Here is a 230686-nt window from a genome sequence, read left to right as displayed (position 1 = left end):
GGCCTTGATCACCAGCCGGTTGATAGTCTGATTTTAATTTAAATTTATTTTGAGTTATTTCAGGAGTCATCTTGCACCCATCCCTTCAGCTATATAAAAAAGTTGGATAATCATATCCAACTCTTACAGTAATTATAGTTTAGCACTTGCTACTTATTATGACCATTTCAAAAGTCCATCTTATTGTGTCATTAAGTCAGAAAATGCTTGTTGATAGTTTTCAATTTTTGTATCTGCTGCTTGCTGTGAGTCTGTTTCAACACCAACATACAATTTGACTTTTGGTTCAGTTCCTGAAGGTCTTAAAGCTAGCCAAGTCCCATCAGCTAAATAATATTTCAAAACATCTGCTTTAGGATATTCTGTAAATACTTGGGTATTCTGATCTTGATGACAAACTTGGTTAAGATAATCTTCAATTTTAACAATAGGTGTGCCATTTAATTCTGTTAATAATTGGCTGCGAAGATTTTGCATCAACTGTTTCATCTTCTTGGCACCATCTAAACCTTCAAATTCAAATGAACAGGTTTTTTCAACAAAGTACCCATACTTTTGGTAAATTTCTTGCATCGCATCATATAGTGTTTTGTTTTGATCTTTATAAAAAGCTGCTGTTTCAGCCAAAATTAAAGCTGCTTGCATCGCATCTTTATCTCGCACAAAATCTTTTAATAAATAGCCATAACTTTCTTCAAATCCAAACAAGAAGTGACCAGATTGCGTCTCATTTAAGCGTTCAATTTCTTCACCAATGTACTTAAATCCAGTTAAAACGTCACAGCAAGTTACCTCATAATCGGCTGCAATTTTTGCAGGCAGTTCACTTGAAACGATACTTTTTACAATTTCACTGTTAGGTTCTAGTTGACCTAATTGATGACGAGATTCCAAAATATATTGAGTCACAATAGCTGCAATTTGATTACCGGTCAATACTTCAAATTTTTGCTGTGAATTTCTAACAGCAACACCTAATCTATCCGCATCTGGATCAGTCGCAATGATTAAATCAGCTTCAACTTCATCCGCTTGTTTTTTGGCTAAATCAAAAGTTTCCATGAACTCAGGATTTGGGGTTTTGATTGTTGAAAATCCAGGATCTAAAATGGCTTGTTTAGCAACCACATAGACTTGTTTGAAATGATTCATTTCAAACACTTGGCGATATAACATCTTACCTGTCCCGTGAAGTGGTGTATAAACAATCTTCAAGTCTTCCCCTTGGGATTTGTTCAATTCTTCATTAATCGAAACTGTTTTTAGTTTTGCTAAATAAGCTTGGTCAACATCTTCACCTATATAAGTTAAAAGACCACTAGATTCTAATTCTGTAACTGAAGCCGTTTCAACTTCAAATAAATTAGTAATTTTTGCCATTTCGTCGACGACGATTTGAACATGTTTAGGTGGCATCTGTCCACCATCTTCACCATAAATCTTGTAACCATTATATTCTTTAGAATTGTGACTTGCCGTAATCATAATGCCAGCGTAGGCTTTCAGATGACGAATCGCAAATGATAATTCAGGCGTTGGTCTTAGTGCATCAAACAAAAAGACAGGAATATGATGGTTACCTAGAATCTGAGCACAATGTGTCGCAAATTCTGCTGAGTGGAAACGAGAATCGTAACTAATAACCACGCCTCTTTTTTTCTCAGTATCAGACAATTTGTCCATCAACCGTGCTAACCCTTCTGTAGCTTGTCCCACAGTAAATAGGTTAAGGCGATTAGATCCTGGACCCATAATTGCTCGCATTCCTGCTGTTCCAAATTCTAAGTCCGTGCTAAAGGCTTCCTCAGCTTGTGCTTGATTAGTTTGTATATTCGTTAATTCTTTTTTCAAGTAATCAGGTAATTTTTCCTGGTTAGCTTGCCAAATTGCAATATTATCTTGCCAGTTCATTAAAACAACTCCTCTTAAAAACCATTATACCTGGAATTGTCACAAAAAAAAGCCTTAAACAAGGCTTTTAAAAATCTTAATGTTTGAGTTCTTGAATATAGTCATAAACTTGCTGACCTGCATTACCACCATCACCAACGGCTGTAGTAATTTGACGCAATGCTTTTTCACGCACGTCACCGACTGCAAAAATACCAGGAACTTTAGTTTTCATCAATTCATCAGTTTGAATCCAGCCATTATCATTTAAAATTCCTAAATCTTTAAATGGTTCTGTAATTGGATAAATTCCGACATAGATGAATACACCAGAAGCTTCTACTTTCTTTTGTTCGCCAGTGTTTTTGTCTTTGTAAGTTACACTCGTTACTTTTTGGCCATCACCGTCAATTGTTTCAACTTGTGCATCCCAAATGAAGTTCATTTTATCATTTTTAAACGCACGTTCTTGCAAAATTTGTTGTGCTTTTAATTCTGAACGACGGTGAATTAATGTAACAGATTTAGCTAGTTGAGTTAGGTAGATTCCTTCTTCAACAGCTGAATCCCCACCACCAACAACAATGACATCTTTATCTCTAAAGAAAGCACCATCACAAACAGCACAGTAGGAGACGCCCATTCCTGAGTATTCTTCTTCTCCAGGTACACCCAAGTGTTTGTGCTGTGCACCTGTAGCAATTACAACACTAAGTGCTTCAATATCACCATCATCAGTATGAATGGTTTTATGGTCGCCATGGTCTGTAATCCCTGAAACATTACCATAACCATACTCTGCACCAAATTTAATAGCAGAAGCATACATTTTTTCACTTAGTTCAGGTCCTTTAACATTTTCAAAACCTGGATAGTTCTCAACGTCAGCTGTATTATTCATTTGGCCACCGTAAATACCACGATCTAAGATTAAAACTGATAAATTAGAACGAGAAGCATATAAAGCAGCTGTTAAGCCACCAGGACCTGCACCAATTACAACAACATCATATTTTTTTGTCATAGTATCTCCTCACTTACTAAAAATAAGTATATAGAGATTATATCCCATTTCAACTTATTTTGCAAAACCTATTATTGAAATTCTCGTTTTAGTGGTCGATGCATCATATTAGTGATTTCGTCTTCAACTTTAGTTTGTTCATATAGTACACGATAAACAGCTTCTGAAATTGGTAAATCTAACTTCAATTCTTCAGCTAGTTCATGAACAGCTTGAGCGGTTTTAACCCCTTCAACAACCATTCCCATGTTATTAACTACATCATCTAAGTTTTGTCCTTCAGCTAATTGTTTACCTGCACGCCAATTTCTTGAATTAGAACTAGAAGCAGTCACAATTAAATCACCAATTCCTGAAAGACCATAAAATGTTTCTTTTTGACCACCTAAAGCTTCACCGACTAAAGCTAATTCACGAATGCCTCGTGTAATCAAAGCAGCTAACGCATTGATTTCATAGCCCTTACCGGCAATCATTCCAGCAGCTAAAGCCAAGACATTTTTAATAGCTCCCCCAACTTCAACGCCAATAGGATCTGAATTTGTATAAAGGCGAACATAATCACGTGTAAACATTTTTTGAACAGTTTTTGCATTTTCTTCGTTATAAGAAGCAACAGAAAGTGTTGTTAAGTCTTTTTGAGAAGCATTTTCAGCATGACTTGGACCTGAAACAACAACCAAATTATCTACGACTTCTTTCTCAAACTCTTGTTCAAGAATTTGAGAAACAATACGTTTAGTTCCTGGTTCAATTCCTTTAGTAGCACTAATTAGAATTGGGTTATTAGCTGTTGGTAATAATGGCTTCAATTGTTTTGAAACACTCGCAATAGCTGCTGTTGGAATTACAAATAAAATCCCTGAAGTCTCTTTTACAGCTTCAGCTAAATCTGTTGTCGCTGTAATTGGTTTGCTGAATTTGAAGTTATCTAAATATTTACTATTTGTTTGAGATTTATTGATTTCTGCTGCAACATCTTCTTCGATGCCGTACAAGCAAACTTGGTAATCATTTTCAGCTAAAATATTAGCTAATGTACTACCCCATGATCCTGATCCTAATACCGTAATTTTTTTCATAATAACAATACCCCTTTTCACTAGCGTTTATAAGGAAATTTAAAACCGCTACCTGCTATATAATCTTTTGATTTGACAACTTTTCTACGATAAATCATTATCGCAATTACCACGACAAATAGTACAGCAGATAAAGCTTGTGATACTCGAATACTGCCAAGTAGTAAACTATCTGTTCGCATGCCTTCAACAAAGAATCTGACAACTGCGTACCATAAAACGTACGATAGTGCGACTTCTCCTTGCTTAAATAGCTTTTTATGTCTTAACACTAAAATCAGTATTAAGCCAATTAAGTTGAAGAATGATTCATATAAAAAGGTCGGTTGACGATAAGCACCATCAATAAACATTTGTTGAATAATAAAATCTGGTAAGTGTAAGCCCTTCAAGAAATCAAGTGAAGTCACAGCTCCATAAGCTTCTTGATTCATAAAGTTACCCCAACGTCCCATAATTTGTGCCAACATAACCCCGGGTGTAATGATATCAAGCATTAACCACGTAGGTAAATGGCGATAATATGTATAAACGATTAAAGTTATTAATCCAGCGATTAATCCCCCATAAATAGCAATACCACCTTGCCAAATCATAAAAATTTTAGCGGGTTCTTGTGCATACTCTGGCCACTGAAAAATAACATAGTATAATCGTGCACCAATAAATCCAATTGGCAAAATAAAAAACAACAAATCAATAATATCGTCAGGCATAATTTGACGTTTTTTAGCTTCATGAGTTGCCATCCAAACTGCAACAACTACACCTGTCATGATTATGATACCATACCATCTAACGCTAAAAGGGCCTAGGTTAAAGGCTACCGGAGATAACGCTTGTAAAAAATTAATCATGAATTTGCATCTCCCTGGTTATTTTGCTTATTTTGTTCAATAAGTTCTGTTAGCTGATTTTCAAATACCTTTGTCGCATCAAATCCTAAGTTTTTAGCTCTAAAGTTCATAGCAGCAACTTCAATAATGATTGATAAATTACGTCCAACTTTAACTGGAATTGTCATTTTGGGTACATCAACATCAAAAATTGTTTGATAATCATCTGCTGAACCAAGACGGTCGTAGGAAGCTTTTGGATCCCAATTTTCAAGATTAATAATCAAAGATACTGGGGTTGATTGTCTAACAGCTCCTACACCAAACAAGTTCATCACATCAACGATTCCAATCCCGCGAATTTCAAGTAAGTGTTTTAGGATTGAAGGTGCTTCTCCAACGATTGTTTTTTCATCTTGTTGAAAAACATCGACACGGTCATCTGCAATCAAGCGATGTCCTCTTTGAACAAGTTCAAGCGCTGTTTCACTTTTTCCAATTCCTGAATTACCTGTTAATAAAATTCCAGTCCCATAAATTTCAACTAAAACACCATGGATACTTTGGCGTTCAGCTAATTTATAGTCTAAGTAATCTGTAATCACACTTGATAATCGTGTTGTTGGTAATTTTGAAATTAGTACCGGCATTTTATTTTTCTCGGCAGCCTCAACTAACTCTTTGGGCGGTGTTAAGTCTCTTGAAATCAAAAATACAGGTGTACTTTCTGTACACATTTTAGTGAACACTTCAAGTCGTTCATCAGGTGTTAACTGATTAGCGAATGAAATCTCAGTCATTCCAAATAATTGAATACGTTCATGCGGATAATAATCAAAGTAACCGGTTAACTCAAGTCCTGGACGTGAAATGTCGCTGACATATACTCGCTTACTATCTAAGTATTCTTCTCCGACTAAAACCGTCAGGTCATTATCTTTTGCAAAATCTTTCATGCTGACGTAATTTAACATCGCAAACCCTCGTCTTTCTGATATTCTATATAGTCTTATTCTATCATTCTATGAGTCATTTTTCGAAATATCTCACTTTATTTTACATTGTTCTGAAAAAAATTACCGACAATTCTTTGGACAAAGGTAATGATAATCGCACAAATGATGGTTGACCAGAAACTAGCTATCATAATTGCGCCACCCGATAATGAAATCGCAATTGCAAGAGTTAACCCATTAATAACCAGCGCAAATAGTCCCAACGTTAAAACCGTTAATGGCAAGGCAAAAAACTGTAGTAATGGTGTTAATGTCGCATTTAAAAATGTTAAGACAACCCCCACAACAAGCGCTGCAAGTAAATTATCCACATAAATCATTTTGGGAAACAGACCTGCAAGTGCAATTAAAACGACAGCATTAACAAGCGATCGACCAATAAACTTAGTCATGAGTCTCTCCTTTCTTTTCTTCAGTCACATTTTCGGCATGTTTACGTGTTGAATTTGAGCGATAATAACGATGATAGCGATTGTTTTTAAAGTAACTTTTATTGAATTTAGTCGTTCCTTTACGACGATTATGAGCGACATATATCCACATACCGATTCCAAAAATAATTAATAGTGGCAAAATAAACTTAAATAACACCGTTAGGATTAATCCAAGCATCATAAAGAAAATAACCACTAACATAATTAAAAATAAGATTCCCATTACAATTAGAAAAACTGACATGTTGTTCTCCTTTAATTTACTAAATAATTTTTTAAACCATTAATTTCACCAATGTATATAACAAGCTTTTGTGTAATAGAAGTTGCATTTTTTAATTCATTTACATTTTCTTTAACTTCCTTCAAATTATCAGTAATCAATCCGTCCACGCGATAAAGCATCATTAAATGGATGTCTGCAACATCATTAATATCCCAAGCATACACATTTTGATGATTTTGGTGTGCTTTCAACACTAAATAACGATTTAAAGTTGAAGACTCCATACTATAACCATTAACCTCTAAAGTTGGTGTGAATATATTATAGGTTGTAATATAATTCACATCAAACTTGGAATTGATTTTCTTTAATTCTGTCACAACTTTTGCTGAAAGTGAATGAATTTTATGGTGATGTTGCAAAACATCTTGCTGATATTTTTGGTTAAATACATTCACTACTTCAGTCGGATTATCTCCCTTGTCTGTTTTGATTTCAATTAATAACTTTTGATTGTATTGATTAGCTGTCTGTAGATACTCATCAAACGAAGCTAACGGGGCATGTTGATTATTTTCTGAAACTGTCAATTTCTTAAGTTCTGCTAAAGTTAAGTCATGAACATGCGCATTTGTGCCTGTTAGTGCAGATAAATTATTATCATGCATCACCACAAATTGGTGATCTTTTGTCATATGAATGTCCATTTCAACATAATCTGGCTTTTCAGGAATGACGTACATTAGTGCCGGAATTGTATTTTGCACACCATTGTCTTCATCTAATCCCCTATGCGAGATAATTGTAACATTATTAAACCCTGGATTTTTGAGATAACTGTAATTTGAATAAGTAACACGTACAGCAATCAAAAGAATTGATAGACCAATAAAAAGACGATAAATCAGTTTTTGTTTGCTTATCTCAGAATAATTAATCTGATAATTGACATTTTTGGCTACAATATCTTCTTTTTCCTCATATAGTTGGAGTAAAACTATCATCACAGAAGCCGTCGACAATATTGTGGTGATAACTTGTGTTAACTGAATTAAAACCAGAAGAACTTGCCCGAATACAAATGCATATTGTGGTATCAGCTGCTCTGTTACAATGGATAACACTATCCATAACGCCATCAAAACTAAATTGATTACAGCAAAAATACCCGCTGGAATTAGAATTCGAAGTAAAATCTTCCAAAAACTACGCTGAGTGGCTTTTAAACAATTCCTAATTAATCTTTTTGGGCGACGCCAATTAAACGACATAATCGGTAACAGTAAAACAAATCGCACTTCCACATAAATTAAAATACCAGTTAAAATAACTAAAACTAGCGCAATAACGGGATTTTGTGTAATAAACAACATCACAAATTGAGGAATCTTTACCTTACTTAATAGCGGCGAAGAAAAAATAAAATCAGAAAATGGAATAATGACTAAAGCATAGAAGATGAAAAATGGAATTGTTTTTAAGTTTAAACTTCGTAAACTATTTTTGACATCCTGGCATAATGTTTCAAGATTTATCTGATTAAGATGCACAATTTGTCGAATACCGTTAAGCAAAACTGAAAACTGTAAAAAAACGATAAACAAAATCCCCAGTAATAACAGCAGCATCACAATGATAAATAAAATATCATGAGAGATAATCGCTAGAATATTATCATAGGCAATGTATTCTACTTCAAACAGCTTGGCTAAAAAACTAGTAGCTGCATTTGTAAAAGGAACAATTAGCCCTAACAAAATGATATCAACAACTAAGTAAAGCAGTACAATAATTGAGAAATTTTTTCGCAATTCTTTAAGTGTTGCTCTTACTGATTCAATAACCGACACTCTAATCCCCCCCTAAACAAAAAAAGCTGACATCTAATGTCAGCTTTTAGTTATCTTGGCTATCTTGTTTAACATGGTTATTTAACTCAATTAATTTACCAGTTTTTAAGTAGACAACCCATTCACAAATATTAGTTGCATAATCACCAATACGTTCTAAGTAACTAGTTACCAACATGTAATAAGTGTTACCTAAAATTGTATCGGGATCTTTTTTCATTTCACTGATAATATGTGCATTAATTTTTTTAGCTTGTTTATCAATTGAAATATCTTGTTTTGCAATTTCACGAGCCCATTGATCGTCTTGAACACGGTAAGCTTCTAATGCATCAATCACGAGTTGAATCACTAAGTCAGCTGTGTGGGCAATTTCATCTTCGATGCCGTATACACGAGCTTCACCTTTAACTTTAATTGTTGCTTTAGCAATACTTACAGCATGATCAGCCATGCGTTCAAGGTCAGAACTGGCTTTCATAATTGTTACAATATTTCTTAAATCGGTTGTAACAGGTTGTTGCAAGGCAATCATTTCAAACGATTTCTTTTCTAACTCAACTTCAATACCATTAATACTTGGATCAGTATCAATCACGTATTGTGCTTGTTGTTTATCATGATCAATGAAAGATTTAACTGCACGGCCAATGTTTTCACTGACTAATCGACCCATGCGACCAAAATTATCATGTAATTCATGTAATTCTTTTTCAAAATTTGATCTCACAATAGTTCTCCTCCCTTATTGGATTAACCAAATCGACCAGAAATATAATCATCTGTTTCTTTTTCAGACGGTGTCATAAAGATGTGTTTTGTCTTATTATATTCTACCAAATTACCATCCAAAAAGAACCCTGTTTTATCAGAAATTCGAGATGCTTGTCCCATGTTGTGAGTTACGATAACAATTGTATATTCGTCTTTCAACGATAATAACATATTTTCGATTTTTCCACTTGAAATAGGATCTAGCGCACTAGTTGGTTCATCTAATAAAATAACTTCAGGATGCACAGCTAAAACACGAGCAATACAAACTCTTTGTTGTTGTCCACCGGAAAGTGACAACGCACTTTCATGTAATTTATCTTTAACATCATCCCAAACAGCTGCCGCTTTTAGACTTTCTTCTACGATTCGATCGATTTCTTCTTTGGTATGTTTCTTTTCAAGTTTTAGACCATAAGCAACGTTTTCATAGACAGAAAAAGGAAAAGGGTTAGGTTGTTGAAATACCATACCGACACGCTTTCTCAAATCAACTTTATTAGTTGTTGGCGCATAAATATTCTTACCATCAATATTAACAGACCCTGTCACCGTTACATCATCTTGTAAATCATTCATCCGATTGAGTGAACGGAGTAGCGTTGACTTACCACTCCCACTAGGACCGATTAACGCTGTAATTTCATTTGGATAAAAATCCATTGAAATCCCTTTTAGCACTTCTTTTTTGCCATAAAACAGATGTACATCTTGTGTTGAAATAATTGGTTTTGTCATTTGCTTTACCTACCTATCCAAAGTGTCCTGATACATAATCTTCAGTTAATTTTACTTTTGGTCTAGTAAAAATCTTACGTGTTTCATCATATTCAATTGCATCACCTAAGTGGAAAAAGGCTGTACGATCACTAATTCTAGCAGCTTGTTGCATATTGTGAGTCACAATTACAATTGTATAATGCTTTTTAAGTTCCATTAATGTTTCTTCAACTTTTGAGGCTGAAATAGGATCTAACGCACTAGCTGGTTCATCTAAGAGTAGAATATCTGGTTTCATTGCGATTGCTCGTGCAATACACAATCTTTGTTGTTGTCCACCTGACAAGGCTAAAGCACTTTTATGAAGATCATCTTTAACTTGATCCCACAAAGCGGCTTGCTTGAGTGATGTTTCAACAATTTCATCTAGTTGTTTTTTATTGCGTATACCATGTCTTTTAAGCGCAAAAGTAATGTTATCATAAATTGATTTAGAAAATGGATTAGGTCTTTGAAATACCATTCCGATATGTTTATGCATTTCATAGACATCGATATTATCACGATTAATATCTAGTCCACGATAGTAAATTTCACCTGTCACTGAGGTATTGGCAATATTATCATGCATACGATTTAGTGCTCTTAAATAAGTTGACTTACCAGAACCTGAAGCCCCAATTAAGGCAGTAATTTTATAACGTTCAAATTGTAAGTCAACACCATGAATCGCTTCGTGGTCACCATAACTAACGTGTAAGTCTTTGGTAGATAATGCGATTTCATGCTTATTTTCGTCTAGCTTTTGAATATTTTTGGTTAGTCTTTCTTCTGCCATAAGTCTCTCCTTAGTTAGCACCTGTTAAACGTTTGTATAATCTTCTACCCCAGCTTCTAGCTATTAAGTTAAAAATTAAAACGGCTAAAATTAAAATTGCTGAAGAAGCTGTTGATACCGCATTTAAATCAGGAATAATTCCCTCGCCATTAATCTTCCAAATGTGAACAGCTAGTGTTTCTGCTGGTCTAAATGGATTCAAAGGACTGTTGATGTACAATGGATTCCAATTTGAAAAGTTTAACGCAGGTGAGCTTTGACCTGCAGTATAAATTAACGCTGCCGCTTCACCAAAAACACGTCCAGCTCCTAAAATAATCCCTGTAATCAAACTTGGCAATGCTTCAGGAATAATAACTCGTGTTACCGTTTCCCAACGTGATAATCCTAAGGCATATCCTGCTTCACGCTGTGTAAAGTGAATTGATTGTAAAGATTCTTCTACATTACGTGTTAACAGTGGTAGGTTAAATAGTGTTAAGGCTAGTGCTCCAGAGATAATTGAAAATCCAATTTTGAATTGAATAACAAATACTAAAAATCCAAATAATCCCACAACAACTGAAGGCAATGAACTCAAAATTTCGATTGCTGTTCTTACAAAATCAGTTAATTTATTTTTAGGTGCATATTCTGAAAGAAAAATTCCAGCTAGAATTGAAAGCGGAATTGAAATAATCATAGATAGAACTAGTAAATAAAAGGAGTTAAAAAGCTGTGCAGCAATCCCACCACCAGCTTCAAAAACTCGTGAAGGTGACACAATAAATGACCAACTAACGTGAGGTAATCCATTTATCAAAATATATGCCAGTAAAGCAGCTAAAATCAACACAATGATTCCTGCCATAGCATAAATAACACCTGTTGCTATTTTGTCAACGCGTTTTGGACTCATTATTTAGTGTTTCCTCCTTTGTTACCAATCCATCTAATCACTAAGTTAAAGATTAGAGACATCATCAATAAGATTAAAGCAAGTGACCAAAGAGCATTATTGCTCAATGTTCCCATTACTGAGTTCCCCATTCCCATGGTTAGTACACTAGTTAAAGTTGAGGCTGGTGTCGTTAAACTATTAGGAACAGTAAAGGCATTACCAATAACCATTTGAACCGCTAAAGCTTCACCAAAGGCACGCGCCATCCCAAACACGATAGCTGTTAAAATGCCTGGCATAGCAGAACGCAAAATAACTTTATAAATTGTTTGCCATCTAGTAGCAGCTAAGGCATAAGAGGCTTCACGATAATGTCTAGGTACTGAACGCAAGGCATCGACTGTCATCGAAGTTACAGTTGGTAAAATCATAACAAACAGTACAAATGTCCCTGCTAAAATACCAAAACCTGTCCCTCCAAAAACTGATCGAACAAAAGGCACGATAACTGATAATCCAATAAACCCATAAACAACTGATGGAATACCTACAAGTAGTTCAATTACAGGTTGTAAGATTCTCGCACCTTTTTTCCCGGCAACTTCAGTCATAAAGATAGCTGCAGCAATCGCAAAAGGAGTTGCAACAACGGCCGCTAAAATCGTCACTAAAAATGACCCTAAAATCATAGGTAAAGCACCAACAAGTGGCTTACCGTCAGCACCTTTAGCACCTGGATTCCATGTATTTCCTGTTAGGAAGTCCCAAAAATTAACACCATTTTGTGTAAAGGTTGAAATTCCTTTTGAGGCTACAAAATAAAAAATGGCTGCAACAACAGCTACAATAATAGCTATTGCTAAAAATGATATTGTTTTTCCAAAGGTTTCGCGTCTTGCAGCTTTGGATTTTTTCAGCATACTCTCTCTAATTGGATCGTTCATAAATCACACCTCTTATTCAATTGACTTAATTTGACCATCTAGTGTTTTTTCCACTTTCATATCTTTTATGGCAATGTAGCCCATTTTATTAACGATGTTATCTTGAACATCATCAGATAAAATAAAGTTTAAAAACTCATGAACACGTTCTTTTTCCATATCTTTTCTGATATACATGTGCTCATATGCCCAAATTTTCCAACGATTGTCAATAACTGTATCATGACTCAAGACAACACCATCAACAGCTGGTGTTTTAACTGTGTCATTGATATAACTGTATGATGAATAACTAATAGCTCCTGGTGTAGTGGCTACGATTTGACGAACCATTCCACTAGAATCCTGCTCTTGTGCTTTAACAGCTTTTTCACCATTTTTGAAGATTGCACTTTCAAACACAACACGTGTCCCACTACCTTGAGCTCTATTAATAACAGTAATAGGTAAATCATCTCCACCAAGTTCTTTCCAGTTCGTAATTTTTCCTGAAAAAATATCACTTAGTTGTTGTGTTGTTAGATTAGAAACTTTTAAATCAGGATTAACAATTGGAGTAATCCCAACGACTGCTACTCGATGATCAATCAATTGAGAAGCATCAATTCCTGACTTTTCTTCAGCGTATAAATCTGAATTACCAATATCAACGGCCCCAGCTTGAACTTGAGCTAATCCAGTTCCGGTTCCGCCTCCTTGAACATTAACATATAAATCTTGATGAATTTTTGAAAAGCTTTCACCTGCAGATTCAACTAACGGTTGCAGTGCAGAAGAACCAACGACATTCATCACTTCACCTTTAATCTGGCAACCCGTTGCGATGAACATTGTTGCAAGTAGTGTTAACAGTCCTAATATTTTTTTCTTCATACCTAATCTCCTGAGAGTTTTAATTATTATCTTGACGGCCTAAATGCCACTGTAAGTAAGCATACATAAAAGAATCAAGGTTTCCAAGCATCACACTTTGGCCATTTCCAACCTCATGTTGTGTACGATGATCTTTAACCATTGTATAAGGATGAAAGACATAAGACCTAATTTGTGAGCCCCAGCCTATTTCCAACTGCTCACCTTTAATCGCGGCTTTTTCCTGCTCTTGCTTTTCTTTTTCTAGTTGGAAAAGCTTTGCTTTCAGCATTTTCATTGCTGTCTCTTTATTTTGCAATTGCGACCTTTGCGCTTGTGAGCTTGTCACAATACCTGTCGGCAAATGCGTAATACGAACAGCAGATGATGTTTTGTTAACGTGTTGCCCACCGGCACCACTAGCGCGAAAAACATCAATTCGCAAGTCATCGTCATTAACATCGATATCAATTGAATAATCAATATCTGGCATCACTTCTACAGAAGCGAAAGAGGTGTGACGACGATTGGCAGAATCAAAGGGAGAAATTCGGACTAACCGATGAACCCCATGCTCTGATTTTAACATACCGTAAGCATTTTCACCTTTAATTGATAAACTCACACTTTTGATACCAGCTTCTTCTCCTGCTTGATAGTCATTGACTTCTACAGAAAAATGATGTTTATCTGCCCATTTTTGGTACATCCGAAGTAGCATTGATCCCCAGTCTTGCGACTCGGTGCCACCAGCACCTGGATGAATTTCAAGTAATGCATTTTTTGAATCATACTCATCGGAAAGTAATAAGCTTAACTCATAATTTTGCATTTTCTCGGTTAGGGATTCTAGTGATTTTTCAAGTTCAGTCTTTAATTCCGCATCGCCTGTTTCTTGGACAAGTTCAAACGATACTTTTGCATCATCTAATTCTTTGATTAATGCTAACAAATTATCATGTTTTTTCTTCATTAGATTTGTTTCATCAATCACTTTTTGAGCAGTTTGATGATTATTCCAAAAATCATTTTGGCTCATTTGATGTTCATTTAAAGCAATAGACTCTGCTAAACCATCGAGGTCAAAGAGACCCCCTGAATTGGGTTACTTTTTGATCAAGTTCGGATAGCAGTCTGACAATCTCATTATTTTCCACGGGGCACTTTTCCTCTCCATCAAAAAGCAGGTCGTATGTAACGGCCTGCCTATTTATTAACGACGCATGTTTTGACGAATTTCTGCTTTCATAAATAATCGTGTCACATCGTATTCGATATTTCCAATCATTTCTTCAAACATTTTAAATCCTTCTTCTTGATATTCAACTAAAGGATTCAATTGTCCGTATCCACGTAAACCAATTGACTGACGTAATTGTTCCATCGCATCAATATGATCAGTCCAACGATCATCAACCACACGTAAGATAACAACTTTTTCAAACTCTAAGAATTGCTGTGGATCTGGTAAATCTTGTGCTTTTTGAGCGTAACTTTCGTCCGCTAATTCACGCAAACATTTCTGAACAGCATCAGCATCCTTTAACTCTGAAAAATTAATTTGACTCACAACTTCTTCTGAAGCTAATGAATTAACCGCAAAATCTTTTAAAGCATCAGTATTCCAATCACTGACATTGCCTTGAGCATACAAGTTAACTTGTTGTTCAATTGTACGATAAACCATTGGCATTAAAATTGGCTTAAGGTCAATTCTTTCTTCAATAACTTGCATTCTTTGGCTATAAATCACTTCACGCTGTTCACGTAAAACATCATCATATTGAAGCGTTTGCTTACGTGTATCATAGTTATTACCTTCAACACGTTTTTGTGCAACTTCAACTTGACGAGTTAATAAACGACTTTCAATAACTTTGTCTTCGTCATCTCCTGAAATGCGGTCTAAGAAGGCTTTAACACGTTCTGAACCAAAACGTTTCATTAAGTCGTCTTCAAATGAGAGATAAAAGCGTGTTTCACCAGGATCACCTTGACGACCAGAACGTCCACGAAGTTGGTTATCAATACGACGTGACTCGTGTCGTTCAGTACCAATAACGGCTAATCCGCCAACTTCTTTAACACCAGGTCCTAGTTTAATATCGGTTCCACGACCAGCCATGTTAGTTGCAATCGTAACTGCTCCACGTTGACCTGCGTTTGTAATAATTTCAGCTTCTTTAAAATGGTTTTTAGCATTTAAAACAGCATGTGGGATATTTTCTTTTGCTAACATTCTTGAAAGTAATTCAGAAGATTCAACGGCAACAGTCCCTACCAATACAGGTTGGCCTTTTTGGTGACGAGCTTTGATATCTTTAACAACAGCTGAAAATTTACTTTCTAGTGTTGGATAAAGTAAATCTGGCAAGTCATTTCTTTGCACTTCACGGTTAGTTGGGATAGTGATAACTTGCATGTTATAAATTTCTCTAAACTCTTCTTGTTCAGTTTTTGCTGTCCCTGTCATCCCTGATAATTTAGCGTACATTCTAAACAAGTTTTGGTAAGTGATGTTAGCCATTGTTTTAGATTCGTTTTCGATTTTAACGTTTTCTTTAGCTTCAATAGCTTGGTGAAGACCATCAGAATAACGACGACCTTCCATTACACGACCGGTAAATTGATCAACAATCATAACTTTGCCGTCATCTACCACGTAATCAATATCATGTAACATTGTATAGTTAGCTCTTAATGCTTGATCAATATGGTGGTTCAATACGGTATTTTCAATATCGTATAAGTTACTTAAATTAAATGTCTCTTCGGCTTTACGAATACCATCTTCAGTTAAACTAATCGTTTTAGTTGGCCAGTCGATAGTGTAATCGTCTTCTTCTTTAAGTGTTTTAACGAATTTATCAGCACGAACATAATTAATAGTTGAATTTTCAACTGGTCCTGAAATAATCAATGGTGTTCTAGCCTCATCAATTAAAACAGAGTCAACCTCATCAACTACTGCAAAGTTTAACGGGCGTTGTACACGTTGTTCTTTATAAACAACCATGTTATCACGCAAGTAATCAAATCCAAGTTCACTGTTGGTTGAATATGTGATATCTGCATTATATGCTTCACGTTTTTCGTCAGAAGACATTTGGTTGAGGTTTAATCCAACTGTTAGCCCTAACCATTTATAAAGTTCTCCCATTTCTGTAGCATCACGAGAAGATAAGTATTCGTTAACTGTGACAACGTGAACACCTTTCCCACTTAACGCATTTAGGTAAACTGGCATTGTCGCTGTCAATGTTTTACCTTCACCGGTTCTCATTTCAGAAATATTACCTTCATGCAAGGCAATACCCCCCATAATTTGAACGTGGTATGGGTAAAGACCTAAAACACGTTTGGCTGCTTCACGAACAGTTGCAAAAGCTTCAGGTAAAATATCATCTAGTGTCTTACCTGACTCTAATTTTTGTTTTAATTCTGGTGTTTTTTGTTGTAGTTGTTCATCAGATAATGCTTCGAACTCTTTACCAAGAGCATCGACACTATCTGCTAATTTGCTAATACGTTTGACTTCATGATTATCATTTTCAATCCAACGTTTCAAAATATTTGCCATATATAAATTCCCTCAATTATGTTTTGATAATTAATATTTCTAACTCTTCCGTTAATAGTTTATCATTTATAATCAAAAAATTAAATTGCCTAACGACTAAATTGTCGCAATTTTATCAAATTAACTTACCTTGCAATTGTAAAACTATCAATTTGACCAAGAAACCCGACTTTTCTAATAGCATCCCTAGCATGATAGAGTGTTCTGCCGGTTGTATAGATATCATCCAACAGTAAAATTCTAGTATACTTATCAAATTTGAAATCTTGGCAAGTAAACATTTGTGTCGTCAATAGTCGTTCTTGTCGATTTTTTTCTCCCTGTGCTTGATAATGTTGCTGCTCAACATAAGTTAAGATTGATGTTGGTTTGATTATTTTTGAAAAAATCAGCTCAATATGATCAAATTGTCGTTCTTGACTATGCTTGGGACTAGATGGCAAACAAACGTAATAGTCGTATTGTTTTTTCTTTAGTTCTGATTCGATTAAAGCAACAAATATCTCACAGCTTGAAGCATCATGATACCGTTTATAACGTCTAATTAAATTTTTTAATTCTAAATTATACTGATAGCAAGCTGTATTTTTAAGACAATCATTTGGATAGATTATTTGCCACCTTCGACAATCATTACAGACGGCTTCTGCTACTAACTTTTTTTGACAAAATTGACACCTAGTTGTATTTTTTTGAATGTTTTCAAACTGCTGATAACAATCGTAGCAAATAAGCCGTTGCTGTTTTTGCCGAAACAATTGATATAAATTAAGTTCTTTGAATTGGTTTTGACAAAGTAGACACGTTAATCCCATTTATTCATCCTTTTAATTTGCTTAAGACATTGTTGAATAGCCGTCGTATAATGGTGGTAAAAAAAGTGAACTTCACCTTTAGGAAAATCCTTTTTCCTTCCTGCTCGGCCGGCTATTTGAACTAAAGATGATGTTTTAAAAATAGCATCATCGGCATTTAAAACAATAACTTGAACATCTTCAAAAGTGACCCCTCTTTCAAGAATCGTTGTCGTTAATAATACATCAACTTTACCCGCTCGAAACCACTCAACTTTTTGATGACGACATGGGTCTTTTGAACTAACCGTTTCAATTATAAGACTTGGATAAAAGTGCGCCAATTTGATTTTTAAATTTGGTAAATTAGCAATTTTATCGACAAAAATTAAAATAGGTTTTTGCGCTTTAATTAAGCGATTTAATAATTTTTTCAAACGAAAGTCTAGTAAAAAACGACCTATTGGCTGTTTTTGAAAAAGTAAGTGACATTTAGGAACTGGTAAACGATGACCATGATACCGTTTATTCAATAACAGGTAGTTTAATTGTTTTGACTTTACTTGATTAAGCAAGTTTTGACTAGGAGTAGCTGTCAGTAAAACTTTTTGGCCATTTGGTTTAATAGCTTGTTTCAAGGCATAGTGCAAAATCTCTGATGACTCAAATGGAAAAGCATCGACCTCATCTACAATTGCAACATCAAATGTTTTATAAAACTTCATTAGTTGGTGTGTTGTACAAATAATTAAAGGGTAATTGGAATTAATCGGGTGGGACTCACTGTGATATTTGCCAATACTAGTTGTTTTAAAAGCTAAAGACAGTCGCTCAAATAGTTCATCTACAACATCCACCCTTGGGCAGCACAAAACAACTCGCATCCCTTCTTGCAATGCAAAAGCTATCGATGCAAATAACATTTCCGTTTTACCTGCTCCTGTAACAGCGTGAATCAAGGTATCTTCTTTCTTTTTTAAATGAGATGTTAGCTGGTCTGAAATTTTTTGTTGTGCTTTAGTCAAACTCCCCTCCCATGTTAAACTAGAAGTAGTTACTTTTTTTAAGTTAGTGGTTGGAACACGTAATAACCAATCAGTTTCAAACACAGCTTTCAACTCTAGGCAGGCTGTGCATTGACGTACTTGCGTAGGTAAAGTATAAAACTCACTTTGACCACACCTCAAACACTTATTATTTTTAAAGGCGGGAACAAGTACACCTAGATGACTGAACTGCTTTTTTTGATTGCTTTTTATTAAAAATTGACGTCCGCTTAAATCATCTTGTTTAATCATATTAATAATTACACTATTAAGGAGTGATTTCATGAATTATTATACTATTAAAGAAGAAGCTGAATCTGAAATCGTCATTAAAAAGAGTCGCTTTATTGCAACATTTAAGCGTGCTTTTAATGAAGATGAAGCCAAAGAATTTATTGATAAAATAAAAAAACGACACCGCAGTGCCACACATAATTGCAGTGCTTATGTGATTGGTGAAAACAATGAACAACAACGCGCTCATGATGATGGTGAACCTTCAGGTACTGCTGGCGTACCTATGCTAGAAGCACTAAAGATGATGAATTTACAAAACGTTGTGGTGGTCGTAACCCGTTACTTTGGTGGTATTAAACTAGGAGCTGGTGGCTTAATCCGTGCCTACAGTAATGCTGTTTCAAAAGGCGCCGAAGAAATCGGCGTGGTCCATCGTGTCCTTCAACCCGAGCTAATTTTTCATGTTGATTATCCAAACCTTGGTAAAATTGACTACTTTTTGGAACAAAATGAAATTGTACTAGCTAAAAAGGAATTCGGAAGTGACATCTTAATTGGTATTTTTCTAGATGAGGTTGATATTGAACCAACAAAAGAAAAAATTACACAATTATTAAATGGTCAAGTTGAGTTTACAATCGGTGAAGCCCGTTATAATGAACTGCCAGCATAAAAAAATAAGTCCTTATTCTAGGACTTATTTTTTTTATCTATTTTGTGATCCATCTTAGAGACCACTTTGTCATTATGATTATTTTTTTGAATTTTTCGTCTAATAAACGATAACAATGGTTTGCGATTTGGCCCCATCAATCCAATTGATTCTACAAAAATTTCTAAAGCAAATGCCACAGCAACCAATAAGAACCAAACACCTTGAGCAGGCGATAGTACAAACAGCATTGCACAAAATGCAAAAATTAATGAAATTCCATAGATAGCCAGCACGGTTTGTCTATGAGTGAATCCCATTTGCATTAATTGATGGTGTAAGTGGTGTTTATCTGCTTGAGAGATTGGTTTTTTATTTAAAATACGTCTGAGCATGGCATAAATAGTATCTGTAATCGGCACTCCTAAAATAACGATTGGTACGATTGATGAAATTAATGTCACATTTTTCAAACCCTTTAGTGACAAAACCGCAATCATAAAGCCTAAAAATAACGCACCAGTATCTCCTAAAAAGATTTTAGCTGGGTGAAAGTTATAGGGCAAAAAGCCGATCAGAGCGGCGACTAATACAAAAGCCATCAACGAAACATAAGCATCGGTATTAACTAAAAAGAAAAAGCCGATAATCCCCATAGTCAATAAACTAATCATTGAAACCCCTGCAGCCAGTCCATCTAATCCATCAATTAAATTCACCGCATTAGTAAAGGCCAAAATCCAAAAAATGGTAATCGGAAAACTTAACCATCCTAAGTTAATTAACCCAACAAATGGTAAATAAAAATGAACCATCCTAACACCTGCTAACAAGTAAATGATAACAGCTGCTAAAATCATCCCTATCATTTTATATCGTGGCTTCAACTCTCGAATATCATCCACAATTCCAGTTAGGATAATGACAGACGCTGCCAAAAAAATACCAAATAGTTCATGTGTTGGAAACTGGTTTCGTAATAACACAAAAGTTGAAATTGAAAAGGTTATAAATAAACTTAACCCTCCGATAGTGGGCATAGGCTTTTTGTTGACACGACGAGCATTAGGATTATCGACTGCTCCTAATACAAATGCCAAGCGTCTAACAAATGGGGTTATAAATGCTGAAATTATAACCGTTAAAAACAAATTGACTATAATGTTATACATAATTTTTTGCTCCAATAACTAATTTATCTATTACAAATTATACAAGTGACCCACTTTAAATACAATTTAAAAAGCGAAGATACTAATATCTTCGCTTTATTTTGCATAGTCAATAGCTCTTTTTTCTCGAATAACCGTCACTTTAATGTTACCTGGGTATTCAAGTTGATCTTCAATTGTTTGTCGAATTTCATGTGACAAAATAACAATTTCATCATCTGAAACTTCTTCTGGTGATACCATGACTCTGATTTCTCGACCTGCTTGAATGGCAAATGTCTGTTTAACACCATCAAAGTTATTAGCAATGGCTTCTAGTTTTTCAAGTCTTCTAACATAATTTTCAAGTGATTCAGATCTTGCTCCTGGTCGAGCTGAAGAAATCGTATCAGCGGCTTGCACCAGTAAGGCAATAAAGGATGTCGGTTCAACATCCCCATGGTGAGAAGCAATGGCATTGATAACAACTTTAGGTTCGTGATACTTCGTTGTTAATTCAACCCCTATCTCAACATGTGACCCTTCTAATTCGTGATCAATAGCTTTACCTATATCGTGTAATAATCCCGCTCTTTTAGCTAGTTGTTCGTCTAGATCGAGTTCAGCTGCAAGATTACCGGCCAGTTGTGCCACTTCAATTGAGTGGTTTAAGACGTTTTGTCCATAACTGGTTCGGTAATTCAAACGTCCGACAATTTTAATTAAATCGGGATGCATATTGTGAATCCCAAGTTCAATTAAGGCATGCTCACCTGCTTGATAAATATCATCGTTGACATCTTTTCGTGACTTATCGACAATTTCTTCAATTCGTGCAGGGTGAATACGACCATCTTCGATTAATTTTTCAAGTGATCGTTTAGCAATTTCACGTCTAATTGGATCAAATCCGCTTAGCACAACAACTTCAGGTGTATCATCGATAATTAAATCTATTCCTGTTAGTGCTTCAAAACTGCGGATATTTCGTCCTTCACGACCTATTATTCGCCCTTTCATCTCATCATTAGGCAAATTAACAACTGAAACGGTTGTTTCAGCAACTGTTTCAGCAGCACCTTTTTGAATAGCTTGAACTAAAAGATTTTTGGCATGCTTATCGACAGCATTATCAATTTGTTCTTGATTTTGCTGAATTAAGTTTGCACGCTCATGTCTAAGTTCATCTGAAAGTTTGGTCAAAATCAATTGCTCAGCATCTTCTTTAGAAAGCTGTGCAATTTGATGAAGTTTTTCTTCTTGCTGAGTCACTAACTCGTCAGCGCTTTGCTTTCGTTGTGCCATGGCTGCTTTTAAATCATTAACTTGCTGTTCATTTTGACGAATTTGTTTTTCTCTTTGATCTAAAGAAATGTCTTTTCGATCAATCGTGTCTTCACGAGCAGCTAATCGATTTTCTTGCATTGAAATCGTGTCACGTCTTTGCTTTAACTCATCTTCAATTTGATTTCTATAGTGATAAGCTTCTTTTTGAGCTTGCAAAAGTGTTTCTTTTTTCAAAGTTTCTGCATTTCTTTTAGCATCATTCATAATTGATGTTGCTTCATCTTTAGCAGACTTCACTTTAATAGCATAAGCTCTTTTTTGAAGTCCATATCCTATTAGTAAACCAATAAACAATGTCGCAATAGCTAGGATTATTGTTATAATACTATTCATTATAAATCCCCTATCACTTTAAATTAATACACTATTTAATAGTAATTGTCATAACAGCTAATGTCAATAAATAAAAGCGATGAGCACTTAAGCCCATCGCTTTTATTTTTTGTTTTCAGCTTTATCTTCTGTTTGTGTATCAGTTGACTTTTCATCTGCTTGTTGAGCTTCTTCCAGCCCATAAGCTTGTCTAACTTTGTGTTTAATTTCATCATACATTTGCGGATTATCTTCAAGAAATTGCTTAGCATTTTCTCTACCTTGGCCAATTCTTTCTGTTCCATATGAATACCAAGCACCTGCTTTTTTGATGATATCCTTCTCAGCAGCCATATCAACAAGTTCTCCACTTTGTGAGATTCCTTGCCCATACATAATATCAACTTCTGCCACTCTAAATGGTGGGGCTACCTTATTCTTAACCACTTTAATTTTAGCTCTGTTACCTCGAACTTCGGTCCCGTTTTTAATTTGTTCAGCACGTCTAACTTCAAGCCTAACTGTTGAATAGAATTTAAGTGCTCGACCACCTGGAGTAGTTTCAGGGTTACCAAACATGATACCCACTTTTTCACGGATTTGGTTAATAAATAATGCAATTGTTTTGGTTTTATTGATTTGACCTGAAAGCTTTCTCAAAGCTTGAGACATTAATCGTGCTTGTAACCCAACATGAGAATCTCCCATTTCACCGTCAATTTCGGCTCTAGGTACCAAAGCAGCAACGGAGTCAACTACCACAATATCAACGGCACCACTAGAAACAAGTGCATCGGCAATTTCAAGTCCTTGCTCACCTGTGTCAGGTTGTGATAGTAGCAGTTCATCAATATCAACACCTAAGTTGGTTGCATATGCCGGATCCATTGCGTTCTCAGCATCAATATAAGCAGCTGTCCCACCGTTACGCTGAACTTCTGCAACTGCATGTAAAGCTACAGTTGTTTTACCAGAACTTTCTGGTCCATAAATTTCAACAATACGTCCTCTTGGAAAGCCACCTACACCTAACGCTGTATCTAAAGCAATAGATCCAGATGATACAGTAGAAATACGCGTATCGGCTTTTTCACCCATTCGCATAATAGCACCTTTACCGTAGTTCTTTTCGATTTTTTTAAGCGCCATGTCTAAAGCCGCTTTTCTTTCGTCTTTTACCAAATTTGTCCCTCCTTCATCTCAATTATCGAGATGACTATCGTAGATATCTAGTTTAATTGTTCTTTATCAAAATTGCAAGCAAAACAGAACAAATGTTCTATTTTGCTTTGACACTATTTAATTACGCTATCTAATAAAAATAACGCTCTCAAAAGAACGTTATTTTTTAAATGAATCTGCAAAAATTTGACGGTTTTGATAGAAATAGTCAATTCCTGACCAAACAGTAAATACTAAACAAATCCAAAGTAATATCTCACCTATTGGCAAATGAATTAAATTAAAAATCATATTATTTAGTAATAAAAATGTAATAGCAGTCATTTGAGAAAAGGTTTTAATTTTGCCTAGTATTGCTGCAGAAAGGACCTTGCCATTTTCTTCAACAATTAATAACCGCAAACCTGTTACAGCTAATTCCCGACAAACGATAATTGCAATCATCCATGCAGGTGCCTTATCAATGGCAATCAACAAAACAAATGCCGTGATAACTAACATTTTATCTGCTAAAGGATCAGCAAATTTACCAAAATTGGTTACTAGATTATTCTTGCGAGCAATATAGCCATCTAAAAAATCTGTAAATGAGGCAACCACAAAAATAATTGCTGCAATTAATTGAAATAGTGGCAGTGATGTTCCCATAATAGTCAATGTATCAGTCCAAAAACCGCCGACTAATACAATGATAAATATAGGTATTAAGATTATTCTAAAAACGGTTAGTTGATTAGGAATATTCATTATTAGCCCTCAAAGTTAAATGTCAATTGGCGAGTCATACCCAACTGATTAGCGTTTTCTAAAGGTACTTCTTGGTTATTTAATAGTAATTGCGTTGTGCCAATATTACCACTGTTGATAACCATTGTTGTCGCATTTTGTGGCAATGAAACTACCTGAGATTGATTTGCAGCTAATGTTCCCTGCCAAACCATTGAACCATTAACCGTAACACCTAACCACACTGGTTGACCTTTACTTTGTAACACTAAGTTATGAGCTGCTTCTGTCAATTTTGAAACTGTATATTGATTTGTGCCACTCAATTTAATGCTGTTAGCAGAAGCAATAGCTGAACTTGAGCTAAGTGATGACTCTGAAGTACTTGATTGACTTTCACTTGAACTACTGCTTTGGCTCTGACTTGATTCTGATTCAGATTGTGAGCGACTTGTCATAATTACTTGGTTATCACTATTATTTGATGATGCAGGTTTTGCAAAAACGCGACTAAAGATGAAGACAACCAATGCTAGCACAATGATAATAGCTAACGTTATGATAATGTGGGGAACATAATTCTTCCAAATTCCCTTTTTGTTATTGGTTGTACGTTTAACTTCATCACTCTTATTATCTATTGAATTTTCAACATATGTATCTGGTTTAGTTTTAGGTAAGTCTTTTTCAACACTTTCAAAAAACTCTTTTGAATCATATCCCAGAGCTTGAATGTATTGTTTAACAAAAGCTCTAACATAAAACTCACCAGGAAGCTGGTCAAATTCACCTTGTTCAATATTTATTAAGTAACGCTTTTGTATTTTTGTACGTGCCTGTATATCATCAATTGATAACCCCTTTTCAACACGTAAATCATGTAGTCTTTGACCTATTTCATTCATATCCAACATTCCATCTTTCTAAAACTTTGTAGCTAATTATACCATATATTAAAACTGTGGTTTAGTCTATTTGTCAACATTATTTTGATTAAATAAAATAGCAGTTTGAGAAGTAGATTGTGTTTTAATCTCACTGATTAGTTTTGTACATGTTTCAAATGAAATATTTTGAATGTCCGTATAGTATTGGTAGTAATCCTCTTGATCAAAAATACTTTCAATGAACTCAATACCATAACCTTCGAAATCATCCAATTGACGAATTTCTTGTCCAAATAATTTGCGCTTTTGTCGTTCAAAATCACTTTGGTTAATTGATGCGTTGAAGAACGCCTCTTTAATTAGAGTAGCAGCCTCTTGGGGATTTTGTGATGTCCCGCTAACAATTGCAAAATCGCCTTGTCGATTAAAATTGATATCAAAATCAATCTCACCATTAACTAAATTTTGTTTTTGTAAATCTTGATATAATTGACCACTTAAACCAAATAAAGTTTCCATTAAGATTTGCATAGCAATATACAATTGAGGTCTAGCAACATCAAAATCATGTTCGCTAAACTTGATACCGATTGAAAACTTAGGTGACTCTACTTTACCTTCGACTTTAACTACTTTTGACTCTTCATCTTTGAAAGTTGTTTTTTCTTCAACAATATTACTTGAATTTGATTTAATTTGCTTAACTGTTGCTTCGATTTCATCAATTAAATGATTAAAATCTAAATCGCCAACTACCACTAGCTTCATGTTTTGGGCAGAGTAATACTCATTGTATGCGTCAGTTAGCGTTTGAGCCGTGATTGTTTGCAGTGAGTCTTCTGTTCCGACAACTTCTTGACTTAAAGGTTCATCGCCATACATCATATGCATTAATCGATTATTTAGTTGCCAATCTGGCATATCTTGGTACATTTTTAATTCTTGTAAAATAATTTCTCGTTCAGTATCCACATTTTTCTCTGTGAAATAAGGATTTGCTACCAACTCAACCAACGTTTTTATATTTTCGTATGTGTGATGTGTGAAATTAGCAAAATACATCGTTTCATTATACGAAGTAAAAGCGTTAGAGGACGCTTCATACTGTTCGAATTTATCCGTAATATCACCATAAGGTTTAGCAAAAAGTTGGTGTTCTAAAAAGTGGGCGGTACCTGCTGGCAATGTGAAATCACGAGGTTGATCAGCACCGCCATAATTAATCATTACTCCCGCAAATTTTTGCGCAAAGCCTTTTTTTTCGATATAAAACAGATCAAACCCATTCGAAAATGTATGGTGATGAACCTGTTCGTGATAGGGATTAGTTTGCATATTAGCTCCTTTCATCTACTTAATAATCACTTTCATTGGTCGGGTTAACTGCTTAGCAAAATCAACAACCTGTTGTTTTGTTACACTATTAACTTGTTTAGCAAAATCTGACTGCTTCATTTTTCTTAATTGCGCAATCAGTTCAGACTGCACTTTAAATTGTGGCATTTCTTGTAAAATCAGCCTATGACTAATTAATTGTTGCTTGGCTGTTTGTAATAAATCTTCCTGCCAAGCGCCATCGCTAACTTTTTGAATTTGTTCTTCAATAATTTCAGAAGCTTGAGTCACTGAATCAGATAATAAGCTAGTCTGAATCATCACAAGATTATTGTAAAAGTAATAATCACTAAAGACAGAGTATACTAGCCCTGCTTTTTGTCTAACTTCTTGGAATAATAAAGAATATTCGTCTCCACCTAAAATTTGAGAAAACACTAAGCCTAAAATAGGAGTTTGATAATCTTCTTGTGTCTGATAACCATAAACGAGCTGTGTTTGATTATAGCCATAGTCAAATTCAAGTCGTGTATCAATTTGACCCGATTTTGTTTTAAGATTATCTTGGCCAAAACCGCTAGTATTTAACTTATCAAATGCGGTACTTTGCAGAATAGATGTCATTTTTTCAGGATCTTTAGCATAAGCAATAACAGTTGCTGGTGCCTGCACTAAGTCTTGATAATAATTTTTTAAATCAGAAACTGATAAACGACTAACTAACTCTAAATCACCAAAAATTGGATTTTGAAAATCAGGATAATCTTGGTAAAACGCTTTAAAAAAGACCTGGTATGCCTTATTAGAAGCTACTTCGTTAAAAGACTCATAATCATGTTTTACTTGCTTTTTAGCTAACTGCAACTGATGTTCAGGTTGATTTTTAAAGTTAGGGTTAAAGACCATCTCTTCAAAAAATCGCACAATCGTTTCGTAATTATAAGTCTCATCATCCACTAAATCAGGTTCAATAAAGTTCCCTTCTGCACGCACAATGATAGTATTTCCATAAATTTGTGGTCTCGTCTCAAATTTTGCTGCATAAAGATAATCAGCATGTGCTTCTAATTTTTGCTGGGTATCATATTCTTGCGTTCCAAGTTGTTGATAATTACTTAAAAGCGTTAAGTAAGATAAGTTTTCTTTTGTCAGGGGTAATTTAAAAAAACAGCCAATGCTGACTGTTTTAAAATTATCATTTTTTAAAATTGTTGCAGTTGTCATTTTATTCACCTTCTGTTTCGTCTTGACTTGTTTCAATTTCATAAACTTTACGCGGCTTGCTACCTTCATAAGGGCCAACTACGCCTCTATCTTCCATCTCATCAATTAGTCTAGCAGCACGGTTGTACCCTATTCTAAATCGTCTTTGCAACATGGAAACACTTGCTGAACGTTGTTTTTGAACTAATGCCACTGCTTCATCATAATACTCATCTTCTGGTGGTTCATCATTATCTTGCTCTCCGTTACCAGAAGCATTAGGCAACATTTTTTCATCATATTCGACTTCTTTTTGTTTTGAAACAAAAGCAACAACGTGCTCAACTTCTTCAACTGAGATGAATGATGCTTGGATCCGAGTTGGCTTATTAGAACCAATTGGTACAAATAACATATCACCATGACCCAGTAGTTTTTCAGCACCTTGACTATCTAGAATCGTGCGAGAATCAATCCCACTTGAAACTGCAAAAGCAATTCTTGATGGCACATTAGCCTTAATTAGTCCTGTAATGACATCTACAGATGGTCTTTGAGTTGCAATGATCATGTGAATCCCAGCAGCACGAGCCATTTGCGCTAAACGCACGATAGCAGATTCAACTTCATTTCCTGCGACCATCATTAAATCAGACAACTCATCAATGATAACGACAATATAAGGTAGTTTTTCCATCACTGGATTAGTCGTATCTGCATTATTTTGAGCAACTTTTTGATTATATTCAGTCATATTACGGACACCTGAAGCCGCAAATAATTCATAGCGACGTTCCATTTCTTTGACCGCTTTTTTCAAAGCATTAGCGGCTTTTTTAGCATCCGTTACAACAGGAATCATTAAGTGAGCAATGCCATTGTAAACCGATAACTCAACCATTTTAGGATCAATTAAAATCAATTTTAATTCATCAGGTGTGGTTTTCATTAGTAAACTTGTAATAATAGCATTGATTGACACAGATTTCCCACTACCTGTTGAACCTGCAATTAGCAAGTGGGGCATTTTAGTTAAATCTGCTGAAATTATTTCACCAGTAACATCTTTTCCCAGTGGTACTGACAATGGCTTTTGTTTGTCTTCGGGATCTTGTTTTTCAATACTTTCTCTAAAGTAAACAGGCAGTGTTTGTTTATTTGGAACTTCAATCCCAACATAAGGCTTTCCTGGGATTGGTGCTTCAATTCGGATATCTTTAGCTGCTAATGCTAAAGCCAAATCATCAGCCAAATTCACGATTTTGCTTACCTTTACACCGATATCCGGTTGCACCTCATACTTAGTTACAGAAGGTCCTAGGTCAGCTTTTTTTACCTCAACTTTAACGCCAAAACTTTCAAACGTTTTTCGTAATTTTTCTTTATTTTCTTCAATAAATTCACGTTCTTCTGACTGATCCACTTCTGGTGAAGGCGCCAATAAATCCAAAGGTGGTTTATGATAGATACCTTGATTGCCTGCTGATTCTTTTGATGTGTTTTCAGTTAAATCAGGTGCACTTTGTAAACTTTCTTCCATTGTTTGCGTTTTAGGTAAATCAACTTCAGACAATGAATCTTCTTTTGCTTGTGATTCTGATGGCGTTTGCTTAATATCTGGTTCTGTTTGCGATTTGAATTTTTCTCTGCGACTAAAGTCTGCATACTTATGATCATCTAATTCATCAACAGATTGCTTTTGATTAACATCTGGGTGTGTTGAAACAACCTGTTGTGTTGGTTGTTTTTCAACTTCTTTAGGAGCTGGATGTGATGAGTCATTATTATTTAATGATTCAGGTGCTTTAGCTTTATCGGATTTTTTAGTATCAAAATCAGTTGTATTAGGAAAGTCGACGTTATGTTCAACTTTTTGTTTTTTCTTTTCAACAAAGTCACTATACTTTTGTTTTGAATTCTCAACCACATCTTGCGTTTGATTAATAACCTTTTTACTATTGTCTTGAAAAATATTAATAAAACTTGCAAAAGAAACATCAAAAAAGAGTAGCAAACCGACCATAATTAAAATAGCTGAAATCAAGTAAATTCCGACATTTCCAACTAACGGATTCAAAATAGTCAATAAACCAACACCTAAGATACCACCGCTAAATTGACCACTTCCAGGATTTTTGAATCCCTCAGTAGCCTCATGTAAAAATGAACCGATATAGTCCGTGGCTAACCCGATTTTATTAAAATGTAAAGTTGAAATAATACATAGCACAAATAAATATGCTAATCCAAAACCAACATAACGCTTGGCTGAAAGCTTAGGCAGTTTCTCGTAGATAATCATCCCCAGACCGATGATAAAGGTGGCAATTGCCGCAAACCATACGGTTTCCCCTACAAAAAACTGATAACAGTTTGCTAGTTGGTTACCAAGCCAACCAAACTTAAAGAAAGAAAAAATCGAAATGAAGATGATAATAATTCCCGCAATAACAAAATTAAAATCTTTTTTCTTAGGCTTCTTTGTCTGAGGTTTTTTCTTTTTTGTTGCTGGTGCTTTTTTCTTCTTAACCATCTTTTTATCTCACCATTTAAATCTAATTTACTATCTGTTAGGTCTAAAAGTTAACCGTACAGGTTCATCTAAAGTTACTTCTGTAATAGCGTACACTAATTCTTCAATCTTTTCGATTAAAGGACGTGTCATTTCTTCAAGTGATCCCCCATCTAGCTCATTTGCTTCACCATAATAATCAATAGTTTGAATGAGTTGGCTCACTTGTCCGGTTACTTTGATGCCACTATCTTGTGGGACAATTTCAAACGGCACTTTCATTTCAAAGTAATGCCCTTCTTCACCTTTATCAAGTTCGCCATTACTATGGGTAATATTCATACGGTTCATTGTGACATTTAAATCGTTTTTGACTTGTGATTCTGGTTTAACTAAATCGTAATGAAAAGAGTTCACAACCACCTGATTTTTTTTTAATTGCATCTGTCATTCCTCCTAATTAATCTTTTAATTTATCGTGTTTATAGTGTAGTTCACGTTTTAAGTCTAAAAAGTTTTGCTGGCGTAGTGCTTCGTAAATAATAATTGCTGCTGTATTTGACAAATTAAGCGCTCTAATTTTATCTGTCATAGGAATTCTAAGCGCTTTTTCTTCATGATCTTTCATAAAGTCTTCAGGTAAACCTGTCGTCTCTTTTCCAAACATAAAATAATAATTTTTATTTGGATCTTGATAAGAAACATCAGCGTAGGTTTTTGAGGAAAACTTAGTGATTAAAAATAACTCATCATTTTCTCCCAATGTTTGCATAAACGCTTCCAAATTCTTGTGGTAATGAATATCAACGTCATTCCAGTAATCTAGTCCCGCTCTTTTCAAATGCTTATCATCTGTCTTAAACCCTAAAGGTTCAATTAAGTGTAAGCTAGTTTTTGTTCCTGCTGCGGTTCTTGCAATGTTTCCGGTGTTAGCAGGAATTAAAGGTTCATATAAAACGATATGATTTTGTGTCATTTGTATTTTTCTCCTTGTTTACCAAAAAAAAAACGTACCGCCTCGGTGGTTGACACAGCAAGGCGTTACGTTAATGGGATTTTTTCGCAAGTTTTTATCAAGTTAACCTAATAAAAGCCTACGTCAAAGCCGTATTTCTACTATACTACTTATCGCGTATTTTCGCAACAGTTGTCACGAGTTCTTAGCCTCTTTTTCTTGCGATTGAGATTTATCAGGAAGTTTTTCTTCTTGCTCGTAAAGACCGCTTTTTTCGCTGTAAATTTTGAATGCACGTTGCACAATAGTTTTAGCAACTGCATAAACAGGAATCGCAACAATAGCACCTAGTAATCCCCCAACAGCGCTGGCACCAATTAACAGTAAAATGGTTGTTGCTGGGTGCATATTCATTTTATTCCCCATTACCATTGGGCTAATCACACGGCTTTCAACTGTCTGCTCGATTGCAAAAACAATTAAAACCTTGATTAACATGTCTGGAAAAGGTGGTGTACATACTGCGATAATCAATGCCGGAATTAATGCAATAAATGTCCCAAAGTAAGGAATTAGATTTAAGAATGCTGCTAATACACCTAAAATAATGCCATAGCTTTGACCAATTGCAACATATCCAACTGAAAATATGACACCTACCCAAAAAGCAACTGTCAGCTGTCCTCTAACGTAAGCCGCAATTGATTGATTGATTTCGCTCATCAATTCACCCATTGAACGACGGTATTTTGTAGGGACAACTTTTGAGATATTTTGTTTAATCTTGTCGCCGTCTTTTAACATAAAGAACAAGACAACTGGTGCTGTAATCAAGGTTACAAACACGCTAGAAACAAAATTAACCGCTGAGCCAATTTGATTGAAGAATCCATTAACACTCTCATTTAAACTAGAAGAAATGCTTTTTTGAATTTGATCTGCATATTGCTCAAACGTTTGCTGGAATGAGGATAGTCTTGGATTTTGACTTAGATTATTCAATGTATCTCTTGATGATTCCCAAATCTGAGGCCAATTACGCAGTAATGACTCAATTTGAGATTGAACAATCGGAATCAAAGAAAAAATCGTCCAAACAACTAAAACCAACACTAATACGAGTAAAGCAATAATTGTAAAAACCCGAGGAACCTTAAATTTTCTTTCCATAAAGTTAACGACAGGATTCATCAAATAGTATTGAACTACTGCAAACAACACCGGCATCAAAATTGCATTAATAAATGTAAAAATCGGCGTGAAAATATACGATACCTGACTCAAACCAAAAATGATTAATAAACAAAGCATCACATTTAATAAAATAACGGTTGCTTTATTGTTTAAAAACCACTGTTCAAACCAGGTCTTTAAAACCTTTTTAGATTGTTTTTTATCCATAAAGCCACGACCTAACCCTAACTATTTAAGCTTGTAAGTGATTGTACTACCTGATTTAAATAGGTGATCTTGGTTCTTATCACCATCTAAATAAATCGTATTTTCCATTGGTTCGCCTTCGATTGGACCAAACATCACTACTGCATGTGCGATATCTTTTAAGTTATCATTAACTAAACGACCAACTTGTTGAACATTAAAAGATTGACCATCAATTTCGATTGCATCCCCTGCTTTAATGTCAAACTGAGCTAAGTTTTCTTTATCTTTAAATTCTTGTTGGATGCTTACCTCAGCAATATCTGCTGTAATGCTTTCATCAAATAAAATGTAAACATGCTTTTCAAAAGCTTTGGCTCCAATTGATTTTATAACTGCTGTAAATTCCATCAAACTAACTCCCTTTTTCATTTTAATTTTATAATAACATAGTTTAATTTTAGCATATAGTGATAAATAATTTATGCTATACTTCGAAATAGATGAATTAAGGAGGAATTAATTTTGGAACACACAGTTTTACTTGGTGGTTACACCAAAAGAGATAGCCAAGGTATCTATCAAGCTAACTTAGTCAGCGACCAACTGACAACCGTTACACCATTTGTTCATGTTGAAGGTCCGACTTATTTTCAAGTTAGCCAACAAAATAAACTTTATACCATTGCTAAAAAAGATGATCTTGGAGGTCTTGCTGTTTATGATTTAAATAAGCCAGAACCCCAATTAATCGCTTCATACCTCACTCCAGGTCCTCCACCTGCTTATGTTGGCATTAGTGAGGAATTCAATTTGATTTTTACAGCCAATTATCATAGAGGAACTATTACCTTATATCAAATTGAAGCTGATGGTACATTATCTTTAAAAGATTCAGTTGAACATGAAGGTAGCAGTATTAAGCCCGAACAAACCAAAGCTCATCCTCATTATGCTGATTTAACACCTGATAATCGTTTAGCAGTTGCTGATTTAGGTTGTGACGGTGTCTTTATTTATGACATTGATTTTGAGACCTATCACTTAACTTTACATAGTCACTACCAAACAGCTCAAGGATTTGGTCCTAGACACCTTGTCTTCAATACTGATTACAACTTACTCTATGTTTTAGGTGAACTTTCAAGTCAAGTTGCTATTTTACGTTATACAGACGGTGAACTCAGTCATCTTGAAACAGTGGAAACCATTCCAGACGATCATACTGACCACAATGGTGCTGCTGCTATTTTGATTTCAAAAGATAATCGCTTCTTGTATACCTCAAATCGAGGACATAACTCTATTTGTGTTTTTGAAATTTCTAATGAAGGCCAAACGTTAACCGAAATTCAAACCATTAGCACCGAAGGTGATTTCCCACGTGACTTCAACTGGGATGCTGATCAGACTCGTGTAATCGTTGCTAACCAAAATTCAGATAATGCAACTTTATTTAACCGAGATGAAAAAACGGGTCGCTTATCCTTGATTGAAAAAGATGTTGCTGTTCCTGAAGCAACACGTGTTTTATTTAGGGACTAATACCCACTAAAATTTAATTAACCGAAAGGAATTTTTTCCGTGTTTGATATTATTAAAGCTATTATCTTAGGTATTATTGAAGGAATCACTGAGTTTTTACCCATTAGTTCGACTGGGCATTTATACTTAGCTAACGATTTACTTCATCTTGACCAATCACCTGAATTCATTAATATGTTTATGGTAGTTATTCAATTAGGGGCAATCTTATCTGTTATTGTCCTTTATTTTCATAAGTTGAATCCTTTTACTACTAAAAAAACAACACTTGAAATTAAGCAAACTTGGTCCCTTTGGGCAAAAGTTCTAGTCGCAACAATCCCATCAATTATCATTGGGTTACCTTTAAACGACTGGATGGATGAACATTTAACTTCATGGGGAGTTATTGCTTCGACCCTATTTATTTACGGGGTGTTGTACATTATCTTAGAACGTTACAACAAAAACCGTAAGCCTATTTTAAATGACCTTAACAAAATGACTTACCGCTTCGCATTAGCTATTGGATTCTGCCAAGTGCTCAGTTTAATCCCTGGTACTTCTCGTTCAGGATCAACAATTCTAAGGGCCATGTTCTTTGGTGCTTCCCGTTTTGTTTCAGCCGAATTTTCATTCTTTTTAGGTATTCCAACAATGTTTGGGGCTTCTTTACTTAAATTGTATAAATTCTTTAGTCACGGCGGACAATTCGTGGGCTTACAGTTGCCAATTTTATTAATTGGTATGGTGGTTTCCTTTATTGTCGCTTACTTAGCAATCAAGTTCTTATTGAACTACGTGAAGTCACATGATTTCACCGCATTTGGTTGGTACAGAATTATTTTAGCGATTGTTGTCGTTTTATTCTTCGGTCTGTTAAAATAATGAGATAACTAAAAAAGGAGTCTTTCATTTGATAATCAAAGAAGTACTTGTCGAAAATTTCACAACTATTCCTGCAGCTGTTGCTAATGGTGCAACACGCATCTTATTAGCTGATAATTTGGCTGGTGGAACAACAACTGCTAGTCACGGTGTTTTAACTGAAGGGGCTAAATACTTGCAAGATCAAGGCCTATCCCTAACCGCTATGATTAAACCCCGTTCTGGTCATTTCAACTACAATGATCTTGAATTAAAAATCATGGAACGTGATTTATTCACAGCACAAGAATTAGGAATTGATGCCGTCAGTTTTGGGGCTTTAACTTCAGCTAAAAGACTCGATATCGAAGCGATGGAAATGTTAATTGGGGCAGCTCAAGGTATGGAAATTGTCTTTAATCATGCTTTTGACGAAATCAAACCTGAATACAAACAAGAGACACTAGATTGGTTAGCAGAAAATGATATTACACGTGTCTTAAGTCACGGTGGGCCATTAGATTCTAATATTAAGAAAAATATTGACCAGCTTAATCAAGATCAATCCTTAACTCAAGCAGTTGTAATTACACCTTTTGAAGGAATTGATGCCAGTGATGCCAAAGAAATTGCTGAACAAACTAAAAGCACGATTTTAACAAGTTCAACACTTGTCCCCTTACCAAAAAATTAATTTAACTTACAAAAAAAGCTAGCTAAGATAAACTTAGCTAGCTTTTTTATTATTTTTTTATTCACCACTTAAACGGTCATCGTCTAAGAATGTATTTAAGACACCTTCAACCATGTCCCATTCTTCATCGCTTTCGATTGGGAATAAGTCACCTTTAGTTGCATCCCCATTTTCATCGGCGTTAAAGCCAAATGCTTGGATTTCAACATCTTCATCTGTTCCAACACCTGCTGGGTATAACAAGACATATGAGTTGTCGTAATCATCTGAGTAGAAGGTGAAAAGAACTTCAAACAGTTCTTCTTTACCTTTGTCATCTACTAAAGTGATTTGACGGTCTTCTGCTGGTAATTGGCTTTGATCATTAATTTTAAATGCCATTAATCGTTCCTCTTTTCTTTCTTATTGCATGTCTAAATAGTTTTGCAAAATCAAACTTGCTGCTAATTTATCGATAACTTGCTTACGCTTTTGACGAGAAGTATCAGCTTGTTCAATCAGCATTCTTTCAGCTTGCACTGTCGTTAAACGTTCATCAACATAAACAACAGGCTTATTAAATAGTTCTTCTAATTTTTTGCCGTACTCTTGTGACTTTTCTGCACGTTCACCAATTGAGTTATTCATATTCTTAGGTAGACCGACAACAAACTTTTCAACTTCATAGTCTTCCATCAGTTCTTCAACTCGGTCAAATCCAAAAATACCCTCATCTTCGTTGATTTGGATAATCTCAATCCCTTGTGCAGTCCATCCCAAAGGATCGCTAATTGCAATCCCGACTGTTCTTGAGCCGACATCTAGTCCCATTATTCTCATTTACTTCTCTTTACCTAAATAAGTTTTGAGCAATTCCTCAATTAATTCATCACGTTCATGTTTCAAAATTAAGTTTCTAGCATCATTGTGACGAGGAATATATGCAGGATCACCAGACATTAGATAGCCTACAATTTGATTAATTGGATTGTATCCTTTTTCCTCAAGTGATTGGTAGACACTTTCTAGTGTTTGACTCACATTTTTATTTTGGTAACGACTGAAATCAAAATGCATGGTTTTATCAAGTGAACTCATAATAATCCTCCTTTACTCTCTGCCTTTATTTTACTTGATTTTGATAAGTATTACAATTGACAGAAAACTTAATCTGCTAGTAGTGATTTGATTTTATCGATTGCAGCTGGAATACCATCTGGGTTTTTACCCCCAGCTTGGGCCATATTTGGACGGCCACCACCGCCTCCAGCAAATAGTGAAGCTGATTCTTTAATTAAGTCACCAGCCTTGAAACCTTTATCTAATGCTTTATCTCCTAAAGCCACAATTAAACTTGCTTTGTCTTGACCTTGTGCACCAATAACTAAGACGTCTGAAACATTTTGACCTTTCCAGTCATCAGCCAGTTGACGTAAATCTTTCATATCATCAACTGGTGCTACAGCTGCAACCACACTTAGTCCATTAATAGCTTCAGTTTGGTTGAATAAATCACCTGATGCTTGGCGGTTGATTTCAGCTTTAGCTTGTTCTAATTCCTTTTGAAGTTGTTTGTTGTCGTTTTGTAGTTGTTGAACACGTTTTTCAACATCAGCATCTTTAGTAGCTTTTACATCTGATTTAACCGCTTTCAAGATTGCTGAGTGGTTATTCAAGTATTCAAAAGCTTCTTGTGAAGTCACGGCTTCAATACGACGAACACCAGCACCAACAGCAGATTCAGAAATAATCTTGAATAAGCCTAGCTCACTTGTGTTGTTAACGTGTGTTCCCCCACAAAATTCAATTGACCAATCGCCAATATTAACGACACGTACTTGATCACCATATTTTTCACCAAATAAAGCAATTGCACCCATCTTCTTACCTGATTCAATATCAGTTTCAACGGTTGTTACATCAATTTGTTGCCAAATTTTTTCGTTAATCAATTGTTCGATTTGCTTAATGTCTTCGCTAGAAACAGCATCAAAACTAGTAAAATCAAATCTTAGGTAAGTCGGTTCAACTAAAGAACCGGCTTGTTTAGTATGTTCACCTAATACTTCTCTTAACGTTTGGTCTAACATGTGAGTTGCAGTGTGGTTACGTTTAACTTTACGACGGAATTCATGATCAATCTCAAGTTCGTAACGGGCACCTTTTTCAAGTGGGCTTAACACTTCGACATAATGTAAGTTTTGACCATTTGGTGCGTGTTGAACATCAGTTACTTTGGCAACAGCTTCTTTTTTGTCATTGTAAATGAACCCAATATCAGCTACTTGACCACCCATTTCTGCATAGAAAGGTGTTTCATCAAAGATTAATTGGGCTTGACCTGAAGAAGCTTTGTCAGCTAGTTCGCCATCTACTAGCAATTCAACTAAAGTTGAGTCTTGTTTTTCAGTTGTATACCCTGTGAATTCACTAGGTGTTGTTAAATCAAGCAACACTTCATTTTGTGACCCCATTGATTGTACTTTTGAACGTGCATTTCTAGCACGGTCTTTTTGTTGTTGCATTTGTTCATCAAAACCAGCTTTATCAACACCAAGACCTGCATCTTCTGCATATTCAAATGTTAATTCGTAAGGGAAGCCATAAGTATCAAATAATTTGAAAGTATCTTCTCCAGATAGTTCTTTTTGATTATTAGCTTTGGCTTCGTCAATCACTTGATTTAATAAGTTTAATCCATCAGATAGTGTTTCTTGGAAACGTTCTTCTTCTGATTTAATGACTTTTTCAATGAAATCTTTTTGTTTCAAGACTTCTGGGTAGTATGACTTCATAATATCACCAACTACTTCAACTAGTTGGTATAAGAAGGCACCTTTAATACCTAGTTTTTGACCATTTAAAGCGGCACGACGAATTAAACGACGTAAAACGTAGCCACGGCCTTCATTTGAAGGTAATGCCCCATCTCCAATAGCAAAACTAACCGTTCTTGCATGGTCAGCAATAATCTTGAATGACACATCGTGCTGTTTGTTAGTTGCATATTTAATACCGTCAGTAAAGGATTCAACTTTGTGAATAATTGGCATAAATAAGTCAGTTTCAAAGTTTGTTGGCGCATCTTGTAAAACAGAAACCACACGTTCTAGTCCCATCCCCGTATCAATGTTTTTATGAGGTTGTTCAACGTATTGACCATCTGGTAAGTGGTTGAATTCTGAGAAAACAATATTCCAAATTTCAAGATAACGTTCATTTTCTCCACCAGGATAATTTTCAGGGTCATCTTCTGCTACATCATTAAAAGCTTGTCCACGATCATAGAAAATTTCTGAGTCAGGACCACAAGGACCCCCACCAATATCCCAGAAATTATCATCAACATCGATAATATGATCTTTAGGTAAGCCCACAACTTCATGCCAGATACGTTTAGCTTCAGTATCTTTTGGATAAACTGTAGCATACAGTTTGTCTTCATCCATGTCTAACCATTTTGGACTTGTTAAAAATTCCCAGGCCCATTTCAAAGCATCTTCCTTGAAGTAATCTCCAACAGAAAAGTTTCCTAACATTTCAAAGAAAGTATGATGACGAGCTGTTTTACCTACGTTTTCAATATCATTTGTTCGGATACTTTTTTGAGCGTTGGTAATTCTTGGCTTATCAGGAACGACACTTCCGTCAAAGTATTTTTTCAAAGTAGCAACCCCTGAGTTAATCCAAAGTAATGTTGGATCATCAACAGGAACTAGGGATGCAGATGGTTCAACCATATGATTTTTACTCTTGAAAAAGTCTAAAAATAGTTGTCTAAACTCAGCACTAGATAATTTTTTCATGCTTATTTCTCCTTAAATTTAATATAAAAAAACACTCTTACAATTTCAAGGACGCTTACTCGCGCGGTACCACCTTGATTGCAACAGTGTTTGTTAACCTCTTTATTATTGCTATTAAAAATGAGTTCATCGGTAGCACATCATGAAGTGACTTAAGCATTTCCACCAACTAGCTCTCTCTATCAAGTCTACATTCATCATGCATGTCCTTTGACTTCTTAATTATAGTGTGAAGTCATTTTGATGTCAATTTTCATTTTTACGATTACGACGAGTTTGACGTTTTTTGCGACGAATTTCTAATTTTCTCTTTTGACGTGCATCGTTTTCAATTTCAGCTCTAATTCTCTTCTTGTATCCAGGTTTTTTCTTCGCTTTGGCTTTTTTCACAAACCCACGAATTCTTAGATCTAGTTGTTCTTTTTTAGATTGACGGTCTGTTCGACGATGACGACTTGTTGCTTCGACTAATTGACCTTTTTCAATCTTTTTAGGTGCAAATTTAATTCCCATTTTTTCAAGTTCAGCCACTAAGTTTAACTGACGATGTTCAATCAATGTAATGGCTGTTCCTGACATTTGGTTACGGCCTGTACGTCCAACACGGTGAATAAAGAATTCCAAGTCCTTAGGCAATTCAGCATTAATAACATGACTAACCCCTTCAATATCAATCCCACGAGCAGCTAAGTCAGTTGCCACAACGTATTGATATTCAAGATTTTGAACTTGACGCATTACACGTTTTCTTTCGCGAGTGGTAATACCACCATGAATTTTAGCTACCTGTAAGCCTTGTGAACTCAAGTAATGATGAATTTCATCAACACGAGTTTTAGTGTTGGCAAAAATCAAGGCTAAATAAGGCTGCCCCATTGTCAGTAATTGATAGATAGTGCCATCTGGATTTTTACCGTCAATTTCAATCAAGTCATTTTCAATAGTTGGGGAAATGATTTCTGGATTATCAATCGTAATATAATCAGGATGTCCCATATATTTTGTTAGAAATGGTTTTAATTTAGCTGGAATTGTCGCAGAAAAAACACTCATTGATAATTTCAACGGTAATCTTGAAGCAATTTTATCAACATCATCTAAAAATCCTAAGTCAAGTGTCATGTCGGCTTCATCAATCACAAAAGTTTGAACATTATCTAGGTTTAAGATTTTCTTTTCAGCAAAATCTAAAATACGTCCCGGTGTTCCGACTACAATTTGCGGTTGATTTTCAACTTTTTTGATTTGTTTTTGACGATCAGATCCCCCAACTAACAATTGAGCCTTAGCTTCTAATCCTGAAGCCTTCAGTAATTGTTCTAAGTTATTATAAATTTGTTGGGCAAGTTCACGACTGGGTGCTGTCACAATTGCTTGTAAGTTTTTCATATCAACATCTAAATTATTAACCAATGGTACTAGGAAAGCATGTGTCTTCCCTGAACCTGTTTGTGCCTGTACGACAGCACTTTGGCGTTTTAGAAGTTTTGGAATAACGCGAGTTTGAACTGGCGTTGGTTTTTTAAATCCGATTTCAACTAAACCATTTTTAACGGCATCAGTTAAATAGTCATTTTCAAAAATACTAGTCATTATTAGTCCTCGTTACTATAGTTTTTAATTGCTTGATGCAATTCAGTTTCAATTTGTTTCATTTCAGCTTCGTCTTTAGCGATGGCTCCAGAAGCTAGTGGATGTCCGCCACCTTCATGCTTTTTAGCAATTTCATTGATGATGGTGCCTTTTGAACGCAAGTGAACACGGAAAGTACCGTCTTCTTGTTCCACAAATGTCACCCAAGCTTTAATTTCTTTCAAACGACCAGGTGTTGAAACAGCCGCTTTGGCTTGTTGGAAAGTAATGTCTAATTTAGTCATTAATTCTTTTGTAATCGTAATTGATCCCATACCCACTTCATCGATACTGAGTAAATCTAAAGCAAAGTTTTGTAATTTTGCTTGCTTAAATGTTACCTCAGACAGTGTCCGTGAAATTTGGCTATGATCAATTCCTGTTTCAAGTAAAGCTTGTGCCATTTTTAAAGTATGAGGCGTTGTATTGTTAAACAAGAAGCGTCCCGTATCTCCGACAATACCGCCATACAATAATTTGGCAACCTCTTGATTCAACACTAATTTACCATTAGATGCAAGAATAAATTCCGTAATCATTTCAGAACAGCTAGAAGCAGTTGTATCAACGTCATCAATATCACCGTAAACATCGTCGTTAGGATGGTGGTCAATCTTAATTAAGGCATCACCAAGATGATAATGTTCACCACTAATTCTAGGACGGTTAGCCGTATCTACGACAATCACCAAAGCCTTTTTATAATCTGCCTCTGTGACATTATCCATAGTAGAAAACCACGCTAAATCACCAACATCCCCACCAGCTTTTAGCACTGTTTTAGTTGGAAAACCTGCTTTAATAGCGCCAACTAACCCACCTTGTGAACCCAAGGCATCTGGATCGGGATTTTCATGGCGGTGAACAATAATTGTTTGGTACTGCTCAATTAAGTTTAATATTTCTGTTACTTTTTGCATACAATCTCTCCTTAGCTATTTTTGTGACGCTTTTATCGTGTTTGAAATAAAGGTAATGACATCGACTGAATTTCAAAATCTAAAATATTCGTAACTGAAACACCTAACAAGCGAACACCCACTGTTAATTCAGTATCAAATTCATCAAGCAACTGACAAGCAACTTGATAAAAGTATGTGCTTTGGTCTTGTGCTTGGGCTAGTGTTTGTCTTCGAGTTGCCGTATTAAACTGACTATCTCGAATTTTAAAGACCACGGTTTGTGCTTTTAAATTTTCAGTAGTTAATTGATTTTGAATTTCATCACAATATAATTTTAACATTCTTTTAGCTTTGGTTTTAGTATGAATCGGTTCTAAAAAGGTTGATTCTTTGCCATAAGATTTTCGCAAACGATTAGCTTTAACAGGTCTTAAATCGATTCCAAAAGCCCGCTGTAATAAATCGTACCCAGCACGCTTAAAATCACGCAAAAAATCATGAATATTGACTGTAATTAAGTCTTCGTGTGTATAAATATCATGTTCATGCAGTCGCATTAACGTCTTCTTACCGACACCTGGGAACTGATTGATAGGATAATCTTTCAAAAATTCAGTTGCCATCTCTGGCAGAATAATCGTTCGGCCAAAAGGTTTGGCATACTCTGACCCTAGTTTAGCAAGAAATTTATTGTAAGAAATCCCTACTGAACAAGTCAGCCCTGTTTCTTTTAGAATACGTTGTTGTAAATAACTAGCTAAATCAATCGTTGTCTTATCCGTTCCTAGTTTGTTTTGCGTCACATCCAGGTATGCCTCATCAAATGCAACCGTTTCAACTAAATCCGTTACCTCTTGAAAAATGCAATGAATTTGTTTTGAAACTTTGCGATAAGTTTTGAAATCGGGTTTTACAAAAACTAACTCATTTTTAGGAATATTTTCAATGGCTTTGGTCGCTGGCATTGCAGAAAAAACGCCATATTTTCTAGCACGATAATTACTGGTGGTAATCACACCATGCCCATTATTTTTTCTTGGATCATGTGCCACAACTAGTGCTTTTTGTTTGAGTTGTGGATTTTTTAGTTCTTCAACAGAAGCATAAAATGCATCCATGTCTAAGTGAATAATCTTGCGGTCGGTTTTGTTTTTAGGCAACCAATCTTGTACTGTCATGATTTAATCCCTCATATCAGACAAAAAAACTGACTTTAAAAAGCCAGTTTTAACCTTTAAATACCCAACTATCTGTTGTCCCTTCAAAAATTCGTGAAACCTCGTTTGGTCCCATTGAACCATTTTGATAAGCAAAAGGTGGTTGAGCATCTTCTTGCCAAGTTTTTTCGATACGGTCGATAAAGTCCCAAGTTGTCTTAACTTCATGCCAGTGTACAAAGTTGGTTCTATCTCCAATCAAGAAATCGTAGAATAGTTTTTCATAAGCATCTGGTATTTGAGCGACTTCATCTTTGGTATAAGCAAACTTCATTTGTAGACTAGATAAGTCTGTTTGCGATAGTTGTTTCCCATTTAATGTCACCGTTAATTTATTTTCTGGATCAATTTCAATTGAAATAACATTATCTTGATTTTGTTCAAATAAATCATGTGATGATTTTAAAACTAAATCAACACGAGTCGTTTTTTGTGCCAATTTTTTACCTGTACGGATATAAAATGGCACATTTTGTAACGGACCTGCTTTAAATAAAAGCTTACCTGCCACAAAAGTTTCTACCGTTGATTCTGGTGACACTTGTTCTTCTTCTCGATAGCTGTTTTCACTATCATTTCCAGCATACTGACCTCGTACAAAGAAGCGATTAACATCATCTGCATCATACATCTGAATACTATTTAAGACTTCTTGTTTAGCTTGGTGAATATCAGTTGAGGTTAGGGATACTGGCTTTTTCATTGCAACTTGTGAAGCAATTTGGAAGATATGGTTTTGAACCATATCTCTTAAAGCTCCGGCAGTTTCATAATAGCCACCACGGTTTTCAACTCCTAGGCTTTCAGCTAGTGTAACTTGAACGTTTTGGATGTGTTCACTATCCCAAATCGAGTCAAATAGAGGATTCGTTAATCTTAAGTACATGATATTTTGAATCATTTGTTTGCCAAGATAGTGGTCGATACGATAAACATCTTTTTCAGCAAATGAGTCGCCAATTTGTTGGTTCAACACTTTTGCACTTTCAAGGTCATGACCAAATGGCTTTTCAACGACTAAGCGATTGTAGCCTGTATCTGTCACTAAGTTTTGTGCTTTTAAGTGTTGTGAGATTGTTCCAAAAAACTGAGGTGACATTGCTAAGTAAAATGTACGGTTACCTTGTGTTTTAAATTGAGATTCTAATTGTTCAATTTTATTGTTGAGTTCGATGTAATGATTTTCATCTGTTACATCATGTGATTGATAGAAAAAGTGTCGACTAAATTGATCAACTAAGTCACGATCAACGGCGTTAACATTTTCAACAATCGCTTGTTGAACCGTTTCTTGAAAGTAATCATCACTCCAAGGACGTCTAGCTGTACCAACAACTGCAAAATTTTCTTGAAGTGCACCTTTCCGGAATAAATTAAATAAGGCCGGATAAAGTTTGCGATGAGCTAAATCTCCTGAGCCACCAAAAATCACAAACAAAACGGGTAAATTCTTTTTCATAATTTTCACTCCCTCATCGAAGTTTTCTTTAATCAATATCTTATTCTGACATTAGTGTCACGGTTTTAAAAAGAAAAAACACCCTTCGGTGTTTCTCAAACGACTAATCTTCTTTTTTAGTTGTTTCTTCTTTTGATTCTAATTCTTTTGTTTCTTCAGTTTCATCTTCTGGTTCAACAGTGTCACCAGGTGTCACTTGACGAATGGCATTACGTTCAAAAGTTAAAAACAAGTTATCTGCATCAATTGTAACTGTTTTACCATCTTCGTTAACGCTTTCAATCACACCGTGAAGTCCACCAATTGTAATGATTTTGTCACCTTTTTTCATTGCTGACATTTTAGCTTGACGTTCTTTTTGTTGCTTTTGTGCTGGACGAATCATGAAGAAATAAAATCCAACTGCAATCAATATTAAAAATAAAATACTATAATCCATAAAGGCACCTCGTCTAATTTTTTCTTACTAAAAGTTCATATGTTTACTATTATAACCATAATTCTCAAAAAATTCAGCCCTGAAATCAGCTAAACGGTCATTTTTTATAGCTTCACGAACCTGCTTCATTAAGTCTAACAGAAAATAAAGATTATGATAACTAGTTAGATGAATTCCAAAAGATTCTTTAGCTTTTAATAAATGACGAATGTAAGCTCTGGAATAATTACGACAGGCATAACAGTCACAATTATCATCCATCGGACCAAAATCACGGGCATAAGCGGCATTTTTGATAACCAATCGTCCTTTTGACGTCATGACTGTTCCATTTCGAGCAATTCGAGTTGGCAAGACACAGTCAAACATATCAACACCACGAATCACACCATCAATTAAAGCATCAGGTGTCCCAACCCCCATTAAGTACCGTGGCTTATCTTCAGGTAACTCTGGCACCGTATAATCCAGTACTTGATTCATTTCTTCTTTGGTTTCACCCACACTCAAACCACCAATTGAATAACCTGGAAAATCAAGACTCACTAAGTCACGTGCACTTTGCTTACGCAAATCTTCATAGCCACCACCTTGCACAATTCCAAACAGAGCTTGAGTATCCGGATTTTGATGAGCTTTAAGCCCACGTTCAGCCCAACGCGTTGTACGATTAACAGCTTTTTGCATTTCAGCATAATCACTATGAAAATCAGTCAACATATCCAAGCTCATAATAATATCAGCCCCTAAATCATTTTCGACTTCAATAGCTTTTTCAGGTGATAAGAACATTGGCTTACCTGATAAATGGTTCTTAAACGAAATTCCTTCTTCATTAAACTTAACATTATCAGTCAATGAAAAGGCTTGAAATCCACCTGAATCGGTCAAAATGGGATGATTCCAGTTCATAAACTTGTGCAAGCCACCAGCTTCTTTAACGATTTCTTGTCCTGGTCTTAACCATAAGTGATAATTATTAGCCAAAATAATTTGGGCACCCACTTTTTCCAAATCTTCAGGAGACATGGTTTTAACGGTTGCTTGGGTCCCTACTGGCATAAAAATAGGGGTTTGAAAGGTACCATGTAGTGTTTTAACTTCACCTAAACGTGCACCTGTTTGTTTATCAACATGTAATAATTTATATTCAATTGCTGCCATTATTGTCTGATTCCTATTCTATCTTTAATTAATAAATAAACATGGCATCCCCAAAACTGAAAAAACGATAACGCATTTCTACAGCATGTTGATAAGCCTTTAAAATATTGTCTTTTCCGGTAAAACTAGCCACTAGCATCACTAATGTGGATTTAGGTAAATGAAAGTTTGTGACAAAAGCATCGATTACTTTAAACTCAAATCCTGGTTTGATAAAAATGTCAGTCCAACCACTATCTGCTTTAACTTGACCATCAAACCGACTCGCAATCGTTTCAAGCGTTCGAATCGTTGTTGTACCAACTGCAACCACTCGCCTGCCTTCTGCTTTAGCTTGACTAATTAGTTTAGCATTAGCTTCATCTAATTGATAGAACTCACTATGCATTTTGTGTTCACTAATATCACTAAAGACGACCGGACGAAAAGTTCCTAGTCCAACATGGAGTGTCACATAGGCTAACTGAATGCCTTTTTGTTGGATTTTTGTCAGTAATTCAGGAGTAAAGTGAAGTCCTGCGGTCGGTGCTGCTGATGACCCATTTTCTTTTGCATAAACCGTTTGATAACGGTCATTATCATCCAAATGGGCTTTGATATAAGGTGGTAATGGCATTTGACCAAGTTGTTCTAAGATTTCTAAAAAAATACCCTCATATGAAAACTCAATTTGAAATTTTCCTTCTTCACGTCGTTCGATTACTTTTGCTCTTAGTTGACCTTCACCAAAAGCGATTTCATCATCAACGTGTAATTTGCGAGCAGGTTTAACTAAAACTTCCCAACGATCACCTTGCTCTTGCGTCAAAAGCAACAATTCCACATGACCATGTGTGTGTGCTTTTTGACCGTATAATCGAGCAGGTAAGACACGGGAATTATTCATGACTAAAACATCACCTGATTGTAGTTCATCTATTAAATCATAAAAATGACGATCATCTAATTCACCGGTTTGATGATTTAGCGTTAATAAACGTGAATGATCACGCTGTTCAAGTGGCGTTTGGGCAATTAATTCTTCAGGTAGCTCATAATCAAATTCATCTATTGATTGCATACTAGTTCTCCATCATTTTAATACCTAGATGAGCGTAAGCTTTAGGAGTTACAGCTCTTCCTCTAGGAGTTCTCTTTATAAATTCTTTTTGTAATAAATACGGTTCATAAATTGTCTCAACCGTCTCTTGATCTTCACCGATGTTAGCCGCTAATGTTTTGATGCCAACTGGACCTCCTTGATAGGTTTCAATCATCATCATTAACAATTTACGGTCAACTTGATCAAGTCCTGCATCATCTACTTCCAGCTGTGCTAATGCTTGCTGAGTTGTTTCTAGACTAATTTCTTCTTCTTCTTTAACTTCAGCAAAATCACGCACACGTTTTAATAAACGGTTACTGATACGTGGTGTCCCTCTTGATCGTTTAGACAACTCATGGGCAGCTTCTTCTTTAATTTTTGAATCAAAAACTAAAGAAGAACGCTCAATAATATGTTGCAGGTCCTCTTCTTCATAATAGTTCATATGCTCAATGATTCCAAACCGGTCTCTTAGTGGTGCCGACAATTGTCCTGCTCGAGTTGTGGCACCAATTAGCGTAAATGGTGGTAATGGAATATGGACTGAATGTGTCCCTTCTCCTTGACCAATAATAATATCAATATAAAAATCTTCCATCGCCGAATACAAGACTTCTTCAACCGTTTTAGGCAGACGATGAATCTCGTCGATAAATAGCACATCTCCTGGATTCAGTTCAGTTAGTAATGCTACTAAGTCGCCGGCTTTTTCAATTGCAGGGCCTGTTGTACTGCGTAGCTTAACTTCTAACTCATTAGCAATAACAAATGCTAAAGTCGTTTTACCGAGTCCTGGTGGACCGTAAAGTAATACGTGATCCAGTGATTCTTGACGTTTTTTAGCTGCTTGAATATAAATTGATAATTCGTCTTTAACTTTATGCTGACCGATGTATTGGTTTAAATACTGCGGACGCAAAGATAACTCAAGCATTTTGTCGTCTGGGTTTGCTGCTTGATTAGTTAATCGTTCACTCACCGATTAGCTCCTTTCTATTTTTTAAGTAATAATCTAAGCCCTTCTTTAACATATTCATCAACCTTATTAAGCTGAGTTTGTTTCAGTTTTGGACTGATTTTATCAATTTCACGCTGAGTATAGCCCAAAGCTTGTAAAGCTTGTAAACTCTCATCAAATTCTTTTGAACCAGAAGCTGGTTGTGACTTCATTTGGTCGGCAGTTTCCAGTGAATCATCTTGGTAAATGGCCATTTTACCTTGTAAATCAAGTACAATTTGAGAAGCTGTTTTCTTACCAATACCTGGGAATTTCATCAAATATTTAATATCGCCCGCATCAACTGCTGCAGCTAAGCCACTAACATCTTCACTCGCCATAATTGCTAAAGCACTACGAGGACCAATTCCACTAACACGATTCAACAAATTGAAAAGTTGTTTATCTTCTAAGTTTTTAAATCCATATAAAGTCAGTTCACTTTCACGTACGATTTGTTCGATAAAAATTTGAACAGCTTCTTCTTGCTTATACTGATACGGATAAGGCGTTAAAATCAAATAGCCAATCCCATTATTTTCAAGCACAATATAGTCGGGTTTAATTGAGACAATCGTCCCTTTTAAATATTCATACATTAATTATTCTCCTAATTCGCCATCATCTCGTTGATGACTTTGTTGGATTCTGCGAAACATTTTTTCCATATCACTTTGACTAAAGTGAATTAAAACCGGTCTACCATGAGGACAATTATAAGGATTTTTAGCCTGTGACAATTGGTCTAATAGAGCCTGTGCTTCTTCTGGTTTTAAATAATGATTGGCCTTAATCGCATTCTTACAACTCATCATAATCGCAGTTTGTTCTCTAAATTGTTTTAGTGTCAGTTTTGGATTATCCAAAATTGCCTCAATCATTTCACGGATTAAACTCTCCTGATTATCAACCATCCATGTTGGATGTGAATTAATAATAAACGTATTGCCTCCAAACGGACGTAATTCTATTCCCAATTCCTGTAACTGCTCTAAATAATTTTGAACTTTCAAATAGTCAGAATTTGATAACTCGATTGTCATAGGTGTTAAAAAGGTTTGCTGATCAGTTGAAACTTCGGCTATAGTTTCTCGATAATTTTCATAGTTCAATCGTTCTTGAGCTGCATGCTGGTCAACTAGATACATTCCGTCATCGCTTTGAGCAATAAGATAAGTCAGATGCACTTGACCTACAAACTCTAAATCAGGAAATTGTGAAGTTTGCGATTTTTCTGAACTTTGAGTTTTAGTAGAATTACTTTTATCATCATCAAACGGCGAGAGCGTAATTTGAGTTTGGACATTCTCATACCAAGTATCTGAAACATTCACCGGATGTGTTTGCTTATTAACTTCAAATGTTTGTGACTCTTCTTCAACTTGATAATACTTTTGTCCATTGGGATAGTTAAATTGGCGAGGTTGGTGTTTAGATAAACTCAAGCCCGTTTGTTGATACTTAGGTTGTGTTTGAGCTGGTTTAACTAAGTTATCTAGCCCATCTTGTACCAAATTATTTTTAGCTAATGTTGCTTTAAAAGTTTGTTCAATTAACTCTTTTAATTGTGCTTCTTTAGATAAGCGGACTTCCTGCTTAGTTGGATGCACATTGACATCGACTAAATTAGCATCCATTTTAATATTCAAAACGACAACTGGAAATCGTCCCACCATTAGTTTACTGCCATAGCCATTAATCATACTGCGAGATAGCTGATAATTTTTGATGAATCGTCCGTTTAATAAAATAGACATATAGTTACGATTAGAACGTGTCATTTCCGGTAAAGATAAAAAACCAGAGATTTCAAAATCTACATTTTCAGAAGCAAACGGGACCATCTTTTGTGCAATTTGACGACCGTAAATATTTGCAATATTTTTCTTTAAGTCGCCATCACCTGCAGTTTGACTAACACGTTTTGAACCGTTAAATAGTCGAAAAGATAAATCAGGATAACTCAAAGAAAGTTGATTCACAACATCAATCATTTTAGCAATTTCTGTTTTTTGTGATTTTAAGTACTTTAATCTGGCTGGCGTATTATAAAACAAGTCATTAACCTTAACCTGCGTTCCCTTTTTAGCTGCAATAGGTTCTTGAGAAGTTAATTTACCATCAATAATTTCAGCTTTAATCCCTTGAGGCTCACCAGTATTAGTTAGAATTTCTACTCGTGAAACCGCCGCAATACTAGATAAAGCCTCGCCACGAAATCCTAAGGTTAAAATATTAAACAAATCATCTGTCGTTGTGATTTTACTAGTTGCGTGACGTTTAAAAGCCAGTGGCAAATCATCTTCAGCTATACCTGTCCCATTATCAGATACGATAATTTGCTTTAATCCGCCTTCTAAAAATGTAATATCAACTTCAGTTGCTTGAGCATCAATTGCGTTTTCAACCAACTCTTTAACCACTGAACTTGGGCGTTCAATTACTTCACCTGCAGCAATTTGATCACTTAATTTTTGAGAAAGTTCTCGAATTTGTGTCATCTTGCAACTCCTTACTTCTTTAATCTTCAGTCAATTTTTGCTGCCATTGATTCATTAAATTCATTAATTCAAATGGTGTTTTATTCATCAAATTAACTGACTTAATTTCATTAATAATTTGCTGATTAGTTTGATTTGAGTTTTCGGTTTGCGTTTTAGTTGTCGATTCTTCAAGGGACTCTGCAGTAAATAAATCTAGCTGATTATCAGGTTCAACTAACTGAGCTTTATCTTGACCTTCAAATTCCTGTAACATTTGATTTGCTTGAACAATAACTTCTTTAGGTAACCCTGCTAGTTGTGCAACATGAATCCCATAAGACTGATCTGCTGGACCTGCAATAATTTTGTGTAAAAAGGTTAGTTTACCATCTTTTTCACTGGCACCCACATGAACATTTTTTAGATGTGGCAATTGTTGCTCTAAAGCTGTCAGTTCATGATAATGCGTTGCAAATAATGTCTTAGCACCAACTTTTTGGTGCAAGTACTTAATAATTGCACCAGCTAGTGACATCCCATCATAGGTTGCGGTTCCTCTACCAATTTCATCAAATAAAATCAAAGATTTAGCAGTCGCATGTTTTAAAGCTTGATTAGCTTCATTCATTTCTACCATAAATGTTGATTGCCCTGATATTAAATCATCAGCAGCCCCAATTCGAGTAAATACCTTATCAAAAATCGGTAATTTTGCCGATGCAGCGGGTACAAATGAGCCGACTTGATTCATAATTGCAATAAGTGCCATTTGTCTCATATAAGTACTTTTACCTGACATGTTAGGTCCTGTAATTAAAAAGATATCCGTTTCTTCATCCATCTCAATATTATTTGGAATATACTGATCATTTTCTAAAACGGCTTCTACAACTGGATGACGACCTTCTTCAACTGCAATGGTATGTTCAGTGGTTAACTGTGGTCTAACTAATCGCTTATCTTCAGCTAAAACGCTAAAACTGGTTAAAACATCTAATGCTGCAATACTGTGAGATAGTTGTTGCAATAATTTGATGTGACTCTTAACTTCATCACGTAAAGAAACAAATAAGTCATATTGGTAATCAACAGAATTAGTTTGTGCTTGTAAGATTAACGTTTGCATTTCCTTTAATTCCGGTGTCAGATAACGCTCTGAGTTAGATAACGTTTGTTTACGCTCATAACGTTCAGGAACTTTATCTTTGTGCGTATTGGTCACTTCTAAATAATAGCCAAATACTTTATTATAGCCGATTTTTAAACTAGGAATTCCTGTTGCTTCTTTTTCTTGTCGTTCTAAATCTGCTAACCACTTAGTTCCGTTATGCATCGCATGATAATACTCGTCCAATTGTTGATCATAACCCTCTTTAATTAAGCTACCTTCTGTAACTAAAATAGGCGGATCATCAACGATAGCTGTTAAGATTTTTTCTCCTAAACTTGATAAGTCGACAATCTCATCTGCATATTTTTGTAAAAATTCATTATCTGAACTATCCAACAACTGAATAATCTTTGGAATTTGGCTTAATGATTGGCCTAATTGACGCATTTGACGGCCATTAATATTTCCAAAGGCAACACGTCCCGTTAGTCGCTCTAAATCATAAACGTTCTTCAAAGCATCCGCAATTTCTTCACGTGTAAAGAAATCATCTAATAGAGCCTGTACCATGTTTTGGCGATATAAAATATCTTTTTCAAGTACTAAGGGACGTTCAAGCCAGTGTTTTAGCAAGCGACTTCCCATAGCAGTTTTAGTCTTATCCATTAACCAATATAAAGAACCCATTTTTTTGTGCGTTTTACTGGATTGCGTAATTTCAAGGTTTTGCTTAACGACATGACTCATTTGCAGGTAAGACTTGGCTTCATAACTTTTTGCAATTTGTAAGTGAGCAAGTTGGCGTTTTTGCGTTTCAACAATATATTGAATCAATTGCTTGGTTGCTCGTAATTCACTATTGTTAGTCAATCGCTGACTCACAAATTCTTGTTCACTTTCGCCTTGTGTAGCTACAACAGGTGTAGAAACTAAGATGTTAGCTTTTTTAAGTATAGATTGTTGCGGTGCAGTCAATTCTCCAGACCAAATCACTTCTTTAGTTTGTAACGACAACAATTCATTAAAAACCGAATCAAAAGTATCAAAATGAGTAGTTTGAACTTCACCAGTTGCCAAATCGGAATAACTTAGCCCATATTCGGCTTCTTCAAAACTAACTGAAGTCAAGTAATTATTTTCAGTTGCTTGCTCTGGCTTTTCATCCATCATGGTTCCTGGTGTAATCAGTTGTACCACTTCACGCTTAACCATTCCTTGAGCATCTTTTGGATCTTCAACTTGATCACAAATAGCGACTTTGTAGCCCTTATCAACTAAGCTATCAATATAATTTTGGATAGCATGGTGGGGCATTCCTGCCATTGGCGTTCTATTTTCTGTATTTTTATTACGATAAGTTAAGGTCAGTTCTAATAGCTTTGCCCCTAAGACTGCATCTTCTTCAAATAGTTCATAAAAATCACCTACACGATAAAATAAAAACGCGTCGGGATATTTTGCTTTAATTTCATAATATTGTTTCATCATTGGAGTTTGTGATTTTGCCATTTTCATCGTTCCCTTTTTCTTATTCCCTTTAATTATAACAAAAAATAAGGAACATTTTATGTCCCTTATTTAACAGATTATTTATTTTTTTAGATGGTAGCTGTAAGTTGAAACAATAATATTTTCATGTTTACTAAACGCTTGTCTCAATCTTAAAGCAGTTTGGTTATGCAAGGCTAATTGCCATTGTTTATTAGGTACAAATTGTGGAATCAATACCGTTGTTGAGAAATTACGTTGTTGTGCGTTTTTAGAAATAACACCCGTAAATCGCACAACTGGTTTAATCACAGAACGATAAGAAGAGTGAACGTCCACAAATCGAATGTTTGGGAAGTCTTTTCTAAATTGTTCTTGCGTTTCTTTTTCTTTTTCAGGGTTTTCATCCATTGAAACGTGCATAGCAATCACGTAATCCCCAATTGATTGGGCGTAAGCAATCGCACCTTTTGTTACTTGTGTCACATTTGAAACAAGTACAATAACTGTTGACCCATCATAGTGGTGATATTTTGCGCCTTCTTGTTCCAATCGTAATTGTTCAGCCACATTTTCATAGTGGTTTCTAATCTTATAAAAGAACCAAACTAAAAATGGCATAATAACAAATAATGGCCAAATTTCGCCTAAACGAAAGACAATTAAGATAATCAAAATAGCAAATGAGATAAATGCACCGACAAAGTTTGCGAATGCTTTAGCTACCCAACGTTTTGGCTTTTCTTTATACCATTTTACAATCATCCCTGTTTGAGACAAGGTGAATGGAATAAATACACCTGCTGCATAAAGTGGAATTAGTTTTGATGTTACACCACCAAATAGCACAATTAAAATAATTGAACCGATTGCTAATGTCAAAATTCCGTTTGAGTAAGCTAAACGATCACCACGATCCATATAGTTATGAGGTAAAAATTTATCTTTAGCTAGGTTTGATGATAATACAGGGAACGCAGAGAACCCAGTATTAGCTGCAACAGCTAGAATAAAGGCTGTTGCAAACTGCACGATGTAATAGAAAATATTTTCACCGCCAAAAGTCTTAGCTGCTACTTGAGATAAGACCGTTACCTTTTCTTCTGGCACAATACCGTACCAGTAGTTTAAGAATGTAATTCCTGCAAAGAAAATTCCTAAAACAATCGCCATAATAGTCAATGTCCCCGCTGCATTTTTAGCACGAGGTTTTTTGAAAAATGGAACAGCATTTGAAATAGCTTCAACACCAGTTAGTGATGATGAGCCACTGGAGAATGCTTTTAACACTAACGCTGCCGTAATTCCTGGCACAACGCCACCAACTGGAGAAGCAGCGTGATAAGGAATCTGACCAGCCATAATTCTAAATAATCCAACACCAATCATCAGTAAAATTGAGCCGATAAAGAGATAAACTGGAATCATCAAGAAATTAGCTGATTCACTTAATCCTCTTAAATTTAAAATGGTTAAAATAATAATAATGGTAATCGCTATTGCGACTTGATGCCCGTAGAGAGCTGGTATAGCAGATGTTATCGCTTCAGAACCAGCTGAAACACTAACCGCCACCGTTAATATGTAATCAATCAATAGTGCACCACCAGCAACAAGTCCTGATGATTTGCCCAAATTGTCACTAGATACCTTATAAGCTCCACCACCATCTGGGTAGGCACGAATAATTTGACGGTAAGAAATTGTTAAAGATAATAGTAGCACTAAAACAAAAAAGGCAATTGGTAGTGAGTACCAGATTGCTGCTGCAGAAAGTGTTACCAGCACCATTACAATTTCTTCAGTCCCATAAGCCACACTCGATAAAGCATCTGAACTTAACATCGCTAGCGCTTTGAATCTGGTTAGCTTTTGGTCGCCTTCTTCATTTGATTTTAAAGGCTTTCCTAAAATCAAACGTTTAAATTGTCCCATCACGGGCACCTCCACATAATGAACTTTTTCAATAACTTCACAAATATTACGCTATTTAATCTGTAAAATCTACCATAATTTTAAAAAAATTTAAGATTTACAACAGCGTTATTGTGCCACATAAAAAAGCCTACGGCAAGTTATAACTTCCATAGGCTTCTTTTTATGAAATTTAATAGGCTACATCATACCCATTCCTGGGTTCATTGGTGCTTGATTTGTTTCATTATCTTTATCAACTTCAGTCACAACAGCTTCAGTTGTTAGCATCAATGCGGCAACAGATGCGGCATTTTGTAGAGCTGAACGTGTAACTTTAGTTGGATCAATAATACCAGCTTCAATCATATTGGTCCATTTGTCAGTTACGGGATCATAGCCAACTTCAGGGTCTTCATTATTCAAACGTTCGACAATAATAGAACCTTCAAGACCTGCATTCGTTACAATTTGACGAACAGGAGCTTCAAGAGCAGCTTTGACGATATTAATACCTGTTTGCACGTCGCCAGTTTCTTCAAGAGAAGCAACTGCTTTCACAGCGTTAGCCAATGCAGTACCACCACCAGCAACGTATCCTTCTTCAACAGCTGCACGAGTAGCATTTAGTGCATCTTCAATCCGATATTTGCGTTCTTTTAACTCAGTTTCAGTTGCTGCACCAACTTTGATTACAGCCACACCACCAGCTAATTTTGCTAGACGCTCTTGTAATTTTTCACGGTCAAAGTCTGATGTTGAATCAGCAATTTGTTTTTTCAAGGTATTAACACGTTCTGCAATAGCCGCTTTATCGCCTGCGCCTTCAACAATTGTTGTATTGTCTTTTGTTACAGTAACACGACCGGCTTGTCCAAGTTGTTCTAGTTTTGTATCTTTTAATTCTAGGCCTAAATCTTCTGTGATAACAGTTGCACCTGTAAGAGCTGCAATATCAGCTAGTTGCTCTTTACGACGATCACCAAAACCTGGTGCCTTAACTGCGACAACATTGAAAGTTCCACGAATTTTATTCAACACAAGTGTTGGCAATGCTTCCCCATCAATATCATCAGCAATAATCATCAAGGCTTTCCCTTGTTGAACAATTTCTTGCAATAGAGGCAAAATTTCTTGAATATTTGAAATTTTCTTGTCAGTTACTAAAATGTATGGGTTATCAAGGTCTGCTTCCATTTTATCGTTATCAGTTACCATGTATTGTGACAAATAACCGCGATCAAATTGCATCCCTTCAACCACGCTTAATTCAGTTTCAATACCTTTTGATTCTTCAATTGTGATAACACCATCATTACCAACTTTTTCCATCGCATCTGCAATCAGACGTCCAACTTGTTCATTAGCTGCTGAGATTGACGCAACTTGTGCGATTTCATCTTTATTAGCCACTTTGTGTGACATTTTATGTAGTTCTTCAACGGCCTTTTTAGTAGCTAATTCAATCCCTTGACGAATACCCACAGGGTTAGCACCAGAAGTAACATTTTTTAATCCTTCTTGAATAATTGCTTGTGCTAGTACAGTCGCTGTTGTCGTTCCATCTCCGGCGATATCATTGGTTTTTGAAGCCACTTCAGCTACCAATTTAGCTCCCATATTTTCAAAGTGGTCTTCCAGTTCGATTGATTTTGCAATCGTCACACCATCGTTTGTAATTTCTGGTGAGCCATAACTTTTTTCTAACACAACGTTACGACCTTTAGGTCCAATAGTTGCTTTAACAGTATCCGCTAATTTGTTAACACCACGTAACATTGCACGACGTGCATCTTCTGAAAACTTAATTTCTTTTGCCATTTTAACTTCACCTCATTAAAAAATTAATCAATAATTGCTAAAATATCGTTTTCTTTCAATACTAAGTAATCTTCATTTTCATATTTTAGGGTTGTACCTGCGTATTTATCATAATAAACGTTATCTCCAACTTTAACAGTCAAGGGGAGGCGTTGACCCTCACGAGTTCGAGCACCTTGCCCAACGGCGACAACTTCACCGACTTGTGGTTTATCTTGAGCACTACTTGCTAAAACAATTCCGCCAACGGTTTCTTCTTTATCTTCTTTAACTTTTAAAATCACGCGATCAGCAATAGGTTTTAACATTTAATTTCCCTCCTACAATGATTAGCACTCTTATAAAACAAGTGCTAACTTCTAAGTAAATAATATCATCTTTATGAAAAAGTGCAAGTTTTTAGCAGAAAAAAAGTTGAATGCTAAAAAATCTTTAAAATCCCTTATAAAACGATGAATTATGATATGCTAAACAGTGAAGAAAAATGAGGTGAAATAATGATTATCTTACAAGGACAACAATTAGCACGTCACTTTGGGAGTGATGTCTTATTTGAAAACCTAGATATTGAAATCCAAAACAAAAGCCGTATTGGACTAGTTGGTCCAAACGGTGCGGGTAAAAGTACCCTACTTAAAATGATTACAGGACAAGAAGAGCCTTCACTTGGTCATATTTCAACGCCCAAAAATATCGAAATTGGTTATATTGCACAAGAACATAATTTTGATACTAACGAAACTATCTGGGATGAAATGTTGCAAGTTTTTACACCCTTGATTGAATTAGGTAACAAAATGACCGCGATTCAAGAGCAGTTAGCTCAGCAAGAAAACCCTGATGAAGAACTGCTCAAACGCTATGATCAAATGCAGTATGATTATCAAATTAATGGTGGCTTCACTTATGAAACTGATATCAAAACTGTTTTAAATGGGTTTAAATTTGATGAATCAACGTATCATCAAAAGATTAGTACTTTATCTGGTGGTGAAAAAACACGATTAGGTTTTGTTAAGCTCTTACTTAAAAAACCGGATTTATTAGTTCTTGATGAACCAACTAACCACTTAGATGTTGAAACGTTAACTTGGCTTGAAACCTTTTTAAAGAATTATTCTGGTGCTATTTTGGCAGTCTCTCACGACCAGTACTTCTTAGATGCGATTACAACTGAGATTTATGAATTAAGTTTCAAAAAGTTAACACACTTTACAGGAAACTACTCAAAATATGTGGAACAACGTGAATTAATGGACCGTCAAAATCAAGAAGCTTACGAAAAACAACAAGCTGAAATCAAAAAGCAAGAAGACTTTATTCAAAAAAATATTGTCCGTGCTTCAACAACCAAGCGTGCTCAAAGTCGTCGCAAACAACTTGAAAAAATGGACCGTATTCAACCCCCTAAACATCATAGTCAAATGAATATGCAATTCAATGTCGACAAGCAAAGTGGTAAAGAAGCCCTACTCATTAATCATATGAGTGTCGGTTACGAAAAAAACGACCCAATGATTAAAGATATCAACTTGCAAGTTAATAAACACAACCGTGTTGCTATCTTAGGTGCTAATGGAATTGGTAAAAGTACCCTACTCAAAACGCTCGTTAAGCAACTAGAACCTCTTGCAGGTAGTTATAAATTTGGTGCCAATGTTTCTGCTGGTTTTTATGATCAAGAAATTTCTCAATTTAATTCCAAAGAAACAGTTATTGATACCGTTTGGAATCGTCATCGTTTAACACCTGAAAAAGAAATCCGCAGTGTTTTGGCTAGTTTTCTATTTGGTGCAGACGATATTGAAAAAAGCGTCGGTCAACTTTCTGGTGGACAGCGTGCTCGTCTTGCCTTAACCGTATTGTCGATGGAAAATCACAACTTTTTAATTATGGATGAACCGACTAACCACTTGGACATTGATGCTAAAGAAGTCCTTGAAAAAGCACTACGAGAGTTTGATGGGACATTAGTATTCGTTTCTCATGACCGTTACTTTATTAATGAACTAGCAACCACAACGATTGAGGTTAAAAATAATCAAGCTTATGTTTTTGATGGTAATTACGACTATTACTTAGAGAAAAAAGAACAGATTATCAAGCCAACCGATGAACAAATCCAACAAGCACAAGTAAAATCAAGCAATACCGGTGGTAAAGAAGATTATGCGATGCAAAAGAAACGCCAAGCAGAAATTCGCAAAATTGAACGTGGGATTGCTCAAGCTGAAGAAAATATTGAAAAGTATGAAAGTCAGATTGAAGCTATTCAAGAACAAATGGCTCAACCTGAATACGCAACTGATTATAGTAAAATGGCTGAATTCCAATCTGAAATTGACGCAATTAATGAAAAATTATCGACTGAAAACGATAATTGGGAATATTGGTTAACACAACAAGAAGAAAACGAATAAAAAGGCAAGGACTAAAAGTCCTCGCCTTTTTTAATTACGATAATTTCTTAAATCAATTACTTCATCAGCACTTTCCCAAATCATTTGATTATGCGTTGCGATGATAATTGTTCGATTTTCATTTTTAAGAGATAACAATAAGTCCATCAACTCTTGTCCATTTTTTGGATCAAGTGCTGCGGTTGGTTCGTCAGCTAAAATAAGTGGTGGATTTTTCAAAATAACCTTAGCGACCGCAACACGCTGGGCTTCCCCGCCAGATAATTCAAATATTTTTTGATTCAAGTCAAGATAACTTAAATTAACTTGTTTTAAAGCTAATTTTTGTCGTTCAATTCGTTCTTGTTTTTTAACTTTTTGTCCAACAAGTCCTAAATCTAAATTATCTTTAATTGATTGTGCTTCTAATAAACCAAAATTTTGAAATAAGTAGCCTAACTCGTTTCTAAAATAACGATGTGCTGAAATTGATTTCAATGACTTCCCATTATAAATAACGTCGCCACTCGTAATTTTTTCAAGATGACCAATCATATTAAGTAGTGTTGTTTTACCACTTCCACTGGGACCAATTAACGCATAGACTTTTCCTTTTTCAAAATTCAAATTTAAATTCGTAAACAATTCACGATTATCAAAATCTTTTGTAACATTTTCAACTTTTATCATTCTTATTTTCCCTTCATTACTGTCATTGCCGTTTGTTGTTCTTTTTTATTTTGAATAAATAACAAAATAGCAAGTACTAGTATCATAACTGCTAAAGCAACCATTGCTATTAGGCTATTAGCACCCAAAATCACGGGGATTCCTGCTCCTAAACCTAACGTGACTAGTTCAAAGCTTAAGTACTTTTTATGAATTTCAAAGAAAGATAGACCACTAATCTTCTTGATGAATATTTCTCGTCTAAATTGTTCAAAATAAAGCAGGTTCATGGCACTAAACAAAATGACACTGGTTACAATTGCCAAAATTGCCCCAGCTAAAATTGAAATCAATTTAACTCTAAGTTCATAGTATTATTTAAGTATTGAAACTTAATATTTTCTAAGTAAGATACTTCTTGATAAACCTGATATTTTTTTAATAACGCAATTGTTTCATCGTAATTTTTATAGTAAACATCGTTAATGGCACCAATACCCCAAAAAAAGTAACTTGGCATCGATCTTGAAATAGATTTGTCATTAATTACAACCATTACGGGATCAATTGCAAATTGTAAGCCGTCAAGATTTGATTTATTAAACAAAAACCGCTCTTGATTATCTTCAACAAATTCGACAAGAGGTTCTTTTACTGAATAAAGCTTATTAGATTTGATATCGCTAGTTTCACTAGCATAATCTTGAATCTCTGCTTTATATTTTTCAACGATAGCTTGCTTTTGACTTGTTAATTTTTTAGGTAAAACTAAAGCAAAATCACCCTCTTGAAAGTTACTAACCTTATTTTGAAATTCTGAGCCTATTTCAATATCTTCATGATTCAAATAATTAAGATTAACATACAAAGACTCAATTCTTGATTTATCTTCCATAACTGCCATTTGTTGTTCCATAGTCTTAGGTTGTTGATAATTCTTTTTGATTAATATTGCATCATGATTAGTTATAGCATCTGTGGCCAACTCTTGAAACGGTGTATAATATTTAATAATATCCTCTTCTCCTCCACCTAGTCCAAACGTCGCATTATAATAATTTGGATATTGTTCCCACTTTTGCTCTGATTTAGCTAAATCCTGATAATCGCTATAAAATTTCAACCCAAATATCATCACCAAAATCAACATCATAATAGATAAAAATTGACTGACTAACATAGTTGCCATTAATGATTTAGTCGGTAAGCTGCCTTTTATAACCCTCATTAAGGATGATCTCTTTAAACTCAAAATTTCGATTAAAGTTAATATAATCGATAAAAATAGTAATATTGTTCCATAAGTTAATAACGTCACAGTTAATAGTCCAAGCAATTTCCAAGAAAAGACATGTAAATAACTTAATAAGCCAAATCCTAGACTTGTCGTTAAAATTATACTGCCCATAATCGTTAGAAAATCATCATGAACCGGCTTGATTACAATTTTCAAAATTGACTTCCCTGAAACAAGTTCAATTCCTGCATATCTTAATCTTTTAATTCTAACTACTAATGAAGTGCCAATAAAAGTCAGAACGAAGATTAATAATGAAATAAATGTTGTTTCATTAATTGATACATATAAAATATTATCAAAAAGATTTCGATTCCCTTCATATGATTTTGTTTCATACCCTGATTCATTCATTTTTTGCTCTAGTTGTCTTGCCGTTAAACTACCTGAAACAATTAAATAACTGTTAGCTAAACTACTAGAATTTGCTTCTTCTTGAGTAGCCCGATTAAGTCCAACAGGTAGACTCCCAGTACCATAAGGATCGTATGTAAACCGCTGCACCCCTTGATCATTGGGTGCTACAACTCTTCTTGCTATCAAACTATTACTCTCTTGTCCTAATTGTTGCAATTGATTGACTAATTTTTCTCGATTTGCAACTTCTTTTGTCTTAGAAAGACCCTTAACTATGACACTTGGATAATCCGCATAATAAAGCACTTCTTTACTAGCATTAATCGAAAATGCTAAAAAAATAGACAAACATAAAAACGAGACGAAGACAAATAAACGCTTCATCAAAAAATCCCCCTAAATATAACCCTTTTGTTTTTGAATCGACTCTCCAATTCATTACTTTTAACTTATCATACTTTTATTAATAAATACATAAACTAAAAAAACCTTTAGAACTCCTTTATTTTTCTTTTAAAAAAGTTCATTGAAGCCATAAAAAATAACCATCTCTTCAACAAAAGATGGTTATTTTTTATTCTCCTTCATAAGGAAATTCAAGACCTGGTTCAGCATTTAAACTCATATCACTGAAATCTTGATCTAAAAATTGTTGGTAAGCTGCAGCTCCTATCATCGCCGCATTATCACCACATAGACGAAGTGGCGGAATAATAACTTTTAAATCTGGATATTGCTGATTGATTGCTTCAGTTAAAGCTTGTCTCAATCCTTGATTAGCCGCTACCCCTCCAGCTAAAATGAATGTTTTAGGTTGGTATTCGGCAATCGCTTTGACTGTTTTATGAACCAATACCTCCACAACCGCACTTTGAAAACTTGTCGCTAAGTCATTTTTATCTAATGTCTCACCCACTTGATCAGCATGATGAACGGTATTGATGAAAGCACTTTTTAGTCCGCTAAAACTAAAATCATAATTATCCTCTTTTATCATAGCACGTGGAAAGTCAAAGGTTTCAGACCCTTGATGAGCCATTTCATCAATTGTTTTACCTGCAGGATAGTTGATACCCATAACACGACCGACTTTATCATAGGATTCACCAGCAGCATCATCTCGGGTATCACCAATGATTTCATAATCACTAGGTGTTTTCATAGAGACTAACTCGGTATGTCCGCCTGAAACTACTAAAGCTAAGGCTGGATATTCAATCGTATCGACCAAGTTAGCTGCTTTGATATGTCCCGCAATATGATTAGTTCCAATTAATGGTAAATTATAAGCCATTGCAATCGATTTTGCTGCTGAAATCCCAATCAAAAGTGCCCCGACAAGTCCTGGACCTTTAGTTACAGCAACAGCATCTAAATCTTGGTAAGTCACCTCTGCTTCTTCAAGTGCTTCAGCAGTTAAAGCTGTAATGACTTCAACATGATGGCGACTAGCCACTTCTGGAACAATTCCACCAAATCGTTGATGGCTTTTAATTTGTGTGGCAATCATATTAGATAAAATTTCTGTGCCGTTTTTAATGACTGAGACACTTGTTTCATCACAACTTGTTTCAAATGCTAAAATTAAATTTTGCTCTGTTTCACTCATGACGTTTGTTCAATTCCTTTATAAGGGTTTCACCATTGTGACCCCGTCAATTTTCTCTAAATAGTAATAATTTTTTCTAATTCTAACTTTATTAAAACCCATTTTTTGATAAATGTACTGGGCTTTTTCATTATCAATCCGAACTTCTAAGTTCACTTTATTGAGGTTTAACTGCTTGGCATAATCACAAACTAACTGAATTAGATGCTGACCTAAGTGTCGATTTTGATACTCAGGAATAATGCCAACATTTGTAATATGAGCTTCACGAAAAGCAGGCGTAAACTTAACCCCAATATAACCCACTAGCTTATTTTGACAAAATAAAGCTAAGTATAGTCGGCGATGCGTATTCAATAACTCCTGTCGAAAGGCAAACTTATCCCAAGGTGAACTTTGATAAATTTGATATTGTGCTGCCATTAAATCATCTAAATGCATTAAGTCTGCTTTGATTAACTTAAATGTGTCATCTTGAAGTTTCAGATAAAGTGGCTGTTCATGAATTGGTAAGCTAAAAAATAACTGACTAAATCCTAAGATTGTCCTAAACCTCTTCAACATACTGATCACCATCATGGCTACCATGGGTTTTTGCCCAATCAGTCTCTGCTTGTGTTTTTCTTAAATATTCAGGGACAAATTGATCAATAACTTCAGGAGTTAGTTGATCAGTCATGGCAATAGCTGATTCAGCATGAACTAAGCTATCAGGACAAACTTCAAGACTAACTTCTTTTGGTTCAAAGAAGTTAGGAAAAGCTTCTTGTTGGGACTCTAAAGATTCTCCAACAAATACTAACTTCGTCTTGCCTAATACCTTTGCTTTTTTGGTTAACTCATTGACTAGATCTTTAAATCCAATATGTTGTTCTTTTAATTGCTCTTCATAATGGCCTTGATGATTCACTGTGTAAGCTGCCGCAAAAAAATTGTGGTTACGAGCATCAATTACAGGAACAATTAAAGCTTGCTCATCTGAACTATTACGAGCTAAAAGAGCCAAAGTTGAAACACCATATAGCTCTTTATCTAATACCTTTGCCATTGTTTTAGCCGCTGTAACACCAATACGAACACCGGTGTAAGAACCAGGTCCTTTAGCTACCACAAAAGCATCAATATCGCTTAAGGTTAGTTGTTCTTGGTTTAATAACTTTTCAATGGTAGGCATTAAATGAATACTATGATTACGACTGTCAGTTTTGTTTTCTTCAATCACTTGTGCGTGAGTTTTTAAAGCTACGGATAATTGACTTGTAGCTGTACTCATTGCTAATACGTTCACTATTTTCGCTTCACTTTCTTTACTTAGAATATCTGTTTAATATTGATTCTATTTTAACACGGTCTAGTGCAATTGTGATTATCATTAAAATCAGCATCTGAATCCAAGGTAGAATCAATTGTTTAGGTAATCGAATACCAAATAAATGAGCAAAATTACCATTAGTCATATGTGTAATCCACAATGTATTCATCACCATATAAACAACAACAGTCACCACTAATACGCTTGCGATAATTCGCCACCCATTTTTCCAATTATCAGCAAGATGCTGTCTGTATAAAAACAGGCCATAGATAACACCTGTTGCAATTGCAGATAGTGTAAATCCAGGATAAAACCCACCTAATACACCCAAAATAATGGAGTTTAGAACATCAGCTAATCCAGCACCAATTCCAGCCCATACAGGACCAAAAAATCTTCCCATTAAAGCTGTTCCGATAAATCCTAATCCAACTTGTGTAATTGGTGTTCCAAAAGTTATTTTTTGTAGTACAACACTGATGGCAACCATTAAAGCAAATATTACCACAAAATTAATATTACTCAGACTTTTATTCTTCATTAAGTTAGTTCTCCCTTAGCTATCCAATGTTTAAGAATTTATTAATAAGTTAATTTTAGCATATTAGTAATTCACTTACATTATTGATAAAATATAATAAACATGGTAATAGGAACTGATATAAAGGGGTTTTATGAATGAAAAAAATTTTAGTACTTCATACAGGTGGTACCATTTCAATGTCTGAAAATGAAGCGGGTGAAGTGATTCAAAATGAACAAAATCCATTATTAAATTTAACACATCATTTTGATTTTGAGATTGAACTTGTCGTCGAAGATATTTTCAACCTTCCCTCTCCCCACATTGCACCTAAACATATGTTACAACTCAAAAAACGTATCCAAAAAGGTGTTGATGAAGAAGGAATTGATGGTGTCGTCATCACTCATGGTACTGATACTCTAGAAGAAACGGCTTATTTTCTTGATTTAACATTGCCTAACAACTTACCTGTTGTCCTAACTGGTGCAATGCGTTCTTCTAATGAAATTGGTAGCGATGGATTACACAACTTTCAAAGTGCTATTTTAACTGCAGCTAGTGACAATGCTAAAAATAAAGGCGTTCTAATTGTGATGAATGATGAAGTTCATACTGCTCGTTATGTCACTAAAACACATACAACAAATGTTGCAACATTTCGCACACCAACATTTGGTCCTATTGGGTTAATTAGTAAAAACCGGGTACATTTTTTCCAAGAATTAATTGCTCAAACAACAGCTGAAGTGACTGAACTGACTGAAGAAGTCTTTTTAGTCAAAGCTTATGCTGGAATGAGTCCGCTACAGTTTGAACTACTTGACCATCCTAAAACTAAAGGGGTTGTCATTGAAGCTTTGGGAGCTGGTAACTTACCACCTCAAACACTGCCTGCTATCCAAAATCTACTAGACAAGAATATTCCTATCGTACTTGTTTCTCGTTGCTTTAATGGTATTGCTGAAGATGTTTATCATTATGTTGGTGGTGGTGTTGAACTTAAAGAAATGGGCGTTATTTTTTGCCGTGGACTTAATGGCCAAAAAGCTCGCATTAAGCTATTAGTTGGATTGAGTGCAGGGATGCAAGGTGATGAATTAGCCGAATTTGTAAACAATGCCACTTCATAAAAAAATAACTTGTCGAAAAATCGACAAGTTATTTTTTTACCATTGAATAATACACTCAGCAGCAGTTAGGTCGCCATTAGTGATTTTATGGTAGCTTTTATTTGTTTCTTGATCAAAATGCACATAGCTTTTAGGACTGTCATGGTATAAAATTTCATGCTCATATTTGATATCTAACGATTTAATTTGATTAGCCTTAATAAAAGATAAGGGCAAACTAGAAATCATCCAATCAAAGTAATGTGAATTGCTGACGTGTTCGTTTTCATCGATATTAAAATATTCTACGAAGTAAGATTTATCCGCCACTAACTGGTCTTTAGGTAATTTAATTCGAGGAAATTTTTGAGGACGACGAATTTCTTCAGCACCTGTTTTTAGCATGATATCTGGATCAGAGGGCATCATTTTACGAGTCTGCAAGTCTAACATAATCCAAACACTATTAATTTCTAATAGTTCTTCATGATTGTCATCATATAACCAGTAACTGCGATAACAAAAATAACGATTATACTCCATAGCAGCTGTTTTAATATAAATTGTTTGCCCATTTTTGGGCATTTTCTTAATAGACATATGATATTGTGTCACAACCCAGCCTAAATGCTTCTTAATCAGGTCATCTGCTGAAACGCCAATTTCTTCTAAATGTTCACCAGAGGCTGCAATGACAAGATTAAGCAATGATGACAAAGTCAAATGACTGGTAACGTCTACTTCATAAAATTGAATTTGGTGTTTTTTTTCGTAATAACGTGGCATCAATTACTCCTTTTATTTGCGATGATATAACTCATAAAGTTCATTTTTAGAAATTTTGTATTGTTTAGCAACTTCTTTAATCGCGTCTTTTTTAGAAACACCAGAAGCAACGCTTTGATTAACCTCATTAATCAATTCTTCTGGTGTAACGGTTTCTTCGGTTGCTTCTTGCATCCCTTCAACCAACAAAACATATTCTCCACGAGGCTCATTAGTTTGGTAGTACTCACTAATTTCAGCAATCGTACCTCTTAAATATTGCTCATGAATCTTTGTTAATTCTCTTGCCAAAACAATTCGGCGACTTTCACCCAAAACTTCAGCTAAATTAGCTAGGGTTTTCTTCAAACGATGAGGGGCCTCATAAAAAATCGTGGTGTGTGTGATAGCTTTTATTTCTTCAATTTTTTCTAACTGTTGGGTCTTCTTTCTTGGCAAAAAGCCAATATAAGTAAATGGCTGAACATCTAATCCTGAGGCAACTAAGGCTGTCAAAAAGGCTGCGGGCCCTGGAATCGAAATAACAGTCAAATCTTGTTCAATAGCAGCTTTAGCCAGTAATTCTCCTGGATCACTAATAGCAGGCGTTCCAGCATCACTAACTTGTGCAATCGTGTGTCCTGATTCAAGTAATGATAGGATATCAGGAATTTTTTCTTGCGTATTGTGCTCGTGAAAGCTAATCATTGGTTTTTTGATTGCTAAATTTTTAAGTAGTTGACCTGTATGACGGGTATCTTCTGCTGCAATATAGTCGACTTCATTTAGAATTTCTTTCGCTCTAAATGTGATATCTGACAAATTACCAATTGGTGTTGGCACTAAGTATAATTTCCCGGTCTGAGATTTTTCAAAACTATTTTGGTTATTCATAACTTATCCTTGCTTTTGTTGTCTTTGATGGAACAATAAATCTAAACAAAACATGCAGTCTTCTTGTTCTTGACGATGTGAGCCATAATACATGTTACAAACATGATAACCAGAATTGTAGATTTCTTCTAAGTTCTTCAAAGCATTCATTTTTGGTGCGGCTTTAACTGGCTCTTCATGATTTTCAATCTGATTAATTTTGTCACGTAATAGCTGGTTTTCAACCTTAAGTTCTGTATTTTCTTTCAAAGTATCTAAAATAGATTCATTTAATGACTCCATTGAACTTGTCATCAGTTGCATTTTCTTAAGTAATTCATCAAATTGTTGGTATGGTTCTGTCATACTTAGGCCCTCCCCTGATATGGTGCAAAAATTGTCTGAATAAATAAATAATCCACTAAACTGTCAAAGTTAACATTAAATTGTCTTCGATGCGACACTTCAATTAACGCTGAAATCAGCGATAAAGCTCTGACTTCTTGTTGCTGTTCCAACTGCTGTGTAGCCAAAATCATTAAACTTTTGAAAAAAACCTCTTGCATAGACGGAGTTGTAATCATCGGTTTAATAACAGTCTGGAAATGAATATAGGCTGCTTGATCTTTTAAAATAATTTGTTGCAGCAACTGTTTTACCTCATGAAAGAAACTTTCCAATTGATTGAATTCTTCAAGTTGATTAAATTCAATACCCGCATTTTGTAAGTCCAAAAGCAACGCTTTGTCACTTGCTTGAACTAATGATAAGCGATCAGCCCAATTAGACTGTGCTAATTGCTGGTCAAACTCAACTATTTGCAAACGTGATAATATCGTTGGTAGCAACTGTTTACGATTAGGTGCAATCATAATCATCACCACATCTGAAGCAGGGTCTTCTAAAATATTTAGCAAGGCATTTTCAGCCGGCTGTGTTAGCTTTTGAGCACGGTCAATAATAAATAGTCGTTGCTTGCCTTCAATTGGTGTTTTAGATAGTTCTGATTTAAGTTCACGAACCTCATCAACACCAATTGTTTGCTTATCATTTTGAATCACAAAAACATCGGGATGATTATGCGTTAAGACCCTCTGACACTGCGAACATTCTTGACATGGTTTTTGGGTTGTTTCACAAAACATATAGGCCCCTAAAAAAAGAGCAGTAGCTAACGCTTGATCATGCTGAATGGCTTCAAATAAGTACGCATGACTCAATGTTTTTTTATCGCTGGCTTGTATGAGTTTGTTTGCAACTGCTTGATTATAATTATCTAATATTACTTGTGACATGCTTTCAATCCTTATTAGTATTGGTGGAATTGCTCAATAGGTGTCACCATCACTGTTGCACCACCTACTTCAATTTCTATAGGCTGCATCATTGATTCTTCACCCATAACTTCTAAACTAAATGATGGTGTCGTCATTTGTTTACGACGTTTGGCTGTGCTTTTAATTAGGCCTAGTACATAATCGACTTGCTCATCTGCTACAGCCATCATAAATGTCACATTTTGAGCTTTCAAAAAACCACCTTTTGAGGCTAGTTTAGTTGTTGCAATTTGGTTTTTCGTTAACAAATTCTCCAATTCCCTAGCATCTTTATCTTGTATAATTGCTGTGATTAGCTTCATCTCAATCTCCTCCTCGAACAGATTTTAAAAAAGTTCAGGAAATCTGCTTTTCATTGCTTTAATTGTATCATCAACAACTTGTTCTTTGGATTGATTTGCATCAATTTTGATAATTCGCTCTGGGTTACGACGATAAAGTTCTTGGTAAGTTTCATAAACTCGTTGATGAAACGATTCTTTTTGCTGTTCAAGGCGATCTTTTTCACGATTTTGGTCAATACGACTTAATCCTATTTGCGGATTAACATCAAAATATAAAGTTAAATCTGGCAACTTATTTTCAGTCGCAAATTGATTCATTTGAGCGACATTATCAATACCTAATCCACGTCCACCGCCTTGATAAGCCAGTGAACTATCTAAGTAACGATCACTAATAACCGTTTTATTAGCTTGTAATGCTGGTAAAACGGTTTCAACTAAATGCTGTCTTCTTGAGGCTGCATAGAGCAAAGCTTCAGTTCGATCATCCATTTCAGGATAATCAGGATTTAAAATAATTTCTCGAATGGTCTCAGCTATAGGGGAACCGCCAGGTTCTCTAGTTAAAATCAAGTTATCTTGTACTTGTTGATTAAAAAGTTTAATTAATTGTTTTAATGCTGTACTTTTTCCCGAGCCATCTGGTCCTTCTAAAGTAATAAATCGTCCAGTCATTTGTGAACACTCCCTTAGTACAAAATTCTACTTGAATTTTGAAGGTTTATCAATTAGGAACTGGACCCAAAATAAAAAGACCCAAAAGGTTAGATGTTCAGTCTAACTTTTGGGTCTTTTTGTAAGGTATTTCATTTGATTTTTAAACTTCTTGGCGTCCTGTCATCGCACGCTTTAAAGTTAAATCATCTGCATATTCAATGTCTGAACCTACAGCAAGACCGCTAGCTAAGCGTGATACCTTAATACCAGAGGGCTTGATTAATTTACTTAAGTACATAGCTGTTGCTTCTCCTTCAGAAGAAGAATTTAAAGCTAAAATAACTTCTTTAACCGAATGATCTTGTAGTCGTTTAATTAATGATTTGATATTTAAATCATCAACAGATACCCCATCCATTGGCGAAAGCACACCATTTAAGACGTGATATAGCCCAAAATACTCGCCCATGTTCTCAAATGATAAGATATCTTTGGGCTGTTCTACAACCAAAATGGTGCTCCGGTCTACACGCTCATCTCGACAAATTTCACAAGGATCTGCTTGCGTAATATTGCCACAGATAGAACAGTAATGCAGTTCTGTTTTAACCTCGACTAAACTCTTCGAAAAATCTTGAATATCTTCATTTTCCATATTCAATGTAAAAAAAGCTAACCGGGTAGCTGTCTTTTGACCAATACCCGGTAGCTTCATATAACTTTCGATTAATTTAGCGATTGGCAAAGGATATTGCATATCATCGCCTAACTTTCTTACATTAATCCTTTAGTATATTTACCTAATTTTTGTTCTGTTTCTTGATTGATTTGTGTGATTGCTTGGTTTACAGCATCAATAATTAAATCTTGTGCCATATCTGGATCTTCTGGATCCATCACTTCTGGGTTAATTTGTAAATCAATCATTGTTTTGTCACCTTTAAAAGTTGCAGTCACATAATCATTTGCTGATTTACCCACAAATTCTTGCTCGTTTAAAGCATCTTGTGTTTTCTTAACCTCTTTTTGCATTTTTTGCATTTGTTTCATCATGCCGGCCATATTTCTGCCACCCATCATAAGCAATACATCTCCTTAATCTTTTATTGATATAAATTCTGAACCAAAAAGTTCTTTTGCTTTTGATACAACATCACTTTCTGATTTCTCTTCTTGTATTTTATCATCTTGTTGCGGTTTTGACGATTGAATTTCATCTTTATGATTTTTCAAAAAGTCTTGTCTCAAAACTGGCCACTCTGCTGTTGGAACCAAAATAATTTGACGAGACTCTGTCAGTTCTAATTCTAGATAACGATTTAACTCATCAAGTAACTCTTGATCATCGAGTACTTTTTCAAACCAAATGTCATACTCAAACGCAATCACCACTTGAGTAGGGCTAGCTGCTACTGGTTTTGAAACTTCCATCATCGCACGTTTTGAAGGTGCAAGTGCTTTTAAAACATCCTCCCATACACTGACAACTTGTTTGAGATCTGCTTTAGTAGCTGTTCTTAAAACATCATAAACTTGTTGTTGATAATTGTGACGACGTTTTTTTTCAACTGATGGTTTTGGTGTCTTGACTGCTGGTTGTGAGTTCTGATTTTGTTGAATAGGTTTTGTCTTTAAATGCTCAATCTCTTGTAATGCCTGACTCAATTTTTGATTTAAGGTCCCTATTTCTTCTTGAATGTGACTATCACTGGCATTTGTAGTTGTCGGTAAATAATTCAATGACTTCACAACAAAAACATCCAGTATCGTTTTTTGTTGGGTGCTATATTTCAGGTTATTAAGCCCTTCATTAGCATACTCAATCATAGCTAACAGTTGCTCTTGTGAAGAGCCTTCAACTAATTTTGCCAGTTCCGTTTGATGAGCGACATTCTTTTGGGCTAATAACAGCTCAGTCAAAACATTAATAGCTTCCGTTAAAATATTTCTAACGGTAATACCTTCATTTTGTAAATCAAGTCCCTGTTTCAAACTAGCTGTCAGATCTTTAGCTAAAATGGTCGTTAATAAGTTCTCTATAGCTTGTGTATTCGCATAACCCGTTGTTTTTTCTACTTCTGCAGTTGTCACTCGATTATCAGAATTAAACGAAATAATCTGATCTAAAATACTTAAAGCATCTCGCATACCACCGTCAGAAACCTTGGCAATCATTTCAATTGCTTCAGACTCATATTCAATGTTCATATCATCTAAAACTTCAATCAAATGATTAGCTATGGTTGTAACTTGTAGGTTTTTAAAAATAAATTTTTGTGTTCTTGAAATAATAGTTGCTGGCACTTTTTGAAGTTCAGTTGTCGCCAAAATAAAAATAACATGTTCAGGCGGTTCTTCAAGTGTTTTTAATAAGGCATTAAAAGCGCCCATTGAAAGCATGTGAACTTCATCAATGATATACACTTTGTATTGCCCTTGTGAGGGTGCATATTTAACTTTATCACGAATATCTCGAATTTCATCCACACCATTGTTTGATGCAGCATCAATTTCAAGCAAATCATTTAAGCTGCCATTGTCTGAAGCAATACAGTTTTCACATTGGTTACAAGGTTCCCCATCTGTTAAATTCGTACAGTTAACAGCTTTAGCTAAAATTTTGGCACAACTTGTTTTACCTGTTCCACGTGGGCCAGAAAATAAATAAGCGTGACTAACTTTATCAGCTATTAATGCATTTTTTAAAGTTTGGGTAATGACCTCTTGTCCAATAACATCTTTAAATTGACGTGGACGCCATGTTCGATATAAGGCTTGATAACTCATAATTCCCCTCTTTACGTAAAAAACTCATAGCCAATACGGCTATGAGTTTGTTGTATTTTCATTAAAAGGCACATGCTATCACAAACTTAGTGCTGCTTTCTTCCGAACCTGACACGATTCATAAGGACAACATTGCCTAAGGCCCTACGGCCAGTATCTATCATAACGTATCTGTATTATTATTTCTACCCTTTTTTAAAAGTTTTTGTCGTTTTCTGATATCTTGGAAAAAAGATTTTAATAACTGTTTTCCTTGATCTAAATATAGACCACCATGAGCTTTGGGGTGATGATTCAATTTTTCGATTGTAAACAAATCAAGAACTGAGCCACATGCTCCCGCTTTAGGATCAAAAGCTGAATAATAGACAGTATCAATACGACTATTAATAATCGCCCCTGCACACATGGGACAAGGTTCTAGTGTCACAAATATCTGACAATCTTCTAGTCGCCAACTTTTTAACCGTTCACAAGCCATTCTAATTGCCGTTGTCTCAGCATGAAGTGTAGCGTCTTGCTTTTCTTCACGTTCGTTGTGACCGACTCCAATAATCTGACCGTCTTTTACAACAACCGCGCCAATGGGCACTTCGTCTTTTTGACGTGCTTTTTCAGCTTCATCAAAAGCAGCCTGCATAAACCGTTTTTTATCTTCCTTTGAAATCATCTAAGCTTCCTTTACTGACTGTAAAATATAATACCCTTTATCTTTAGCTACCACTTTTACGTTACCAAAAGTTGCTTGCATTAATTTTTTAGCCGAAGGAGCCCCTTGTTTTTTCTGTAAAACAGCCCATAATTGCCCCCCTGGTACTAAGTGATCAAAAGCATCTTTTAACATGGTTGAAACAATTGTCTTTCCAGCACGAATCGGTGGATTAGTTGCAATCCCGGCAAATTTCTCTTCAACATTATCGTAGCAACTGGATTCATAAATCTTAATATTATCAATTTGATTGGTTTTCGCATTTTCTTTAGCCAATTGCAGACTTCGTTCGTTAACATCAACCATATGCACTAAGTGATCTGGGAAAGTTTTAGCTAAATATAGCCCCATAGGGCCATATCCTGTTCCTAAATCGAGCAGAATTCCTGAGACAAAATCAGCAGATTTTGTGATTGCTTTTAGTAAAGCTAGTGAGCCATAATCGATTCTATTTTTTGAAAAAACACCGTTATCTGTTTTAAATGTCAAATGCACATCATTTAAATCAAGTGACACTTCTTGATAATGATGTTCAGATGTCGGTGCTTGCGTAAAGTATTGTTCTTCCATCTCTTTAATTTCCTCAATTACTCTTTTTCTTAATTTTATAGTGAATAAAAAAAAGATGCAATCATAACGATTGCATCTTTTTTAGGAAATGAACAATTATTTAAGAGTAATTGTTGCGCCAACTTCTTCAAGTTTAGCTTTCATTTCTTCAGCAGCATCTTTGTCAGCAGCTTCTTTAATTACTGAAGGTGCGCCATCTACAAGACCTTTAGCATCTTTCAAGCCAAGACCTGTGATTTCACGAACTGCTTTAATAACTTTAACTTTTTCGCCACCTGTTTCAGTTAGCTCAACGTCAAATTCTGTTTGTTCTGCAGCAGCATCGCCACCAGCAGCACCAGCAGCAGCAGCAACAGGAGCAGCAGCTGTAACGCCAAATTCTTCTTCGATTGCTTTAACTAGGTCGTTTAATTCAAGAACGCTAGCTTCTTTAATTTGGTCAATGATTTTTTGTGTATCTAAAGCCATTTTATTTCCTCCGAATGAATAATAATTAGTCTAAATTATTTTTAATTTAATTAAGCGGCTGAACCATCATCATCTTTTGATTCTGCAACGTTCTTAACCGCATAAGCAAAGTTGCGGACAGGTGCTTGAAGCACTGATAACAACATTGATAGTAGGCCATCGTGACCTGGTAGTTGTGAAATTTCTTGAATTTGTTCAAGAGATGCAACAGTACCTTCGATAATTCCACCCTTGATTTCAAGAGCTTCGATATCTTTAGCATATTTTGCAATGATACGTGCAGGTGCTACAGCATCATCGTTAGAAAATGCTACAGCAGTAGGACCTGTGAAAGTTTCATCAAGACCTTCGTAACCTGCTTTATCAGCTGCACGACGTAAAATTGTGTTTTTAACAACTTTCATTTCTACGCCATTTTCACGTAATTCGCGACGCATGTTTGTTACTTGGTCAACGTTTAGACCTAAGTAGTCGATGATAACAACAGAAGTTGCATCGTTGAATTTTTCAACAATTTCATCAACAAGTTGCGCTTTTTTAGCAATAGCTGCTTCACTCATTTATTTCACCTCACTATATTCCAATTTTATATTATGATTTTTGTCTACCACATTAGAAAGACTCCATACCAAAAAAGTATGGAGTCAAAACTCGCATCATTTTCTGGCCTCAGCGGGAAATTAAGATAGATTATCTATCACCCGAGTCTTAGGTAGAAATCATAATTACAGTATAGCCTAGTTCATTGACTGATGTCAATCAATTAATTAAGCGTTTGGGTTCAAGTGAACACCTGGTGTAAATGTTGATGTCACAGAAACGCTAGTTACGTATTGTCCTTTAGCTGATGCTGGACGAGCACGTAAAATAACATCGTTTAGTGCGTTAAAGTTTTCAACAAGTTTTTCATCTGAGAATGAAACTTTACCGATTGGTGCGTGGATTAAACCAGCTTTATCAACACGGTATGTTACTTGTCCAGCTTTAACGTTTTTAACTGCAGTTTCAACATCCATTGTAACTGTACCAGTTTTAGGGTTAGGCATTAAACCTTTAGGTCCAAGTACACGACCTAATGGTCCAACTTTGGCCATCATTTGAGGTGTGGCAACCACAACGTCAAAATCTAACCAACCATCTTGAATGCGTTCTACTAAATCGTCAGAACCTACAACGTCTGCACCTGCAGCTTCTGCGGCTTTAGCTTGTTCACCTTCAGCGAATACAATAACACGTTGAGTTTTACCTGTTCCGTTTGGAAGAACAAGTGCTCCACGAATTTGTTGATCAGCTTGTCTTGGATCAACGTTTAAGTTGTAAGCAACTTCAACAGTTGCATCAAATTTTGCGTAATCCATTTCTTTTGTTAAAGAAACAGCTTCTTCGATTGAGTATTGTTTGCTTGAATCAACTTTTTTCAAAGCTTCAATATATTTTTTTCCATGCTTTGGCATGTGTTTTCCTCCTTGCAAATGTGGTCATCGGATTTATAATCCTCCCACTTGATTTGTTAACTTTCATTAACAATCCGACGCTGTCATGAAATTAGTCTTTTACGACAAATCCCATACTTCTAGCAGTACCTTCAACCATGCGCATAGCTGCTTCTACATCAGCAGCGTTTAGGTCTTGCATTTTTGTTTCAGCGATTTCTCTAACTTGATCTTTTGTAACTTCAGCGACCTTGTTTTTGTTTGGTTCGCCTGAACCTTTAGCTACTCCGGCTGCTTTAGTTAATAAAACAGCTGCTGGAGGAGTTTTTGTAACAAAATCGAATGAACGATCTTCATAAACTGTAATCACAACAGGAATAATCATTCCTTGTTGGTCAGCAGTTCTTGCGTTGAAATCTTTTGTGAAACCAACAATGTTGATCCCAGCTTGTCCTAGAGCAGGTCCAACTGGGGGAGCAGGAGTTGCTTGTCCTGCAGGAATTTGTAATTTAACAATGTTTGCGACTTTTTTTGCCACGTGACATACCTCCTCAAGTCCGTGTGTGGTTATAGTGGGGATGTATATTTCCCCTCCCACATATACTAAACATACTTGACTAACATAACACTAAAATGTTGTTTTTGCAAGCTTATTTTTATTGATTAAAATTTTTCTACTTGGTTAAAGTCTAGCTCTGTATCAGTTTCTCGACCAAACATTTCTACTTCAACGTGCAGCTTAAATTTCTCATTATCAACTTCGATAATTTTACCAGCCATACCTTCAAAGGCACCTTCTTTGATAGAAACTGTTTCGCCTACTTCGAAGTCTTCTTCACTATAGCGAGTTGTTGCACCCATATGTTGTAAAATATGGTCAATTTCTTCATCAAGTAATGGTGCTGGTTTACTTCCGGCACCGTGACTACCCACAAATCCGGTAACACCTGGTGTGTTTCTAACCACAAACCATGATTGATCAGTCATAACCATTTCAACTAAAACATATCCTGGGAAAGTTTTTTCCATTTCAACTTTTCCACTATTTTCTTGGTCATAACTTTTTTCTTCAGGTACAGCAACTCTAAAAATATGATTTTCCATTCCCATAGTTTGTGCACGGGATTCTAGGTTAGCTTTAACTTTATTTTCGTATCCTGAATAAGTATGCAAGACATACCACTTTTTCTCATGTGATTCCATAGTGACTTTACTCCTTAATTTTTCGCAAAATAAAAAATCCCCACACAGCATGGAGATTTATCGGCGACTTGAGTATATCAAATATTTATAATTTTGACAATTGATTAAAAGATTGAAGTCATGAGTGAACTGAATGCCCAGTCTAGTAATCCTAGGTATACAGCAAACATGATTGTTGTTGAGATAACAACCCATGTGTCATGGCGATTTTCTTTAAGTGTAGGCCATGAGACTAATTTCATTTCAGCAAAAACACTCTTTAAAAATTTCATAATAACTCCTATCTCGTTTCTTTGTGTAACGTATGTTTTCCACAATGTTTACAAAACTTTTTCACTTCTAAACGTTCAGTACGGTTTTTATTTTCAGACACTGTATAGTTACGTGATCCGCAATTAACACAGGCCAAAGCTACTTTTCTTAATGGCATAGTTCTCTCCTTAATAAGTCAATATAACAATAGCAAAAACTATTTTTAAAGTCAAAACAAAGTGACAGCTCAAACAAAAAAACTAAACGTTAGCGTTTAGTCTTTTGAACTTTACTATTGTGACGACCATATGTGAAGTAAATAATTAATCCAAGTACAAACCAGATACCAAATACTTGCCAAGTCAATGCTTTAAGTTGTGACATTAAAAAGACACAAGCTAAAAATGACACAATTGGAAGTACTGGGTAAAATGGTGCTTTAAATGGATGGTCCAATTTATCGTATTGTTTTGAATTACGTAAGAAGATAATTCCAATTGAAACTGTTGCAAAAGCAAATAAGGTTCCAATATTAACTAACTCTGTAATTTTATCCAATGGTATAAAGGTTGCAAAAATAGCAGCAACAACTGTAAAAATAACTGTATTTGTAACAGGAACGTGTGTTTTAGGGTTAACTTTTGATAATGATTTTGGTAGTAACCCATCACGACTAATTGCAAAAATCAAACGTGTTCCACCATAAGCCATAACAAGTAGCACCGTTGTCATACCTGCAACAGCACCTAATGAAACGATTCCCGACACCCAGTTTTGGTTGATAAATTGTAGTGCAAAGGCAACAGGGTCACCAACGTTTAGTTGTGTGTAGTGAACTACCCCAACTAAAACAATTGCAACTGCTGCATATAGTGCTGAAGCTACAATCAGACTTGAAATGATACCAATTGGCATATCTCGTTTAGGATTTTTAACTTCCTCAGCAGCCGTTGAAACCGCATCAAACCCAATATAAGCATAAAAGGCAATCGCTGCACCAGATAGCACGCCAGGAAGTCCGTTTGGCATAGCTGGAGAGTAGTTTTCAGGTTTAATATAAAATGCCGCAACCACTACGAATAACACAATAACTGCAATTTTAATGAATACCATAATTTCATTAATTTTAGTTGATTCTCTCAAACCTAGGCTAAGTAGGAATCCAATTACCAAAATAACTAACCCAGCAACTAGATTGACACCACCATGACCATTTTCATAAGCCTGAGTTAAAAATCCTGGTAAGTGAATTGAAAACCCGCCTAATAGGTTTTGGAAATAAGAAGACCAACTAACTGCTACTGATGAAACCGCAAATAAGTACTCAGATACTAGCGACCATCCAATAATCCAAGCTACAATTTCACCAAAAACAACATAAACATATGTATAGGCACTACCTGCAAGTGGAATGGTTGAAGCAAACTCTGAATAACACAAAGCTGCTAAAGCACAAACCACGGCTGCAATGATAAAGGATAAATAAGCACTTGGTCCAGCGTGAAGTGCTGCAATAATACCAGGTGTAATAAAGATACCTGCACCAACAACCGCCCCAACTCCCATTGAGGTCAATCCTAGAGCACCTAAGGTTTTTTCTAACTTACTATTTTTAACTTGATTTAAATCAACTGTTCTTTTTTTGAACAACCCCTGAAAAAAATCACTCATAAGCTCACCGTCTTTCTTTTCTCGAAAATTAGATATAGATTAAATTTTATCTTATTTTACCTACCCTGACAAGAAAAATCTAACACAAAAAAAGAGCTGTCAACAAATGATAGCTCTTTTTAAGCAAATCTTATTTTAAATGAGATTCGACAAATTCTTTGATTTTTGAATCTTCACAGTCCATAAATGGACGCATTTTTGATTCTGTCTCCAATGTGTTCTTGTTATTGTGGTCCATGAAGTAGTCCCATAGGGCATCTCTTACAGGGATGTCGCTATTGCTCCAATCAAACGCATCAGACATTTTTGTGTCCAATAATAATTTTTGATCAACATATGCAGTTGCCATAGTAACTACCTCCTATTTATTTTTTACAAGTTTAGTGTAGTTCCACCCATACAAAAATACAACTAATAAGACTCATTTTCTGTTAAAAATTGCAATAATTTTTTTCGACAGCGATCTTTAGCAGCCCGTACCCGTTTTTGTTCAGCTTCAGTTAAGTTCTCTAACATCTTTTCCCCTAAAATAATTTGTAAGGCTTTGAGTTCAATAATAGACAATAATTTTAATTGCTCTTCAAGTTTTGAATAATCCACAAATCTTAAAGTTTGTAGTGTCATTTCAAAATAAACTTGTGGTGGGACAATACCTAACTCTGAACTTTTTTCATAAGAAAATGCTTCTGTTTGAGATTTACGTTTTTGTGCAGATTCTCTTCTCAAAAGACTCTTAGCATGATTATGTAGTCTGAGTTTGAAGAAACCACCAAATTTTACAGCTTTTTCTATTTTAAATAACTTCGTCGTTTCATAGCAGATAATCATCGCTTCTTGTTGCCAATCGTTGTGGTCATAATCTCTTAAAAAGTAATGATATTTCACACGATTAATCATTGGTTGATAACGGATAACTAACTCATTTAAAGCATCATCATTATCCAACCGTACTAACTGCACTAACTCATTGTCTGTTTTTGATTTCATTATTTTGCCCCTCCTATGTGGCTTTTTAACTATAGCAAGATTGCACTTCAAATAACGTAAATTACGCCCTTATCTACGCAAAAAAATAGAAGTGTCGCATAAGCAACACTCCTATTTTATATTTCTCTTGAACTAAAGGCTTGATACATCAAAACTCCAGCAGCTACACCGGCATTTAAACTTTGAACATGACCAACCATTGGAATCGTTAGCATTTGATCCATTTGTTCTTTTAGTAATCGAGAAATTCCTTTTCCTTCATTTCCGATAACTAAAACTGTTTTACCTTTTGCATTCCATTTACGGTAATCTTGGCCTTTCATATCTGTCCCAAAGAACCAAAAGCCAGCTTTTTTCATTTTATTAACGGTATTAACCAAGTTAGTCTCACGAATAACTGGCACATGATTAATCGCACCTGTTGAACTTTTAGCCACCACACTTGTTAGTCCTGTAGCACGATGTTTTGGAATAATAATCGCATCAACGCCTGTGGCATCAGCTGTTCTTAAAATTGAACCTAGATTATGCGGATCTTCAATCGAATCCAGCATCAAAATCATCGGATTTTTGTTTTCAAGTTGAGCCAAAGTTTCATCCAAGTCGGCATATTCAAAACTCGCAATCGTTAACACAATTCCTTGATGATTAGCCTGATGGCCCACTAGTTTTTCAATTTTATTTTTAGGGACTTCTTGTACTACAACACGTGATTTTTTAGCTAGTCCTCTAATTTCCTTTTCAAAATCAGCACTCACACCATTTTGTAAGAAAATTTTATTAACACGTGAGCCTTCATTATTTTTTAAATAATCAACGGCTGCATGCTTCCCATACACAAATTCCTGGGATGGTTTATTTGAATCTATACTCATTATTTGCTCCTGATTCTACTTTTTCGATACACCAATTCGTCAATTCAATGACACGATCATCTTGATGGTCCAATGATAAGAAGCCAAAGACAGCTTCAAACCCTGTTGATAGATGATAGGTTGCAGTTGAGGTGTTTTTAGCCTTGGTATGACTTTTAGCATTACGTCCACGCATGAAAATTGCAAGTTCTTCTTCAGTTAGGATATCTTCATCTTGCATTCGTGTAATTAAAGCTGCTTGTGCTTTAGCTGAAACGTATTTTGTTGCGGTTTTTTGTAGTTGATTAGGTCTAACAATACCTGATTCGACTAAGTGCTTACGAATTAAAATCTCATATGCCCCATCTCCTACATAAGCTAGGGTTACCGCATTTAAAATTGACGGATCTTTAATCTTCATTTCTCTTCCACCTTGTTCCTTGAGGTGTGTCTTCAATGACAATCCCCATATCTTTTAATTGGTCCCTGATTTGATCACTTGTTTGGAAGTCTTTTTGACTTCTGGCTTCATCTCTTTTTTGGATGAGTGCTTCAACTTCTTTTGATAAATCAGCTGATTGGTCTTCAAATTGCACGCCAAAAACGGTCATGATTTTGACAAATTCTGCTTTAAAGTCTGCTAAAACAGTTTTATCAACAGTTGACTCTTGTAAATGTTGATTAATAGCACGCATTAATTCATAAAGAACGGTTAGTCCATTTTGAACATTAAAGTCATCGTCCATTGCTGTTTGAAAGTCGCTAATTTTGGTTTCAACGAGTTCTTTCAATTCTGTATTCGTTTTAGATTCTGTTTGATCATTCAAGCGATAATCGATATTTTGAGACAAGTTTTTAAAATATTGCACACGTTCACGTGCTTCTTGCATATTATCGTCATTGTAATGAATTGGACGGCGATATTGGGTGCTTGCCATAAAGAAACGTAAGACGGTTGCATCTTCTTGTTTTAACAAATCGTGCACAGTTACGAAGTTACCAGCTGACTTACTCATTTTTTCGTTTTGATTACCAACGGTTACAAACCCGTTATGCATCCAGTAATTGACAAATTTTTGTCCAGTTTTGGCTTCGCTTTGTGCAATTTCATTTTCGTGATGTGGAAATTGTAAGTCTTGTCCACCACCGTGAATATCAAATGTTTCACCTAGTAGTTTAGTTGACATCACCGAGCATTCAATATGCCAACCTGGACGACCTTTACCAAATGGTGAATCCCACGCAATCTCTGAATCTTCTTTTTGGGGTTTCCATAATACAAAATCAAGTGGGTCTTCTTTAGTTGCCACTTCCTCTTGCGTTAAATGCTGAGAAGCCCCATTTTCTAATTGTTCGATATTTTGTTTGGATAGTTCTCCGTAATGTTGAAAATGACGAGCACGGAAATAAACATTACCTGAAACTTCATAAGCATAGCCTTTTTTAACTAAAGCTTCAATAAATTCGATAATATCTCCAATCATATGTGTGGCTCTTGGATTATCAGTTGCAGGCTTAATATTTAACGCTTTAGTGTCAGCCATAAAAGCATCGATAAAACGATTAGCTAATTCATCCACGGTAATATCTTCTTTTTTAGCTTGTTTAATCATCTTATCGTCAACATCCGTGAAATTAGAAACATAAGTCACGTTATAGCCACGATATTCTAAATAGCGGCGAATCGTATCAAACGACACCGCACTTCTAGCATTTCCAATGTGAATATAATTATATACAGTAGGTCCACAGACATACATCTTCACTTCATTTTCATGAATAGGTTTAAATGGTTCTTTTTCTCGAGTTAACGTATTGAAGATTTTTATCATCTTTGCGGATCCCTTCTAAGTTTTTTAATGAATAGTTTTATTATATAAGTTGTGAGCACAATTATAAACCGCAAAATAAAAAAAGCGACTTGAGTCATTCAAGTCGCTTTTAAATTTAGTTCATTTGATCAAGTGTTTGTTGAATATGTTTCATCGTTTTTTGACGACCTAACAATTCAATTGATTCACCGATTCCAGGTCCGTGCATTGAACGTGTTGTTGCAATACGGACTGGCATGAACAATTTACGTCCTTTAACCTTGGTTTCTTTTTGAATTTCTTTGATAACAGCCATAATTTGAACACTTGTAAAGTGGTCTAGTTGTTCTAGCTTATCGTGGAAAGCTTTTAAAACAACCGGTGCTGTTTCATCGGCAAGTTCTGCCATTGCTTCTTCAGAAAGTGTATCTGGTTCTTTAAAGAAGATGTCCGCAAATTCTGCAAGTTGTGCTGTATAACTCATTTGTTCAGCATAAAGTGAGACTAATTGGCGAACCCATTCAATTTTTTCAGGAGTTGGATCTTTTTCAACAAGCCCTTTTTCGATTAAGTTGTGTAGAGATAAGTCTAACAACATGTCAGGGTTAGCGGTTTTAACGTACTGGTTGTTAACCCATTCTAATTTTTTAGCATCAAATGATGCTGGAGATTTACTCAATCTTTCAGGATCAAATGCTTTAATTAGTTCTTGTTTAGAGAAGATTTCATCTTCACCGACTGGGGACCAGCCTAGCAAAGTAATAAAGTTAAACATTGCATCAGGTAAGTAACCTAATTCACGGTATTGTTCGATGAATTGTAAGATTGATTCATCACGTTTTGATAATTTTTTACCTGTTTCAGTGTTAACGATTAAAGTCATATGACCAAATTCAGGACGGTCCCATCCTAATGCATCATAAATCATCAATTGTTTTGGTGTATTTGCAATATGGTCATCTCCACGTAGAACGTGTGAAATTTCCATTAAGTGATCATCAACAACAACTGCAAAGTTATAAGTTGGCATCCCATCACGTTTTTGAATTACAAAATCGCCACCAACAGTATTTCCTTCAAAACTAATTTTACCTTTAACAATGTCATCCCATTCGTATAACTCATTTGGCACACGGAAACGAACAACAGGTGTTAGCCCTTTAGCTTCTGATTCTTGTTGTGATTTTGCGATTTGGTCATCAGTCATGCCAGCGTATTCATAAACATAGTGAGGTGCAATACCTTTTTCGATTTGTGCTTCACGTTCAGCTGTTAAGTCATCTTCTGTTTTATATGAATGATAAGCTAGACCTTGATCTAGTAGTTGTTGAATATATTTTAAGTAAATATCCTTACGCTCTGATTGACGATAAGGACCGTATTTACCACCAACATCTGGACCTTCATCCCAGTCAATTCCTAACCATCTTAAGTTATCTAATTGGCTAGTTTCACCATCTTGAATGTTACGTTTTGTATCAGTATCTTCGATACGAACAATAAACTTACCCTTGTTATGTCTAGCAAATAAGTAGTTAAATAATGCAGTTCTTGCATTCCCAATATGCAAGTGTCCTGTAGGACTTGGTGCATAACGCACTCTCATTTTATTTTTACTCAATCCAAACGCCTCTTTCATTTGTAATACGCTATAAGTGTACAGGTTTCTTTTAAAAAATTCAAAACTTAAAACAGGTAATTTAGTGCTTGTTGGAGCGATACTACGGGTACGATTTCAATTCCATCAAATTGCTTTAATGAATCCACCAAATTATTCTTAGGAATATACACGCGTTTAAAGCCTAAATTACGTGCCTCTTTAATACGATCTTCAATTTGAGTTACACGTCTAATCTCACCAGTTAACCCAATTTCACCAATAAAACAATCAGTTTGCTTGATTTCTTTTTCTTTGTAACTAGAAGCGATTGCCACAGCAATTGCCAAATCAATAGCAGGCTCATCCAGACGAACACCACCCGTTGCCTTTAAGAAAGCATCTTGATTTTGAAGTAGCAAGCCACCACGTTTTTCAAGTACCGCCATAATTAAGGCAACACGGTGAGTATTAAGTCCCGTTGAGGTGCGTTTAGCATTACCAAAAGCAGTGGGGGTAACAAGTGCTTGAAGTTCTACTAAGATTGGGCGAGTTCCTTCCATTGAAACTACCACAGCTGATCCAGTACTATTAGGCAATCGTTCATCTAAAAAGATAGCCGAAGGATTTTTGACTTCTGCTAAACCTTCACCCTTCATTTCAAACATTCCAATTTCATTAGCGGCTCCAAACCGATTTTTAACTGATCGAATAATACGATAAGCATGATGAGCTTCACCTTCAAAATATAAAACCGTATCTACCATATGCTCTAAAATTTTTGGTCCAGCAATCCCGCCACTTTTAGTGACATGCCCCACTACAAAAACCGTAATTTGATCATTTTTAGCAATCTTCATTAACTCAGAAGTGACTTCTTTAACTTGCGAGACACTTCCGACTACAGCATCCAGTTCAGGTTCATTCATCGTCTGAATTGAATCGATAATCAAAAAGTCCGGTTTCATCTCATTAATTTGTTGGCGAATTTCACTCATATCTGTTTCTGAATAAATATATAATTGTTCAGAATCAATTCCTAAACGTTGAGCTCGCATTTTAATCTGGTTAGGACTTTCTTCTCCAGAGACATAAAGTACCGTTTGCTTTTCAGCTAATGCACCACAGACTTGCAGCAATAGTGTCGACTTTCCGATTCCTGGATCTCCACCTAGCAGTACTAATGACCCTTTAACCGCACCACCACCTAACACACGGTCTAACTCATGAAACTGAGTTGAAGTGCGATTTTCTTTAGTCGACGTAATCTCGCCTAGATGTTGCGGTTGTCGAATACCAGTTGTTGTCATTCGCCGACTTGGTGTTGCTTTACTAGAAACTTTGGTTGTTTCTTTTTTTGTTTCAACAAACTGATTCCAAGCCTGACAATTAGGACATCTTCCTAAATAACTGGCTGAATGATAACCACAGTTTTGACAAGTATATTCAATTCTTGGCTTTGCCAATCAACTCGTCCTCCTTTTTTACATACCTGATGAACCAAATCCTCCTGTTCGTTCTTTTTGATCATTTGATTCATCATCAACAGTTAGATAAGGCATAAAAATACCTTGACCAATACGTTCACCTTTTTTAATTCTGATTGTTTTAGGCCCAAAGTTTAATACTTGAATAAAAATTTCACCTTCATTTTTATCGTTGCCATAATAATCTGAATCAATAATTCCCACACCATTAGGGAAAACAAGTTGGCGTTTAATTGGGTTGCTAGAACGATTAGCTAACATTAAATACTCGTCTTCTCCCATATAAGCTTTAATTCCTGTTGGCACTAAAAATGGACGTAGTGTTTCATTAGCTAGCTGTTCATCTTGTTTAGTCAATTTATGACCATTTTTAATTAAGCGAAAAATACGCACAAAATTTAGCTTCCAGATTGATGGAATCTCAAAGTCTTCTGCCGCCTCAAAGTCATATCCAGCAGCACCTCTTGTTTGACGTTTTGGTAAATTTAGTCCCATATCTTGGTAACGGGTTACAATTTCAAATCCTCTTTTTTTCATAAAGAACTCCCTCATTTTATTTTGTATGATTTATTATAAACAAGATAACCCATAATTTCATTGATATTACTAAAAATTTCTTAGACAATAGAGATGGAGGTGATAATGTGGAATTTTTAGAAGAAAAGAATCGATTCTACCAAGTAGATGAGGAACAAAAACTCATAGCAGAAATTCGATTTGATACAATTAAAGATAATCAAGTATTGGTTATCGAACATACCTTCACGCGTCCTGACTTTCGTGGACAAGGTATTGCAGCAGAACTCGTGAAAAAGGTTGTCGATTTTGCAATTAAAAATCACCAACAAGTTCAACCACTTTGTTCTTATGCAAAAAAAGAGTTTATTAAGAACTCTGACTATCAAAAAATTTGGTATAACCATTAATAATTGAAAGGACCTCTACCGATTATGGATCAAAATACACTAAAAAAATCTGCCGCTGAATATGCTTGTGCTAACTTTATACATGATAATATGAAACTTGGCCTTGGTACTGGATCAACTGTTACTTTTTTAGTTGATGCTTTGGGAAAACGTATTAAAGAAGAAAATTTAACTATCACAACCGTCTCAACTTCTTCACGAACAAAACGCCAAGCTGAGAGCTTAGGCATTAAAGTTGTCGATTTAAATGATGTTGACGAATTAGATTTAACTATCGATGGTGCTGACCAAATCAGCTCAGATTATCAAGGTATTAAAGGTGGCGGAGCTGCTCATACTCTTGAAAAAATTGTTGCAACAGCTTCAAAACGCAATCTTTGGATTGTTGATGACAGTAAACTAGCTGAACCTTTTGGCTCTTTCCCACTACCAGTTGAGGTATTAAAAACCGCATTACACCAATTATTACTTAAATTCGAAGCCAAAAACCTTAACCCTAAACTTCGTTTAGACGAAAATGGCGAGCCAGTCAAAACTCATTTTGGCAATCTCATCGTTGACTTACACCTAGGTGAAATTAAACAACCACACGAGCTTGGCCAATATTTAAAATCTCAAGTTGGCGTCGTCGAACACGGTCTATTTCTTGATACAGTCAATACAGTTATCGTCGGTCGTGAAGCAGGTCCTGAGTGTATCGATACAATTCGTTAATTAAATATTAATAAAAAATTAGAAAAATATATTAATTTGAGGTACAATGACTTCAAGATTCAAATTACATAGGAGGAACCTTTATGTCTAAAGATATTTCACAACAAGATTTAGCTAAAATCGAACAAGATTTTCAAAATCACCCTTCAGCACGCGTTTTACAACGTGCCGTTATGACTAATGGAATTAATGCAAGTAGTCAAAACATGGATTCACAAATCGCAATGGATCCTACTTTTTCAGTAGAAGTTGAAACTGGTGAAGTTTCAAACCAAAAACAATCAGGTCGTTGCTGGATGTTTGCTGCTCTAAACACAATGCGTCACCCATTCCAAAAAGAATTTAAAATCAATGGTTTTGAATTATCACAAAACTTCACATTCTTCTGGGACAAGTTTGAAAAAGCAAACTTCTTCTACGAAAATGTTATCGAAACTTCAGACCTACCTCTTGGTGACCGTAAAGTTGATTTCTTATTAACAACGCCTCAACAAGATGGTGGGCAATGGGATATGTTAGTAGCCCTAGTTCAAAAATACGGTTTAGTTCCAAAATCAGTGATGCCTGAAACATTCAGTGCAACAAAATCTGCTCAACTAAACAAAAACTTGAACTTAAAATTACGTCGTGATGCTGTTGAATTACGTCGTTTGATGGACGAACAAACACCTAGAGAACAAGTTGAAACTCGCAAAAACGAATTCTTAAGCGAAGTTTATCGTATGCTAGCTTATGCTTTAGGTAACCCTCCTAAAACATTTGATTTTGAATACCGGGATAGTGACAAAAAATATCACCGTGATGCTCAATTAACACCTCAATCATTCTTCGAAAAATACATTGGCTGGAACTTAGAAGACTATGTTTCTGTTATCAATGCCCCAACTGAAGATAAACCATTCAACCAAGCTTACAATGTTGAACTACTAGGAAACGTTGTAGGTGGACGTGAAGTTCGTCACTTAAACCTTGAAATTGAAGAACTAAAACGTTTAACAATTGCTCAACTTGAAGCTGGCGAAACTGTTTGGTTTGGTTCAGATGTTGGTCAAAGTTCTGATCGTCAAGCTGGTATCATGGATACTGAAATTTACAAACCAGATGAACTATTTGATGTTGATTTACACATGACTAAAGGTGACCGTTTAGGTTATGCTGAAAGTTTAATGACTCACGCAATGGTTATTACTGGTGTTGACTTAGTTGAAGGTCAACCAACTCGTTGGAAAGTTGAAAACTCATGGGGAGATAAAGTTGGTCATAAAGGTTACTTTGTAATGAGCGACTCATGGTTTGAAGAATTTACTTACCAAGTTGTTATCAACAAAAAATTCTTAACAGCTGACCAAAAAGATATCTACGAAAACTCAGAAGCTCATGTGTTAGCTCCTTGGGATCCAATGGGTGCTTTAGCTGAATAATAAACCAAAAAAAAAGAGTGAACTTAATTGTTCACTCTTTTTTTAATACCGATTTTTTTGCAAGATTGCTAATTGATTATCCAGTTGATACTGAATAATTTCACTATTTTTGACTTCAACGCCATCAATATTTTGATCACTAATTGCTTCTAAATACTTAATTAAAGCTCGAATTGTACTGCCATGAGCAACAATTAGTTGGTCGTTCCCTGCTAATAATTCTTGTGCAACTTGTTCTTCATAATACGGAATAATCCGCTCACTTGCCATTTTCAAACTTTCTGATGCTGGCAGCGATTGTTTAGGAACAAGGTTATAGCGGTAGTCAAAATGTTTATTGTCTGATTTGGGTGGAATAGCCTCAAAACTACGTCGCCATTTTTGAACAGTCTCAACACCATATAGTCGTCGAGTTTCATCTTTGTTTAACCCACCTAATCCACCATAATGACGTTCATTCAATCGCCAACTTTTTAACATGGGTAAATATAATAGGTGCTGCTCTTCTAAGATAATATTTGCGGTTTTAATTGCACGCTTCAAAACTGAAGTGTGTACTTTTTTTAACCTAACATCTGCAATCTGTCCTAGTTTATACCCTGCTTTTTTTGCTTGTTCAATACCTTTTGGTGTCAAATCAACATCTGTCCAACCTGTGTAGGTATTACTTGCATTTGCAGTACTTTGTCCGTGTCTTACCAATAGTAAATTTACCACACACTAACCTCCCTGCTACTAGTTTTCGTTTTCACCGTGAGGAACAATTTTTTCATTTAATCCTCTAGCACTTTCAACTTGAATTGTAACATGTGAAATCGCAAAGTTTTGTTTTAGTACCTGATTAATTTCATCATATAAGTTATCCAATTGTTCGACTTTGATTTCAGGATTAACGTTAATATGAGCGTCTAACATAATTTCAGCATCACTAAATTGCCAAATGTGAACATGATGAACGGCATTGATTAACTCAAGCTGACATAAATCTGCTTCAACTGCTTTTAAATCGATATCTGGATTGGATTCCATTAAGATGTTTAATGTGTTTTTCAAAATTTTAATTGCTTCATATGCCAACACGACTGACACAATAACAGTTATTGCTGCATCAACCCACATAATGTGATAAACATTAATTAAAATAGCTGCAATAATAACACCAATTGAAGAAAGTGCATCAGATAACATGTGTAAGAAAACAGATTTAATATTTACATTATCTTTTGAATGTTGATGCATCACAATCATTGAAATAAAGTTTGCGATTAATCCAATAATTGCAATAATTAGCATTAATTCACCATCAATCGTAACTTCATCATTTAATCGTTCAAAAGCCTCAATCACCAAGTAAACCGTCATTGCTAATAAAATAAACGCATTAACAAAGGCTGCAATAATTTCAGCTCGCTTATAACCGAATGTCTTATTAGAATTTTGCTTCTTTTTGCCAACTAGGTGTGCTACAAAGGATAAAATAATTGCACCGACATCACCTAAATTATGCACAGCATCAGAAAGCAAAGCCAGTGATCCAGACATAAATCCACCAATGAATTCAGCTAGTGTAATGACAACATTTAAAATCGCCACACTAAAAAAATTCTTCGAAACTTTATCTTTCATAACTACTATCTCCTTTAATATTCTTCTTTTATTTTATAACAAATCATTAATTTTTGATATCTTTTACACTTTTTTGATTTTTAGACTAAAAAATACACTCCTTCTCCCGCAAACACCTGTTAACAAAACATTTTAAAAATGAATATTTTTATATTATGTATATTTATTCAAAAATCATTGATTAGCTGAATTTTGACTGCTACTATTGAGTCATCAATTAAAGAAAAATTAAAGGGGAATTACATTATGACAAAAGAAAAAATTATTTTAGCTTATTCTGGTGGATTAGATACTTCTGTAGCAATCAAATGGTTATCTGACGAAGGATACGATGTTGTTGCTTGTTGTTTAGATATTGGCGAAGGTAAAGATACTGAAGCAATCAAACAAAAAGCCTTACAAGTCGGTACAGTCGAATCTTATGCAATTGATGCTCGTGAAGAATTTGCTCAAGATTTTGCCTTAATTGCCTTACAGGGAAATACTTTCTATGAAGATTCTTATCCTCTGGTTTCAGCACTTTCTCGTCCACTCATTTCTAAAAAATTAGTTGAATTAGCTCATCAAACTAATGCAACCACTATCGCACATGGGTGCACTGGTAAAGGAAATGACCAAGTTCGTTTTGAAGTTGCCATCGCCGCATTAGACCCTAAACTTAAAATCATTGCTCCTATTCGTGAATGGAAATGGTCACGTGAACAAGAAATTGATTATGCCCTTCAAAATAATGTTCCTGTGCCAGCCAACTTGGATAATCCTTATTCAATTGATCAAAACCTTTGGGGCCGTGCTTGTGAATGTGGGATTTTAGAAGACCCATGGCAAACACCTCCTGAAGGTGCTTACGCTATTACAAATTCTATTGAAGAAGCACCTGATGAAGCTGAAACCATCGAACTTAAATTTGAGAACGGCATCCCTGTTGCACTTAATCACGAAGAATTACCACTAGCACAACTCATCTTGAAGTTAAATGATATTGCAGGCAAACACGGGATTGGTCGTATCGACCACATTGAAAACCGTCTAGTTGGGATTAAGTCACGTGAGGTTTACGAATGCCCGGGTGCCATGACTTTACTTAAGGCCCATAAAGAATTAGAAGATTTAGTTTTTGTCCGTGAACTAGCTCACTTCAAACCTGTTATTGAACAACAATTATCACAAATCATCTATGATGGTCTTTGGTTCAATCCTTTAACCGATGCTTTAATTGCGTTCTTAAAAAGCACACAAAAATACGTTAATGGTGATGTTCGTCTTAAATTATACAAAGGTAATATTATCTGCGAAGGCCGTCAGTCAGCTAATAGTCTTTATGATGAAAACTTGGCGACTTATACATCAGCTGATACTTTTGACCAAGATGCAGCTGTTGGATTCATCAAATTATGGGGACTACCAAGTAAAGTCCAATCAGAAGTAAACACAAAAGCAAATTTAAATTAAGTAATGAAGGGTGATTATGATGAAAAAACTTTGGGGAGGTCGTTTTGACGGCAAAAATGAACACTGGATTGATGAATTCGGTGCTTCAATTCAGGTAGACCAAAAACTAGCTGATCAAGATATTACAGGCAGTCTAGCACACGTTAAGATGTTAGGTGAAACTGGGATTCTAACTGCAGATGAGGTGAATCAAATTACAACTGGTCTTAAACAGGTTCAAGAAAAAATTCATCAAGGTTTGCTTGAATTCACAGTTGAAAATGAAGATATTCACTTGAATATTGAAAGTTTTCTAACGGAAGAAATTGGTCCTGTTGCAGGTAAACTTCATACAGCTCGTAGCCGTAATGACCAAGTAGCCACTGATATTCACTTGTACGTTAAAGATGCGATTCATGAAGTGATTAACTTGATTAATCAGTTCAGAAAAGTTTTAATTAACCAAGCTCAAAATAATATTGAAACGATTCTTCCTGGTTATACTCACTTACAACATGCCCAACCGATTTCATTTGGTCACCATTTAATGGCTTATTATCAAATGCTTAAACGTGATGAAGAACGATTTACTGAAAGTCTCAAACGTGTTGATATTTCACCGCTAGGAAGTGCCGCTCTTGCTGGGACAACCTTCCCTATTAATCGTCAACTGACCGCTAGTGAACTTGACTTTGCAGACGTTTATCCCAACAGTTTGGATGCCGTTAGTGATCGTGATTTTATTTTAGAGTTTTTGAGTAATAGCTCATTACTGATGATGCACTTATCTCGCTTTTGTGAAGAAATTATTTTGTGGTGCAGTCATGAATTTAAGTTTGTCGAATTATCTGATACTTATTCAACTGGTAGTTCTATCATGCCCCAAAAGAAAAACCCCGATATGGCTGAACTCATTCGGGGTAAGACTGGACGTGTCTACGGTAATTTAATGCAGTTATTGACTACGATGAAGGGGCTTCCTCTTGCCTACAACAAAGATATGCAAGAAGATAAACATAGTGTGTTCGATAGTGCTGACACCATCACCCATTGTCTAAAAGTGATGTCAGGCATGATTGAAACGATGACTGTTAATCATGACAATATGGCTCAATCAACAAAAAAAGATTTTTCAAATGCCACAGAACTTGCTGATTACTTAGCTAACTTAGGTACGCCCTTTAGAGAAGCTCATGAAATTGTCGGTAAACTGGTATTAGATTGTATTCATAATGGTACTTACTTGCAAGATATTGCTTTAAGTGACTATCAAGCGATTAATCCTCATATCACAGCTGAAGTTTATGACAAACTTGATCCCTATCACGCTGTCAAAAACCGTCATTCATTTGGGGGTACTGGCTTTGATCAAGTTCAACATCAAATTGATATTGCTAAACAAGAATTATAAAGAAGCATGGCTGATTGTAGCCATGCTCCTTTATTATTTAACTTGCCAGTTGTTGTATATAGCCTTTGGATACACTTATTAAAAGTTTTAACTTATTTTTTTATATAGTAACCTTTGACTATATCTTTTTTATCAAGATACTCTAATTTATATAAATCATATTCATCTTTTATCTTATTAAAACTTTCAAAAGCTTCATCCCACGTTTTATATGTTTTTTTGTGATATATTTTATCGTTTTTTTGTGATGCTAATATATTATTTTTCCAAGATAAAATATTTTTCTGAATATCAATATACAAATTAGGATTATTAACAATAACTATCATCAGTTGATTTTTAGCCCTAGTTATATTTTCAAATAAAGAATTTAATTCTAGATATGGATAGTATTCTGCCAAACTATTGTAATCTAATTTATTATTTTTATTTCTATAAAATTTATTATCTAGCATTAATATTACCTTATCAAATTCTCTTCCTATTACTTGATGAGTTGACTTTGATAAATCATATATTTTTTTCTTTTTTATTACATTTGTACTGGTAGTAGTATATGGGGTGAATTCAATAACAGTCCATCCCTCTTTATTTTGCTTCTCTTCAACAAAATTTTCAGCTGTTGATATTTTATTAAAATAACTAAGCGATATCTGTCTAAAATCATGAGGATTTACATTTCTTGCAGATAAATTAAACAGTAGTTTTATGAAATCTCCCATTTCTTTATCTGACCTTATTTTTTCTTTTAGTTTAACTATTTTTACACTAGCATCTGAAATTAATTTATTTTCTATATTGCATTTATCCTCTCTCGGATGAAGAACCTGTGAATGATCTACTGAAAAAATTGTTTTTTTAACAGTATCTTTTAACAAGTTAAATTGATCTTTATATAATCTTTGAGATTCATCTACCAAAATAACGTCATAATTTAATAATAAATCTGGTGATATATCTTTTATAGCAAATATATCAATTTCTAATTCCACAGGAATATTACTTATTTCTTCCTGACTTAATATCCCTGTAAAAATAATAGCAACTTTTTCTCCTCTATTTTTATATTCTACAGCTAAATCAAAAATCAACAGTGATTTACCTGTTCCAGGGCCTCCTAACAACCCTATATTCTTTGCGGAACTTGCTAATATTTCAGCTTTCTTACTCTCCTGAGAATCATTTAAGAAATATTGATGATTTAAAAACTCTAAAGAGGAGGAATATGGAGAAATAATAAAATCTTTCATGGTATAAAATTCTAACTCATTATGCATTAATGAATCTTCAGCAATTAAATCAGTTAATTGTTCTACATCTATTTTTTTTAATTGTTCTTCATCTTGCGTTAACAGATAAAAAGAGTTTGTATCAGCTACATAAGTACATGAAAGTACTTCCTTTTTCAAAACACTTAAATAAAATTTGTTTTTAATCAACTGATTCTTAATCGCTTCTTTTCCGTATCTAGGAAGTGAACTTTTCAGTTCAATATTCAAAACCTGATTTTCACTAAATCTTAACATATCAAATTCTTTACTTACTTTATTCATAGGTTTATATCCGATAAAATAATTGTCATATTTTTTTATCTCACAATTATTTAACATCATCATCTCACATAATTTCCCCAAAGCTTGTAATTCTTCTTTTTTTAAAAATCTATTTATATCATTATCCTCACTGTTATTCATTAGCCTCTTCATTGAATTAATTAAATCTATATTTTTGCTATTTATAGCTTCAAAAAAAGATAATAAATTAATTGGTCGTTGCATAAAAATAATTCCTCCTCAGTATAATTAACTTTATTATAACAAAAAAAACACCCTCCAAATGGAGAGTGTTTTTTGATGTGTAAAACAACAAATTAACGTTTTGAGAATTGTGCTGATTTACGAGCTTTTTTAAGACCTGGTTTCTTACGTTCTTTCATACGAGGGTCACGAGTTAGTAGACCAGCACGTTTTAAAGGACCGCGGAAATCTGGGTCGATTTGTAACAATGCACGAGCGATACCATGACGGATAGCACCAGATTGACCTGAGAATCCACCACCGTTAACGTTCACAAATACATCGTATGAACCTTCAGTTTCAGTGATTGCTAAAGGTTGTTTTAAGTCTTGAATTAAGATTGCTGATGGAATGTAGTCTTCAACTTTTTTGTTGTTAACTGTAACTTGACCTGAGCCAGGTACTAAACGTACACGAGCTACGGAATTCTTACGACGACCAGTTCCAAGATATGTTACTTGAGCCACAATAAGTTCCTCCTTAGATTAGTGTTTGAATGTCTAGTTCAACAGGTTGTTGTGCTTGGTTTTCGTGTTCTGAACCAGCATAGACGTGTAATTTTGAGAATTGTTGACGACCTAAAGTATTTTTAGGAAGCATTCCTTTTACTGATAATTCAACTAATCTTTGTGGATTATTTTCCAATAATTCACCTGCTGAAACAGATTTTAATCCACCTGGGTGGTTACTGTGACGGTAGTAAATCTTATCGCTAGCTTTATTACCAGTCAAAACAATTTTTTCTGCATTAATTAAAATAACGTTATCACCAGTGTCAACGTTTGGTGTGTATTGAGGTTTGTTTTTACCTCTTAGAAGTGTTGCAACAGCTGTTGAAACACGTCCTAATGAGACGCCACTTGCATCGATAACATACCATTTACGGTTGAATTCACCTGGTTTAGCTAATGGGGTTGTACGCAATGTTTTTTCCTCCAGTTTCTTCGCATGTTTGATAATACAATAAGTTTCCGGGGCTTATCGTGGACAAACAATACCAGATAATAATTTACTATAGATTTTTAAAAATGTCAACTCTATTTACTGATCTTGTCGATATTTTTTGGGAACTTCATCGTAGAAAACTTCTTTTAAATAAAGTCCACTAGCCGGAGCAGTTCCTCGTGCTTGTTGTCTATCTTTAACTTCAAATAATCGAATAAAGTCGTGAATATCACGGCGATTATTTCCAATTTCAAGTGCAGTCGCAACTAATATTCGCACCATATTATACAAAAAGCCGTTTCCAATAAAGTCAAAAACCAACTCGTTGGCTTCCTTATCTTCAGTGACATTAGCATAATAAATAGTTCGCACTTTGTCTTCAATTACACCGCCACTTGCTGCAAAGCTTGTGAAATCATGCTCACCTATTAAGTCTTTCAAAGCAATTTTGATACGGTCAACTTCAAGTGGATAAGGGTAATGTCCTGTATAAAAACGCTTGAAAGGATCCGTATAACGACCACAATCAACGCGATATTGGTACCACTTGGCTTTGGCATCAAAGCGACTATGAAACCCTTCTTGAATTTGTGATTCCACAAACTCTACATCAAGAGGCATTAAGCTATTTAATGCTTTTAACATATTAATAGCTGGAATTTCATTTGGGAAATCAAAATGAATGATTTGACCATAAGAATGAACGCCGGCATCAGTTCGACCTGACCCGTGTGTCATCACTTCTTGACCTTTCATCATTTTTTTAAGTCCGGATTCAATCACACCTTGAACGGTTCTTAAGTTCGGTTGGCGTTGAAATCCGTGAAAATCATGGCCATCATAGCGTACTTTCATTTTGTAACGTGGCACGCTTAAAACCTCCTCAAAACAAGTAATAAAACGGTTAAGAGGACAAAGTAATACAATACATATAAGTCTGTCTTATGCCATTTTAATCGTCTAAATTGTGTTCTAGGTTGACCTAGTTCGTAATTTCTTGCTGTCATTGATTCAGCTAAATCAATTGCTATCTTCATACTATTAATCAATAGCGGAATTAGCATAGGAATAATGGATTTCACACGTTTAATAATATTACCATCATTAAAGCTAGCACCTCTAGCTCGTTGTGCATTCATGATTTTAGTTGCTGTTTCCATCAATGTAGGTACAAAGCGTAAGGCAATTGAACAAATCATTGAGAATTGATCAACTGGAAATTTCACTTTTTTTAATGGTTTGAGCAATGAGGCAAAGGCATCAGCAATCAGCATTGGTGGCGTTGTAATCGTTAGAATTGTCGACATAAAAATAATTGATGATAGCCGAACGAGTATAAAGATACTATTGATAATCCCATACTGCGAGATTGTGAATATCCCCCACTTTAAGTAAATGTCGCCACCACTGGTAAAGAGAATTTGCAATGCCACAGTGAATATCATCAACCACATCATCGGCTTTAATCCTTGCCAATAAATCTTTGGCGATATTTTTGTCATATAGGCCGCAAATAATGTAAAAGCCACAATCACACCATAAGTCCAAAAATTATTAGCTAAGAAAATTAAAATAATAAACCCGAATGTTGCCAGTAACTTGGCACGTGGATCTAGCCGATGTACATACGATTTACCATAAATATACTGTCCTAATAAAAATTTATCCATCTTCAGCCAACTTTCCACCTAGTTTTGGCGTTAAAACTTCAACTAACTCTGCCATTGTAATTGGCATTGACTCAAATTTAAACCCTTTAGCTGCCAACTGTTGTGCAAACGCAGTCACTTTGGGCTGGTTCAAAGCATGTTGATGCAGCCACTTTTCATCTTGAAAAAGCGTTTGAGGTGCCTCTTGACGTAATAATTGACCAGCTTCAAGCACTAACACCTCATCAGCATAGTTAGCCACAATATCCATGTCATGACTGACTAATACAACTGTGTGGCCTTGGTGTTGATAGTCTTTAAACAATGCCAGAATTTCTTTTTGTCCAACAGGATCAAGCCCAGCTGTTGGTTCATCAAGTATTAACACTTCTGGATTGCTAGCCATAACACCTGCAATAGCTACACGTCGCATTTGACCTCCTGAGAGTTCAAAAGGAGATTTATCAGCTAACGAAACGTCAAGACCAACTTTTTCTAGCCAATAATAAGCTGAGTCTTCCGCTTCTTTTTTACTAAAGCCAAAGTTAAGTGGGCCAAACATAATATCTTTTAATACCGTTTCCTCAAATAACTGATTTTCCGGAAATTGAAAGACCATACCGACTTTTTGTCGTAACGGCTTTAATCCTTTCCCTGTAATTTCGTTATTAATTATAAAGTCATCTCCAATACGAACATTTCCTTTTGATGGCTTTAGTAAAGCATTTATCTGATGAATTAACGTCGACTTTCCACTTCCCGTATGCCCGACAATCGCTGTAAAGCTAGCTGATTGAATCTTAAAATTAATATCAGATAAGCCATACTTTTCAAGTTCAGTCCCTTGGCTATAAATATAACTTACATTTTCGAATTTAATTTCCATAAGTAGTCAATTAGCTCACTTTCATCTAAAATATCACGCGGGATTTTGATAGCATGTTGACCCAACTCTACTGCTAATTGCTTAGCAAATGGCAGCATTAAGCCCATCTCACTCAACCAATCGCCATCAGCTAAAACTTCCTTAGGCGTTCCCTGTTTAACTAACTGGCCATCAGATAATACGCAAATATCATCTGCTTTGGTCGCTTCTTCAATATCATGTGTCACTGAAATGACAGTTACTTGATATTTCGATTTAATTTCTTGAATAACTTGATGAATCTGGTTTCGCCCTTGAGGGTCCAACATGCTCGTTGCTTCGTCTAAAATAATAATTTTAGGTCGAATAGCTAAAATCCCAGCAATTGCGACACGTTGCTTTTGACCACCTGATAGTTTAGACGGTTCCATCTTCCTAAACTCTGACATGTTTACAACAGCTAATACTTCTTGGATACGATTTTCAATTTCATCAGGATCAATATTGCGATTTTCAAGACCAAATGCAATGTCACCTTCGACCGTTGCCCCAACAAATTGGTTATCAGGATTTTGAAAAACAATACCCAAGTCATTACGAATATCAAACCACTTTTCTTCCGTTGCTTCAATACCGTTAATTATAATTTGTGAACTTGAATCTGAATCAGGTTCTTTCAGCCCAGTTAATAATCGAACTAATGTACTTTTTCCACTACCATTATGCCCCAAAATACACGTCCAACTATCTTTAGCAATATTAACGCTAAAATTTTTCAAAGTCGGACTGTCATTTTGCGAATAAATGTAGCTTAAATTTTTAACTTCAATAATATTTTTGCTCATATTTTTACCCACTTATTTATTTATAGCTTCCATTATAGTAAATTTTGAGCAAAAAAAAAATCATTCAAAGATGGGATAATAAAATTTTAATTATTATCTAAGCTAGACTTGGAATTTAATTCCATCATCATTACGCTATTTCTCACATCTAAGAAATGATCGTTTTTTAAGTAATAGATATTATTAAACTAATTCAATAATAGCCATTGGTGCACCATCACCACGACGAGGTGCAGTTTTGTAAATTCTAGTGTAACCACCATTACGTTCTTTGTAACGAGGTGCAATATCACTAAATAACTTTTGTAAAGCAGATTGTACAACTACATCTTCTTCTTGTTCACGGATGTCAGCAACTTCGTTACGAACAAACGCTGCAGCTTGACGACGAGCGTGTAAGTCTCCACGTTTACCTAAAGTAATCATTTTTTCAACTGCTTTACGTACTTCTTTAGCACGAGTTTCAGTTGTCACAATGCGTTCATTAATTAACAAGTCAGTTGATAAATCACGCAACATAGCTTTTCTTTGAGAACTATTACGACCTAATTTACGGTAACCCATAGCTTTCCCTCCTTTAACACTTTTATGTTTAGTCTTCTTGACGTAAAGATAAATTCAAATCTGATAGTTTTTGTTTAACTTCTTCTAATGATTTGCGTCCTAAGTTACGAACACGCATCATATCTGATTCAGAGCGGTCAGATAAGTCTTGCACAGTGTTAATTCCTGCACGTTTCAAGCAGTTGTAAGAACGAACTGATAAGTCAAGCTCTTCAATTGTCATTTCAAGCTTTTGTTCTTCTTTTGCTTCTTCTTTTTCTGCCATGATATCAGTAAGTTGTGCTTCATCAGACATTTCAACAACGACATTTAAATGTTCTGTCAAAATCTTTGCGGCTAAACTAAGTGCATCATTTGGTGCAATTGAGCCATTGGACCAGATTTCAAGTGTCAATTTATCATAGTCATTGCGATGCCCTACACGAGTGCTTTCCACTTGATAGTTTACACGATCAATTGGTGAAAACAATGAGTCAACTGGAACAACACCGATTGGCATATCATCTGTTTTGTTTTGATCAGCAGAAACATAACCGCGACCTTGTTTAATGGCAACGTTCATGTGCAAATGTCCGCCTTCAGCAACTTCAGCAATGTATTGGCTAGGGTTCAATACTTGAACTTCGCTATCTACTTGCAAGTCTGCTGCTGTTACGCGTGCAGGTCCCACTACATCAATTTCCACAACTTTAGTTTCTTCTGAAAGAGACTTTAATGAAAGTTGTTTTAAATTCAAAACGATTTGAGTAACGTCTTCAACAACGCCTTCAACCGTTGAAAATTCATGTAAAACACCATCAATTTGGACATAGGATACTGCGCTTCCTGGTAGAGAAGCTAGCAATACTCGACGTAATGAATTACCTAACGTCGTTCCATAGCCACGTTCTAAAGGCTCAATAACAAATTTACCATAACTACTATCTTGTTCAACAGTTGTTATACTTGGTTTTTCAAATTCAATCATAAATTGGGACCCCTTTCAAAACGTATAGTGCTTTATTCAGCAAATAATTAAACACGACGACGTTTTGGTGGTCTTGATCCATTATGAGGAACAGGCGTAACATCGCGAATTGCTGTAACTTCTAAACCTGTTGCTTGTAAAGCACGAATAGCAGCTTCACGTCCAGCACCTGGACCTTTAACTGCAACTTCAACACTCTTCAATCCATGTTCCATAGATTGTTTAGCAGCAGCTTCAGATGCCATTTGAGCAGCAAATGGTGTTGATTTACGACTACCTTTAAATCCTAATGATCCTGCAGAAGACCAGGCAACAGCGTTACCTTGAACATCTGTAATCATCACTAAAGTATTATTGAATGTTGAGTGAACGTGTGCCACACCAGATTCAATATGCTTCTTGTTACGACGTTTACGAGAAGTTTTCTTAACAGCCATTAATTTCCCTCCTTAATTAGTTCTTATTTTTTCTTACCAGCAATGGCAATTTTTGGACCTTTACGTGTTCTTGCGTTGTTCTTTGTGTTTTGTCCACGTACAGGTAAACCACGACGGTGACGGATACCACGGTATGAACCGATTTCTTTTAGACGTTTAATGTTTAAACTAATTTCACGTCTTAGGTCACCTTCGACACGGATTTTATCTACTTCCGCACGAATTTTATCTTCTTGATCTGGAGTTAGGTCTTTAGAACGAATATCTTCAGACACACCAGCATCAGCTAAGATTTTTGCAGCAGTTGTATTACCTACACCGTAAATGTAAGTTAAAGCAACTACGATTCTTTTATCTCTGGGTAAGTCAACACCAGCAATACGAGCCATTATAACACCTCCGTATTTTATAAATTATTATCCTTGAGTTTGTTTGTGTTTTGGATTTGAGCAAATAACCATTACGCGGCCATTTCTCTTAATTACTTTACAATCTTCACACATTGGTTTAACAGATGGTCTTACTTTCATCTTGATAACCTCCTGAGTTGTTAAATCTACTACTTAATAAAACGATAAGTGATTCTGCCTTTAGTTAAATCATATGGAGACAATTCAACAGTCACTCTGTCACCAGGTAAAATACGAATGTAGTGCATTCTAATTTTACCAGAAACATGAGCTAAAATTGTATGCCCATTCTCTAACTCAACTTTAAACATTGCATTAGGAAGAGTATCAACCACTGTACCTTCAATTTCGATGACATTATCTTTTGCCAAAATTTTCCTCCTGATTGTTTAACACGATATACTACAGCAAAATATTATACCACTTTAGAACAATAAATACTAATTCAAAGAACTTAAAGCTTCATTGATATCAGCAAAAACTTCATCACGAGAACGTGTTCCATCAATTGAAACAAGTAACCCTTTTTCACGATAAAAATCGATTAATGGGGTATTCATTTCTAAATTAACTTCAATACGTTTTTTAACAACTTCGGGTTTATCATCCTCACGTTGATAAAAGTTGTGGCCACCACAACGATCACATGTGTTTTCAACTTTTGTTGGGTTGAAAACTTTATGATAAGTTGCACCACAGTCTCGACAAATAAATCTTCCTGATAAACGTTCAACTAAAAGTTTTGGATCAACTTCAATATTAATTACTTTTTGCAATGGTTTATTGACATTTGCTGTGATTGATTCAAGCATTTCTGCTTGGACAGTTGTTCTAGGAAAACCGTCTAAAATATATCCATCATTTGTATCAGCTTTGCCAAGTCTTTCTTCAACTAACTTAGCTGTCACTTCATCTGGAACCAAGTTACCAGCATCAATAAATGATTTAGCTTCAAGTCCTACCTTGGTTCCTTCGGCCATTGCTTCTCGGAACATATCACCCGTTGAAATGTGGGCAATATTATAATTATCTACAATCATTTCGGCTTGAGTACCTTTACCAGCACCCGGAAGCCCCATTAAAATAATATTTTTCATTTTTAAACAGCCTATCTAATAAATCCAACATATTTTCGTTTCATCAGTAATCCATCTAATTGACGCATTGCTTCAAGTGCTACACCAATAACAATCAGTAAGCTGGTCCCGCCAAGTCCAATAGAACTTGGTAGTCCCCAAATGTTTGAAGCAAGTTGCGGTACTAAGGAAATAAATCCTAAGAAGATGGAGCCGACAACTGAAAGTCTCATTAATAGTTTTGAAATATATTTTTGTGTTTCTTGTCCTGGCCAAACGCCTGGAATAAATGCACTTTGTTTTTGCAAGTTTTCAGCCACTTTTTCAGGGTTAACTTGTACAAAGGCATAGAAGAAAGTAAATAATATAATCAATAATGTATTAACTAGAGCTCCTGTTAGAGTCTGCATGCTGAAGATATTATTCATGATTTTGAACCATGCTTCTTCACCATGAGAATTTTGAAAGGCTACTAAAATCGTTGCCGGTGTGGCAATCAAAGAACTAGCGAAGATAACTGGAATAACACCAGCAACGTTAACTTTCAATGGAAGGTAACTTTCTGATCCTCCACTAGTTGCTCTTCTTGTATAGCGAATTGGAACTTTACGAATAGCTTGTTGAACATATGTCACAATCATCGTAATAATCAAAATTGCTACAACAACAGCGACTAAGAATAGTGCGCCTTGTCCACGATCGGCTGGATTGTTGTTTGTAATGGCATCACGATACAACTCGTGCGCACTTTGTGGAAATCTTGCCACAATACCGGCAAAGATAATCATCGAAACACCATTACCAATACCTTTATCTGTAATCTGTTCACCTAACCATGTTAGTAACATGGTTCCCGCTGTTAAAATAATACCAATCGTTATATAAGATGATAGAGTTTGTGATTTAACTAAACCTAAGCCACTTAACGCATTAAAACCTAGTGTGATTCCAATACTTTGAATAAATGCAAGTACAATTGATAAGTATCTTGTCACCTGATTTATCTTTCGACGGCCAACTTCACCTTGTTTACCCCATTCCACAAATTTAGGTACAATATCCATTTGGAGTAGCTGCACAACAATTTGTGCCGTAATATACGGCGAAACCCCCATCGAGAAGATGGAGTAGTTTGCCAAGCCACCACCACTAATTGTATCTAAAATTGGAACTAAACTTGTTGTTCCACTTTTTGTTAGATTAGCTAACGCACTTGCGTTAACACCAGGGACGATAATGTGTGACCCAATGCGGTATAGTAGCAAAATAAACAATGTGAAGAAAATCTTAGAACGAATTTCTTTTACTTTAAATGCGTTTTTCAAAGTGGTGAACATTAGATCACCTCAATTGAACCGCCAGCAGCCTCTACTGCAGATTTTGCAGCTTCAGAGTATTTGTTAACCTTAATAGTCAATTTAACTTTAAGATCACCGTTGGCAAGAAGTTTAACACCAGATAATTCTTTCTTAACTAAACCAGATTCTACTAATAAAGCAGGTGTTACTTCTGTACCTTCTTTAAATTGATTTAAATCGGAAAGATTGACAACAGCATATTCTTTACGATTAATGTTTTTGAATCCACGTTTTGGCATTCTTCTGAATAATGGCATTTGACCACCTTCAAAACCAATACGTGTTTTACCACCTGAACGTGCTAATTGACCTTTTTGTCCACGACCAGCTGTCTTACCGACACCAGATGAAGTTCCGCGACCAACACGTTTGCGGTTTTTTCTTGATCCTTCAGCAGGTTTTAATTCGTGAAGTTTCATAACCGAGCACCTCCTTGTGATTAACCTTTATATTCTTCTACATCAATAAGATGAGAAATTTTGAATAGTGCACCTCTAATAGCGTCATTATCAGGTTTGATAACTGAACTATTTACGCGACCTAATCCCAATTCTTTAACAATTTTTCTTTGGGCTGGAAGACGATGAGCTGCGCTTCTTTTTAAAGTGATTTTTAATTGAGCCATCTATAACTTCCTCCTAGCCTTGTAATGTATCAGCATTTACACCACGTAGTGCAGATACTGATTCTTTAGTTTTTAAGTTGCTTAATCCGTTTAATGTTGCACGAATAACGTTGATTGGTGTGTTACTTCCGCGTGACTTACTTGTAACATCAGCAACACCAGCAAGTTCAAGAACGGCACGAACAGGACCACCTGCAGCAACTCCAGAACCTTCTTCAGCAGGTTTCAAAAGAATGTCTCCAGCACCAAATTGACCAACAATTTCATGAGGAATTGTTGTACCAACCATAGGCACTTCAATCAAACTCTTCTTAGCAGCTTCAACAGCTTTTCTAATTGCTTCAGGAACTTCTTGAGCTTTACCAGTACCAAAACCTACGTGGCCAGCTTTATCCCCTACAATTACGATAGCAGCGAATCTAAGTCTACGTCCACCTTTAACAACCTTAGTTACTCGATTAATACTAACTAGACGATCTTCTAATTCTAAACGAGATGGATCGATATTTGCCATTTAGTTAACCTCCTCTTTATTAAAATTGTAGTCCATTTTCACGAGCAGCGTCAGCTAATTCTTGAATACGGCCTTGGTATAAGTAACCGCCACGGTCAAATACGACAGCTTCAATTTTAGCTTCTTTTGCTCTTTTAGCTACTAAAGCACCAACTTGTTTAGCTTGTTCTACTTTTGTAGCGTCATCTTTAACATCTTTATCAAGAGTTGAGGCACTTGCAAGCGTTACACCCGCTACGTCATCAATTACTTGAGCGTAGATGTTTTTATTTGAACGGAAAATACTTAAGCGTGGGCGCTCAGCAGTTCCAGAAATTTTACCACGAACGCGTTTATGGCGTCTTTGACGTGTTTTGTTTTTATCTGGTTTAGTAATCACAGTATCACCTCATATAATTTCTAAGTTAATTATTTACCAGTTTTACCTTCTTTACGACGTACGATTTCGTCTTTGTAACGAACTCCCTTACCTTTATAAGGTTCTGGAGGACGTGTATCACGAATTTCTGCCGCAAATTGGCCAACTGCTTGTTTGCTGATTCCTTTAACAACAAGTTCTGTTGCTGCAGGCACTTCAACTTCGATACCTTCAGGAATTGTCATTTCAACTGGTTGAGAGTAACCAACGTTTAATGTTAGTTTTTTACCTTGAGCTTGTGCACGGTACCCAACCCCAACAAGAGTTAATGCTTTAGAGTAACCTTCAGTTACACCAAGAACCATGTTGTTTAAGTTAGCACGCATTGTTCCATGAAGTGCTTTTTCGTCATCGCTTTGACGTTCAAAATTAATTTCGTTATCTTTTTGTTCAAAAGTAATTTTAGGATCAAAGTAGCGTGTTACTTCACCTTTTGGTCCTTTAACTGTAACGTCGTCACCATTTTTAGTGATTGTTACAGATTCTGGTACAATAATTGTTTTATAACCAGTACGACTCATGAGTTTCCCTCCTTTTCTTTCAAAAAATTACCAGATGTAAGCGAGCACTTCGCCACCAACATTTTTAGCACGAGCTTCTCTGTCAGTAATTACACCATTTGATGTTGAGATAATTGCAGTTCCTAATCCGTTAAGAACTTTAGGTACATCGTTTGCACCAACGTAAGTTCTTAAACCAGGTTTAGAAATACGTTTTAGGCCAGTAATAACACGTTCGTTATTTTTGCCATATTTAAGAAATACTTTGATAATTCCTTGTTTGTTATCTTCGATAACTTCGTAATCACGAATAAAGCCTTCATTCTTCAAAATTTCAGAAATCGCTTTTTTCATTGTTGATGCAGGAACTTCTAATGAATCGTGTTTTACCATGTTGGCATTTCTGATTCGTGTCAAGTAATCTGCGATTGGATCTGTCATGACCATGATGTGCTGCCTCCTTTTTTCAGATTTTTACCAGCTTGCTTTTCTAACGCCAGGAATTTGACCTTTATGTGCTAGTTCTCTTAAGCAAACACGGCATAGTTTAAATTTACGGTAAACAGAATGTGGACGTCCACATCTTTCACATCTTGTGTAGCTTTGTGTTGAAAACTTAGCTGGACGATGGTTTTTAGCAATTTGTGATTTCTTAGCCAATTAATTGACCTCCCTTAAACTTATTTAGCAAAAGGCATACCAACTTGAGTCAATAATTCTCTTGCTTCTTCATCAGTATTTGCAGTTGTTACAAGAACAATATCTAATCCACGAACACGATTTACTTGGTCGTAATCCACTTCAGGGAAGATAAGTTGTTCTTTGATACCTAATGTATAGTTACCACGTCCATCAAAAGACTTAGCACTAACACCATGGAAATCACGAACACGAGGAAGCGAAACGTTAATTAATTTGTCTAGAAAATCATACATACGGTCACCACGTAAAGTAACCTTTGCACCAATTGACATACCTTCACGTAAACGGAAGCCAGCAATTGATTTTTTAGCTTTGGTAATCAAAGGTTTTTGACCTGAGATTAATGTTAATTCGTTAACAGCATCATCAAGGTTTTTAGCGTTTGTGATTGCATCACCAACACCCATGTTCAAAACAATCTTTTCAATTTTTGGAACTTGCATAACTGATTTGTAATTGAATTTTTCAACCAAAGCAGGTGTAATTTCAGAAACGTATCTTTCTTTTAAACGATTAGCCACTTATTGTCCTCCTCTCTTATTTTATAATTGTTTACCAGTTTTCTTTGAAACGCGAACTTTTTTACCGTCTACGATTTCAAATTTAACTTTTGTTGCTTCGTTGTTTTCTGGATCAATCAACATAACGTTTGAAACGTGAATAGGTGCTTCTTGATCTTGAATACCACCTTGGGGATTCATTTGAGAAGGTTTACTATGTTTTTTCACCATATTAATACCTTCAACAACCACACGGTCTTCTTTGTTTAAAACTTTTAAGACTGAACCTTCTTTGCCTTTATCTTTACCGGCAATAACTTTAACTTTGTCGCCTGTTTTAACAAACATGTGCGCACCTCCCTATTATCAATCAGATTCTATAAAACTTCAGGTGCCAATGACACGATTTTCATGAATGCATTTTCACGTAATTCACGAGCAACAGGCCCAAAAATACGTGTTCCACGAGGGCTTTTATCTTCGTTGATAATAACTGCTGCGTTTTCGTCAAAACTAATGTATGATCCGTCGGCACGTCTTGCACCTGATGCAGATCTTACAATAACAGCTTTTACAATGTCACCTTTTTTGACAACGCCACCTGGTGTTGCTTGTTTAACTGTTGCAACAATAACATCACCAATATTGGCAGTCTTTCTACCAGAACCACCTAAAACTTTAATAGTTAAAATTTCACGTGCTCCTGAGTTATCAGCAACTTTAAGTCTTGTTTCTTGTTGGATCACTTGAGTTCCTCCTCTCGCCTAAGAGATTATTCGCATTATTTTAGATTAGATGAAACTAGATAATAACTGCTTTTTCTACAACATCTACTAAACGGTAACGTTTTGAACGAGACAATGGTCGGGTTTCCATGATACGAACAATATCTCCAACTTTAGCTTCGTTGTTTTCATCATGTGCATAATATTTTTTAGAATACTTAACGCGTTTGCCATACACAGGATGTTTCTTTTGTGTTTCAACAACAACAGTGATTGTTTTGTCCATTTTATCAGAGACAACACGTCCTTGGTGTACGTGACGACTATTTCTTTCGTTAATTTCGCTCAAGTTTATAACTCCCTTCCATTATCTTATTTATTGTTCAATTCTTGTTCGCGCAAGATTGTTTTGATACGAGCAATGTTTTTGCGAACTTGCTTTAAGCGAGCTGTATTTTCAAGTTGCCCTGTGGCTTGTTGAAAACGCAAGTTGAACAATTCTTCTTTGTATTGCTTTTCTTTAGCAATAATTTGCTCAGTGGTTAATTCTTTAATTTCATTAGCTTTCATTAGATTCGCCACCTACTTCCTCACGTTTTACGAACTTGGTTCTAATTGGTAATTTATGAGATGCAAGTCTTAAAGCTTCACGCGCAACTTCTTCAGAAACGCCACCAATTTCAAACAAGATTTTTTCTCGTTTAACTGGAGCAACCCAACCTGCTGGAGCTCCTTTACCAGAACCCATACGTACTCCAACACCTTTTGCAGTATATGATTTATGAGGGAAGATTTTAATCCAAACTTTCCCACCACGTTTCATGTAACGTGTCATAGCAATACGTGCTGCTTCGATTTGTCTATTTGTAATCCAGTGAGAGTCTACTGCTTGTAAACCAAATTCACCGAAACTTACTTGTTTACCGCCTTTAGCTGCTCCGCGCATTTTACCACGGAATTCACGACGGTGTTTAACACGTTTAGGAACTAACACGATTAGTTTCCTCCTTTCGCGTCCTTATTAATTGTACTTTCATTACGTGTTGGCAATACTTCTCCACGACAAACCCATACTTTAACACCGATTTGTCCATAGGTAGTTGCTGCTTCAACCCAAGCATAATCAATATCTGCTCTTAATGTGTGAAGAGGAACTGTACCTTCTGTATGCCATTCTTTACGCGCCATGTCAGCACCATTTAAACGACCTGAGATTTGAGTTTTAATACCTTTTGCACCAGCTCTCATTGATCTTTGAGTAGCTTGTCTTTGTGCACGTCTGAATGCTACACGAGCTTCTAGTTGACGAGCAATGCTGTCACCTACTAGAGTTGCATCCAAATCAGGTTTTTTGATTTCAACAATATTAATGTGAACTTGTTTGTTAGTTAAAGCATTAATTTGTTTTCTCAAAGCTTCAACTTCAGAACCACCTTTACCGATAACCATACCTGGTTTTGCTGTGTGGATTGAAATGTTAACTTTGTTTGCAGCACGTTCAATTTCAACTTGTGAAACTGAAGCAGTTGCTAATTTCTTTTCAATGAATTTTCTGATTTTCAAATCTTCGTGTAAGAAGTTTGCAAAATCTTTTTCAGCGTACCATTTAGCTTCCCAGTCGCGGATAACGCCAAGACGAAAGCCTATTGGATTAACTTTTTGACCCATTAAATTGACCTCCTTATTATTTTTTATTCAGCTTCTGAAACTACAATTGTAATGTGACTTGTTCTCTTATTAATAGGAGAAGCCGCACCTTTGGCACGCGGACGAAATCTCTTCAAAGTAGGTCCTTCATTCACATATGCCTCAGAAACGTAGAGGTTTGCAGATTCTAGATCAAAATTATGTTCAGCGTTTGCAATTGCTGATTTTAAAACTTTGGCCACGATAGGTGAGCCAGCTTTAGGTGTGAATTGCAAGATAGCTAAAGCTTCAGCTGCGTTTCTTCCACGAATTAAGTCCACAACTAAGCGAGCTTTTCTTGGTGCAAGACGAACCATTCTTACTTTAGCTTTCGCGCTTGTAACTGTATCTGCCATCAGACGAATTCTCCTTTCTATTTACCTTGAGTTTGTTTGTCATTTCCTGAATGACCATGGAATTTTCTTGTAGGTACGAATTCACCTAGTTTGTGTCCTACCATGTCTTCTGAAATGAATACTGGTACGTGTTTTCTACCATCGTAGACAGCTATTGTGTATCCAATGAAGTTTGGAAAAATAGTTGAACGACGGGACCAAGTTTTAATAACTTGTTTCTTTTCTTGATCAGCTTGAGCTTCGACCTTTTTCAATAAATGCGCGTCAGCAAATGGACCTTTTTTAATACTACGGCTCATTTCTAGACCTCCCTTACTGTTTAACTATTACTATTTGCCTTTACGATGACGAATAATAAGTTTTTCTGATTTAGCTTTACTATTACGTGTTTTAACACCCATAGTTTTCTTGCCCCATGGTGACATTGGAGATGGACGTCCGATAGGTGCACGACCTTCACCACCACCGTGAGGGTGATCGTTAGGGTTCATTACAGAACCACGAACTGTAGGACGGAAACCTAACCAGCGTTTACGACCAGCTTTACCAATGTTGATTAATTCGTGTTGTTCATTACCAACTGAACCGATTGTTGCACGGCAAGCTGAAAGAATCATACGAACTTCACCAGAGTTAAGTTTGATTAATGTGTATTTTTCTTCTTGTCCAAGAACTTGAGCAGATGTACCTGCTGAACGAACAAGTTGTCCACCTTTACCAGGTTTCATTTCAATGTTGTGGATTAATGTTCCATCAGGAATGTTTTTAAGTGGTAATGTGTTACCTACTTTAATATCAGCATTTTCACCTGATTCAACGATTTGTCCAACTTTAATACCTTTAGGTGCTAAAATGTATGATTTAACACCATCATGATAAGCAACGAGTGCAATGTTTGCTGATCTGTTTGGATCGTATTCGATAGCCTTAACAGTTGCTTTTACATTGTCTTTGTTACGTTTGAAATCGATGACACGGTATTTTTGTTTATGTCCACCACCGCGGTGTCTTACCGTAATATGACCATGTGCGTTACGGCCTGCTTTACTGCTTTGTGAATCAAGCAAAGATCTTTCAGGAGCTTTCTTTGTGATTTCAGCAAAATCAGAGCCAGTCATATGACGTCTACCATTTGTCGTTGGTTTGTGTTTAATGATAGCCACTTGACTTACCTCCTATATGATTAGTTTTCGAAAATTGTAATTTCTTTTGAGTCAGCAGTTAAAGTTACGATAGCTTTTCTGCGACGACGAGTTGTTCCCACATATTGGCCAACTCTTTTTTGTTTACCGCGAACATTCATAATGTTTACGTTTTGAACTTTAACGTCAAAGATTTCTTCTACTGCACGACGTACTTGAGTCTTGTCAGCATTTACATTAACGTCGAAAGTGTATTTACGAGCATCCATTGCGCCCATTGAAGCTTCCGTAATAACGGGTCTTAAGATAATATCGCGAGCTTCCATTATGCGAGCACCTCCTCGATACTTTGTACAGCAGCTTTAGTTAAAACGATTTTTTGGTTATTTACAATATCCAATATGTTTAAACCTTCAGCAGGAATAATTGTAACGTTTTCTAAGTTACGAGCTGATAAAGCAGCGTTTTTGTTTTCTGAATCAACAACTACAAGAACTTTTGTATCAACTTTAACGTTGTTCAAGAAGTTTGCAAATTCTTTTGTTTTTGGTGTGTCGAATGATAATTGATCAACAACTACCATGTCTTCACCTGCAACTTTTTGTGAAAGAGCAGATTTAAGAGCTAAACGTCTTACCTTTTTAGGTAATTTGTAAGCGTATGAACGTGGAGTAGGACCAAATACAACACCACCACCACGCCATTGTGGAGATCTGATAGAACCTTGACGAGCACGTCCAGTTCCTTTTTGTCTCCATGGCTTTTTACCTCCACCACGTACGGCAGAACGGTTTCTAACTGAGTGTGTTCCTTGTCTTAAAGAAGCACGTTGCATAATCACTGCATCAAATAAAACGCTTTCGTTTGGTTCAATACCAAAGATTTGTTCATTTAATTCAAGTTGACCTGCATTTTTACCTGTTTGATCTAATACATTAACGTTAGGCAATTTTTATCCTCCTTTCTTACTTGTTAGTTTTCTTTACAGCACTTTGGATGCTGACTGTTGATTTTTTGGCACCAGGAACATTACCACGAATCATGATAACGTTTTTGTCAGCAACAACTTTTACGATGTCCAAGTTTTGAACTGTAACTTGTTTGTTACCCATACGTCCTGGTAAACGTTTACCTTTGAATACACGGTTGATAATAGATCCCATTGTACCTGAACGTCTGTGGTATCTTGAACCGTGAGTTTCTGGTCCACGCGATTGACCCCAACGCTTGATAGCACCTTGGAAACCATGACCTTTACTTGTACCAGTTACGTCTACAACGTCACCTTCAGTAAATGTTTCTACAGTAATTTCTGAGCCTACTTCATATTCGCTAAGCTCAACATTACGATATTCTTTAATGAAGCGCTTAGGTGAAGTCTTAGCTTTTGCAGCATGACCTTTAGCTGGTTTGTTTGACAAGATGTCACGTTGATCTTTGTAACCTAGTTGAACAGCTTCGTAACCATCACTTTCCATTGTTTTAACTTGTAAAACAACGTTAGGAGTAGCTTCGATAACTGTTACGGGAACTAATTCACCAGATTCTGTGAAGACTTGTGTCATCCCAACTTTTTTTCCTAAGATTCCTTTTTTGGCCATGTTTACACCTCCGTAATTTTATTTATTAATTATTATAGTTTAATTTCGATATCTACACCACTAGGTAAATCCAATTTCATTAATGAATCTACTGTTTTAGGTGTTGGGTTCACGATGTCAATTAAGCGTTTGTGTGTACGCATTTCAAATTGTTCACGTGAGTCTTTGTGTTTATGTGGTGAACGGATAACTGTGAAAAGTTTACGTTCTGTTGGCAATGGAATTGGACCTGAGATTTCAGCACCAGTTCTTGTTGCTGTTTCCACAATTTTTTCTGCAGATTGATCTAGAATACTATGTTCATAAGCTTTCAATCTGATACGAATTTTTTGACCTGCCATTTTTTTACCTCCTCGTCTCTTTTTAAAGATGACTTGCTCGGCGAAAATTATCCGAACACATCCACTGTGGCAATGCAGCCGGGTGTGTCGCAACCTTCCGCTTCATCGCTCTATATTTTGCTAATAGTCAAAGAAGACTATACAATCCTCTTCAAAATCAGCACGTATAATATTATACTGCATGGAAATGCCAATTACAAGGGATAAACAAAAAAATCTTTCGCCATTTGGCAAAAGATTTTTATTGTTTTTATTCATCGTCAGAAGAAGTATTCCCACCGTTTTTCTTGATGATTTCTTCTTGAATTGATTTTGGAGCTGGTTCGTAGTGGTCAAATACCATTGTAAATGTACCACGACCTTGTGTACCTGAACGAAGTGTTGTAGCGTAACCGAACATTTCTGAAAGTGGCACAAATGCGTTAACAACTTGTGCACCACCACGAGCGTTCATACCTTCAACACGACCACGACGAGCAGTTACTTGACCCATGATATCTCCAAGATATTCTTCAGGTGCAATAACTTCTACTTTCATGATAGGTTCTAGCACAGCAGCACCAGCTTTTTTAGCAGCTTCTTTCAATGCGATAGAAGCAGCAACTTTATAAGCTGATTCAGATGAATCGACATCGTGGTAAGAACCATCGAACAATTTAGCTTTAACATCAATCAATGGGTAACCAGCAAGAACACCGTTTTCCATTGATTCTTTAAGACCTTGTTCAACTGAAGGGATGTATTCACGAGGAACAACCCCACCAACGATAGCATCTTCGAATTCAAATCCTGCACCTTCGTCGTTTGGTGTAAATTCGATCCATACATCACCATATTGACCTTTACCACCAGATTGACGAATGAATTTACCTTGAGCTGTAGCAGGTTTTGTGAATGTTTCACGGTAAGCAACTTGAGGAGCCCCAACGTTAGCTTCAACGTTAAATTCACGTTTCATACGGTCAACCATGATATCTAAGTGAAGTTCACCCATACCAGCAATCAATGTTTCCCCTGTTTCTGGGTTTGTTTCAGCTTGGAATGTAGGATCTTCTTCAGAAAGTTTCTGGATAGCAACATCCAATTTGTCACGGTCAGCTTTTGATTTAGGTTCAACAGATACTTGGATAACTGGATCAGGAATTTCCATTGATTCAAGAATTAATGGACGTTTCAAGTCAGTTAGTGAGTCACCTGTTGTTGTTACTTTAAGACCGATAGCAGCAGCGATATCACCAGAGAATACTTCAGGAATTTCTTCACGGTGGTTAGCGTGCATTTGTAGTAAACGACCAACACGTTCACGAGTGTTGTTTGAAGCGTTTAATACGTATGAACCAGCTTCAAGTGTACCTGTGTAAACACGGAAGAAAGTCAAACGACCAACGAATGGGTCAGTTGCAATCTTGAAGGCTAACGCAGCAAATGGTTTGTCATCTCCAGCGATTAGTTCTTCATGTTCACCAGTTTTTGGATCTTCAGCTTTATAAGGTGTTACGTCAAGTGGTGATGGTAGGTAGTCAACAACCGCATCCATCAACATTTGAACACCTTTGTTTTTGAAGGCTGAACCAGCAAGAACTGGGTAAAATTCTAAGTTAAGAGTTGCTTTACGGATAGCAGCTTTTAGCTCAGCATTTGTGATTTCTTCACCTTCAAGGTATTTGTCCATGATTTCATCATCAACATCAGCAATAGCTTCAATCAATTGAGCACGACGTTTTTGAGCTTCTTCTAAGTAATCTGCAGGGATTTCAACCTTGTCAAATTTTGTACCTAGTTTATCTTCATCACTGTAAACATCAGCTTCCATTTCAATCAAGTCAATGATACCTTCAAAGTCATCTTCAGCACCGATTGGCATTTGAATTGGTTGAGCATTTGCTTGTAGACGGTCATGTAATGTGCTTACTGAGTAATCAAAGTTAGCACCTAATTTATCCATCTTGTTAACAAAAACTAGACGAGGAACGTTATATGTTGTAGCTTGACGCCAAACATTTTCAGTTTGTGGTTCAACACCTGATTGCGCATCTAAAACTGTAATCGCACCATCTAGAACTCTAAGTGAACGTTCAACTTCGATTGTGAAGTCAACGTGTCCTGGAGTATCGATGATGTTGATACGGTTATCATGCCATTGAGCTGTTGTAGCAGCAGATGTAATTGTGATACCACGTTCTTGTTCTTGTGACATCCAGTCCATTTGTGAACCACCATCGTGAGTTTCACCAATTTTGTGGATACGTCCTGTATAGTACAAGATACGTTCTGTAGTTGTTGTTTTACCAGCATCGATGTGGGCCATGATACCGATATTACGTGTTTTATCCAACGGGAATGCACGTTTGTTTGCCATTTAATTTACTCCTTTTAAAAAACAAATAGACTATATTACCAGCGGTAGTGAGCGAACGCACGGTTAGCTTCAGCCATTTTGTGACTGTCTTCACGTTTTTTCACAGAAGCACCTGTATTATTAGCTGCATCCATGATTTCGTTTGCTAGTCTTTCATCCATTGTATGTTCGTTACGTAATCTTGAGTAGTTTACGATCCAACGAAGACCTAAAGTTGTTCTTCTTGCTGGACGAACTTCGATAGGAACTTGGTAGTTAGCCCCACCAATACGTCTTGCTTTAACTTCTAGAAGTGGCATAACGTTGTTCATTGCTTCTTCAAAGACTTCCATTGGTTCATTACCAGTAGTTTCTTTGATGATGTTAAATGCATCGTATAAGATAGTAGAAGCTTTACCGCGTTTACCATCCATCATTAATTGGTTAATTAAGCGAGAAACAAGTTTTGAGTTATAGATTGGATCTGGCAAAATGTCTCTCTTTGGCACGTTACCTTTTCTTGGCATTAAAATTTCCTCCTACGTTTTATTTTTTAGCACCGTATTTAGAACGACCTTGTTTACGTCCGTCAACACCAGCAGTATCAAGCGCACCACGAACGATGTGGTAACGAACCCCTGGCAAGTCCTTTACACGTCCCCCACGGATTAAGACAACACTATGCTCTTGCAAGTTGTGTCCGATACCTGGAATGTAAGCTGTAACTTCAATCATGTTTGACAAACGCACACGAGCGTATTTACGTAACGCTGAGTTAGGTTTTTTAGGTGTCATTGTTCCAACACGAGTAGCAACCCCACGTTTTTGTGGTGCAGGGTTATCTGTTAATTTTTTCTTTTTACTGTTATAACCGTAGTTCAAAGCTGGTGCATCTGAACCAGCAACTTTGGACTTACGACCTTTTCTTACCAATTGGTTAATTGTTGGCATAAAAGATATCCTCCTAATAATTTAAACACACACATCCAGGAGTTTCATTTTTGCTCGCTGGACGGTTAATATTCTAATAAAATACCTATACAAATCTATCACTTATTTAGTGTGTCGTCAATATAAAAACAAAAATATTTCGTAATTATTTGTGGAGGTTGACTGCTGTGATACTAATATCGATAGTTTCTTTTACTTTACTAAGCTGGTACTTTATTTTTCAGCCAGATTTCAAAACACCTGATTTTGACTTAAATCTCAAATCTAAATACCTGACTTTAGCTAGTCATTTATTTTTTGCTTTATTGAGTACTTATGTCATCCATTCTATTGTGCAATTCTATTTGTTATTTGCACTACTATTTTGCAGTTTGACCGATTCTTATAAGCGGTTCATTTACCCTATTATCCTGATTCCCTCTATTCTTATAGGATTTTGTCAGTATGAGTTTTTTGCACCTGATTTGACTATTGGTACACTAACACTACTGGCACTACTAATTAGTGTTCGTTTTAAAAAAATGGGATTAGGCGATAGTTTTATTTATTTAGCAATGGGGGTTAACAGCTCATTTGAAACGGCTAATTATAGTCTTATCATCGCTTGTTTAATTTTAGTCGGCTGTCACTATAACAATTTAAAATCAGAACATCCTTTTGTTCCCTACTTAGTTTTAGGATTCCTAATCACCTTACTTTTAGACCTATAAAAAAAGCGACTCACTATAAAGTGAATCGCTTTTTTGGTGCCAACTAGTTAGTTGATTGTTCTTCTTGTTCTTGCATTTGTTTTTCAATATCTGCAATTGAGTAAACTGAAGATGGTTTTGCATTTTTAGCAATTGGTTCCATCTCACGATATTTGGCCATACCAGTACCAGCTGGAATGATTTTACCAATAATAACGTTTTCTTTAAGTCCAAGAAGTGGATCATTTTTACCACGGATAGAAGCATCAGTAAGGACACGAGTTGTTTCTTGGAAGGAAGCAGCTGACAAGAAACTGTTTGTTTCAAGAGAAGCTTTTGTAATACCCAAGATAACTGATTGTCCAGTAGCTGGTACGCCACCGTTGATAATTGTTTCGCGGTTGCTATCTGTAAATTCACTAATATCCATCAATGTTCCTGGTAATGTATCTGTTTCACCTGGATCAAGAATACGTACTTTACGTAGCATTTGACGAGCCATAACCTCAACGTGCTTATCTGAGATTTCTACCCCTTGCATACGGTAAGCTTTTTGAATTTCATCTAAGATATAAGTTTCTGTAGATAGTACATCACGTACACGAATTAATTGTTTTGGATCAATTGAACCGTGAGTTAATTTGTCCCCACGACGAACTTCGTCACCTTCAGCAACAGCCATACTTGCTGTATAAGGTACGCTGTAAGTTCTTGTATCAATATTTCCTTCAACTGTAATTTCACGTGTATGGTCTGCTGGATTTTCTTCAATAGAAGTAATTGTTCCGGCAGCTTCTGTAATAGTTGCAAGCCCTTTAGGATTACGAGCTTCAAACAACTCTTGCACACGAGGAAGACCTTGAGTGATATCTTCACCCCCGGCAACCCCACCGGTATGGAAGTTTCTCATTGTAAGCTGAGTTCCGGGTTCACCGATTGATTGAGCAGCAACAGTACCAACTGCTTCACCAACTTCAACTTCTTCACCAGTTGCCAAGTTACGTCCGTAACATTTTTGACAAACACCATGTTTAGTATTACATGTGAAGGCTGAACGAATCGTTACCGTTTCAACACCAGCATCAATAATCATTTGTGCTGATTCTTCATCAAGTAAAGTATTTGGTTTAACAAGTACTTCACCTGTTTTAGGATGGAAAATTGATTTTTGTGTATAACGACCAACTAAACGATCGAACAATGGTTCAATCATTTCGTTACCTTCTTTGATTGACTCAACCACTAAACCACGGTCAGTGCCACAGTCTTCTTCACGAACAATAACATCTTGAGCCACATCAACCAAACGACGAGTTAAGTAACCTGAGTTAGCTGTCTTCAACGCCGTATCGGTCATTCCTTTACGGGCACCGTGAGTAGACATGAACATTTCCATAACGGTTAGACCTTCACGGAAGTTAGATGTAACAGGAACTTCCATCATACCGCCGTTAGGAGCGGACATCAAACCACGCATACCAGCAAGTTGAGTAAAGTTCGAGATGTTACCACGAGCTCCTGAGTCACTCATCATGTTGATAGGGTTTGATGGATCAAAGTCATCAATTAATCGTTGTTGGATAGTATCTTTTGCATCGTTCCAAACACTGATAACACGTTCGTGACGTTCTTCATCAGTAATCAAACCACGACGGAATTGTTTAGCAACAGTTGCAACTTTTTTGTGAGCGTCGTTAACAATATCATCTTTATCAGGTAATGTTGGCACGTCAGCCACACCCACTGTAAGTCCTGATACTGTTGAAACTTCATAACCCACTTGCTTCAAGTCATCAAGTAATTCAGAAGTTCTTTGAACTTTGTAAACTTTGAAGACTTCAGCAATGACATCACTCAAGTAACCTTTCTTGAATGGTGTGATTAATTGTTTTTCAGCTAATTTTTCATGAATATCTTCACCAACATTTAGGAAGTGATCATCTGAAAGACCGCTGACTAAGTTAGCTTGTGTTGGTTCATTTACGTAAACAAAATCTTCTGGCAGGATTTGGTTAAACACAAGTTTACCAAATGAAGTTAACAAGATTTTACCTTTTTGGTTAGCTGTAAATGGTTTTTCTGGCATTGAGTCTGTTGATAGACCAATACGTGTATGGTAGTGAATTTTACCTGCTTGGTAAGCACGGAATGCTTCTTCAGCAGAGTAGAAAATCATACCTTCGCCTTCACGATTACGCTCTTCAAGTGTTAAGTAGTAGTTACCTAAAACAACGTCTTGAGAAGGTGTAACGATAGGACGACCATCTTTAGGTGCCAAAATGTGGTGAGCAGCAAGCATTAGCATTCTAGCTTCTGCTTGAGCTTCGTCAGATAAAGGTACGTGAACAGCCATTTGGTCCCCATCAAAGTCGGCGTTATACGCTTCAGTTGCAAGTGGGTGTAAACGAATAGCTTTACCTTCAACTAGAACCGGTTCAAACGCTTGAATACCTAAACGGTGAAGCGTAGGGGCACGGTTAAGTAAAACAGGTCTTTCTTTAATAACTTCTTCTAAAACATCCCAAATGTCATCATCACGACGATCAATTTTACGTTTAGCGTTACGGATATTTGAAGCTAGTTCATTTTTAACTAATTCACGCATCACAAATGGTTTGAATAATTCAAGTGCCATTTCACGTGGAAGACCTGCTTGGTAGAACTTAAGTGTTGGTCCAACGTCGATAACAGAACGACCTGAATAGTCAACACGTTTACCAAGTAAGTTTTGACGGAAACGTCCTTGCTTACCTTTAAGCATATGTGAAAGTGATTTCAATGGACGGTTACCAGGTCCTGTAACAGGACGGCCACGACGACCATTATCAATTAAAGCATCAACCGCTTCTTGTAACATACGTTTTTCATTTTGAACGATAATGTTTGGCGCATTCAAGTCAAGCAAACGTTTTAGACGGTTATTACGGTTAATAACACGACGGTATAAATCGTTTAAATCACTTGTTGCAAAACGACCACCTTCAAGTTGAACCATTGGACGTAGGTCAGGTGGGATAACAGGAATTGCTTCCATTACCATTGATTCAGGTAAGTTACCTGATTTTTTGAACGCGTCTAGAATATCTAAACGACGGATAGCACGTGTTCTCTTTTGTCCATGAGCAGTTTGTAATTGTTCTTTAAGTGATTTAACTTCACCTTCAAGATCAACACTTTGAAGTAACTCTTTGATTCCTTCAGCACCCATTTTGGCATTAAATGTTGCACCAAATTCAGCACGTTTTTCACGGTATTCAGCTTCTGTTAGAAGTTGTTTTTGTTCTAGGTCTGATTTACCTGGATCAATAACAACATAAGCAGCAAAGTAAATTACTTCTTCTAAGTGACGAGGACTCATATCAAGTACAAGACCCATACGACTTGGAATACCTTTGAAGTACCAAATATGTGTAACAGGAGCAGCTAATTCAATGTGTCCCATACGTTCACGACGAACTTTGGCACGTGTGACTTCAACACCACAACGATCACAAACAATCCCTTTATAACGAATACGTTTGTATTTACCACAAGCACATTCCCAATCCTTTGTTGGACCGAAAATACGTTCGTCAAACAACCCATCGCGTTCAGGTTTTAATGTTCTATAATTGATCGTTTCTGGTTTTTTAACTTCACCATAAGACCAGCTTCTAATTTTATTTGGAGATGCTAGGCCAATTTGCATACTCTCAAATTTGTTAACATCGATCAATAGCTTAACCTCCTACTATTTTGAAACTTCATCATTATTTAAAAGATCATTAGCTTTGTGTGCTTCTTCTTCAAGCTTTTGAGCTTCTTGCTTTTCAGCCATTTTTGATAAAGCATCAACATTTACGACATCGTCATCGTCATCATCCATGTCACGCAATTCTAGTTCATCTTTGTTGATATCTAGTACTTTCATATCAAGTCCTAGTGATTGCAATTCTTTAACCAACACACGGAATGATTCAGGTACACCTGGTTTTGGAATGTTTTCACCTTTAACGATGGCTTCATAAGTTTTTACACGACCGACAACATCATCAGACTTGTAAGTTAAGATTTCTTGTAAGGTGTAAGCAGCACCATAAGCTTCTAGTGCCCAAACTTCCATCTCACCAAATCTTTGTCCACCAAATTGTGCTTTACCACCAAGTGGTTGTTGTGTAACAAGTGAGTAAGGTCCAATTGAACGAGCGTGCAATTTATCGTCAACCATGTGAGCTAGTTTCATGTAGTACATAACCCCAACTGATACACGGTTATCAAATGCATCACCTGTACGACCATCGTAAAGAACAGTTTTACCATCTGAAGCCATACCAGCTTCTTTAACTGTATCCCATAAGTCGCTATCTGTTGCACCATCAAATACTGGGGATGCAACGTGGATTCCTAATTCTCTTGCAGCCATACCCAAGTGTAATTCAAGAACTTGTCCAATGTTCATACGTGATGGCACACCCATTGGGTTTAATAAAATGTCAACTGGTGTTCCATCTGGTAAGAATGGCATATCTTCTTCAGGAACAACGATTGAAACAGTCCCTTTGTTACCGTGACGACCAGCCATCTTGTCACCAACTTGGATTTTACGTTTTTGAGTAATGTAAACGCGAACCAATTTGTTTACACCTGGAGATAGTTCATCACCAGCTTCACGTGTAAAGACTTTAACGTCTTGCACAATTCCGCCACCACCGTGTGGTACACGTAGTGAGGTATCACGAACTTCACGTGCTTTTTCACCAAAGATTGCGTGCAACAAACGTTCTTCAGCTGATAATTCAGTTACACCTTTAGGTGTTACTTTACCAACTAAAATATCACCATCATGAACTTCAGCACCAACACGGATAACACCTGTTTCGTCAAGGTCTCTTAATGAGTCTTCCCCAACGTTTGGAATTTCACGTGTGATTTCTTCAGGTCCAAGTTTTGTATCACGAGCTTCTGATTCAAACTCTTCAATATGGATAGAAGTATAAATATCTTCTTTAACTAGTTTTTCTGATAAAACAATCGCATCTTCGAAGTTGTACATGTTCCAAGTCATAAACGCAATAATTGGGTTTTGACCTAAAGCAAGTTCGCCACTTTCCATAGCTGGACCATCTGCAATAACATCACCAGCATCAACACGGTCGCCTTGGCGAACAAGTGTTTGTTGGTTGTATGATTTACCAGCATTTGAACGTCTAAATTTAGATACGTAGTAAGTGTCGATTCCATCTTCATCAGTTGTGATTTCGATACGACGTGCATCAGCGTAAGTTACAATACCACCGTTTTTAGCTAGAAGTGCTGTACCTGAGTCGTGAGCTGCACGGTATTCCATACCAGTACCAACAAGTGGTGCATGTGGACGTACCAATGGCACAGCTTGACGTTGCATGTTAGCACCCATCAACGCACGGTTTGAGTCGTCGTTTTCAAGGAAAGGAATACATGCTGCAGCAACAGAAACAACTTGTTTTGGAATAACGTCCATGTAGTCAACTTTTTCTGTGCTAATTTCAAGGTTATCATCACGGTGACGTGCCAAAACAGTTGGGTTAGCAAATGACCCATCATCGTTAAGTTTTGAGTTAGCTTGAGCAACAATGTAGTTATCTTCTTCGTCAGCTGTTAGGTAGTCAATCTTGTCTGTTACCTTGTGAGTTGTCCAGTCAACACGACGGTATGGTGTTTCGATAAAACCATAATTATTCACAATAGCGTATGACGCTAGTGAGTTAATCAACCCGATGTTAGGTCCTTCAGGTGTTTCGATTGGACACATACGACCATAGTGAGTGTAGTGAACGTCACGAACTTCATATCCGGCACGATCACGAGTCAAACCACCAGGTCCAAGGGCAGATAGACGACGTTTGTGAGTCAATTCTCCAAGTGGGTTGGTTTGATCCATGAATTGTGACAATTGTGATGAACCAAAGAATTCCTTGATTGAAGCTACAACTGGACGAATATTGATCAATTGTTGAGGTGTTACAGTTGAAGCATCTTGAATTGACATTCTTTCACGTACAACACGTTCCATACGTGATAAACCAATTCTGAATTGGTTTTGTAGCAATTCACCAACTGAACGAATACGACGGTTACCTAAGTGGTCGATGTCATCAACTTCACCAATACCTTCTTGTAGGTTCAAGAAGTAGTTAATTGAAGCAATAATATCAGCAGTTGTAATGTGTTTAATATCTGCTGGGATATGACCATTACCAATAATGTTAACTTCTTTTTCAGGATCTTCTTTAGAAAATACTTTGATCTTTTGAACAACCATTGGATCAGTAATTACTGATTCTTCTGATGGTTGGTAAGTCACTGTTTTGAAGTCTTCACGGTCTAAGAATTTACCTAATGTTTCCATTAAGTGGTTATCAATAACATCACCTTTTTGAGCAATAACTTCACCTGTATCAGGATCAGCTAAAGTTTCAGCTAACGTTTGGTTTAATAGACGTGTTTTTAATGAAAGTTTTTTGTTAATTTTGTAACGTCCAACAGGTGCTAGGTCGTAACGTTTTGGATCAAAGAAGCGAGCGTATAATAATGAACGAGAGCTGTCAGCTGTCTTAGGTTCACCTGGGCGAAGACGTTCATAAATGTCTTTCAATCCTTCTTCTGTACGTGTATCTAATGGGTTTTTGTGGATATCTTTTTCTAGGGTATAGCTTAATGAATCACTTTGACCTAAAATTTCTAAAATATCACTATCTGATTCAAAACCTAAAGCACGCATTAAAACAGAAATTGGTAATTTACGTGTACGATCAATACGTACATATGAAATATCTTTTGCATCTGTTTCAAATTCTAACCAAGCTCCACGGTTTGGAATAACTGTTGTACCAAAGTTAGTACGACCATTTTTATCCAATGAAGAGTTATAGTAAACACCTGGAGAACGAACTAATTGAGAAACAATAACACGTTCTGCACCGTTTACGATAAAAGTTCCTTGAGGTGTCATTAATGGAAAGTCACCAAAGAAAACTTCTTGCGTTTTGATTTCTTCTGTTTCATTATTTGTTAATTTCAAAGTCACATGAAGCGGAGCTGAGTAGTTCGCATCATGTTGTCTTGCTTCATCCATCGTATATTTAGGTTCGGATAATTTATAATCCACAAACTCTAATGACAGATTACCAGCAAAATCATCGATTGGCATAATATCGTCGAACATTTCTTTTAGTCCACGTTCTAGGAACCAATCGTATGAACTTGTTTGTATTTCAACTAAATTAGGAAGTTGTAGCACTTCTTTAATTCGTGAATAACTTCTTCTAGTACGGTTTTTACCATAGTTTATATTTGAACCTACCAAGAGAAGACCATCCTTTCTGTTAAAAACACGTAATATTACATTTACGTTACAACTATCAAAAAAGGTGTTTTTAGACAATAAAAAAACAAAAACGGCACACGGGTACCATTTTTGTTTTTATCATCACTCTGGACAATAGATCAGAGCAATACTGTACTTCAACAGCCAATTTCAATCATACAAATTATAAACATACTATCTCAATTTGTCAAGTTAATTGTGGACTTTATCGCCTTTTTGTGCTTTTTTAGCTTCTTTTTGCGAAGTGACTTTAAAAGTAAGTTCATTTTTTGAAGAACCAACTTTGACTAAGTCCCCTGCTTTAATATCTTGTCTAAGAAGTTGATCACTTAATTCGTTTTCAATTTTGTCTTGAATAGCACGACGAATTGGACGAGCACCATTTTCAACATCAAAGCCAGCTTCTAAAATTGTATCTAGTGCTGCAGTTGAAACTGATAAGTCAATTTGTTGTTGTGCAAGTCGTGACTTCAAATCACCCATCATTAGTGTGACAATCTGACGTAATTCAGGTTTTTGTAGTTCTTGGAAAATGATTGTTTCATCGATACGATTTAAGAATTCAGGTGTAAAGAATTCTTGCGTTGCTTGTTTAATCGTACTTTCGAGTTGTTGCTGACGTTGGGTTTCATCATTACTTGAAAAACCAACGGTCTTATCAATTTTCATTGAACGTGCACCTAGATTTGATGTCATAATAATCACGGTATTTTTGAAATCAACACGACGACCTTTAGCATCAGTTAAGTAGCCGTCATCTAAAACTTGTAGTAACAAGTTAAAGATATCTGGGTGAGCTTTTTCAACCTCATCTAGTAATACGACAGAGTAAGGATTTTGACGAACTTGTTCACTTAGTTGGCCACCTTCTTCATAACCAACGTATCCTGGAGCAGATCCGACTAGTTTTGAAGAACTATAAGATTCTGATAGTTCTGACATATCCACTCGAATTAAATTATCAACAGAACCAAACATTGTTTTAGCTAGCACTTTAGCCAATTGGGTTTTACCCACACCTGTTGGTCCTAAGAACAAGAAGGATCCAATTGGGCGATTAGGGTCTTTAATACCAGCACGTGCACGTCTAATCGCTCTTGAAACCGCAACAACAGCATCATTTTGACCAATAACTTCTTGATGAAGTTCTTTTTCAAGGTCCAATAAACGTGTTGCTTCATTTGAATCAAGTTGTGTTAATGGAATCTTCGTCCAAGTTGAAATAACTTCTGCAACATCTTCACGCGTTACTTGTTGTTTAGCTTGTTGTGCTTTGACTTTTTCTTCAGTCATACGGTAAATCGTTTGACGAAGTTGTGTTTCTTGATAACGCAATTTAGCAGCTTGTTCAAAATCTTGGTTAAAAATAGCCTTATCTTTTTGATTCAACAAGTCTTCCAAATCTTTTTCAAGCGGAATGATTTGTTGGTCTTCGCTATCTTCAAACCCTTCAATTTTAACTTTTGCTGCCGCCTCATCAATTAAGTCGATAGCTTTGTCAGGTAAAAAGCGATTAGTAATGTAGCGTTGACTCATTTCAACAGCTGCATCAATCGCATCTTGTGAAATCGTTACCCCGTGAAAGTTTTCATAAGTCTTTTTAAGACCTGCCAAAATTTGTTCAGTTTCAGCTGTTGTTGGCTCATCTACTTTCACTTGTGCAAAACGACGTTCAAGTGCTGAATCTTTTTCAATATATTTTTGGTACTCATCATAAGTAGTAGCACCAATAACTTGAATATCACCACGAGCAAGCGAAGGTTTCAAAATATTTGAAGCATCAATTGCACCTTCAGCACCACCAGCACCAATTAAGGTATGCAATTCATCAATAAATAAAATAACTTCGCCGTCTTGTTTAATTTCATCCATCACTTTTTTCAAGCGGTCTTCAAACTCACCACGATACTTCGTACCGGCCACTAAAGAGCCCATATCAAGTGACATAACCCGTTTCTTTTTCAAAACAGTTGGGACTTGTCCTGCTTCGATTTTAGCAGCCAAGTCTTCTGCAATGGCCGTCTTACCGACACCTGGATCCCCCACTAAAACGGGGTTGTTTTTGGTTCGACGTGACAGAATTTGAATGACACGATGAGTTTCTGCATCACGACCAATTACTGGATCAACCTGTCCTTGTTTAACTTTATCATTTAAATTATTAGCCAATTTATCTAAAGTTGGTGTCTTTGATTTGCCAGCTTGTTGTCGATTATTTTGTGTTTTAGCTGTATTTAGTTCTGGTTTTTTGAAGTTTTCATTATCTTGAATACCTAATTGCTGTAATAATTCTTGGTAAATTCGTGACAAACTAAACCCGAGGTTTTTCAAAATTTTACCTGATAACACGTTCTCATTTTGAACTAAAGCCATTAGTAAATGTTCAGTGCCAACTTTATCAGCGCCTAATTGTCGTGCAATTTGGCCAGACAATGTCATGACTTGTTTAGCTCTAGGAGAATAAGGTAAAAATTCACCTTTAATAGGTGTCGATAACTCAACACCATAACCGGTATACGTTTCAATTTCTTCACGAATATCAGTTGTCGATACCCCTAGTTCACGCAACAAGTGACCTGCTGTGCCGTGTGATTCCATCACTAAACCAAGTAGTAGGTGCTCAGTGCCAATCACACGATGTTTAAAGTAAGTTGCTTGTTCTTGTGAAATTGTTAGTGCGACTTTTGCACTATCTGTAAACATGTTTTCCATTATTACACCGCCAATCTATTATAGAAGTATACAGTAAAGGATTTGATTATAAATGTAAATATCAAAATGACAATTAATCTTATTCTTAATTAATTATTTGCTTTTTACTGTGCATTCTTTTCCTACTGCTATTGTACATCTAATAGCCTTTAATTTAAAATCGAACTCATTTTAGGGATAAAAAAATAACCCACACAAACTTGTAGGTTATTAAAAAGCGGAAGACGGGATTCGAACCCGCGACCCCCACCATGGCAAGGTGATGTTCTACCACTGAACTACTTCCGCATCAATACACAGTGTGTATTAAATGAGTCGTGGCAGGCTCGAACTGCCGACCCTCTGATTAAAAGTCAGATGCTCTACCAACTGAGCTAACGACTCGTAGTAAAAGCAGGATATCCTGCTTTTAGTGATTATTCTTCATTTGGTTGGTCATGATATTCTGGACGCATGGTTGGGAATAATAGAACGTCACGAATAGATGGTGCATCAGTGAATAACATTACTAAACGATCAATCCCAATTCCAAGTCCACCTGTAGGTGGCATACCATATTCTAATGCTTCGATGTAATCTTCATCGATTCCAGTTGCTTCATCATTACCTGCTTCACGTTCTGCAACTTGTGCTTCAAAACGTTGTCTTTGATCAATTGGATCATTAAGTTCGGTAAACGCATTAGCAAACTCACTCTTAACTATAAACAATTCGAAGCGATCTGTAAAGCGTGAATCTTCAGAATTTTTCTTAGCAAGTGGTGAAACTTCGATTGGATGCCCATAAACAAAGGTTGGTTGGACTAAAGTTTCTTCAACAAATTCTTCAAAAAATTCGTTAATAATGTGACCAACTTGCCAGTATTCTTCATAATGAACGTTATGTTCATCAGCAATTTTACGGGCTTCTTCTAGTGACATTTCACGCCAGAAGTCAACACCTGTTTGTTCTTTAATAGCATCAACCATGTGTAGACGTCTAAATGGTTGACCAATTTTAACTTCTTCGCCTTGGTAAGTAATAGTATCTGTATCAAATACTTCTTTAGCAATGTAACGGAAAATACCTTCAGTTTGATCCATGACATCTTTGAAGTCAAAGTAAGCTGCATAAGATTCAAGCATTGTAAATTCAGGGTTATGTTTTGTATCTAGCCCTTCATTACGGAATACACGACCGATTTCATAAACACGTTCCATTCCACCAACGATTAAACGTTTTAAGTGTAATTCAAGTGCAATACGTAAGTATAAATCAATATCTAATGCATTGTGATGTGTAATAAATGGTCTTGCTGCAGCTCCACCAGCTTGGTCATGCAATACTGGTGTTTCAACTTCAGTAAAGCCGTTTTGGTCTAGGTAACGACGAATTGTTGAAATAATTTGGCTTCTCTTTTGGAAACGGTCAAAACTGTCTGGGTTTGCGATTAAATCAAGATATCTTTGACGATATTTTTGTTCAATGTTAGTCAAACCATGGTATTTATCTGGTAATGGACGTAGTGCTTTTGATAAGAAAGTTACATGAGTTGCTTTAATTGTTAGCTCACCCATATCTGTTTTCATTACGTCACCTGTAATTCCTAGGAAATCACCTAAGTCAGCACGTTTGAAAATTTTGTAGTTTTCTTCACCAACAGTATCTTTACGTACGTAGATTTGCATTTTTCCTGAATTATCACGAATATCAGCAAATCCAACTTTACCTTTACCACGTTTAGTCATCATACGACCTGCAATAGTTGCTGTCACGTGTTTTTCATCTAACGCATCTTTTTCTTCGTTTTCATATTGATCGTGTAAATCTTTTGCAACAGCTGTGCGTTCAAAACGACTACCGTATGGATCAATTCCATTATCAATTAATTCTTGTAATTTTTCACGGCGAACACGTAATTGGTCATTCATTTGGTGATGATTATCTTGTTTAGCCACTTATTTACCCTCCGATTTTAATTTTTCTCTAGCTTCATATTGAGCGACAAAGTCGTCTAGAATTTCAAAAACTTCTTCTTTAGCGAAAACTTGGTTAACTGCTGCACGAGCTTTGGCAGCACGTGGAATTCCTTTCAAGTAATAAGCTGCTTGTTGGCGGAATTCTGGTACGGCAATTTTTTCACCTTTTAATTCTACCAAGCGATTCAATTGTAACTTAGCTAAGTCAATTTTTTCTCTTGGTGTCGGTTCAGGTTCAATTTCACCAGTTTCAAGGTAATGTTCCATTTGGCCTAAAATCCAAGGATTACCCAAAGCTGCACGACCAACCATTACCGCATCTGCACCGACTTCATCAAGCATGCGTTTAGCATCTTCTGGTGTTTTGACATCACCATTTCCAATAAATGGAATAGAAAGAGCTTCTTTAACTTGTTTTAAAATATCCCAATCGGCTTTACCCGTATACATTTGTTTACGGGTTCTTCCATGCATGGCAACGGCACTTGCTCCTGCACGTTCAGCTGCCAATGCATTTTCAACTGCATAAATGTGGTCTTCATCCCAACCTGTTCTCATTTTAACTGTAACAGGTTTTTCTACGACATCCACAACGGCTTTAACCATTTCATAAATACGATTAGGGTCAAGCAAACATCTTGCTCCTGCATCCGTTTTAACCACTTTTGGCACAGGGCAACCCATATTAATATCAATAATATCAGCTTGTGTATTTTGATCCACAAATTTAGCTGCTTCAACTAATGTTTCCACAGTTCCACCGAAAATTTGAATACTAATTGGGTGCTCTTTAGGGTCTACAAAAAGCATATCTAAAGTTTTCTTATTATGATGAATAATTCCCCTATCACTAATCATTTCACAAACAACTAATCCTGCACCACATTCTTTTGCTGTGATACGAAAAGCTGAGTTTGAAATACCAGCCATTGGTGCGACAACAATGCGATTAGGAATTTCCACATTTCCAATTTTCCACATAGACACTCTACCTCATTTTTACCTGTACTATTTTATCAGTTTATCCAAAAAGGCTCAACACCAGTTTTAGCCTTGTTTAGCTAAAATATCTTTCAAGTCTGACTCACTATAATGATAATGTGCGTTACAGAATTTACATACTGCTTCAGCACCGTGGTCTTCTTCAATCATAGCCTCAATCTCTGATTTTTTCAAAGTTGCTAATGATTTTTCAAAACGGTCTTTACTACAATCACACTCAAATGCTACATCCATTGTGTCTAAGACATCCACACCTTCAGGAAAAATCATTTCGGTAATCTCTTCTGGTGTTTTGCCTTCACGCACTAATTTAGAAACTAGTGGCAATTGTTTTAAGCTTTCTTCTAGTTTTGCAATACTTTCTTCGCTTGCATTAGGTAATACCTGAATCATAAATCCACCAGCTGCACCGATTGAATTATTTGGATTAACAAAACATGACAATCCAACAGCTGAAGGAATTTGTTCAGATTTAGCTAAGTAGTAAGTAAAGTCTTCACCTAACTCACCAGAAATCAAAGGAACCTGACCAGTAAACGGCTCTTTCATATGCAAATCTTTTGTGACACTAAACATACCACTTGTTCCCACTGCACCTTTAACATCAATTTTGCCACTTTCATTAAGTGGTAAATGAACGTGCGGATTTTGGATATATCCTTTCACCGTACCATTAGCATTACCATCAATGACTAATGCCCCAGCAGGACCATCACCTTGAATACGAACAGTTAAAGTATCATCACCTTTTAAAGTTGCTGTACTCAATAGCAATGTTCCAATTAATCCTCGTCCTAATGCTGCAGAAGATGCACTGTAAGTGTCGTGCTTTTGTTGTGCCGTTGACACTAATTCTGTGGCTGAAACAGCTAGAATTCTAAAGGCTTTATCTTTTGATATGGCTTTAATTAAATAATCTTTCATTTTTTTACACCTCATTAAAAAACAGAGCCATTAGGCTCTGTTTTTGTTATTTATCTTTACGATTATTATCATCGTTTTTTATTGTATCAGAGTCAACATCTTTTTTACTAGATGTGACTTCTTTTTCTAAGTCTTTTTCTGATTTTTCTTGGTCACTGATTTCTTCAGCATTTTTTACTTCAGATTGTTTTTCTTGCTGATCAGCAGCTTTTTTTGATTCTTCATAATCTGCTGCTTCTTTTTCGCTAGGAAATTCAGTTGGTTGTTCTGGCATTTTACCTTCTTTGAATAATGAAAGAATTTGAGTTTCATTCAATGTTTCATATTCAAGTAAAGCTTTTGCAATTAAATCATGTTGTTCGTGGTACTCTTTAATGATTTCGGCTGCACGTGTGTGTGCTTCATTAATAATGCGACGAACTTCTTGATCAATTTTAGCAGCTGTATCTTGACTATAAGAAGGTCCTTGACCATATGCTGATTGTCCTTCTTGTTCTAATGCAACAGTTCCTAAAACATCACTCATTCCATATTGAGTTACCATAGTACGTGCAATTTGGGTTGCTTGTTCAAAGTCATTTGATGCACCAGATGATAGACTGTTGAAAATTAATTCTTCAGCTGTACGTCCACCCATTAAACCAACAATTTGTTCTTCTAAGTCTTTTTTACTTAGTAGGAATTGGTCTTCTTTAGGTAACGTAATGGCATAACCACCTGCACGACCACGAGGAACAATCGTTACTTTTCTAACCGTTCTTGAATCACTTAATACTAGACCAATTAAAGCGTGTCCAGCTTCGTGATAGGCCACAATTTGACGATATTTTTCTGAAGTCTTACGGTCTCGTTTAGCAGGACCTGCAATCACGCGATCTTCTGCTTCATCAATATCAAGTGACGTAATTTTGGTATCATTTCTTCTTGCGGCTACTAAAGCGGCTTCATTAAGTAAGTTTTCAAGATCAGCCCCAACAAAACCTGGTGTTTGACGAGCTACAAGTTTCAAGTCAACATCTGCTGCTAAAGGTTTGTTTTTAGCGTGAACTTTCAAGATAGCTTCACGACCTTTAACATCAGGACGGCCAACCAAGACTTTACGGTCAAAACGACCTGGACGAAGTAGCGCTGGATCTAAAACATCAGAACGGTTAGTTGCGGCCATCACAATAACGCCTTCAGTTCCATTAAACCCATCCATTTCAACTAGCAATTGGTTTAAGGTTTGTTCACGTTCATCGTTTCCACCGCCCATGCCGGCGCCACGTTGACGACCAACAGCATCAATCTCATCAATGAAGATGATAGCTGGTGCTGATTTTTTAGCATTTTCAAATAAATCACGAACACGAGAAGCCCCAACTCCGACAAACATTTCAACGAAGTCAGAACCAGAAATACTATAAAATGGCACTTTAGCTTCACCAGCAACGGCTTTAGCTAAAAGTGTTTTACCAGTTCCGGGAGGTCCCTCAAGTAAGACACCTGATGGAATACGAGCGCCAAGACTAGCGAAGCGTTTAGGTTGTTTCAAGAATTCAACCACTTCAACCAGTTCTTGTTTTTCTTCTTCGGCACCAGCTACATCACTAAATCTAATTTTGTTTTTAGATGGATCTTCAGGTTTTGCTTTTGAACGGCCAACGTTCATCATACGGTTTCCACCGCCTCCTTGGCCACCTCTAGCACCACCCATTAACATGAAGAAAATAATTACCATAATGATGATTGGTAAAAATGAACCTAGCAATGTTAGCCAAATCCCAGTCTGGGGTTCACCATCCATTGAAACATTCACGTTTTTGCTTTGTGCTAAATCTGTTACTTGTTTAACAGTGTTATCATTTGCCAAAATTGTTGTTGAAAAGTTTTGAGTTGATGAATTTTGTCCACCTGTCAAAATCGATAACATTGAATTATTTGACGATTGGTTTGTTTGACTTGTTTTATAAGTTCCTGAAACCGTATAAGCACCATTAACTGGTTGCATACTGAACTTGTCGATACTATTGTCGTTCAGTTGCGTAATAAATTCTGAATAACTAACATTTTTGACTGATTTACTGTTTCCACCATTAAAGAACCAGTTAAATCCTGCCAAAATAATGATTACGGCAATAATATAAAAGATTATATTATTCCTAAATTTTTTGGGACTCCTATTCATAAGTAACCTCCGATTTCATAAACTACTTCTTATTATTTTGCCACAAAGAGATTTAATTTTCTAGACTGTTGGGCTAAAGAATTGTAATGATAAATATTTTGAATCCAATAGATATCTGAACCATAAATTGACAGATAATACCCTTTTAACACGGTCGGAACACCTGCTTTAGCAAAAACCTTTTTCACTTTTTGGTGTCGACTATCTGAAAGTAAAACTGGTTGGTTAGGAGTAAGACCTAGATACAACGGCTCATTGAGTGGAACATCAAAAGTCGCAACAAATTTAAATCCTGTTACTTTTTTCGTTTCACTCAATAAATAAACTTGCCCCAAAATATGCACAGGCTGATTCAATTGAATCATCTGCGACTCAATTTGCGGTTGTTTATGAGCCAGAAAAAATTGATTCTCTTTCACTAAAAGCTCAACATCACGGGTAAGTGTTAACCGACCTGTTTCAGTCAAAATATGTTTCAGCTGTTTAACTTGCTGTTCAGATAAAAATACTTTATCACTAAACGCCTGCATTGTTAAATAACTCACATAATCTGACCAATTAGTTTTGGGAATTTTAGTAAAATCTTTAATTTTACCTCGATAAAGTTTTGCGGTTACTTGTGTGAGCGTCGTCACCAACTGAAAAAGCTGAGTTTGCGCTTGTGTTAATTTTGTCACACTTTGCTGATAACGTTGACTATTTTCAATCAAATGATTGGTTTCGTCGCTCATTTTTGGGATAACATGATGGCGAATCCGATTACGCATTGTAAAATCAGTGGCATTAGTTTCATCTGTTACGTAATCAATTTGTTGATTAACTAAATAAGTTAACAACTGCTGTTTTGAAAAATTAAGCAAGGGACGTATTAACTCCCCTTCATAAAATTCGCGTTTTTCAGAAAGTGAGGCCATTTCTTGTGCATCCCCACTTCGAATCAATTTCAGCAAGATTGTTTCTGCCACATCATCACCGTGATGAGCCGTCATTACATAAGAGGCTTGCCATTTTTTTTGCAAGCGATGCATAAATTGATAGCGCATTATTCGAGCGGAAGCTTCAACACCTGTTTTGGGATGTTCAGCAACTGGCCAATCATAATTTTCAACAACCAATCCCTTATCAGTTGCATAGTGTTGCACAACTTGAAGTTCTTCATCTGAACCCGGTCTTAACTGATGATTAACGTGCGCCACAATTAATTGGCTTTGGGGATTAGCTAAGCTATGATAAAGCAAATCTAACAGAGCCATTGAATCTGGCCCTGCAGAAACAGCAACAACTATTTTAGCTGATGTTGTATCGATTTGTAAGTCATTTAATTTTTGACTGAATCTTTGCTTGATACTCATCATTGCTCAGCAGCATATTTTTCAAGAAACTCATTAGCTTGTTTTAATACTTGCTCAATCTTTTTTGAAAAAGACTGAGTATGATCTGCCTCTAATGGATTAGATAAATCTTTTAGCTCGGGATTATCATATTGGGTTTGTGATAGCGCAATTTTTTGTGGGGTCTCAGCTGACAACACCACGCAATCAATCGCTTGATTGACATCATAGTACATTTGCCAGTCATCATTTTTACCATATTCAAGTTCTTGTCGCTTAATTAAGCCATGATGCTTATCATCCAGTGTCACAAAAACACCAAAGGAGGCTACATTATTAATAGTTCCCGTTAATCTTTGACCTTGTGAAATCATAGGACACCTCTCTTACTTTGATTGACTATTATCTGAAATATCAAATATTACTTCATTCGGTTTTGAGTAAAGGTATTTATCTCGAACAACTTTTTGCAGATACTCAGGATCATTCAATCGTTGCTCTTCATTTGCCAATAAATGCTGCTTTTGTAGTAACGTATCTAATTTCTGCTGACTTTCTTCTGCTTGAACATTCAAATTATGCGTATCGATGGTCATTTTCGTAATTTGCATCCCAGTTAATAGCACAATAAATCCAAATAGCGCCGCATATAATCGGCGTCTTCTTACATGAACTTTTCTTTCGTGACGTTGTTTTTTAAAAACACTCTTTTCACTTGAAGCAATTTGATAAGTGTGTTTGACTTTACGACCCATTTTGTTTCCCCCTATTAGTCAACTAATTCATATAATTCTTGTGCTTCAGCTTTTTTAGTTGTCTCTAGAAGATTTAAAATACGAGCTTTAATTGTTCGATTACCAAAAGTGACTTCTAAAATATCACCAATTTGAACTTTACTAGAAGATTTAATCACTTTGTCATTGACTTTAATACGGCCTTGATCAGCCATTTCTTTTGCGATGGTTCTTCTTTTAATAATTCTTGATACTTTTAAAAAACGATCAATTCTCATGAAGTTGTCTCCTTTTCATTTAATAAATGCGATGCTGCCGTTAAAAATGAACTCAATTCAGCAATCCATTTTCTAACGGGCATATCTTTTGTTGTCATTAAGTTAATTTGTAGGGCTTGTTGTCTGTTAAGCGCTACTTTTGCTTTAAGTGAGGTTTCACTTAGTGCTTTGAAAGCTTTAGCACCTTTTAAAATTTCAGTTGCTGCTTTATCAAAAGTCACCGCTAACTGTAAGGCTTGTTGTCTAACTAATTTAACTTGTGCTTGTTCAGCTAATAGTTTTAATTCTGCTATTTGAAGTAAGTGTTCTACAGGCTCTGGATAATCACCAAATCGATCAAGTAATTCATCTTCAATCTTTGGAATTTCATCACTTGCCTCAATCATCTTAATCCGCTTATAGATTTCAATTTTTTGTGGCTGGTCATTAATATACTCATCTGGAATATAAGCTTGTAAATCCAGATTAATAACAGAATCCGTTGTCTTAACCGCTTTTTGTTTACCTTGACGTTTTTTAACCGCTTCTTCGAGCATTTGTGAGTATAAATCAAATCCGACAGCGTCAATAAAGCCGTGTTGTTGTTTACCCAACATATTTCCGGCCCCTCGAATTGATAAGTCTCGCATGGCTATCTTAAATCCTGAGCCCAACTCCGTAAAGTCTTTAATGGCTTCTAAACGCTTTTGGCCAACTTCAGTTAACACTTTATTTTCTTGATAAAGCAAGTAAGCATAAGCTAAACGATTGGAACGTCCAACACGTCCACGCAATTGATACAACTGTGACAACCCATAATAGTCTGCATTTTCCACAATTAACGTGTTCGCATTGGGTAAATCCACACCCGTTTCAATAATGGTTGTCGTCACTAATACATCGTAATCCCCATTAATAAAGTCTAACATCACATTTTCAAGTTGATGTTCACTCATTTGGCCATGGATATAACCAACACGTGATTCGGGCACTAGCTGTTGCAGATAAAAGACGACACTTTCAATATCTTCCACGCGATTATGCAAGTAAAAAACCTGTCCATCTCGTCTAAGCTCACGTAAAATAGCTTCTTTAATCACGCTTTCGTTTTGTTCCATCACATAGGTTTGGATAGGGAAACGGTTAGTTGGCGCAGTCTCAATGACAGATAAATCTCTCACTCCGACCATTGACATGTGAAGCGTTCTTGGAATTGGCGTTGCCGTTAAAGTCAATACATCAACTTGTGCTTTCAATGCTTTTAGACGTTCTTTATGCTTAACACCAAATCGCTGCTCTTCATCCACAATCAGTAGGCCTAAATCTTTAAACTTAATATCTTGTGATAACAAGCGATGCGTCCCAACTAAAATATCCACTTGACCTTCTTTAAGTTGGGTAATAATTTCTTTAACTTGTTTAGCCGTTTGAAAACGAGAAACCACTGCAATGTTAACTGGAAAATCACGAAAACGTTCAAGCATGTTTTCATAATGCTGTTGGGCTAAAATTGTTGTAGGTACTAAAAAGGCAACTTGTTTATTATCTTGAACTGCCTTAAAAGCTGCTCGAATTGCCACTTCAGTTTTTCCAAAACCAACATCTCCAACCAATAGTCGATCCATTGGTCGCGTTTTTTCCATATCTTGTTTAATTTCATTAATACTGCGGATTTGGTCACCGGTTTCAACATATGGAAAGGCAGATTCAAAATCTCTTTGCATTTGATTATCGGGTGAAAAGGCAAAGCCTTTTTCACTTTCACGTTGAGCATAGAGATCAATAAGTTCATCAGCAATATCTTCGATTTTAGCTGCTACACTACGCTTAGTTTTGGCCCATTCACTGCTACCCAATTTGTTGATTTTAGGGCTCTTACCTTCTGCAGCGACATATTTTTGTACTAGTTTTAATTGATCGGCTGGCACAAATAATTGATCGCCTTTTTGATAGGTGATGGTGATATAATCTTTTGGAACATCGTTTGTAACTAAGGTTTGAATCCCTTCAAATCGCCCAATCCCATGATTAACATGTACAACATAATCGCCAGGTTTAAGCTCACTATAATTTTTAATTCGCTGCGCATTTTCAATCTTTTCAACACGTTGGCGTTTTTTCTTTGGCTTAGCATTGAAAAGTTCGCGCTCAGTTAAGTAAACAAACCGTTGATTCGTCAAAATAAAGCCATGGGGCAAATCACCAGCAATCAGTTGGGTTTGATTAGCTTTAATATCACCCGTTTGATGATAACTTATCGTTATTTCAAAATCTTGGAAAGTCTGCGCCAATTTTTTTGCACGCTCTTGGCTATCTGCTTGGACGACCACCGTTTGGTCTTGTAGTTGATAGCGTTCAAGTTCAGTTTTGATTAGTGGCATCTGTGAGAAAAATTGTTGCGGAATTTGCGTTTTATAATCACAAATTTGATCTAATTTTAGTCGACCCATCCCTCTTTGAAAAAGAGATAACAAGAGTTGGGGATGCTTATCTTGATGAAAACTATCAAAGAATGTCCATTTGGCATTTTGAGAATCTAACCAACGTTTTTCGTTAATTTCCTGCGTTTGATATTGCTCATTTAACAAACTATTCTCACGCACATTATCATTAATTGCTGGCAAATCATTGAGCACAAATAGACCATCTTTAGCAAGATAATCTAGTAACCCATACTGCGTATCTTGCAAATAGTTCATATAAAAGCTCATTTTGTCTGGCACAATACCATCCAGTAATAAATCTCGTGCTTGCTTTTGGTCTAAGTAGGCCTCTTCATCTGAATTATCTGCTAAAGCTTCTGCTAACTTTTGCCCTGCTTGTTTTAATTGTTCACTATCAAAGACACGGTCTTTAGCTGGCAATAATTCAATAGATTCTTTGGTTTGTAAACTTCTTTGCGTTTCAACATCAAAAAGTTTAATCGTCTCAAGTGTATCACCAAAAAATTCAAGCCTAATAGGCTGTGACTGTGTTAACGGATAAACATCTAGAATATCCCCTCTCAAAGCAAACTCACCTGATTTAACGACCATCTGATCACGTTGATAGCCACTTTTAACTAACCAAGCAATTAATTCATCCAAAGGATAGTCTTGATCAATAGCCAGCTGATAATTAGCCGCTGCAAAGGCTTTTGGACTTGTTAACGGATAAGCTAAAGACTGTGGTGTTGTCACCACAATTCCTGCTTGTTGAGTCGTCAAAAAGTTAAGTGCCTCAATTCGATTGGTCAGCGCCTCAGTTGAAGAAATAGCGCCCTGAGTCGCAATTAAAGGATCTACATCAAAGTAATGTAAGTTATCCGTAGTCATAATGGCTGAAAGACTTTGATATAATCCGGCTGCCTTATGTGTTGATTCCATTACGACTAACATTGGCTCTTCAACTTGCTTTAAAATTGACTGCAAAAAGATAGGCTGTGCATTGGGATTAACCCCTGTTAATAATGACCGTTTGGATTTTTGGGTTTGACTGATAAATTCAGTAAAGGGGTCACTTTTATTAATAAAATCAATAATTTTCATCATTCAACCCCCATTTCTGTTTGACTAATTGTATTGATTCATTAACTTGTTCATAGATTCACCGGCGATGAATTTTTCTAAAATTTCAACTACAGTATCCAATGAATCATCGATTGCTTTAGCATCTTCACCAGCAAATGGGCTGAGTACCCAATTGACAACAGTTGCATTTTCGGGATGCTTAATACCCACTTTTAATCTTGGAAATGATTTTGTGCCAAGTCCATTGATGATACTCTTAATCCCATTATGACCACCAGCTGATCCTGATTGACGCAATCTAATTTTAGCCATAGGTAAATCCATGTCATCTTGAATAACTAAAATATCTTCAGGTTCTACTTTAAAAAAGTGTGCGAGTTGAGAAACATGTCGACCAGAATCATTCATATAAGTTAAGGGTTCAGCTAAAATAACTGATTCACCATTGATAACAGTCTTTGTAAAACTGCCCATGAACTTTTCACTATCTAAGTTCAGATGGTGACTGTCACAAAACTTATCAATCGCCATGAAGCCAACATTGTGTTTTGTTTTTTGGTATTTCTTTCCTGGGTTACCTAACCCTACAATTAATTTCATAGTTGTCAAAATCCTTTTATTATCTATTAGTATAACTCCTATAAATTATAGCATAATTTATAATGGGATTATATTTACACCAATGCTTTAAAAGAATCTCAAAAAAATTTCGAAAAAAATTTTTATATGCAGATAGGATTTTTAAAATATGTTATTATATAGATGAATAAATAATTATTACTCGAAAGGATGATTAATCTTGGCAACACAAACAGAACGTCAAAAAGTTATTCTTGTTGGTGACGGTGCAGTAGGTTCAAGTTACGCTTACTCAATGGTAAACCAAGGGATTGCTCAAGAAATCGGTATCGTAGATATCGCTAAAGACAAAACTAAAGGGGATGCCATCGATTTATCTGATGCCTTAGCATACACAGCTCCTAAAACAATTTACTCTGCTGAATATTCAGATGCAAAAGATGCAGACTTAGTTGTTATTACAGCTGGTGCTCCTCAAAAACCAGGTGAAACTCGTTTAGATCTTGTAAGTAAAAACTTAAAGATTTTGAAATCAATCGTGGATCCTATCGTTGAATCAGGTTTTGATGGACTATTCCTAGTTGCAGCTAACCCTGTTGATATCTTGACATACGCTACATGGAAACTTTCAGGTTTCCCTAAAGAACGCGTTATTGGTTCAGGTACATCTCTAGATAGTGCTCGTCTACGTCAAAGAATCGGTGACATGATGAACGTTAACCCTCAATCAGTTCACGCTTACATGTTAGGTGAACACGGTGATACAGAATTCGTTGCTTGGTCACACGCAAATGTTGGTGGCGTTAAAGTTACTGACTGGGTTAAAGCTCAAAACGACATCGAAGAAAGTCGTTTAACAGAAATCTACGAAGATGTTCGTGATGCAGCATACAAAATCATTAACATGAAAGGTGCTACATTCTACGGAATTGGTGCTTCATTAGCTCGTATTACTAAAGCTATCTTCAATGACGAAAACTCAGTATTACCTCTTTCAGTATTTATGGAAGGTCAATACGGCGTTAACGATATCTTTATCGGTGCTCCAGCAGTTATCGGACGTAAAGGTATCAAACAAATCATTGAAATGCCTTTAAATGACGAAGAATCACAAAACATGCACGCTTCAGCTAAACAATTGAAAGAAATTGTTGAAAAAGGTTTCGCTGAAACAGGTATCGAAGGTCGTCAATAATCTTTAATTTAAGATTTAAAAAATAGCCAAGTCTTGTGCTTGGCTATTTTTTTGTGCTTTTCGCTTGCTTTTAGTCAAAACATCGCCTATATTTAATGATAGACTCATTTATCATTAATACAAATTGTGGTAAGCTTTAACTTATCAACCAAAAGTTTGAAAGGAGCTATTATGCTTTTAAAATCACTTGTCTTAAAAAAAGAATTTTTAACTACAATTAACGAAAAAGCCACACTTGAAGAAGCCCTAACTATTCTTGAAGAGTCTGGTTATCGTTGTGTGCCCATTGTAGACGATTCTGGTAAAATCTTCCGAGGTAATATTTATAAGATGCACATCTACCGTCACAAATCTCGTGGTGGTGATATGACCTTACCTGTTACTCACCTACTTAAAAATGCAACCAAGACAATCCAAGTTAACTCACCTTTCTTCCAAATCTTTTTCAACATTAAGGACTTACCTTACATCGCTGTTTTAGATGAAGAAAATCACTTCTATGGTATCTTAACTCACGCTAAATTATTGAGTATGTTATCAGATGCTTGGAACATTCATGTCGGTAGCTATGTGTTAACCATTTTATCCGCTGGTGAACAAGGGGAACTAGCTAAAATGACAAAAATTGTATCGAAATATTCTTCAATTGCCGGTTGTGTAGTGCTTGACGCTAACAAAAATGATTTAATTAGAAGAACTTTAATTACATTACCTGCTGGGATTACAACTGAAAAACTAGATATTATCATTGATAAGCTAGAGAAAAAAGGGTTTGCTGTACCAAGTGTTGAAGACCTTCAAACTGGTCAAACAATCCGTGATAACGAAATTTCACCTGATGAAATTACAGAAGACAATTAAAAAATCGCCTAGAACTTAATCTAGGCGATTTTTTTATGTTTATTTTACTTTCACTTTTTTGGAAAACGAAGGACTTTCAAGACCAATACTAATTGATAGTGCTTGGTTTACTTCTTGCATTTTTTCATCTGAAAGTTCAGCAACTAAGTCTTTCAGTCTTGTTTTATCAATCGTTCGAATTTGTTCAAGTAAAATGACCGAAGGATAGTCAATTTTGCCTTGCGGTTCAAAAGCGATATGTGTTGGCATTTTTGGTTTTTGAATCCTTGTCGTAATTGCTGCGACAATAACTGTTGGGCTATAGCGATTTCCAATATCATTTTGGATAATCAAAACCGGTCTAAGTCCACCCTGTTCACTACCTACAACAGGTGACAGTTCGGCATAGTAAACATCCCCCCGTTTGATATGTTTAGCCATCCTAATCTTCCTTTGTTTTTTTCATCATCGGTTGGGACTTATAATTCAACATCTAATTCTTTTTCACAAGCATCAAATTCATGACAAATCTCACGATTAATTTTACCCATTTGTTGATAACCCTTAGCAAATTCTGACACAACTGGTTCATGGTTTACTAAATATTCTTCAATGGCTAATCGCATAAATTTATCATTACTCATTTGATGAGAATCGCAATAAATATTCATTGCACCTTGCCAAGATTGATCAATTTCAATCGAAATAGCACGTGTATCCGACATCATAATACTCCTTTTACTCCGATTCTATACTGTTATGGTATACCCTTTTCAAGCGTGGCGTCAAACCACAAATCACTTCATAGTGAATTGTATCTAAATAATCAGCTACTTTTGTCACACTATTTGAATCATTTGGATTATCGGAAATCAAAGTAACTTGAGTTCCGACAGGATATGGCTTACTTAGTTTAACCATAAATTGATCCATACATACTCGACCAACAATCGGACAATACTCATCGCCAACTTTAACTTTGAATCCTTGCATTTTTCGTGACCAGCCATCTGCATAACCAACTGGAATAGTTCCTATCCATTGATTTTCGTCAGCTTGATAAGTTGCCCCATAACTAACTCCCATTTTAGGCGTAATTTCTTTAACAAAAACAAGTTCACTCGTTAAAGATAAAGCGGGTGTCAAATCGTAAGGTAAGGCTAAATCTGGAGCACTTGGACTACTTGAAGGATTTAACCCATAAAATCCAATTCCAATCCTAACCATATTGCCATGCACCTCATGATGAAACAAACTAGTCGCACTATTAGTCATATGAATATATTTGGGCTTAAGACGCAAATCTTTTTTAACTGCATTAAAGCGACTAACTTGATAATTAAAATAAGTATCATCTGCTTCATCAGCTGTTGCAAAATGCGTAAATAACCCTTCAACTTCAAACTGATTTTGATGATTCAATAGATAATCCTCAATTTCAGGCATCTGACTAGCCTCCATAAACCCGATACGACCCATTCCTGAATCCACAGCTAGATGGATTTTAAGTTGTTGAGCAGGTTTCAAGTAACTACTTGCTTGTTTCAACCAATTAAGGTCTCCAACGGGCAGTGAAATATTATATTCAGCGGCTAAAGCAGCTAAGCTTGGTTCTTGAATACCTAATACTAAAATCGGACATAATATCCCTTGCTGTCTAAGTTCAAGTGCTTCATCAATCATCGCCACACAAAGCCCTTTGGCCCCTGCTTGTAAAATAGCTTGAGCAACAGGTACCATCCCATGACCATAACCATTGGCTTTGACCACACCAAACACATCCACATCTTTATCAAAAGAGTCGATTTGACGCTTAACATTTTGTTTAATTGCTCCCAGATTAACGTTCACCTGTGCATGTCGATTAGTTGCAATTATCATGTAAATCCTCCAATATAACTTGTGATATCACATCAGTATCTGAGTGAGAAATCGAAACATGAATTTTTTGAGAGAAGTTTTTGACTGTTGTAATTGGCTTCCCACGACTATCACTAAGTGTTTCAATATCTTGCAGTCTCACTGCACCAATTCCTGTGCCATAAGCTTTTGAAAAAGACTCCTTAACAGAAAAACGACCTGCTAAATAACGGATTTTTTCTTTCTCAGTACAAGTTATAAATTTTTCATATTCTTTAGTTGTTAAAATTCGTTTAGCAAAACGGGCATTGCGTTGATAGGCACGCTCAATCCGTTCTAGTGGCGTAATATCAATGCCTAATCCAATAATCATTTTAGCAAAAGCCTTCTTTCTTGCACACATACAATACTAAACTAAAAAAGAATTGGAAATAACTTCCAATTCTTTTCTTAATTATTTTTTACGGATTGTAAAGTTACCGCTTTTTGATTGATTTTGATTTTTCTTGTGATTACCGTTGCCATTACCACCACGGCGATCGTTATTCTTACGACGATCATTGTTACGATTACGGTTTCCACCGCGGTTACGGTCTCCGCCACGACGATCGTTATTACGACGACGACCACCGTTGTTATTACGACGACGGTTGCCACCGCGACCACCGCCACGGTTTTTGTTTGGTAGTGGACGTTCTGAAGTAATTTTAACAGGAACATCTGATGGATCTTTAGTAACTTCTTTAAGTAAAGCAGAAACTAGTTCTTTTGCATCGTATTCTGTCAATAATTGTTCAGCACTTGCTTCATATTTTGAAAGGCTCTTAGCATTACCAAGTAATGATTTGATATGATCTAATGATTTATCTAGTTGGCCTTTGAAAGCTTCTTCTGCTGAAGGTGGTGCTAAAGGTAATACTTTCTTCTTAGTTAACCCTTCAATAGAACGTAGGTAACTCATTTCATTACCTGTTACAAAGGTTACACTTACACCATCTTTACCAGCACGACCTGTACGACCAATACGGTGAACATAGCTTTCTGGGTCTTGTGGAATATCGTAGTTGTAAACGTGAGTAACGCCTGAAACATCTAATCCACGAGCAGCAACGTCAGTTGCGACTAAGATATCTAGTTTACCTGCTTTAAATTGGCGTAAAACAGACATACGTTTTTGTTGAGATAAATCACCATGGATTCCTTCAGCGTTAAAACCACGCATTTGTAGTCCTTTAGTTAATTCATCAACACGACGTTTTGTACGACCAAATAACACAGTCAATTCTGGGTTTTGAACATCAAATAGACGTGTCATAATATCGAATTTTTCAAATTCTTTACAACGAATATAGTATTGTTCAATTTTATCAGCAGTTAAGTTCTTTGATTTTACTTGCACAATTTCAGGGTCTTGCATGAATTTTTCTGCAATTCGCATGATTGGTTTTGGCATTGTGGCTGAAAATAGTAAGGTTTGATGTTCACTTGGAACGTTGCTTAAGATACTTTCAATATCTTCCACAAATCCCATGTCTAGCATTTCATCAGCTTCATCTAACACAACGTGTTGGACTTGACTTAAATCAACTGTACGACGTTTAATGTGGTCAAGTAAACGTCCTGGAGTACCAACTAAAATATCAGGTGCTTGTTTTAGTGAGCGGATTTGACGTGAAATATCTGATCCACCATAAACAACTTGCACACGTGCTTTGTTATCACGACCTAAGCGGTAAAGTTCTTCTTGTGTTTGAATTGCAAGTTCACGTGTTGGTGAAATTACGATAGCTTGTACTTTACCTGTATTGGGTTTTAATTCTTGTAAAACGGGTAAACCAAAAGCAGCAGTTTTCCCTGTACCTGTTTGAGCTTGGCCGATAACATCTTTTCCTTCAAGTACTAAAGGAATCGTTTGAGCTTGGATAGGTGTTGCTTCTTCAAATCCAGCACGTTTAATCGATTGTAGTATCTCCGAGTTCAAATTTAATTCATCAAATTTCAAAAAATATCCTCCTAATTTGGCTACTTTTTATAAAAGTGCCTGTAAAACTTCACTCAAATGCAACCCATGACTACCTTTTAATAAAACAAGGTCACCTGCATGAATCGTTGCTTGTAAATCCTGAATTAATTGTTGCTTATGATCGATATCATAGTAATGCAAGTGGGTTTCAGGATAAATTTTGATTAGCTGATCATATAAATTGGCCATTAATGGGCCATATAAATAAACCTGGTTAATGGCGTCTTTTGAAAACGCGGTCACGAGGTTCGCGTGTAATTCTGGGCCTTGTTCACCCAATTCAAGCATATCAGCTAACACAACAATGCGTTGGTTAGTTTCATTAGCTAATGAAACATTAGAAAAAGCACTTAACGAAGCTCTAGTAGCGGTTGGATTAGAGTTATAGATATCACTCATAATCTCTTCTCCTGCATCCCCTTCTAACCATTGCATACGGTCTTTAGTCAAATTAAAATGACTCAACGCGTCTTGCATATTTGAAGGTTCAATTTGCAGTACTTCACCCACAACAATCGCAGCTAATGCATTGGATACATTGTGTTTACCAATTACAGGTAAAGTAAAGTTAATCTCTTCATCAAGGTTGGTTTGGAACTTCATTTGCTTTTGCTTTGTTTCAACATTTGTTGCATAAAGATGGTTGGTATTTTCAAAACCAAAAGTTAATTTGTCTTGTTCAATGTTTTGAGCCAAGTTATTAAGTAACGGCTCGTCTCCATTATAAATTAAGTAACCATCCTCTTTTAAGTAAGAAGTAATTTCCATTTTGGCTTGCGCGATTTTTTCACGTGTTCCAAAAAATTCAAGATGCGCTTCTCCTATCATCGTAATCACAGCAACATCTGGAGAAACGATTTGGCTAAGTTGAGTTAGCTGACCTGGACGGTCCATCCCCATTTCACACACTAACATTTCGGTATTAATCTTCATATTCAAAATGGTCATGGGAACCCCAATCTCATTATTAAAGTTACCTTCTGTTGCGTGAACATTAAACTGTGTCGACAAAACATCACGAATCATATCTTTTGTTGTCGTTTTTCCATTGCTACCCGTTACAGCAACAACTTTTGGATTAACTTTTTGTAAATAATATTTCGCTAATTTTTGAAGAGCTGCCAGACAATCATCCACTTTTAAAACAGCTAATCCCAAATCTTCTGGGATTTCGTGATCTGTTTGCCAAAGTGTTGCAATTGCACCAGAATCTTTAGCGGCAAATACAAAATCATGACCATCTCGCTCACCAATAATTGGCACGAATAACGCATTTTCGTTAATTAGACGGCTATCAAATTGTACCTCTGTGATTTCAACATCCTGGTTGGAATCAATTGTTGCATCGATTGCTTTAGCAATCTCTGAAAGCATCATTTTCATTTAAAAACTCCTGAACTAGTGAAAAATAAAAATTGCACATCGTTCATTATACTGCGTTTAGTAAGTAATTAAAAGCACTATCTGATTTTACTGTTGTTATTTGTCTGATAAAAGCAGTAGAATAGTACTATTAATTATTTTGATAAGGAGGATTTCAAATGTCTGAAAGTGTCACACCGTCTTATGATCCTAATTGGCGGCGAAACCTGAAGGTTTTATGGTTCGGTTGTTTTATGGTTGGAATGGGATTTAGTATCATCGTCCCTTTTATGAGTTTGTATATTGATACACTGGGGGACTTTTCTCAATCTGAATTAAGTTTTTGGAGTGGGATTACCATCTCTTCTACCTTTTTGGTCATGGCATTGGTTTCACCAATTTGGGGTAAGCTTGCTGATACAAAAGGTAGACGCCTAATGTTACTGCGAGCTTCTCTTGGGATGAGTATTATTATTGCGTTAATGGGAGTTGTGACTAATGTCCAACAATTGATTATCTTGCGCCTTTTACAGGGTGTCTTTTCTGGTTATGTTAGTAACGCTAACGCCCTAATCGCCACTACTGTCCCAAAAGAAAAATCAGGGCAAGCTCTTGGGACAATGACTACGGGTGTTGTCTCGGGAACACTGTTAGGTCCTTTATTTGGTGGGGTTGTCGCCCAAGCTTTTTCTTATCGTGTAACGTTTTTCATTACCGGAACACTCTTGTTTTTAGTCTTTTTACTAACTGTTTTTCTAGTAAAAGAAAACTTTAGACCCGTTCAAGAAGGTCAAAAAGTGCTTAATATTCGTCAGATTTTTCAAAATCTACCTTATCCTAAATTGATTATCGGTCTTTTTGTAACAACTTTAATCATCCAAGCTTCTAATAATTCGGTTAATCCTATCTTGAGTTTATACGTCCGGCAATTGTTAGGCAATGATGGTACTGTCGCGATTGTCAGCGGGATTGTTGCTGCATTACCCGGTGTCGCAACACTGTTTGCAGCACCGTTTTTTGGTCGATTGGGTGACAAAATCGGAACGCAAAAAATACTGATTGGTGGGATTGCTTTTGCATTAATCTTATATATTCCACAAGCCTTTGTGCACAACGTCTGGCAACTAGGAATACTAAGATTATTAGTTGGGATATCTGATGCTGCGATGTTACCTCAAGTACAAACACTACTTGCTAAAAATTCACCTCATGAAGTTTCTGGGCGAATATTTAGCTACAACCAATCTTTTCAAGGGATGGGTAATGTTGCCGGTCCTTTAATTGGTTCATTTGTTTCTAGTAGTTTTGGCTATCCGGGCGTCTTTTTATCAACCAGTTTACTTGTTTTAATTAATTTAATTTGGGTAACTATCAATACGCGCGAACTTCGTCGCGATCAAAAACAATAAAATAAGCCATAAAAAAACACGTTCTTGAAATAAGAACGTGTTTTTTTGATTATCAGAATTAACCTTTGATACCGTATTTTTTGTTGAAACGGTCCACACGACCATCTGCTTGAGTAAATTTTTGTTTACCTGTGTAGAATGGGTGTGAGTCTGATGTGATTTCCATACGAATTAGAGGGTATGTTTTACCTTCAAATTCAACAGTTTCATCAGAACTTTTTGTTGAACCAGAAACAAATTTGAAACCTGTTGCTGAGTCCATAAATACGACTTCATGGTATTCTGGGTGAATGCTTTTCTTCATAGCTCATTTCTCCTTTGCCCTAGTTTGTCTGCCAAACTAGAGATAATTATTACAACAATAAATATTAACATCTCTCCAAAAAAAATGCAAAGCCTCTTTTTAATCGTCTTCACAAACTGTCACATCTGCACCAAGCAAACGTAACTTCTCTTCAACGCGGTCATAACCACGTAAAATGTTGTCAGCGTTATGAATAACTGTCTGTCCGTCAGCCATTAATCCCGCTAACATCAAAGAAGCTCCTGCACGAATTTCATCTGCTACAACTTCAGCACCTGTTAATTGTGACCCTGGGTGAACTAAAATAATATCGTTTTCAACTTTAATTTTAGCACCCATTTTATTCAATTCACGAATGTGTTTAACACGTTTTGGATAAATGGTATCAATCACAACACCTTCACCACTTTTAGCTGAAATTAACAGTGGGGTAATTGGTTGCTGTAAGTCAGTTGCAAAACCTGGGTAAGGCATTGTTTTGACTTGAATCATGCTCAAATCACCCGAAGGATAAACATAGATAGAATCTTCATTCACGTCCATGTTAACACCCATAGCCTCTACTTTAGCCAAAAATGAATCTAAGTGCTCACTGATGATGTTGTGTAAACAAACACCATCACCAATACAAGCCGCTAAAGACAAGTAAGTTCCAGCTTCAATACGATCTGGGATGATGGTGTGTGCATTTTTAGCTTCTAACTTTTCAACACCCTCAATACGAATGGTATCTGTTCCAGCACCACGAATTTTAGCTCCCATGTTATTTAGAAAAGTAGCTAAATCAATGATTTCTGGTTCTTTTGCAGCATTTTCTAAAACGGTTTTGCCACTAGCTGTGACCGCTGCCAAAATAATATTAACAGTTGCACCAACAGAAGTCATATCAAGTGTGATATGTGCCCCTTTTAGACCTTCTTTTGGTGCGGATACAACGATTTCACCAGCCACATTTTCAACTTTTGCCCCTAAACATTCCATCCCTTTAAAATGTTGATCAATTGGTCTTGGACCAATATCATCTCCTCCAGGAAACGCAACGCTTGCACGACCAAATCTTCCAAGTAAAGCACCCATAAAGTAATAAGAAGCACGCAGACTTTTAATTTTACCATGTGGTAGTGGTCTTAGTTCGATATTTGTTGGGTCAATGGTTAAAGTTGTTTGTTCAAAATCACTGGTGACGTTCATATCCAGTAGCAATGACATTAAGTTGTCAACATCTTGAATACGGGGAACAGACTCCAAGACAACAGGTGTATGTGACAAAATAGCAGCTGGAATTAACGCCACTGTGCTATTTTTAGCTCCACCAATATAAACGTCGCCTTTTAACGCCTTTCCGCCATTGATTATCATTTTTTTCATTAGGAAGAACGTCCTTTAACTATTATTACCATGCTGTCATATAATTGATGACGCACGTTACTTTAATGTTATAAGAAAAACGCAAAAATTACAAGATATTAACGATAAGTATTACTCGGGATATAAAAAAAGTTGTCGAAATCGACAACTTTTTAATGTAACTTTAAATATTAACTTCATCTAAACCAGAAGCCGCTTTAATGAATGCTTTGAATAAGCCTTCAGGACGGTTTGGTCTTGACATGAATTCTGGGTGATATTGAGCAGCAACATGGAATTTGTTACCTGGAACTTCCACAATTTCAACTAAGCGATTGTCTGGAGATGTTCCTGAAAATACCAAGCCTTTTTCGCCAAGTAAGTCACGGTATTCGTTATTGAATTCGTAACGGTGACGGTGACGTTCTTGAATGACATCTTGGTTATTGTAAGCTTCAGCAGTTTTTGTACCTGGTTTTAGCTTAGCTGAGTATAATCCAAGACGAAGTGTTCCCCCAATGTTTTCTTGGTCTTTTTGGTCAGCCATTAAATCGATAATGTTATCTTCAATATCAAAATCAACTTCAGCTGTATTAGCACCTTTTAGACCCGCAACATTACGTGCAAATTCAACACTAGCCATTTGCATACCTAAACAGATACCAAAGAATGGGATGTCATTTTCACGTGCGTATTGAATGGCATCAATCATGCCTTCAAGACCACGTGTCCCAAATCCACCAGGAACAATTAGACCATCACTGTCTTTTAGATAATCAGCAACATTTTCTTTGGTAATATCTTCAGCTTGCACTTTTTTGATTTCAATATCTGAATCAAAAGCATAACCTGCATGTTTTAGAGCTTCAGAAACAGAAATGTAAGCATCTTGTAATTCAACATATTTACCAACTAAAGTAATCGTTGTTTTGTGTTTCAAGTTTTGAACACGGTTAAGTAAAGCTTTCCATTCTGTCATATCTGCTTCTGGTGCATCAAGGTGTAAGAAATCTAAAACAACTTGATCCATGTTTTGTGCTTGTAAGTTTAATGGAATTTGGTAAAGGTTATCGACATCAACAGATTCAACAACAGCTTCAACTGGTACGTCTGTCATGTTAGCAATTTTATCTTTCATTTCTTGTTCAACAGGACTTTCTGTTCTTAAAACAAGCATGTTAGGTTGGATACCAATACCACGAAGTTCTTTAACACTGTGTTGTGTTGGTTTTGTTTTCATTTCGCCAGCAGCTTTTAAGTAAGGAATTAGAGTTGAGTGAATGTACATCACATTTTCAGAACCAACATCAGCCTTCATTTGTCTTAGTGCTTCTAAGAAAGGTGTTGATTCAATATCTCCAACAGTTCCCCCGATTTCAGTAATAATAACGTCTGAATCAGTTGTTGTTGCTGCACGCATAATTTTTTCTTTAATCATATTGGTAATGTGTGGAATAACTTGGACAGTTGCCCCATTGTATTCGCCACGACGTTCTTTTTGTAGAACTTCGGTATAAACTTTACCAGTTGTAACGTTTGAGTAACGGTTTAAATTGATATCAATAAAACGTTCGTAATGACCAAGATCTAAGTCAGTTTCTGCACCATCGTCAGTTACAAAAACTTCACCGTGTTGGTATGGACTCATTGTTCCAGGATCAATATTGATATAAGGATCAAATTTTTGCATTGTCACCTTTAATCCACGGTTCTTTAATAAACGTCCTAAGGAAGAAGCAATAATACCTTTTCCTAGGGATGAAACTACTCCACCTGTTACAAAAATATACTTGGTCATATAATCAATCTCCTTCTAAAAAAGTCAGGGAAAAACAAAAATAGCTCCCTGAATATCAGGGAGCTGACGTATCTATAAAGACGCCCAAAAAGTATATTACAAGATTTATGTTAAAAAATCAAGTTAATAATTTGGATTATTCGTCTTCGTCATCATCATCTAAATCAGCTAATTTACCTTCAATACCGTCTGGCAATGTGTCTGATTTATCGTCGTCATCTAAGTCTTCAGAATCAAAATCTTCGTCTTCAACGTCTAATTCTTCATCTTCTGGATCATCAGAATCATAATCGATAATATCTTCATCTTCAACAGCTGCTAGGAACGCATTAACCTTCTTAGGTTTACGATCACGAGTTGTCTCGTCATCATCTTCTGGGTGGTTAACTTCTTCATCAACGGAATCATATGGATACCAAGAACGTAGTGCCCATACATTTTCACCTAGTGAAATAAAGCTGCCATCGATATTTAAATCTGTATAAAATTGTGGTAAATCTTCACGAATAACTTCGTCACTTTTATTTAAAAAGCGTTGAATTTCGTTTACTAAATCAGCAAAGGCCATTTTTTCGCCTCTTTGTTCCAAGATTGCATGTGCTACTTCAATCATTGAAAGTTCTTCTACGTTTTGGCCATTAAATACATCCAATTTCACGTGATGCACGTCCTTTCAAAAGTCTACTCTTCATAATACTAAACTATGCTTCAAAAATCAATTTTAACATATAATCCCCAACTTTTTGACCATGATTAAACAATTTATAGTCAATTTTGAGCATTTGGGAGTCAATTGACGACTGGATTAAGTCTAATTGCTCAGTTTCAACCGTAAATTCTAGTGGAAATCCTTGTGCTAAAAAACTACCTGAATGGGTTTTTTGACGTTCAAAACGCAAACTTGACCCATTTTTATCATCTACAGTACGTGTCATTTCAACATAGGTACTAAAAATTCTAAATTCCACTTGAACGCCCGATTCTTCTTGATAAGTTAATACTTGTGAATCCGATATAACATCTAGGTATCCTGGTGCTTCATATTGGTACGTTTCAACTTCACCTTCTTGGTGTACTTGTGTAATTAAAGAGACTTGAACTTCTTTTGCCATAATTTATCTTTCCTTTGTCTGGTTTCCCCTTAGTTATATCAGACAATAGCCAGCAAGTCTAACCCTAAAATGATTTATCAAAATAATCTTAAAAATGTTAAACTATAAGTACTCATTTTAATCGTAACAATGCCTAATATAAAGGAGATTATCTCAATGCAATCTATCCAAAAATTACCACGTGAAAAAGTTTTACGCGACCCTGTGCATAACTATATTCACGTGGAATACCCATTTATTTTAGAACTCATCGACACTCGTGAGTTCCAACGTCTTCGTCGAATTCGTCAACTTGGCGGTGCTGCGTTTACTTTTCATGGTGGCGAACATTCTCGTTTTACTCACTCACTTGGTGTTTATGAAGTCACACGTCAAATTGTGAATAACTTTAATCGTAACTATCCTTCAAAAGAAGCCGGTGATGGTCTTTGGGACGATAGCGAAAGTATCGTTGCTTTAGCTGCTGCTTTGCTTCATGACGTGGGACACGGTGCTTATTCTCATACATTTGAACACATTTTTCATACAGACCATGAACAATTCACTCAAGAAATCATTACCTCTGAAAAAACAGAAATCAATCAAGTCTTAAAAAAAGTCAGTCCTGATTTTCCTGAAAAAGTGGCAAGTGTTATCAACAAAACTTACCCTAACCCACAAGTTGTTCAAATGATTTCAAGCCAAATTGATGCCGATCGTATGGATTACCTATTACGAGATGCCTATATGACAGGTACACAATACGGAATGTTTGATTTAACACGTATTTTACGTGTCATGCGTCCTTATTCAGGTGGGATTACTTTTGAAAAAAATGGGATGCATGCTGTTGAAGATTACATTTTATCTAGATTTCAAATGTATCAACAAGTTTATTTCCACCCTGCTTCACGTGGAATGGAAGTAGTTTTAACTCACTTACTTGAACGTGCTAAATATGTTTATGAACAAGGCGAACTCCCTAAAAACAGCATGTCTGATTTGCTCGTACCTTTCTTAGAGCATAACTTCACCCTTGAAGACTATTTAAATTTAGATGACGGGGTATTGAATGCTAATTTTTCGCTTTTACGTTACCATCATGATAAAATATTAAGTGATTTAGCAGGCAAATTCCTCGATCGTAAGCCATTTAAATCTGTGCAAATCACCGACGAAAGTAAACCTCAAATCAAACAGTTGAAAGCGCTCGTTGAAAAAGCTGGGTTTGATTCTGATTATTATACGGCATTAAATGATAGTTTTGACTTGCCTTATGATGCCTATCATCCTGATCAAAAGAAACCTAAAACTCAGATTGAAATTATGGTTAGCGATTCTGATTGGATGGAGCTTTCTAAATTAAGTAAAATTGTTGAAGCTATTTCTGGTAAACAAGAAGGAGATGAACGATTCTACTTTCCTCGAGTTATGATTAAAGGTGACTCACAAGACCCAGAACTTCAAGAAATTTACGACGCGTTTCAAAGTTACATAAAAAATGGTGAACTACTTTCACAAAGGGAGGAAGCATAATTATGCTTAAAGAATTTAAACAATTTATTTCTCGTGGGAATGTTTTAGACTTAGCCATTGGGGTCTTAATTGGTAGTGCCTTTTCAAGTATTGTGACCTCATTAACTAAGAATCTGTTAAATCCATTTATTGGATTGTTTCTGGGCAAGGTTGACTTATCAAATATTCAATTTTCAATTGCAGGTGCAAACTTCTTAGTAGGGCAATTCTTAAATGATGTCATTGCCTTCTTGATCACAGCATTTGTGGTCTTCTTAATCGCTAAGTTCTTTAACAGTCTTAGAAAGAAAGAAGAAGAAAAACCAAAACCAGAACCAAAACCAAGTCAAGAAGAAGTATACCTACAAGAAATTCGCGACTTGTTGAAACAACAAAACAAATAATATTAACAAAAAAGCTTACTGAGAAAACTCAGTAAGCTTTTTTAATTTGGTTTATTTTTTCTTTGATTGAAAACGTGTTTGAAATAATGGACTTACGGGTTCATCTTCGTAAATACGTTTAATCGCTTCTCCAATTAGCGGACCTACAGAAACTTGAACCATTTTATCGATCATTTTTTCTTGTGGTAGGTTAATTGAATCTGTCACAACAAGTTGTTTAATTGCAGAGTTTGCAATACGGTCAATTGCTGGACCTGATAAAACAGGGTGAGTACAACTTGCATAAACTTCAGTTGCACCAGCATCTTTCAATGCTTGAGCAGCTAATGTAATTGTACCTGCAGTATCAATCATATCATCAATAATGATAGCTCTTTTACCTTTAACATCACCAATAATGTTCATCACTTCAGCAACGTTTGCTTTAGGACGACGTTTATCGATAATTGCAATTGGGGCTTTTAAGAATTCTGCCAAACGACGTGCACGAGGAACACCACCGTGGTCAGGAGACACCACTACTGTGTTTTCATCTAAATGTTGATTTAAGAAGTAATCAGCAAGTAATGGGGCACCCATTAAGTGATCCACAGGTAGGTCGAAGAATCCTTGAATTTGAGCAGCGTGTAAATCTAGTGCTAACACACGATCTGCACCTGCTTTTTGAATCATGTTAGCCACTAATTTGGCTGTGATAGGTTCTCTTGAACGTGATTTACGGTCTTGACGAGCGTAACCATAGTAAGGAATTACCAAGTTAATACTGTTAGCTGAAGCACGACGTAGTGCATCAATCATAATCAATAATTCCATCAAGTTATCGTTTACAGGTGCGCTTGTTGATTGCACAATAAAGACTTCTGAACCACGAACGGATTCGTCAATATTGATTTGAATTTCACCATCACTAAAGCGTCTCACACTAGATTTTCCTAGTTCTAAACCAACTGTATCTGCAATTTTTTGTGCTAAAGGTTGATTTGAATTTAATGCAAAAAGTTTCATCTTTTTATCTGAATACTGATCTGTCATTTTTTCCTCCACTTTTCTTACAATCCAAAAAACATAATACCAAAATTAGACTAAAAAATAAACCAATTCTAATTCCAATCTGGATTTTGTGCTAATGGTAATCGTTTCCAAAAATCTTCTTTATTTGTTTGTTTTTGTCGTGCAATTCCCATTGCATGTTTAGGCACATCTTTTGTAATTGTAGACCCTGCTGCCACAAACGCATGATCTGCGATATCAACAGGTGCTACAATATTTGAACTGCTTCCAATAAAACTGTGTGAACCAACTGTTGTGTGGAATTTTTGAACACCATCATAATTAACAAAAACAACCCCACAACCAATGTTGATATGATCTGCTAAAGTTGCATCCCCAACATAAGTCAAGTGACCAACTTTAGTATGTTCACCAATAACTGCTTTTTTGATTTCAACAAAATTACCAATGTGAGCATATTCTTTAATATGTGATTGTGGACGTAAGTGGGCATAAGGACCAGCATCTGTATGACTTTCCATCACTGACTCTTCGATAGTTGAAGAGTGAATAGTAACATTATCAGCAAGTTGGCTATCCACAATTTTTGAGCCTGTCGTAATCACACAAGATTCACCAATTGTTGTTTGACCTTGTAAATAAACGCCTGGTTCAATTACGGTATCCGCCCCGATTTCAACATCAACATCAATATATGTATTTTCAGGATCCACAATGGTGACACCATTTAGTAAGTGTTTTTTGTTAATGCGATTACGCATCACTTTAGTTGCTTGACTTAAGGCCAAACGGTCGTTAACCCCCATTGATTCATCAAAGTCTGGCATTTGATAAGCTGAAATCACTTCACCTTGAGACTTCAAGATTTCAATGACGTCAGTAATGTAATATTCATTTTGCGCATTATCATTAGTGACTTTGCTTAAAGCTTCAAACAAAGCTTGGTTATCAAAACAGTAAACACCTGTATTAATTTCATCAATGCGTTTTTCAGCTTCTGACGCGTCTTTTTGTTCAACAATTTTGACAACTTCATTGTCTTCATTACGAATTACACGACCATATCCTGAAGGGTTCGGCGCTTTAGCTGTTAAAACAGTTGCTTTTGCTTGAAGTTGTTGATGGGATTCAAATAATTTTTCAAAAGTTTCAGCGGTTAGTAGCGGTGTATCCCCATTAGCTACGATAGTGCTTCCCGTTTTATCTTTAAGCAATTCAGCCGCTTGCATTACCGCATGACCTGTTCCCAGTTGCTCTGCTTGTAAAACGTATTGTGTGCGGTCACCTAACGCTTTTTTAACTTCATCAGCACCATGACCAACAACCGTTACAATATTTTGTGGGTTTAATTTTTCAACTTGTGTCAAGACGTGGTCGACCATACTACGACCTAGAATTTCGTGTAAGACTTTGTAACGTTTTGACTTCATTCTGGTTCCTTGACCAGCAGCCAAAATAATAATATTTTTTTGATCCATTAGATTAGCTCTCCTCTTCCTTTAGCTGACTGACTTGTTTAGTTTTAGACCATCTTTCATAAAATAAGACTGGTGATGGCTTAAATGCTTGCCAAACTAAGTATAATACAAGCAATAAGTTTAAAGCTAATAACACTATAGCTAAGAAGTAAACTTGCGTTAGCTTGTCATCTGGTACTTTTCCCGTCAACGAAATCACATAAGGTGTTAAACCTAACGTAAAGGGTAATAAAACACCATACAATTCAAATTGACGAAAAACTAATTGCCAAAAGCCAGGCTTACGCTGAGTTCTAGCATCTATTATTTTAATTTTGACAGCCCACTTCCCAATGGTTTGACCTTTAAATAAGGGAATCACCCCTAATAAGATTAAGGCAACTAGACTATTCACAATTATCATATCCACGTTAACTTGAGCCAATTTTAAAATAACAGCTATAACTGAAGTTAAGATTCCCCAAACGATTCCATCTGTAATCAAAGCCACTGTACGACGAGTGATAGACACATTAGTCTTGAGTGACCCGGCTTTTTGTGACAGTTTATCTTGAGTTGGGAATAAAAACGTAACAGCTGGTGTTAACACATAACCAAAAACAGCACCCAACGTATTTAACATTAAATCATCCACATCAAATAGGCGGTAAGATCTTGGATAAATGCCATAAAGCCCCGTTAATTGCGTTAACTCAAAGAATAAGGATAGTAAAAACCCTAAAATTAATACCTGTTTAAAGCTTCTTTTGAAGTAGTATCTTAAATAAACACCAAAAGGAATGGTTAAAAACAAGTTAAATAAAGGTTGAATAAAGCTGGCACTTTTGAGTGTTTGTAAATATGTTCGTGGCTGACTCAAAATCAAAGGTGTTTCATGTTGGAACTCTCTTACAAACTGAAATAAATTCAAATTGTAAGTTGGCGTTTTTAAGTTAGCGACTGCTTGAACATCCGGCAATGGCAAAATAATCAAACAATAAGCAACTAACAAATAAAAAACAAAAGAATAAATCATAATTCCTCGCCAAAAAACAAAAGCTTGATACTTTTGATACTGTCTAATAAAGACAGGGAGTGAAATGATTAAAGCTAAAAAGGGAAACAATAAAACTGCTGTTTTAATGACTTGTACATAGCCCAATTAGAACACCTCGAAATTCGTTCTTTCAATTACATTTCCAGGGTTAACTTTAATTTGCTTGTTCACAGGGTCAACCTCTTCTAGGTTTAGTAGTGAGACATAGTCAGCTACTGCTTTTTCAGAAGTTTTTGCTTCACATAAAACTGAAATTCCGCTTACATTAGCATCGAATTCATTAACTAAGTTGACCATACCGTTAATCGTACCGCCACCTTTCATGAAATCATCCACAATTAAAACATTTGAATGCGGTTTTAGACTACGTTTAGCTAGTTCCATTTTTTCAAAACGTGTTCCTGAACTTGAAACATAGTTCACACTAATTGTCGGACCTTCAGTAATTTTTGGCTTTCTTCTCACAATCACGTAAGGCACATTTAAAAAACTGGCAACTGCAGCAGCTAGTGGTGCACCTTTTGTCTCAACTGTCATCACAACATCGATATCACTAAAAGCAAAGTGTGTTGCAATCAACTTACCAATTGCTTGTAATAGTTGAGGATTACCAATAATATCTGACAAATATAAAAAACCGCCAGGTAAAATTCTGTCTTCATCGTCAACATTTTTAATTAAGTCTTCAATCAAATTAATAGCATCTACTCGTCCCATAAATGGAATATAACGGACACCACCAGCAGCTCCTGCGATGGTTTGTAAATAGCCGTTTTGATTAGTTGCCAAGGTTTTTCTCAAAATGGAAAGATCTTCACTGATTGATGATTTGGCAGAATCATACTTAGTCGCAAAAAAAGGTAGCGAAATCAATGTATGTGGTTTTGATAAAAGATATTGCGTCATATCAATAAGACGTTCTGATCGTTTCATAAAATGTGCCTCCGTTTATATTTCTGTATCAAGGATACCGCAAAACAAAAAAAACCACTAGTAATTCTATAAAATTACTAATGATTGTTCGGGAAAATTTAAGCGTCTTGAACAACTTCAAATTCCAATTTTATATTTTCAGTTAATAAATCTGTATAGCTGTAGGTCGCTCTTTCAAAGTGATTTTCTTCTTGGTCTAAATCAACCAAAAATACTGATGGGTAAGTTTTAGTTAGTGTTCCTTTACGTCGAGTAATCTTCTTACGACCGGCTTGTGCCACAACTGTAATATCTTCACCAATATGGTCTTCAAGCTGTTGCTTAATTTTTTGTAATGTCATTAGCATATATTCACTCTCCCCTGCAACACTATTATAGCGAATTTGTCAAGGGATAGCAAATTATTAGTCTCAAACTATACTATTTTACCCGATTTAAAGACAGTTAGTCAACCGAATAAAATCATTAATTGTCAGCTGTTCTGCTCGATATTTTTCTGGAATGTTCGCATTGTTTAAGATTTCCTTAATATCTTCTGGTGATTTACCTTTTGATCCAAATGCTTGTTTCAAATTATTGTAAATGGTTTTACGTCTTTGTTTAAAACACGCATTAACAACTTGGTCAAATAATTGATGATCAAAGTTAACATCTTGATATTTATCACCCGTTAATCTTAAGTTTAAAATTGCCGAGGTTACTTTAGGAGCTGGATTAAAAGATTTTGGGGGCACGGTAAAACTAATTTCAGGATCACCCACCATTTGAACGGCAATTGATAAGGGACCCCAGTTTTTTGAACCGTTATCAGCAACAATACGGTCAGCAACTTCTTTTTGCATTAAAACAGTCATTGAAGTTAAGTCTAGTGGACTATCTAACAGTTTAAACATAATTGGTGTTGTGATGTAATAAGGCAAATTAGCGACAATTTTAACAGGCTTAGTTAAATCAAAATAAGCTGACAATTCTTTTTCTAAATCTACTTTTAAGACATCTTGATTAATAATAACGACATTATCGTATTCGCTTAAAACATCATCTAAAACGGCAATAAAACGTTGGTCGATTTCAAAACTCACGACTTTACAACCTGTTTCAGCAAGTTGTTGGGTAATCGATCCAATTCCAGGACCTACTTCAAGAACTTGGTCTTCTGGTGTAATTTCTGCACTTTCCACAATGTTTTCCAGTACATTTAAGTCGGTTAAAAAATTTTGTCCTAGACTTTTTTTAGCTCTTAAACCATAGTCATGGATAATTTGTGACGTTTTGATAGGATCACCGATGGGTAAACTTTTCATATTTCTCCTTTACTTGTTTCATAGCGGTTTCAAATTCTACTTTTGTAATTTGAAACGTTGCACATTTTTTCTCTAATTGTTTTGCATTGCCATAACCAATTTTCAATTGGTTTCCTAATTGTTCTCTTAAAAAGCGAGCATTAGGACCAAACACTAACCCGTGTTCAATTAAATCATGGCGTGTTACTTCAGGTTCATAAAGCTGTTGTGTTAACCGTGCTTCTTTTAAAGCTTCAAGCAAGTCTGCTTTTGAAGCATGTTCAATGCCTAAACTTCCACCAGATTTTTGAGGGACAGCTTTATCACGCGGCAAAAACGCCTGCTTGGCGTTAGGCAGGCGTTCTAAAATTTTTTTTCGAATTTTTTCACCATTAAAATCAGGATCAGTTAAAACAATGACACCTGTTTTATGATAAGCCGTCTCAATCTGGTCTAAAATTGCTTCTGAAATCGCAGAACCTTGCGTTTGAATGGTTTTGATACCTGGAAAATAAAGATTCAATCGTTTGATATCATCTTTTCCTTCCACAACAACCACTTCTTCAATTTTAAATTCAGTCAAGATTATAAAATTTCAATGTATTACGATAAGTTGCATCAGCAACCTCTTCTACATCGATTCCTTTCAATTCACTAATGGCTTTAGCTACATAATAGGTATAGCCTGGTTCATTTTGCTTACCACGATAAGGAGTTGGCGTTAGATAAGGGGCATCTGTTTCGACCATCATTCTATCAAGCGGTGTTTGAATGACAGATTCATGGACTTCTTTGGCGTTTTTGAAAGAAGCCACACCACTATAAGAAACGTTCAACCCAAGATCTAAATAGCGTTGTAATTGATCTGGGTTTCCGTTGAAACTGTGAATAACCCCACCATAAGTGTCCACTTTACCGAAATTTTTCAAAATCGCATAAGTGTCTTCAAAAGCATCCCTAGTATGAATGGATACCGGTAACTTCATGTCATAAGCCAACTGCAATTGACGTTCAAAAACTTCGTGTTGTGTTGAGCGTTTTGAAGCATCCCAGTGATAATCTAATCCAATTTCACCAACTGCTACTGTTTTTTCTTTTTGAAGCAACTCTTTTAAAACTGCTTCTTCTTGTTCATTGTATAATTTTGCATCGTCTGGGTGGAAGCCAACCACTGCGTAAAGCGGGTCAAATTCTTCACTCAGTTCAACTGCACGTTGATTCATGTCCGGATTTGACCCAATAATGGCCATCTCCGTCACTGTTAAATCTTTTGCACGTTGAATATACTCTGCCTCTTTACCAAAAAAAGGCGTGTCGTTTAAATGCGTATGTGCATCAAATAATTTCATTATCCGATTTCAGCTCCATTTTCGTGTGAATCATCCACAATTGCTAATTGCACTTTTTTGCCTTTTTCACTAGAAAGTAACATTCCTTGGCTCATTTGACCAAAAATCTTACGAGGTTTCAAGTTAATAACACCGATTACTTTTTTGCCTTTTAATTCTTGTTCTTCAGAATAGAAGTTGGCGATTCCAGATAAAATTTGGCGTGGTTTTTCTTCACCAAAATCAAGTTGGAATTTAAGTAGTTTATCAGAACCTTCTACTTTTTCGACTTCTAAAACTTCGCCAACTTTCATTTCAACTTTGACAAAGTCATCGAATTGGATTTCATTATCGTTAGCTTTGTCTGCATTCTTTTCAGAAGCTTGTTTCTTTTGTGAACGGCTTTGTTTTTTATCTTTGGCATTTGCCATTTGATCTTTGATGTATTTGATTTCGACTTCTTTTTCAAGTCTTGGAAAGATTGGTGTTGCTTTTGTTGCAACAGCGTGATTCCAATCATAAGCACCAAAGACTAATTCATGAGCAGTTGCTGAATCTTCTGAAAGACCCAATTGTTCAAAAATCTTATGTGGTGTTTGTGTCATAATTGGTTTAATTAACAACGCAATTAGGCGTAAACTTTCAGCTAGGTGAGACATTACATCTTGAAGTTCTGCTGCTTTAGTTTCATCTTTTGCAAGTACCCAAGGTTGTGTTTCATCAATATATTTGTTAGCACGACGCACAAATTCAAAAATCGTATCTAGTGCTTTTGAGAAGTGGAAACTGTTCATTAATTCGTGATAGTGCGTAATCGTTTCGGCTGCTTTTTCTTCAAGTGATGCATCAAAGTCCGTTAGATGTTCGCCAAGTGGTTGCACATGTCCTTGGTGATATTTGTTAATCATTGAAACCGTACGGTTTAGTAAGTTCCCTAAATCATTAGCTAAGTCATAGTTCACACGTTCCACGAAATCTTCAGGTGTAAAGATACCATCGTTTCCGAATGGAATTTCACGCATCAAGTAGTAACGTAAAGCATCTAAACCAAAGCGGTTCACAATCATTTCAGGATAAACAGCGTTACCTTTTGATTTAGACATTTTTCCGTCTTTCATTAAGACCCAACCGTGACCAAAAATTTGTTTTGGTAGCGGTAAATCTAGTGCCATTAACATAATTGGCCAGTAAATTGTGTGGAAACGCACAATTTCTTTTCCAACTAAATGCACATCAGCAGGCCAGAATTTGTCATATAATTTGTGTTCGTCTGAGCCATAACCCAGTGCTGTAATATAGTTAGCTAAAGCATCAATCCAAACATAAACAACGTGTTTTGGATCTGAAGGTACTTTAATTCCCCAGTCAATAGTTGTACGGGTAACTGAAAGATCTTCAAGACCTGGTTTAATAAAGTTATTAATCATTTCATTACGACGAGATTCAGGTTGAATAAATTCTGGATGGTTGTTGTAGTAATCAACTAAACGGTCAGCGTATTTACTCATTTTGAAGAAGTAACTTGGTTCTTTAACTAATTCAACTTCGTGTCCTGAAGGAGCTTTACCACCGATTACTTTACCGTTTTCATCACGATAAACTTCATCTAATTGTGATTCAGTAAAGTATTCTTCATCACTTACTGAATACCAACCTTCATATTCACCTAAGTAAATATCACCTTGTGCGAGTAATTTTTCAAAAATTTGTTGCACACCTTTTTGGTGATCTTCATCAGTTGTACGAATAAAACGGTCGTAAGTAATATCTAGCATTTCCCAAAGTTCTTTATAGCTAGCAGCCATTTTATCTACATAAGCTTTAGGATTTGTTTTTTCTTGTTCTGCTTTTTCTTCAATCTTTTGCCCATGCTCATCTGTCCCTGTTAGGAAAAAGACGTCGTAGCCTTGTTGGCGTTTGTAACGTGCCAAAACATCGGCAACAACTGTCGTGTAAGCATTTCCAATAGTTAATTTTCCAGATGGGTAATAAATGGGGGTTGTGACGTAAAATGTTTTATCAGACATAGTTAAACTCCTTATTTATAATCGTTTACAGTATATCACAATCATAATTCCTCTTAATACTGCTCTTTTTAGGTATACTCTCAATTATAGCGATTTTTATTTCACAATGGCAAGGACAACAAAAAAGATTGGCGAAATTCGCCAATCTTTTTTAAATCAATTCATCTTCATGTTGTAAGTAACGTTTTTTCACAATTGTCACTAAAACAAAGTAAAGTACCAACATCACTATTACAAAGAGCAAGTAACTAATAGGTAGCAATTCAAAACCTAAATCTTTTCCGAAATCTAGATAAGGAATCACTGTCCCAATAATTCCTGCACCAATTGTTGAAACCATTAGTGGAAATGAGGCTTTCGTTTGAATGAATGGAATGCGTTTATCACGAAGAGCATGAATAACCATTTCTTGTGTCCAAAGTGATTCAATAAACCACCCGGTGTTAAACATCATCATAAATTGGAGTTGTTGTGCTTGATTCAAATCAAAATAAGTATGACCTAGCATAGCAGGTCCTAAAATAAAGAATAAAAATGCAAAGGTTAAAATATCAAACACTGAACTGGTTGGACCAAAGTAAAACATGAACTTTTTAAGTCCCTTAGTTGACCAGTGACGTGGTGTTTCTAAATATTTTTCACTCATCACATCAAATGGAATAGCTAAACACGAGATATCGTAAATCATATTCAATAACAATAATTGTAAGGGTTGCATAGGCAAGAATGGTAAGAATAGACTGGCAAAAACCACTGAAAAAATATTCCCAAAGTTTGAGCTTGAAGTCATCTTAATATACTTCATCGTATTACCAAAGACCTTACGTCCTAAGCGAACTCCCGTATCTAGCACTTTTAAATCTTTTTTAAGTAGAATAACATCAGCTGATTCTTTGGCAATATCAACTGCCGTATCAACAGAAATCCCGACATCCGCTTCTTTCATCGCAGGAGCATCGTTAATCCCATCTCCCATAAAAGCAACTGTGTGCCCATTAGCCCGAAGTTGGCGAATAATCATACTTTTGTGTGCGGGGGTTAACTTAACAAAAATATTGTGAGCTTCAACAATTTGAGCTAGTTCTTCTGTCGACTTATCTTCCAATTCTTGACCTGAGTAAATTTTATCGACATTTAAGCCCACTTGTTTGGCAACAGCTCGTGTAATTAATTCGTTATCTCCTGTCAAAATCTTAACATCAATACCATCAACCTTAAGTTGTTCCAGTGCTTGTTTAGTGGATTCTTTAGGAGGATCTAAGAACGACAAGTTACCTAAAATAATCAAGTCACGTTCATCAGCTACTGTAAAAGCACCTGCTGGTCGTGGATTTTTTTGATAAGCTAATAAAATTACCCGAAGGCCATCTTCATTTAATGATTCAATTTGTTTTAAAATTTTATCACGCATGGTGTCATCAAGCTCTTTAACTTCGCCATCAAGTTCATAGTAACGACTAACTTGCAACATTTCTTCAGCTGCACCTTTTGTGACTAACAAACGTTCATCTTCACCATTTTCAACCACAACACTCATTCGACGACGTTTGAAATCAAAGGGAATTTCATCAATTTTGCGGTAATCTGATTTTATTTTATCGGTATCTAATTCTTTACCAGCTTCTGAAATAATAGCTTTGTCCATCAAGTTTTTTAAGCCTGTTTGATAATAACTATTTAAATAAGCATAGGTTAACACTTTAGGTTGTTCAGTGTGATTTAAATCATAGTGATACTCTAAAACTACTTTATCTTGCGTTAATGTTCCCGTTTTATCCGTTGTCAAAACCGTAGCAGAGCCTAAGTTTTGAATCGCATCGATGTTCTTCATGATAGTCCCATGTTTTGACATCTCAACTGAACCCTTAACTAGATTGGAGGTCACAATAACAGGTAACATTTCAGGTGTTAACCCAACAGCGGTTGCAATCGCAAAAATTAAAGCATCTAGCCAGTTTCCCTTCAACAAGCCATTAATCAAAAAAACGAGTGGTGCAACAACCAACATAAATCTGATTAATAACCATGAAGTTGATTGAATGCCTTTATCAAAGGCCGTAACTTGTTTTGTTTTGGTGGATAACTCACCGGCGATTTGACCAAAAACAGTTTTTGACCCAACACCCACAACAACGCCAATAGCACTTCCACTGACAATATTAGTTCCTGAGTAAACCATGTTTTGATAACTCAAATAATCATCATTATCTTTTGGCTTAGCTGTTGCTATCTTTTCAACGGGAGCAGATTCGCCATTCAGTGAACTCGTACTAGCAAATAGATCTTTAGTTTGTAACAAACGCATATCTGCTGGTACCATATCTCCGGCTGACAGCGAAATAATATCACCTACAACAACTTTTTCAGTTGCAATTTCAAATGACTTTCCCTGACGAATCACATTAGTTGTGACTTGAATCATCTTCATTAGGCTATCTACAGCATTACTGGACCGGCGACTTTGGAAAAAACTCATCGACCCACTAATAATCACCATTAATAACATGATTACTGTAGTCGCAACTGATCGGTCTTGTGGTGCAGAAAAGACCCAATCCGTCATAAACGATGCTAAAGCTAATACAACTAACACCACCGTAAAAGGCGTTACAAATGCTTCAATAAATTGTTTAAGCTTTGTATCACCATTACCATGGGAGACTTTATTCTCACCGTACTGTGCTTGATGATTAGCCACTTGCTCCTCAGATAATCCTGAAGAACTCGTGTGCAAGGCACTTAGGACTTCTTCGTTACTTTGGTGTGCATACAATTTGATTTTTTCAATCTGTTGTTGCATGACACCATTTCTCTTTTTTTCTAACATGTTTGTCAACTTCCTTTCAAAAACAAAAGGCAAGTACTCAGCTATTTAAGAAAACCCTTATCGTTTGCCATGATACAAAGTGAAATAAGGGGGTAAAATGTGACACATTGTACATTGAACACTCGCTCAGTTTTAACACTATATGGCGTTTTGCAAAACCTGCATAGCTATCTGGAAAAAGCCTTACTCCGACTGTTTCTGTTTGACCCATTGGCATCTGTCGATGTTCTGGGCAATAGCGTATATCCATATAGGAGCCTCACCTAACTGTTCAGTTATAAATTAGTTACGCTTGTGTAACTTACGTTCAATATATAGCGACACCCAGACGAAGTCAACTATTATTCCTTTATTTGACCAAATAAAAAACACCCATCTTAGATGAGTGTTTAAATATCGGCACCGCCGCCTCCTGATGAGCCACCGCCACCAGAGAAACCACCACCACCAGAAAATCCACCGCCAGATGAATTTCCAGATGATCCGCCAAGTAGCATCCCTAATAAGAAGCCAGTTCCACCGGAACCGCCTCTACCAGAGCCACCACCACGAGAAATAAAAATAATGATAATAATGATAATAACAATAACTGAAAATAAACTTGGACCTGAATTATCTGAACTTTCTTTTTCAGATTTTTCACGGTATTGATTAACCTTATTTTGAACGCCACTGTCTTGTAATGAGGTCAACTGGTACTCTTGATCAATTGCCACACTAACTGCACTAAAGACGTTATTCAACCCTTGATCAACCAACGCTTTATCTTTTGACTTGAGTTTATCTCGTTCGTTTAGCAAAATTTGCTTACTCAAAGCATCCGGCAAAGCTCCTTCAAGCCCATAACCTACTTCAATTCGGACATTTTGACTGCCCTCGTTGTAACCAAACAGGATTAAAATACCATTATTATTGCTACGATCACCTAAACGCCACTTTTGAAATAAGTCAGTTGCATAAGTCTTTAAATCACCTTCAGTGGAATTAACAACAGCAACCGCCACTTGTGGTTTTTCTTTACTTCTTGCATAAAGTTGATTTTGATCTTCAATATTTTGTTTAGTCTTGTCTGATAGAATATTTAATTCATCATAATACGGTGTATTGGGGATATTAATCATCGCATCCACAGTCGTTGTTTGCTGATTACTACCTAAAATAATCGCGATTAAGGCCACCAATAATACGCTTAAAAGACTAAAATTAAGTCGTCTCAATTAGCTAGATAACTCTCATTGACTGTGGAAGAATCAAAGCTGCTGAAGATGACGAACTACCTGTTGTGTTACCAAAATCAACTGTTGGAGCAGTTTTAGCTTCATCTGCTGCTTTAAAGTATGGTTTTGAACCTAGTCCCATCATATTAGCAACGATATTTCTAGGGAAACCAACAACCGTTTTGTTATAGGTTGAAACTTGATCGTTGTAACGTTTACGTTCGGTTGCAATGCGATTTTCTGTTCCTTCAAGTTGGGTCATTAAAGTTTGGACATTGGTATTTGATCCTAAGGTTGGATAATTTTCACCAATCACATTAATCAAAGTACCTACTGATTGATCCAATTGAGTATTTGCATCCATTTTTTCTTGAGTTGATTTTGCATTACCATAGCTAGTACGTGCTTTTGCAATATCACCAAATACTTTTTGTTCTTGTCCCATACTTCCTTTTACAGAATTCACTAAGTTAGGGATTAAATCGTAACGACGTTGCATTTGGTTTTCAACTTGTGCCCATTGAGCGTCAACATCTTGACTACTTTTAGCTAGGCTGTTGTATGTTGAAATAAAGAAAATTGCAATCACAACGACTACGGCCAAAATACCCCATACCCATGGACTAACACGACGTTTGTTTTGATTCATAATAGATTAAACTCCATTCCTTCAAAAATAAATTAATAAACTATAGTACTTAATTATACGGCAGTCTAACCGTCATGCAATTAGTTTAACTTAATTTAGCTAAATATTTAGAAACACGTGAAACGGCTTCTTCTAACTGTGACAAACTGGCAGCATAACTAATTCTAACGTAATTATCATGGCCAAAGAAAGCTTCTCCAGGTGAAAAAGCAACTTTAGCCTGATAAGCTAAGTCTAGCGCAAAGGCATACCCATTTTGATTCACTTGCTTTGGCAGTTTAGCAAAGAGATAAAAAGCACCTGTTGGCAGTTTAATTTCAAAGCCCAAATCAGTTAATGCCTGAATTAAATAATCTCGACGTTTGACGTACGCTTTTTTCATATCTTGAGCATCAAATTCGCCAGCTTCTAGGGCTTCAATTGCTGTAATTTGAATAAAAGTTGGCGCAGTTACCACTGATAATTTGTGCACCAAACTAATTTTTTTCATGATTTCTTTTGGTGCGGCAACCATTCCAACACGCCAACCTGTCATCGCATGTGATTTGGATAGTCCATTAATCAAAATGGTTTGTTCTTTTAGTAGCTCGCCCATTGAAACATGATCAATACCATAAGTTAATTCGCTGTAAATTTCATCACTGATTACAAACAGTTCATGCTTTTTAAAGACTTGAACTAATGCGTTTAGCTCTTCTCTAGAATAAGTAACACCTGTGGGGTTGCTAGGATAGTTCAAAATAATCGCTTTAACTTTTCCATTGGATGCTTCAATCATTTGGTCAAGTTTTTCAGGTTTTAAGATAAAGTCATCTTCTGTCGTATCTAGAAATTTAACAATACCGCCATTTGCCTCAATAATTGGCGCATATTGAGGAAAAATAGGAGTCGGCACAATAACTTCATCGCCTTCATTTAAGATAGCCGTTAAACTATCGTAAATTGCTTCACTAGCTCCCACTGTTACTAAAATTTCATCTTCAGCATTATAATGTGCATCGTAATGCTTAGCTAAAAAGTTCGCCATGGCTTGTCTTAATTTGGGATTGCCTTGCGGTGTCGTATAGTGCGATTCATTGGCTTTAATCGCTTGCATAGCCACTTCTTTAATATGCTTTGGCGTATTAAAATCAGGTTCTCCTACAGTTAGACGAATAACATCTTCAATTTGTGCAACTTCAGCATTGTAGTTCATCATTACTGAGGGTTTCACGTGGTCTAATTGACGACTCATATTATGTTCTAAATTCATTACATTATGTCCTTTCAAAACGAATTATAACTGATAATACCCAAAAAGGAGCATCAACACCTTTAGTATAACAAAGATATGATACCCCTTTTTAGCATTATTTTTTAAAATAGTCTATCTCATATTAAGAAAAATAGTTAAATCCAATTGCTTCTCTGACTTCTTTAGCTGTTTGTTCAGCAATCGCATTTGCTTTTTTAGAACCTGCTTCAAGCATATCGTAAACAGCTTGTTTGTCTTTAGCAAATTCAGCACGACGTTCACGAATTGGCGCAAGTTCTTTTTCTAAAACTTCATTTAGATAACGTTTGATTTTAACATCACCTAAACCACCTTTTTGGTAATCAGCTTTTAGTTGAGCGACTTTTTCTTTATCTGGATCAAAAATGTCTAAATATGTGAAGACCATGTTACCTTCAACATGACCTGGATCTTCAACACGTACGTGAGTTGGGTCTGTGTACATTGACATCACTTTTTTAGTCAACTCTTCTTTTGAATCAGATAAGTAAATAGCATTACCTAATGACTTACTCATTTTAGCATTACCATCAAGACCTGGCAGACGACCTTGGCCTTTTGGAGGTAAAACTGCTTCTGGTTCAACTAACGTATCAACACCATAAGTATGGTTAAATGTACGAACGATTTCACGTGTTTGTTCAAGCATTGGCGCTTGGTCATCACCAACTGGCACTGTTGTCGCTTTAAAAGCTGTAATGTCAGCAGCTTGTGAAACCGGATAAATCAAAAACCCCGCAGGTAAACTGTCGCCAAATCCTTTTTGTTTGATTTCAGCTTTTACTGTTGGGTTACGCTCTAAACGTGCAACTGAAACTAAGTCCAAATAATAAGCTGTCAGTTCATGTAGCGCTGGGATTTGTGATTGCACAAAAATTGTTGATTTTTCTGGATCTAATCCAACAGCTAAATAATCCAAGGCAACTTCAATCAAGCTGTCTTTAATTTTTTGTGGATTACGGGCATTGTCAGTTAAAGCTTGAGTATCGGCAATCATAATGTAGGGATCGTATTGCCCACTGTTTTGCATTCTCACACGATTTTTAAAAGAACCGATGTAATGGCCTAAATGCATTTTACCTGTTGGACGATCTCCAGTTAATAAAACTTCTTTTTTAGTCATAAAATTTCCTCCTGATAATAAAAAAACCGTTATATATTAACAATTAATATATAACGGGACGAATTTGTTACGCGGTGCCACCAGTTTTTTAAAGTTACACTCTGCAACTTTACACTCTCGTTGTTTATAGGCAACGACACTTTTCTAGCACATCCGTCTAGTCCATTCACATCATCTATTTTGCAGTCTTTCACTTCCACTGCTCGCTTTGAAAAAAGTCAATGATGCTACTACTCTAAACACTAGAAACTAATTTATTAAGTTGCTAATATTGTAGCCACTTCTTTTTCATTTGTCAAAAAGCTTTTGCAAAAATTTAAAAAAGTTACGGTTTATTTAATTGTTAAATGGGTCTACAATGTTATAGTCATTTTATTTGTACAAGTTTTTAAGAAATGGGTGATTTTTTGACACAAAATAACGAAAAACAACAAGAACAACAACGTGTTGACTTCGTCATTGATGAAGTGAATACACAACTTAAAGATACAAAAGAACAACTGGATATTGCCTTTAAAGAACGTCGAAAAGTCGAATCTTCTTACGGTGATACAGCTAAAGTTAATACAATTGAAGTCGATGACCAAATGGAAACCAATGCGGCCATTCAACAGCAAAAACAACTTGTCGCTTTAACCGTTGAAAGTGAATCAATTCTTGAAAATAAAGAAAACAGTTTGAATTTACTCAAAAACACGCCTTATTTTGGTCGCATCGATATCGATGAGGATGGTGAAAAAGAGTCACTTTATATTGGAACATCATCTTTGATTGATGACGATGGCGAGTTTCTCGTTTATGATTGGCGAGCACCAATTTCGTCACTTTATTACAACGGAACCTTAGGTAAAGCCAGTTATCAAACGCCAACTGGACACTTAGCTGATGTTGAGTTGTTGAAAAAACGCCAATTCAAAATTGAAAACGGTCTAATCACCAAAATGTTCGATACCAATGAAACAGTTGGTGATGAAATGTTGCAAGATGTTTTAAATGAAAACAGTGATACACACCTTAAAAACATTGTTGCCTCAGTCCAGCATCAACAAAACAAAATCATCCGAGACACTTCTTCTGATGTACTTGTCGTACAAGGTGTTGCCGGTAGTGGTAAAACTTCGGCTATTCTACAACGAATTGCTTATTTACTCTATCACTCACGAAGTGAAATCAATGCTGATCAGATTATTTTATTTTCACCTAATCATCTATTTAGTCATTATATCTCTGAGGTATTGCCTAGTTTAGGTGAAAAGAATATGCGTCAAGTGACATTAGCTGACTTTTTGATGAGACGACATGAAGGTTTTCGGATTGAATCTCTATTTGATCGTTTTGAGCGTGATCAAAATAAATTCCCAGAAGCAGCGCAAACTATTCGCCAGTTTAAAGAAAGTCTCGCTCTTTATGAAGCTCTTCAAGACTATCTTAAACGCACACCTAGTGACACTTTAGCCTTTAATGATTTAACTTTAAATGGTGAAGTTGTCATTAGCCAAGATGAAATTCTAAAAATTTATCAAAAAACGCCTCAAAAACTTGTCTTAAGTGAACGCTTTAGACAAACTAAAAATCAACTAATTGCACTTCTTAAAAAACGTGTCGTAAGCCATGCTGAAAGCCGCGATGTTGAAGAACAGGTCGAAAACTTATCAGATGCTGATTTTCACTATTATCACGAAAATTTTGTTAATCATGATGAAACGATTGATGAAGAACGTGATATTTTAAACTATCAGTTAGCCAAAGAAGACTATCAACCCTTATACGATGCCATTTATAATGATTTATTCATTGATAATTATCAAACTTACTTGCAGTTCTTAAAGCAAGTTAATCTCCCTAACGTCTCAAAAGATACTTTTGAAGAAATGATTCGATCAGTTGATCAAGATATTGAAAACCACTTTTTAAGAGTCGACGATGCCATTGCGATTTTATATTTACGTGATTTGTTGACTGGTTCTGGTCAAAACTTTGCCATTAAGCATTTATTTGTTGACGAAATGCAAGACTACTCGCCGTTATTTATGGCTTATATCCGCCATTGTTTCCCTAAAGCTAAACTAACGCTTTTAGGTGATTACAAGCAAAATATTTTTAGTTCCTACGATACAGAAAATAGTACCTATGACCAAATTCCAAATATTTTTCAAAATGAATCTAAAACATATATTGAATTGAATACGAGTTATCGTTGTTCTAAACAAATTACTGAGTTTGCCAAAGAATTACTTGATAAAAATGATCACATTGATTCTTTTAGTCGCCAAGGGCCCAACCCAAAACGCACTTTTTAACTCAAAGTGCTCATGATATGACACAATATGTCGACTTAATTAATCAACAACTTGAGACTTATCCAATGGTTGCCATTATTACCAAAACCCAAAAACAAGCAGAAGCACTTTACCATCGACTTAAAGCACGTATTACTGTCAACTTACTGACTCAAGACAGTCGAAGCCTTAAAAAAGGATTGTGTATCTTACCAATTTACCTTGCTAAAGGATTGGAATTTGATAGTGTGATTGTGGATAATGTTTCAAAAGAAAACTATCCACAATCAGGTGATCGTGAAATTTTATATACGATTGCTAGTCGTGCTATGCATGAACTAAACTTAGTCGTTCCAACACAGTTACCCACATTTTTAAACAAACAAAAAGCTTAGCAAAAATTGCTAAGCTTTTTTAGTTAGAATAAAATAATGGTCATAATTGCATTCACTGCAAGTAAGTAAACCGAAATACTCATCCGATAAGTTCTAAGATAAACAAACGCAATCACAATTCCAATCAGCCATTGCAAAGCAAATAACGCAAATGATTGTGAGAAGTTTAGGACAGAAAAAATAAGTCCTGATAAAACGAGTCCTAAAACAGTATCGATTAACGTATTGCGTTTAAAAAAGTAATTAAAGAAAAAGCCATTAATTAGAAATCCTTGTAAAATTGACATTAAAAAGCCTTTAATCACAATACTAGACCAAAATAAAGTAGTCGTTGCATTTGCTAAGTAAAAACTTTGAGGTGCCGTTAAAGCCAGGTGACCCCCATACTGTTGAAACGAGATATAAAGCCGAATCAACGCAATGATAGCCGTCGCAATAACAATTAATTTAAGATGAGCAGACCAAGAATCATACTCTCGCTTAAAAAAACGGCGTTCTTCTAGTACAAACTGTCTAAAGTAAAAATATCCCACTAATCCAAATACTACAATCAAACCGATTGTCCAAAATAAGTGATTCGTCACGTGTTCAATTGCTTGAGATTGAACAAATAAATAGATGAAATAGGCAATTAAATAAATAAAATAACGTGTTAAATTTCCGATTCTTGATTTTGGGGTGTTCATTTTTAGCAACCTTTCGAAAAAAACTACCGCTATTATATCAAAATTTCATCTTCTACCCTATAAAAAAAAGCTAGAAAGTCTAGCTTTTAACCAGCTGCATAGCCAGTATCGATATTTTGGTTTTCGATTGGGTCATAGTAGTAAAGGTGACCATTAGCACGCATTTGGTATTTTCCAACAACTGGTGCTGTATTTGGATCAGCGCCATTAGCTTTCATATTAGCTGATTGGTGGTTTTCAAGTACCTGATAAGTTGTCACTTCGTTGGCACTTGCTGTAGGTTGGTAAATGTAATCATCGATTGTGTAGTTTGCTTGTGCAATGTGACGATTCTTCATATCTTGTAAAATTAAGTTATAAATTTGTTTGTCAATTTCTTTTAAACTAGAGCTTGATGCTTGTGTTTGTTTTTCTGATTGACTTGATTGGCTTTCACTACTTGAACTTGACGAAGTTGAAGATTGTGAACTTTGTTCACTACTTTGTGAGCTTGATGTTTGTTGTGATGATGTTGAAGCAGAATCAGATCCTGAGTTGTTTCCTGAACATCCTGTCAGTAACAAAGCAACTAGGGTTAAAAATCCTGCAACTTTAATATTTCTTTTTAGCATAAAATAGCCTCCTATAAGGTAAATTGTGAGTCAATCTCTTATGAAATGCAACTCTATTTAGAAAATCCTAAGAATTAAGGTAGTTATAATAAGCAACCTCGAAATCGCCTTTTGCTACCGTTATTATATCACTTTGTTGTCCAAAATAGTGTCCTGACATCACGTATTCACCGTTATTGATAAAAATTTCAACTGTTGAATAATCTAAATAAATATCAATATGATTAATTTCTTTAACCTGTAAGCGTCTTACTTCATTTTTGGTCGCTTCAGTCCACCCTAGTCGGCCTAACGTCAACACGCCATCTTCATATGAAAGATTTAAGTGATCAAACATAGACAAGTTAAATTCAGAGTGTGGCTCAAAAGATAACTTAATCGCTTTTGAATTCACTTGTTGTGTTTTTGAAAAAATCGCTTGTTTTTCAAATTGATTATCTAAAGCTTTAATAGGAGTTTGATATAAGTGCTGACTTTTTAGAGTTAGTCGTCTTGGCATCGTTAAGTTGTGCACCCAATTATCTTTAATTGACGGAATTTGTTGTTCTTTTTCAGTTGGCATCATTCCCATCCAACCATATTGAATGACTTCATGGTTATGAGTAAAACTTTGAGGTGCATAATATTCAAATCCATAATCAAGTTCTTCAAATTCAGACTTAACCTCAAATTTTGCTGTCTCATAGTTAAAGCGACCCACAAAATACCCACTATGATAATTATTTTGGAAACGATAACGCTCATTTGCAATTCCTTGTGGTGAAAAGACTAAAACATCTTGTTCATCAAATGGAATCAAATCTGGACATTCATACATAAATCCTAGATTTTCATGGTTGGCTTCAAAAATAGAGCCTGTGAAGTCCCAATTTAATAAATCATCGGATTGATAGTGAATAATATCGCCTTGCACAGTTTCTTCAAGTTGAGCCCCAATCACCATATGCCACTTGTGGTCTTTTCCTAACCACACTTTTGGATCTCTGACGTGGAAAATGTGATAGCCTTTTGGGTTTTCAAATAAAGGCCCTTGTTTTTCAAAATGGCGCCCATCTTTTGAAGTAGCTAAACATTGGTATGCCTCTAGTTCTTCCCCATTTTCAATAATCACACCTGTATAGAACAAATAAAGTTGATTATTGTGTACAACAGCCGAACCCGAAAAAATTCCGCCACTATCATAATTATTGTTTCCAGTACGCAAAGCCACTTCTTGTCGTTCAAAGTGAACTAAGTCTTTAGAGGTTGCATGTCCCCATGCTTTAACTGAATGATCTGTTTTTTCTTCATTCAACTGATAAAAAACATGATATTCCCCATTGAAATAGCAAAGACCGTTAGGATCATTTAATAGGCCTTGTTTTGGATAAATATGATACCTTAAATAATTCTGATGCGTTTCATTCTCAAATAAATTCAAAATGACTGCCTCCAATCGTTTAGTCGTAATCACTTATATTTTACCTGAATCCCCTAGATATGCAAAATAAAAAAGGCCATCTCCAAAACGAAGATGACCTTTAATGAAGCCACTTGCCGGATTCGAACCGGCGACCCCCACCTTACCATGGTGATGCTCTACCTGCTGAGCTAAAGTGGCAAAAGACTACACCAAATAATATACACAATCATACCAATGATTGTCAACAGATTTTCTTAAGCGGTCAACGGAGCTCGAATCCGCAACCTTCTGCTTGGGAAGCAGATGCTCTACCATTGAGCTATGGCCGCATATCAATTACTATTCTCTTTATACGCTTTTTTTGGTACAATTTCAACTTGTAACACCTCAACATTTAAGGTTAATGAATTAATTTAATTTCTGTTATACTAGGGTCAAAGGATTGGTGAAAAACATGAACTTATCAGCCAACAAAGAAAATTATTTGAAAACGATTTTTGATTTAAGCTACGATAGAAAAAAAATAACAAACAAAAATATTGCCGATGTCTTACAAGTCAGCGCACCTTCGGTGACCGAAATGATGCGCTCACTTCAAAATGATGGACTGGTTACACATACACCTTATAACCAGATTGCTTTAACTGAGACCGGTCAAAAATTAGCCACAAAAATGGTGCGCCGCCACCGAATTTGGGAGTCTTTTTTAAATCAAAAACTCGGTTATGGGATAGAAGAATTGCATGATGCAGCCGATATTTTAGAACATGCCACAGATGATTTATTGATTTCACGACTAAATCAATTTTTAGGCGAGCCAGAACGTTGTCCCCATGGGGGAATTATTCCTGATAATTCACCTGTAGCTTTTGATGAAGACGAAAAGATTTTACGTGAAATCGAAGAAAATACCACGGTCACAATTACTCGAGTAATTGATAACCACGACTTTTTGATGTACTTTGATAGCCTTAACCTAAAAATTGGTGATAAACTAACTATTCTAGGACACCAGCCATTTGATGGTACAATTAATGTTAGCGATACTCATGGCCGATTTTTAAATATTAGTCCGAAATCAGCTGACTATATTTTTGTCAAAATTAATGATTAATACTGATTAAAGCATAATTCTAAAGATTTAGGTTATGCTTTTTAATCGCTTTTTTTTGGCATTTTTAACTAAATTATTTATAATTAACACAATCTATTCTACTTCAGTTATAGGAGGACTTTTATGAAAAAAGTGATTATTGTAGGTAGTGGTATTGGTGGATTATCCGCTGCTATCTATTTACAAAATGCAGGTTATCAAGTAGAAATTTACGAAAAAAATAATCAAATTGGCGGCAAAATGGGGCGTTTTGAAAAAGATGGTTTTAAATTTGATGTCGGCCCAACTATTGTCATGATGCCACACATTTATCAGCAAGTATTTCATGATACTGGTGTTAACCCTGATGATTATTTCACGATGTCACGTCTTGAACCCTTTATGGATGTTTTTGTTAATGACCATGACAAAACATACCTCACATCTGATTTAACTAAACTAGCATCCCAATATGAAAGTGTTTCACCTAGTGAATTTTCCGGTTTTTTAAGTTATCTTAATGATATTTACAAACGTTATTTAGTCGCTAAAGATCACTTTATTCAACGTTCATTCCGCAAACCGATTGATTTTTGGAATCCAAAAACGCTTTACAATGCTTTAAAACTCAAAACTTTCGGTTCTTCTTACGGCTCATTAAAAAAATATCTTAAAAATGAAGACTTGGTCAAACTAATGGCCTTTCAAACTTTATATATTGGGGTCTCACCTTACAATGGCCCTTCTATCTATAATATTATTCCAATGATAGAGCTCATTTATGGTGTCTGGTTTATTGATGGCGGAATGTATCAATATGCACGAGCACTTGAAAAACGCTTCACTGAATTAGGTGGAAGAATTCATCTCAATACTAAAGTTGATCAAGTCACTTTCAATGGCAAAACAGCTTCAGGTATTAAGATTGCGGGCAAACAAATTCCCGCTGACGGTGTCGTTGTGAATGCCGATTTCCCTTATGCCATGAATCACTTGATTCAAGATTCAACCCTTAAAAAGCGTAAGTATCAACAAGAAAAAATCGACAAACTTGAATACGGAACCTCTTGTTTCTTATTATACCTCGGTACTGATAAGCGTTATAATCAAAATCTCAATCTCCACAACCTTAAAATGGCTAATGATTTCACCAAAAACATTAAAGAATTAGAACAATCTGGCTTACCAACTGACCCTTCTTATTACTTATATATGCCTTCTAAATTAGACCGTAGTTTTACACCAGATGATAAGGGTGAATCGATTTATATTTTGGTACCCGTTCCTAACCTTAAGCTCTTTGATAGTTGGAATAATGAGACCATTGCAAAATTTAGAGAACAAATTCTAAATAAAGTCTCAGAATTACCTGGAATGGCCGATTTACAATCTCATATTGTGAGTGAAACTATTTATACCCCTGATGATTTTAAAACTAAATTTAATGCGGCTAACGGTGCCACTTTTGGTTTAAAACCCACACTACTTCAAAGTAATTACTTTAGACCTCACAATAAGTACCCCTATGCCGAACACTTGTATTTTGCAGGATCTAGCGTTCATCCAGGAGCTGGTGTGCCTATCGTCATTACAAGTGGTCAATTAGCCGCAAATGAACTGAAGAAAGATATCGAACCTCATGACTAAAGATTTGCACACCCTTTTTAAAGATAATCAAAAACAATTTAAGAACTCAATCAAAATGACCAAAAAGCACTCTTCTTCGTTCTATTTTGCATTCAAACCGTTAACACTCGCAAAACGGAACAGCATCTATGCGCTGTATCATTTTCTACGTTTGTTAGATGATAGTGTTGATAATCATGAAGCTCATCAGTTCAAACAATTGCAACTCGAGTGGGATAAATTTAAAACAAACCAATTATCCACAGAAAAAGAACCCTGGCCTGCTCTTGAATTGGTTTTCCACAACTTTGACATCGATTATCACTGGGTAGACGATATGATAGGTGGTCAAAATAAAGACTATCTAAACACACCGATTCTAACCGAAAAAGACTTAGATGATTATTGTTATGACGTTGCTGGAACAGTTGGGTTAATGCTAATGCCAATTTTGAATGATAATCAACCATTTAATCATCAAGCTGCTATTAACGTAGGTAAAGCGATGCAGTTAACTAATATTCTGCGAGACATTAAAGAAGATGCGTTAGATGGTAAAGTTTACTTGCCTCAGACCTTGTTAAAAAAATATCATATTCAATTAAGTGACCTAACAAAAGACATCGCTTCTACTAACTTAGTCAACTTAATTAAAGCAAAAACCGATGAAGCTTTAAACTACTATCAACAAGTAGACCTGCTCCTTCCCACAATCTCTGATCCAAAAAGTCGGCTATCGTTAAAACTTGCGGTGGAAGTTTATAAAGGCATTTTGCTCGAGATTATCAAAAAAGATTATCAAGTACTTCAATCAAGAATCTATGTATCAGATACTAAAAAAGCACTATTACTAACACAATTATCAAAATAAAAAAAACTTACTCTTAAAAAGAGTAAGTTTTTTTATTTGTTAAGTAAGTCTTCATAAAACGCGGCATAGCTCATTTCAATATATGCATTTGACCACAGTAAGCCAGAAATACCTAAAGTTAAGATATTTAAAATAGACCATAAAATAAACGATGCTTGTAACATCAAATATTGTTTCAAATTGTACTTTTGTGTCATCAATTTGAAACTTATTGTAAAAGCGGAGACAAAACTAGTCTCTTTTTGATAACCGTCTAGCAATAAGTAGGTCATTTGACTAGTGAAGTTACGGCATATTATAACAACTAAAACAAAGACAATCGTTAACAGCAGCAATATTATACTTGAAATAATTGCAATAATTGTATTATCAATCATCATGATGGGTAAAATAAGAAATACAGCAATAAATGCATACACTATAGCCAGTAAAATTGTCACAACAGACATATAGATAGTATTAAGGATAATTAAAAATACGGCTGGAATCCATCTATTTTGACCGAAGATATAAAAGATATCTTTAATCCCTGAATGTTTTTCAGAATTTTGATTACGGTAACTGGTTAATAACACCATCCGTAAACTCATAGTCAATAATGTAAAAACCGTTGTTAAGATAAAGTTTGTTAGTGTATCACTATTAGATGACGTCTCAGCCCACTGCATGACGTTGCTAGTAGTTAAGGCATTTTGAGCTGCTAAATCTAAAACAGTCTGCAAGGCTCTAGCTATACTAACCACGATGCCACCTAGTTGAAAGACAATCAGTAAAGATGGCACCAAGGCTAAGGCTACATAATACCGCCAGTTTTCTTTGATTAGACGACTTGCTGCTTTTTTTATTTCAATGCGGTTCATAGTAATTGTTTCCTCCAGTTAATAAGTTTGATTATGTCATAATCCTTATCTTGATTCAAACAAAAAAGTATCGGTCATTAACCGATACTTTCTCTTTCTTTCATGTAATCATAGAATCCAACATATGTCATTCTCATATAAGCGTCTAGCCAAGCTAATCGCAAAATACCAAAACAACAGAAGTCTAAAATATTCCAACCAATAAATGACATATTAAGCCAGATATAGGTGGTTAAATTTTTAGAAATCATACTCAAACTTTTAGCTAAAGCTAGAGCAAAACTTGCTTTATTTTGGCTCATTAAGTCATAGTAAATCAAGTAAACCTGACTAATAAATAAATCAAGTAAGCTTTTAATTACCCAAAAAATAATTGCGCCCAAAAATGCTGCAAAAAAGTTTGTTGTTGAATCTAAACTATTAAATAAGGCGATAAATAGTGTCATCCAAGTAGCTATTAATCCTGCAATTCCTGCTGTTATCATTTTAGTAATCAAAACTAAAATACTTAAGATCGTATAGGGAAAAAAACGATTATGACTAAACAACGCAAAACTATCTTTAATCCCTGAAGCCTTATCACTAACCGTTTCTTTTCGATACCATTCTAAAAACTTGATATCCATTCCGCGATTGAGCCAACTTACGAAAATCAGTCCTGGAGACCCAAAAAACAAAAAGCCAACAAAATAATTGAAAATACTAGGTGTAGTTAGACTATTGCCAACATAGTAATAAGCTGTACTTGCTTGAACAATTTGAAAAAATGTTGTCATTAAAATAATAGTTGAAACAAAGCGAATAATAATAAACCCAATGTTAGCTAAGGCGGTTAGACTAATATAGTAGGGTTGTTGTTTAGCCAAAAGCTGTTTGGCTTTAGCCTTAATCATATAATAGTGATTATCCATAAAATCTTCCTTATTATTGAACGTGAACGAGTGTGTATTTTTTCTTACCTTTACGTACAATAACAAATTTTCCATCAAAATGCGATGTTGGGTCAACTTCAAAATCAAGGTCTTGTTGACGTTCACCATTGATGTAAATTGCACCATTCTTCACATCTTCACGTGCTTGACGACGTGAAGGTTCAATTTTTGTATCTTCAACTAAGAAGTCTAAAATATTACGTTTTTCTTTTGAAACTGTTGCTTCAGGCATATTTTTGAATCCTTGTTCAATTTCTGAAACAGATAATTCTTGAATGTTACCTGAAAATAGTGCTTGTGAAATATTTTCAGCTTCTTTTACAGCTTCTTCACTGTGGACAAACGCTGTTACTTCTTGAGCTAAACGACGTTGTGCTTCACGTTTTTCTGGAGCTGTTTTAATTTTTTCTGCTAATTCATCAATTTCTTCATGACTTAAGAAAGTGAAGTATTTCAAGTATTTCACAACGTCACGATCATCTTGATTTAACCAGAATTGGTAGAATTCGTAAGGTGTTGTTTTTTCAGGGTCTAACCAAACCGCACCACCAGCTGTTTTACCAAATTTAGTTCCATCAGCTTTTAGCATCAACGGAATAGTTAATCCGTAAGCTTCAGCTTCGCTACCTTCAACACGACGAATCAAATCAGTACCGCTCGTAATGTTACCCCATTGATCTGCACCACCAATTTGAAGTTGCACATTATGATCTTGGTAAAGTTTTAAGAAATCAATAGATTGTAAAATTTGGTAAGTAAACTCAGTATATGAAATTCCAACTTCTAAACGACTAGCCACAACTTCTTTGTTCAACATCGTTTTAACATTAAATAATTTACCATAATCTCTTAAAAATCCTAGCAATGAGATTTCTGATAGCCAGTCATAGTTATTCACGATTTGGAAGTTTTCAGTTCCAAATAAATCAACCATTTGTTGAGTTAATGCTTGTTCATTATGTTTAACTTGTTCTTGTGTTTGTAGTTGACGTTCTGAATTACGACCTGATGGATCACCGATTGAACCAGTTCCCCCACCAATTAAAATAACAGGTTTGTGGCCAGCTTCTTGAAAGCGTTTTAAAATCATAAATGGAATTAAGTGACCAATATGAAGTGAATCCCCTGTTGGATCAACCCCACAGTAAACTTTAATTTTCTTTTCTTCGGTTAGTTTTGCAAGACCTTCTTCATCAGTTTGTTGATTAACGGCGCCACGCCATTCTAAGTCTTCGATAATATTAAAGTTTGTCATAAGTTGAACTTCCTCCTAATTTTTTGTATAAAAAAAGCCCCTAGCTAAAAAGCTAGGGACGATAATTAACAGTTTAATCGTGGTACCACCCAAAATTCAGAGCATACAAAATGCTCCCTCTTAAGATTGATAACGGAAATCACCCGAAGTTATTAGTCATTAGCGGGTATTTCGTCAAGTCTTAGCCTGCCCGGTTTCCACCAACCACCGGTTCTCTGTAACGCTGAGCTAAGTTGCTACTTATTGCTATGAATAACTTATATACAGAATAGCCAAGGTTTTAAATTTTGTCAAGATTAAAAATTTTCGGTAAGAATTCAATCTAATTTATGATATTATTAAAATTGCAAAAAGGAGATATTAAAATGAATGAGAAATTATCACTTATCTTGCCCTGTTACAATGAGCAAGAAAATGTCCCTCTGATTTACGATGCATTGAGTCAATTACTTGAAACGTTACCATATGATTATGAATTGCTTTATATTAATGATGGTTCAAGCGATAAAACTCAACAAGAAATAGAAAAAGTTTACCAAAAAGATCCTGAACACGTTCACTTTGTTAACTTTTCTCGTAACTTTGGTAAAGAATCAGCTATCTATGCCGGCCTTCAAAACGCTAGTGGTGATTATGTTGGATTAATGGATGTGGACTTTCAAGATCCTCCCGAAATGATTCCAACAATGATGAAAGCCATTAAAGAAGAGGGCTATGACATGGTTGGTGCACGTCGAACATCACGTGACGGGGAGCCTAAAATTCGCAGTTTCTTTGCACGACTATTCTACAAAATTATCAATAAAATTTCAGAAACGGAAATTGTTGATGGCGCACGTGATTTTAGAATTATGACTAGACAAATGGTCGATGCACTACTTGAACTAAGCGAATACAATCGTTTTTCTAAGGGGATGTTTAGCTGGGTTGGCTTCAAAACAAAATATCTACCTTACAAAAACAGAGATCGTATGGCAGGAACAACAAGTTGGTCATTTAGTCAACTTTTAAAATACTCAATGGATGGGATTATCTCATTTTCTGAGTTCCCACTGACACTTTTAAGTTGGATTGGTGGCCTGTCATTTATTGCTTCAAGTATTGCGTTACTTGTGATTATTTTCAGGGCTGTATTTTTCGGCAACCCAACATCAGGATGGCCTTCAATGATTGTGGTACTGCTATTGATTGGTAGTATCCTAACCCTATCATTAGGTATTATTGGTAAGTATGTAGGCAAAATCTTTTTAGAAGTCAAGAATCGACCTATTTATATTATTAAAGAAAAAAAATAAGCGTAGGATTACGCTTATTTTTTTTGATATTTTTGTTTAAGTGATTTTAAAACGTCAACTTCTTTAGCTCTGCCGTGAATGATATCTTGAATATCTGACCAAAAGCGGTTATACATCAAGGCTGCTAGAATAGCCATTAAGATAAATGCCTCGAAGTTATGATTAACAATAAATGCAATAATAGCGATTGCAGTAATCGCAAACAATGGCGGAATGGTCAAATTCTTAGTAACAATCATGATCACTAAAGCCACAAGTAAAACAGGAATTGCAACTTGCCAGTTGTATAAAATCGCCACAATTCCTGTTACAGCTACGCCTTTTCCACCCTTAAAATTTTGCCAAAATGGAAAATTATGTGCCACAACTAATCCAATACCAGCATATAAAGTCGTTAGCAATTGTGGTATTTCTGGGAAAAGATACCAAGATAAAACAATCGCAATCACTGTCTTTAAAACATCTCCCAGTGATACCAAAAATCCAGCTTGTTTTCCAAGAACAGCTCCAACATTTGCTGTTCCGGCATTTTTAGAACCAAATTCAGTTGGCTTTTTATCGGTGTATAGCTTTGAAACAAAAAATGCTGTAACAAAATTGCCAAATACAAATCCAATAAATAAAATCGTTAACTTTAAATCCATGTGACTAAACATCGTAATCCCCTTAATATTTTTCATTCTTAAAACAAAAAAGCAGGAAAAAACCTGCTAATTTGCCCCATTCCAAAGTACATTGTCGTTATTTTTAGAATAAAGGTAGTAAGTCTGATCAGTTGTATAATCCTCAAATGAGAAAGTCGTATTCAACTGATTTTGTCGTGTTTCATTATTTTCAATTCGTTCTGTAGGTAAACTTAACTCTTGTCTTAGTTTATCAGAAACTCTTTGCAATTCATCTGTAGACATCACTTGATATGAAGCACCACCAATGTAGGCGTTCATTCCGTGTAGATAATCAGATTCTATTTGGCTTGCCGAAGAACGATAATGCATAAAAATGGAAACCATGTCATCAAAAGTGATATTTGTTCGAATATTTTGCGAAACTGAATTCAAAATTGATTGAAAGTTTTGCAGTGAATTAAATGAAATTGCATTTTTTAAAATAGCTTCAATCACTTGTCTTTGACGCTTTTGTCGACCATAATCACCTTCAGGATCTTCATATCTCATTCGAGAGTAATCAAGTGCGCCATGTCCAGTCAAATGCATTTTACCTTTTTTAAAGTTTGTCCAACCATAACTAAAATCAAATGGCACCTCAACATCAACACCCCCAACAGCATCAATCACTTGTTCAAGTCCACCCATGTTAATTGTCATATAGTAGTTAAGTGGAATATTCAGCAACTCTGATGCACTTGAAAGTGCCATATCAGCACCACCTATATTATAGGCTGCATTGATTTTTTGAATATTGAAATTCTTACTTGAAACCATCTCTGCCATTGTATCCCTTGGAATACTTGTTAAAGTGGTTTTTTGTGTTTTAGGATTAACCGTGGCAACCATGATTGTATCACTATTCCCATTTAGCTCCTCACGACCTTCAGCACCGGTGTCTGTTCCTAATAACAATACTGAGAAGGACTTCTCACCATTAAAAGCATCTGTTGTTGGTGGGTTTTGAATGTCTTTACTAGTCGGTTGATAAGATTGATTAATCGCTGACTTGGACTGTGCATACAGATACCACGCATACACTCCTGAAGACACAATCGCTAACGCAAAAATAGCCAAAATAAAACGACGAATACGTTTATTGCGACGCTTTTTTTGATTCATTCTCCGTATGTGATTCGATTGTGAGCGCGTTAAGAACTCATTATTATGGTCATTCATAAGGGCAAAAACCTCAAATCTTTTTGAAAATAATATAACATAGTAAGAAAATAAGTAAAATCCTATCGACTTATTTTAACCTTTTATTATAGTCTTAATAGCTGATTCAATTGCTTTGGTCATTAAATCAATTGATAATGATGGTAAATTTTGGCCACTTTGAACCACTTCTTCAGGTAAATAAGGCAAGTGAATAAACCCTGACTGGATTGGCTTTGAGTGTTGCTTTGACCAGTAAAGGCCCTCATACATGATATGATTACAAACATATGTCCCTGCCGTATTTGAAATACTGGCGGGAATATTAATTTTTTGGATTGCTTTAACAATATCTGTAATCGGTAATGTAGAAAAGTACCCATCATCACCGTCTAATCGAATACAGTCTTGATGAGGCATCTGATTATCGTTGTCTGGCAACTTAGCATCATCAACATTAACTGCAATTCGTTCTACGGTAATTTGCGAACGACCACCCGCTTCACCCATTGAAATAATAACGTCGGGTTGATAAGCATCTAAAAAAGTCACTAACTTTTCAGTAGATTTCTTAAAGACCGTTGGCAAAACCAACTTTTCGATTTGACTGTTTTCAATTTGTGAAGGCAACTGATCCAACACTTCAGCTGAGGCATTAATTGTATTTTGACCAAAAGGTTCAAAGGCTGTTACCAAAATTTTCATAGATTATCCTATAGCTTTCCTTCGCGAGATAAAATACTGCGAACTTTCGTTTTAATTAAATCAATGGCAACAAAGTTTTCGCCACCTTCTGGCACAATTAAGTCTGAGTAACGCTTAGTTGGTTCAATAAACTGATGATACATTGGCTTAACTGCTGTTAGGTATTGGTCAATAACTGAATCAAGTGTTCGGCCACGTTCTTGCATATCACGTTTGATTCGACGAATAATACGGATATCATCATCTGTATCTACATAAATCTTAATATCCATCAAATCACGCAATCTTGGATCATCTAAAATCAAAATACCTTCTAATATAATTACTTCCTTTGGTTCTTGCAGAATTGTTTCTTCACTTCGTGTGTGAGAAACATAATCATAAACTGGTTTTTCAACTGATTCATAGTTCATTAATCGTTTTAGATGATCAATCAATAAATCAGTGTCAAAGGCTAAAGGATGGTCATAGTTAATATTCATACGCTCTTCAAAAGGCATGTGGCCTTGATCTTTATAATAAGAATCCTGTTCTAACATTGTAATCGCATGATCTGAAAAACTATCATAAATCGCACGACTAACGCTTGTTTTACCGCTACCTGATCCACCGGTAACACCAATAAGTATGGGCTTTTTCTTCATTTCGACAACCTTCTCAATTTAATTTCGTTTATAACATTTAGATAGGTCTCAACAATAATTGTAAAAACCATTTTTACAATTATAACATATATTTTTTAATAATTTAATTTGAAAAGTGGTAGGAACCACTTTGATAAATGGACCGCTAAAATGCAGACCAAAAATGTGATTTAACTTAAAAAATAGCCAAAAAACGCACTTTTTTTCGTGTTTTAGTAAATAATTAACGACAACTAAAGATTTGGGTTGCTATAATACCGCTTGTCATAAACAAAAAATTATTGGAGGCTATTTTCACAATGTGGAAATCTTTATCTGAAACACTGACTAATATGAATGTCATTAGTGCTGTTTCCTCAACTATCTTTATTATTATGTTAGGATTTTTCTTGCGTCGCAAAAACATCCTAACAGATCAAGTAGGTAAAACCCTATCTAAAGTCGTTTTAACGGTTGCTTTGCCAGCACTTGCGTTTAACTCTTTTATGCAAAATATTGATGGCAAAACGCTCAGCCAAGGGATGAATGTTCTAATTTGGGGAATTTTAATTTACATATTATTAATTCTTGCATCCCCATTGCTTTACAAAAAACTTCCTAAAGACAAAGAAGAAGTTTTAGCTGTTTTAACCACATTTGGTTCAACAACTTTCTTTGGTATTCCAATTGTTGGTGCCGTTTGGGGAGCTAAAGGTGTCATGTACAGTTCAATTTTTAACATTGGTTACCGCATCTTTTTATATTCTTATGCCTATATCAAATTATCTGGCTTAAAATTAGAAATGAAAAATGTAAAACAAATGTTTTTAAATCCTGTTGTGATTGCAACATTCCTGGGACTTTTCTTATGGTTAGCTCAAGATTTGGTCCCTCACGTTTCTGTTTTACAAAGTTCAACTAAACAAACGGTTGATGTGGCTTTTTATCGAATTGATTTAACTGCACCTTGGATTTACAAACCGCTAACTTACCTAGCCAACTTAGCTTCACCACTAGCATGGCTTGCAATTGGGATTACCTTAGGTTCAATTCCATTTAAGGAAGCGGCCAGTGACAAACTTTCTTGGTACTACTCTTTTAACAAAGTTGTTTTAGTTCCATTATTCAACTTAGCCTTACTTGCATTATTAACCATGACTCATATTTTACCTGTGGATAATGTGGCATTAGCTACTGTAATTGTGATGATGGCAACACCAACTGCAACAGTTGCTGCTGCTTATGCCATTGGCTTTGATCGTGATGCATTGCTCACCTCAAATGCTTCTCTTATTTCCACTTTTAGTGCCGTGATTGCAATTCCGATTTGGATTGTGATTTTGAACTTAATTGCCCAAACCCCTATTTTTAACTAGAAAGCAGGATTTTTAGATGACTTTTAGAATTGGTTGTTACGGTGTTCATTCTTATGAAGCCCCTTACTTTGAAAACTTAAATAAATATAATTACGATTTGAAATTACTACCAGAATTTTTAACTCACGATAACATTGACTTAATTGAAGATTGTGATGCTGTTTTACTTCGTGGAAACTGTATTGCTGATCGCCAAAATCTAAGTAAAATGGCAGAATACGGGATTAAACTCGTGTTCACAAGAACCGTTGGATTTGACCATATTGACTTAGATGCCGCAGCAGAATTTGGGATGAAAGTCACACGTGTTCCTGGATACTCACCTCGCTCTGTTGCCGAACTAGCTTTTACACAAGCTATGATGCTTTTCCGTCATACTGCTTTAGCAACAAATCGCACTTCTCAAAAACAATTCAAAGTAACGCCTGAATTCTTTAGTCCTGAAATTCATGAAAGTACAGTTGGAATTATTGGGATGGGTAATATCGGATATGCTGAGGCTAAAATGTGGAAAGCACTAGGTGCACGTGTGTTAGCTTATGATTTGAGTGTTAAAGAATTTTCACTTGATACGGTTGAAAAATTTGTCAGTCTTGAAGAACTTGCACAAGAATGTGACATTATCTCAATCCATGCCCCTTATGTTCGAGGCAAGAATGAACAGATGATTAGCCGTGATATTATTAATCAAATGAAGCCAACTGGCATCTTAATTAATACAGCTCGTGGTGAGTTAGTTGACCATGATGCCGTTATTGATGCTTTAAAAGAAAATTGTCTAGGTGGATTTGCAGCCGATGTATTGGTTGATGAAAGCCAAGTATTTGGCCATAACTTTGACCCTTCTGAAAAACTACCTAATGAAACAATCACAGAGCTAACTAACCTTTATCCTAAAGCTATTATCACACCTCATATGGGATCCTTAACTAAGCCCGCTCTTGAAGGTATGATTACCACAAGTTTTGAAAACTTCCACTTAGCTTTAACTGAAGATAGCTATCCTAATGAAGTGATTAAGAAATAAAAAAGAAGCCTTTGAAATATTAATTTCAAAAGGCTTTTTTATTAGTTTAATTTATTAATTACTGATTGTGGCACTTGTGATTTTTCAATCAATGTTGTGTTATTAACACGTGTTTTTGATAATTCACCTTTAACATACTGACCAACAGCATAAGGAATATTATCTTTATTAGTACTTTTTACAGAAAAATCAGTATCTTGTGTTGTCCCATTTTCAAAAACAAAGGTTACCTTATAGTTATAGCTGTAAATTTGTTTATTATTACTATCGGCTACTAGTTGGCCTTTGCTATCTTTTTCTGCTTCCATAGTTGGGGCTTGTTTGATTACGGCGTAAGCATTTTCACTCTTATAAGTATCGTTATAATACTTGAATGAGAAACCGCCTCCTACAATAATTACCACTAGAACAATAATTCCGATAATTTTTTTCATAATTCTTTTCCCTTTCAAAATAAAAAAACTCTTGATAATCTTACGATATCAAGAGTTTTTTGTCAGCTAAACTGATTGATTTTAACAAATAATTAAAATTAAAGTTTAACTTTGTTTGTGATTTGTAGATCACGGTCTAAGTCGTAAACCACTGGTTGACCTGTAGCCATTTCAACATCCATGATGTCTTCATCTGAAATGTTTTCAATGTATTTTGTTAAAGCACGTAGTGAGTTACCGTGAGCTGCAACAATAACATTTTTACCAGCACGTAGATCTTTAGCAATGTGGTCTTCCCAGAAAGGAATTGCACGTTCTAAAGTAACTTTCAAGTTTTCTCCACCAGGGATAGTACGTGGGTCAAGGTCAGCGTAACGACGGTCGTTTGCTGCTGAACCTTCATCATCTGCACTCAATAGTGGAGGTAGTGTATCGTATGAACGACGCCAGATGTGAACTTGGTCTTCACCGTATTTGTCAGCTGTTTCTTTTTTGTCCATACCTTGTAACGCACCGTAGTGACGTTCGTTTAGGCGCCATGATTTAACTTCTGGTACCCAAAGTTGGCCTGATTCTTCTAGTGCAAAGTGTAAAGTTTTGATAGCACGAGTTAAAACTGATGTGTAAGCTTGATCGAATTCGATACCTGCTTCTTTAAGTTTACGTCCTGCTGCTTTAGCTTCTTCAACACCTTGTTCTGATAGGTTAACGTCTTCCCAACCAGTAAATAGGTTTTTTAGGTTCCATTCACTTTGTCCGTGACGGATGAATACTAATTTTGCCATGATTGATTTCTCCTTCGCAATTGTGTTATTACATCTTTATTTTACACTGAAAGCGCTTAGATTTCAAAAGTTACTGGCAGTTTTTAATTGAATTATGCATTTGATTTGGCATTCGTTGTCCAAATCATCACAACTTGAATAAGAGTTAGTACTAATAGGAACATTAAAGCATACATTGACCCCTGACTTGTCGCAACTGTTTCACTATTAGAACTCGCTTGAATCGTTGAATCAATAATAGTTGAAACAATAACTGTAGCAATCGCACCTGAAAACTGTTGAACAGTTGTCAAAATAGCATTACCATCGGCTTTCATCTCACCGGGTAAGTAACTTAATCCTTGAGTCATGATATTACCGTATGAAAGTCCTACGCCTAACATGATAATCGTGTATAAAATTGTGATGAACATATCACTTAAATTATAGGCAAAAATACTTAAAATTAGTAAAGGAATAATTGTTAAAATAACACCCGTTACAATTGGTTTTTTTGCACCTAGACGATCAAGTAAAATACCCGAGATAGGTGACATCACAGCCCCTAAAACAGCGCCCGGTAGTAAAATCAAGCCTGCTACTGTTGAATTACTGTGGTTAACTAATTGAACATAGTTTGGCACGATAAAAGCTAATCCCAATGTGACGAACTGAGTCACAAAGAAGCCAAATACATATTTTGCAAAAGATTTATTGGTTAAACTTTTAACATTTAAAAGAGGTGACGCTTGGTTGTTTTGTCGTGTAACAAAAAAGAATAATGAAACAACTCCTATCGCCACAGGTAAAATAACGGATAAACTAATTAAGCTATTGTGACTAATATTACTAATTCCTAAAATTAGGCCAGTAAATGTTAACACAATTAAGATAAAGCTAGTTATATCAAATCGTTCAGCTGGTTCAGAAACTGTATTTAGTTTACCTATTGTGGATAACCCTAGAACCAATGAAATAATTAACACTGGAATTAATAAGATGAAGATGTATCTCCATCCTAGTGTACTTAAAACAACACCACCAAAAGTAGGCCCAACAGCTGAAGCAGAGGCTGTAATTAAAGAGCCAATCCCCATCATAAAACCTAATCTTTCTTTTGGTACATTTTCTAAGATAATATTAAACATCAATGGTAAAGCAATACCGGTTCCAATTCCTTGAACAAAACGACCAGCTAACAATATCCAAAAATTAGGGGCAAAAATATCTAGTAGTAACCCCAAGATAAATAGAATATTGGCTGTCATAAATAAATTTCGCGTTTGAAACTTATTCTTCAAAAACTTAGAAAGCGGGATAATACTTGATAAAACAAGTAAATAAATCGTAGTCATCCACTGTACTGTACTAATTCCGATATTAAACTCTGAAATTAGTGTGGGGAAAGTGATACTCATCGAAGTCTCTACAACTACCCCACTAAACGTCATGACACCTGCAGCTAAAATAGCTAGTATTACATTAATAGATAATTTTTTATTCATTAATAATCATTATTTCTTCTCCTATAAAATCTCAATAATTACAGAATCAGCCACGACAATTCGTTACAGCCAGGATTCCCTCCTTCTTATTTAGTTTAAACGCGATTGGTTCAGTTAAATATAAGATTAACATTATTTACAATAAATTAGTTATCAAAAATTTACGGTTAAATAAATATTATTTGAATAAAAATAGGCCTAAAATTGATTAGGGCTAAACAATTAACTGACAAATATTATAATTATTTAAGTAACAAGTTCTTCTGAATGATTTCAATATTGTTAGTCTCTAGTTGACTCTTCATCGTCTTCTTTTCTTCTCTTCCAAATAATAAATATGAATAGTAAGGCTAAAAGAAGCAATAATAATATTATCAATAAACATAACCAAAAGACTAAACTAACTCCTGTTTCCTTGTTTACATCTTGCTCGTTCGTCCCTTTATAGTTTTCATCATTAATCGAAAAATCTTTATTCCAAGTCCATTTTTGATTAGATTTTTTAGAAGTCATCTCACCACTTATATTGTAATTTCCAGGTTTCAAAGCACCGTTACTTAACGGGATAGTTAAGTCAAATTGGCTAATAGGAGCTACCTGGCCAAGACTGGTATCATAACTTTCAATCACGTTTCCATTTTGATTTTTGAGTATACTATGAGTTGATACTTGTGAAATCATAGCAGGATTCATATTTTGTAAAGTGGTTTTTAAAACTGGATGATAATCATCGACAGCTTGTTTGACATCTGCTAGACGAACATCACCTGTCGTATTAATTTTTTCATTACTGCGCAATTGTATAGCCAATGCATATCGATATCTATTTTTTATTCCTACACCTTCGTTATTTTGATGACCACTAGAGTCCTGCATAAACTCAGGATCTTGCGAAATTGCTACCCCACCTAAAACTACACCTTCTAAAGCTTCTTTAGGATAATTTAGTTTGAAGTCCACTTTTACTGTTGAGTTGCCCGGTACGGACACTTTCTTTGTAGACTCACTTGAGCTAATCATTTCAGAAATCTTAGGTGACTTAATCAGGTGATTATCTGTTTTATAGTAGTCAATGCTAAGTCCATTACTAGTGGTAGCATTAGATAACTCTATAATAAAATGCTGTTCTTTAGATGACTTATTGCCAACATTAAAAGATACCGTTTGACTAGTCTGTGGGGAAATCAGTAAATCTAAGTAACTGGCATCTCGACTTGATGATAATTGATTACTTGGGTGAATAGCTTCAATGCTAAAGGGTATCTCAGCAGATTCATCTGCAGCTTGTACAATAGTATTACTAAAAACTACAGATAAAAGTAGCAAGGTAAGCATCAAAAATATTTGTTTAATTTTCATAAAAATATTCCTCTCAGTAAAATTATAGGATGTAGTGTAGCGTTCACTTTATTGTGGAGAACTTGTTATAGTCCAAGTCGCAACAGATTCGTATTCTCGAGAATTAGGAATTTTTAAAACACGTATCTTCAACCCATCTTCTGGACTGATAGATATATTGGAATTACCATCTTGTATAACTGATTGATTATAATATGGTATAGACTCACCGGTACTGTATGAAGAACCATTTAAAATATATGATACAGGTAAACTTTCTTGATAACTATTTTTAAATTCAGAAAAAGAAACAGATATATTAACTTTTGACACATTTTCAGAATAGTATCTAAAGTTTTGATCATCTTGTGTTTGAATATCTTGATTTATATAATCTTTATTACTATTCTCGAAATTTAAATTTGGAGCTGCTACCAACATTAACTTAGCATTTATAATTGGCTGTACATATCTTTGAACTTGTACTTTTTTCCCTGACTCAATATCAAATCCTGTAGCTGTTATTGTATCCCCTGATGCTAATTTATTTGTTTGGCTTAAAGTCTGTAAATATTTATTACTATTATCGGTTTGTATAACGTATCTCATAGTATCTAGTATATCAGGCTGTATATTAATACCTCTTGGTAAAATACTTTGTTTATTAGAACTACTAAAATCAACGTAAGCAGGTCTATTTGTTGTACCACTTAACCTCTTAGAACGTACATCGTTTTTATCAGAAGTCAATCCATCCAAAGTTATAGATAAATCAGGATAACCCTCAAACAGTATACGACTGAAATTTTGAGACCTGTATTGCGAAGTCAAACTATTAACATCTAACTTAGGGCCTCCACTTACATTGACGGATCTAACATTATTTCTACTGTAGATTGGGTATAATTTGTACACTGACTCCCATAAATAATCTGGCATATTAGAAGAATTTAAAGTATTCCATGCTGATATTTTAGTATTCTCAACTTTGAATCCGTTAGATGATGAACTAATTAAATTTACTTTAGATGGATTATCCATTTCTTGAACATTAAAATCTATTTTATGCGCATCATTAGCAACAAAATCACCAGTATTTAACATAGTGGTATTAGATTTAGTAGATGCCGCGGTAGGGTTGGTATTACCAGTTAAATTCATTGTAAAAATACCTTTACTTCCTATACGAATTTTAGCATTTGGTGCATCAATAACGTTAGAAGAATAATATCGGTTGTAATTTCCTGAAATATTTATTTCACCATAACTCCCTACTTGAATAGTCGAACTAGCTGACGGCATAGATATCACATCACCTGTCGATGTTGATCCCTTTGGATCATTAAGATGAATATTTAATTTAGCAGAATTAGATACATTAACAGAGCTTGGCTTACTACCTACAAAATTCATTACAGGATTAATAGCATCAGTTTTTGAGTAGAGATTTAATTCTGAATTTTTTCCTAAGTTAACACTTCCTGCAACATGTAATAATGCGTCTGTATATCCTGTACCATTTACTAATTTACCTGTTTTAGGCACAGAATATAAATTAACTTTAGCATTTTTCCCTAGAGACATTATCCCGGGAACTGATGAATCATCTACTAAATATATAACATCAGAGTTAACAGCTGTTCCTGTATATGACACACCTTCTAAAAATTCAATCAGACCTGCTTCAATATTTTCTTGCCCGGATCCCTCAGAATAATATGTTTGATTATCTATTGGCGAAGTATAGGAAGAAACGCTATCGACTTTAACTTCCCCTGAAAATCTTACAGATTGATATAGAGAAGAAGTCAGCTGTGAACCCTTATAGGTAACGTTATTATATGTTAAATCTCCTTTCCCAACTCCGTAATTACGACCCCATGAGTCAAACAAACCAAAGTACGATTGGCCATACATGTTTAAATCATTAACTTGAATATGCCTGGACATGTTATCGGGAATGTTATTGTCGTTATAAAAGTTAGCGTTTCTAAGGTCTATCATGTTTTTTCCACCGTATATGGTTAGTGTCTTATTAGGAATAAACATTCTTCCGCCACCTATTGTTTTAAACGAATCCATAGCAAAACTAGCTTTAATATTAATTCTATCCACGCTAGCATTCATCATGGCAGATATTAAATCATCTGAATTATACACATCTCTACTGTTTTCTAAATCTGATTGGTTTCCGTTATTAGACTGAGAAAAATTAAGTTCTTGATAGAATGCTGGATTAAAATTTGATACAAAGCTTGTTTTTGTTGACTCAGATACAGAATCAACAGACATAAATTGATTTGATGAACTAGACATAGTTAAAGCTGCATAAGTATCTGAACTTGAAACGGCTTGATTAACATTTGGGAATGATACTTTATTTAAATGCTTCCAAACTAAATCTCCCCACTCAGGGCTCGTAAATTTAATTGAGGTCACACCCCTGGGATCTTTATTGTTATTACCATAATTTGCCATAACATCTTGGTTTGTAAATTCTAAATTACTACTAAATCCAAAATTTATAAGCGTTGATTTACTATTTGGAGTGGTTAACTTAAAAGATACATTTTTAGAATTATTTAATGTTAACTGACCGTTAGAGCCAAAAGATAGCAAAGTAGAATTAACCGTATTGTCTACATTAGAAGTGATGGATACATTCGCATTAGGACTAATTATAAACGAATTATTGGAACCAAATGCTAATGCATTAGTATACCTAGTACTGTCTCCGTAACTGGGGTTATCATAATTAACGTTTAACTTAAAGTTAACATAGTCTTTAATATTGAACGTGGAATTATTACCAAGTGTAATCCCATTATTCGACGTAATTCTCCAACTACTAATTGAATTAACATAAGCTTGTACGTTAAAGTTACTGTTTTGTTCTAGCTGAATACTTGAATTATTTCCCATCAAAATAATGCTAGAGGAAGAAACTGCACTATTTTTTTTAATATTGGTTGTGTCTATATTAAAATACCCATCTGATTTAACTGTCAAAGAGGAACCTTGTCCTGACATATTGATAACACTATCAGGTGTGGACGAGTCATTATTTAAATTTGTACTGAAAACACCGCTTTCATTCACTGTAAAGTTAGCATTACTTCCTGTCATATTCACAACATTTGTTCCAGATGTCCGTCCTGATTGATTAATAAGCAAGTGACCATTTATAGTAACACTAGAATTACTTAAAGACCCTAAATCAATTAAACTTTGTGCACTTGTTAAGGTACTTTGTGAATTAATTGTTACAATGGCGTCTTTATCAACTATCAAATTACTAGTCTGTAAATAACCATAGCTAGGATTACCTGATAAGTTAAACGTTGTGTTGTTATATATTTCAGTTTCAAATTGCGGTGCCCACTGGATCTGAGCTCCATTGTAATTAACATTATCATAAATTATTTTCCCACTTCCAAAGTTAGGGTTGGTTTTGTTGGTATTGATACCATAAGCTGCGAACATACCATACATAGGAACATTATTTACAGTTGTGTTTTTTAAAGCAAACGTTACATTTTTATTAGCAGGAATCGAACCATAGCCATCGAGACTTATTCTAGCTCTATTATTTAAATCTATCTGATAGCCATTACCATCTATCGTTAAATCACGTACTGCTGAAGTACTTGGAAGAATCATATTAGCTGTTCGACTACCTGTAGCAGATATACTGTTTTTTAACTTAATGTAGCTTACATTTTTATTTCTAACAGCATCTTCAAATTCGCTCCAATTAGAAACTGAGGTAATATTTTTTAACTCTAAGTTTTGAATCTTTAGTGAATTATTTTTCTTGATATATGGTTCAAAACCACTATTCGGAACATATGATTGATTATATGATATAGGCTTTTCTTCTATAGACTGTGGTATGTTGTTACTACTATTTGCAACTATATTATTTTCACTAGACATAGATGATAACGAATTTAAGTAATCCGCATTAACCAATCCGCTTCTTCTACTAATTAAGATGAAAAATAGCACGAGAACGGGCAATAGTATTGCACCAAATTTTTTCATAAAAACTCTCCTCAAAATTCAGAACTAATATAAATAACAAAGTATTTTCATAATAAGCGTTTTTACCTTACCTTTTGTGCTAGTTAATTTTATAGATTTACTCAAAAAAATAGATTTGACTTACGAATAAGCCAAATCTAAACTAATTGAAATAAATTATTAATACTTTAACAAAATATAATTTAACTTATTAAATGGTTGTCCTACACCGTAGGTCCCGCAGAAAGTGTCCATGTAACATTTGCTGAGTAAGCGTTACCTTTAATGGCAGTACCACCTGGAACAGTTAATGTTATGTTCGCTGGATCAAGAAACTGGAGCCAAGTTCCCATACCTTGTCTGTTGGAGGCAGTCATGATATTTTGAGAATTTTCACTCAATTTTATTGAGCTACTAAATCCTGTCGGAGCATCTGAAACACTACCATAACCAGCTGTCGGAGCATTTTTTGGAGAAATTTTAACTTCTGCACCTCTTAAATTTTCTTGCGGATTACCTGAAGCTTGTGAATTAGTAAATTTTGAAATATTAGCATTCAAAGTCCAACCTTGGCCATTTCCTCGTCTATCTGTAACTTGAACAAAAGGCTTATGATTTCTTGTTTGTCCATCATCATAAACAGCGTCTTGTAGTGAGTAAGTTTTACTTTCATTAGAGATCGTCCCTACACCAAAATCAAAAGCTGGTGCAAAATCAATACTTAAAGGACCCGCACTATTTGTTCCAGGATTACCTGGATCACCTGGGTCAGGATTACCAGGACCTGGATTAGGTTCACCAGGATTATCTGGGTTGACAGGTTTTGTAGAATCTGTTGGATCTTGTGATTCTTGCTTGAATTTTAATGTAGCTTTTGTTTGTGCACTTCCAGCATCCTCAGCGGCATTAACGCCAGTAGAAGTAACTGTTGCTGTGAAAATACTTGCAAGTGCTAATGTTGATATTAAAAAATTTTTCTTATTCATAATTATCCCCTTTCAATATTTCATGACTACTAAATTATACGTTAGTATTATATTTTGGTCAAATTTTGTACTCATAAATAGATAATATATACTTGACATTTACTTTTTCAATAACAATTAATTCCTTATAAAACTTTTGATAAAAAGTCTTGTGTTCGTTTATGTTGTGGATGATCAAAGATTTGTTCAGGTGTTCCCTGTTCAATAATGTGTCCTTGATCAAAGAATAGCACGTGATCTGCCACTTCTTTAGCAAATCCCATTTCGTGAGTAACCACAAGCATGGTCATTCCTTCTTTAGCCACGTCTTTCATAACGCCTAAAACATCGCCAACCATTTCAGGATCTAACGCACTTGTTGGTTCATCAAAAAGCATCACATCTGGGTTCATCACAAGTGAACGCGCAATTGCGACACGTTGTTTTTGTCCACCTGATAGTGAGTCAACTTTGACTTCTGCTTTGTCACTTAGACCCACACGTTTTAAGTATTGACGCGCTTTCTTTTCAGCTTCTTCTTGACTCATTAAGCCAAGTTCTCTTGGTGCTAGAGTCAAATTGTCAATCACGTTTAAGTTATTAAATAAGTTAAAGTGTTGAAATACCATACCGATTTTTTCACGGACTTTATTGATATCAGTTTCTTTACTATTTAAATCATGACCATCAATATTAATATTACCACCAGTTGGTTCTTCTAAATGGTTTAGCATTCTTAAAAAGGTACTCTTACCTGATCCAGAAGGTCCAATAATAACCATAACCTGGTTACGTTTAACGTCTAAATCAACGCCTTTAATGACGTGATTATCACCATAACTTTTTTGTAAGTCACGAACTTTAATAATGTTTTCGGTTTTTTTAGCCATTATTTGTTCAACCTTCTTTCTACGTATTTAGAAGCCCATGTTAACAAGGTAATAATCACTAAGTAAATAAGTGCAATGATTGCCCAAACTTTGAACCCTTCAAGGTTTCTAGCAATAATGATTTTACCTGTTTGGGTTAATTCAACTAATCCAATAATTGATAAGATTGAAGTATCTTTCAATGTGATGATGAATTGGTTGATAAATGATGGAATAATTAACTTAATTCCTTGTGGTAGCACAACTCGTCTCATCGCTTTCCCAAATGGTAATCCAAGTGAACGTGCTGCTTCCATTTGTCCTTTATCAACAGACTTAATTCCTCCTGCAATAAAGGCTGCAGTATAAGCCCCTTCATTAAACATTAAGGTAATAATTCCGGCAACAACAGCGGGAATTCTAACCCCTGTTAAACTTGGAATACCTGTATAAATGAACAATGCTAAAACTAGCAATGGTAAACCACGGAAAATGTAAATCACTGTTGTTGAAATACCATTTAAAATTTTACTTGGGACAACGCCCATCAAACCAAAGATAATCCCAAAGATGGTCGCAAAGAAAATCGCCATCACGGTTAGAATCATGGTTTGTTTTAACCCTTCCATTAAAGAAGAACCATTAACTTTTAATAGGCCGCTCCAACTACTTTCGTCGCTCTTTTGTTGACGTTGGTTGTTCATCGCTTCTTCACCAACATATTTCGCAACGATTTGATCGTATGTACCGTTTTGTTTTAATTTTTCAAGACCTTGATTAAAAGCATTTAATAAGTCTTGGTTTTGACCTTTTTTAACTGAGAATCCATAAGGATCATTTGATAAGGTTTCTGATGCAATTTGAAGAGCTGTTCCTTGGTTAATCGCATAAGAAACAACGGACATATCTTCAAAAACACCAGCAGAGTTCCCTGTGATAACATCTTGATACATTGAGTTACTGTCATCAAAGTTCACAATTTGGTAACCGTATTTTTCAGCATTTTCAGTTGCATATTTGGCACCTGAAGTTCCGGTTTTAACTGCGACACGCTTACCTTTAGCGTCTTCAATCGATTTGATTTCACTACCTTTGGCAGAAGCAAAAACAATTCCACTATGATAGTAAGGTGTACTAAAGTCCATCTTGTTCTTACGTTCGTTTGTAATTGTTGTTCCCGCAATCATACCGTCAACTTGACCCGTATCAAGAGCTTGAACAGCAGCACTAAATCCTAGTGGTAAGATTTTGACTTCAAAACCTTCCTCTTCAGCAATTGCTTTCATTAAGTCAATATCAATCCCCACGTATTGACCATCTGTACTATTTGCAAATTCAAACGGCGGGAAAGTGACATCTGTACCAATTTGGTAAACTTTCTTTTCTGCCGCATTAACTGATGCATGTTGTGGCGTTACAAGTGCAATTGATATTACTGATACAATCGCTGCAAGTATTGCTACGATGCTTTTCTTCATAAAAATCCCTCTCACCTTTTCCAATATATTTTCTAATATACCATAAAAAAGTTGTCTTATGTTAACAAAATAACAGATAGACCAATTTTATCATATTCCGAAAATCTACTAATTATAATTATTCATTATTAAATCCTATCCCAAATCTCTCAAAAAAAAAATCATTTTTGTCAGAAAACCTAACATCAACCCCTATAAAAAAAGCAAAACCTTAATTGGTTTTGCTTTTAAACGAGTTTAGTTTGTTAAGTTGGCATATTGTGCATCAATCCATTGACCAGTACCTACACAGTACCAAACACGGCCATCAGCTGTTGTTTGTTTTTGGAAGATTTGCCATTGTGAGCCATGTGGTAAGTAACGTCCTTCAATTGTTGAAGAAGCTGGTTTATCCCAGATTGCAATTGAAGCATTAGGGTAGTTAATCGTTACGATACCGCTCATTGATGTTGTTGCTTGTTGTGATGAGTTTGTATTAGTGTTCAATGACACACCTTGTGAACTAATCCAAGCAAGTGGTGATTGGCCATCTGATACTAAGTAGTACGTTTGGTTATTGTAAGTTGCTTTTTTAATGACTGAGTTAGCATTTTGTAGATTTTGACTTAATCCGCCTTCTACCATACCTTCAGCCATTAAATAGTAAATCTTGTAGTTAGATTGAATAGTTGCTGATTGATTCACATCACTCATTGTATATTGACTAGCAGTTGGTTTTGCATTGCTATTCGTATTTGCATTAAAGGATACTGCTGCTTCAGGTACCCAAGCAAGTGGAGACTGACCATCTGATACTAAATAGTAAGTTTGATTATTGTAACTTGCTTTTGCAGTCACTTGTTTAGCTAAGTTAACAAATTGTGAAGAACCACCTGCATCCACAAAACTATCCATCAAGTAGTAAGCATTTTGGTTACCTTTCAAGGTAATATTTTGCGGTGTTACTTGTGAAACTGATGGTTTTTGAGGTGTTGTATTGGTTGTGGTATTGAAGTTCACACCTGCTTCAGCTACCCAAACTAGTGGAGATTGACCATCTGATACTAGGTAGTAGGTTTTTGAGTCAATTTGTGCTTTTTTAACAACACGTTTAGCTGAAGAAACAGATTGCGTTAGCATCCCTGAATCCACTAATCCTGAATCCATCATATAGTAAGTTTTGTAGTTACTATTCAATGAAGCCGCTTGATCCACATCTGAATAAGTTGGTTTATTATTTTGAGGTTGTGGCGCTGGCGTTGCTTTTTGAGAAACAGCGTCTGCTGATACCCAAACAACTGGTGTTCCTGCACTATCAGCTAATAAATAGTAGGTCTTGTTAGCATAAGTTGCTTTTTGAGTTACCTGAGTTGCACTGAATTCTTGGCTCTTTTGACCAGCGTCACTAAAGCTGTTGTTTACCAAGTAATAAGCTGGTTGGTTTGATGCAACTTGAATATTACTCATGCTAAAACTAGTGATTGATGGTTTTTCAGGTTGTGGTGTTGGAGCCGGCGTATTACTTTGAAGTGTCACACCACTTTCAGCAATCCAAGCAATCGGTGTTGCACCATTACCTACTAAGTAGTAAGTTTGACCTTCTAATGTGGCTTTTTGAAGCACACGATTAATGCCTGTTAACTGACTTGAGTTACCGGCATTAGTGAAGCCGTTACTTGTTAGGTAGTAAGTATTGTAACCACCTTTGATTGTGGCATTACTTGTGAAATCTGAAAGAACGGGTTTAGGTCTTGCTTTTAAAGATACACCATTGCTATTAACCCAAGCTAATGGACTGCCTTGGCTGTTTGATAGTAAGTAGTAAGTTTGACCGTTGTAGGTTGCTTTTTGTGTGATTTGAGAAATATCACTCAATGCATTTGAATATCCTGCATTACCAAAGCCTGTTCCTGTTAGGTAGTAAACAGGTTGATTCCCATTAACTGTCACGGGACTGTTAAAGTTTGACACTTCAGGTTTAACAACTGAAATACTGCTATCACTAACCCAGCCATAGTTTTGACCATTTAAAGTTGCTAAGTAGTAGGTCTTACCTGATTTTGTTACTGCTTTAGTTGTTAGGGTTAATGTTGCTTGGTTAGTTGCTGAAGTTGTTGACTTGTACCCTTCGTCTGTGTATTGGTAAATGGGTTGTCCTGCATTAATTGTACCTAATAAACTTGTACCAGTTTGAGACGTAATTGGATCTTGGTTTTTGATGTATTCAACTAAATCAGCATCTTTAATCCAAGTAAATGGCACATTGCTACTGTTTTTAAGTAGTGAGTAGGTTTCACCGTTGTAAGTCGCTTTGGTATTCGTTGAATAAATTTGACCGTTAGCTAAAGTTGACGCTGGTGATGATTGGTTAAATTTATTGTCTGAAGATAAACTATATAGGTAACCTGATGTCCCTGATTTAACTGTGTATTGTTTTTCTGTTGCACCATATTGTGAAACTGTATTAGATGGTGTTGGTGTAGGCTCAGGCTTTGGTGATTGTGAAGAAGTATTGCCACCTAGAGCTTGATACTTTTGGTTAACAAGGTCAATAAATTGATCCATGCTATAACCATAGCTGTTAAAGTAAGCGACAGGGTCAGTATGGTTTGTTCCTCCTAAGAACTTAGAAACCGCATTATGTGACCAAACTGTTCCTGCACCATCGTATTCTGCACTATCCACAGGTAAGTTATAAGTTTTGAGTAAACTTGCCACATAGTAAGCATCGTTATTCACAGAACGTGCAAAGCCATCAAACGTTTTTTCACGAACTAACTCAATTTGAATGTAACGTTTGTTTGCAACTGCACCAGCACCCCAAACGCTACGACTTGGGTTGTGAATTTGGATAACTTGTGACTTATCTACAAAAGCATGAACGTAAGCGCCAATATCATCCCAGTTATTCTTCATATAGGACACTTCATTATAGATTGTTGAAGTTGGGTTGGCTGTTTCGTGAATCACAACCCCTTCAGGGCGACCGTAACGATAAGTCCCATCAGAAGTGAATGTAGAAGGCGAAATATTAATAGCTGGATTGGCAAATCCTTTCGCTTTAATATAGTCATTAACTTGAGAAGTTGCTGCTTGTACAACTTGTGATTGATTATTTTCTTGATTATTATTGAAATTATTCTGCACAGCTAAAGATAAGGTTAGTGCTAGAGATGATGCACTCACTAGCTTTAGCATTTTCTTATTAGTTGATTTCATTTAAAGATGTTTCCTCCATCATGAGCTTTTCAAAAATTAGTCTCGATACTATTAAATTAACATTTAACCTGTTGAGACTCAATACAGTTGGCGGTTTTGTAATACAATTGAAAACTAACAGCTAATTATTCGTTAGTTGTTGTCTCAATTCTTGTTTCAGGCGTTGTAAATATTTAGTTGAAACTGCTTCTTGCTTGGCTAAATCTCGCATCGAGTAGCCTGAATCAAAAATCGCAATGAGTCGTTGTTTATCTTGCGACTTAAATGACAACTGATTAATAACGTCAGCAATCTTAAATTGACTATTTTCTTCAAATAATCCCCACTGCTCTTCTGTTGTCATAACTTCAACACTTTGTCTCATCTGTTTTCTTAGTTGATCTATTGCCTGCCACTTAATCTTTTGAAAAGCGAGTTGATTAATCTTAGTGAGCTCTTCTTGCGCATGGTACTTTTTGTAAACTTTAGCGTAATTAATCATGCCCTCTTGGACAAAATCTTGGTAATCCATCCGATAATGGTAAATGCCGGCAGCTTTAATTGCGCCATGTATCACTCGGCTATTAAGTAGTGCTTGGTTGAATGCTTGTTCCATATTGTGACCTCTTCATCTAAAAGTTGCCACAAGCGCTTGTGGTAGTCTTAGAATACAAGAAGCAAGTCAGCATTTCCTCCGCTTACTTGTACCACTTAACCCGCATTAAACCAGCATTTAGTCTCTTACCAAAACCACCACGACCTAGAACAGTACACCTGGTACTCCCTCACTAGCGGGCAAAATTACCATAAATAAAGTTTAGATTTTAGGCGATAATCAATCAATTGTAACCATTCTCGTTCTTCAATAATCAAATCATATTCTTTTTTGAGCAACTGATAGGCAACCTTCAAGGCTTCATCTTTCATTAGCGTACAAAAAAAGACTGTTTTTTCCGTACTTCTTGGAAATAACAGTCGATAATGGTGCAAAATATAGTCATCGTTGAATGCTAAGGAACGTTTAACGAAGTTATCCCTTGGTGCAAATAATAATCCACGCTCATCTAAAAATAGGCGCAGAATTTGGTGAGCAAAAGCCGACATCGAAACCGATTCGTTCACGAATTTATGAACCACAGCAAATAAACCTTGAAAACGAAAGTCTAATCCAACAAGTGACTTAAACAAAACTAAACGCTGATTATCACTCATGTCTAAAATATGATGTAATCCGACCCAATCTGTCACTTGCTTGGCATAGCCCTTTAATGAAAAGAACGTGTAGGTGCCGCAACAAAAGGTATGTAAATGTGAGGCTTTAAAGTAGCGTCTTAAATATCGATCATGCAAGAAGTTCAACGTCCCTGACTTCACAAAATCGTTCATTAGTTGTCTAGTTGAGGCTTTAACCCCGATAACCCCATGATCCAAATCAAAAATAATTGTTTTCACTCCTGAAAATATCGGCGCATCAAAAAATGAGTACATAGCAATCACTTTTTCTGAAAGTACGTGACTATCTTTAAACTCAATCTGTTGTCTTGCTTCCTCCGTTTGCAAAAACTCGTGTGAGATGATTTTTCCTTTAAAAAATTCTAATGCTGGATGCGACTTAATTTTCATTTTTCTCTCCTTATATTATAATAATTTAAGATTAGCATAATATATAGGTAATGCGTACTATTATTTTGCGACAAAATAAAAAAACCTCTCGTAAGAGAGGTTTTTTGTTACTAATTAACTAATTTTGGCATATTGACTATCAATCCATTGATTTAATCCAACTTGATAGTATGTTTTGTTGCCCATCACTTTTTTACCAAACACACGCCAAGCTGTATCATGTTTTAAATAGTTTTCTGTTGGTTGAAGACTATCAGTCCAAACTCTAATACTATAACCTGGTACATAGTTAATTGTTGCTGTACCATTTAAGGTTTGCATACTTGAAGTTTGAGCTTGAGTATTTTGGTTAGAAGATTGTTGCGTATTACCTAAGTAAAGACCTGCTTCATCAATCCAAGCTAGACCTGACTGTCCATCTTTTGAGATTAAGTAATATTTTTTACCATTTTGAGTTGCTTGCTTAATTACTTTAACAGTACCAGCATAATCATCACTTTTGCCTGCACTTATTAAGTTTAAAGTATCTCCATTTCCCACACTAGTTAGATAATATGCATTACCACCGTTTACAACAGTTGCTGATTTTGAAACATCAGATAACCCAATTGGATTGTTATTAGTAGAAGCATATAAAACTCCATCTTCCACAGCTTCACTTGAAACCCAAGCAAATGGTGTTTTACCATCTAAAGATAAAAGAGAATAGCTTTTATTATTCTGCGTTGCCGTTTGAATTACCTTAGTATCCGTAGAACCTTGGACATTCATATCTGACGTATTACCAAAACGTGAAAAACCACTTGATAATAAGTAATAGGTATTGTAGCCAGAAGCTACTTTAACAGACTTAGGCGTTACATCTTGGGTTGTGACCTTGTTGTTATCTGTTGATTGTTGCACATTATTAACAGCTTTCACATCTGAACTTTGTACCCACGCAAATGGTGTCTTACCATCTGTTGAAACTAGGCTGTATTGAGTTGACCCTTTTGTCGCTGTCTTAATCACAGTCATTGATGATGGTAGTTTTTCACCTGCATTCACAAAACCGTTGTTCATCAAGTAGTAGTTTGCTGCTCCTGCATTAATAATTACTTTTTGTGGCGTTACATCTTGCGTTGTAACTTTATTATCTGTTGGTTGTTGTGTGTTTGTATTAGCAGCTTTCACATCTGAACTTTGTACCCATGCAACAGGTGTTTTACCATCATTTGATAATAAGCTGTATTCTTTATATCCAGAAGTAGCTTTTTTAATAACCATCATGCTTGATGAAAGTTTCTCGTTTGCTTTGCTAAATCCAGCATCAGTCAAGTAATAATGTTGAACATTAGTGTTAACACTAACTTTTTGTGGCGTTACATCTTGAGCTTTAGGTATATTGAATAAATGTCCCATTGCACTTTGTCCAATATATCCTAAATCTTTTTCACCATCAGAAATTAAATAAAATTCATTTTCTCCCTTAGCTGCGACCTGAATCATTCTTAGGTTAGTATTGTTTGCAAGATCTCCTGCTTTTCTTGATTCAACAAATTGATCGTCTTTTATTTGAAAAATTACATCATCAGCTAATAACCTAATGTATACTGGAACATCCAAATTATCTGACTTTTTGATAGGTTGTTGTTTATAAAAATCTTCAACTACTTTAACTTCATCAATGACACCGATTTGATCAATCCAACCTAATTGTTTTTGACCATCCGATAATAAGTAGTAAGTACGGTTACCTTGTGTTGCTTTTTCAATGGCTTTAACGTATTTGTCACTAAAATTATTCGTGTTAGTAGATAAACTAAAAGTATTGCCGCTTAGACTATAAATATTATAGTTATCTTGCATACGCACATCTTTAGACTCCATTGATGTTTTATTCACAGGGTTTTCTGGTGCTTGACTTGCCTGGTCTTTGTCTAAAGTTAAATCAGAAGCTTTAATCCAAACACCATTGGTACTTGATAAGTAGTAAACAATACCTTGTGTCGTTGTTGCTTTAGTTGTTAATTGGACATGTTGACTTGTTAGCTGTTTGCTTGCACTGAATGTGTTATCTGAACTTAATTGATAACCTGAAACGTTACTATTTAATTGAGCACCTTTACTAAATGGTGCAAAGCTTTGTGCTTTATCAGTTGTAGGTTGTGTATTTTGGTTATTGTTTATAGGGCCTTGGCTGATGTTTGAAGTCACATCTTTGTCACTTACCCACAGATTGTTAGTTAGACGGTAGTAGATACTATTATCTGGTAAAACAACCTTTTGGTTGATTGAGAAAACTTGTCCTGCTGTTGCTGTATTAGACTTGGTCTTTACACCTGTGTAAGTGTTATATAAGTTAGCTGTTGTCTTCGTTTGGACTTGTCCATTAACCGTTGTTACTTGAGGATCAAAACGTGTTAAGTTGTAAGTTTCAATCACACGATTTAAGTTTGTATTATAAGTAGGAGAAGTTGCATAACGACCTGTTAGCCACTTAGTTGAATCTTGGTAACTCGTTGTGTTTTCAATCCATGTTCCATTATAGAAGTTAGAATTAGTTGTTAACCCATTACGAAGTTTATCTCCATTGTCACCAAATGATGCCCCAAAGTCAGGGTACTTACGGAATGGTGCTTGAATTTGGATATATTTACCCGCATTTGAATCCCATTCACTTGTTGGCATCATCACTGATTGACCTTGATAAGCTCCCTTAATCCCAAATAAGTTGTAATTAGGTGCTTGTCCAAGAGCAGAGGTTCCCCATGCACTTTCAAGGATTGCTTGTGCCATCATAACAGATGGATAAACACCATAGTTCATCGCTTGTGCTTGAGCATAAGGTGCGATTCTTTCGATAAATTGACTATTATCATCAGTTGCAGCTTGTACAGTATTGCCTGAAGCTTGTTGTGACAACAAATGTGACGCTGGCAAAGCTGACACAGACAGAACTGTTGCAGCAGCTAACGTAGTTGTTAGAAACTTTTTACTCATTATAGTTACTCTCCTCTTTATAATCATCTTATTATCTTAATCGTACCAACTTTAGACCAGCTAAACAAGGTTAAGCCCCGACTTGTAACCAAAATGTTATATTTAAACACAAAAAAAGACAATCTCAATTGAGATTGTCTTTTTATCTAATCAACACTTAATTAGAATTGAGCGTATGTGTCTTCAATCCATTGTGCATCTGTACCGATACGGTAGTATGTGTGGTTTCCGACAGTTTTCTTAGCCCAAACTTTGAATGATTCACCATGAGCAACTGATTGTTGTTGCATGTTTGCTTGACCATCACGTAAGAATACACGGTATCCTGGTACGTAGTTGATTGTCAATACACCTTCAAATGGTGTTTCTTGGTTTGAATCTGTGTTTGTGTTTGTGTTGTTGTTGTTTTGTGGTGCGTTGTTTGCGTTTGCGTCAAAGTATTTGCTTTGTACCCATTGGTTGCTGTTAGCTGAGTTGATACGTGTGTAAGATACGCCATCTACAGTTTTTGTATCAAATGTTTTAACAGTTGTACCATGTTGTACGAAGTCACTTGTAGCGTTAACTGAGTTGTCAGTTGCTGACCAAACCATAACACCGTAACCAGGTACGAAGTTAACAACTTGATCTTTACCTAAACCGTTAACTGGTAAAACAGTTACTTTACGAGTTTGAGTTGTTGTTAGACCTTGTGAGTTAACAACTGAGTAAACTACGTTATAGTCACCTGGAACATTTGTGTTTACTGAGTTTTGAACTGTCCAGTAACCACTCATAATTTGAGGTGCTGTGTAGTCGTTACCTGATTTAGTTCCATTGTCATATGCTTTAACGTTATCGTATGCATTAAAGTTTTGACCTTGGATAACTGTAGCATTGTTAACTCCTTGGAAAACTGGTGATGCTGTTGATGTTGCAGCATTTGAGAAGTTAACTGGTACTTTAATAGTTGCTGGCTTGTTATTTGCAGGACTATTGACTGTTACTGTTAAGTAATAAATACCTGTTAAGCCACTAATATTTCCATTTTTAACTGTACCACCAGCATTTTTAACAGCTGATTCTACTGATGATGGTGCAATTTCGATAGTATTATGTGAACCATCGTTTACATTAAAGTATAGGAAGCTGTTTAGTTGGTTTGTTAATTCGCTAACAGTTTTATCTTTACCATTTAATGTGTTGTCTTTTGCATCACTAGCATAATCAGGAACATTTACGATTGCATTGTTAACAACGGAAGTTGAATTTGAATCTGTTGTACTTGTGTTCTTAACTGAGAAGTAAGGTTGGTAGTTAACATTAGCATTGTATACATTTACATCACGTGTAATTGTGTACATTTTTTTGCCTGTACCAGCTGTAGTACCATCATATGTTTTAGTACCTACAGTAACTGGTTTACTTTCTGTAACTTGAGTAGCACCATCAATGGCTACATCGTTTTTAGCATTAATTGTAAATACTAATGTTTGTGTAGCTGTTCCATAGTTATTGAATTTTGATGATCCAGAATCAATAACTGAGTTAACACCAGTTTTATTTGTTACACCAGCAGCTACACCATTAGCAGCTACTTTGTTACCATTACCATCTGTTAATGTTAAGTCATTAACAGCATTGTATGCTAATGAGTAGTTGTATGTTGAATCATTAACTTTAGCGTTTGCTGCTGAGAAGTTTGAAGATAGGTTTCCTGATACTGTACCTGTGAAGTTTACTGTAATGTTTTTTGAAGCAACAACATTTTGATCAGCATCTAATGCTTTAATTGTGAAGTTAAATGCATAAGGTGTATTATTAGTTGTATTTGCTGCAATGCTGTTTACAACATCTTGTGCTGACCAACCGTTAGCAGCTGTTACTGAATATGTAACATTATTTAATCCATCTTGTCCAGCATTACTCATCTTCCAGTTAGGATTTGAAATAGCTTTAATGAAGTCATTACCTGAATCGTTATTATCTGTAAAGTTTCCGTTAAAGTTTTTGTATGGACTTGTCAAAGCATTGTATACAGTTGAACGGTCTGTATCGCCAGCACCAAATGTTGCCGTAGCTGGTAGAGCATTTACAGATTTCACAACTTGATCTTTAATTGTACTATCTGTTAAGGCTGCAGCTGCAACTGTATTTCCTTGAGAAGATGATACTGTTTGTGCAGCCATTGGTGCAACTGCAAGTAAAGCGGCAGCTGTCACACCAAAGTATTTGATTGATGATTTTTTCATAATGTGGTGTTCCTCCTTTTAGATTGTTAAGTTACGAAGCCTTGACTAGACGTCTTAACATATTGGGTAAACCCATAATGTACATTAACCCTTACTTACGAATCAGGTGGTCTATAAATCCACCTGGGTAGTCATTCGCCATGAAAAGATCACGCATGCTGTACAGGTTGGATTAAGTCTATCTAGTTAGGTCATTCGCATAACCACATGAACATTGTAACAAAATATTATTACAATGCAAAGGCTTTTTGTGTTGTTACAGTTTTGTTAATCGTTGATTTATCAGGAAATTCAGGTAATTTCTGTATTCATTAGCACTCCTATCATCTAACTGTAAAATAATTGAAACACAATTGTAAACAAAAAAGCATCCCTCATCACGAAGGATACTTTCTCAGTTAAGTTAATTGAAATAATAGTTCAAGCAACACCCTAATCTTTTGCAGCAGCAAATACATCAGATACAGTTCGACGAATATAGCGAGCAGCTTGTGGTGATTGATACGCATCGACTCCTTTTTTGTCAATCAAGTGACTCGTTGCAATTTGGTTCATGGCTTGTTGCACGAGTTCAGCGGATAAGTCTTGTTTGGTATGTTCCAGGTTTAATTGACGTGTTTTCTTTTCACCGTCTTTGAATTCTAGTTGTAAAGTTAAAGTTTCATTAGTCATTAGTTTTGTCCTCCATTATCAGTTTGAATCATTTGGCGTGTTACGAGTACAGCTTTTTGCATCACATCTCCTGCAGTGAGGGATTCAATCGCTTGTCCAAATGTCTTGATGTCACTTGAAGTGGCAGATTCACGAATATCACTGAAGCGGCGTGTATGTAAGCCGTCTTTGTAAGCCTTGTTGTCTTCACTTGAATAAGTTAGTTCTAAATTAGCACTGATGAAATCTCTTGTATCGGTCATGATTGTGTTCTCCTCTATTGTGTTTGTATTATGGTAAGTTTTTTGAGCTAGCTTCAAATTGCTTACATCTTTAGTAACGTTTGAAATCGGATAAACTGGACAAGCCATCTTGTTTTTTTTGATAATTACCGCTAATATAGAAACTTGTAGTTTCAGTTTTACTTTTACCTTTATGGAGGACACAGATGAAAAAGTCGATTTTTTCGGTGGTCATAACAATTGTCAGCATACTGGCTGTTGGTCTAGCAGCCATGCTATTTGCTAATGGTTCTATTAATGCAAATGCTGAACAAAACCACTATAATCTTGTTTTTAATTTAGCTAAAGATGCCGCTAAAAAAGAAAACTATCAAAGTGCTAAACAACAATTTAATGAAGCAAGCACCATTTACGATGATAAAGGCGTCGCTAAAACCTACCAAAATCAAGCACAACTCTTAAGTACGGCCGTGAATTACTTCAAGAATGCCGATTTAATGAATGCTAAAGATTATTTTGAACAAGCCAAAACATTGGCTAATGGCGATACCATGATGAGTGACAAAGCCAGTAGTTGGGTGAGTACAATCGATGATGCACTCACAACCATTCAATCTGACTACAATCCAAAGTTAACTCAACTTCGTCAACTCTTGAATGAGGGACGTTATCAAGAAGTTATTGATCAAACGACCCAAATTTTAACGGATGATCACTTCAACCAACTTGCTTTTAGCAATATCAAAGCAAAATTTGATTCCGTTCTAAAATCTGCTAAGGATAAACAAGAAGCTGACAAAGCAAAACTAAAAACCCAACAAAAAGTCACAGCTTTTGAACAACCTCAACCTAAACCCACTACTGAATTAACAAATCTTTCTGATATTCAAGAACTCATCCAAGCTCGTAAACACTTAGTTGGGCTTGGTATTGACGAAAAAGAATTTTCTGATGAACAATTGCAGAAGTTGCACCGTTTTTCTATTGCAAATCATCATAGTTCTATTACAATGGAAGATGTAGAAGAATTCCTTGGTGAATCACACTAAGAAAGGAGCCTAAAAATGGCTGAAGAAAAAGACTTACAACAAGAACAAGAAACAACTGAAGAAAGTGTTGCTGAACGCTTTGCTGACGAATTTTACAACAAAGATCGTGCAATCTTTGACCGTCCTTTCACATACAATGTTGAAGAAGAAGTTGACTACCCTGAATACTCAGATAAAGACAAAAGCTTCGTGCTATTCTACATTGACCGTCTAAAGAACGATAATCTTGAATTATTGACTTACTACGATCGTCCACACCATTTAACAATGGACTTAAACCGTTTCATCATCCAAAACATTAACGTGCCTGACCATGAATTAATGCGTAAATGCTTATTCAATCAAGGTGACCGTTTCAAAATGTTAATCAATGATATTGCTGAACAAGATAATGAAGATATTCACGACTTTGAAACTTTAGCAGATTGGGATAACTGGTATCACAAAGAACGTGGTACCGTTCACGACTCAATTTCTTAATTTCATCAAAAAAGACAGCCACATTTAAGTGACTGTCTTTTTTATTAGGTTTTGACTAAAAAATGTGGTACACTTATCAAGTTGCCTTAGTTGAGCAACATGAATTTATGAACATAACCAAGGAGTTTTTTATTGATCCACTTAACATTCGGTGCTAATGAAACCGAAACTAAACAAAAATATTTTCAATTTGAAAATCTATCAACCCTAGATGCTATTCAACAATATTCAGCCAGGTTGAGCCAAGAAGCTAAATTGATGTACCAAGACTTACCTCTTGCTAGTGCAGTCAAAATCACAGTCCATATCTACAACCAAATTCCAAAGGCCATTCCAGTTAGACAACGCAATGGCATGATTAACGGTACGATTAAGCCGATGTTTGACGGTTTACTGATGCAATACTTTTCTTGTGTGAGTGAAGCCTTAACAAATATTATTTTTTCAAATGTTAAACAAATTACTAATTATTCAATCGAAAAATTCTACAGTCTGACACCTCATGTTGAGGTTTTAGTTGAAGAACTTTAACCCAAAAAATGTTCGACTCATTAAGTTGTGAGTTGAACATTTTTTTATTTTTTAAAAAACACTTGCCTTGAAGTGGACTTAAAGGTTTAGACTGAGTCTATCAATTAAACAACTTGTTTTGAAAAGAGGTGCTAAAAATGACAATTGATGCTGTCAGTAAGGAATTCGATGTTTCAAAAGATACGTTACGTTATTGGGAAAGAATTGGCTTACTACCAAAAATCAAACGCAATAGCAGCGGTTATCGAGATTATTCAGAAATGGATATGAACTGGGTCTTTTATATTAAAGTCTTGCGTAATGCGGGCATGTCAATTGAAGCCTTATTTGAGTTCGTTGAACTATTTCGCAGTGAAGACAATACCAATGATTATCGCAAACAGTTATTGATTGAACAACGAGACTTACTACTTAAAGAAGTTGAAGAAAGACAAAAAACAATTAGCTATCTTTCTTACAAAATTGATCACTTTGAAGATCATACGCTTAATTATGAAAATGAAAAATTAGTTTATCATGCTAAAGATGAAAAAGGAGACTAACAAATGATTAACTTAACAAATAATATTTCTATTCCAGAACTTGGGTTTGGTGTTTTTCAAATCAGTGAAGAAGGGGCAACAAAACAAGCTGTTCTTGATGCGATTAAAACAGGATACCGTTTAATCGATACCGTTGCCAGTTACGGTAATGAAGTCGAAGTGGGACAAGCTATTAAAGAAGCGATTGAAGCAGGCTTTGTCACTCGTGAAGACTTATTTGTTACGTCAAAATTGTAGGTTGAAGATGTAACTGCCGACAAAGCCCCTCAAGCTATTCAAGACTCTTTAGACCGTCTACAACTTGACTACCTTGATTTACTTTTAATTCACCAACCTTATAACGATATCTTTGGTGCTTGGCGTGCAATGGAAGCCGCTTATGAGGCAGGAAAGTTAAAATCAATTGGTATTTCAAACTTTGATGTTGCTCAAGCAACTAACCTAGCAGAATTTAGCAAAATCAAACCCATGGTCAACCAAATTGAAGTGAACCCCTTCAATCAAAATATTGAAAAAGTAAATTACCTACAAGATTACGGTATAACAGTTGAAGCCTGGGCACCTTTTGCTGAAGGTAAAAACGGCTTATTCACAAACCCAATCTTATCTGAAATCGGTCAAAAATATCACAAATCAGTTGCCCAAGTAATTTTACGTTGGTTAGTACAACGCAATATTATTCCTTTGGCTAAATCAGTTAACCCAGAACGAATGGCACAAAACATTGATGTGTTAGATTTTGAATTGTCAAAAGAAGACATGGATCAAATCAAAACACTAGATACCCAAACGAGTCAATTCTTTGATCACCATGATCCTGAGATGATTAAATGGATGGCCAGTCGTCACCTTTAATTAAATTCATAAAAAAACAGCTACCTTTTGAGTAGCTGTTTTTTTATTGTCGATTATTTTTTAAATCACCAATACTAATGACAATTACAAATAAGGCGACTAAACTTAAAAAGACTGATTTGAATGAAAATGCGGTGAACAAATCTGAAATGTTAAAAAACAAATAGATGACACCGAGTACTAGCCAAAATAATGCAAATAATTGTCTCATTGTGACTACCCCATCCTCCTAATAAGATTTTATAAACAATCCTATTATAGCACAGCTTTTAGAGCTTAAATAATTCATCAATTTTATCGTAATCTTCTTGGTTCAAAATAATTTCAAGTGCACGTGTATTAGATTCAACTTGTTCTTTAACACGTGCTCCAGGGATAACAACAGAGACATCTGGATTTTTGATATACCAAGCTAGAATTAATTGAGCAACATTCACACCATAAGCATCTGCAATTTGTTGGACTTCTTGAATATTTTTGATAATTTGTTCAAAACGTGTCCCTTGAAAATCAGCATCTTGGCTACGAATATCATCTTCTGCAAAGCTAGTCAATTCATGGTATTTACCTGTTAATAATCCCGAAGCTAGTGGGAAAAATGGCACAAATGAAATGTTATTTTCACGTAAATAAGGGAATAATTCATCTTCTGCTTCACGGTGTAATAAGTTGTAGCGGTCTTCGACAATATCAACATAACCGTCTTTGTTAGCTTCTTTTAATTGTTCAAGTGAGAAGTTTGACACCCCAATAGCTCGAATTAACCCTTGTTCTTTTAATTCATGCAAAGCACGAACTGCTTCATCTTTGGGCGTATTTTTATCTGGAAAATGAATATAAAAGATATCAATATAATCGGTTTGTAGACGCTTCAAAGCATCGTGGACTGCTTGCTTCAAAAATTCAGGATCATTATTAATCGCCATTTCTTGCGCTGGATCTTGAGCTGCTTTGGTAGCGATTGTTAAATTTTTGCGGCGCATTGGATTTTGAGCAAGTACTTCACCAATCAATTCTTCAGAGCGACCCAAGCCATAAGCAAATGCGGTATCAAGCATTTGAATACCATCATCAATGGCTGTTTGAACGACTTCTCGTCCTTCTTGGTCATCTAGGTTAGGGAACAAATTATGTCCCCCAACTTTATTGGTTCCTAGACCTAATTTTTTTGTTACGATATCACTTTTACCAATTTTTGTTGTTAAAGACATATCTGCACACTTCTTTCTATGTTTAATTTGTTACCTTGAGCCTACACCCAACTCATTACTTTTACCAATATCGAGTCTCGTGATTTTTCCTATTTGGTGAAAATTAGTGTATACTTAGGGGTGTTAAAACTATCACTTTAGGAGGCTTGTTATGGCGAAAGTAAACGATATGTTACCGTTATTTTCTTTATTATCTCGCAAATTTCAAAATCAATTAAATCAAAACCTCAAGCCTTTTCAATTAAATAGCACCAACTACTTTTTCTTTTTGAAAGTGGCTAAAGAAAGACAAATCAAACAAGAGATGTTGATTCAAGATACCGCTGTCAATGCTAGCAATGTCACACGTCAGCTTAAACATCTAATTGATTTAGACCTCGTATATAAGCAACAAGACTTTGTTGATCGTCGAACATCAATTATTGCTTTAACTGAAAAAGGGGCGCGCATTTATCCACAAGTGGATAACATCATCACCCAAACCACACGGGACTTAACACGAGGCTTAACGCCAACAGAAAAACGGATGCTGACACAATTACTAACCAAACTCAAATAAAAAACACCTGACAAATTGCCAGGTGTTTTTTTAATAATAACGTGTTTTGGTCTCGCCATTTGGTAATGTTTCAAAAATCAACTCAGTATAATGAGGATTGGTGTATAAAGCTAACAGTTCCTTAAAACCACTAGAATAATGCGCTTCATCAAGTTCAGCTAGTTCAGCAAAGAAAACGTCCCCTTCTCCACTAGCTGACAGCTCTGTTGTCATAGCTTGTGCTTGATAACATAAAATGACACGACGATAATCTTGTTCTTGATACTGACAAGTTCCGACTAACTGAACCTTATCAACGGCTAATCCTGTTTCTTCTTTAGCTTCACGTTTGACACTTTCAACAAACGACTCCCCTGCTTCAACATGTCCGCCAGGAAAGGTATAGCCCTTGAATTTATCTTGTCGATTTAAAATGACAACTTGATTGTGATGGGTAATCATAATCAAGTTTAAGAATTTTGCTTGTTCAGCTTTGTGCATCTTCTCATTCTCCCTTAGTTTCTTTGTGATTTTGATAACTTAAATACCCCGCATAGAGTAACATGATTGCCAAAATAAAGAACATGACTAAACTTGTCATATTAAAATAATTCACGGGGTAAAAGCGATAGTCTCTTTTATTAATCACAAATGTATACAAACTAATAAAAATAGTACTCATCGCAAATACGGCAATCACGAAATAACGACCACGTGATTTAAAGCGAATAATTGAACCTAAACTGAGTAACAAGGGAATCACTAAGAATAATGTTGTAACTAGTAAAGGGGCAATGACGTTATCATTCTTACCCAGTAGATAAACAACATCATAAAAACTACCCGGTCCAATAAAGTAACTCTCTGGATATTCAAGACGATTGACAATATACATCTGACCATAAAAGTATAACAAAATTAAAATGAAGGATAGCCCACTGTAAAATAGGGCTGTCACATCAAAAATAAATACTTTGTGGATAGCAAGATAACATCGTTTAAACCATCTACTCTCTAATAATTTCGATAACATGATTACCTCCTTTTCTTTGGGATATTAATATAATATTAAATTTACATATTTTTATCATATCATAGATGATAGCCTTTAGAAAAATAAAAAAACTCTACAATTTATGTAGAGTTTTTCTAATGCTACCAAATATTAACGCGTTTTTCAGGATCTAAATACATGCCGTCTGTTTCTTTAACATCAAAGACTTCATAGAATTCATCCATATTTTGTGCTTGAACATTAGCACGCATTGGACCTGGCGCATGAACATCAACTGCAAGTAACATTTGCATGTAAGCTTTTTCAGCTTTTTGACTCCAAACACGGGCCCAGTTCTCAAATAGTTCTTTCAAATCAGCATCTGGTTCAGATTTTGCCGCTTCAATGGCATTAGATAAGCCACCTGCATCAGCTACGTTTTCTGAAACAACTTGTTTCCCATTGATTTTACCATCGCCGTATTCAACGCCATCAAATAAATCAATCATATCTTGGGTACGTTTTTTGAACTCGGTGAAATCTTGGTCTTGCCACCAGTTGTTCATGTTACCGTATTCATCAAATTGTGCCCCATTGTTATCGAAAGCATGTGAGATTTCGTGTGCAATAACTGCACCAATTCCACCGTAATTAGCAGAAGAGGATTGATGTAAATCGTAGAATGGTTTTTGCAAAATAGCCGCTGGGAAAGTAATGTCATTACGACTTGGGTCATAACAAGCATTGACTAAGTTACCTGGCATTGCCCATTCTGTGCGGTCAACTTCTTTAGTTAATTTATCTAGGTTTTCTTGAATTGAAATGCGACTCATTGCTGATAAGTTGCCGTATAAGGTACCACCTTGTTCAGCTGGTGTCACGTGGAATTTTGAGTAGATGGCCTCAATTTTATCAGGGTAACCAATTTTAACTGCAATTTTTTCAAGTTTGACAATGGCTTTTTCTTTAGTTTCATCTGAAAGCCAGTCATTTGCTTGAATACGGTTTTTGTAGATTTGTACCATCTTTTCAACCATACGTGTCACATCTTGTTTTGCATCATCACCAAAGTAAGTTTCACCATAATAGTTTCCGACAGGTTCTGCAAAACGACTGTTTGCTAGATGATAAGCATGTTTTTTAGGCTTAGCCATTTCTTTAACACCTGTTAGTGCTTGGTTGTAAGCAAATCCAGTTTCACGGAATTCTTGTGAAAGTGATCCTACAACACTATTGATATAAGAAACAATCATCCAACCTTTGATTTCATTAAAGTTGTCTGCATTCACTAGTGATTCAGCATGTTCTAAAAATCTTGGTTCAGCTTCAATTAAACGTTCTGGCATATGACCAACCAGTTCCGTAATTAACCCTTCAACATCAAAGCTCTTGAAGTGTTTTTTGAAGTCTGCTGCTGAATAAGGGTTGTAAACAGCTGGACGGTCTGCCCATTCTTCATTACTTTTAACGACTTTTGATAATTTTTCATCAAATGCAAGGGCATCTTTAACGTAACCTTTAGCTGTTGGGTCATCAAGACCTGCTAATTGTAATAACTTTTCAGATTGGTCTTTGTAAACAGCTAGTAACTGATCACCTTGTTCAGTGCCATATTGAGTGGTGTCAGGTAAGAAAACGCCTGGGCCACTATGGAATAAAATATGGTGTTTAGTGTCTTTCATATCAATATTAACCCCGAAATCAATTGGCAAAGCAAATCCAGTCTTTGATAATTGACCAGCTTGTTGGTTAAACTCAGCAAAATCTTTTAAGTTAGTTAGTTTTGCTAAATCTTCTTGAATAGGTTCTGCACCATCAGCATTACGTTTATCAAAGTCTAGTGCTAGTTGATAGAGCTTTACTGCTTCTTTTAATTCTTTTGTTTGTGGTTCTTTTTTGCCTGAGGCAAAGTCTTCAAAATCAGCCATTAATGTTTTTTCAACATTTTCAGCAATTTTGTTAAAACTACCGGTTGCAGGTTTGTCTCCTGGAATTTCGGCTGTCTTCAACCATTCTGCATTAACAGCCAAATAAAGATTATCTTTGGGTAATTTTGTTTCAGGGACGGTAATGTCACCTGCACCACCACGAATGTTCATATAATGTGTCATAACTAAACCTACCTTTTTATTGTTTGTATGGTTACTATGATAACACAATTAAATAAAGATGAGAAAACAAAAAAGCCAGCGATTTTTCGCTGACTCTTATTTGGGGATTGATTAATCTTATTTAGCTTCTTGTACTTTGTTAGTCCAAGGAGTAGCTGTTTCTTTAAGAATAGCATTAAGTTCTTCAACATTGTGGCGACCTTCAGTTTGTAACCATTTATCACCAGCTTTTTCACCTTCAGCAGCGAATGGTTGAACACCTGGTTTCCAAGTTGCACGACCACATAAGACACCGCTAAATGTTGAACCAGCTTCTTTAGCTAGTTTCAATGTTTCTTTGAACATATCAAATGAAACACCACCACTTAAGAAGATGTAAGGTTTTGTTGTAACTTCACTTTGTTCTTTGAAGTATTTCTTAGCTTCTTCTTTCGTGTAAACCACTTCACCATCACCGTAACCTTCAACAAAGTTCATGTTAACAGGCACTTCCATTTTTAGAACAGTCACATTGTATTGTGGTTTAGCAAATTCAGCCATTGATTTTAGCACTTTGGCTGGTTTTAATTTAGCAAATTCTGCTGAGCTAGCATCAGTGACATTATTATCATAAGTTACCACTTCCATAAATAATGGTAAGTCATATTGTTTAGCTTCAGCACCAACACGTTCAACAAAAGCGTGTTTTCTTTGATTAATGTCATCGCTTTCGTCTGGGTTGTAGTAAAGTAAGAACTTAACTGCATCAGCACCAGCTTCTTTTAGACGACGTACTGACCAATGTTCAAGTAAGTCAGGTAAACGTCCTGGTTCTGTTGCGTCATAACCTGTTTTTTCGTATGCAAGTAGCAATCCTGAATCTGAAGCTTTAACCTTTGATGCAGGAAGGCCGTATTCTGGGTCTAGCAAAATAGCTGAGGTATATTTTGTTAACTCACGGGATACTGCTTTCTTGAAATCAACGATTTCAGTTTCATTAGAGGGTTGGTTAGCGGCTGCTGCGATCATGCGTTTCAAGGATCCTCTTTGATCAATTGCAAGTGCACTCACAACATTGTCGCTATTTGATAACTTCTTTAAGTGTTTCATAACTTCTGAAGATAATTCTTCAACCATAATAAAAGCCTCCGTGTAATATGTATAAATTTATTTTACGGTGATTATTATAGTCCTGTTATTGTGCAAGTCAAAAATTAACGGCTGAGATTAACGCTTTTTATTTTGATGGATAAAATAGCCGATAATAGCTAAAGTTTGAATGGGTAAAATAACACAATAAGCAAGGATGAAATCTGTTGTAAAATTGAGATTTTGGGGATGCACTAATAACGAAGCTAGACTGTAGATTAAAGCTAGCGGTATGGCTAAGACTAAACACGTTATTACAATACCTAGTTTACTTTTGAACATTTTACTTACCTACCTCCTGCAAATAAAAAACGCACATTTGCTCAAACAAGTGGCGTTTTTTTAAATATTTTGACCTTTGTTTTCTTCAAAGTACTTTTTGAAACGGCCAATGTAGTTATGGAACATGTACTTCATTAAAACGAAGCGTTTGAATCCCATATCTTTATCGTAAAAGACTGTTGTCCCTACACGACCTTGACGAATTAATTCAAGTGCATAGTCTTTGTCTTTATTATCCACTGCGTATTTCTTGAATACTTTTTCAGGGACACCAAGCCATAACATATGTTTATTTCCTGCTTGGTTAGCATATGTTGTCGGTTGAGAACTTAACTCGCCTGTCACGTAATCTTTCACAACCCATTCAGCTAAATTGTAGCCGTTTAGTGTGACATAAAAACTAGAGCGTCCTTGACGTAAGTTAATCTCAAAGAATTTAAACTCGCCGTCACGATAATCATACTTCATGTCAAAGTTGGCATAGCCTGTAAATTTGATTGCTTCAAGAAAACTTTGAACACGTTCGTATAACGCCTGATTATATTCAGGGATAATCGCCACATAGTTTCCGATTGAATGCGGTGTTGGATCTTCAAGTAACGGATGTCCCAAGCACATCATTTTAACTTGATGATCTTGATCAACGTATGCATTTAAAACGCGCATATTTGAATCATCACCAGGGATGAATTCTTGCAAAATAATGCGGTCACGATAATTATGTGCATAAATTTGTTCCAAAGAACGTTTCAATTCTGCTTCATCTTGAATTGTGTAAGCTTTTTTCTTACCTGGAAAACTAATTTCGGCCCACTTTACACTATTTGCTGGTTTAAGTGCAATTGGATAATCAAATGGTAAGGTTTGATAGTCACCATTATTAAACTGTTCTTCATCAATAATCTTTGTTTTAGGGTAAGGTAAATCGTATTCCTCAGCTGTTTGATAAAATGTATCTTTGTGATTTAATTTTTCAAGTAAATCATAATCAATGTAAGGGACGATAAACGTTTCTTTTAAGTCATCTTTGTATTTGGATAATAGTTCTGCATACGCATCCCCACAAGCAATTAAAATTACTGGTTCAGGATGGTTTTTGTATTCTTCTACTTTTTTGCGCATTGTCTCAATAAAGACATTATCATCCTCAAAATTAGGAATTGTTTCAATGTCAACAATGTTAGTGTAACGTGTTGCTGCTAACTTGCCTGAAGACCATGCTTTTACTTTCATCCCGTATGCTTCATGAAATGAGCGGGCCATTCCATAAACATTGATATCACTACCAAGTAATATCGGGGTGAATTTTGGTTGATTGTCATTCATTTAGTTCACCTTAATATTGTCATATGGTTTTTAAAAATTCCATTCTATTTTACCATACAAGAAATAGATATTAAGTACTTTTAACAAATTAATGACAAAAAATCAATTTTAAAAGTTTAAAATTAACCAAAATTTATCTTTTATGATAGTTATCTTGTAGTTTTCGATTAATCTTTTTAATACTAATACGCTGATATAAACTCACACCACCCCAAATAATCAAATAAATCATCAAAAAGCTAACCCAAAAACCAATCTCCTGAATAATTGTTATTGAAGAATTAAAAAATAACAAGCTAAATAATACGCTGGATAAAGTCAAAATAAAATGACAGATTAGAGCTGTTAGAAATGATATTTTTTCACTATCGAATACAGCAGAATATAACCCAATAATTGCACCAAGACTAACTACGATTAATCCGTTTTTAATTGTTAAACTAGGTACATCTAAGCTTAACATTAAAGCACTAATATAAACTAAAGAGGATGTTGCTGCACCTATTAACAGATGATTCACATGTTTAATCAATTTTTTCATACAACACACTCCTAAATTCCTAACTTTTGTTTTAACAAACTCAAGTATTTACGACTAACGTCGGTCTGATGACCATCAGTTAAAATCGCCAACATATTCCCTGAAAAACTATTTTCAAGTGATATCAAATGATTCAGGTTAACTAATGCATGTTTTGAAACTTGGACAAAATCATATCCACCTAATCGCTCACTAAACCGATTTAGCCTTTCTTTTATCTGATAGGTTTTATTTTGGGTGTAAATCAATAATTCATTTGAGACAACATCCACAAAAATAATATCGCTGGGTTTAAGAATTATCACGCAGTCTTCTTCCTTGATTGGGATAATATCCGCTCTATTATCTAAATTTATTAATTGACTAATCAAATTTTGAACATTTGGTGTTAATTCAGACGCACGAATATCGAGTTCAATCACATCTTTGGACAATTGCTTGTCTGGTATAAATTCAACCTTCACATCTTCAACTCCTAACGTTGTTCACGTTTTTGCCAACTTGATACTACCGCAATTAAAGCCATAGCCAACACAATAACACTTAATAAGATAACCCAATCTTGCCACGTGCTCAATTGTGAACCGAACAAATCATATTTAACGCCTAAGTTAAACTCAACTTCATGTCTTAAATCGAGTTGGTTCCCCAAGTTGTTTTGCAACAAATCAGACATTAGCAGTTGTCGATACAAAGCCGCAACGTAACTTCCTGGTGTAAGTTTGACAAGCCATTGTGCAAAACTAGGTAATGCACCTAGTGGCATATATGTTCCCACTAAAAATCCTGAAGCTGTCCCAATAATTGTACTTAATAGTGCTACCGTACTAACTTTTTTGACGAATTGTAAAATCAATAAATTAATCGCTGTTGATAAAATTGTGGCTAATAACATAATGATAATTAATTGTGGTAGCAAAGCCAAATCAAATGCAACTTGATCACTAATTACAAAATAGTTCATCATTATAATAGCCATCATCATTTGCATCAACAATCCCACAATAGCTGAGGCACAAACATAACTCATCTGAATTTTGAAGTAGCTAACGTCTGTTAATATCAAATCTTTTATGACTTGTGATTCCCTATCTAAAACAAACTGTTTAAGACTAGAAAACGTCGTTGTGATTGCAGTAGCTGACAGCACACCGCCAATTAACCAATTATCAAGCAACGCTAATTTAGCTGGCATGTTTTGCCATTGATCTACCATCGCTTGTTTGATAAAAACCAAATACAAAACAAATGCAATTAATGCTCCAAGCATCGACAGTAATACGTTAGATCGACTACAAAAATATAATTTTAGACTACGATAAGTTAGACTCAACATTTCACTTCATCTTCCTTCCTGTTAACGTGACAAACGCATCATTTAAATCGCCTGGCTTAAATTCAAAATCAACAATAAACGCTTTAACCTGTTCTAAAATTTCAATTGCTTGACTTGGCGATTTTGGATGTACGGTTAAAACATGATTACTCTCACTAGCAATATCTAATGACAATCGTTGTTTTAATGCGTTCACATCTTTAGCTACTAACTTTAGAGTTGGCATTGAATAAGTTTGATTGATTTCTTCTGCAGAGCCTGATCCTACCAACTCTCCCTTTGACATAATATAAATTTGTTCAGCTGACTGTGCCTCTTCCAAACAATGAGTCGTTAAAAATACTGTTAGTTGCTCATTTTTTTGCAGGGATTGGATGAAAGACCATATAGCTTGCCGCGTTTGGATGTCTAATCCTGTTGTTGGCTCATCTAAGAACAAAATATCCGGCTGATTTAAAAGTGCCCTTGCAATATCTGCACGTCTTTTTTGCCCACCTGAAAGTTGACCATATTTTTGATCCATAAAATCAGTTAATCCTGTTGCCTTTACTAACTTTTCAAAATAATCAGTTGATTGATTTTGATAAAGTTTTGCTCTTATCTTCAAATTTTGTTTAACTGTTAATTCTTCATCTAGCACACTTTGCTGAAAGACAACACCTATTTTAACAGATCGGTTATTTTCACCATTGTACTTAACTTCACCAGAAGTTGGTTTTGATAAGCCAATCAACATTGAAATTGTTGTTGATTTCCCGGCACCATTAGTCCCTAAAAGAGCTGTTAATTGCCCTTTATTAATCGTTAAATTAATTCCTTTAACAGCTAGATGCTGATTATATGACTTAGTTATATTAGTGGCTTGAATTAATTTCATTTTTAATCACCTCAAACCTTAATCTAACACTAGATTTTTGTGATGTAACTTAAATAAAGATAAGTGGTTGAAATCGCAAGCTAAGTGGTTAAATTTAATCATAAAAAACCGACTCTCAAATGAGAGTCGGTTTCGTCTGTCTTTTTAAAGTTGTCTATATAAGAGTTAGTTTAATTATTGTCTTTTTTCATTAACTTTTTGAAATTGAATTTTTCATAAGTTAATCGAATAGCAGCAGATAGAATCATTGGTAAAATAACGACCAAAATTAGTAAACCAATAATCACACCTAGAGCTACTTGAATCAAGGTTAAAACACCACTTGGAATTAATGCGGCAAATGTTCCACCTAAAATGATTGCGGCAGAAATCACAACTGCCCCGATAATTTCACAAGCTTTGATAATTTGTTCACTTGGTTGCATCCCTTCTGCACCAAATTCACGATATTTCATCATTAAGAAGATACTGTAATCCACTCCTAATGCAAAAATCATAATGAAAGTAAAGAATGGTGTGTTCCAAGTTAACAAGTCATGTCCAAGGAATGTTGCACTCACCCATTTAGTAATTGTCATTGAGCTTAAGAAAGCAAGTAACAATGTTCCTAAAATGTATAGGGGTTGCAAGATTGAACGTGTTACAAAAATTAAGGCAATACCAATACCCACTACCATAATCATCGCTGTACGAATAAAATCATCGTTAGCTGTTTTTTGTGTATCGGCAATTTTAGCTGTTTGACCACCAAATGCGACTTGTGCATTGTGTAGTGAACCATTTTGTAAAATACCTTGGGTTTGGTTAGTTAATTCATTAATTTTTTGAATAGCTGCATCAGAACTTGGGTTTTCATCCAAGATAATCATTAATTTAGTTGTCTTCTTATCAGCTGATAAGTAAGTATCTAATGATTTTTGGAATTCTTCACCATGAATCTGATCAGATGGAATATAGAAAGTTTTAGCAGAAGCTGAGTTTTGGTAATTGTTCAAGTAATCATAAGCAGTACCTAAACCTGTATCCAATTGACCAGCACCATCGCCTGCTTTTTTAACACCATCAATCATTTGTGGCATTTTTTCAGTCATAGTTGCAAGTCCACCGTTAAGTGCTTGGGCACCAGTGTTTCCTTGAGCAACAGCTGATTGAACTTGAGTTAACCCACCATAAAGTTGGTTAAGTGCTTGTGTTGCACCAGGTAGTGCGACATTTGATTTATCAGCAAGTGTTTGGACTTGTTGTTTCAAGGTTGTAAGTTGTTGCATCATACCTGATAATTGTGAATCTTGACTCACTGCTTGTAGTTGTTGACCAATTTGTTGATCGTGACTACCCGCATTTTGAATATTTTGACCAACTTGTGCTAACGCTTGTTGCACTTTTTGATCTTTTTGCACAATAGCTTGGCGAGCTGATTCAGGCAGTTGGCTAAGCATTTGTTGATATTGTGCACTTTGTTGTTGCTGTTCAGCTTGTAAACCGGTTAAGGCTTGACCAGCTTGAGTTAATTCATCCCCAATTGCTTTAGTATGTGCGGCAACTTGAGATAATTTTTGCGTTAAGCTACTTGTATCAACACCAGAAGTTCCGGCATTTTGCAAAGCACCATTCAATTGTTGAATAGCTGAGTTAATTTGTGGTAATCCATCTACTAATTGTGTAATTTGACTTTGAGATTGACCACTTGTTTGACTAGCTAACTTATCATTTAACTGTGTTAACCCATCAACAAGTTGTTGGCTCCCGTTTTGTAATTGAATGAGTCCACTGCTTGCGTTGTTAACACCTGTTAATAAGTCAGTTGGTAATTGACCATTATTTTGTGCTGATTGGCCATTACCTACTAATCCTGTTTGTAAATCTTTGGCACCTTTTTGAGCTTCAGAAAGTCCAGAATTAACAGTCTTCATTTGACTATCAACATAAAGTTTATCGATTTGATCGCCACCAGGTTGTGTAGCTGACGTAACTGTTTTGACACCTGGAACAGCTTTAATAGCTTGCGTTAAGCTGTCAATACCTTTTAAGTTTTGCGTATTATCAAGTGGTTGATCACTGCGAACATATAAAGTTGTCGGTTCAGCAGTCCCTTTTGAAAAGTGTGCTTGAACAACTTCAAACCCAACTTTAGCTGGTGTGTCATTACCTAATTCATCTAAGTCATCATAGTTAAGATGATTTGAGTACATGAATGATAAGGGCAACATAATCACAAGGACTAATAATAAACTTAAGATTGGTCTTAAAACGCTATTTTTTGAAAGCATGTGCCAGAACTTGCTGGTTGAGTGACCTTCAAAACTTTTAGCTGGCCAAAATAGTTTTTTACCGAGTACCACCATAAAGAAGGCATTAAGTGTTAGCAAGACTGGAATTAATACCGCAATCCCAACAGCAACACCGACAGCTGATTGATAAATTGAGAATTGAGCAAGTCCTAAAACAGCAAACCCAATTAAAACAGAAGTTCCTGAATATAAAATCGTATGGCCTGCTTTTTTACGGGCGACTTGCATGGCTTCTGAATTGGAAACGCCCAGACTCAGCTGATCCTTAAACTCATCATACAGTAAGATATTGTAGTCGGTTCCAATCCCAAATAGCACAACCACCATAAAGACTTGGGTGAAGTTTGAGAATGGGAAGCCAAAGTGAGCCACTAGGTTGGTTACAATACTTAGTGAAACAATAAATGACACGGCTACCGTTGCAATTGACACCAATGGTACAACAGGTGATCTAAAGACTAGAATCAACACGATGAAGATAAAGATAACCGCAATAACCTCTGTTTTCTTAATCCCATCTTGTGTTTTTTGACTGAAAGCATTCGTCAAAATATCTGCCCCTGTCACATAAGTTGTCACACCGTCAGTTTTGGCAGCTTCGTTTAATTGATTCTCAATTTCTGAAAGTGTCCCATGGTTTTTATCAATATTTAATTGTAATAATTGGGTTGTTTCATCTTGTGAAATCAATTGTTTTTGTGTGTATTCGTTATCCATTGAAGCTGTCATACTCTTGATGCCGTATTCAGATTCATTTTGGCGTAACTTATCCACAGTTGCTTTAATACGATCTTTTTGCTCTTGTGTAAGTGCATTTCCTTCATTGTGGAAAATCACAACAGCTTCGGTCGTATCTTTTTGCGAGTCACTCCACTGATTTTTCATTTGTTCAGCAAGTTGTGTTTGAACATTATCAGGTAATTTAATAGCTGAGTTTTGAGTAGTTAACTCTCCGACATTAGGTAAAGCGACAATCGCAATCACCAATGCCAGTAGCCAACCAATCAGTGCATGATAATGCTTTTTGAAAAATTGACTCATGATCTCTTATCCTTTCGTTATGTATTAATCAATAATCTTGGTTGAAAGTTCAAGCATCTGACGAAAACTTTCATCGTTATGAGGTAATCCATATTGGTCAAGAAATCCCAATTGCTCGATGAGTAAGAATCCTAAAATTTGACTAATGTAGCCTTCACCAAAAGACGTTTTATCAACACCATGTAAATCAATTGAATCTAAAATACGATCAATTAAATCAATCACTTTTTTCATTTCTACAAAAAAGTCAGAGCTTTTATCATAGTTTTTGACTTTATGAATTAATGAAATTGATTGCCCACGGTTAGAAAAATAGTTTCTGATAATTTCAGCATACTTAATTAATGCTTTTTTACCGGAATAACCAATTAAGCCTTCGGTTAATTCTTGATGCAGACATTTCACAAACTGAGTGCCCAATTCTTCGAGTAATTCGGCTTGATTTTTAAAATAGTTATACAAAGATTGCGATTTAATATCCAATGCTTTAGCCAGATTTCCAAAAGTTAGTTCTTCTGGGCCATCATCTTCGATAATTTGAATCGCCATTTCAATGACTTTGTCATAACCAACTGTATTTCTTTTAGCCACTTCATAACCTCCTTAATTAACAGTTGAAATAATACACCTACACAAATAAGTTGTCAAACTACAATGTGTAGTTTTTAGCAAAAAAGTCAATACACTGTTGTTTAATGGGGCAAGTCTCCACGTGAGAATTGATAATTCCTAAAGCTTCAAGCCAGGATTGGACAATAGT

General features: G+C 35.7%; 232 protein-coding genes, 4 tRNA genes, 1 other RNA gene, 1 pseudogene, 1 riboswitch and 1 other annotated feature (2 of these 240 running past the window's edge). Of the genes and pseudogenes, 31 read left to right on the top strand and 207 right to left on the bottom strand.

Features of this window, described 5'->3' with window-relative positions; translation table 11 throughout:
* The 19 genes from uvrB to R4Y45_RS03030 form a co-directional block, all read right to left on the bottom strand.
* On the bottom strand, positions 1-70 hold the beginning of the coding sequence (uvrB, locus tag R4Y45_RS03120) for an excinuclease ABC subunit UvrB (protein ID WP_339969183.1). Its footprint begins 1931 nt before the window's first position; only the first 70 of its 2001 coding nucleotides appear in the window; it begins with the start codon at positions 68-70; its stop codon lies off the left edge, out of view.
* A gap of 110 nt (positions 71-180) precedes the next feature.
* Complete coding sequence (locus tag R4Y45_RS03115) at positions 181-1911, bottom strand: phospho-sugar mutase (protein WP_339969181.1); 1731 nt, start codon at positions 1909-1911, stop codon at positions 181-183.
* 76 nt (positions 1912-1987) lie between these two features.
* Positions 1988-2914 carry a thioredoxin-disulfide reductase gene (gene trxB, locus R4Y45_RS03110; protein WP_339969179.1) on the bottom strand — a complete coding sequence of 309 codons (927 nt, stop codon included), beginning with the start codon at positions 2912-2914 and terminating at the stop codon, positions 1988-1990.
* A gap of 71 nt (positions 2915-2985) precedes the next feature.
* Positions 2986-3996 carry an NAD(P)H-dependent glycerol-3-phosphate dehydrogenase gene (locus R4Y45_RS03105; protein ID WP_339969177.1) on the bottom strand — a complete coding sequence of 337 codons (1011 nt, stop codon included), beginning with the start codon at positions 3994-3996 and terminating at the stop codon, positions 2986-2988.
* Positions 3997-4016: 20 nt separating this feature from the next.
* Positions 4017-4853, bottom strand: a complete 837-nt coding sequence (gene lgt / locus R4Y45_RS03100; RefSeq protein WP_339969175.1) for a prolipoprotein diacylglyceryl transferase — start codon at positions 4851-4853, stop codon at positions 4017-4019.
* Positions 4850-5806, bottom strand: a complete 957-nt coding sequence (gene hprK / locus R4Y45_RS03095) for an HPr(Ser) kinase/phosphatase (RefSeq protein ID WP_412747362.1) — start codon at positions 5804-5806, stop codon at positions 4850-4852. Before hprK ends, lgt begins: the two co-directional genes overlap by 4 nt.
* 77 nt (positions 5807-5883) lie before the next feature.
* Positions 5884-6240, bottom strand: coding sequence for a phage holin family protein (locus R4Y45_RS03090; RefSeq protein ID WP_339969173.1), 357 nt, complete (start codon positions 6238-6240; stop codon positions 5884-5886).
* Positions 6233-6526 (bottom strand): hypothetical protein, encoded by a 294-nt coding sequence (locus tag R4Y45_RS03085; RefSeq protein WP_339969171.1) that lies wholly within the window; start codon positions 6524-6526, stop codon positions 6233-6235. Before R4Y45_RS03085 ends, R4Y45_RS03090 begins: the two co-directional genes overlap by 8 nt.
* 11 nt (positions 6527-6537) lie before the next feature.
* Positions 6538-8358 carry a glycerophosphodiester phosphodiesterase gene (locus R4Y45_RS03080; RefSeq protein ID WP_339969169.1) on the bottom strand — a complete coding sequence of 607 codons (1821 nt, stop codon included), beginning with the start codon at positions 8356-8358 and terminating at the stop codon, positions 6538-6540.
* 46 nt (positions 8359-8404) lie between these two features.
* On the bottom strand, positions 8405-9088 hold the full coding sequence (phoU, locus tag R4Y45_RS03075; RefSeq protein ID WP_412747361.1) for a phosphate signaling complex protein PhoU: 684 nt from the start codon (positions 9086-9088) through the stop codon (positions 8405-8407).
* A 23-nt stretch (positions 9089-9111) separates the two neighbouring features.
* On the bottom strand, positions 9112-9870 hold the full coding sequence (pstB, locus tag R4Y45_RS03070; RefSeq protein WP_339969167.1) for a phosphate ABC transporter ATP-binding protein PstB: 759 nt from the start codon (positions 9868-9870) through the stop codon (positions 9112-9114).
* 13 nt (positions 9871-9883) lie between these two features.
* Entirely contained in the window at positions 9884-10690 is an 807-nt protein-coding gene (pstB, locus tag R4Y45_RS03065; RefSeq protein ID WP_339969165.1) for a phosphate ABC transporter ATP-binding protein PstB, read from the bottom strand.
* A gap of 10 nt (positions 10691-10700) precedes the next feature.
* Positions 10701-11588 carry a phosphate ABC transporter permease PstA gene (pstA, locus tag R4Y45_RS03060; RefSeq protein WP_339969163.1) on the bottom strand — a complete coding sequence of 296 codons (888 nt, stop codon included), beginning with the start codon at positions 11586-11588 and terminating at the stop codon, positions 10701-10703.
* Positions 11588-12514 (bottom strand): phosphate ABC transporter permease subunit PstC, encoded by a 927-nt coding sequence (pstC, locus tag R4Y45_RS03055; RefSeq protein WP_339969160.1) that lies wholly within the window; start codon positions 12512-12514, stop codon positions 11588-11590. Before pstC ends, pstA begins: the two co-directional genes overlap by 1 nt.
* Before the next feature lie 12 nt (positions 12515-12526).
* Positions 12527-13387, bottom strand: a complete 861-nt coding sequence (locus R4Y45_RS03050; protein ID WP_339969158.1) for a phosphate ABC transporter substrate-binding protein PstS family protein — start codon at positions 13385-13387, stop codon at positions 12527-12529.
* 19 nt (positions 13388-13406) lie between these two features.
* Positions 13407-14523, bottom strand: a protein-coding gene (gene prfB / locus R4Y45_RS03045; protein WP_339969156.1) for a peptide chain release factor 2 whose coding sequence is annotated in 2 segments (ribosomal slippage) — positions 13407-14450 and positions 14452-14523 — 1116 coding nt in all. Because the reading frame shifts where the segments join, the coding sequence is not laid out codon by codon here.
* A 56-nt stretch (positions 14524-14579) separates the two neighbouring features.
* Positions 14580-16946, bottom strand: a complete 2367-nt coding sequence (gene secA, locus R4Y45_RS03040; RefSeq protein WP_339969153.1) for a preprotein translocase subunit SecA — start codon at positions 16944-16946, stop codon at positions 14580-14582.
* A gap of 125 nt (positions 16947-17071) precedes the next feature.
* Positions 17072-17761 (bottom strand): ComF family protein, encoded by a 690-nt coding sequence (locus tag R4Y45_RS03035; protein ID WP_339969151.1) that lies wholly within the window; start codon positions 17759-17761, stop codon positions 17072-17074.
* Entirely contained in the window at positions 17752-19071 is a 1320-nt protein-coding gene (locus R4Y45_RS03030) for a DEAD/DEAH box helicase (RefSeq protein ID WP_339969149.1), read from the bottom strand. The genes R4Y45_RS03035 and R4Y45_RS03030 overlap by 10 nt, the downstream gene beginning before the upstream one ends.
* Here R4Y45_RS03030 and R4Y45_RS03025 point away from each other — a divergent pair.
* On the top strand, positions 19070-19696 hold the full coding sequence (locus R4Y45_RS03025; RefSeq protein WP_339969147.1) for a YigZ family protein: 627 nt from the start codon (positions 19070-19072) through the stop codon (positions 19694-19696). The genes R4Y45_RS03030 and R4Y45_RS03025 overlap by 2 nt on opposite strands.
* 17 nt (positions 19697-19713) lie before the next feature.
* Here the strand turns inward: R4Y45_RS03025 and R4Y45_RS03020 are convergent, their stop codons facing one another.
* The 12 genes from R4Y45_RS03020 to R4Y45_RS02965 all read right to left on the bottom strand — a co-directional run bounded on the left by R4Y45_RS03020 (position 19714) and on the right by R4Y45_RS02965 (position 33076).
* Positions 19714-20847 (bottom strand): glycosyltransferase family 4 protein, encoded by a 1134-nt coding sequence (locus R4Y45_RS03020; RefSeq protein ID WP_339969145.1) that lies wholly within the window; start codon positions 20845-20847, stop codon positions 19714-19716.
* A 96-nt stretch (positions 20848-20943) separates the two neighbouring features.
* The gene (gene rny / locus R4Y45_RS03015) at positions 20944-22506 is read right to left on the bottom strand and encodes a ribonuclease Y (RefSeq protein WP_339969143.1); all 1563 of its coding nucleotides are present in this window, start codon (positions 22504-22506) and stop codon (positions 20944-20946) included.
* A gap of 102 nt (positions 22507-22608) precedes the next feature.
* Entirely contained in the window at positions 22609-23667 is a 1059-nt protein-coding gene (gene recA / locus R4Y45_RS03010) for a recombinase RecA (RefSeq protein WP_339969141.1), read from the bottom strand.
* A gap of 159 nt (positions 23668-23826) precedes the next feature.
* Entirely contained in the window at positions 23827-24414 is a 588-nt protein-coding gene (gene pgsA / locus R4Y45_RS03005; RefSeq protein ID WP_339969139.1) for a CDP-diacylglycerol--glycerol-3-phosphate 3-phosphatidyltransferase, read from the bottom strand.
* A 2-nt stretch (positions 24415-24416) separates the two neighbouring features.
* Complete coding sequence (locus R4Y45_RS03000; protein WP_339969137.1) at positions 24417-25298, bottom strand: helix-turn-helix domain-containing protein; 882 nt, start codon at positions 25296-25298, stop codon at positions 24417-24419.
* Between the two features lie 66 nt (positions 25299-25364).
* Positions 25365-26630: an EF-P 5-aminopentanol modification-associated protein YfmH gene (gene yfmH, locus R4Y45_RS02995; RefSeq protein ID WP_339969135.1), complete on the bottom strand. Its 1266-nt coding sequence runs from the start codon at positions 26628-26630 to the stop codon at positions 25365-25367.
* Positions 26631-27839 carry a M16 family metallopeptidase gene (locus R4Y45_RS02990; RefSeq protein ID WP_339969133.1) on the bottom strand — a complete coding sequence of 403 codons (1209 nt, stop codon included), beginning with the start codon at positions 27837-27839 and terminating at the stop codon, positions 26631-26633.
* 1 nt (position 27840) lies between these two features.
* Positions 27841-30351 carry a DNA translocase FtsK gene (locus tag R4Y45_RS02985; protein ID WP_339969131.1) on the bottom strand — a complete coding sequence of 837 codons (2511 nt, stop codon included), beginning with the start codon at positions 30349-30351 and terminating at the stop codon, positions 27841-27843.
* 30 nt (positions 30352-30381) lie between these two features.
* Positions 30382-30774, bottom strand: a complete 393-nt coding sequence (locus R4Y45_RS02980; protein WP_339969129.1) for a DUF1149 family protein — start codon at positions 30772-30774, stop codon at positions 30382-30384.
* Positions 30775-30790: 16 nt separating this feature from the next.
* Positions 30791-31306 carry a tRNA (uridine(34)/cytosine(34)/5-carboxymethylaminomethyluridine(34)-2'-O)-methyltransferase TrmL gene (trmL, locus tag R4Y45_RS02975; protein ID WP_339969127.1) on the bottom strand — a complete coding sequence of 172 codons (516 nt, stop codon included), beginning with the start codon at positions 31304-31306 and terminating at the stop codon, positions 30791-30793.
* A 174-nt stretch (positions 31307-31480) separates the two neighbouring features.
* A complete protein-coding gene (locus R4Y45_RS02970) occupies positions 31481-32686 on the bottom strand; it encodes an AI-2E family transporter (protein WP_339969125.1) in 1206 nt (401 codons plus the stop codon).
* Between the two features lie 21 nt (positions 32687-32707).
* Entirely contained in the window at positions 32708-33076 is a 369-nt protein-coding gene (locus R4Y45_RS02965; RefSeq protein WP_339969123.1) for a PTS glucitol/sorbitol transporter subunit IIA, read from the bottom strand.
* 114 nt (positions 33077-33190) lie between these two features.
* Between R4Y45_RS02965 and R4Y45_RS02960 the strand changes: the two genes are divergently transcribed.
* Genes R4Y45_RS02960 through R4Y45_RS02950 form a run of 3 tightly spaced genes read left to right on the top strand, consistent with a single transcriptional unit; the run spans position 33191 to position 35750 of the window.
* On the top strand, positions 33191-34210 hold the full coding sequence (locus R4Y45_RS02960) for a lactonase family protein (RefSeq protein WP_339969121.1): 1020 nt from the start codon (positions 33191-33193) through the stop codon (positions 34208-34210).
* Positions 34211-34249: 39 nt separating this feature from the next.
* Entirely contained in the window at positions 34250-35077 is an 828-nt protein-coding gene (locus R4Y45_RS02955; RefSeq protein WP_339969119.1) for an undecaprenyl-diphosphate phosphatase, read from the top strand.
* 28 nt (positions 35078-35105) lie between these two features.
* Positions 35106-35750, top strand: coding sequence for a copper homeostasis protein CutC (locus R4Y45_RS02950; RefSeq protein WP_339969117.1), 645 nt, complete (start codon positions 35106-35108; stop codon positions 35748-35750).
* A gap of 57 nt (positions 35751-35807) precedes the next feature.
* On the opposite strand, the gene R4Y45_RS02945 is transcribed toward R4Y45_RS02950, so the two are convergent.
* From R4Y45_RS02945 to groES, 18 genes are all read right to left on the bottom strand, one after another.
* Positions 35808-36131, bottom strand: coding sequence for a DUF1292 domain-containing protein (locus R4Y45_RS02945; RefSeq protein WP_339969116.1), 324 nt, complete (start codon positions 36129-36131; stop codon positions 35808-35810).
* Positions 36132-36152: 21 nt separating this feature from the next.
* Positions 36153-36569, bottom strand: a complete 417-nt coding sequence (gene ruvX, locus R4Y45_RS02940) for a Holliday junction resolvase RuvX (RefSeq protein ID WP_339969114.1) — start codon at positions 36567-36569, stop codon at positions 36153-36155.
* Positions 36570-36827 carry an IreB family regulatory phosphoprotein gene (locus R4Y45_RS02935; RefSeq protein ID WP_339969112.1) on the bottom strand — a complete coding sequence of 86 codons (258 nt, stop codon included), beginning with the start codon at positions 36825-36827 and terminating at the stop codon, positions 36570-36572.
* A 68-nt stretch (positions 36828-36895) separates the two neighbouring features.
* Entirely contained in the window at positions 36896-39535 is a 2640-nt protein-coding gene (gene alaS, locus R4Y45_RS02930) for an alanine--tRNA ligase (protein ID WP_339969110.1), read from the bottom strand.
* Between the two features lie 246 nt (positions 39536-39781).
* Positions 39782-41128: a DEAD/DEAH box helicase gene (locus R4Y45_RS02925; protein ID WP_339969107.1), complete on the bottom strand. Its 1347-nt coding sequence runs from the start codon at positions 41126-41128 to the stop codon at positions 39782-39784.
* Between the two features lie 2 nt (positions 41129-41130).
* A complete protein-coding gene (locus R4Y45_RS02920) occupies positions 41131-42087 on the bottom strand; it encodes a DHH family phosphoesterase (RefSeq protein WP_339969105.1) in 957 nt (318 codons plus the stop codon).
* A gap of 32 nt (positions 42088-42119) precedes the next feature.
* Entirely contained in the window at positions 42120-43247 is a 1128-nt protein-coding gene (gene dinB / locus R4Y45_RS02915; protein ID WP_339969101.1) for a DNA polymerase IV, read from the bottom strand.
* A 49-nt stretch (positions 43248-43296) separates the two neighbouring features.
* Entirely contained in the window at positions 43297-44745 is a 1449-nt protein-coding gene (gene zwf / locus R4Y45_RS02910) for a glucose-6-phosphate dehydrogenase (RefSeq protein WP_339969099.1), read from the bottom strand.
* A gap of 103 nt (positions 44746-44848) precedes the next feature.
* Positions 44849-45184, bottom strand: a complete 336-nt coding sequence (gene yajC, locus R4Y45_RS02905; RefSeq protein WP_339969097.1) for a preprotein translocase subunit YajC — start codon at positions 45182-45184, stop codon at positions 44849-44851.
* Positions 45185-45211: 27 nt separating this feature from the next.
* On the bottom strand, positions 45212-46348 hold the full coding sequence (gene tgt / locus R4Y45_RS02900) for a tRNA guanosine(34) transglycosylase Tgt (protein WP_339969095.1): 1137 nt from the start codon (positions 46346-46348) through the stop codon (positions 45212-45214).
* A 28-nt stretch (positions 46349-46376) separates the two neighbouring features.
* Complete coding sequence (gene queA / locus R4Y45_RS02895; RefSeq protein ID WP_339969093.1) at positions 46377-47408, bottom strand: tRNA preQ1(34) S-adenosylmethionine ribosyltransferase-isomerase QueA; 1032 nt, start codon at positions 47406-47408, stop codon at positions 46377-46379.
* A gap of 1 nt (position 47409) precedes the next feature.
* The gene (gene ruvB, locus R4Y45_RS02890; protein ID WP_339969091.1) at positions 47410-48411 is read right to left on the bottom strand and encodes a Holliday junction branch migration DNA helicase RuvB; all 1002 of its coding nucleotides are present in this window, start codon (positions 48409-48411) and stop codon (positions 47410-47412) included.
* A gap of 14 nt (positions 48412-48425) precedes the next feature.
* A complete protein-coding gene (gene ruvA, locus R4Y45_RS02885) occupies positions 48426-49028 on the bottom strand; it encodes a Holliday junction branch migration protein RuvA (RefSeq protein WP_339969089.1) in 603 nt (200 codons plus the stop codon).
* Positions 49029-49031: 3 nt separating this feature from the next.
* Complete coding sequence (mutL, locus tag R4Y45_RS02880) at positions 49032-50930, bottom strand: DNA mismatch repair endonuclease MutL (protein WP_339969087.1); 1899 nt, start codon at positions 50928-50930, stop codon at positions 49032-49034.
* Between the two features lie 19 nt (positions 50931-50949).
* Entirely contained in the window at positions 50950-53532 is a 2583-nt protein-coding gene (mutS, locus tag R4Y45_RS02875; protein ID WP_339969085.1) for a DNA mismatch repair protein MutS, read from the bottom strand.
* An 81-nt stretch (positions 53533-53613) separates the two neighbouring features.
* The gene (locus R4Y45_RS02870; RefSeq protein WP_339969083.1) at positions 53614-55446 is read right to left on the bottom strand and encodes an APC family permease; all 1833 of its coding nucleotides are present in this window, start codon (positions 55444-55446) and stop codon (positions 53614-53616) included.
* Between the two features lie 180 nt (positions 55447-55626).
* Positions 55627-57246 carry a chaperonin GroEL gene (groL, locus tag R4Y45_RS02865; RefSeq protein WP_339969081.1) on the bottom strand — a complete coding sequence of 540 codons (1620 nt, stop codon included), beginning with the start codon at positions 57244-57246 and terminating at the stop codon, positions 55627-55629.
* Positions 57247-57269: 23 nt separating this feature from the next.
* The gene (gene groES, locus R4Y45_RS02860; RefSeq protein ID WP_339969079.1) at positions 57270-57554 is read right to left on the bottom strand and encodes a co-chaperone GroES; all 285 of its coding nucleotides are present in this window, start codon (positions 57552-57554) and stop codon (positions 57270-57272) included.
* Between the two features lie 189 nt (positions 57555-57743).
* On the opposite strand from groES, the gene R4Y45_RS02855 reads away from it, so the two are divergent.
* Positions 57744-59666 (top strand): ABC transporter ATP-binding protein, encoded by a 1923-nt coding sequence (locus R4Y45_RS02855; protein ID WP_339969077.1) that lies wholly within the window; start codon positions 57744-57746, stop codon positions 59664-59666.
* 30 nt (positions 59667-59696) lie between these two features.
* Here the strand turns inward: R4Y45_RS02855 and R4Y45_RS02850 are convergent, their stop codons facing one another.
* The 7 genes from R4Y45_RS02850 to R4Y45_RS02820 form a co-directional block, all read right to left on the bottom strand.
* The gene (locus R4Y45_RS02850) at positions 59697-60335 is read right to left on the bottom strand and encodes an ABC transporter ATP-binding protein (protein ID WP_339969074.1); all 639 of its coding nucleotides are present in this window, start codon (positions 60333-60335) and stop codon (positions 59697-59699) included.
* Positions 60336-60337: 2 nt separating this feature from the next.
* Positions 60338-60667 carry a DUF1430 domain-containing protein gene (locus tag R4Y45_RS02845; protein WP_339969072.1) on the bottom strand — a complete coding sequence of 110 codons (330 nt, stop codon included), beginning with the start codon at positions 60665-60667 and terminating at the stop codon, positions 60338-60340.
* On the bottom strand, positions 60664-62352 hold the full coding sequence (locus R4Y45_RS02840; protein WP_339969070.1) for a hypothetical protein: 1689 nt from the start codon (positions 62350-62352) through the stop codon (positions 60664-60666). The genes R4Y45_RS02845 and R4Y45_RS02840 overlap by 4 nt, the downstream gene beginning before the upstream one ends.
* A 190-nt stretch (positions 62353-62542) precedes the next feature.
* The gene (tsaD, locus tag R4Y45_RS02835; protein WP_339969068.1) at positions 62543-63577 is read right to left on the bottom strand and encodes a tRNA (adenosine(37)-N6)-threonylcarbamoyltransferase complex transferase subunit TsaD; all 1035 of its coding nucleotides are present in this window, start codon (positions 63575-63577) and stop codon (positions 62543-62545) included.
* Positions 63578-63595: 18 nt separating this feature from the next.
* The gene (gene rimI / locus R4Y45_RS02830) at positions 63596-64156 is read right to left on the bottom strand and encodes a ribosomal protein S18-alanine N-acetyltransferase (RefSeq protein WP_339969066.1); all 561 of its coding nucleotides are present in this window, start codon (positions 64154-64156) and stop codon (positions 63596-63598) included.
* Entirely contained in the window at positions 64125-64850 is a 726-nt protein-coding gene (tsaB, locus tag R4Y45_RS02825; RefSeq protein ID WP_339969064.1) for a tRNA (adenosine(37)-N6)-threonylcarbamoyltransferase complex dimerization subunit type 1 TsaB, read from the bottom strand. The genes rimI and tsaB overlap by 32 nt, the downstream gene beginning before the upstream one ends.
* Before the next feature lie 34 nt (positions 64851-64884).
* The gene (locus R4Y45_RS02820; RefSeq protein ID WP_339969062.1) at positions 64885-65433 is read right to left on the bottom strand and encodes a folate family ECF transporter S component; all 549 of its coding nucleotides are present in this window, start codon (positions 65431-65433) and stop codon (positions 64885-64887) included.
* Positions 65434-65570: 137 nt separating this feature from the next.
* On the opposite strand from R4Y45_RS02820, the gene R4Y45_RS02815 reads away from it, so the two are divergent.
* Positions 65571-66548, top strand: a complete 978-nt coding sequence (locus R4Y45_RS02815; protein WP_339969060.1) for an asparaginase — start codon at positions 65571-65573, stop codon at positions 66546-66548.
* A gap of 36 nt (positions 66549-66584) precedes the next feature.
* Here R4Y45_RS02815 and R4Y45_RS02810 read toward each other — a convergent pair whose 3' ends face one another.
* The 28 genes from R4Y45_RS02810 to R4Y45_RS02675 all read right to left on the bottom strand — a co-directional run bounded on the left by R4Y45_RS02810 (position 66585) and on the right by R4Y45_RS02675 (position 86809).
* Positions 66585-67313 (bottom strand): acyl-[acyl-carrier-protein] thioesterase, encoded by a 729-nt coding sequence (locus R4Y45_RS02810; RefSeq protein WP_339969058.1) that lies wholly within the window; start codon positions 67311-67313, stop codon positions 66585-66587.
* A 12-nt stretch (positions 67314-67325) separates the two neighbouring features.
* The gene (gene rsmI / locus R4Y45_RS02805) at positions 67326-68186 is read right to left on the bottom strand and encodes a 16S rRNA (cytidine(1402)-2'-O)-methyltransferase (protein ID WP_339969056.1); all 861 of its coding nucleotides are present in this window, start codon (positions 68184-68186) and stop codon (positions 67326-67328) included.
* 3 nt (positions 68187-68189) lie between these two features.
* A complete protein-coding gene (locus tag R4Y45_RS02800; protein WP_339969054.1) occupies positions 68190-68531 on the bottom strand; it encodes an initiation control protein YabA in 342 nt (113 codons plus the stop codon).
* Between the two features lie 2 nt (positions 68532-68533).
* Positions 68534-69460 carry a hypothetical protein gene (locus R4Y45_RS02795; RefSeq protein WP_339969052.1) on the bottom strand — a complete coding sequence of 309 codons (927 nt, stop codon included), beginning with the start codon at positions 69458-69460 and terminating at the stop codon, positions 68534-68536.
* A 14-nt stretch (positions 69461-69474) separates the two neighbouring features.
* Complete coding sequence (locus R4Y45_RS02790; RefSeq protein ID WP_339969050.1) at positions 69475-69804, bottom strand: cyclic-di-AMP receptor; 330 nt, start codon at positions 69802-69804, stop codon at positions 69475-69477.
* A 24-nt stretch (positions 69805-69828) separates the two neighbouring features.
* The gene (gene tmk / locus R4Y45_RS02785) at positions 69829-70461 is read right to left on the bottom strand and encodes a dTMP kinase (protein WP_339969047.1); all 633 of its coding nucleotides are present in this window, start codon (positions 70459-70461) and stop codon (positions 69829-69831) included.
* Between the two features lie 142 nt (positions 70462-70603).
* Positions 70604-71200, bottom strand: a complete 597-nt coding sequence (recR, locus tag R4Y45_RS02780) for a recombination mediator RecR (protein ID WP_339969045.1) — start codon at positions 71198-71200, stop codon at positions 70604-70606.
* Positions 71201-71217: 17 nt separating this feature from the next.
* Positions 71218-71523, bottom strand: coding sequence for a YbaB/EbfC family nucleoid-associated protein (locus R4Y45_RS02775; protein WP_339969043.1), 306 nt, complete (start codon positions 71521-71523; stop codon positions 71218-71220).
* Positions 71524-71538: 15 nt separating this feature from the next.
* The gene (gene dnaX / locus R4Y45_RS02770) at positions 71539-73230 is read right to left on the bottom strand and encodes a DNA polymerase III subunit gamma/tau (protein WP_339969041.1); all 1692 of its coding nucleotides are present in this window, start codon (positions 73228-73230) and stop codon (positions 71539-71541) included.
* A 60-nt stretch (positions 73231-73290) separates the two neighbouring features.
* Positions 73291-73374, bottom strand: an RNA gene (gene ffs / locus R4Y45_RS02765) — signal recognition particle sRNA small type.
* Positions 73375-73390: 16 nt separating this feature from the next.
* Positions 73391-73900: a nucleoside deaminase gene (locus R4Y45_RS02760; protein WP_339969039.1), complete on the bottom strand. Its 510-nt coding sequence runs from the start codon at positions 73898-73900 to the stop codon at positions 73391-73393.
* Positions 73901-74509, bottom strand: coding sequence for a class I SAM-dependent methyltransferase (locus tag R4Y45_RS02755; RefSeq protein ID WP_339969037.1), 609 nt, complete (start codon positions 74507-74509; stop codon positions 73901-73903).
* A 96-nt stretch (positions 74510-74605) separates the two neighbouring features.
* A complete protein-coding gene (gene rplL / locus R4Y45_RS02750; protein WP_339969034.1) occupies positions 74606-74977 on the bottom strand; it encodes a 50S ribosomal protein L7/L12 in 372 nt (123 codons plus the stop codon).
* A gap of 50 nt (positions 74978-75027) precedes the next feature.
* Positions 75028-75537 carry a 50S ribosomal protein L10 gene (gene rplJ, locus R4Y45_RS02745; protein WP_339969032.1) on the bottom strand — a complete coding sequence of 170 codons (510 nt, stop codon included), beginning with the start codon at positions 75535-75537 and terminating at the stop codon, positions 75028-75030.
* Positions 75538-75582: 45 nt separating this feature from the next.
* Positions 75583-75708 (bottom strand) — a sequence feature (ribosomal protein L10 leader region).
* A 36-nt stretch (positions 75709-75744) separates the two neighbouring features.
* Positions 75745-76431: a 50S ribosomal protein L1 gene (gene rplA, locus R4Y45_RS02740; protein ID WP_339969030.1), complete on the bottom strand. Its 687-nt coding sequence runs from the start codon at positions 76429-76431 to the stop codon at positions 75745-75747.
* A gap of 91 nt (positions 76432-76522) precedes the next feature.
* A complete protein-coding gene (gene rplK / locus R4Y45_RS02735; protein ID WP_056974494.1) occupies positions 76523-76948 on the bottom strand; it encodes a 50S ribosomal protein L11 in 426 nt (141 codons plus the stop codon).
* Positions 76949-77073: 125 nt separating this feature from the next.
* Positions 77074-77613, bottom strand: coding sequence for a transcription termination/antitermination protein NusG (gene nusG, locus R4Y45_RS02730; RefSeq protein ID WP_339969028.1), 540 nt, complete (start codon positions 77611-77613; stop codon positions 77074-77076).
* A 104-nt stretch (positions 77614-77717) separates the two neighbouring features.
* A complete protein-coding gene (gene secE / locus R4Y45_RS02725; RefSeq protein WP_339970244.1) occupies positions 77718-77888 on the bottom strand; it encodes a preprotein translocase subunit SecE in 171 nt (56 codons plus the stop codon).
* Positions 77889-77893: 5 nt separating this feature from the next.
* Entirely contained in the window at positions 77894-78043 is a 150-nt protein-coding gene (rpmG, locus tag R4Y45_RS02720; RefSeq protein WP_339969026.1) for a 50S ribosomal protein L33, read from the bottom strand.
* An 89-nt stretch (positions 78044-78132) separates the two neighbouring features.
* Positions 78133-79536, bottom strand: coding sequence for an amino acid permease (locus R4Y45_RS02715; protein ID WP_339969024.1), 1404 nt, complete (start codon positions 79534-79536; stop codon positions 78133-78135).
* 130 nt (positions 79537-79666) lie between these two features.
* Positions 79667-79885 (bottom strand): P8 family protein, encoded by a 219-nt coding sequence (locus tag R4Y45_RS02710; protein WP_339969021.1) that lies wholly within the window; start codon positions 79883-79885, stop codon positions 79667-79669.
* Positions 79886-79947: 62 nt separating this feature from the next.
* Positions 79948-80523 (bottom strand): sigma factor, encoded by a 576-nt coding sequence (locus tag R4Y45_RS02705; RefSeq protein WP_339969019.1) that lies wholly within the window; start codon positions 80521-80523, stop codon positions 79948-79950.
* Positions 80524-80639: 116 nt separating this feature from the next.
* Complete coding sequence (gene rlmB / locus R4Y45_RS02700; RefSeq protein WP_339970243.1) at positions 80640-81392, bottom strand: 23S rRNA (guanosine(2251)-2'-O)-methyltransferase RlmB; 753 nt, start codon at positions 81390-81392, stop codon at positions 80640-80642.
* Positions 81379-81798 (bottom strand): Mini-ribonuclease 3, encoded by a 420-nt coding sequence (locus R4Y45_RS02695; protein ID WP_339969017.1) that lies wholly within the window; start codon positions 81796-81798, stop codon positions 81379-81381. The genes rlmB and R4Y45_RS02695 overlap by 14 nt, the downstream gene beginning before the upstream one ends.
* Complete coding sequence (cysS, locus tag R4Y45_RS02690) at positions 81788-83209, bottom strand: cysteine--tRNA ligase (protein ID WP_339969015.1); 1422 nt, start codon at positions 83207-83209, stop codon at positions 81788-81790. Before cysS ends, R4Y45_RS02695 begins: the two co-directional genes overlap by 11 nt.
* Positions 83210-83324: 115 nt before the next feature.
* Entirely contained in the window at positions 83325-84809 is a 1485-nt protein-coding gene (gene gltX, locus R4Y45_RS02685) for a glutamate--tRNA ligase (protein ID WP_339969013.1), read from the bottom strand.
* Between the two features lie 65 nt (positions 84810-84874).
* A complete protein-coding gene (radA, locus tag R4Y45_RS02680; RefSeq protein WP_339969011.1) occupies positions 84875-86251 on the bottom strand; it encodes a DNA repair protein RadA in 1377 nt (458 codons plus the stop codon).
* Positions 86252-86269: 18 nt separating this feature from the next.
* The gene (locus tag R4Y45_RS02675) at positions 86270-86809 is read right to left on the bottom strand and encodes a dCTP deaminase/dUTPase family protein (protein WP_339969009.1); all 540 of its coding nucleotides are present in this window, start codon (positions 86807-86809) and stop codon (positions 86270-86272) included.
* Positions 86810-86916: 107 nt separating this feature from the next.
* On the opposite strand from R4Y45_RS02675, the gene R4Y45_RS02670 reads away from it, so the two are divergent.
* The 3 genes from R4Y45_RS02670 to R4Y45_RS02660 all read left to right on the top strand — a co-directional run bounded on the left by R4Y45_RS02670 (position 86917) and on the right by R4Y45_RS02660 (position 89333).
* Complete coding sequence (locus tag R4Y45_RS02670) at positions 86917-87198, top strand: GNAT family N-acetyltransferase (RefSeq protein WP_339969007.1); 282 nt, start codon at positions 86917-86919, stop codon at positions 87196-87198.
* A 24-nt stretch (positions 87199-87222) separates the two neighbouring features.
* The gene (rpiA, locus tag R4Y45_RS02665; RefSeq protein WP_339969005.1) at positions 87223-87912 is read left to right on the top strand and encodes a ribose-5-phosphate isomerase RpiA; all 690 of its coding nucleotides are present in this window, start codon (positions 87223-87225) and stop codon (positions 87910-87912) included.
* Between the two features lie 83 nt (positions 87913-87995).
* The gene (locus tag R4Y45_RS02660) at positions 87996-89333 is read left to right on the top strand and encodes a C1 family peptidase (RefSeq protein WP_339969003.1); all 1338 of its coding nucleotides are present in this window, start codon (positions 87996-87998) and stop codon (positions 89331-89333) included.
* Between the two features lie 42 nt (positions 89334-89375).
* Here R4Y45_RS02660 and R4Y45_RS02655 read toward each other — a convergent pair whose 3' ends face one another.
* Both R4Y45_RS02655 and R4Y45_RS02650 read right to left on the bottom strand, forming a co-directional pair.
* Positions 89376-90050: a 2,3-bisphosphoglycerate-dependent phosphoglycerate mutase gene (locus tag R4Y45_RS02655; protein WP_339969000.1), complete on the bottom strand. Its 675-nt coding sequence runs from the start codon at positions 90048-90050 to the stop codon at positions 89376-89378.
* A gap of 18 nt (positions 90051-90068) precedes the next feature.
* Positions 90069-90959 carry a cation diffusion facilitator family transporter gene (locus R4Y45_RS02650; protein WP_339968998.1) on the bottom strand — a complete coding sequence of 297 codons (891 nt, stop codon included), beginning with the start codon at positions 90957-90959 and terminating at the stop codon, positions 90069-90071.
* Positions 90960-91205: 246 nt separating this feature from the next.
* On the opposite strand from R4Y45_RS02650, the gene R4Y45_RS02645 reads away from it, so the two are divergent.
* Together R4Y45_RS02645 and argH are read left to right on the top strand one after the other, a co-directional pair.
* Positions 91206-92411, top strand: coding sequence for an argininosuccinate synthase (locus R4Y45_RS02645; RefSeq protein ID WP_339968996.1), 1206 nt, complete (start codon positions 91206-91208; stop codon positions 92409-92411).
* A 19-nt stretch (positions 92412-92430) separates the two neighbouring features.
* Positions 92431-93801 carry an argininosuccinate lyase gene (gene argH / locus R4Y45_RS02640; protein ID WP_339968994.1) on the top strand — a complete coding sequence of 457 codons (1371 nt, stop codon included), beginning with the start codon at positions 92431-92433 and terminating at the stop codon, positions 93799-93801.
* A gap of 92 nt (positions 93802-93893) precedes the next feature.
* Here argH and R4Y45_RS02635 read toward each other — a convergent pair whose 3' ends face one another.
* From R4Y45_RS02635 to rpsL, 39 genes are all read right to left on the bottom strand, one after another.
* A complete protein-coding gene (locus R4Y45_RS02635; RefSeq protein ID WP_339968992.1) occupies positions 93894-95579 on the bottom strand; it encodes a DNA/RNA helicase domain-containing protein in 1686 nt (561 codons plus the stop codon).
* A gap of 92 nt (positions 95580-95671) precedes the next feature.
* Positions 95672-96064, bottom strand: a complete 393-nt coding sequence (rpsI, locus tag R4Y45_RS02630; RefSeq protein ID WP_339968990.1) for a 30S ribosomal protein S9 — start codon at positions 96062-96064, stop codon at positions 95672-95674.
* A gap of 13 nt (positions 96065-96077) precedes the next feature.
* Positions 96078-96521 carry a 50S ribosomal protein L13 gene (gene rplM / locus R4Y45_RS02625; RefSeq protein ID WP_339968987.1) on the bottom strand — a complete coding sequence of 148 codons (444 nt, stop codon included), beginning with the start codon at positions 96519-96521 and terminating at the stop codon, positions 96078-96080.
* A 117-nt stretch (positions 96522-96638) separates the two neighbouring features.
* On the bottom strand, positions 96639-97397 hold the full coding sequence (truA, locus tag R4Y45_RS02620; protein WP_339970242.1) for a tRNA pseudouridine(38-40) synthase TruA: 759 nt from the start codon (positions 97395-97397) through the stop codon (positions 96639-96641).
* A gap of 17 nt (positions 97398-97414) precedes the next feature.
* A complete protein-coding gene (locus R4Y45_RS02615; protein ID WP_339968985.1) occupies positions 97415-98212 on the bottom strand; it encodes an energy-coupling factor transporter transmembrane component T family protein in 798 nt (265 codons plus the stop codon).
* A complete protein-coding gene (locus tag R4Y45_RS02610; protein WP_339968983.1) occupies positions 98205-99077 on the bottom strand; it encodes an energy-coupling factor transporter ATPase in 873 nt (290 codons plus the stop codon). Before R4Y45_RS02610 ends, R4Y45_RS02615 begins: the two co-directional genes overlap by 8 nt.
* A complete protein-coding gene (locus R4Y45_RS02605; protein ID WP_339968980.1) occupies positions 99053-99901 on the bottom strand; it encodes an energy-coupling factor transporter ATPase in 849 nt (282 codons plus the stop codon). The genes R4Y45_RS02610 and R4Y45_RS02605 overlap by 25 nt, the downstream gene beginning before the upstream one ends.
* A 183-nt stretch (positions 99902-100084) precedes the next feature.
* Entirely contained in the window at positions 100085-100465 is a 381-nt protein-coding gene (rplQ, locus tag R4Y45_RS02600) for a 50S ribosomal protein L17 (protein WP_339968978.1), read from the bottom strand.
* 28 nt (positions 100466-100493) lie between these two features.
* The gene (locus R4Y45_RS02595; protein ID WP_339968976.1) at positions 100494-101432 is read right to left on the bottom strand and encodes a DNA-directed RNA polymerase subunit alpha; all 939 of its coding nucleotides are present in this window, start codon (positions 101430-101432) and stop codon (positions 100494-100496) included.
* 47 nt (positions 101433-101479) lie between these two features.
* Complete coding sequence (gene rpsK / locus R4Y45_RS02590; RefSeq protein ID WP_339968974.1) at positions 101480-101869, bottom strand: 30S ribosomal protein S11; 390 nt, start codon at positions 101867-101869, stop codon at positions 101480-101482.
* A gap of 23 nt (positions 101870-101892) precedes the next feature.
* A complete protein-coding gene (rpsM, locus tag R4Y45_RS02585) occupies positions 101893-102258 on the bottom strand; it encodes a 30S ribosomal protein S13 (protein ID WP_339968972.1) in 366 nt (121 codons plus the stop codon).
* Positions 102259-102285: 27 nt separating this feature from the next.
* The gene (gene rpmJ / locus R4Y45_RS02580; protein ID WP_056974529.1) at positions 102286-102399 is read right to left on the bottom strand and encodes a 50S ribosomal protein L36; all 114 of its coding nucleotides are present in this window, start codon (positions 102397-102399) and stop codon (positions 102286-102288) included.
* Positions 102400-102428: 29 nt separating this feature from the next.
* Positions 102429-102650 (bottom strand): translation initiation factor IF-1, encoded by a 222-nt coding sequence (gene infA, locus R4Y45_RS02575; RefSeq protein WP_056974530.1) that lies wholly within the window; start codon positions 102648-102650, stop codon positions 102429-102431.
* Positions 102651-102719: 69 nt separating this feature from the next.
* Positions 102720-103376, bottom strand: coding sequence for an adenylate kinase (locus R4Y45_RS02570; protein ID WP_339968967.1), 657 nt, complete (start codon positions 103374-103376; stop codon positions 102720-102722).
* An 11-nt stretch (positions 103377-103387) separates the two neighbouring features.
* Positions 103388-104692, bottom strand: a complete 1305-nt coding sequence (gene secY / locus R4Y45_RS02565) for a preprotein translocase subunit SecY (RefSeq protein ID WP_339968965.1) — start codon at positions 104690-104692, stop codon at positions 103388-103390.
* Complete coding sequence (rplO, locus tag R4Y45_RS02560) at positions 104692-105132, bottom strand: 50S ribosomal protein L15 (protein ID WP_339968963.1); 441 nt, start codon at positions 105130-105132, stop codon at positions 104692-104694. The genes secY and rplO overlap by 1 nt, the downstream gene beginning before the upstream one ends.
* Before the next feature lie 20 nt (positions 105133-105152).
* Positions 105153-105338, bottom strand: a complete 186-nt coding sequence (gene rpmD, locus R4Y45_RS02555; protein ID WP_339968961.1) for a 50S ribosomal protein L30 — start codon at positions 105336-105338, stop codon at positions 105153-105155.
* Between the two features lie 13 nt (positions 105339-105351).
* Positions 105352-105852 (bottom strand): 30S ribosomal protein S5, encoded by a 501-nt coding sequence (rpsE, locus tag R4Y45_RS02550; RefSeq protein WP_339968959.1) that lies wholly within the window; start codon positions 105850-105852, stop codon positions 105352-105354.
* Between the two features lie 19 nt (positions 105853-105871).
* A complete protein-coding gene (gene rplR / locus R4Y45_RS02545) occupies positions 105872-106231 on the bottom strand; it encodes a 50S ribosomal protein L18 (RefSeq protein ID WP_339968957.1) in 360 nt (119 codons plus the stop codon).
* A 29-nt stretch (positions 106232-106260) separates the two neighbouring features.
* Positions 106261-106791, bottom strand: coding sequence for a 50S ribosomal protein L6 (gene rplF, locus R4Y45_RS02540; RefSeq protein ID WP_339968955.1), 531 nt, complete (start codon positions 106789-106791; stop codon positions 106261-106263).
* A 27-nt stretch (positions 106792-106818) separates the two neighbouring features.
* Positions 106819-107217, bottom strand: a complete 399-nt coding sequence (gene rpsH, locus R4Y45_RS02535; protein ID WP_339968953.1) for a 30S ribosomal protein S8 — start codon at positions 107215-107217, stop codon at positions 106819-106821.
* Positions 107218-107244: 27 nt separating this feature from the next.
* Positions 107245-107430, bottom strand: coding sequence for a type Z 30S ribosomal protein S14 (locus R4Y45_RS02530; protein ID WP_339968951.1), 186 nt, complete (start codon positions 107428-107430; stop codon positions 107245-107247).
* A 20-nt stretch (positions 107431-107450) separates the two neighbouring features.
* The gene (rplE, locus tag R4Y45_RS02525) at positions 107451-107993 is read right to left on the bottom strand and encodes a 50S ribosomal protein L5 (protein WP_339968949.1); all 543 of its coding nucleotides are present in this window, start codon (positions 107991-107993) and stop codon (positions 107451-107453) included.
* A 21-nt stretch (positions 107994-108014) separates the two neighbouring features.
* Complete coding sequence (gene rplX, locus R4Y45_RS02520) at positions 108015-108320, bottom strand: 50S ribosomal protein L24 (RefSeq protein WP_339968947.1); 306 nt, start codon at positions 108318-108320, stop codon at positions 108015-108017.
* 29 nt (positions 108321-108349) lie between these two features.
* Positions 108350-108718 carry a 50S ribosomal protein L14 gene (rplN, locus tag R4Y45_RS02515; RefSeq protein WP_056974542.1) on the bottom strand — a complete coding sequence of 123 codons (369 nt, stop codon included), beginning with the start codon at positions 108716-108718 and terminating at the stop codon, positions 108350-108352.
* Positions 108719-108773: 55 nt separating this feature from the next.
* The gene (gene rpsQ, locus R4Y45_RS02510; protein WP_339968944.1) at positions 108774-109046 is read right to left on the bottom strand and encodes a 30S ribosomal protein S17; all 273 of its coding nucleotides are present in this window, start codon (positions 109044-109046) and stop codon (positions 108774-108776) included.
* A gap of 23 nt (positions 109047-109069) precedes the next feature.
* Positions 109070-109267 (bottom strand): 50S ribosomal protein L29, encoded by a 198-nt coding sequence (gene rpmC / locus R4Y45_RS02505; RefSeq protein WP_056974543.1) that lies wholly within the window; start codon positions 109265-109267, stop codon positions 109070-109072.
* Positions 109257-109691 (bottom strand): 50S ribosomal protein L16, encoded by a 435-nt coding sequence (rplP, locus tag R4Y45_RS02500; RefSeq protein ID WP_339968941.1) that lies wholly within the window; start codon positions 109689-109691, stop codon positions 109257-109259. Before rplP ends, rpmC begins: the two co-directional genes overlap by 11 nt.
* A 2-nt stretch (positions 109692-109693) precedes the next feature.
* Positions 109694-110365, bottom strand: coding sequence for a 30S ribosomal protein S3 (rpsC, locus tag R4Y45_RS02495; protein ID WP_339968939.1), 672 nt, complete (start codon positions 110363-110365; stop codon positions 109694-109696).
* A 23-nt stretch (positions 110366-110388) separates the two neighbouring features.
* Positions 110389-110739: a 50S ribosomal protein L22 gene (rplV, locus tag R4Y45_RS02490; RefSeq protein WP_056974546.1), complete on the bottom strand. Its 351-nt coding sequence runs from the start codon at positions 110737-110739 to the stop codon at positions 110389-110391.
* A gap of 17 nt (positions 110740-110756) precedes the next feature.
* On the bottom strand, positions 110757-111038 hold the full coding sequence (gene rpsS, locus R4Y45_RS02485; protein ID WP_339968935.1) for a 30S ribosomal protein S19: 282 nt from the start codon (positions 111036-111038) through the stop codon (positions 110757-110759).
* Between the two features lie 30 nt (positions 111039-111068).
* Positions 111069-111902, bottom strand: a complete 834-nt coding sequence (gene rplB, locus R4Y45_RS02480) for a 50S ribosomal protein L2 (protein ID WP_339968933.1) — start codon at positions 111900-111902, stop codon at positions 111069-111071.
* A gap of 20 nt (positions 111903-111922) precedes the next feature.
* Positions 111923-112207 (bottom strand): 50S ribosomal protein L23, encoded by a 285-nt coding sequence (gene rplW / locus R4Y45_RS02475; protein WP_056974550.1) that lies wholly within the window; start codon positions 112205-112207, stop codon positions 111923-111925.
* Positions 112207-112830, bottom strand: coding sequence for a 50S ribosomal protein L4 (gene rplD, locus R4Y45_RS02470; protein WP_339968931.1), 624 nt, complete (start codon positions 112828-112830; stop codon positions 112207-112209). Before rplD ends, rplW begins: the two co-directional genes overlap by 1 nt.
* A 16-nt stretch (positions 112831-112846) precedes the next feature.
* Positions 112847-113482: a 50S ribosomal protein L3 gene (gene rplC, locus R4Y45_RS02465; protein ID WP_339968929.1), complete on the bottom strand. Its 636-nt coding sequence runs from the start codon at positions 113480-113482 to the stop codon at positions 112847-112849.
* 32 nt (positions 113483-113514) lie between these two features.
* On the bottom strand, positions 113515-113823 hold the full coding sequence (rpsJ, locus tag R4Y45_RS02460; RefSeq protein WP_056974556.1) for a 30S ribosomal protein S10: 309 nt from the start codon (positions 113821-113823) through the stop codon (positions 113515-113517).
* 250 nt (positions 113824-114073) lie between these two features.
* Positions 114074-116182, bottom strand: coding sequence for an elongation factor G (gene fusA / locus R4Y45_RS02455; protein ID WP_339968926.1), 2109 nt, complete (start codon positions 116180-116182; stop codon positions 114074-114076).
* Between the two features lie 35 nt (positions 116183-116217).
* Positions 116218-116688, bottom strand: a complete 471-nt coding sequence (gene rpsG / locus R4Y45_RS02450) for a 30S ribosomal protein S7 (protein WP_056974560.1) — start codon at positions 116686-116688, stop codon at positions 116218-116220.
* 19 nt (positions 116689-116707) lie between these two features.
* Entirely contained in the window at positions 116708-117112 is a 405-nt protein-coding gene (rpsL, locus tag R4Y45_RS02445) for a 30S ribosomal protein S12 (protein ID WP_339968923.1), read from the bottom strand.
* A 167-nt stretch (positions 117113-117279) separates the two neighbouring features.
* On the opposite strand from rpsL, the gene R4Y45_RS02440 reads away from it, so the two are divergent.
* Positions 117280-117822, top strand: a complete 543-nt coding sequence (locus tag R4Y45_RS02440; RefSeq protein ID WP_339968921.1) for a hypothetical protein — start codon at positions 117280-117282, stop codon at positions 117820-117822.
* Positions 117823-117865: 43 nt separating this feature from the next.
* Here the strand turns inward: R4Y45_RS02440 and rpoC are convergent, their stop codons facing one another.
* The 15 genes from rpoC to pth all read right to left on the bottom strand — a co-directional run bounded on the left by rpoC (position 117866) and on the right by pth (position 140340).
* On the bottom strand, positions 117866-121516 hold the full coding sequence (gene rpoC, locus R4Y45_RS02435; protein ID WP_339968919.1) for a DNA-directed RNA polymerase subunit beta': 3651 nt from the start codon (positions 121514-121516) through the stop codon (positions 117866-117868).
* A gap of 15 nt (positions 121517-121531) precedes the next feature.
* On the bottom strand, positions 121532-125125 hold the full coding sequence (rpoB, locus tag R4Y45_RS02430) for a DNA-directed RNA polymerase subunit beta (RefSeq protein WP_339968917.1): 3594 nt from the start codon (positions 125123-125125) through the stop codon (positions 121532-121534).
* A 213-nt stretch (positions 125126-125338) separates the two neighbouring features.
* Positions 125339-127858 carry an ATP-dependent Clp protease ATP-binding subunit gene (locus tag R4Y45_RS02425; protein WP_339968915.1) on the bottom strand — a complete coding sequence of 840 codons (2520 nt, stop codon included), beginning with the start codon at positions 127856-127858 and terminating at the stop codon, positions 125339-125341.
* A gap of 216 nt (positions 127859-128074) precedes the next feature.
* Positions 128075-128146 (bottom strand) — tRNA-Gly (locus R4Y45_RS02420).
* Positions 128147-128169: 23 nt separating this feature from the next.
* A tRNA-Lys gene (locus R4Y45_RS02415) sits at positions 128170-128242 on the bottom strand.
* Positions 128243-128274: 32 nt separating this feature from the next.
* Positions 128275-129768, bottom strand: coding sequence for a lysine--tRNA ligase (lysS, locus tag R4Y45_RS02410; RefSeq protein WP_339970241.1), 1494 nt, complete (start codon positions 129766-129768; stop codon positions 128275-128277).
* A 27-nt stretch (positions 129769-129795) separates the two neighbouring features.
* A complete protein-coding gene (gene dusB / locus R4Y45_RS02405; RefSeq protein ID WP_339968912.1) occupies positions 129796-130797 on the bottom strand; it encodes a tRNA dihydrouridine synthase DusB in 1002 nt (333 codons plus the stop codon).
* Positions 130798-130863: 66 nt separating this feature from the next.
* Positions 130864-131742, bottom strand: coding sequence for an Hsp33 family molecular chaperone HslO (hslO, locus tag R4Y45_RS02400; protein ID WP_339968910.1), 879 nt, complete (start codon positions 131740-131742; stop codon positions 130864-130866).
* A gap of 46 nt (positions 131743-131788) precedes the next feature.
* The gene (gene ftsH / locus R4Y45_RS02395; RefSeq protein ID WP_339968908.1) at positions 131789-133909 is read right to left on the bottom strand and encodes an ATP-dependent zinc metalloprotease FtsH; all 2121 of its coding nucleotides are present in this window, start codon (positions 133907-133909) and stop codon (positions 131789-131791) included.
* Between the two features lie 32 nt (positions 133910-133941).
* Entirely contained in the window at positions 133942-135261 is a 1320-nt protein-coding gene (gene tilS / locus R4Y45_RS02390) for a tRNA lysidine(34) synthetase TilS (protein WP_339968906.1), read from the bottom strand.
* Positions 135261-135614 carry a S1 RNA-binding domain-containing protein gene (locus R4Y45_RS02385; RefSeq protein ID WP_339968904.1) on the bottom strand — a complete coding sequence of 118 codons (354 nt, stop codon included), beginning with the start codon at positions 135612-135614 and terminating at the stop codon, positions 135261-135263. Before R4Y45_RS02385 ends, tilS begins: the two co-directional genes overlap by 1 nt.
* A gap of 12 nt (positions 135615-135626) precedes the next feature.
* Positions 135627-135995, bottom strand: a complete 369-nt coding sequence (locus R4Y45_RS02380; RefSeq protein WP_339968902.1) for an FtsB family cell division protein — start codon at positions 135993-135995, stop codon at positions 135627-135629.
* A 14-nt stretch (positions 135996-136009) separates the two neighbouring features.
* The gene (locus R4Y45_RS02375) at positions 136010-136252 is read right to left on the bottom strand and encodes an RNA-binding S4 domain-containing protein (RefSeq protein ID WP_339968900.1); all 243 of its coding nucleotides are present in this window, start codon (positions 136250-136252) and stop codon (positions 136010-136012) included.
* Complete coding sequence (mfd, locus tag R4Y45_RS02370) at positions 136249-139758, bottom strand: transcription-repair coupling factor (protein WP_339968898.1); 3510 nt, start codon at positions 139756-139758, stop codon at positions 136249-136251. The genes R4Y45_RS02375 and mfd overlap by 4 nt, the downstream gene beginning before the upstream one ends.
* A 24-nt stretch (positions 139759-139782) precedes the next feature.
* A complete protein-coding gene (pth, locus tag R4Y45_RS02365) occupies positions 139783-140340 on the bottom strand; it encodes an aminoacyl-tRNA hydrolase (RefSeq protein WP_339968896.1) in 558 nt (185 codons plus the stop codon).
* Positions 140341-140539: 199 nt separating this feature from the next.
* On the opposite strand from pth, the gene R4Y45_RS02360 reads away from it, so the two are divergent.
* Both R4Y45_RS02360 and cbpA read left to right on the top strand, forming a co-directional pair.
* Positions 140540-141514 (top strand): L-lactate dehydrogenase, encoded by a 975-nt coding sequence (locus R4Y45_RS02360; protein ID WP_339968894.1) that lies wholly within the window; start codon positions 140540-140542, stop codon positions 141512-141514.
* A gap of 171 nt (positions 141515-141685) precedes the next feature.
* Positions 141686-142375 (top strand): cyclic di-AMP binding protein CbpA, encoded by a 690-nt coding sequence (gene cbpA / locus R4Y45_RS02355; protein WP_339968892.1) that lies wholly within the window; start codon positions 141686-141688, stop codon positions 142373-142375.
* 39 nt (positions 142376-142414) lie between these two features.
* On the opposite strand, the gene R4Y45_RS02350 is transcribed toward cbpA, so the two are convergent.
* From R4Y45_RS02350 to R4Y45_RS02325, 6 genes are all read right to left on the bottom strand, one after another.
* Complete coding sequence (locus R4Y45_RS02350) at positions 142415-142795, bottom strand: type II toxin-antitoxin system PemK/MazF family toxin (RefSeq protein WP_339968890.1); 381 nt, start codon at positions 142793-142795, stop codon at positions 142415-142417.
* A 38-nt stretch (positions 142796-142833) separates the two neighbouring features.
* Positions 142834-143079 (bottom strand): hypothetical protein, encoded by a 246-nt coding sequence (locus R4Y45_RS02345; RefSeq protein WP_339968888.1) that lies wholly within the window; start codon positions 143077-143079, stop codon positions 142834-142836.
* Positions 143080-143092: 13 nt separating this feature from the next.
* The gene (alr, locus tag R4Y45_RS02340; protein ID WP_339968886.1) at positions 143093-144235 is read right to left on the bottom strand and encodes an alanine racemase; all 1143 of its coding nucleotides are present in this window, start codon (positions 144233-144235) and stop codon (positions 143093-143095) included.
* Entirely contained in the window at positions 144219-144587 is a 369-nt protein-coding gene (gene acpS / locus R4Y45_RS02335; RefSeq protein WP_339970240.1) for a holo-ACP synthase, read from the bottom strand. Before acpS ends, alr begins: the two co-directional genes overlap by 17 nt.
* 81 nt (positions 144588-144668) lie before the next feature.
* On the bottom strand, positions 144669-146216 hold the full coding sequence (locus R4Y45_RS02330; RefSeq protein WP_339968885.1) for a DEAD/DEAH box helicase: 1548 nt from the start codon (positions 146214-146216) through the stop codon (positions 144669-144671).
* Positions 146217-146243: 27 nt separating this feature from the next.
* Positions 146244-147620 carry a UDP-N-acetylmuramoyl-tripeptide--D-alanyl-D-alanine ligase gene (locus R4Y45_RS02325; RefSeq protein WP_339968884.1) on the bottom strand — a complete coding sequence of 459 codons (1377 nt, stop codon included), beginning with the start codon at positions 147618-147620 and terminating at the stop codon, positions 146244-146246.
* Positions 147621-147778: 158 nt separating this feature from the next.
* Between R4Y45_RS02325 and R4Y45_RS02320 the strand changes: the two genes are divergently transcribed.
* Positions 147779-149008 carry a multidrug efflux MFS transporter gene (locus R4Y45_RS02320; RefSeq protein ID WP_339968883.1) on the top strand — a complete coding sequence of 410 codons (1230 nt, stop codon included), beginning with the start codon at positions 147779-147781 and terminating at the stop codon, positions 149006-149008.
* Positions 149009-149066: 58 nt separating this feature from the next.
* On the opposite strand, the gene R4Y45_RS02315 is transcribed toward R4Y45_RS02320, so the two are convergent.
* From R4Y45_RS02315 to R4Y45_RS02295, 5 genes are all read right to left on the bottom strand, one after another.
* Positions 149067-149312: a type B 50S ribosomal protein L31 gene (locus tag R4Y45_RS02315; RefSeq protein ID WP_339968881.1), complete on the bottom strand. Its 246-nt coding sequence runs from the start codon at positions 149310-149312 to the stop codon at positions 149067-149069.
* 99 nt (positions 149313-149411) lie between these two features.
* Positions 149412-150680 carry a UDP-N-acetylglucosamine 1-carboxyvinyltransferase gene (locus R4Y45_RS02310; protein ID WP_339968879.1) on the bottom strand — a complete coding sequence of 423 codons (1269 nt, stop codon included), beginning with the start codon at positions 150678-150680 and terminating at the stop codon, positions 149412-149414.
* Between the two features lie 163 nt (positions 150681-150843).
* Positions 150844-152457, bottom strand: coding sequence for a CTP synthase (locus R4Y45_RS02305; RefSeq protein ID WP_339968877.1), 1614 nt, complete (start codon positions 152455-152457; stop codon positions 150844-150846).
* 136 nt (positions 152458-152593) lie between these two features.
* Positions 152594-153115: a DNA-directed RNA polymerase subunit delta gene (rpoE, locus tag R4Y45_RS02300; RefSeq protein ID WP_339968875.1), complete on the bottom strand. Its 522-nt coding sequence runs from the start codon at positions 153113-153115 to the stop codon at positions 152594-152596.
* 43 nt (positions 153116-153158) lie between these two features.
* Positions 153159-153569 carry a DUF1934 family protein gene (locus R4Y45_RS02295; RefSeq protein WP_339968873.1) on the bottom strand — a complete coding sequence of 137 codons (411 nt, stop codon included), beginning with the start codon at positions 153567-153569 and terminating at the stop codon, positions 153159-153161.
* Between the two features lie 156 nt (positions 153570-153725).
* Here R4Y45_RS02295 and R4Y45_RS02290 point away from each other — a divergent pair, with 156 nt between their 5' ends.
* The gene (locus R4Y45_RS02290; RefSeq protein ID WP_339968871.1) at positions 153726-155084 is read left to right on the top strand and encodes an HD domain-containing protein; all 1359 of its coding nucleotides are present in this window, start codon (positions 153726-153728) and stop codon (positions 155082-155084) included.
* A gap of 2 nt (positions 155085-155086) precedes the next feature.
* Entirely contained in the window at positions 155087-155467 is a 381-nt protein-coding gene (mscL, locus tag R4Y45_RS02285; protein WP_339968869.1) for a large-conductance mechanosensitive channel protein MscL, read from the top strand.
* A 51-nt stretch (positions 155468-155518) separates the two neighbouring features.
* On the opposite strand, the gene R4Y45_RS02280 is transcribed toward mscL, so the two are convergent.
* From R4Y45_RS02280 to trpS, 14 genes are all read right to left on the bottom strand, one after another.
* Positions 155519-156499, bottom strand: a complete 981-nt coding sequence (locus R4Y45_RS02280; RefSeq protein ID WP_056974618.1) for a ribose-phosphate diphosphokinase — start codon at positions 156497-156499, stop codon at positions 155519-155521.
* Between the two features lie 68 nt (positions 156500-156567).
* A complete protein-coding gene (glmU, locus tag R4Y45_RS02275) occupies positions 156568-157956 on the bottom strand; it encodes a bifunctional UDP-N-acetylglucosamine diphosphorylase/glucosamine-1-phosphate N-acetyltransferase GlmU (protein ID WP_339968867.1) in 1389 nt (462 codons plus the stop codon).
* A 4-nt stretch (positions 157957-157960) separates the two neighbouring features.
* Complete coding sequence (locus R4Y45_RS02270) at positions 157961-159097, bottom strand: VanZ family protein (protein WP_339968865.1); 1137 nt, start codon at positions 159095-159097, stop codon at positions 157961-157963.
* Positions 159098-159925, bottom strand: coding sequence for a pur operon repressor (gene purR, locus R4Y45_RS02265; RefSeq protein WP_339968863.1), 828 nt, complete (start codon positions 159923-159925; stop codon positions 159098-159100).
* Between the two features lie 98 nt (positions 159926-160023).
* Positions 160024-160272 (bottom strand): Veg family protein, encoded by a 249-nt coding sequence (locus R4Y45_RS02260; RefSeq protein ID WP_339968861.1) that lies wholly within the window; start codon positions 160270-160272, stop codon positions 160024-160026.
* A gap of 87 nt (positions 160273-160359) precedes the next feature.
* A complete protein-coding gene (rsmA, locus tag R4Y45_RS02255; RefSeq protein ID WP_339968859.1) occupies positions 160360-161229 on the bottom strand; it encodes a 16S rRNA (adenine(1518)-N(6)/adenine(1519)-N(6))-dimethyltransferase RsmA in 870 nt (289 codons plus the stop codon).
* On the bottom strand, positions 161207-161791 hold the full coding sequence (rnmV, locus tag R4Y45_RS02250; protein ID WP_339968857.1) for a ribonuclease M5: 585 nt from the start codon (positions 161789-161791) through the stop codon (positions 161207-161209). Before rnmV ends, rsmA begins: the two co-directional genes overlap by 23 nt.
* Entirely contained in the window at positions 161784-162557 is a 774-nt protein-coding gene (locus tag R4Y45_RS02245) for a TatD family hydrolase (RefSeq protein ID WP_339968854.1), read from the bottom strand. Before R4Y45_RS02245 ends, rnmV begins: the two co-directional genes overlap by 8 nt.
* A complete protein-coding gene (gene metG, locus R4Y45_RS02240) occupies positions 162557-164563 on the bottom strand; it encodes a methionine--tRNA ligase (protein WP_339968852.1) in 2007 nt (668 codons plus the stop codon). The genes R4Y45_RS02245 and metG overlap by 1 nt, the downstream gene beginning before the upstream one ends.
* Before the next feature lie 151 nt (positions 164564-164714).
* Entirely contained in the window at positions 164715-167390 is a 2676-nt protein-coding gene (mgtA, locus tag R4Y45_RS02235) for a magnesium-translocating P-type ATPase (RefSeq protein WP_339968850.1), read from the bottom strand.
* Between the two features lie 111 nt (positions 167391-167501).
* Positions 167502-167668: riboswitch (M-box (ykoK) riboswitch) on the bottom strand.
* Between the two features lie 111 nt (positions 167669-167779).
* The gene (locus tag R4Y45_RS02230) at positions 167780-168607 is read right to left on the bottom strand and encodes a TPM domain-containing protein (RefSeq protein WP_339968847.1); all 828 of its coding nucleotides are present in this window, start codon (positions 168605-168607) and stop codon (positions 167780-167782) included.
* A gap of 4 nt (positions 168608-168611) precedes the next feature.
* Complete coding sequence (locus tag R4Y45_RS02225; RefSeq protein ID WP_339968845.1) at positions 168612-169256, bottom strand: LemA family protein; 645 nt, start codon at positions 169254-169256, stop codon at positions 168612-168614.
* 85 nt (positions 169257-169341) lie between these two features.
* Positions 169342-170508 carry an aminotransferase class I/II-fold pyridoxal phosphate-dependent enzyme gene (locus R4Y45_RS02220; protein WP_339968843.1) on the bottom strand — a complete coding sequence of 389 codons (1167 nt, stop codon included), beginning with the start codon at positions 170506-170508 and terminating at the stop codon, positions 169342-169344.
* Positions 170509-170632: 124 nt separating this feature from the next.
* Positions 170633-171652: a tryptophan--tRNA ligase gene (trpS, locus tag R4Y45_RS02215; RefSeq protein ID WP_339968841.1), complete on the bottom strand. Its 1020-nt coding sequence runs from the start codon at positions 171650-171652 to the stop codon at positions 170633-170635.
* A 407-nt stretch (positions 171653-172059) separates the two neighbouring features.
* Here trpS and helD point away from each other — a divergent pair, with 407 nt between their 5' ends.
* Together helD and R4Y45_RS02205 are read left to right on the top strand one after the other, a co-directional pair.
* Positions 172060-173952, top strand: coding sequence for an RNA polymerase recycling motor HelD (gene helD, locus R4Y45_RS02210; RefSeq protein ID WP_339968839.1), 1893 nt, complete (start codon positions 172060-172062; stop codon positions 173950-173952).
* A gap of 17 nt (positions 173953-173969) precedes the next feature.
* The gene (locus R4Y45_RS02205) at positions 173970-174326 is read left to right on the top strand and encodes an ATP-binding domain-containing protein (RefSeq protein ID WP_339968837.1); all 357 of its coding nucleotides are present in this window, start codon (positions 173970-173972) and stop codon (positions 174324-174326) included.
* A gap of 23 nt (positions 174327-174349) precedes the next feature.
* On the opposite strand, the gene R4Y45_RS02200 is transcribed toward R4Y45_RS02205, so the two are convergent.
* The 5 genes from R4Y45_RS02200 to R4Y45_RS02180 form a co-directional block, all read right to left on the bottom strand.
* Entirely contained in the window at positions 174350-175012 is a 663-nt protein-coding gene (locus R4Y45_RS02200) for a CPBP family glutamic-type intramembrane protease (protein WP_339968835.1), read from the bottom strand.
* 86 nt (positions 175013-175098) lie between these two features.
* Complete coding sequence (locus R4Y45_RS02195) at positions 175099-175623, bottom strand: hypothetical protein (RefSeq protein ID WP_339968833.1); 525 nt, start codon at positions 175621-175623, stop codon at positions 175099-175101.
* 67 nt (positions 175624-175690) lie between these two features.
* Positions 175691-177043 (bottom strand): glycoside hydrolase family 32 protein, encoded by a 1353-nt coding sequence (locus R4Y45_RS02190; RefSeq protein ID WP_339968831.1) that lies wholly within the window; start codon positions 177041-177043, stop codon positions 175691-175693.
* 107 nt (positions 177044-177150) lie between these two features.
* Positions 177151-177223, bottom strand: a tRNA-Thr gene (locus tag R4Y45_RS02185).
* 59 nt (positions 177224-177282) lie between these two features.
* Positions 177283-177354: transfer RNA gene (locus tag R4Y45_RS02180), tRNA-Gly, on the bottom strand.
* A gap of 125 nt (positions 177355-177479) precedes the next feature.
* On the opposite strand from R4Y45_RS02180, the gene R4Y45_RS02175 reads away from it, so the two are divergent.
* The 3 genes from R4Y45_RS02175 to R4Y45_RS02165 all read left to right on the top strand — a co-directional run bounded on the left by R4Y45_RS02175 (position 177480) and on the right by R4Y45_RS02165 (position 180615).
* Positions 177480-178139 carry a metal-dependent transcriptional regulator gene (locus R4Y45_RS02175; protein WP_339968829.1) on the top strand — a complete coding sequence of 220 codons (660 nt, stop codon included), beginning with the start codon at positions 177480-177482 and terminating at the stop codon, positions 178137-178139.
* A 123-nt stretch (positions 178140-178262) separates the two neighbouring features.
* Positions 178263-179765, top strand: coding sequence for a phytoene desaturase family protein (locus tag R4Y45_RS02170; protein ID WP_339968827.1), 1503 nt, complete (start codon positions 178263-178265; stop codon positions 179763-179765).
* On the top strand, positions 179758-180615 hold the full coding sequence (locus tag R4Y45_RS02165) for a phytoene/squalene synthase family protein (protein ID WP_339968825.1): 858 nt from the start codon (positions 179758-179760) through the stop codon (positions 180613-180615). The genes R4Y45_RS02170 and R4Y45_RS02165 overlap by 8 nt, the downstream gene beginning before the upstream one ends.
* A gap of 32 nt (positions 180616-180647) precedes the next feature.
* Here R4Y45_RS02165 and R4Y45_RS02160 read toward each other — a convergent pair whose 3' ends face one another.
* The 3 genes from R4Y45_RS02160 to tyrS all read right to left on the bottom strand — a co-directional run bounded on the left by R4Y45_RS02160 (position 180648) and on the right by tyrS (position 183662).
* Positions 180648-181475 (bottom strand): DUF975 family protein, encoded by an 828-nt coding sequence (locus R4Y45_RS02160; RefSeq protein WP_339968823.1) that lies wholly within the window; start codon positions 181473-181475, stop codon positions 180648-180650.
* A gap of 77 nt (positions 181476-181552) precedes the next feature.
* Positions 181553-182386 carry a DUF975 family protein gene (locus tag R4Y45_RS02155; RefSeq protein WP_339968821.1) on the bottom strand — a complete coding sequence of 278 codons (834 nt, stop codon included), beginning with the start codon at positions 182384-182386 and terminating at the stop codon, positions 181553-181555.
* A gap of 13 nt (positions 182387-182399) precedes the next feature.
* Entirely contained in the window at positions 182400-183662 is a 1263-nt protein-coding gene (tyrS, locus tag R4Y45_RS02150; protein WP_339968819.1) for a tyrosine--tRNA ligase, read from the bottom strand.
* A 365-nt stretch (positions 183663-184027) separates the two neighbouring features.
* Here tyrS and R4Y45_RS02145 point away from each other — a divergent pair, with 365 nt between their 5' ends.
* Positions 184028-184957, top strand: coding sequence for a glycosyltransferase family 2 protein (locus R4Y45_RS02145; protein ID WP_339968817.1), 930 nt, complete (start codon positions 184028-184030; stop codon positions 184955-184957).
* Between the two features lie 14 nt (positions 184958-184971).
* Here R4Y45_RS02145 and R4Y45_RS02140 read toward each other — a convergent pair whose 3' ends face one another.
* The 4 genes from R4Y45_RS02140 to udk form a co-directional block, all read right to left on the bottom strand.
* On the bottom strand, positions 184972-185637 hold the full coding sequence (locus tag R4Y45_RS02140) for a glycerol-3-phosphate acyltransferase (protein ID WP_339968815.1): 666 nt from the start codon (positions 185635-185637) through the stop codon (positions 184972-184974).
* A 30-nt stretch (positions 185638-185667) separates the two neighbouring features.
* Positions 185668-186744, bottom strand: a complete 1077-nt coding sequence (locus R4Y45_RS02135; protein WP_339968813.1) for an LCP family glycopolymer transferase — start codon at positions 186742-186744, stop codon at positions 185668-185670.
* 132 nt (positions 186745-186876) lie between these two features.
* The gene (pcp, locus tag R4Y45_RS02130) at positions 186877-187485 is read right to left on the bottom strand and encodes a pyroglutamyl-peptidase I (protein ID WP_339968811.1); all 609 of its coding nucleotides are present in this window, start codon (positions 187483-187485) and stop codon (positions 186877-186879) included.
* An 8-nt stretch (positions 187486-187493) separates the two neighbouring features.
* A complete protein-coding gene (gene udk, locus R4Y45_RS02125) occupies positions 187494-188129 on the bottom strand; it encodes a uridine kinase (RefSeq protein WP_339968808.1) in 636 nt (211 codons plus the stop codon).
* A 299-nt stretch (positions 188130-188428) separates the two neighbouring features.
* Here udk and R4Y45_RS02120 point away from each other — a divergent pair, with 299 nt between their 5' ends.
* A complete protein-coding gene (locus R4Y45_RS02120; protein ID WP_339968806.1) occupies positions 188429-189484 on the top strand; it encodes an AEC family transporter in 1056 nt (351 codons plus the stop codon).
* 16 nt (positions 189485-189500) lie between these two features.
* Positions 189501-190511 (top strand): NAD(P)-dependent oxidoreductase, encoded by a 1011-nt coding sequence (locus R4Y45_RS02115; protein WP_339968804.1) that lies wholly within the window; start codon positions 189501-189503, stop codon positions 190509-190511.
* Positions 190512-190552: 41 nt separating this feature from the next.
* Here the strand turns inward: R4Y45_RS02115 and R4Y45_RS02110 are convergent, their stop codons facing one another.
* From R4Y45_RS02110 to R4Y45_RS02040, 15 genes are all read right to left on the bottom strand, one after another.
* Positions 190553-190945 (bottom strand): DUF1093 domain-containing protein, encoded by a 393-nt coding sequence (locus R4Y45_RS02110; RefSeq protein WP_339968802.1) that lies wholly within the window; start codon positions 190943-190945, stop codon positions 190553-190555.
* A 98-nt stretch (positions 190946-191043) separates the two neighbouring features.
* Positions 191044-191730, bottom strand: a complete 687-nt coding sequence (locus R4Y45_RS02105) for a 2,3-diphosphoglycerate-dependent phosphoglycerate mutase (RefSeq protein ID WP_339968800.1) — start codon at positions 191728-191730, stop codon at positions 191044-191046.
* Between the two features lie 92 nt (positions 191731-191822).
* The gene (locus tag R4Y45_RS02100) at positions 191823-193214 is read right to left on the bottom strand and encodes an MFS transporter (RefSeq protein WP_339968798.1); all 1392 of its coding nucleotides are present in this window, start codon (positions 193212-193214) and stop codon (positions 191823-191825) included.
* Positions 193215-193496: 282 nt separating this feature from the next.
* Positions 193497-194573 carry a DUF3324 domain-containing protein gene (locus R4Y45_RS02095; RefSeq protein ID WP_339968796.1) on the bottom strand — a complete coding sequence of 359 codons (1077 nt, stop codon included), beginning with the start codon at positions 194571-194573 and terminating at the stop codon, positions 193497-193499.
* A gap of 48 nt (positions 194574-194621) precedes the next feature.
* Positions 194622-198596, bottom strand: a complete 3975-nt coding sequence (locus tag R4Y45_RS02090; RefSeq protein ID WP_339968794.1) for a pectate lyase-like adhesive domain-containing protein — start codon at positions 198594-198596, stop codon at positions 194622-194624.
* A gap of 203 nt (positions 198597-198799) precedes the next feature.
* Positions 198800-199561, bottom strand: a complete 762-nt coding sequence (locus R4Y45_RS02085; protein WP_339968792.1) for a WxL domain-containing protein — start codon at positions 199559-199561, stop codon at positions 198800-198802.
* Between the two features lie 125 nt (positions 199562-199686).
* Complete coding sequence (locus tag R4Y45_RS02080; protein ID WP_339968790.1) at positions 199687-200430, bottom strand: amino acid ABC transporter ATP-binding protein; 744 nt, start codon at positions 200428-200430, stop codon at positions 199687-199689.
* Positions 200430-201887: an ABC transporter substrate-binding protein/permease gene (locus R4Y45_RS02075; protein WP_339968788.1), complete on the bottom strand. Its 1458-nt coding sequence runs from the start codon at positions 201885-201887 to the stop codon at positions 200430-200432. Before R4Y45_RS02075 ends, R4Y45_RS02080 begins: the two co-directional genes overlap by 1 nt.
* 237 nt (positions 201888-202124) lie before the next feature.
* On the bottom strand, positions 202125-205085 hold the full coding sequence (locus R4Y45_RS02070; protein WP_339968786.1) for a peptidoglycan recognition protein family protein: 2961 nt from the start codon (positions 205083-205085) through the stop codon (positions 202125-202127).
* A gap of 121 nt (positions 205086-205206) precedes the next feature.
* Complete coding sequence (locus tag R4Y45_RS02065) at positions 205207-205680, bottom strand: sigma-70 RNA polymerase sigma factor region 4 domain-containing protein (protein ID WP_339968784.1); 474 nt, start codon at positions 205678-205680, stop codon at positions 205207-205209.
* 185 nt (positions 205681-205865) lie between these two features.
* Positions 205866-206687 (bottom strand): type 2 periplasmic-binding domain-containing protein, encoded by an 822-nt coding sequence (locus tag R4Y45_RS02060; protein WP_339968782.1) that lies wholly within the window; start codon positions 206685-206687, stop codon positions 205866-205868.
* A 114-nt stretch (positions 206688-206801) separates the two neighbouring features.
* On the bottom strand, positions 206802-209669 hold the full coding sequence (locus R4Y45_RS02055) for a glucosaminidase domain-containing protein (RefSeq protein WP_339968780.1): 2868 nt from the start codon (positions 209667-209669) through the stop codon (positions 206802-206804).
* Positions 209670-209830: 161 nt separating this feature from the next.
* Complete coding sequence (locus R4Y45_RS02050; RefSeq protein WP_339968778.1) at positions 209831-211900, bottom strand: immunoglobulin-like domain-containing protein; 2070 nt, start codon at positions 211898-211900, stop codon at positions 209831-209833.
* A 432-nt stretch (positions 211901-212332) separates the two neighbouring features.
* Positions 212333-212572, bottom strand: a complete 240-nt coding sequence (locus tag R4Y45_RS02045) for a DUF2922 domain-containing protein (protein ID WP_339968776.1) — start codon at positions 212570-212572, stop codon at positions 212333-212335.
* Entirely contained in the window at positions 212572-212814 is a 243-nt protein-coding gene (locus tag R4Y45_RS02040; RefSeq protein ID WP_339968774.1) for a DUF1659 domain-containing protein, read from the bottom strand. Before R4Y45_RS02040 ends, R4Y45_RS02045 begins: the two co-directional genes overlap by 1 nt.
* 185 nt (positions 212815-212999) lie before the next feature.
* On the opposite strand from R4Y45_RS02040, the gene R4Y45_RS02035 reads away from it, so the two are divergent.
* The 5 genes and pseudogenes from R4Y45_RS02035 (at position 213000) to R4Y45_RS02015 (ending at position 216250) form a co-directional block, all read left to right on the top strand.
* Positions 213000-213842, top strand: coding sequence for an outer membrane protein assembly factor BamD (locus tag R4Y45_RS02035; RefSeq protein WP_339968772.1), 843 nt, complete (start codon positions 213000-213002; stop codon positions 213840-213842).
* Between the two features lie 15 nt (positions 213843-213857).
* The gene (locus R4Y45_RS02030; RefSeq protein ID WP_339968770.1) at positions 213858-214322 is read left to right on the top strand and encodes a hypothetical protein; all 465 of its coding nucleotides are present in this window, start codon (positions 213858-213860) and stop codon (positions 214320-214322) included.
* A 132-nt stretch (positions 214323-214454) separates the two neighbouring features.
* A complete protein-coding gene (locus R4Y45_RS02025) occupies positions 214455-214853 on the top strand; it encodes a RusA family crossover junction endodeoxyribonuclease (protein ID WP_339968768.1) in 399 nt (132 codons plus the stop codon).
* 137 nt (positions 214854-214990) lie between these two features.
* Entirely contained in the window at positions 214991-215395 is a 405-nt protein-coding gene (locus tag R4Y45_RS02020; RefSeq protein WP_339968766.1) for a MerR family transcriptional regulator, read from the top strand.
* Between the two features lie 3 nt (positions 215396-215398).
* Positions 215399-216250: pseudogene (locus R4Y45_RS02015) on the top strand (aldo/keto reductase).
* 43 nt (positions 216251-216293) lie between these two features.
* On the opposite strand, the gene R4Y45_RS02010 reads toward R4Y45_RS02015, so the two are convergent.
* Entirely contained in the window at positions 216294-216461 is a 168-nt protein-coding gene (locus tag R4Y45_RS02010; protein WP_339968764.1) for a hypothetical protein, read from the bottom strand.
* Between the two features lie 58 nt (positions 216462-216519).
* Positions 216520-217461, bottom strand: coding sequence for an aldo/keto reductase (locus R4Y45_RS02005; RefSeq protein WP_339968762.1), 942 nt, complete (start codon positions 217459-217461; stop codon positions 216520-216522).
* A gap of 151 nt (positions 217462-217612) precedes the next feature.
* On the opposite strand from R4Y45_RS02005, the gene R4Y45_RS02000 reads away from it, so the two are divergent.
* Entirely contained in the window at positions 217613-218020 is a 408-nt protein-coding gene (locus tag R4Y45_RS02000; RefSeq protein ID WP_339968760.1) for a MarR family winged helix-turn-helix transcriptional regulator, read from the top strand.
* Between the two features lie 30 nt (positions 218021-218050).
* Here R4Y45_RS02000 and R4Y45_RS01995 read toward each other — a convergent pair whose 3' ends face one another.
* From R4Y45_RS01995 to R4Y45_RS01935, 13 genes are all read right to left on the bottom strand, one after another.
* Positions 218051-218500, bottom strand: coding sequence for an 8-oxo-dGTP diphosphatase (locus tag R4Y45_RS01995; protein WP_339968758.1), 450 nt, complete (start codon positions 218498-218500; stop codon positions 218051-218053).
* A 4-nt stretch (positions 218501-218504) separates the two neighbouring features.
* A complete protein-coding gene (locus R4Y45_RS01990) occupies positions 218505-219032 on the bottom strand; it encodes a hypothetical protein (protein ID WP_339968756.1) in 528 nt (175 codons plus the stop codon).
* A 122-nt stretch (positions 219033-219154) separates the two neighbouring features.
* Positions 219155-221104 carry a M13 family metallopeptidase gene (locus R4Y45_RS01985; protein WP_339968754.1) on the bottom strand — a complete coding sequence of 650 codons (1950 nt, stop codon included), beginning with the start codon at positions 221102-221104 and terminating at the stop codon, positions 219155-219157.
* A gap of 117 nt (positions 221105-221221) precedes the next feature.
* A complete protein-coding gene (gene lacD / locus R4Y45_RS01980; protein ID WP_339968752.1) occupies positions 221222-222220 on the bottom strand; it encodes a tagatose-bisphosphate aldolase in 999 nt (332 codons plus the stop codon).
* Between the two features lie 90 nt (positions 222221-222310).
* Positions 222311-222514 (bottom strand): hypothetical protein, encoded by a 204-nt coding sequence (locus R4Y45_RS01975; RefSeq protein WP_339968750.1) that lies wholly within the window; start codon positions 222512-222514, stop codon positions 222311-222313.
* Positions 222515-222574: 60 nt separating this feature from the next.
* On the bottom strand, positions 222575-223840 hold the full coding sequence (locus R4Y45_RS01970) for a carboxylate--amine ligase (protein WP_339968748.1): 1266 nt from the start codon (positions 223838-223840) through the stop codon (positions 222575-222577).
* A 133-nt stretch (positions 223841-223973) separates the two neighbouring features.
* Complete coding sequence (locus tag R4Y45_RS01965; protein WP_339968746.1) at positions 223974-224381, bottom strand: DUF3021 domain-containing protein; 408 nt, start codon at positions 224379-224381, stop codon at positions 223974-223976.
* Positions 224382-224392: 11 nt separating this feature from the next.
* Entirely contained in the window at positions 224393-224845 is a 453-nt protein-coding gene (locus tag R4Y45_RS01960) for a LytTR family DNA-binding domain-containing protein (protein ID WP_339968744.1), read from the bottom strand.
* Between the two features lie 11 nt (positions 224846-224856).
* On the bottom strand, positions 224857-225717 hold the full coding sequence (locus R4Y45_RS01955; RefSeq protein ID WP_339968742.1) for an ABC transporter permease: 861 nt from the start codon (positions 225715-225717) through the stop codon (positions 224857-224859).
* Position 225718: 1 nt separating this feature from the next.
* Complete coding sequence (locus tag R4Y45_RS01950; protein WP_339968740.1) at positions 225719-226594, bottom strand: ABC transporter ATP-binding protein; 876 nt, start codon at positions 226592-226594, stop codon at positions 225719-225721.
* A gap of 170 nt (positions 226595-226764) precedes the next feature.
* Complete coding sequence (locus tag R4Y45_RS01945) at positions 226765-229926, bottom strand: MMPL family transporter (RefSeq protein ID WP_339968738.1); 3162 nt, start codon at positions 229924-229926, stop codon at positions 226765-226767.
* A gap of 24 nt (positions 229927-229950) precedes the next feature.
* Positions 229951-230517: a TetR/AcrR family transcriptional regulator gene (locus R4Y45_RS01940; RefSeq protein ID WP_339968736.1), complete on the bottom strand. Its 567-nt coding sequence runs from the start codon at positions 230515-230517 to the stop codon at positions 229951-229953.
* 58 nt (positions 230518-230575) lie between these two features.
* Positions 230576-230686, bottom strand: partial view of a DNA-3-methyladenine glycosylase I gene (locus tag R4Y45_RS01935; RefSeq protein WP_339968734.1) — the 3' portion only. 489 nt of this gene lie beyond the right edge of the window; the window shows 111 of its 600 coding nt (coding positions 490-600); its start codon lies beyond the right edge, outside the window; the stop codon is at positions 230576-230578.

The sequence above is a fragment of the Holzapfeliella saturejae genome (genome assembly GCF_037546065.1).
Taxonomy (GTDB): Bacteria; Bacillota; Bacilli; order Lactobacillales; family Lactobacillaceae; genus Holzapfeliella; species Holzapfeliella saturejae.
Note: the sequence above shows the minus strand (reverse complement) of the source record. Positions and strands in the feature narration are given on the sequence as shown.

What these genes read in the sequence shown, in the direction of transcription:
- R4Y45_RS02005 (WP_339968762.1), bottom strand. Translation starts at nt 217,461, where the DNA reads ATGTCTTTAACAACAAAAATTGGTAAAAGTGATATCGTAACAAAAAAA.
- R4Y45_RS02140 (WP_339968815.1), bottom strand. Translation starts at nt 185,637, where the DNA reads ATGAAAAATATTAAGGGGATTACGATGTTTAGTCACATGGATTTAAAG.
- zwf (WP_339969099.1), bottom strand. Translation starts at nt 44,745, where the DNA reads ATGAAAAAGAATTTACCCGTTTTGTTTGTGATTTTTGGTGGCTCAGGA.
- rplF (WP_339968955.1), bottom strand. Translation starts at nt 106,791, where the DNA reads ATGAGTCGTACTGGTTATAAAACAATTATTGTACCAGAATCTGTAACA.
- R4Y45_RS01970 (WP_339968748.1), bottom strand. Translation starts at nt 223,840, where the DNA reads ATGAATGACAATCAACCAAAATTCACCCCGATATTACTTGGTAGTGAT.
- rplJ (WP_339969032.1), bottom strand. Translation starts at nt 75,537, where the DNA reads ATGAGTGAAGCAGCTATTGCTAAAAAAGCGCAACTTGTTGATGAAATT.
- R4Y45_RS02375 (WP_339968900.1), bottom strand. Translation starts at nt 136,252, where the DNA reads ATGAGAATTGATCGTTTTTTAAAAGTATCAAGAATTATTAAAAGAAGA.
- R4Y45_RS02945 (WP_339969116.1), bottom strand. Translation starts at nt 36,131, where the DNA reads ATGGCATTTAAAATTAATGATCAAAGCCAATTACCAGCAGAAGACCGT.
- R4Y45_RS02985 (WP_339969131.1), bottom strand. Translation starts at nt 30,351, where the DNA reads ATGGTTAAGAAGAAAAAAGCACCAGCAACAAAAAAGAAAAAACCTCAG.
- pstB (WP_339969165.1), bottom strand. Translation starts at nt 10,690, where the DNA reads ATGGCAGAAGAAAGACTAACCAAAAATATTCAAAAGCTAGACGAAAAT.
- R4Y45_RS02310 (WP_339968879.1), bottom strand. Translation starts at nt 150,680, where the DNA reads ATGAAAAAAATGATAATCAATGGCGGAAAGGCGTTAAAAGGCGACGTT.
- lgt (WP_339969175.1), bottom strand. Translation starts at nt 4,853, where the DNA reads ATGATTAATTTTTTACAAGCGTTATCTCCGGTAGCCTTTAACCTAGGC.
- R4Y45_RS02610 (WP_339968983.1), bottom strand. Translation starts at nt 99,077, where the DNA reads ATGGAAATTAAATTCGAAAATGTAAGTTATATTTATAGCCAAGGGACT.
- R4Y45_RS02935 (WP_339969112.1), bottom strand. Translation starts at nt 36,827, where the DNA reads ATGAGTTCACTTGATAAAACCATGCATTTTGATTTCAGTCGTTACCAA.
- R4Y45_RS02035 (WP_339968772.1), top strand. Translation starts at nt 213,000, where the DNA reads ATGAAAAAGTCGATTTTTTCGGTGGTCATAACAATTGTCAGCATACTG.
- secY (WP_339968965.1), bottom strand. Translation starts at nt 104,692, where the DNA reads ATGTTCACCACTTTGAAAAACGCATTTAAAGTAAAAGAAATTCGTTCT.
- R4Y45_RS02040 (WP_339968774.1), bottom strand. Translation starts at nt 212,814, where the DNA reads ATGACCGATACAAGAGATTTCATCAGTGCTAATTTAGAACTAACTTAT.
- R4Y45_RS02095 (WP_339968796.1), bottom strand. Translation starts at nt 194,573, where the DNA reads ATGAAAATTAAACAAATATTTTTGATGCTTACCTTGCTACTTTTATCT.
- rplQ (WP_339968978.1), bottom strand. Translation starts at nt 100,465, where the DNA reads ATGGGTTACCGTAAATTAGGTCGTAATAGTTCTCAAAGAAAAGCTATG.
- R4Y45_RS02645 (WP_339968996.1), top strand. Translation starts at nt 91,206, where the DNA reads ATGACAAAAGAAAAAATTATTTTAGCTTATTCTGGTGGATTAGATACT.
- mgtA (WP_339968850.1), bottom strand. Translation starts at nt 167,390, where the DNA reads ATGTTAGAAAAAAAGAGAAATGGTGTCATGCAACAACAGATTGAAAAA.
- R4Y45_RS02070 (WP_339968786.1), bottom strand. Translation starts at nt 205,085, where the DNA reads ATGAAATCAACTAATAAGAAAATGCTAAAGCTAGTGAGTGCATCATCT.
- R4Y45_RS02115 (WP_339968804.1), top strand. Translation starts at nt 189,501, where the DNA reads ATGACTTTTAGAATTGGTTGTTACGGTGTTCATTCTTATGAAGCCCCT.
- mutL (WP_339969087.1), bottom strand. Translation starts at nt 50,930, where the DNA reads ATGACACAAATTCGAGAACTTTCTCAAAAATTAAGTGATCAAATTGCT.
- R4Y45_RS02425 (WP_339968915.1), bottom strand. Translation starts at nt 127,858, where the DNA reads ATGGAAAACATGTTTACAGATAGTGCAAAAGTCGCACTAACAATTTCA.
- rpsG (WP_056974560.1), bottom strand. Translation starts at nt 116,688, where the DNA reads ATGCCAAGAAAAGGTAACGTGCCAAAGAGAGACATTTTGCCAGATCCA.
- R4Y45_RS02345 (WP_339968888.1), bottom strand. Translation starts at nt 143,079, where the DNA reads ATGTCGGATACACGTGCTATTTCGATTGAAATTGATCAATCTTGGCAA.
- R4Y45_RS02660 (WP_339969003.1), top strand. Translation starts at nt 87,996, where the DNA reads ATGTCTAAAGATATTTCACAACAAGATTTAGCTAAAATCGAACAAGAT.
- rny (WP_339969143.1), bottom strand. Translation starts at nt 22,506, where the DNA reads ATGAATAGTATTATAACAATAATCCTAGCTATTGCGACATTGTTTATT.
- tgt (WP_339969095.1), bottom strand. Translation starts at nt 46,348, where the DNA reads ATGGCAGCAATTGAATATAAATTATTACATGTTGATAAACAAACAGGT.
- R4Y45_RS02205 (WP_339968837.1), top strand. Translation starts at nt 173,970, where the DNA reads ATGACACAATATGTCGACTTAATTAATCAACAACTTGAGACTTATCCA.
- hslO (WP_339968910.1), bottom strand. Translation starts at nt 131,742, where the DNA reads ATGAAAGATTATTTAATTAAAGCCATATCAAAAGATAAAGCCTTTAGA.
- ruvX (WP_339969114.1), bottom strand. Translation starts at nt 36,569, where the DNA reads ATGAGAATAATGGGACTAGATGTCGGCTCAAGAACAGTCGGGATTGCA.
- tyrS (WP_339968819.1), bottom strand. Translation starts at nt 183,662, where the DNA reads ATGACAAACTTTAATATTATCGAAGACTTAGAATGGCGTGGCGCCGTT.
- pstC (WP_339969160.1), bottom strand. Translation starts at nt 12,514, where the DNA reads ATGAACGATCCAATTAGAGAGAGTATGCTGAAAAAATCCAAAGCTGCA.
- R4Y45_RS02710 (WP_339969021.1), bottom strand. Translation starts at nt 79,885, where the DNA reads ATGGCAACTGCATATGTTGATCAAAAATTATTATTGGACACAAAAATG.
- R4Y45_RS02000 (WP_339968760.1), top strand. Translation starts at nt 217,613, where the DNA reads ATGGCGAAAGTAAACGATATGTTACCGTTATTTTCTTTATTATCTCGC.
- trpS (WP_339968841.1), bottom strand. Translation starts at nt 171,652, where the DNA reads ATGACTAAAAAAGAAGTTTTATTAACTGGAGATCGTCCAACAGGTAAA.
- R4Y45_RS02350 (WP_339968890.1), bottom strand. Translation starts at nt 142,795, where the DNA reads ATGGCTAAACATATCAAACGGGGGGATGTTTACTATGCCGAACTGTCA.
- R4Y45_RS03035 (WP_339969151.1), bottom strand. Translation starts at nt 17,761, where the DNA reads ATGGGATTAACGTGTCTACTTTGTCAAAACCAATTCAAAGAACTTAAT.
- R4Y45_RS02090 (WP_339968794.1), bottom strand. Translation starts at nt 198,596, where the DNA reads ATGAAAAAATTTGGTGCAATACTATTGCCCGTTCTCGTGCTATTTTTC.
- R4Y45_RS02820 (WP_339969062.1), bottom strand. Translation starts at nt 65,433, where the DNA reads ATGAAGAATAAAAGTCTGAGTAATATTAATTTTGTGGTAATATTTGCT.
- R4Y45_RS02925 (WP_339969107.1), bottom strand. Translation starts at nt 41,128, where the DNA reads ATGACTAGTATTTTTGAAAATGACTATTTAACTGATGCCGTTAAAAAT.
- R4Y45_RS02970 (WP_339969125.1), bottom strand. Translation starts at nt 32,686, where the DNA reads ATGGATAAAAAACAATCTAAAAAGGTTTTAAAGACCTGGTTTGAACAG.
- R4Y45_RS02145 (WP_339968817.1), top strand. Translation starts at nt 184,028, where the DNA reads ATGAATGAGAAATTATCACTTATCTTGCCCTGTTACAATGAGCAAGAA.
- R4Y45_RS02225 (WP_339968845.1), bottom strand. Translation starts at nt 169,256, where the DNA reads ATGAATCAAAACAAACGTCGTGTTAGTCCATGGGTATGGGGTATTTTG.
- metG (WP_339968852.1), bottom strand. Translation starts at nt 164,563, where the DNA reads ATGTCTGATAAAACATTTTACGTCACAACCCCCATTTATTACCCATCT.
- hprK (WP_412747362.1), bottom strand. Translation starts at nt 5,806, where the DNA reads ATGTTAAATTACGTCAGCATGAAAGATTTTGCAAAAGATAATGACCTG.
- R4Y45_RS02755 (WP_339969037.1), bottom strand. Translation starts at nt 74,509, where the DNA reads ATGGAAGAACAATACTTTACGCAAGCACCGACATCTGAACATCATTAT.
- rsmA (WP_339968859.1), bottom strand. Translation starts at nt 161,229, where the DNA reads ATGAAAAGTTTACCCATCGGTGATCCTATCAAAACGTCACAAATTATC.
- R4Y45_RS02990 (WP_339969133.1), bottom strand. Translation starts at nt 27,839, where the DNA reads ATGACAACTGCAACAATTTTAAAAAATGATAATTTTAAAACAGTCAGC.
- R4Y45_RS03085 (WP_339969171.1), bottom strand. Translation starts at nt 6,526, where the DNA reads ATGTCAGTTTTTCTAATTGTAATGGGAATCTTATTTTTAATTATGTTA.
- R4Y45_RS02175 (WP_339968829.1), top strand. Translation starts at nt 177,480, where the DNA reads ATGAACTTATCAGCCAACAAAGAAAATTATTTGAAAACGATTTTTGAT.
- R4Y45_RS02795 (WP_339969052.1), bottom strand. Translation starts at nt 69,460, where the DNA reads ATGTCACAAGTAATATTAGATAATTATAATCAAGCAGTTGCAAACAAA.
- udk (WP_339968808.1), bottom strand. Translation starts at nt 188,129, where the DNA reads ATGAAGAAAAAGCCCATACTTATTGGTGTTACCGGTGGATCAGGTAGC.
- R4Y45_RS02965 (WP_339969123.1), bottom strand. Translation starts at nt 33,076, where the DNA reads ATGGAATTTACAGCAGTTATAAAATCAATTGGAGCCAAAGCTTTTGAA.
- R4Y45_RS02715 (WP_339969024.1), bottom strand. Translation starts at nt 79,536, where the DNA reads ATGAGTGATTTTTTTCAGGGGTTGTTCAAAAAAAGAACAGTTGATTTA.
- argH (WP_339968994.1), top strand. Translation starts at nt 92,431, where the DNA reads ATGAAAAAACTTTGGGGAGGTCGTTTTGACGGCAAAAATGAACACTGG.
- pcp (WP_339968811.1), bottom strand. Translation starts at nt 187,485, where the DNA reads ATGAAAATTTTGGTAACAGCCTTTGAACCTTTTGGTCAAAATACAATT.
- R4Y45_RS03030 (WP_339969149.1), bottom strand. Translation starts at nt 19,071, where the DNA reads ATGAAATCACTCCTTAATAGTGTAATTATTAATATGATTAAACAAGAT.
- R4Y45_RS02855 (WP_339969077.1), top strand. Translation starts at nt 57,744, where the DNA reads ATGATTATCTTACAAGGACAACAATTAGCACGTCACTTTGGGAGTGAT.
- R4Y45_RS02850 (WP_339969074.1), bottom strand. Translation starts at nt 60,335, where the DNA reads ATGATAAAAGTTGAAAATGTTACAAAAGATTTTGATAATCGTGAATTG.
- R4Y45_RS02595 (WP_339968976.1), bottom strand. Translation starts at nt 101,432, where the DNA reads ATGATTGAATTTGAAAAACCAAGTATAACAACTGTTGAACAAGATAGT.
- R4Y45_RS02675 (WP_339969009.1), bottom strand. Translation starts at nt 86,809, where the DNA reads ATGAAAAAAAGAGGATTTGAAATTGTAACCCGTTACCAAGATATGGGA.
- R4Y45_RS03090 (WP_339969173.1), bottom strand. Translation starts at nt 6,240, where the DNA reads ATGACTAAGTTTATTGGTCGATCGCTTGTTAATGCTGTCGTTTTAATT.
- acpS (WP_339970240.1), bottom strand. Translation starts at nt 144,587, where the DNA reads ATGATTATTGGATTAGGCATTGATATTACGCCACTAGAACGGATTGAG.
- trxB (WP_339969179.1), bottom strand. Translation starts at nt 2,914, where the DNA reads ATGACAAAAAAATATGATGTTGTTGTAATTGGTGCAGGTCCTGGTGGC.
- rpsM (WP_339968972.1), bottom strand. Translation starts at nt 102,258, where the DNA reads ATGGCTCGTATTGCTGGTGTTGACTTACCCAGAGATAAAAGAATCGTA.
- queA (WP_339969093.1), bottom strand. Translation starts at nt 47,408, where the DNA reads ATGCAATCAATAGATGAATTTGATTATGAGCTACCTGAAGAATTAATT.
- dnaX (WP_339969041.1), bottom strand. Translation starts at nt 73,230, where the DNA reads ATGAGTTATCAAGCCTTATATCGAACATGGCGTCCACGTCAATTTAAA.
- R4Y45_RS02775 (WP_339969043.1), bottom strand. Translation starts at nt 71,523, where the DNA reads ATGATGGGTGGCAGAAATATGGCCGGCATGATGAAACAAATGCAAAAA.
- dusB (WP_339968912.1), bottom strand. Translation starts at nt 130,797, where the DNA reads ATGTGGAAAATTGGAAATGTGGAAATTCCTAATCGCATTGTTGTCGCA.
- R4Y45_RS02085 (WP_339968792.1), bottom strand. Translation starts at nt 199,561, where the DNA reads ATGAATAAGAAAAATTTTTTAATATCAACATTAGCACTTGCAAGTATT.
- pgsA (WP_339969139.1), bottom strand. Translation starts at nt 24,414, where the DNA reads ATGAATATTCCTAATCAACTAACCGTTTTTAGAATAATCTTAATACCT.
- alaS (WP_339969110.1), bottom strand. Translation starts at nt 39,535, where the DNA reads ATGAAAAAATTATCTAGTGCTGAGTTTAGACAACTATTTTTAGACTTT.
- R4Y45_RS03020 (WP_339969145.1), bottom strand. Translation starts at nt 20,847, where the DNA reads ATGTATAACATTATAGTCAATTTGTTTTTAACGGTTATAATTTCAGCA.
- rplA (WP_339969030.1), bottom strand. Translation starts at nt 76,431, where the DNA reads ATGCCAAAGCATGGAAAAAAATATATTGAAGCTTTGAAAAAAGTTGAT.
- R4Y45_RS01995 (WP_339968758.1), bottom strand. Translation starts at nt 218,500, where the DNA reads ATGCACAAAGCTGAACAAGCAAAATTCTTAAACTTGATTATGATTACC.
- rplX (WP_339968947.1), bottom strand. Translation starts at nt 108,320, where the DNA reads ATGTTTGTTAAAACAGGCGACAAAGTTAAAGTTATTGCCGGTAAAGAT.
- pstA (WP_339969163.1), bottom strand. Translation starts at nt 11,588, where the DNA reads ATGAGTCCAAAACGCGTTGACAAAATAGCAACAGGTGTTATTTATGCT.
- tsaB (WP_339969064.1), bottom strand. Translation starts at nt 64,850, where the DNA reads ATGAGTACAGCTACAAGTCAATTATCCGTAGCTTTAAAAACTCACGCA.
- rpsC (WP_339968939.1), bottom strand. Translation starts at nt 110,365, where the DNA reads ATGGGTCAAAAAGTTAATCCAATAGGCTTTCGTCTTGGCGTTATCCGC.
- R4Y45_RS02020 (WP_339968766.1), top strand. Translation starts at nt 214,991, where the DNA reads ATGACAATTGATGCTGTCAGTAAGGAATTCGATGTTTCAAAAGATACG.
- R4Y45_RS02100 (WP_339968798.1), bottom strand. Translation starts at nt 193,214, where the DNA reads ATGAATAAAAAATTATCTATTAATGTAATACTAGCTATTTTAGCTGCA.
- lacD (WP_339968752.1), bottom strand. Translation starts at nt 222,220, where the DNA reads ATGGTTGAAGAATTATCTTCAGAAGTTATGAAACACTTAAAGAAGTTA.
- secA (WP_339969153.1), bottom strand. Translation starts at nt 16,946, where the DNA reads ATGGCAAATATTTTGAAACGTTGGATTGAAAATGATAATCATGAAGTC.
- mfd (WP_339968898.1), bottom strand. Translation starts at nt 139,758, where the DNA reads ATGAAAATTATTGATTTTATTAATAAAAGTGACCCCTTTACTGAATTT.
- R4Y45_RS03025 (WP_339969147.1), top strand. Translation starts at nt 19,070, where the DNA reads ATGAATTATTATACTATTAAAGAAGAAGCTGAATCTGAAATCGTCATT.
- cysS (WP_339969015.1), bottom strand. Translation starts at nt 83,209, where the DNA reads ATGATAAAAATCTTCAATACGTTAACTCGAGAAAAAGAACCATTTAAA.
- rpmG (WP_339969026.1), bottom strand. Translation starts at nt 78,043, where the DNA reads ATGCCATTAAGAAAAGTAGCTTTGGCCTGTGTTAATTGCGGATCACGT.
- R4Y45_RS02245 (WP_339968854.1), bottom strand. Translation starts at nt 162,557, where the DNA reads ATGAAATTATTTGATGCACATACGCATTTAAACGACACGCCTTTTTTT.
- R4Y45_RS02705 (WP_339969019.1), bottom strand. Translation starts at nt 80,523, where the DNA reads ATGAAATCAAAAACAGACAATGAGTTAGTGCAGTTAGTACGGTTGGAT.
- rpsJ (WP_056974556.1), bottom strand. Translation starts at nt 113,823, where the DNA reads ATGGCAGGTCAAAAAATTCGTATCAGATTGAAAGCTTATGAACATAGT.
- R4Y45_RS02295 (WP_339968873.1), bottom strand. Translation starts at nt 153,569, where the DNA reads ATGGCAAAAGAAGTTCAAGTCTCTTTAATTACACAAGTACACCAAGAA.
- tilS (WP_339968906.1), bottom strand. Translation starts at nt 135,261, where the DNA reads ATGAGTATCAAGCAAAGATTCAGTCAAAAATTAAATGACTTACAAATC.
- fusA (WP_339968926.1), bottom strand. Translation starts at nt 116,182, where the DNA reads ATGGCAAACAAACGTGCATTCCCGTTGGATAAAACACGTAATATCGGT.
- yfmH (WP_339969135.1), bottom strand. Translation starts at nt 26,630, where the DNA reads ATGAAAGGAGCTAATATGCAAACTAATCCCTATCACGAACAGGTTCAT.
- R4Y45_RS02060 (WP_339968782.1), bottom strand. Translation starts at nt 206,687, where the DNA reads ATGAAAATTAAGTCGCATCCAGCATTAGAATTTTTTAAAGGAAAAATC.
- rpsH (WP_339968953.1), bottom strand. Translation starts at nt 107,217, where the DNA reads ATGGTCATGACAGATCCAATCGCAGATTACTTGACACGAATCAGAAAT.
- rsmI (WP_339969056.1), bottom strand. Translation starts at nt 68,186, where the DNA reads ATGAATAACCAAAATAGTTTTGAAAAATCTCAGACCGGGAAATTATAC.
- R4Y45_RS02615 (WP_339968985.1), bottom strand. Translation starts at nt 98,212, where the DNA reads ATGGATAAATTTTTATTAGGACAGTATATTTATGGTAAATCGTATGTA.
- recR (WP_339969045.1), bottom strand. Translation starts at nt 71,200, where the DNA reads ATGCAATATCCTTTGCCAATCGCTAAATTAATCGAAAGTTATATGAAG.
- lysS (WP_339970241.1), bottom strand. Translation starts at nt 129,768, where the DNA reads ATGAATGACCAATTACGTGTTCGCCGTGAAAAATTACAAGAATTAATT.
- R4Y45_RS02290 (WP_339968871.1), top strand. Translation starts at nt 153,726, where the DNA reads ATGCAATCTATCCAAAAATTACCACGTGAAAAAGTTTTACGCGACCCT.
- rplL (WP_339969034.1), bottom strand. Translation starts at nt 74,977, where the DNA reads ATGGCTTTAGATACACAAAAAATCATTGACCAAATTAAAGAAGCTAGC.
- glmU (WP_339968867.1), bottom strand. Translation starts at nt 157,956, where the DNA reads ATGGATCAAAAAAATATTATTATTTTGGCTGCTGGTCAAGGAACCAGA.
- pstB (WP_339969167.1), bottom strand. Translation starts at nt 9,870, where the DNA reads ATGACAAAACCAATTATTTCAACACAAGATGTACATCTGTTTTATGGC.
- R4Y45_RS01955 (WP_339968742.1), bottom strand. Translation starts at nt 225,717, where the DNA reads ATGTTGAGTCTAACTTATCGTAGTCTAAAATTATATTTTTGTAGTCGA.
- R4Y45_RS02870 (WP_339969083.1), bottom strand. Translation starts at nt 55,446, where the DNA reads ATGGGACAATTTAAACGTTTGATTTTAGGAAAGCCTTTAAAATCAAAT.
- R4Y45_RS02260 (WP_339968861.1), bottom strand. Translation starts at nt 160,272, where the DNA reads ATGCTAATGACATTACAAAAAATTAAGCAACAGCTTGAAGACCATATT.
- R4Y45_RS02160 (WP_339968823.1), bottom strand. Translation starts at nt 181,475, where the DNA reads ATGAACCGCATTGAAATAAAAAAAGCAGCAAGTCGTCTAATCAAAGAA.
- R4Y45_RS02380 (WP_339968902.1), bottom strand. Translation starts at nt 135,995, where the DNA reads ATGGGTCGTAAAGTCAAACACACTTATCAAATTGCTTCAAGTGAAAAG.
- R4Y45_RS02120 (WP_339968806.1), top strand. Translation starts at nt 188,429, where the DNA reads ATGTGGAAATCTTTATCTGAAACACTGACTAATATGAATGTCATTAGT.
- rpsK (WP_339968974.1), bottom strand. Translation starts at nt 101,869, where the DNA reads ATGGCTGTTAAGAAAACTTCTCGTAAACGTCGTAACAAGAAGCATATT.
- ftsH (WP_339968908.1), bottom strand. Translation starts at nt 133,909, where the DNA reads ATGAATAGGAGTCCCAAAAAATTTAGGAATAATATAATCTTTTATATT.
- R4Y45_RS02760 (WP_339969039.1), bottom strand. Translation starts at nt 73,900, where the DNA reads ATGATTTCAAAGGAAGATAAAAAACGGTTTATGCAGGCTGCTTTTGAT.
- rpsS (WP_339968935.1), bottom strand. Translation starts at nt 111,038, where the DNA reads ATGAGCCGTAGTATTAAAAAAGGTCCATTTGCTGACGCGCATTTATTG.
- R4Y45_RS02030 (WP_339968770.1), top strand. Translation starts at nt 213,858, where the DNA reads ATGGCTGAAGAAAAAGACTTACAACAAGAACAAGAAACAACTGAAGAA.
- R4Y45_RS03105 (WP_339969177.1), bottom strand. Translation starts at nt 3,996, where the DNA reads ATGAAAAAAATTACGGTATTAGGATCAGGATCATGGGGTAGTACATTA.
- R4Y45_RS03000 (WP_339969137.1), bottom strand. Translation starts at nt 25,298, where the DNA reads ATGAATGAAATAGGTCAAAGACTACATGATTTACGTGTTGAAAAGGGG.
- R4Y45_RS02280 (WP_056974618.1), bottom strand. Translation starts at nt 156,499, where the DNA reads ATGACAGATCAGTATTCAGATAAAAAGATGAAACTTTTTGCATTAAAT.
- pth (WP_339968896.1), bottom strand. Translation starts at nt 140,340, where the DNA reads ATGAAATTAATTGTAGGGTTAGGTAACCCAGGAAAGAAATACCAAAAA.
- rimI (WP_339969066.1), bottom strand. Translation starts at nt 64,156, where the DNA reads ATGATGGTGATCAGTATGTTGAAGAGGTTTAGGACAATCTTAGGATTT.
- rpsE (WP_339968959.1), bottom strand. Translation starts at nt 105,852, where the DNA reads ATGGCAAATATCGATCCATCTCGTTTAGAATTAGAAGATCGTCTAGTT.
- mutS (WP_339969085.1), bottom strand. Translation starts at nt 53,532, where the DNA reads ATGGCAAAATCACAAACTCCAATGATGAAACAATATTATGAAATTAAA.
- R4Y45_RS02050 (WP_339968778.1), bottom strand. Translation starts at nt 211,900, where the DNA reads ATGAAAAAATCATCAATCAAATACTTTGGTGTGACAGCTGCCGCTTTA.
- tsaD (WP_339969068.1), bottom strand. Translation starts at nt 63,577, where the DNA reads ATGAGTGAAACAGAGCAAAATTTAATTTTAGCATTTGAAACAAGTTGT.
- rplV (WP_056974546.1), bottom strand. Translation starts at nt 110,739, where the DNA reads ATGGCAGATACAGTTACAAGCGCGAAAGCTAAAGTAAGAATGGTTCGT.
- R4Y45_RS02790 (WP_339969050.1), bottom strand. Translation starts at nt 69,804, where the DNA reads ATGAAGCTAATCACAGCAATTATACAAGATAAAGATGCTAGGGAATTG.
- nusG (WP_339969028.1), bottom strand. Translation starts at nt 77,613, where the DNA reads ATGGAATCACATGAGAAAAAGTGGTATGTCTTGCATACTTATTCAGGA.
- groL (WP_339969081.1), bottom strand. Translation starts at nt 57,246, where the DNA reads ATGGCAAAAGAAATTAAGTTTTCAGAAGATGCACGTCGTGCAATGTTA.
- R4Y45_RS02155 (WP_339968821.1), bottom strand. Translation starts at nt 182,386, where the DNA reads ATGGATAATCACTATTATATGATTAAGGCTAAAGCCAAACAGCTTTTG.
- R4Y45_RS02650 (WP_339968998.1), bottom strand. Translation starts at nt 90,959, where the DNA reads ATGAAAGATAAAGTTTCGAAGAATTTTTTTAGTGTGGCGATTTTAAAT.
- R4Y45_RS02195 (WP_339968833.1), bottom strand. Translation starts at nt 175,623, where the DNA reads ATGCTAAAAAGAAATATTAAAGTTGCAGGATTTTTAACCCTAGTTGCT.
- R4Y45_RS02045 (WP_339968776.1), bottom strand. Translation starts at nt 212,572, where the DNA reads ATGACTAATGAAACTTTAACTTTACAACTAGAATTCAAAGACGGTGAA.
- R4Y45_RS03050 (WP_339969158.1), bottom strand. Translation starts at nt 13,387, where the DNA reads ATGAAGAAAAAAATATTAGGACTGTTAACACTACTTGCAACAATGTTC.
- R4Y45_RS02110 (WP_339968802.1), bottom strand. Translation starts at nt 190,945, where the DNA reads ATGAAAAAAATTATCGGAATTATTGTTCTAGTGGTAATTATTGTAGGA.
- R4Y45_RS02980 (WP_339969129.1), bottom strand. Translation starts at nt 30,774, where the DNA reads ATGCAATTAAAAAAAAATCAGGTGGTTGTGAACTCTTTTCATTACGAT.
- R4Y45_RS02605 (WP_339968980.1), bottom strand. Translation starts at nt 99,901, where the DNA reads ATGAGCAAAAATATTATTGAAGTTAAAAATTTAAGCTACATTTATTCG.
- R4Y45_RS02170 (WP_339968827.1), top strand. Translation starts at nt 178,263, where the DNA reads ATGAAAAAAGTGATTATTGTAGGTAGTGGTATTGGTGGATTATCCGCT.
- rplO (WP_339968963.1), bottom strand. Translation starts at nt 105,132, where the DNA reads ATGAAACTTCACGAATTAAAACCTGCTGAAGGATCAAGAAAAAACCGC.
- R4Y45_RS01950 (WP_339968740.1), bottom strand. Translation starts at nt 226,594, where the DNA reads ATGAAATTAATTCAAGCCACTAATATAACTAAGTCATATAATCAGCAT.
- R4Y45_RS02800 (WP_339969054.1), bottom strand. Translation starts at nt 68,531, where the DNA reads ATGACAGAACCATACCAACAATTTGATGAATTACTTAAGAAAATGCAA.
- rpiA (WP_339969005.1), top strand. Translation starts at nt 87,223, where the DNA reads ATGGATCAAAATACACTAAAAAAATCTGCCGCTGAATATGCTTGTGCT.
- R4Y45_RS02220 (WP_339968843.1), bottom strand. Translation starts at nt 170,508, where the DNA reads ATGAATTTAGAACATAATATGAGTCGTCAATTAGACCACGTGAAACCC.
- ruvA (WP_339969089.1), bottom strand. Translation starts at nt 49,028, where the DNA reads ATGTATGAATATTTAAAAGGGACGATTGTCTCAATTAAACCCGACTAT.
- R4Y45_RS02075 (WP_339968788.1), bottom strand. Translation starts at nt 201,887, where the DNA reads ATGAAGAAAAGCATCGTAGCAATACTTGCAGCGATTGTATCAGTAATA.
- rplW (WP_056974550.1), bottom strand. Translation starts at nt 112,207, where the DNA reads ATGGAAGCTCGCGATATTATCTTAAGACCCGTTATTACGGAAGCTTCA.
- R4Y45_RS02815 (WP_339969060.1), top strand. Translation starts at nt 65,571, where the DNA reads ATGAAAAAAATTTTAGTACTTCATACAGGTGGTACCATTTCAATGTCT.
- alr (WP_339968886.1), bottom strand. Translation starts at nt 144,235, where the DNA reads ATGATAATTGCAACTAATCGACATGCACAGGTGAACGTTAATCTGGGA.
- mscL (WP_339968869.1), top strand. Translation starts at nt 155,087, where the DNA reads ATGCTTAAAGAATTTAAACAATTTATTTCTCGTGGGAATGTTTTAGAC.
- trmL (WP_339969127.1), bottom strand. Translation starts at nt 31,306, where the DNA reads ATGACACAAAATCATATCGTTTTATATGAACCTTTAATTCCTGCTAAC.
- rplC (WP_339968929.1), bottom strand. Translation starts at nt 113,482, where the DNA reads ATGGCCAAAAAAGGAATCTTAGGAAAAAAAGTTGGGATGACACAAGTC.
- R4Y45_RS01945 (WP_339968738.1), bottom strand. Translation starts at nt 229,926, where the DNA reads ATGAGTCAATTTTTCAAAAAGCATTATCATGCACTGATTGGTTGGCTA.
- R4Y45_RS02570 (WP_339968967.1), bottom strand. Translation starts at nt 103,376, where the DNA reads ATGAAAAATATTATTTTAATGGGGCTTCCGGGTGCTGGTAAAGGTACT.
- R4Y45_RS02010 (WP_339968764.1), bottom strand. Translation starts at nt 216,461, where the DNA reads ATGAGACAATTATTTGCATTATTTTGGCTAGTACTCGGTGTCATCTAT.
- tmk (WP_339969047.1), bottom strand. Translation starts at nt 70,461, where the DNA reads ATGACTGGACGATTTATTACTTTAGAAGGACCAGATGGCTCGGGAAAA.
- purR (WP_339968863.1), bottom strand. Translation starts at nt 159,925, where the DNA reads ATGAAACGATCAGAACGTCTTATTGATATGACGCAATATCTTTTATCA.
- R4Y45_RS02320 (WP_339968883.1), top strand. Translation starts at nt 147,779, where the DNA reads ATGTCTGAAAGTGTCACACCGTCTTATGATCCTAATTGGCGGCGAAAC.
- R4Y45_RS02315 (WP_339968881.1), bottom strand. Translation starts at nt 149,312, where the DNA reads ATGAAGAAAAGCATTCACCCAGAATACCATGAAGTCGTATTTATGGAC.
- cbpA (WP_339968892.1), top strand. Translation starts at nt 141,686, where the DNA reads ATGCTTTTAAAATCACTTGTCTTAAAAAAAGAATTTTTAACTACAATT.
- R4Y45_RS02325 (WP_339968884.1), bottom strand. Translation starts at nt 147,620, where the DNA reads ATGAAAATGATGCTTTCAGAGATTGCTAAAGCAATCGATGCAACAATT.
- R4Y45_RS02840 (WP_339969070.1), bottom strand. Translation starts at nt 62,352, where the DNA reads ATGAAGCGTTTATTTGTCTTCGTCTCGTTTTTATGTTTGTCTATTTTT.
- R4Y45_RS02135 (WP_339968813.1), bottom strand. Translation starts at nt 186,744, where the DNA reads ATGAATCAAAAAAAGCGTCGCAATAAACGTATTCGTCGTTTTATTTTG.
- R4Y45_RS02065 (WP_339968784.1), bottom strand. Translation starts at nt 205,680, where the DNA reads ATGGAACAAGCATTCAACCAAGCACTACTTAATAGCCGAGTGATACAT.
- R4Y45_RS01990 (WP_339968756.1), bottom strand. Translation starts at nt 219,032, where the DNA reads ATGTTATCGAAATTATTAGAGAGTAGATGGTTTAAACGATGTTATCTT.
- rpsL (WP_339968923.1), bottom strand. Translation starts at nt 117,112, where the DNA reads ATGCCAACAATTAACCAATTGGTAAGAAAAGGTCGTAAGTCCAAAGTT.
- R4Y45_RS01975 (WP_339968750.1), bottom strand. Translation starts at nt 222,514, where the DNA reads ATGTTCAAAAGTAAACTAGGTATTGTAATAACGTGTTTAGTCTTAGCC.
- R4Y45_RS02635 (WP_339968992.1), bottom strand. Translation starts at nt 95,579, where the DNA reads ATGCAACGACCAATTAATTTATTATCTTTTTTTGAAGCTATAAATAGC.
- R4Y45_RS02165 (WP_339968825.1), top strand. Translation starts at nt 179,758, where the DNA reads ATGACTAAAGATTTGCACACCCTTTTTAAAGATAATCAAAAACAATTT.
- R4Y45_RS01965 (WP_339968746.1), bottom strand. Translation starts at nt 224,381, where the DNA reads ATGAAAAAATTGATTAAACATGTGAATCATCTGTTAATAGGTGCAGCA.
- R4Y45_RS02305 (WP_339968877.1), bottom strand. Translation starts at nt 152,457, where the DNA reads ATGACCAAGTATATTTTTGTAACAGGTGGAGTAGTTTCATCCCTAGGA.
- R4Y45_RS02810 (WP_339969058.1), bottom strand. Translation starts at nt 67,313, where the DNA reads ATGCCACGTTATTACGAAAAAAAACACCAAATTCAATTTTATGAAGTA.
- rpmD (WP_339968961.1), bottom strand. Translation starts at nt 105,338, where the DNA reads ATGGCTCAATTAAAAATCACTTTAAAAAGAAGCGCAGCTCATCGTCTT.
- rpmC (WP_056974543.1), bottom strand. Translation starts at nt 109,267, where the DNA reads ATGAAAGCTAATGAAATTAAAGAATTAACCACTGAGCAAATTATTGCT.
- groES (WP_339969079.1), bottom strand. Translation starts at nt 57,554, where the DNA reads ATGTTAAAACCTATTGCTGATCGCGTGATTTTAAAAGTTAAAGAAGAT.
- R4Y45_RS03115 (WP_339969181.1), bottom strand. Translation starts at nt 1,911, where the DNA reads ATGAACTGGCAAGATAATATTGCAATTTGGCAAGCTAACCAGGAAAAA.
- R4Y45_RS02920 (WP_339969105.1), bottom strand. Translation starts at nt 42,087, where the DNA reads ATGCAAAAAGTAACAGAAATATTAAACTTAATTGAGCAGTACCAAACA.
- dinB (WP_339969101.1), bottom strand. Translation starts at nt 43,247, where the DNA reads ATGACAGTACAAGATTGGTTGCCTAAAAACAAAACCGACCGCAAGATT.
- rpmJ (WP_056974529.1), bottom strand. Translation starts at nt 102,399, where the DNA reads ATGAAAGTAAGACCATCTGTTAAACCAATGTGTGAAGATTGTAAAGTA.
- R4Y45_RS02200 (WP_339968835.1), bottom strand. Translation starts at nt 175,012, where the DNA reads ATGAACACCCCAAAATCAAGAATCGGAAATTTAACACGTTATTTTATT.
- truA (WP_339970242.1), bottom strand. Translation starts at nt 97,397, where the DNA reads ATGAAAGTACGCTATGATGGCCATGATTTTCACGGATTTCAACGCCAA.
- R4Y45_RS02385 (WP_339968904.1), bottom strand. Translation starts at nt 135,614, where the DNA reads ATGATTTCACAAGGTCAAAGATTAACGGGAACTATTAATAATGTAGCC.
- yajC (WP_339969097.1), bottom strand. Translation starts at nt 45,184, where the DNA reads ATGGATTATAGTATTTTATTTTTAATATTGATTGCAGTTGGATTTTAT.
- R4Y45_RS02695 (WP_339969017.1), bottom strand. Translation starts at nt 81,798, where the DNA reads ATGAAGATTAAAGATCCGTCAATTTTAAATGCGGTAACCCTAGCTTAT.
- R4Y45_RS01985 (WP_339968754.1), bottom strand. Translation starts at nt 221,104, where the DNA reads ATGACACATTATATGAACATTCGTGGTGGTGCAGGTGACATTACCGTC.
- R4Y45_RS02105 (WP_339968800.1), bottom strand. Translation starts at nt 191,730, where the DNA reads ATGGCAAAATTAGTATTCATCCGTCACGGACAAAGTGAATGGAACCTA.
- R4Y45_RS02055 (WP_339968780.1), bottom strand. Translation starts at nt 209,669, where the DNA reads ATGAGTAAAAAGTTTCTAACAACTACGTTAGCTGCTGCAACAGTTCTG.
- R4Y45_RS02080 (WP_339968790.1), bottom strand. Translation starts at nt 200,430, where the DNA reads ATGGCTAAAAAAACCGAAAACATTATTAAAGTTCGTGACTTACAAAAA.